The following is a 223,525-nucleotide window of genomic DNA, read 5'->3' as shown; positions in this document are numbered from 1 at the left end:
GTTTAAGACCATCATAGATACGATTCGGCTCATTCTGACCGTATCTGACGACCAACATTCACAATGGGAACCAAGTCTGATAAATATCTAACAACCAAATCGAAAACAGGTGTTTTTCAACAAGCCCTTTAGCCGGGGGAATCTATCCCAAAATCACTAATTAGTAGCTTGCCTTTTATAAAACTGTCTATTATATTCGCGCCGATATTGTGAAAGTTGTCACAAGGATTAGCTTAATCTTTTATAGATAGCAGGAGGAAGGTAAATGGGCTTTGACATTGGCATAGGAGCTGTGGTACTTGGTGTTGTAGGACTCCTTTTCGCACTGGGTCTTTTCTTGACCATTAAGAAAAAATCGCCCGGTAATGAGACAATGATAGAGTTATCAGATACCATTCATGATGGGGCGATGGTTTTCCTGAAACGTGAATACTCAATATTAGCTATATTTATCGTAGTCGTTTTTGCGCTTCTGGCGTGGAAAATCGCTTTATTTACGGCAATCGCGTTTTTGAGTGGCGCCTGTTGCTCAATGTTAGCCGGTTTTTTCGGAATGAAAGCGGCGACTCGGGCTAACGTACGAACGGCGGCGGCGGCCAAAGATTCCGGTCAGGCGGGAGCGCTAAAAATAGCTTTCACTGGCGGAGCCGTTATGGGTATGTCGGTCGCCAGTCTCGGATTAATTGGCGTTGGAATATATTTTTATATCTGGGGTAATCCGGAGCAGGCACGATTTATAACTGGTTTTGCCATGGGCGCTTCTTCGATCGCGCTATTCGCCCGTGTCGGTGGTGGAATTTTTACCAAGGCGGCTGACGTTGGCGCCGATTTGGTAGGTAAGGTAGAAGCCGGTATTCCCGAAGACGATCCTCGAAATCCTGCTGTTATTGCCGATAATGTCGGCGATAATGTCGGCGATACGGCCGGCATGGGAGCCGATCTATTTGAATCCTACGTCGGTTCAATCATTGCCGCCATTACAATCGCTGTTATGATGAAATATGAACATATAATTGATCCAATATTGCGAGAAGCAGCTCGTATGGATCATATGCAACTGCCGCTACTAATTGTGACGGTTGGAATAGTGGCTTCTATGATAGGCATTTTATCGGTTCATGTCTTTTCCAAAATGAATCCTGCTGCGGTTTTGAGAATAGTCACGTATGTCGGCGCGGTATTGATGCTGGGAGCGACTTGGGTTCTGGTAGACAATACTCAAATTGTGATAGGTGTCTTCTGGGCGGTTGTGGCCGGTAACGTGGCTGGTATTATTCTCGGTCTCCTGACTGAGTATTATACTTCTGCTGCTCCGGTTCGCAAAATCGCCGAAAATGCTAAAACCGGCCCGGCTACCTGTATTATAGCCGGTCTGGATGTTGGTATGCAGTCGGTAGCTCTTCCTGTTCTCGTAATTTGCGCCGCGATTTATACGGCCTTTGAATTAGCCGGATTGTACGGTATCGGTATTGCCGCAGTCGGTATGCTCGGAACCATCGGTGTCACGATGTCGGTTGATGCCTATGGTCCCATCGCTGATAATGCCGGTGGTATTACTGAAATGGCCGGTTTGGGCGAAAATGTCCGTAAAATCACGGATAAACTGGATGCGCTTGGCAACACCACCGCGGCCATCGGCAAAGGCTTTGCCATTGGTTCAGCGGCTCTGACCGCCCTGGCTCTGTTCTCTGCATACAGCGCGGCCGTTAATCTTGATAAAATTGACTTAATGAACGTACGAGTTATTGTTGGTCTCTTTATTGGCGGCATCTTGCCCTTCCTGGTTGCTTCATTGACAATGAGCGCGGTTGGTAAAGCGGCTTATAAGATGGTGCAGGAAGTACGCCGTCAGTTCAAAGAAATCGAAGGCCTCATGGAAGGCAAGGCCAAACCGGATAGCAAACGGTGTGTCGAAATCGCTACCGTTGGCGCTTTGCAACAAATGGTCCTTCCCGGTATTTCGGCGATACTGGCTCCAATTCTGGTCGGCAGCTTTCTCGGCAAAGAAGCCCTGGGCGGCATGCTGGCCGGAGCGACTTTGACCGGTGTATTGTTGGCACTTATGATGTCGAACGGCGGTGGCGCCTGGGATAATGCCAAGAAACTTATCGAAGGCGGCGCTCATGGCGGTAAGGGCTCTGATGCTCATAAAGCGGCCGTCGTCGGCGACACCGTCGGTGATCCATTTAAGGACACCTCCGGGCCGTCAATGAACATTCTAATTAAGCTGATGGCGATTGTATCGCTGGTTTTGGCTCCTTTGTTCATTTAAAAATGCACAAATATCATTAAAGGGCATGCTAAATAATAGTATGCCCTTTTTTTGTAATGCGATTGAATAATAGTTGCGAAGGCGCGTATATTGATTAAGTTGTTGTAAGGGATAGATTAAATTTGAAACAATAATCTAAGAAAACCGTCTAACTAAAAAGGTAGTCGGTTAGGAGGCTGGAGTAACATGGAGACAAATTTTAATTCTCAAAATGTAAACGGAGGCGAGGGAAAACACAGTATCTGGAGAATAATCCCCGCGGTAATTTACAGCCCGGTTAAGGCCTTTGAAGACTATAATAAGAATCCGAAGCTATTGTTTCCAATTATACTGGTTGTTATTTTAACAGGATTGTTTGCCGCTGCCACGACCGAATACAGCGCCAAATTACAATATGAAATTATGCAAACATCCACGGTACTTCCGCCTGCGGCGTTGGAACAAATGAAAAGTGATTATGAAAATCCAAATTACCTCAAAGCTGGGCTTTTTGGTGCTGGATTTGGACTAATACCGGGATTACTTGCGGCTTTAGTGGCATGGGGTGTAGGTACGTTCTTTTTCGGAGGCACTACTAAATTTACGCGAGTCTGGGGAGTTAGTCTTTTAATTGGTGTTATCGGGCTGCTCGCGAGTTTTGTTATTAAATGGCCTTTGATGGCCGCTTCGGGTAGCGCTCAGGCATCAATAGGATTTGCCGCGTTTTTCCATAACCTTGGGATAACATCAATATTTTACCTGTTTCTATTGTATATTGACGCCATAGCGATCTGGCTGATAATTTTATCCGGTCTTGCGTATTCGGTAGTGTTTGGGATTTCGCGAGGTAAAGGAATGGCCACATCGATAATAACTACTCTGATTCTCGTAATTACTATGATTGGCTTGCAAGTAATAGGAATGAGCTTTGCGGGGATAGAATTATCCTGGTTCTAACCAATATAGAGGTTGATATGAAAAAGGTTTCTTTGTTTTTGATTATTGTAATTGCTCTTATGGGAGCTTCATCTTTTGCCAAAATATACACACTCGACGAATGTATTGACATGGCTAAACGAACCGATCCGACTCTGGAACGATTCCGAAATGCGGTCAAAACTTCCAATTGGGAAGTCAGGAATGCTGCAGGGCAGTTTTTGCCATCTGTTGGAGTCTCTTTTTCTTCTCGCGAAATTACATCAGGTCCCGAATCACCGCGCCTGAGAACAGTTACTTATTTTGATCCGGATTTAAACGAATTGGTCACCTCAACAGAAAACTTGGCAGATACAATCGGTTATAAAATTAAAGGTTATAGCGCGGGATTCAATATAAACTATACTGTATTTGACGGTTTGAACAATTTATGGAATTATTTACAGAGTAAAGCAAATAAGTCAGCGACTGAATATGATTACGCTCTGAGTATGTCAGATTTGGAATTGGCAATCAAAGGCAATTATTATTTGGTCTTAAAATCCAAAAAAGACCTTGAGGTTGCCAAGGAAACCGTAAACCGATCAGAGGAACTTTTAAAATTATTTGAAGCGAAATATGAATTAGGCTCGGCTTCGCTTTCCGAAGTTCTTAAACAGAGAGTACAATTGGGGCAGGACAAATTAACTCAAATCCGAGCGCGAAGAAACCATGAAATCGCTTTTGATGTCTTGGCGGTGTCAATTGGCATTGACCCGGTTACTGAATTTGATGTGTCAAATATAGAAATTGGCAAGGTGCAACTTGATGACGTGAATGCAATGATAACCAGCGCGCGCAAAGAACATCCTCAATTACTAAGTTCAAAAAATTATCTGGACGTTTCCAAATATGGCGTTAGATCCGCAAAAGGTCAATATCTTCCGCGCGCAACTCTAAGTTATTCTTATGGGTGGGGGAAAGATCACTTTAGCGATATGATTAAATTTGGCCCTTTTGATCATAGCGGGACTTTGTCTTTTACCGTTAGTTATAATATTTTTGATCGTTTTTCAAGAGAATTGAATCTTAGCCGGGCCAAGGCTAATTATAATAACTCTCGTGCAAGCTACGAATTTGCTAAAAATGAGATCGTGAGAAGAATAGATGACGCACATCTTGAAGTTCAAATTGCCGAGGAAACTTTAATTGTAACAGAGGAAACTGAACGGTCGGCGGCCGAAGATATGGATTTGGTGCAGACCAAGTATAACCTCGGCGCGGCGGCATTGTGGGAGCTTCTCGACGCCCAGGTGAGTCTCAAGAGCGCTCAGTTTACCAATGTCAAAGCCGAATTCGATTATAACCTGGCCATCGCAAAATTGCAAAACGCGATGGGGAAATAAGTAGGAGGTATCCACTAAAACAGGATATTTAGGGTGGCAATATGGAGAAGAAAAAGTCAAAAAAGAAACTATATATAATTTTAGGCGTTATCGCCGGAGTAATCCTGATCGGAGCTATGGTTATAATCAACCTGCAAAGTTCGTTCCGTTCGGAAATTTCCGTGCAGACTAAAGTTATTGAGCAGGCAGATATCATTTCAAAGGTATCCGGTTCGGGCCGGGTTGAGCCAAAAACCAAGGTGAACATAGTCTCCGAAGTCAATGCCGAGATTATCAGCCTTCCCATTAAGGAAGGCGATTATGTCAGGAACGGCCAGATTTTAATTCAACTGGATACGATTCAGCTCAAGTCAGATATGGAATCGGCTTTGTACAACGCCAATGAAACCGAGGCAAGGGTTGAAGGGGCCAAGGTCTTATTGGATCAATATCGCGATGAATACAATCGCCAGAAAGGTCTTTACGAGAAGAAGCTGACATCGGAACAGGCCTATACCAATGCCAACTATGCTTTCCAAAGGCAGGAATCTGAATATAAAGCATGGATACAGCAGAAAAACGCTTCCCGCTCTCGTCTTAAGAAAGCTCGCGATAATTTGAGCAAGACAACCATTAAGTCTCCGATGGACGGAACTGTGACTCTGGTTGACGCCGAGAAGGGTGAAATAGCGCAAGCTCAGACATCGTTTACTCAGGGTAAAACCTTAATGGTTGTTTCCGATTTGTCGGCCTTTGAAATTGAGGTCGAAATTGATGAAACTGATATTGCCGATCTGGAATTGTACCAAACGGCTTCAATCGAAATCGATGCTTTTCCCGATACCACTTTTGCCGGTGAGGTTGTCGAAATTGGAAATACCGCTACCCTGGTCGGATTCGGTTCCAGCGACCAGTCAACAAATTTCAAGGTCATAGTTACCCTGCTTGATTTGCATCCCAAGATCAGACCGGGGATGTCTTCTACCGTTGATATCGTAACCAATGAACATAATGATGTTTTGGCGGTTCCCATACAAGCGGTTGTAATGAGGAAATTTGATCCGGATTCCCTGGCCGCGGCCGAAAAACCTGCCGAAGCGAGCGATGAGCCCGGAGTGGCCATTGCCGCCACGACCGAAGAATCGGATTCGGCGAAAGTCAAAAAGAGCAAAGGCGATAAAGAAAAAATAGAGAAAAAAGGTGTTTTTGTAAACCGCGACGGGATTGCTACATTTGTCGAAATCGAAACCGGAATTGTTGACCAGAAAAACTACGAGGTATTATCCGGTTTGGAAGAAGAGGATGAAGTTATCACGGGTAGTTTTAGGACTTTGCGAACCATTAAGGATGGACAAGCAATAAAGGTTGAAAATCCGGATAAAAATGAGGATTAATTAGGTATGAGCCTGATACAAGTTGATGACCTGTGGAGAATATATCAAATGGGCGAAGAACAGGTCAACGCCCTTCGAGGCGTAACCTTACAGATTCGCAAGGGTGAATATGTAGCGATAATGGGACCTTCCGGGTCCGGCAAATCGACGCTTATGTATTTAATCGGCTGTCTCGATACGCCCACTCGTGGAGTATATTTACTGAACGGGCAGGATGTTGCCGACTTAAATGACGACGAGTTGGCCCGTATCCGAAATAAAGAAATCGGATTCGTATTTCAAACATTCAACCTACTACCGCGGGCGACATCACTTCATAACGTCGAGCTTCCATTAATTTACAATGGTACCGCGCGCGAAGGCCGAACTGAAAAGGCTAAAAAGGCTCTTGAAATCGTAGGCCTTGGGGATCGCATGACTCACAAGCCAAATGAACTATCCGGCGGGCAACGCCAGCGAGTGGCTATCGCGCGGGCTCTGGTAAACAATCCCTCAATTATTCTGGCCGACGAACCAACCGGTAATCTCGATACCAATACCGGTAATGAGATCATGGATTTGCTTTCTGATTTGCATCGGCAGGGCAATACCGTTATCGTGGTCACGCACGAATATACGATCGCGCAAAAGGCACAACGCGTTATTTTCCTCCGGGACGGCGCAATCGAAAAAGAAGAATATCGCGAAACGGGATAAACGCGAATGCTATTGAAGGGTATTTAATTGAACGCTATCGAATCAATAAAGCTTGCTCTCCAGGCTTTGTGGGCCAATAAACTCCGCTCAGGCCTAACCCTTTTTGGTGTCGTTATCGGGGTAACTTCGGTAATAACGATAATTTCCGCCGTCGAAGGATTTATGAGCAGTATTGAAGATTCTTTGAGCGTACTTGGCCCATCGACTTTCATTGTCACCAAATTTGGAATGATAACTACAAGGGATGAGTATCTTGACGCCATGAAGCGAAAAGACCTAACCCTGAAAGACAGGGACGCCGTAGAAGATGGGTGTCTGGATTGTGAGGCCGTAGCGGCGCGTGCTTATAGATTTAGGACTATAAAGCGGAAAAATAATAGTCTGAATAATGTGCCCATCGCCGGAGCGACAGCTAATTTTATGCAGGTTCTGGATTTTGAGGTCGGACAGGGACGTTCGATGACCGAGATGGAGTATTTGCATAAACGACAGGTTGCCTTTATAGGACCTACCGTACAGGAAGAACTCTATCCCGGTGAAGATCCTATTGGCAAAGTTCTTAAAATAGGCGGGCGTAAATTTAAGGTTATTGGCATCGCACTCAAGCGAGGCTCGACTATGGGAAATAATCAGGATAATTTTGTGCTGATTCCATTGTCAACCCAGATAAAACTTTTCGGCAAACCGAGGCATAATCTGGATATATTAGTAAAATCTACGTCTGTTGAGAAAACAGTAGATACGCAAGACCAGGTTAGATCAATACTTCGAGCCCGTCGCGGAGTATCATATTACGATGATGATGATTTTGGATTACTGACAGCCGAAAGCATCATGACATTTGTAAATAATATCACACGCATACTTCGTTTTGCGCTTATTGGAATTTCATCAATTGCGCTTGTTGTCGGCGGAATCGTGATTATGAATATTATGATGGTCTCCGTATCAGAGAGAACTCGCGAAATCGGCATTCGCAAATCTATCGGAGCCCGCCGCAAAAATATTATGATGCAATTTCTCTACGAGTCTTTAATCCTGTCCCTGGGCGGCGGCATTATCGGGACCGCGCTTGGAATAACTGTCGCGATTATCCTGGGTAGTCAAATTTCACTCCCCATTACACCGTCATTATTCGCCATTATCGCGGGAATACTAATATCTACCGGGGTCGGTATGTTTTTTGGGATATATCCGGCTATGAAAGCGGCCAAACTTGATCCTATAAAGGCGTTAAGTTACGAGTAAAGTTATGATTAGTCTCATTGAAATACGCGATGGAATTGGTCTTGCAATGGACGCGATTAGATCCAATAAATTCCGGGCAGGAATGACGATTCTCGGAGTTCTTATTGCTGTAGCGACTGTTTTGGGATTGGCTTCGATTATTGCAGGGCTTGATAAAAAACTCGTCAGCGAAATTGAAGGACTTGGATCAAACGTCATATTTGTTACTCGTTTTGCGCCTGATGTGGATAGGGGGGAGCTATCAGAAGAAGATAGAAATCGTAAATGGATTGATTTTGAAGCGGCCCAGGCGATTCGTGAAAATTGTCCATCAGTCTCAGCCGTTGCTCCGGAAAATTACTATAGAGCCAGTGGCGGTAATGTTATAAAATATAAGAATAATCAGGCTAATTACCCTGCTATGTTCGGAACTTTACCGGACTATATAAAAGTTACAAATCGAGTATTAAATCGCGGAAGATTCTTTAATGAGTTTGAGGAACAACGCCGGGCTATGGTATGCGTTTTGGGCGATGATGTTGCGACCGCGCTTTTCCCCAATGACGACCCGATAAATAAAAATATTAGAATTAATACTCGAGAATTTCTTGTTGTCGGCGTCCTGGAGAAACTTGACAATTCATTTGTTAATGCGGGAGGGGTAAACAATTTTGTCGCGATTCCTTATGGAACTTTTGAAAAACTTATTCCTTGGGAAAAGGCATTGTTTCTTCGAGTTTCTGCCGACGGTCCCGATAAAATTGATCAGGCTATGGAAGAAGTAATCACGACCATGCGGGGAATTCGCGGCGTTCCTTATGATAAAGATAACGATTTCGCCGTCTGGACGCAGGATAAGTTAAAAGACATGGCCGGTGATATCGCCAATGTTATATATATAGCTATGATTGTAATTTCATCCGTTGGCCTCACAGTCGGGGGCGTTGGTGTTATGAATATAATGCTGGTATCAGTCACTGAGCGGACGAGGGAAATAGGAGTCCGCAAAGCAATCGGGGCTAAAAGACTTAATATAATTATACAATTTTTAACCGAAGCCATGACTCTTTCGGCGACCGGAGGGGTTTTGGGCATTATTGCAGGTATTTTACTTGCATTACTCGCAAAATTGCTCTTTTCACTGCCTTTCACCGTCTCTATATTATGGATGTGTATTGGTTTTTCCGTATCTATAATGGTGGGATTAGTAGCCGGGATTTATCCGGCCTTCAAAGCGGCTCGAACCGATCCAATTATCTCACTGCGTTATGAATAATTGGCTTGCCTGAAAGTTAGCCGGAGTTTAGATTGCTTTGTATAAGAGATTGGTGGTGTAACATGAATAAGAGACTGAGCTTTGCCATACTAATCATAGTTCTTCTGATTGGTAACGGGATTTGCGTATCGGATCAAACAGGCTATCGAGCTTCCAATGAATTTGGTGAGGATAGATTTACAATAGATGCGGTGGATTTTTATTCCGGCGAAGATGAGAAGAATATCCTCGAAATTTATTACAAGATATTTTATGACGCTTTTGGTTATCAAAAATTGCAGGATGGGTATGAAGCCAGATATGAAATTTCGTTTAATGTTATCGGGGAAGACAATCAACCAATTGAGGGAATTACAAAAGATGGGAAAATAAAAGTCAGCAGTTACGCCGAAACCAGACGCTCGGAAGATTTTGTCATCAATATGGTTTCATTTTCTTTTGAACCGCAGGATATTAACATTAACGCATCTTTAACCGATGAATCCGGATCGGTGCTGGCCACGATATCAAAAAAAATGTCCAAGAAATCTTATACCCAAAAATATCCCACAATCTCTCGAGTTGAGTTAGCCCATGAAATAGCCGAATCAACCAGATCATCAAAATTCAATAAAAAGGATATGAGAATTATTCCCAGGGTTATACGGGTTTTCGGCGGGGAAGACGACAGCCTGTTGTCGTTCTATCATGAAGTCTATCCGGGGAGAAAAAAGGATAAATATACCAAACTAATTATCGGCCTTTATCACCGCCATAAAGGACTCATGCGGACCGATACGATTTCTTACGGAGAGATTAACGATATAAAGCGAGAATTTCAAAACATCAATATTAAGGATATTTATCCCGGAGACTATGAACTGGAACTAAAATTAATCGGTCGCCGGGGCAGAGAGTATGATAAAATAACCGAAGAAATCGAAATGAAATTGACGGGCGAAGGCATGTTCGTAACAGACTATAAAAAGCTGATAGACATGCTGAAATACCTCACCAATAATAAAGAGCACAAGAAACTAAAAGAGGCCAAGACTCTGGAAGAGCGCCGGCGTGTTTGGGATGAATTCTGGGCTATCAGGGCATCCGAGGGCAATACCAGGATTAATCCCGCCAAAGCAGAGTATTTTCGCCGCGTCCGACATTCCAATCGATACTTCACCTTTATGAATAGAGATGGCTGGAAGACCACTCGGGGTATGATTTATATAACCTACGGTCCTCCGGATGAGGTCGAGGATTACCCTTTTGAATTAGCGACAAAACCCTATCAGATCTGGCACTATTTCCGTACGAATCCGCCTCGGAAATTTCTGTTTATTGATGAATGGGGCGACGGGAATTATGAATTACAACCGCCTTATGACGGTTTAGGATTTGGGAATTAATAATGATACGGATCATTCTGGCATTTGCAATTGCGCTTTTAGCTCTGGGAAGTATTTCCGGAGCGACCGGTAATTCTTTGACATTTTTAACCGATTACGCATCTTATGCCGATTTGGCGGAAAAGCGGCCATATATCGAGATATATTGCGGATTGAATCGTGATGAACTGGGCTTTATTGGTTCTGATACGAGCGAATATCTTTATGCCGGTGTTTATTTGTCGGCAATCGCGTATGATGAATCAGGCGCTGCACTGGATTCTGCATCAACATATTTTCTAAGCCGAGTAAAAGACCGTGAAGAAAGTCTGAGGCAGGGGATACAGCTTTTTGATTTATTGGGTCTGCATTTGGATCCCGGTCACTATCGTATTTTGTGTTCGGCCGTGGATGATGTCTCCAAAAAATCGAGCCGGAATACTATCGTTGCCGAAATTCCTGATTATTTTCAGCCGGGTCTTAGGTGTAGCGACTTACAGGTGGCTTTTGAGATATCAACCTTGAATTTAGATGATGATTCACCTGTCAATAATCGATTGATAAAACAGGATCGGGTCGTAATTCCGAATCCAACCGGCCGATATCAAGCATTTTTGAATAAACATATCTGGGTCTATGCCGAGTTATACGGATTATCTTTCGAGGAAGAATTTACCTCCGCCAAAATTAAAAAGTTTTTTACCAATTATTCCCTTAAGGACATGAACGGGAATTTAATACATGATTTCGGAGGCCAAGCCAAAGATAAGCCCGGAACATCGGCAGTTGTTGTTAATTGTTTGGAACTGCCTTCGATACCCACGGGGGATTATTATTTGATTTTTGAGGTTACCGATGCGGCTACCGGCGCAAAGACTTTGGCTTCCAAAGCGATTTCGATAGTTGCGTCCGAACTCGCCCAAAAACAGTATTCGATTGAAGATGTTGAACTGATGAGGAATATAGCATATTATCATCTTTCTGAAGCCGAGAAAATCCAGATTGACAAATTATCGATTGAGGGCAAAAAGAATTTTATTCATCAGTTCTGGCGAACCAGGGATGATGACCCATCCGACGCGAAAAATCCCGTATATGAAGAAGCGATTCGGAGATTTGTATTCGCCAATGAGATGTTATCGACTCGCTCCGATACCAAAGATGGCTGGAAAACCGACCGCGGCCGGATATATATTACTTATGGTCCGTATAATGACGCTGAAACGGTTGAAATGGAAGGCCGCAGTTATCCGTATCAAAAATGGACCTATTATAATTTGGACGGTCGCAAAATATTCGTATTTGTCAATGATTTCATGGCTCAGATCGGCGATTACAGGTTAGTTCATTCGACTCATCCGAGAGAGAAATATGATCCCGTCTGGCAACAGATTCTTGATAAAGAAGATGATACTGATAGCGATTGGCGAGATTCAAGAGACAATGATTGGTAGAATTCTGTCTCGGAATGTGTTTATGATCTCAAGAACCGGTAATATGCCGGCTCTTTTTTTTAATTGTTTTCATTCGCCTTTATTATCTTCCTCGGAACTACACCCCGAATCGGTATTGCATCCTTTGCAATCATGCCCCGCGGGTTTGTTATTAGTCGCAATCACAAATCCCCTGCGGTCGGGCCCCTCATCTATAAAGTCAATAGATACGCCCCCAAATTGCTGCAATTGATCCGCTAAAGCGGAGTGCATAAATACTTCTATACCTTTGGAATTAAAGTTGGTCAGACCTTCTTCCGGCTCATCCAGAGCCAAACCCAGGACGGGTCCGCTTCAACCATACCCCATGAAATTGACAAATAAACTTTTTCCCCTGGCGTTTTCAGACTGCATAACTTTATTAAGCTCCACAGAGGCAAGTTCTGAGATGGTTACCATCAATATCTCCCGATTCTATGTTGGTCTTCTTTAGGTCTTTTATCGGTCGTCGTTAAAATTTCCAGAAACTCATAATACAATATTTTTGCGCCCACGTAAAGGGCAAAAAAAACCGCCGAAAAAATCGGCGGTCGTAAATTGCTTAAAGAATTTGTTTTTTATCGTGAACCAGCGTTACTGGCCTGTGCTTTTTTGCCTCCTATTAATCGCCTGATAATAGGAATGGAAAAACGCGTTTTGGTTGGGTCGTTGAGCTCCAACGTAATCGATTTTTCGAAACTTTGATTGAGGTGATCCTCATTGACCTTTATTTTGCATTCAGCCGTTTCGCCGGCTTTTACTTCATCAGGCAAATCAATTTGTAAATAACCATATGGCTCACTCACTATTTTCAAATCCAGATCTTCGTCTGAGACATTGGTTACCGTAAATTTGGCTTCGTCAACTTCGACTTTACCTGCTCGAGAAACATAAACGCGATAAGGTTTAATCACTACCGGATAGGTCGAGTCAGGCTGGCGAACGGAGTGTACCTTAATAGTAATCCGCTTGGTTGGCGGACCTTCATTGGTTGAAATTGCGGGTCGTTTACTGGACGGGCCAACTTTCTTACCGGTCGAATAAATAATTTCTAATTCGGTGCTGTCACCGACAGCGAGCTCCTTCTTTGTTAACGGAGCCTTAGTGCAGCCTCAGCCAGGCTTTACGTTTAATATCTTCAGCGAATCATCCCCAACTGACTTAATCCAGAATACATGAGACACTTTGCAGTTCTGCGGAACAAACCCAAAATCAAATGAAGTTTCGGGAAGAAACATTTTGGGTACAGCTATTATCTGCGAAGATATAAACACCGTTAGCAGGATTGTCAAGAATACACTAATCAATATTTTGCGCATTTATCCTCCACTTAAATATATAAGTTCTCGTCATTTTATATAGTAATCGGCGCGAAAAGTTTCAAATTTATCGATTCGTACCTATTTGTTAAAAATCTAATACATTTCAACCGTATGTCAAGGAATATACGAATTCAGTTTGGAATTCGTTATACCCTTGTTCCATTATTTTATGTCTCAATATATAGACGCTTTTAACTTAATCTAAGTTACGCCCAAAATTTCCTCATACTCCAAAAAAACTGTAATATTTTGAATTGTTTCCGACAATAATCTTATCTCAATTAGCATAATGTCATTCTTGAGATATTTGATATGATGAAACTACGCTCGATATATATTCTGTTAATGCTGCTTTTGAGTGGCGCCGTCTGGAGTAAGACCGAGCTCAAGGCAAAAGGGCCGTTGCATATAGTCGGTCAGACGCCCCTCCAGACTTTGCGCCTCGATATCGTTCCTACCCGAGCAAATTTGCTTGAGACAGGGCATATTGAAATAAGTTTATTCAATTCATGGACAAACCGCTGGAATGAAACCGAGAATTATTTGCTCGACGTAGAGGTTATTCAGAATATTTTTGAAATCGCGGCCGGAATCAGAGGAAATACGGAAGTCGGGATTTTCGTACCGGTGTTAACACGTATCGGAGGCCGTCTTGATCAATTCATAACGCGGTTCCATAATCAAATTGGTTTGGGGCAATCAGGCCGCAACCAATACCCTCAAAATTCAATATCGCTCAGTTTTGTCGATGATGATTCAGGAGAGAGAATTGTCATCCTTGATGAATCTGATAAAGAAATCGTTCTGGGAGATATTAGCCTATTTTCGCGACATAAAATATATGACGGAGACGGCTGGTTCAATTCCCTGACCGTTACCAGCCTGTTGCGGTTTCCGGTCTCCAATGCCCGTGATTATTATGGTTCGGGGGGAGTGGATGGGGCCTTTTCCATTTCGGGCTTATATACGGTTAATCCGATATATATTTATTCAACGATTGGTTATGGAGTCTATGGCTCAGGCAGCCTGTACGGAATTGATTTGAGGCCTTATCAGTGGACTTTTTTCGCCGCTGTTGAATGGCCCGTCAGCAAGTCCCTGTCATTCGTTATACAGCAATTATCTAATTCCGGGACGTCCCGTAATTTTGGGGAGTTTTCCAAGCCAACCCATGAATTGGTTTTTGGAGCGAAACAACAAATATCATCGCGAATTTTGCTGGAATATAGTTTGATGGAAAATATGTATATTTTCGATAATTCCATCGACTTCGGTATAAATATGGGTATTACCTATTCTCCATAATTCAAAATTCCATATCACATTTTAATATCACATTCTATATTTTTTTCAGATATCTTCCGATTTTATGATTGACAACTGCACGTATGAGCAGTATTAAGTATGGTAGTAGAAAAAAGCCTGTTTTTCAGGGAGGATAAATGGCTGACAAAAACAAACTGACCGGGCGGCAGCAACAGATACTCGATTTTATCGAGGAGATGGTTAATATATCCGGTTTGCCGCCAACTATCAGAGAGATTGGCCACAAGTTCAGTATTGCCTCAACCAATGGCGTCAGGGCGATTTTGAGCGCTCTTGAAAAGAAAGGATATATTCGTCGGCAAAAACTGGTTTCACGCGGAATCGAACTGGTCAAACGGTCGCCGCTCACGTTTAATCGCATCCCAATAGTCGGTTCGGTTCCGGCCGGACTGCCGATAACCGCGATTGAAAACCGAGAAGGGGAACTCGCCGTTGACACGGCATTTTTACCTAACGACCAGGTGTTTTGTTTGAGGGTTAAGGGTGAATCAATGATAAACGCCGGTATTTTTGACGGAGATTTTGTACTGGTCGATAAAGATATTGATCCCCTGAAAGGCGATATTGTCGTGGCCGTTATCGGCGAAGAAGCGACTGTCAAAAAATTCTATCCGGAGAAACGACGTGTCCGCCTTGAACCTCAAAACGAAGCTTTTGGACCGATTATTGTCGATCGTAATACGCCAGGATTCTATATTGCCGGTCGGGTCGTAGGGCTGATGCGACGCATGCGATAGTACGGGCATTTTTAGTTCTATTGGTTTTTTTGTTTTTTATTTGTTGTTTTCAATAATTGCGGTTTCGCAGAGTTTGGGCGGTATAGATGAGCAGGTACTACACACTTGTAATACTTTTAATAATAATGAGTAAGAGCTTATTGTTAAATTATTACTTTATGTAACGCGAGGGGGATATGTATCAGGATATGGACGAACCTATTGAAGTCGTTGTGTTGTTTCAGAACAACAAAATGAAACCGTCCCGGTTTCGCTGGAACGGTACGGTGTACAAAATTGCTGAAGTAACCGGCGACTGGAAAACCGATGTTGGGGCGTATCGTATTCGCCATTTCGCGGTGGTTGATTCGTCGTCTAATTTTTTTCAATTGTCGTACGATGAGCGCAAAACCAGTTGGGTTATCAGTAAAATCTGGGTGGAATAGATGATCGATTTTTCACCCGTGATTGCCCATGTTGACATGGATGCGTTTTTCGCCGCCGTGGAAATGCGTAATAATCCTCACCTAAAAGGCAAACCGGTTATTGTCGGAGGGGGAATCGGGCCGCGCGGTGTCGTTTCAACCTGCTCTTATGAAGCCCGAAAATATGGTGTCCATTCCGGGATGTCAGCCGTTCAGGCGAGAAAATTATGCCCGCATGGAATATTTATTTCGGCCGGATTAAAAGGATATGTGTACGCTTCTGCATATCTACAGAAAATATTTGAATTATATTCGCCCAGAGTGCAACCGATCAGCATCGATGAAGCATTTCTCGATATCTCCGGAGCGGACCGGTTGTATGACGGACCGGTCGAGTTGATCCAGAAAATGAAAAATGAAATCTGGGAAAAAATGAAATTAACCTGCTCGGTCGGCATCGCCCCGACACGATACCTGGCCAAACTTGCCTCGGGGATAAACAAACCGAACGGGTTGACCATTATGAACCAGGATAGATTTAAGGAAATATTTTATCCCAAACCGGTCGATGCCTTGTGGGGTGTAGGCGAAAGCACCAAAAAAACACTGGCTCAAAAAAATATCCTTACCGTCAAGGATCTCGCCGCGACTGACTCAAAAATACTCAAACGAATATTCGGCAAAAACGGAGACACATTGTCAATCATGTCCCGGGGAACCGATAATGGTCAGGTTATGCGCTATGAAGATATGCCTCACGATAAGTCTATGTCGCATGAGACAACTCTCAGAGAAGATATTTATGACCCCACTATAATTAAAGCTATTCTCTTATGGCTGTCGGATAAAGTTGCCCGCAGGATGCGAAGGCATGGTTACATCGGAAGAACCGTTTCGGTCAAAATTCGATCATCCGATTTTAAGACGATTACCCGCGCCCACACTCTCAACAAACCGACCGACCGATGTGATGAAATATATCAAAACGCCGTGAAACTGGTTCCCAAAGAATACGGGATGAAATATAAAGTCAGGCTGCTGGGGGTTCGCGCTTCACAATTAAAAAAGATCAAATCTTCATCAGGGAATGAAATTAATTCTGATTTGACATCTCAATATGAACTAATTATTGATAATAGCGATGAGAAATATAACAAGCTGACCGGTGCGATGGATGATATCCGAGATAAATACGGAGAACATATAATTAAGCTGGCCGGTTCGATGCGTTGACTTATATATCTATTTTGTCCTCTTTTTCTTTTTTTAATAATCTATCTCCTGAATCCCTTGATTTTGAAACTCCTATGTTATATAATTTTCACACAGTCAATTACATAATGCGGGTGTAATAATGAAAACAATAACCGATGAAAAACCGAAAGATAATATAATGAGCTCTATCGAAAAATGGGGCGTCACTTCTCACGTCCTTGAGCTGGAAAGCTCGATAATCAGAGAAATTCTCAAGTTGTCATCACAGCCCGGTGTGATTTCATTCGCCGGCGGTTTACCTTCGCCCGATATGTTTCCCGAAGAAGACCTAAAAGAAGCCACTATTCGAGCCTACGATAATCATCATGATGCCGCCCTTCAGTATTCTCTATCAATGGGCGTTCCGGCTTTTAGAAATATTATCGCCGAGTATTCCGGTCGGCGGATACCGGAACTTAAGGCTGAAAACATCATCATTACTTCCGGCTCTCAACAGGGTCTTGATCTGGTCGGACGAGTATTTCTTGACCCTGGCGATTATGTTATTTGCGAATCGCCTACTTATGTTGGAGCCCTTCAGGCTTTTAATTTTTATCAGGCCCGTTATGCCACCGTCGAAATGGATGAGTACGGGATGATTGTCGATCGACTCGAAGAAAAAATTAAGAAATACAATCCCAAATTTATTTATGTTGTTCCGAATTTCCAGAATCCGTCCGGTATTACGATGTCTCTTAAAAGAAGAGTTCAACTGATTGAAATTGCCAACCGCCATAATATCCCTGTTATCGATGACAATCCTTATGGCGATTTACGATTTGAAGGGGAACCTTTACCTTCACTGAGAGCCTTGGGCGGTGACACGGTAATTTCACTGTCTACTTTTTCCAAAATTTGCGCTCCTGGGTACAGGATCGCCTGGATGATCGCTCCGGCTGATATTATGCAAATCTTTGAACGCGTAAAACAGTGCTGCGATCTACATACCAGCACTTTCGGGCAGATGGTGCTGTTTGAATACATGAAAATGAATAAGCTCGACAGCCATATTCAAAAGATTTGCGAATGTTATAAGCATCGGCGGGATGTTATGGTGTCGGCTATTCATGAGCACTTTCCCGAAGAAGTAAAATTCGTCAAACCACAAGGCGGATTATTCCTCTGGATGACTTTACCAAAAGGAATGTCGGGAAAAGAGCTTCTTAGCAAAGCCGTTGAGGCAAAAGTAGCCTATGTTTACGGCTCTCCGTTTTTCCCTAACGGCGGGGGAGAGGAGACCCTTCGGTTGAATTTTTCAAATGCTACCGATGATTTGATTACCGAAGGTATCAAACGTCTGGGCAAAATCATCAAAGATAATTTGTAGAGCCCGGCAACTTAGATTTGTAAAAAAACCCGTTATCCGGCGGGTTTTTTTGTATGCAAAGTGCACTTTGATCACTATTATTGGCGAATATGATAAAGTCGTTTTCAAAATATCAGGCCCTGGGGAACAACTTTATCGTTTTAGATGAAATTTGTGTTCATGGTAAATCCAGAAAATTCGAAAATTTGGCAAGGGATATTTGTGATCCGACACACGGGATCGGCGCCGACGGTTTATTAGTATTATCAGGAGAACCCGGGGTTTATCGCGTTGATATTTATAATGCCGATGGCAGCTGGGCCGAAAAGTCAGGCAATGGTTCGCGAATCGCTGCCATGTATCTGACAAATTCCGGTCTTATATCCGGAAACTCACTGGATTTAATTACCGGTTCCGGGCAGTCTCAAATTAAGCTATATGCGGGTAATGAGCAAAAGCGAGTTATCTCGGCTTCCTTGGGCGTACCTGATTTTAATACAAAAAAAATACCGGTGGCATCCGATAAAAAATTCTTCATAAGTCAGACAATTCATTGTTTCAATAGAGCCTATATTACTTCAGCCGTTTCGGTGGGAAATCCTCACTTAATTCTATTTTGCGATGATTTTGATTTCGATTGGCAAACCATTGGCTCGGAGCTTGAATCTCATCCCATGTTTCCCAATCGTGTCAATGTTGGCTTTGTCAAAGTTATCGACGACAAAAATATTGATATTCGAGATTTTGAGCGAGGCGTCGGCCCGACCGATTCATCCGGAACCGGAGCGGCCGCGGCCGTGGCGATTTCGGTCATGCGAGGATTTACGGATCGAAAAGTCAGTGTTCATTCCCAGGCTGGAATTTTGCGGGTTTACTGGGATAGTAAATCGGATGAACTCTCTATTAAAGGGCCTATCGAATTTATATTTTCAGGAGAATATGATACTTAATTCTGAGTTTAGATTTTAAGATGTTAGCAAGAATTAAAAAGGGCACTATAAATTATTTTCAGGATTTGCGGCAACTGACCCCAAACGCCCGAAAATATCTTCTCGGATCATTTTTCATAAGCATGACATTTTCTTCTCTGATGCTCTTGCTTAATCTGTATTTGAGGGAGAGAGGCTTCGGAGAAGCCGATATCGGGAGCGTCCTTTCATCCGGCGCTCTTGGAATGGTTTGCATCTCGATTCCGGGAGCATTCCTTATCTCGCGTGTACGCCTTAAGCCCATTCTATTGATATCTACGATATTGTTTGTGATTTTCGGATTAATTACGGTTTACGCGCAGCAACTATGGGCCATAAAGGTAGCGTACTTTTTCGCCGGCGCAGCTATGACGTTTTATCGCATCGCGTCAGCTCCTTTTTTTATGAGGAATTCAGGTCCGAGGGAACGGCCGTATTTGTTTTCGCTTTCGTTTGGGATCGCGGTTATTGCCGGAGTGATTGGATCGTTTATATTCGGAGGTTTGGTTGAATTCCTGGCAGGTAGTTTAGCGTATGATTCGGTGCAGGCCCATCGCTTTTCCCTGGCGGTCGGAGTACTTCTCTCGCTTCTGGCTTTGATTCCCTTCACAATAATTAAAATGCCAAAACAAATACCGCTGGAAGACCGTCTCGAATTTTCTCTTAAAACCTTTGCGCCGTTTAAAGGGCTATTTCTTAAATTGGCCGCGCCGTATTTTATAGTAGGAACCGGGGCCGGGATGATTATTCCTTTTTTAAATATATTTTTCCGCGACCGTTTCAGTCAGGATCCCGATGAAATCGGTTTGTTTTTTGGATTGGCACATTTAACAATGTTCATCGGCGTCATGGCCGGACCGATCATGGTAAAGAAAATCGGAATGGTGCGAACTATGGTTTATACTCAGTTATTATCTATTCCATTTATGTTGATTCTTGCTTTCAGCTATTATTTTCCTTTAGTCATTGCAGCCTTTTTAATTCGAGGCGCGCTGATGAATCTGGGACACCCCATCGGCAATAATTTCGCAATGGAGATGGTTCCCAAATCGATGCACGCAATTATGAACGCGCTATTGATGTTTGCCTGGACATCCTCCTGGATGATTTCCACTAAAATCGGGGGTATGGTTATTGAAACGCATGGTTATACTCAATCACTGGTGATTGCCGTTATACTTTATGTCATTTCTTCGGTTATGTACTATATGTTTTTCCGAAAAGCCGAAAAATTCACGTTAAACGGCGTAACCGTGAAATCGGAATTCAAATCAACGGCTTGAATCTCGTCTCCCCAAAAAAGATATTCAAGGAAAATTGTTGCGCCCGGATAATCGCTTATTTAGATTTGGGGGCATTGGAGATTAACTGAGAAAATATGGATAATATTTTTAAGATTAATGCGGCTGAGCAATTGGCAGAGGCGACGCGCAAGGCATTCCCGGAGAGTATCTCCGCGATTGGAGAAAGTCTGAATATCAAAGATTCGGATTTGGCCGACTTTTTCGCTTCTAAATTGGAAATCCCCAGGGATGCCAAAATGGGCGACTACGCGTTTCCCACCTTTATTCTCGCAAAGGTGTTAAAGAAAAAACCTCCGGAAATCGCGAATCTGATTTTCCGGAATCTTGATAGCTCCCGATTTTCATTAGCCGGTCCATATATTAATCTCAATCTTTCGCCGGAAGAAACAGCGAGTGAAATCCTGCCCGAGATTTTTTCTCAGAGAAAAAATTACGCGAGTCAGCAAATTGGAAATGGAAAATCTGTCGTTATCGATTTCTCGTCTCCCAATATCGCCAAACCTTTCGGAGTCGGCCATCTAAGGTCAACCGCGATCGGAAATTCGTTATATCGGCTTTATGAAAAACTCGGATATAAAGTAATCGGCATAAATCACCTCGGAGACTGGGGAACTCAATTTGGGAAATTGATTACCGCATATAGACGATGGGGCAACAAGGTTGAACTTAATAATAATCCTATAAAATATTTGTACGATCTTTATGTTAAATTTCATGAGCAAGAGGCAATGGAAGATGCCTCAGGTATAGACATAGGACTTGAAGAGGAAGCCAGAGATTGGTTTAAGAAGCTTGAAGATGGAGATGATGAGGCAATCATTCTATGGCAAGGATTTAAAGATTATTCATTAATGGAATTCAAACGAATTTATGATTTACTCGGCGTGTACTTTGACCATTATACCGGCGAGTCGTTTTATAACGATAAAATGGATGCCGTTATTGAAAGATTATCTCAGGCGGGATTAACTTCGGAATCCCAAGGGGCTTTGATTGTCGATTTATCCGAACATGGCCTAAATCCTTGTCTTCTCAGGAAAGGGGATGGGGCAACATTATATGCAACCCGTGATTTAGCCGGGATATTTTATCGACATGATACATATAAATTCGAAAAGGCTCTTTATGTAGTCGGCTCCGCGCAGCAGGATCATTTTAAACAGGTTTTCAAAGTCGTGGAAATGCTGGGCGAAAGTTTTGCCCGAAATTTGGTTCATGTGGAATTCGGTTGGATTCGTTTCAAAGACCAGGCAATGTCGACTCGGAAAGGTAATATAATATTCCTTGATGATGTTATCGATACGGCCGAAGATCGCGTTAAGAAAATCATGATGGAGAAAAATCCGGATTTACCCAATCTGGAGCAAACCGCGAGGCAGGTTGGAATCGGAGCCGTAATATTTGCCGATTTGGGTGTTAAGAGACACAAAGATGTGAATTTTTCATGGGAAGAAGTATTAAACTTCGAAGGGGAAACGGGACCGTATCTCCAGTACACTCACGCCCGATTATGCGCTTTGAAGCGTAAATATGGAAAAGATATTACCGCCAATGTGGATTATTCAAAATATATATCTCGAGAAGAGAAGGCCCTTGCCTTGCATTTATACCGCTTCGGCGAGATAGTCGAGTTGGCGGCAGATAAATACGAACCTAATTTCATAGCCGAATATCTAATAGGATTAGCGACGGTCTTTAATCGTTTTTATCAGCGTAAGGGTGAGTCGGGACGATTAATAAAAATAATCGACGATTCCGCACCGGATGAAACAGCCTCCAGGATGCTTTTGGTTGATTGCGTTCGAATTGTCTTAAAAGAAGGACTGTATTTATTGGGCATTGAAGCGCCCGATGAAATGTAAACGGGTTTTTTTGATGAGTGAAACGATTATAAAAAAGGCGAATAAATTGCAGGGCGCCATCAGCCTGCCCGGTGATAAATCGATATCGCATCGCGCGGCTCTGTTATCTTTGCTATGCGAAAATCCTCTAACGGTAACTAATTATTCCGATGCCGCCGATTGTCAAAATACGTTAAACGCCGTTAAATCTCTCGGCGGTCAGATTCACAATGAAGGAGATTCGTTAATTATATCTCCGCCACCCGACGAAGGGATGAAATCTCCCTTCGAGCCAATCAACTGCGGCAACTCAGGGACGACTATGCGTCTTCTGGCAGGACTGTTATCGGGCGCGTCAATTAGCGCAACTTTGATCGGCGATGATTCATTATCGTCCCGCCCAATGGGAAGAATCGCCGAACCATTGCGCCTTATGAACGCCGAAATAGAAATATCCGAGGACAATACCGCGCCGATACGGATATCTCCCGGAACGATAATTCCAATCGACTATACTCTTCCGGTAGCTTCGGCCCAGGTAAAATCAGCTTTAATTTTGGCCGGTTTGGCTTCGAAAACCGACGTGATTATTCGTGAGAGATCGTTGACGCGGGATCACACAGAAAGAATGATTTCATATTTGGACGGCGATTTGCGGATTGAGGATGTCAAAATGAATATTGTTCCGGACCCGGTCGATCCCCGTAAAAAGAAAAAAGTGCTTTCAACGGACGCTTATAAACGCTCTATTTTTTTGGGAAAGAATTCGAGAATTTCGGGCGGCGAAATCAATGTCCCGGGCGATATATCAACGGCGGCATTCTTTATCGCGGCGGCATTGCTTGTTAAAGATAGTCATCTGATAATCAAGGATATTGGTGTCAACAACACGCGTATGGGATTAGTGAAAATCCTCAAGCAGATGGGAGCGCGGATAAATATTAAAAATCGCCGTGAGATTTCGGGAGAACCGATCGGTGATATTGAAGTATTTTACAGTAAATTAAAACCGCGCAAAATATCAGGAAACATTATTCCCGGATTGATTGACGAAATACCCATTCTGGCAGTGATGGCAGCGAATATTGAAGGGACCACCATTATCCGAGACGCAGAGGAACTGCGCCATAAAGAATCAGACCGGATAAAAGCGGTATGCAATAATCTTGCCGCGATGGGGGTCAAGGTGGGTGAGTTCCCGGATGGAATGGCGATTGAAGGAACGGATGAACTGGAAGGAGCCGAGATCGATTCTTTCGGCGATCATCGGATCGCAATGGCGTTTGCTGTGGCCGGTATAACCGCTCACGGCCAAACTGTTATCAATAACAGCGATGTGGTATCAATCTCGTGTCCGAAATTTTTTACTCTATTAGACGGATTGCGGATTAAATGACAAAATTAAATTTCGGTATCATAGGGCATAATATCTCGTATTCTCAATCACCAAAGATTTTTAATTCTATCTTCACGTGCAGGCAGATTGAAGGTGAATTCACCGTTTATGATTTTCCTGAAAAAGAATTTGATAAGCATTTGCCTCTATTGCGCGAGCTAAATGGGTTTTCGGTAACGATTCCATTCAAAGAAAAGATGCTTGAATACAGTGACGAAATTTCCGATTCAGCCCGCACTATACAGGCGGTTAATTCAGTCAAAGTAGAAAATTCGCGATTCGTTGGATTTAATACTGATGGTGATGGATTTATTTATGGTCTGAAAAGACTAATTCTTGATAAAGAATTACAGAATATATTAATTATTGGCTATGGAGGAGCGGCTCGCGCCATTATTTGCGCATTAATTAAAAATTTTAAGATAGAAAGTATCACCGTATGCGGCCGCAAAAATCTTGATTCAGATAAATTGTTAAATCGGTATTTTAGTTACGTCGGATTGGAGTTGAAAATTTTGTATTCAGTCGTAACTCAATTAAATCGAAGCGTTGAATATGATTTGATCGTAAACTGTTCGCCATGCGGAGATATAAATCACAGAAATGAATTTCCACTACCTGAAGATTTCGAATTTAACGGATGCGGAATTTGTTATGATTTGATTTACATTCCTGCCAGAACTTTATTATTATCGAAAGCGGCCGAATCGGGGTGGCAAGTGGTAAACGGTTATCCGATGCTTGTCAGGCAAGCGGTCGAATCGTATAAGATCTGGAGCGGGGATGATATTTCCGTGGATAAATTCACACAGGATTTACTTCTAACTCAGGAAGAGCAGGTTTAATATGGGTACGAGAGGTAATAAACCGGAAATAATTTTTCTCTGCGGATTTTCTGGTTCCGGAAAAACGGAAATGGGAGAAAATCTTGCTCAAAAACTCAATTATGCCTTCACTGATACAGATTCGGTTATTGAGGAACATATGGGCAAGACAATTCCGGAGATTTTTGCGCGATTTGGAGAGGCGAAGTTCAGATTCGCCGAAAATGATGCAATTCGTATGGCATGTATGAATCGACCTCAGGTTATCGCGCTGGGCGGCGGAGCCATACATGACAAGTATATGCTGGAATATATTAAATCAAATGGCTACCTGATTTACTTGCGAACAACGCCTGAGACAATTTATAACCGTCTGCAAGACAGTCACATCCGACCCATGTTACAAGTATTACATAAAGACGAGGAACCGGATGAAAATAAAGTGATGGAACGTATAAAGCAACTTTTGAATGAGCGAGAAGAAATTTATTTGGGCGCTGATAAGGTAATTGACACCGAAAATAAATCATGTGAAGATATCGCCCGGGAAATAAATAATATTTGGGGAAACGATGACAAGTAAAGACAATTTTATTGTAAAGGCTGGAGAAACACGATATCCGGTGATTTTTTCACCAACAAGGAAAAAGGTCGCTACACTTGTAAAAGAATCAGCCAAAATAGTTATTATATCGAATCCGACAGTTTTTGCTCTACATGGGAAGAGATTCATCGACAAAGTTATTCCGCATAGTAAAGAATGTCACAAAATAATGATTGGTGACGGCGAAAAATACAAGACAATTCAAACCATAAACAAATTATATGATCATTTTTTCGATATTGGATTGAGTCGCAAGGATACCATCATTACTCTGGGAGGCGGAATTGTCGGAGATACCGGCGGATTTGCGGCGGCTACTTTTAAAAGAGGTGTTAATCTGATTCAGGCGCCAACAACGGTTCTGGCCATGGTCGACTCGTCGATAGGAGGTAAAGTCGGCGTAAATCATGCCCTTGGAAAAAATTTAATCGGCGCCTTTTTCCAACCTCAAGCCGTTATTGTTAACCCCGATTGGTTATCAACTCTGGGAAACAGAGAAATAATTGATGGCTTCGCGGAAATTATAAAAACCGGTTTTCTATCTGGGCCGCCGTTTATAAAATCTATCTTTTCATTAAAATCCGATGACTTTATTAAACCGACAAAAAATTTATTAAAGCTGATTAAAAAATCGATGCGATTCAAGGCATCCATTGTTGCGCGCGATGCGCATGAAAGCGATTTACGCCGCATTCTTAATTTTGGACACACCTTTGGTCATGCAATAGAAAAAGTAGAGGGCTTTGGAAGGTATCGTCACGGCGAGGCAGTCCTGGCCGGAATGATTGGAGCTCTTCATCTATCACACGCAACCGGTAATCTTCGCTCGAAAAGTATGAACGAAGCTCTTGATGCGATTGAACCGTTAGTATCACATTTGAATCGCCTGAAAAATGATATTCCCGCTTATTTATCTCCAATGCGTGTCGATAAAAAGAATGAGAACGGAAAACAAATCTTCGTTCTTCTTAAGGATATCGGGCGACCTCATATCACCGAGGTAAAATCGAAACAGAAAATATCCGAGGCCATAAGATTTATGCGAGAATATGTTAATAACCGATCGGGACGATGAAGCGAATCCTTTTTATAAACGGGCCGAACCTGAATATGCTGGGAGTAAGGGAACCGGATATTTACGGGACCCAAACTCTGAATGAAATTATTGAAAAGGCAAAAGCGGGAGCCGCGGAAATGGGGTTTGAAATCGAGCCGTACCAGAGTAATCATGAGGGGGCGCTCATCGATTTCATTCAGGATAATTACCAAAATTCAGATGGCATAATAATTAATCCCGGAGCCTTGACGCATTATGGTTATTCTCTTCGGGATTGTCTGGCCGCAACCGGGCTCACCATAATAGAGGTTCACATTTCCGACATTCAAAAGCGTGAAGAGTGGCGAAAAAAATCGGTCGTTTCAGATATTTGCGCCGAAGTAATAAGCGGATTAGGGAGCGAAGGATATTTTAAGGCGCTGGAATTTTTCAGGGACTAAGAAAATGATTTTTCCAAAGTGTGCTTTAGGTTTTTTCCTGATCTGTTTACTAATTTCTTTAAATTCGTGCCAGACAGAGCAGGTGTCCGAAAGGGAAGCGAAGGAATTTATTGAAAACTTTGAAATTCGCGCGGAATTTCTCAATCGTCATATTTCAATATATACCTGGAAGGCGGAATTTGGCAATAACCTGGATTCTCTCAATTATTATCTATCGACATGGAAGGATTTACTCAACGACAAAGCTCTATCAAAAAACTTAAAAAAGTATTCGAATATTCTCACCGACAAAAATAATTTAAGAAAAATGGAATTGATTTCGAGTTTAATAACTCGTGAAACGATTGATTCAGATAAAACAACATCATTTCTTGCAGATTCGATTAAGGTATTTCTTGGAGATATTTCTTATTCATTTGAAGGCCAGGTTGTAGCCCTTGATTTTCTTCATAATATCCTGAGAACGGAGCCAAACCGATTCAGGAGAGAAGAGGCGTTTCAGGCAATTTATCAAGCCGGTAAGAATCTAAGCGATCCAATTGCACGTTTGGCTCGTTATCGTAATCAAGCGGTTGAAAAGTTGGGTTACAACTCATATTACGATTTGATGTTGACTGTCAAGGATGTTGATAAAATAGAATTGCAGAATATCATTGATGATCTTGACCGTATAACGGCCGATCCGTATTTTGAGTTAATTGACTCTTTGAAAAAATCATTAAATATTGAAAAGTTATCCGAATGGGATATTGAATATGCTTACCGCAATATCATAATCGCGCGGGATTCGTATTTTCCGGCTTCAACACATTTAGCCTTAATACGAAAGACTCTGGCCGGACTTGGATTCAATCTTGATGGCTTGCCGATTTATTTTAAGAGATTTTCACATGAAAAATCCGATTCGGAATTTCGGTTATTGCCGGTAGCCATACCGAATGATATCAGGATATTATATTCCGAAAACGACGGTTTTGAAGAGTTAATGATGCTTGTAACGAATTTATCGCAGGGGATATACGCATCGAATATATACCAGGCCGATTATATGTTTTCTCGGGCTCCGGCCGATTGTTTTGAATATGCCGTAGGCGCGTTATTTTCGGGCTATTTGAGTACGGAAGGCTGGTTGCGAAAATATCCCGGTCTACCCGAGCCGTTAGTTATGGAAATAAACAATTATTCCGGATTTATGAAGCTCTATTCAATTCGCAGAATGATCCTTGAAGGGAAATTTGAAAGTGCCTTATATCGAAATCCTTATGCCGATCTTAATCGAATATATGAAAATCTGTCCGATGATATCCTGGGATTGCAGTTTCATCCCCATATCAGTCCCTGGGCTGTAAATCCGCGTTTGGTTAATGACCCGGTTTCGATTCCGGAAATAATTATTGGAGAATGTATCGCGGCCCAAATCGGTTTTTATCTAAAAGAAAAATACGGCACCGCTTTGGATAATGAACATACCCGTGAGTATCTTGTGCAGAACATATTCCGTTTTGGAGCGCGCGATAATTGGCGGGCCTTGCTCGAACGAAGCACCGATGGCGGTCTTGACGCAAAATTCTTCGCGGATTATCACAGTATTTGACGAATAAATTTCAAAGATGTATATTGTCGGCGGAGGTTAATTAAATTACCTCCGCTTTTTTATTATGGAAAAGCGAAAAGAAAAATATACGGAAGGATCGATAATCTCCTCAATCTGGCGTCTCGGGTGGCCGGCCCTGACGTCAATGCTTCTGCATACGCTGATGACCCTTACCGATGCTATCTGGGTCGGGCGTCTGGGACCGACCGAAATGGCCGCGGTGCAATCAAGCATATTTACTATCTGGACCGTGTTTTCCATGCTGATGATTATTCCTACCGGTGTTGTCGCAATTATATCCCGAGCGGTAGGAGCCGGTCAAACCGATGAAGTCGGCCGGATTGGAAGACAAGGCATATTATTCTCAATTTATGTCGCCATTGGATATAGTATTTTCGGATATATTATAGCTCCCCATGTTTTCAATTTTATGGAAACGGAGGCTATAGTCAGCCAGCTTGGTATTACTTACTTGCGGATTTTCTTTGTGGGCGTTCTGTTTTTCTTTATCAACGATTCTATTTCGGCTATTTTCAGAGCCGTCGGGGATACGCGGGCGCCTCTTTACGCAACTACTGCCGCCGTTATAATCAATATCGCCCTTGATCCAATCCTCATATTCGGCTGGTTCGGAGCTCCCGCTCTGGGAACGGATGGAGCGGCAATCGCCACCATTATTTCCGCCTTTTGCGGAACTTTGATTTATTTGAATATGATTCGGTGCGGGCGCCTGAAATATCATCTTGATTTCAGGCTTTTTGAAAAACTTGATTTTGGATTAGCCAAAGCAATTATAAAGATTGGAAGTCCGCCCGCGACCGCGGGGATGGTTTTTTCAATCATTTACATTTTCCTGAATAAAATCGCGGCTCAATATGGCACCATTTCAATCGCCGCTTTGACGGTTGGAAATCGCATGGAATCGCTGTCATATCTGATTTGTTTCGGGTTTTCAATTGCCGCAACGACTATGGTCGGACAAAACCTGGGAGCCAAAAAGCCGGACCGCGCCGCCAAAGCAGCCTGGATGTCGGTCGCCATTTGCGCCGGATGGACATTATTTATATCGATACTTTTTCTGACGATTCCGGATGTGTTGTCGAGAATATTTACCAATGACAAAGAAGTAATCGCCATTGCAGTTAATTATTTGCGTATTTTGGCCCTTTCACAAATATTCATGGCTGCCGAAATAGTCCTCGAGGGCGCTTTTGCAGGAGCGGGGAATACGATTCCTCCGACCGTGATTTCGATCCCGGGAACAATCATTCGCTTACCGATGGCATATTATCTGTGCTTTGAGACAGATATGGGAATTGACGGTCTCTGGTGGACGCTGACAATCACAACCTGGCTAAAAGCTATCGTTATGATGTACTGGTTTTATCTCGGCCGATGGAAAAAAACGGGTATTATAAAAACATAGATGACAACACAAAGAATTTGCTATATTCTTTAGGACTATAAAATGAAGTGAAATGCGGAAGGATTATCAATTGGAGAAGTATATCAGATTTGAGCATAATGGAAAATCAGGTTATGGACGATTAGAGGGGAAAAAAGTCAGGGTCCTTAACGGTCCCTATTGGCAGGACCATACTGAAACCGAAAAATCAATTGCTTTAGATGAAATAAAATTGCTCTGTCCGGTTCAACCAACCAAAATAGTGTGCGTTGGTCTTAATTATCGAAAACATGTTCAGCATTCGCAATCGGCCACGGAAGTTCCCAAAACGCCGGTACTGTTCATGAAACCTCCCAGCGCGTTATTGGAACCGGGCGGCGAAATCGTCTATCCCGATAATTGCGACCGCGTTGATTATGAAGCCGAACTCGGGGTTGTTATTGGTCGCCGCGGCCGGAAAATTCCCGCCGAAAAGGTATTCGATCATATTTTTGGTTATTCCTGCCTCAATGATGTGACCGCCCGCCATATACAAAAGGGTGACGGTCAATGGACACGGGGGAAAGGCTTCGATACTTTTTGTCCGGTGGGCCCCCATGTTGTTACGGGAATCGACCCGAAGAGTTTGCAGGTTGAAGCTTATCTGAACGGCGAACAAAAACAATCGGGGAATACTTCAGAAATGATATTTCCCGTGCCGGAACTAATCAGTTTCATTTCATCGGTAATGACCCTGGAACCGGGCGACATCATCGCTACCGGTACCCCCGAAGGAATCGACCCGATGCAAATCGGGGATGAAGTCGAGATTAGAATTGAAAAGATAGGTTCATTGTTCAACAAAATTGTATAACTATTGAAAAATATCCACATCGGAGACTAAATGACAGAGAAATTATATTACGCCGATAGTTATCTGAAAGAATTCACCGCGTCGGTTAAATCCGTTGATAAAGCCGAGGACTATTATCATGTTAAATTGGATCGCACAGCTTTTTATCCCACCTCGGGCGGGCAGTTATTTGATACCGGCTGTATATCTGATGAAAAAGTAATTGATGTCATAGAATCTAACGACGATGTGATTCATGTTCTGGAAACGAAACCGCCTTTTCAAAGCGGGGATGAAGTAAACAGCAGAATCGATTGGGAGCGGCGACGGGATAATATGCAAAAGCATACCGGTCAGCATATTCTCTCGCAGGCCTTTATTAAAGTATGCGATGCCGCCACTATCAGCGCTCGTCTGGGCGAAGAGGATAGCACAATTGATCTCGACATTTCTCAACTAAATAATAATTTGGTAATCGAAACAGAAAACCTGGCCAATCGAATTATTTTCGAAAATCGAACGGTTTCAACGAAATTTGCCCCGGTCGATGAACTCGATAATTATCCTTTAAGAAAAATCCCCGATCGAAGTGAGGATAAATATCGCATAATTATTATTGATGATTTTGACTGGTCGGCTTGCGGAGGCACTCATTGCTCCACTACCGGCTCGGTCGGAATAATTAAGATAACAGGTCAGGAAAAAATCAGGGGTAATCTCAGATTTCATTTTCTAACGGGCCTTAAGGCTCTTGAAGATTATCGCTGGCGTTTTAATCAGGTTGAAGATATTTCAAATCTGTTTTCATGTCACGCCCGCGATTCTTTCAGGCTAATTGAACATATTATCGCCGAAAACAATAATTTGCGCAGAGAGAAAGATGAACTGAGAAAAAAACTCCTACCGGTATTAATTGAAGAATGGGTGGCGAACCCCAAAGAAATTAACGGCCATAAACTAATCAGCATTGATTTGTCAGGAGAAGATTTCAGCTTTGCTCGCGATGCCGGCCTGTGCATGATAAATAATCATAATGCTATTGTTCTCATCGGAGTTGACGACAGGTTATTGACGGCGGTTTCAAAAAGCATCCCGATATCGGCCTTGGATATTATGAATAAGGCGAGTCAGATTTTCGGAGGCAAGGGAGGAGGCTCCCCGGAATTGGCGCAGGGAGGCGGCTTCTCGCCGGACGATATAAAATTTTTAATTGCTCATCCGGAAAAAGTAATCGATATATAACCGATGCGATATGTAATTTACATATTTGCCCTTGTTATCATTACCTTATTATTTCTCAGCCCCGTTACCGCGCAGGATGAAAAGCGTACGGTTTTTTTTGATGACTTTGATTTTCTTGATATGATAACGACCGATAGCGGAATTGTCTGGAACGGTTGGGGGCGGGGATGGTTCCGCATAGATTCAACCTGGATTTATTCCGATTCGGTTGTCTGGCTCCAGGATCAAAATATAATTCATTTTTTCGGAGGCGTTGAAGCTTATGATTCAACCCAGCATATCTGGGCTGATAAAGTCAGTTACTATCATGCAGATTCGGTTTTAATCGCCAGGGAAAACGCAGTTTTAATTCATAATATCGATTCCATTCGCGCCGAAGCTCATTATATCGAATACGACATTGCCAATAAAATAATCGTATTGGAAAATGACCCCTGGCTATTTTTGAATTATCCGGATTATAATAACCTTGTAACCATTAGCGGCGAGTATCTGACTTATTTCAGTGATGACCAAATCGGTATGGCCGAGGAAAATGTTCAGATAGATCATTCGGGGACCAAAGCCAACTGCGGATGCGCCGAATTTTATAAAGACGCTAATCTGTTATCTCTGATGGATAAGCCGGTTGCGACCAGAGATTCATCAATTATCTCCGGAAATTATATGAACATATTTTTCAAATCTCAGGCGGTTGACAGAATTGAGGTCAGTGACAGCGCCAGCGCGTATTTTGTTGAACAGTCGGATTCAACCACTGGTGAATTTTCCGGCAGCTCAACTTTAACCGGTCGAGATATCACGTTTTTCTTCAAAGATAATGATGTTAGGAAAATAGCCGCAAACGGGGCGGCCCGTTCGGAATACTTGCCGTCGCCGGATGATACAACCGGATCCGGAAAAAATATCGTCTCTGGTGATTCGATATTTATATACATAAAAGATAGAAAGATAATGAAAGCGGAAGTGAAGGGCGGGGCAGAAGGCATATATATTACGGAAAAGGAAACCGCTCCGATAGATTCCTCGGATGTTGCATCGATAACCGCAAGTGATACACTAACGGAACAACCGTGCGATACCTGTTACACATTATTGACCACTGAGGATAATTTTGATAATCGCTATTCCGATAATAATCTTGCTTTGGATGATAGCCTGGATATAAGTTCCGAAAATATTATTGCCGAAGACTCGATTCATTATCGGGGTGCCTTTCTTGAATTTTTCTCTAATGAGCGAATCATCGGTATAACCACCGACGCTATGGTCAGACAGGGAACGGTGTTGTTGACAGCCGACAAAGTCAATTATAACATTCCCGACCGCATCATTACCGCAGATGCTCTGGTCGATTCCACCGATAGCATTCCATCGATCGTGCCATTGTCATTGAAAGACGGCGGCGAAGAGATTTTTGGCTCCAAACTGGTTTTCAACGTCGATACCAAAAAAGGCTTAATCGAAAATTCCAATACCCGATTCGAGAAAACTCAATATCGTGGAGATGACCTGTATAAAGAAGATGAAAAAATATTTTATGTGGAAAACGGAATTTTAATTCCCTGCGATAAAGAAGCCGCCTATTTCCATTTTCGCTCCAGGAAAATGAAAATTATCCAGGATGATCGAGTCATTGCCCGGCCGGTACGATTATATCTTTATAAACTCCCGATAGCCTATATCCCTTATTATGTTTTTCCTCTTAAGCGGGGTCGCCATTCGGGAATACTTCCCATAAAACTGGGTAATTTCGAAAAGGGGAATCGATTTATCGGAAATATTGGGTATTATTGGGCCTCCTCTGAATATTGGGATATTGAAGGCTCCCTTGACTTCTATGAAAATATCGGTATTACCATAAACGGCCTGTTTAGATACAATAAGCGTTATGAATATTCCGGATATGTACGAAGCACCTTCGCTCGGGAAAGCCGGGAGCTGGCCTTCACCGAACGACAAAGCCGTCGTTGGACTATAAGCGGAAGCCATTCGCAAACGCTTCCTTATGATATCAAATTCGGCGCCTCGGGTACATTTGTTTCAGATGAAAGCTATTACAGCGATTATTCAACCAATCCCGACGAGCGCCGGAACCGCAATATCCGGTCGCAGGCGAATTTCAGTAAACGCTTCGGCAGATCATCCTTATCACTCTCGTTTAATCATCAGGATAATCTCGATACCGATTCGCGTTCGAGTAATTTGCCCAGCGGAAGATTTTCGATCTCGTCATTTCATCCTTTCGGCAGCGGCCGGGAAGAAGGCGGGAAGACGATAAAGAGCTGGTATAATTACCTGCGCCTGAGTTATTCAAATAATTTTGGATATCATTCCAGCGGAAGAACTCTTCATCATAATGTAATTGATACAACAATTATCGACGTCGATAGTTTGATATTCTCAAGCCGGGATTCGACCTCGACAACAAATAAAAAATATTCATTCATTGATCATTCTATGTCTCTTAACGCCTCGCAGAAATTATTTGGATATATCTCGATTAGTCCTCGGGTTAGCTTTCAGGAAACCTGGTATTATATCCCGGAAACGGATCAAGCCCGTAACGCGGGAATTCCCGTTAATCGTTCATACCGGCGAGGATCGATTTCGGCCGGAATATCCACAAATACTAATTTGTACGGCACGTTTCCTATAAATCTATTCGGTCTTCAGGCTCTGCGACATGTTATGACTCCTTCGGTGGGATTTAATTGGGCGCCATTTATCAATAAAAACGCGCCTGTGAAAAGTTTCGTTGGCCGAGGAGGCGGAGGTAGTCGCCAGATGGCAATGAGTATGACGTTAACGCATCTGCTTCAAGCCAAAATTAAACAGGGGGAAAAAGAAAAAAAACTGGATTTATTACGAATATCATCTTCGACCAGCTATAATTTTGAGGCTATCGGGAAGAAATTTTCAAATTTACGGACAGGTATTTCATCATCGATTTTGCGAAAAATCAATCTCAGCGGCAATCTGATCCATGATATGTATGATAAAAACGATAAACTGATTTGGTGGCGCCCGAGGCTAAAAACGTTTTCCCTGAATACATCATTCCAGGCCCGCGGATCGGTGTCTGACAATTATGTCAGAAGCGGCCTGTCATCTGATCGTGATTATGCCGAGGAGATGCAATATGATACCTCCAGTGCCGTGCCTTCGCCGTATATGACCGGAGAATCAAAGGAATCGCAAACCGGTTCGCCCGTAACCTGGAATATGAATTTCTCGCACAATTACACTGAATCCAGATCCATTACGGGAGCGGTCTCAAAGACCCATTGGGCACAACTTACCTTTAACTTAGGCGTAACAAAAAACTGGAAAATCAAATATTCGCAGCGTTATGATTTCGTCAAGCACCAGACAATCGATAAAATTGTTGATATTAATCGAAGTCTGAATTGCTGGGAAGGACATTTTTACTGGATACCTGACGGTTCTCGTCAGGGATTTTATTTCAAATTATATCTTCTCGCCATTCCCGACATTAAAGTTGAAAAATCAGAATCAGGTTTGCGCGGAGCCCTGTTTAATCGGTAGTTCCCGGCTACCCCGCACCGTTTTTGCCAGTAAAATCAAGTGTTTTTAGACCTATATGCCTCAAAATCCCGTTTTTTCGGGGTTTTTTTGAAATTGTTCGTTTTTTTATTTGACAAAGATTTTATAAAACAGGTAGATTCGTTGCGAAAAGGATAAAAGAGATAACCATTAACCATGGAGGATATAATAGTGACAAGGGATCAATTAATCACAAAAATGGCGAAAGATGCCGGTATTTCAAAGCGGGCTGCTACTGACGCTATGAAATGTTTCCTGGGCTCAGTCACAATGGCCTTGAAAAAGGGTCAGAAGATGAGCTTTGTTGGATTTGGAACATTCAGCACTACTAAGAGAAAAGCCCGCACCGGTCGTAACCCGCAAACGGGTGCTGCAATCAAGATTCCGGCCGCAAGAGTACCGAAATTTAAGGCTGGTAAGTCTCTCCGCGAAGCCGTGAAGAAGTAACTTAAGTGATATTTCCTCACAGGCAGGGCGTTTATCGCCCTGCCTTTTTTGTTGACCAATAGAGGGCCAGATAATTATCCTTGAATTGGATTAAGATGAAAGAAAAAACCAAATTACAAATAATCGGGATTCTTGTGGCGGCCTTTGCGATCATGTCGCTTATAAGTTTAGCGGGGCACAACACTCCCGATGACATGATGATTGTTTCCGATGAAGCCATCTATGGTAACCCTTTTTCTCTGCCGTACATAAATATCGGCGGCATGATGGGAGCGTATTTCAGTTACATCGCCTTTTTCTTCCTGGGATGGGGCGCGTATTTTGGATTATTCTTTCTCCTCGTTTTATCTCTAAGACTTATCGGCCTTGATGTCGCCAAACGATGTCTTAAACATGCCGGAGTCCTATGGGCTACGGTAACCCTTTTGCTGATTATCGGTGATGTTGGAAAAGTTTCCGAAGCCAATTTCGCGGAAACCTACCCCGATGGCGTCGGAGCCCTGGGGCATACCCTGATAGAAGGTATGATTCATATCGTTGGCGTGCCGGGAGCCTATATTATTGGCTTCGCGGTCTTGATCTGTGTCCTGGTTTATTATGGATATATCTCGCACAGATTCCGTAATCTGGTGGCGTTTATGCGTTCCGAGTCGGAAAAGAGAATCCGGCAGAGCTGGCAGCTTGCTCTTGAAAAATCGGAAAATATAAAGTCCACGGCCGACTTTAAGAAATTCTTCAAACGAGAATCATCGGAGGTAGTTAAAGAACGCAGAAAAAGGAAAAAGCCTCAAATACCATTGATAGCTGAACAGGAAGAGCAATCGAAAGTTGCCGACAAAGTCGTTACCGACCATTTGTCTTCTGCCCAAAAACAAATAGAAAAGAAAAAGAAGGTTACCATCCCGGGCAAAAGCGAAACGGTTACCGACCAAATCGAAATAGAGGAAACGGCCGCCAATGATTTTATAATGCCTTCCAATGATCTACTTAATGAAAATAAAAATAAGGCCATTGAATTTGATACCAAAGAATTAGAAAATACGGCAAAAGCCCTGCGAGAGACTCTTGAAACTTTTGGCGTTCGCCTGAGCAGCAATATTGAGATGTTTCCCGGTCCGATTATTACTCGTTTTGAAATTAAACCGGCGGCAGGAATAAAAGTCAGTCAGATATCAAATTTATCCGAAGATCTGGCCTTAAATCTCAAAGCCAAATCAATACGTATTGTCGCGCCTATACCCGGTAAGGGAGCGGTTGGTATTGAGATTCCGAATCGCAATCCGCATATCGTTTACTTGCGCGATATTCTCGAATCTGATAAATTTCAGGAAAATAGATTTCATTTACCTCTGGCATTGGGAAAGAATATTTCGGGCAATCCTTATGTTGTCGATTTGACGACTATGCCGCATCTTTTAATTGCCGGGACAACCGGTTCCGGAAAATCCGTGTGCATCAATGTCATTATAACGTCATTGATGTACTCGCTGCCGCCCGAAAATTTGAGATTTATTTTTATCGATCCCAAAATGCTCGAATTGACGGTATATAAAGATATCCCACATCTTGAGGAGAAAGTCGTCACCAATGCGAAACAGGCTGAACGAGTGCTAAACGATGTCGTTCTGGGAATGGAACATCGCTACCGCACTCTTGCCAATGAATCGGTTAGAAATATTGTCGATTACAACCGTAAAATGAAATCAAGAGATAAAAAATTGCCCTATATAGTGATAATTATTGACGAATTGGCCGATCTGATGATGTCGACGCATTCCAGCCGAGTAGAACTGCTGTTAACACGCCTGGCGCAAATGGCACGAGCGGTCGGGATTCATTTAATTCTGGCCACGCAGAGACCGTCGGTGGACGTTATTACCGGGCTTATCAAAGCCAATTTCCCTTCCCGGGTAGCTTTTCAGGTCGCCACCCGCATCGATTCTCGCACTATTCTTGACGGTAATGGAGCTGAACGTCTTTTGGGAAATGGCGATATGCTGTACCTCAAAACCGGATCGCCGGAACCGGAAAGATTGCATGGTCCGTATATATCTTCGGATGAAACCGAAGCGTTGGTAACATTTATAAAGCAACAGCCTTATAGCAAAATAAAACAGGGAGAATCGGAAGCGGTGACCGAGGAAAAAACTCAAATTCGTCAGCTAAACGACCCGGTCATGATGGAAGCGGTAGAGACAGTTATCAGACAAGGACAGGCTTCGGTTTCGTTATTGCAACGCAAACTCGGAATCGGTTACCAGCGGGCCGCGCGTTTAATCGATGAATTGGAGGAAATGAAAATAATCGGACCTTATAATGAATCGAAAGCCCGCGACGTTCTCGTTGACAAAGCATTTCTGGAAAATATCAAAAACGGTAAATATTCCAAAACATAATTCGTATTTTCATTGTATAAGATTTTATGATACGGCAAATTCCAAACACGGTAATACTAATAGTTGTGATGCTTCATGCCTTAACCTGTGCCGAATGCCCGTTGTTTGAAAAGGCTATGGATAAGTATCAGTCAAACGAATTTTATTCTATGGATTTTTCGCAGTTGATTCATTCTGATATTTTCAAAAGTGTTGATACTTTATTCGGTACTATCAAAGCCTGCTCCGATGGCCGTTTTCACATGATAACACCCAATCAGATTTTGGTTTCCAACGGAACAGTATTATGGAATTACACGATAGATAACGAGCAGGTCATAATCGATTCAATTACCCGTAATGAAATCTGGAATCCGATTATGCTCTTTTTCAATCCCCGCCATTATTATAAGTGTACCTCGGAAAAGAACGATAAAACTTTTACCAAAGTATCAATGATTGCTCACGATAGCTTGATAGCGCCGAACGAATTTCAACTCAAAATCAGGCTTGAAGATTTTATCCCCCTCGGAATTTTCTATATGGATGAAAATGATTCTCGCATAGAAATTTATATAAATGACTTTAGATTTATATCAAATCTTTCTGATTCGGTTTTTCAATTTATCCCTCCGACCGGCATAGAAGTTATCGAAATGCCATGAAACGCTATTATATCCACAAATTAGGATGTCCCAAAAATGACGTCGATGCCGAATGTATTTCAGGCTACCTGAGAAATCTTGGCTATCAAAAGACGGACACGGCCGATGATGCCGAGTTGTTGATCGTCAATACCTGTGGATTTATTCAGGATGCCAAAGAAGAATCAATTGACGCGATCATGAAATCGCTCAAGATAAAAAGAAAAAATGAAAAATCGCGTGTAATAGTAACCGGGTGTTTGGCGCAGAGATATGCCAATGATTTGGCTGGAGATATTCCCGAAATCGACGGTATTTTAGGACTTGATAATATCATCCAAATACAAGATATACTGGAAAGCAAGGATGCGAAGATTGCGGTTAGTGAAAATAATCTCCGCAAGTACCGGGAATTTGATATTGAACGCGAATTGGATGCTAATCAGGTTTTCGCCTATCTAAAAATTTCCGATGGGTGCGATAATAGGTGCGCCTATTGCAGCATACCAGATATCAGGGGACGTTTTCGAAGTCGGCAAATGGAAAATATTCTCGATGAAGCCCGATATCTTCTTGACCATAGCAAAAAAGAGATAATCCTTGTTTCTCAGGAATCCACCGCCTATGGATTGGATTTGTACGGCAAACAGAGCCTGATTGCGTTGCTGGACAGACTATCGGCCCTGAACGGTGAATTTTGGATTAGAATTATGTACTTGCACCCTGGACGATTGACGAGCGAACTTATCGACTATATGATTGACAATCCGAGAATATGTAATTACTTTGATCTACCTCTGCAGCATTGTAACGATGAAATTCTTCAGGCAATGGGCAGAAAAACGACACGGAGTGCGATAGAAAAATTGATAGGCGAGATACGAGGAAAAAGCGCGAGAAGCGCCATTCGAACGAATTTTATAGTCGGCTTTCCGGGCGAAACGGGAATGCAGTTTAAGGAATTGTGCTCATTTGTTGAAGAGATTGAATTTGATCGATTGGGAGCCTTTGTGTATTCTCGGGAAGAAAACACGAAAGCGGCTAATATGCCGGAGCAGGTTAAGCGCATAATCAGGGAAAAGAGATATCATCGTCTGATGGAAATTCAGCGTGAGATCGCGTTTACCCTCAATGAAAAAGACGTGGGCGAGCGGTTTGAGGTAATAGTTGACAGGGTTAATATTGAAGAGGGATATTCAATGGCCCGTACAAGGCTTGATGCGCCGGAAATTGACCGGGAAGTAAAACTGGGATTTACCGATTTGAGGCCGGGCGAATTTATACCGATAAATATAAACGGGTATGATGGATATGATTTACTTGGAACAAGGGAGTAACTATGAGTTCCGGAGTGAGCCTTGAAAAGACCGGTATATTTTTATCCAAACCAATCGCTCTTCTTCTGGTCTTAATCTATCTTTTGCAATCAACGCTTCTGATTTTCCTTGTGAAAGATAAATACGAGCTGCATAAAATAATAGATTTCCAACGCAATCGCCTTAGCGAAATGGAAGAAAAACTCAGGATTTTCCAAATTATTGAGGATTTTCAGATCGGCTTTAATGATAACGAAAAAACGGAGCTGGCAAATGTCATATTCAAGGAAAGCCAAAAATACAATTACGATCCGCTCCTGATAATGGCCGTTATCATGACAGAATCAACATTTAAAAAGGGGCAGGTTTCCCGGGTTGGCGCGCGAGGCATCATGCAGCTAATGCCCGCGACCGGAGCCGATTTGGCCATGCGCAGCGGTATTGATTGGGAAGGCCATGAGCAACTTTTTGACCCGGCTTTGAATATTCAGCTGGGAACGCTGCATCTTTTCGAACAAATATTGAAATTTAAAGATGTCAAAAAGGCTATAATATCATATAATCTTGGAGAAACTCGTTTGCGAGGCCGGTTAAGAAAAAATAAACCGCTTCCCAGGCAGTATTTTCAGAAAATTTGGGAAAACTACAGCATATTGAAAGAAAAATACGATGTGTAGACTTAACCACGAACTCATTATTTATTCAATCGTCACCCTTCTTGTATCAATTGTTCTGGCCGGATGCGGCGGAATCACTATGAAAAATTATGCCACCGCCGAAGAACAATACCGTGAAGCCTATAAAGAGTTTCAGAAGAAACACTATGTAAAAGCCATTGATGGCTTCCAAAAAGTAGTTTATAGTTTTAGCGGCTCACCGATGGTCGATTCGGCGCAGTATTATCTGGCCATGTCATATTATCTCGATAAAGAATATTATTTGGCGGCCGCTGAATTTGAGCGAGTTGTCAATAATTATCCCGGATCTGATTTTGTGGATGATAGTCAATATATGGCCGGCTTATGCTATTTTAAATCATCTCCCAAAAACTCAGGTCTGGATCAGGATGAATTAACGCGCGCTTTGGAAGCTCTTAATGATTTCGTTACCGATTATCCGGAATCAGAGTTGGTTGACGATGCTCGGGAAACTATTAAAGTTGGTATGGATCGTTTGGCCAAAAAGCGTTATCAAAACGGACGCATGTATTTTAGGCTGGGGTATTACAAATCGGCCGGGATATATTTTCAATCAGTCATAGACGAGCATACCGATAGTAACTGGGGCGCTCAGTCATTATATTATCTGGCGGAAATCGAATTAAAGAGAAAAAACTACTCCGATGCGAAGGAAAAATTTAATAATTTCCTGGTTGTTTACCCGGAACATGAGCTAACCCAAAAGGCTCAGAAAAAACTGGCCGAAGCAGAAGAGAAAATTGCCAAATCAACAGAAACTAATTAATCCGTCCGAAGGTGGCCTCTGGGGAATAATGGGAGGCGCCTTCAATCCCATTCATTTCGGCCACCTTGCTATGGCCAATTCCCTGATGCAATCTCTTGAAGCCAGTGGAATGCTATTTATTCCGTCTATTGATCATCCGTTGAAGAATGATTGCGATCTGGCTTCTTCTTTTGATGACCGGCTAAAAATGGTTTCTCTGGCAATTACCGATAATGATAAATTTGTGATTGAGCATCCGCCAAAAACCTCGCCTTATACCATTGATTTGATTGATTATTTGCAAAGCAAATATCCCTCAGCCCGTTTTTTTCTTCCGATTGGCTCTGATATCATAGGTGAATTTCATCAATGGTATAAAAGCAGCCAGATCGAGCAGCGCGTCCGTATTGTTATTGCGGTTCGTCCGGGATTTGAACCTACGCCTCGGCCCGACGGACTTCTAAAAGGAGCGGAAATTATAAATATTCCCCAGTTAAAAATTGCATCCCGGGACTTAAGACAAATGATAAAATCAAAGATTTCCATTAAGTACCTCGTCCCGCCTCAAATCGAAAATTATATATATGAGCGGAGTCTTTATGCCGACTGAGAAAGTCGCCTCCCAATCCAAAAAACTATTTTTATTTGATGGGTCGGCTCTGGCTTACCGAGCATACTACGCCTTCGTCAGAAATCCGTTAATCAATTCCAAAGGAGAAAATACTTCGGCCGCCTTTGGGGTGGTAAATTCGATTATTAAAGTCTTAAATAAGGAAAAGCCGGATTTCCTGGCGGTCGTATTCGATACCAGGGAACCGACTTTTCGCCATAAATTGTATGATGAATATAAGGCCACCCGCCCAAAAATGCCCGATGACATGGCCACTCAACTCCCAAGAATTTTTCAGGCCATCGAAGCCCTGAGTATAGAGCAAATTTCATTGGAAGGATATGAGGCCGACGATATCATGGCTACCCTGGCCAGGCAGGGCGCTCAAGAGGGCTTATCCGTTCATCTCGTTTCCAGTGACAAGGATATGTTCCAATTGATCAACGACAAGATTCACATGTATATCCCCCAGAAGGGCTCATTACCGCCCTTCAGAATGGATAAAGAAGCGGTCAAAGATAAGATCGGTGTTTATCCCGACAAAGTGATTGAATTCATGGCTCTAACTGGCGACAGTTCTGATAATATCCCCGGAATCCCCGGAGTAGGTCCCAAAACAGCCTTGAACCTGATGGAACAATTTGGAAACCTTCAAAACATACTGGACAAAGCTGAAGAGATCAAAGCCAATGGAATTCGAAATAAAGTACTCAACAATAAAGAAAAGGCTTTACTTTCTCTGGAGCTTGTTACTATTGACCAGAATGTTCCCATTGATATTAAAATAGGCGAATTAACCCGGCAGGAACCAGATGTTGAAAAATGCAAAGAACTCTTTGTTGAGTTAGAATTTTTTAATCTTCTGAAGGAGATAACGGGAGAATCTATTGCCAAACCCGTTGCGCAGAAAAAGGCCAAATCTTCATACAAACTTGTTGAATCATTATCCGAGTTAAAAAAAATCGTAGCAAAATTATCTGCCAAAAAAGAGATTGCCTTCGATACCGAAACCGATTCAATCAATTCGCTTGAAGCTAACTTAGTTGGGATATCCCTGTCAGATAAGGCAGGGGAGGCATATTACATTCCGGTCGGTCACACCGAACAATCCGAAAAAAATCTGACGTTGTCTGACGTAATCAAAATTCTCAAGCCTTTACTATCAGATAAAAAAACTCAGAAGATAGCGCACAACTTTAAGTATGACATACAAGTAATGACCCGACACGGCATTACGGTGTCACCCGTATCGTTCGATTCCATGATGGCTTCATATATAATAAATCCCTCGGCGAGGGGACATAATCTGGACAGCCTTGCGTTTGAGCATTTCAATTTCCGCATGACTCCGATTACGGATTTAATTGGCAGCGGAAAAAAACAGAAATCCTTCGCAACAGTTGATCCTCAAACAGCGGCACAATATTCGGGTGAAGACGCCGACTATACTTTTCGCTTGCGCGGTATTTTCGCTCCGAAAATAGATGAATTGAAGCTCCATCACCTGTATTATGATATAGAACTTCCTCTTATCTCTGTATTGTCTCGCATGGAAATGACCGGAATAAAAATCGATCTGGATTTTCTACAATCTCTTTCGAGCGAAATGCAGGAGGAAATTGACAAAATCGCGGGTGCCATTTTTGAAATGGCCGGTTATGAGTTTAACCTGAATTCCACTCAGCAATTGTCCCGCCTTTTATTCGACGAATTAAAACTCCCGGCCCGTAGAAAAACGGCCAAGAAAACCGGCTATTCTACCGATGTCCGAGTTCTTGAAGAGCTTTCGGAATTACATCCGCTTCCCAAAGCGGTTCTTGAATATCGGCAGTACAATAAACTGAAATCGACCTACGTTGACGCCATCCCGGAGCTTGCCAACCCGGAAACGGGAAGAGTTCATACTTCGTTCAATCAGGCAGTAACTGCGACCGGCCGATTATCATCTTCCGATCCAAACCTGCAGAATATACCAATCCGTACTGAAACCGGTCGTGAAATTAGAAAAGCCTTTATTCCGAACGATAAAAATTCATCATTATTGGCAGCTGACTATTCGCAGGTCGAACTCCGTATTTTGGCCCATTATTCGGACGACAAGGGACTAATAAATGCCTTTAAAAATGGTGAAGATATTCATACCCGAACGGCCGCGGAAGTTTATGGTATCCCCATTGAGCAGGTTAATAGCGAGCAGAGGCGGGCCGCCAAAACGGCCAATTTTGCTGTCGTTTACGGAGTTTCTGCCTATGGCCTTTCCCAGCAGACCGAGCTAAATCTTACCGAATCCAAAGATTTTATTGATACTTATTTTGAGCGCTATCCTGGCATTAAAACTTATATGAATAAGACCCTCGACTTCGCGCGGGAAAATGGATATGTAACAACCTTGCTTGGCCGCCGCAGGTATTTGCCGGATATCAATAACAAGAATTTTCAAATCCGTCAATTCGCTGAGCGCACGGCCATTAATACTCCGATACAGGGTACCGCCGCTGATATTATCAAACTGGCGATGATAAAAATCGACATAGCTATAAAATCAATGAAATCTAAAATGGTTTTGCAGGTTCACGACGAACTGGTTTTTGACGCGCCTAATAATGAACTCGAAGAATTGAAAATGATTGTCCAAAAATATATGAGCGGAGCCTTAAAACTAAAAGTCCCCCTTGAGATCGATATCGGAGTTGGCCCCAACTGGCTGGAGGCGAAATAAATGATTATTGGGGTCACCGGATTATTCGGCTCGGGGAAATCCGAAGTCGCTCGGGTTTTCGCAGGGGAAGGGGCGATATTACTCGATGCCGATAAAATCGCCAAAGAAGTGGTCGAAAATAATCAAAGCGTCCTCTATCAACTGGTGCTGGAATTCGGTTCGGAAATATTGAATAAGAACAATCAATTGAACCGGCGAAAACTTGGGCTACTAATATTCCCATCACCCGAAAAAACCAAAGTGTTAAATTTCATAGTGCACCCCCACGTCATAAACGAACTCGATCAAGGAATAATTAAAGCCAAAAAAAATAAAAAGCATGTTGTTATCGATGCCGCCTTACTTATTAGTTCAGGATATTATAAAAAAATGGATAAAACTGTGCTGGTGGACTCAAGAACCAGCCTAAGAAAAAAGAGATTATTAAAGAGGGATTATTCAGAATTTGAATTCAAACAACGCTCTAAATCTCAACTATCGATTTCCCATCTAAAGTCGGCTTCAGATTTTATAATTACCAATAATAATGGACTCGATTCGCTCCGGAAAAAATCTCGTGATTTTTTTCACGACCTGACCGAAAAGGGTTGACTTCTAACGCCGTTTTTATCAGATTGGCCCGAAAGAATATAGCTTATCTTCAGGAGGTAAAATGAGTACGCCCAATACAAAACGAATTGGTATAGATTCTGAAATGACTATAGAGCAATTGAAAGAACGCGCCAATTACATGCGCGGATTAAATTTAATATCGCTTTGTTGCGCCGGTTCAGGTCATTCCGGCGGCACCCTTTCCATGATGGATATTCTGGCAACATTGTATTTAAAAGTCCTCAAACACGATCCGCAAAATCCATTCTGGGAAGACCGTGATCGAGTAATTTGGTCGGCTGGCCATAAAGCTCCCTCACTCTACGTTTCCCTGGCCATGTCGGGATATTTTCAGGAAGAACAACTGGCCAAATTGAGAGCTCTGGGCTCGCCTTTCCAGGGACATCCGCATTGGAAAGATTTGCCGGGAGTCGAGATTTCTTCAGGCAGTCTGGGGCAGGGTTTCTCCGTCGCTGTTGGCGTCGCATTGGCCGCCAAACTGGATAAAAAAGATTATCGCGTCTTTGTTATCTCATCCGATGGCGAGCAACAGGAAGGTTCCATGTGGGAAGCGGCAATGGCGGCTTCCAATTTCAAACTGAATAATCTGATTATGATTTTGGATCGTAATCAACTTCAGATTGACGGTTTCACCGAAGATGTTATGGCTTTGGAACCGCTGGCCGATAAATACCGCTCCTTTGGCTGGAATGTGATTGAAGTAGACGGCCACTCCATAGAAGAAATCCTACCCGCTTTGGAAAAGGCTTACAATAATACCGGCAACAAATCGACTTTGATTTTGGCCAACACAATCAAGGGTAAGGGCGTCAGCTTTATGGAAAATGTAGTCGGATGGCATGGTAAATCGCCTAACCGCGAAGAGCTCGACAAAGCTCTCGAAGAACTGGGATTGACGGAAACCTTCGATAAAGAAAAGTTCTTCAAAATCGCTAATGATTATCAAAAGGAAGTAGAAATCCGTTTGTCGGCGCAATTGCCAAAGTTTTCCAAAGATTACTGGTGGAATAACAATGATAACATGAAAGTGGATATGGACCCAACCCGTAAGGGAATGGGACGGGCTTTGTCCGAATATGGCGATGATGAACGAGTTGTTTGCATCGGCGCCGATATTTCAGGTTCGATAACTATCTCAGAATTTTTTGCCAAACATCCCGAACGCGCCAATCGCTGGTTCTCAGTTGGCGTCGCCGAGCAGGGCGCGACGACTATCGCGGTCGGTTTGGCTAAGGAAGGCAAAATCCCTGTCTTTGGAACCTATGGAGTATTCTCATCGGCGAGAAATCTGGATCAGGTTCGCGTATCAGTCTGTTACGGTGATTTCAACGTCCTTATCGTCGGTGCTCACGGCGGCGTGTCGGTCGGTCCGGATGGCGCCACGCACCAGGAACTTGAAGCCCTGTTCCAAATGTGCGGTTTGCCGAATATGCATGTAGGGGTACCTTGTGATTCGGTGGAGACCAAACGAATGACCAAAGCTATGCTATTTGATATCGTTGGGCCCAAGTATATACGTTTTGCTCGTGAAGCCACTCCGATTATTAGCACCGAAAAAACTCCGTTTGAGTTTGGCAAGGCCAATATTTATCGTTTCCGCGGCGAGCAGGATCGCTTCATTGACGCCTTCGATATTTACCTGGCAGAAGATTATAAAAATGAAAATGAAGATATTGCTTTGATTGCCTGCGGACCGGAATCGGCTGAAGCCTGCCGGGCAGCGTGGATTCTCAAAAACGATTTTAACATTGAAGCGCGCGTCGTCAATATGCACACCGTTAAGCCTCTCGACGGTTCCGCCATTATCAGAGCCGCGGAGGAAACCGGTGCGATCTTAACCTGCGAAGAGCATCAACGAGGAGGTATGGGCAACTGGATCGCCTCGACCGTCCTTTGCGATTCAAAGTCGGCCGATAAAAAAGTATTGTTCGATATGCTGGGCGTAACCGATCGCTTTGGCGAATCAGGCAAATCATGGCAGTTGATAAAAGAATTTGGTTTATCCGCCGAGCATATCGCTGAAAAAGCAAAATATTTAGTAGATCATAAATAATCATATAGGGGTGAATATGGATTTAGCAAAAAGAATGTCCCGCCTTGGTACGGAATCGGCTTTTGAAGTCCTTGCCCGAGCCCAAAAGCTGGAAAAAGAAACAGGCATCGAATATGTCCATTTGCAAATCGGCGAGCCGGATTTCGCAACGCCGTCGAATATTTCTGATGCCGCGATAAAGGCTATTAATGATAAATTTACGCATTATACGCCGTCGGCCGGAATGCTTGATGTCCGCGAAGCCATTTGCGAGAATTATAATAAAATGAACGGCGTCCGTTACACTCCGGATCAAATAGTCGTGACTCCCGGAAGTAAACCTATTATGTTCGCACTCATCATGATGCTCGGTGAGCCCGGAGTGGAAATAATATATCCGGATCCCGGATACCCGATTTATAAATCGGTCATAGATTTTTCCGGAGCGACCGCGGTGCCGATTCCTCTGCGAGAAAAAAACGAATTCCGTCTTGACGTCGATGAGTTAGCCTCACTGGTTACTTCAAAGACCAAGCTCCTGATAATTAACTCTCCCCAGAATCCAACCGGAGGAGTTCTTACCAGGGAAGACCTTGAAAAAATATACAAACTCGCCTGCGACGAAGATTTTTATGTCATGAACGATGAAGTGTATTCAAGAATTATATATGGCATGAAATTTGAAACTATTTCGCAGTTTGATGAAAAGAAAGAAAGAGTCATCGTTTCTGACGGCCTCTCCAAAGTTTATGCTATGTGCGGCTGGAGATTAGGCTGGGGCATGATGCCTCTCGAACTGGCGCCTAAGGTTGCGAGAATCCAAACCAATATAACTTCGTGCGCGACCTCGTTTGTTCAGAAGGCGGCAATTGAAGCCTTACTGGGTGATCAGGCAGGAGCCAATGAAATGGTCGCCGAATTTGAACGGCGGCGCGATTTCTTCGTTGACGGCTTGAATGACATCGAAGGATTTTCCTGTCTCAAGCCTCATGGCGCTTTTTATGTCTGGCCTAACATTAAAAAAACCGGCTGGAAATCAGCCGATTTGGCCGAATATCTCATCACCCAATTGGGCATTGCCGGACTATCCGGTACTGCTTTTGGGGACGAAGGAGAGGGGTATCTGCGCTTTTCGTATGCCAATTCAATTGACAATATTGAGAAAGCCGTTAATCGACTCAAAGAAGCGATTCCCAAAATAATCAAATAGATCCCTGATAGGTTTAAGTAAAAAACCGGAATGAAAATCATCCCGGTTTTTTTATGCGAAATGGGAATATAAATTTTTGGTTGCCTTACGCGTATAATCTTAATATCGATACATTATGTTGCACGGAATCGTCACAGCCCCGGTTATTGATCTAAGAGCCGCACCCGAATTCAAATCGGAGCGTCTCAGTCAGGCTCTGTTTGGAACGCCGATTGAAATTATCGAACCGGGCAAGGAATATTCCCGTATCCGATTAATTGAAGGATATCGAGGCTGGAGCAAAAACAGCCATATTATGCAAATAAACTATGAGTACTGGAAAAAATATCTTGAAGCGCCCAAATATGTCGTTAAAAGTAATTGCGTAATTATCAAAAATAAATCAAAAAAGCGGATAATTCCTCACCGCCTCTATTTCGGCACCCGGCTAATCTTATCAGAGGTCAAATGCAGAACCTACTTTACGATTCCATCCTGGGATAAAATTCGAATTGAGAAAAAATTCTTGAAAAAAATCCCGAGAAAAATATCTAAGGGGATTACCGGCGAGACACTGGTTAAAACCGCGGAAAGATTTTTGGGAGCTCCTTATCTTTGGGGAGGAATAACTCCTGCCGGATTTGATTGCAGCGGGCTGGTTCAGTCAGTATGCCGGTTCCATAGCTTAGAAGTGCCCCGCGACAGTAAGGACCAGAGAGACGTCGGGTTCGCCATTGAACGCCATGAACTAAAGCCCGGGGATTTACTGTTTTTCGAGGGTCATGTTGCCATTTCCCGGGGCGGACTTGATATTATTCATGCCAATCTGAGGCGAGGCATGGTTTCTTATGATTTGCTTGATCCTCAATCACCGATTTATCGAAAAGACCTTGACGATGGATTCCTTTTCGCCCGGCGGCTATCGTTATGAAATGCGAAGTTCTGCCAATCGAATTAAAACTCAAAAATGATTTCATCGTCGCCGGGGGAAAGGCCTCGATTAAAAATAATTTCATTGTGATATTAGATAATATCGGGTTGGGCGAAGCGGCCGGGTCAGTTCATTACGGCGTTGATGACAGGAAAATACTAGAGGAGTTATCCTCAATCGCCGACGAAATCAATTGTCTCCAAACTAATTTGGATGAGTATATTGAGACAATAGATGACAAATATAGCGCGCCGACGTTATGCGCCATTTCAACCGCCTGGCATGATTTACAGTGCAAAAATAATCGGCAGAATATTTCTGAATATTTCTCATTACCGGAGCCGCAAAAAAAACCAACATCATTGACCGTTTCAGTAGGCGATTTGGATCAATTGAAACGGGTTATCTCATCGAATGCTCAATTCGTAAAGTTGAAAATGAATAACGATTTAAATGCGGCTGACAATATTATCGCGTTGATCAATCAAAGCGAAGGAACGAGATTTCGCATCGACGCCAATGGAAGCTGGGATATTTCCATGGTGGAGTTTTTTATAAACAATGTGAGAACGGATAAAATCGAATTGATTGAACAACCTTTCGATTATGAAAAATTGGATTTGTGGACTCAATTGAGAAGTGAAACTGATATTCCTATTTTCATGGATGAATCGATCAATTCTCCCACAGACATCAAAAGAGTCGCCGAATTTGTCGATGGAGTTAATATAAAGATTCAAAAAACCGGAAGACTGGAAACAGCCATAGAAATGATTAAAATCGCCAAACAGAATAATCTAAAAACTATGATAGGCTGCATGATTGAATCATCCATTGGTATCGCGGCTGCCTATTCATTGTCGGGCATGGCTGATTTTATTGATCTCGATGGTGCGCTTTTAATTGAAAATGACCCCTTTGACGGCTTATCTTACAATAATCAATATTTGAATATTAACGGAAAATACGGACATGGCATTACGCTGGCTAAATAAAATATCTGCCTTAATTTTAATTCTGAATTGTTTTGCCGCAATTAGTTCGGCCGATTCACTCGATCTGAATATTGTTTACCCCAAAGAAAACCAAAATCTACCGCCAATAGATTCATGCTTCATCTTTGGCTCGGTATCTCCCGATGCGTCGCTGTCAATTAATCGCTTTGAAATAGGAGTCCACAAAGACGGAGGATGGCTGGCTTTTCTGCCGGTTAACCCCGGAGAATTTTCTTTTAACATCCGCGCCGAGAAAAACGGAATTATTGAAGAAAAAACAATTATTGTTAAACTGCCGGATTTGCCTAAATATACTTACGATAGTCTGCACATGCAGCCGGGGTCAATGAGTCCCTCGCGAGAAACATGGGTCAAAACCGGTGATAAGATTTCATTAGCGTTTAAGTCACTGCCTTTCTGCAATGCCTTTTGCGTCGTGGAGCCGTTTTGTGATACCGTTCCGATGACTGAAGCGCTGCCAAAGAATTACTATATTGGAGAAAATGTATTTGGCGGCGGTGAAAATAGAAATGTACTAACCCCGGAATCGCTTCTGGTCAGGGGAGAGTATATTGGACAGTACACTTTGCCTAAATCTTCCGCCGATAGTTTGTTATTTATCTATCATGTATATCCTCCCTCAGAGGAGCAACTGGAATGGATAAATAATTATCGAGCAATTCTTGGGCGTCAGTTGTTGGCCGTAGATAAAATTCTCAATCTTCCAAAAATCATCCGTGATACAACGATCGAAGCAGCGAAAATTATTCACGATGATCTCGAACCGACGATTGAATTGGTTGATAGTATCAGTATTATTCGCACCGGCCCCGGTAAAGGTTACCTGTGTATTCATCAACCGGCCGGTATCAGGGCCAAATTAATCGGTAAAGATGGCCGCTGGCTCAAAATCAGACTCTCCGATTATCAGCATGGCTGGATTATCGATACCGCTGCGGTCCTTCTGCCAGCGACAGAAAAAGTCCCTCATTCCTATATCAGGAAAATTCGGACGATAAATCATGATGATAAAGTATCGGTCATCATATCGACTTCAGGAAAACATCCCTTCAGGGTTGAAGAAAACATCAAGGAAAAATCAATCATGGTCTATCTCTACGGAGCCGATTCCGATACCGACTGGATACGATACGATAACGCCGATTTTCTTATCGATCAAATTACCTGGTTTCAGCCCGTACCGGGAATTTACGCCGTAAAAATATTTTTAACTTCCAATCGTATATGGGGCTATGACGGATATTATGTCGGCAATGAATTTCATTTCGATATCAAGAAATTCCCCCGCGACAAAGTTCGAATATCGCAGTTTCGTTTTGTAATTGATCCGGGGCATTCGGAAGACAAAGGCGCCGTCGGCCCAACCGGCCTGACCGAAAAAGACGCCAATCTGTTTATTGCCCGGCAGCTAAAAAAACAACTCGAACGGGAGGGCGCTGAAGTTATCCTCACTCGCGATGATGATTCCCATCTGCCTCTTTATGACCGGCCCAAAATCGCAAAACGAGAAAACACCGATATATTCATATCCATTCACAACAACGCCCTGCCGCCCGGAACCAATCCGTTTGTCAATAACGGCACTTCTACCTTTTATTATCATCCGCATTCGGCGCCCCTGGCGCATGCCGTTCATCAATCATTATCGCGCCATCTGGATCTTAACGATTTTGGATGGTATTACGGAAATTTTGCCGTCATCCGCCCGACCCAGTACCCGGCAATATTAGTCGAATGCGCCTATATGATGATTCCCGAGCAGGAAGCGGCGTTGCGAACCAAAAAGTTCCAGAAGAAAATCGCCCGGGCAATCGTTGCAGGCGTCAAAGATTTCCTCCGCGGCCACGCCCAAACCGAATGGGATATCAAACAGGATATTTCATACGGCCGATAACAAAATAAAACCGACGGAATATTATTTCCGCCGGTTAGAAATTACTCATCACATTCTAAATCGTCACAATCCGGCCAGCAAGTGTGTGGATAAATGAAAATACAATATATTCCACGCACAGCATCCCCAATATTGTCATGACAATCTCCATTGATATCAGCCGCGCGAGGACATTCAGAGTCAGGCCCACCCTTAAAAACATGGTTAATAATGTAGATTACGTCGCCTACGTTATATGCACCATCGGAATTGGCATCTCCGGGAATATCACAACAGGAGTCATTGAATAAATCCAGTCCCGCCGCCCAAGCATAGGCCTTATCAGCTTCGGCCAAGAAATCAATCGCCCCATTACGACTGGTGATCAAGGCAGTTAATATTTCTACCGGCTCATTTTCATCAAGATCGAATTCACTGAAAGTCGCCAGCATTGTCAGATCAGTATAAATTGAATCTTCGGAACCGGAAGTAGCGGTCCAAGGCACAAATCCTTCCATCGTTATCATCAAATCGAGAGTCGGACCAGCGGGAAGAGGAGCATCATCACCATACGGCCCGGATTTGGATATCCATGTAGCATTATCGAGCATTATTGCATTTTTAGGGAACGATACGCTCTCAGTGGGAAAAAACCGAACTCCCGCAAAGCGATCATCAGACTGCTGCTCAATTCCGCACTCTGCCAAAGCCTCAGCCTCACCGTTATCATCAGCCTCTTCACCCTGCAAATACAATAATTGACGTTCTTCATCGGCAAAAGAGATATTGTCATTGCCGGAATCAGAAGGCACATTCCAATCCCATACATATCCAATGAAAACATTATTCTTATTGCCTGAGGCACTTGTAACAAATAGTTTTTGAATCACAAATTCACACGCAGTATCGCCTTTGGGTATATAATATTCAACTGTTAAGTTAATAGAAGAATCAAAAGTAGTGAAATCGCCTGTCGCTCTTATGTAATCCGGATCACTTGTTTCATCGATTTCCAAATCACTCAATGCTCGAAATCCGCGAGATCCAAATTCGCTATCGGAAAGAAAATCAGTACACAGTTTAATCTCACCACCGTCATCCCATGCTATCACCGGCGAGCCATCATACAAATACATCCGGGCGTCAGCATTACCAAACGTATCGCAATCTTCGATATAATCCAAAGAATAATCGGGTGTCATGGCGCCCAATCGACCAGTATTCGATATCCTAATCTGCTTGCACGTCGTTGCCAGATCAGCATATTGCGGCAAATAAAACTCAGAAGCAATAGTTAAACAGACCGGTATTTGCCTCGGACTACTTGTCCCCTCATGGTTGATACTTATCATCGCCTCAATCGTAACCGGATCGCCTACATCGGTCGGAGCGGTGAAAATAAACTCGATATCGAGAGTATCCAAACCTCCGGCCAAAATCGTCCCTGACGATGGATTGGCGGTAATCCATCCGTCGCCATGATCATAATTAACCGAGATATTGAAATTATTATCCTGCGAACCGGGATTGACAGCTCTCACGGTATCATAAGTAACATCACCCGGCTGAGCAACCAACATCTCGCCCGAATAGCACAATCCAATACCATCCCCGGCATCATCTACATATTCTATCTGAGCGAAGGAATTAATTGTAAAACAAAAAATGAGGATGGGGATATACGGCATTATTCTCTTTAATCCTTGCACTATGTTTACCTCCCTAAAGCCGCTCAGCGACAATCATCTTGATGATGTGGTGAGCATTCGCTATTATTGCACCAGGGCACAGGCCCGCCCTTGAAAACGTGATTTATAATATACACGGCGTCTCCAACATTGACGCTACAATCACCGTTAGCATCGCCGTTACCATAAGCGCCACTATGACAGTATATTTCAGGTCCTGGGCCACCCTTGAAAACAAAATTAATCAGGTAAACAGCATCACCAACATTGCTTTGCCCGTCTAAATTCGGGTCACCGGGGCTGTCGCAATATGGGCGAGGCGGGGGAGGCCATGGACTTGCCCAATCAAGCGCCTTGTCAACCTCGGCCAAAAAATCGGTCTCACCGGTGCGGCCGGTTATCATCGCAAATGCAATCTCAATCGGTTCAGTCTCGGTAAGATCGAACTCTCCAAAAGTAGCCAGCATAGTCAGATCAACATAGACAGAATCTTCTGAACCCGTTGCCGATTCCCATGGGACAAATCCTTCAGTCGTCAGCATCAAATCATATATCGGTCCGTCAGGAAGCGGCGCATCATTACCATACGGCCCGGATTTGGAAACCCAGGTGGCATTATCTAGCGTCATTGCGTTCTTGGGCGTTGTAACATCCAATGTTGGAAAAAAGCGAACACCGGCATAGCGATCGTCGGATTGCCAACAAACACCGCATTCAGCAATTTGATCGTCTTCACCGTCATCATCCGCCTCTTCACCCTGCATATACAGCAATTGACGAGCTTCATCGGCTAAAGAATTATTATCGGAACCAGTGTCACTGGGCACGTTCCAGTCCCAAGCATAACCGATTAATACGTTATTCTTAGTTCCCGATGCGCTTGTGATATATAATTTTTGGACTATAAATTCGCACGCTGTATCACCTTGAGGTATATAATATTCGACCGTGAAATTTATCGACGAATCAAAAGTCGTGAAATCTCCGGTAGCCTTGATATAATCAGGATCACTTGTATCATCCACACTCAGATTACTCATTGCCCGAAATCCACGAGATCCAAATTCGCTATCGGAAAGAAAATCAGTACATACTTTAATCCCCTCACCGTCATCCCAGGCTATCACCGGCGAACCATCATACAAATACGTACGCGCATCGGCGTTTCCAAACGTATCGCAGTCTTCGATATAATCCATTGAATAATCAGGCGTCTTACCCGACAAACGACCGGTATTGAATACCCTGATCTGCTTGCATGTCGTCGCCAGATCGGCATGTTGAGGAAAGTAAAACTCCGACGCAACTGTAAAACAAACCGGTATCTGCCTCGGACTACTTGTCCCCTCATGGTTGATACTTATCATCGCCTCAATCGTAACCGGATCACCCACATCGGTCGGAGCGGTGAAAATAAACTCGATATCGAGAGTATCCATACCTCCGGCCAATATCATTCCCGACGATGGATTGGCGGTAATCCATCCGTCGCCCTGCTCGTAATACATCGAGATATTGAAATTATTATCCAGCATACCGGGATTGAAAGCTCTCACGGTATCATAAACAGATTCGCCCGGCGCGGCAGTCAGCATCTCATCCGAATAACACAATCCGATACCATCCCCGGCATCATCTTCGTAATCGGTTAAATGTTTAACATATAAACATATCGGAAATTCGCGAGGTGAATTTTTGCCCAAATGTGTAATGGATATATCCGCCTCCAAAGTCATGCCTTCTTGAGTTCCCGGCGGAACCGTTATGCCAAACTCGACCGGATATGCCTCACCGCCCGCTGGAATTGAACTGGTTGTAACGGATGGCGTAATCCAGTCGGAGCCATTGACATAATCAATAAAAATCGAAAATCCATTATCGAACTGCCCGGAATTAAACATATTGACGATTATAGTAGTATCTGTATTCGGAAAAAGACTAATAATAGTCTCTTCCGAACAAAAGCCTTCACCGGCATCATCGGCATATTCTATCTGAGCGAGGGCAGTTATATTAAAAAAAATAAAAATTGTGGGAATAAAAACGAATAGCTGCCTTAGCCTCCCTGTCATAATAATTTCCTCCTGTAAATTGCCCATTTTCCCGGCGGTAATTGCGCTGTGAGGTGGGAGACATTCCCCGTTGCTCGCATAAGTAATATAAGAATGTTTAATTTTTATAAAAGCACTTTTTTGAGGAAAATAATACCCCCGTCAGGAATCGAACCTGAACTTACAGCTCCGGAGGCTGTCGCGCTATCCGTTACGCCACGGGGGCAGTTGGATACATTTACTTTTGGAATCGATAAACTAAGTCGAAAAATCCGCCTTGTCAACTCTTTTGAATATCGCGATGCCAATCGACAAATTAAAAGATTGACAAATGATGCTCAAAACTTATTTTCTCCTATTGCATAAATAATAACGAGAGGCAATTACTATGCGCTGGAGTAAAACATACATACCGACTCTTCGGGAAGTTCCCGCCGAGGCCGAATTAATTTCTCATCAATATCTTCTCAGGGCCGGATATATGCGCCGACTGGCCGCAGGGGTGTATAATTATCTTCCTCTGATGCAAAGAGTTCTGAACAATATCTCAACCATTGTGCGAGAAGAGATGGACGCCTCGGGGGCTATTGAAATTCTCATGCCTGTTTTGCATCCGGCAGAATTATGGCAAAAATCCGGTCGCTGGGACACCATCGGTAAAGAATTGGTCCGTCTCAAAGATCGCCATGACCATGATATGGTCCTCGGGCCGACTCATGAAGAGGTTATAACCAATCTTGTCTCCGGAGAATTAAAAAGCTATCGCCAGATGCCTCTCAATATGTATCAGATTCAAACCAAGTTTCGAGACGAAATCCGTCCCCGTTTCGGATTGATGCGCGGGCGCGAATTTATAATGAAAGACGCTTATACTTTTGACGTTGATTTGGAAGCACACAAAATCGCTTATCAAAAAATGGTTGACGCCTATTTTAAAGTCTTTGAGCGTTGCGGTGTTGCCGCCAAAAAGGTTGAATCAGATACCGGAGCCATGGGCGGAACCGGAGCTCACGAATTTATGGTCCTGGTCGAAACCGACGGCGGAGAAGAGATTATTCTATCCTGCGATTCCTGCGATTATGCTGCCAATATCGAAAAAGCTACTTTTAGAGAATTAAACCCACCCGAGCAGGATAACGAACAAAAACCAATCGAAGAAGTTGACACTCCAAACGCCGCTACTATCGAAGAGATTACCGCGTTTCTCAAATTGCCTGCTCACCGTTTTGCCAAAACCTTATTATATCTGGCCGATGGAAAACCGGTGGCGGCGATGATTCGGGGCGACCGGCAAATCAATGAACTTAAATTAAATAACTACTTCGGCTGTCTGAAACTCGAAATGGCCGGTCCGGAAACGGTCGAAGAAATTACAAAAGCGCCGGTAGGTTTCGCCGGCCCGATAAGTCTCACAATTCCCATTATAGCCGATCCTGAAGTCGAGGCGATGACTAATTTCGTAACCGGGGCCAACAAAAAGGACACGCATATTCTGAACGTCAATTCGGACCGGGATTTCAAAGCCGCGGCGATAGTTGACCTTATCAATGCCGAAACTGGGGAAGGGTGCCCCCGCTGCAATAAAGGGCGGCTTGAGAAATATCGAGGAATTGAAGTCGGCAACACATTTTCGCTCGGAACCAAATATTCCGATAGCCTGGGAGGCAAATACCTCGATACCGGAGGTAACGAGAAGCCTTATTTTATGGGTTCTTACGGAATTGGAATTACTCGAACGGCGCAGGCAGCGATTGAAAAATACCATGACGATAAAGGGATAATCTGGCCCAAAGCGATTGCGCCATATCAAGTGATAATTTGCCCGCTTAATATGACAAATCAAGAACAGATCGAAATAGCCGAAAGAATCTATTCCCAGCTAATCGAAGCAGGTTATGAGGTTATTTTAGATGATCGGGCCGAACGGGCCGGCGTCAAGTTCAATGACGCGGATTTAATAGGTATTCCGCTCCGAATAGCATTGGGAAACAAATCCCTGGCTAAGGGCAAAGTCGAGCTAAAACTTAGAAATGAAACCGATGTGGAACTGGTCCAAATAGGCGAAATAGTTCAAAAAACTGCCGAATTTTTGGATCGCGCAATTTAACATTTTTTTATTGCTTTCCCTGTCTAATTTATTATACTGTTAAGCTTTAGTGTATTCTGGGAGTTTTCTGGAGTCAACCGGAGAAAGCCCGGTTTTGTTATGCGCCAAAAGCCGACTCAATTATTTGAGTTTAACAGAATGGTGTCGGTAGTAGGCGATGAGGTATTAAGTTGATTAGTGATCTAAAAACAGATATCGAGAATTTGGCGGAACCTCTGTTAGCCTCGGAAGGTTTTGAATTAGTGGAAATCAAACTCTCCCGGTACAAGAGCAATTTCCGTCTGCAGATATTTGTCGATTCCGATAACGGCGTGACGCTTGACAAATGCGTTGAATTGTCGAAAATTATCGGTGCCGCTGTGGATGTCGAAGATATTTTGGATTCCAAATATATCCTTGAGGTTTCTTCGCCGGGACTGGATCGACATCTTCACACTCAGCGTGATTTTGAAAGAAAAATCGGCAAGAACATAAAAGTGGAATACACCGAAGGCGGCAAGAAGAAAAGAATTCGCGGTTCGCTGACTGATGTGGATACGACGACAATTCTAATTAACGGTGAAGACGGCGAATTTAAAATAGCCCTGTCTGATATTCGGCAGGGTAAGGTAGTAATTTAGTGGAGTAATTCTGATGGGATTTGATACACTGGAAGCAATGACGCTTATCGCGCGAGATAAGAACATCGATATGGATTTGGTGATTGAGACGGTCGAGGCCGGGTTACTCGCTGCGGCGCGAAAAAAATATGGATTTATCGATAATCTCTCCTTCAATTTCGACCATAAGGAGGGAGAGCTGACTATGATTTCTTTGCGAATCGTTGTAGAGAAAGTTAAAGATCCTTATACCGAAATTTCTATTGAGGAAGCTCGCGAATTGGATACGGATGCCGAACTGGATGATTTCATGGAAATCTATATTGATCCGGTTGAGGAATTTGGAAGAAACGCGATTGCTTCGGCCAAACAAATCCTGATTCAGAGAATCCGGGAAGCGGAACGCGATCGCATTTACGACGAATATATCAACCGCGTGGGACAGCTTATCTCGGGAACGGTGCAGCAAATCGATAAAGGAAATGTCATCGTAAATCTTGGTCGGGCCGAATCTATTCTACCGGTCCGTGAACAGATCTCTCGAGAAAAATACCGCCAGGGCGACCGCATCCGCGCCATCATCCTTGATGTGCAAAAATCGATGAAGGGACCGCAAATCATTTTATCGCGCGTCAGCACCGATTTCATCTTACGTTTATTTGAGTTAGAGGTGCCGGAAATATATGAAAAAATTATTGAAATCCGCTCCATCGCTCGTGAGCCGGGTGACCGCACGAAACTGGCGGTTTATTCGGGTGATGAACGGATTGATCCCGTCGGAGCATGTGTCGGCATTAAAGGGGTGAGAGTTCAATCCATCGTTCGCGAATTAAACAATGAACGAATAGATATCGTTGCTTACAGTTCTAATTCGGAAGTTTTTGTCTCACGCGCCCTGGCCCCTGCCAAAGTTGTTACTATCGATGTTTATGATGAGGAAGTGGGAATGACCGTCGCGGTAGAAGATGACAAATTGTCGCTCGCTATCGGGAAAAACGGTCAAAACGCTCGCCTCGCCTCACGTCTGACAGGCTGGAAAATCAATATCATGTCAGAAACCGATTATAATGAGATGAAACACGAGGAAGCAGAATTGATGGTTCCGATTGGGCGATTGAGTGGCGTCGGTGACGTCCTCGAAGAACGATTGGTTGACGCGGATATCAATACCGTCAAAGATTTGGCTGATAGTGAACTCGAAGATATTGTCAAAATAGAGGGTATCGGAGAAAAAACGGCGAAGAGATTAATTGAACGCGCAATTGAATTTATGACCGAACATGAAGAACTAATTAGAGCACAAAAGGTCGAAACTCAGGCGCAGGAAAAACTTGACGCAGATTCATCCTCAAAAATTACTGAACTTGAATTTGTGGATGATGCCGAAGATGAAGAAGACGAAAATGACGATAATGACAATGAATCTGAGACACCGGAAAAAGATGAATAAGAGATTGTTCAGGGAAGAAAATAAAGTTATTTGAGGGCGGTTTATAACCGGAGGATTACCTTGGCTGACAATAAGTCCAGAAAACGAATTTACGATATCGCTAAGGAATATAAAATTTCGAGTGATGCCTTGCTAAAAGTTCTACGCGGGCTTGGATTTACTATCAAATCTCACATGTCGATTGCGTCGAGTGATATGCTCGAAGCTATTGACAATAAGTTCAAACGCGAAATAGCGGAAGTCAAAAAAGATGATGAAGCCCGCAAGCAAAAGCTACAGGAATTGAAATCCAAAAAGCGCCGAGAAGAAGCCAAGAAACTCGCCCTTAGAAAAAAAGCTGCTGCTCAGGCCAAAAAGAAAAAATCACTGGCGGAAAGGAAAGCAAGAAAATTGGCCGCCAGAGAACTTGAGAAATCCCAAAAGACCGCGGAATTGGAGGATCAGAAGCCCAAAAAAATGGCCGCGAAAAAGGCAAAAGATGAAGAAATCGCTGAAGCCAAAGCCAGAAAGCCCAAAAAGGCCGTCTCAAAGAGAGTTGTAGCCGAGCAAAAACCAAGAAGATTTGCCAAAAAGGTTCTGGAAAAACCAAAGACTGGACCAGCCAAGGCCGCTGAGCCCGCTAAGGCTGAAAAGCCAAAAGCCAAAAAAGAAAAAACGGAAATATCTCGTCAGACGATTACTTCAACGCCCGGTGCCGCCAAGAAATTGCAGAAAAAGCTTGATCAACGAATTGGAGCCGGCCGGCCTCCGAAAAAGCGAAGAAAACGAGATAGATCTAAGAAAAAGAATGAGCATAAAGTCGATACTACTGCCGTTAAATTGTCATTTAAACAGACAATGGCAACCATGGATTCGGGGAAAAAAATCAAGAAGCATAAGAAACGAAGCCAGATTACGGATGATGATTATGGAATTACGGCGATTGAAGTCACTGAATTTATGACTCTCTCGGAATTAGCCAGGGCTTTTGGCAAAAAGCCAGCCGAACTGGTTGCCAAATGCATGGAAATGGGGATGCTCGCATCGATAAACCAACGTCTTGACATGGATACCATCGAAATGCTGGCTATTGAATTCGAGCTTGATGTCAGGCAAATTGAAGAAGTTGTGAACGTTACTATTGAAGAAGAGGAGGAAACTCAACTCGAATCCCGCGCTCCGGTCGTAACCATTATGGGCCATGTCGATCATGGAAAAACTACCCTTCTGGATTATATCAGAGAATCCGATATTGTTTCAGGTGAAGCGGGCAAAATCACTCAACATATCGGTGCCTACAGCGTGCAAACCCGTGGGGGCCGTATTACTTTTCTTGATACTCCCGGCCATGAAGCATTTTCGGCCATGCGTGCCCGCGGCGCTCAAGTCACAGATGTTGTCATTCTTGTCATTTCTTCAACCGAGGCGGTCATGCCCCAAACGGTGGAAGCCATCGACCACGCCAAAGCCGCCAAAGTGCCTATCATGGTGGCGATAAATAAAATGGATTTACCAGACGCTAACCCCGATTCCGTTCGCCAACAATTAACGAATCATAATCTTCTTGATGAATCATGGGGCGGCAAAACCATAATGGTAGAGTTGTCGGCCAAAACCGGTGAAGGCGTAGATAAACTACTGGAAATGATCCTACTACAGGTTGAAATGCTTGAGCTTAAGGCCGACCCAAACATTAAAGCTCAGGGAACTGTAATTGAAGCCCAATTGGAAAAGGGGCGAGGCACTGTCGCCACTGTTCTTATTCAAAAGGGCACATTGGAGGTTGGAAGGCCTTTCGTCTCCGGAAGCTATTTTGGCCGCGTTAGAGCCATGGCTGATGATCGAGGCAATAAGGTTGAAAAAGCAGGGCCATCAACCCCAACAATTATTACCGGAATATCAGGCGTACCTCAAGCGGGTGATTCGTTTATTGTAACATCTTCTGAATCAGAAGCCCGAGACGTAGCTCAAAAGAGACAACAAATTAAACGCGAGTATGAATTACGCCGCGTCGGTACCCCGACTACCCTTGAATCAATTTATGAGAAAATCAAAGATGGTCAGGTTACTGACTTGAAAATAGTAATTAAGGGTGATGTTGCCGGTTCTGTTGAAGCCTTGACTGAAACTCTTACCGGAATTGGCAATGAAGAAGTACGGGTCAATATTATCCGCTCTGGTGTTGGAGCTATTAGTGAATCCGATGTATTGTTAGCGTCTGCTTCTGATGCCATTGTCGTCGGTTTTCATATTACAGCCGATCCTCGTGCTCGTGAAACGGCCAACCGCGAAAAAGTTGATATCCGCACCTATTCAGTTATTTATGAAGTTAAAGAGGATATTACAAAAGCAATTGAGGGATTGCTTAAACCTGAACTGGTTGAGAAATGGAAAGGTACTGCCGAAGTGCGTCAGCCTTTCAAAATTCCAAAAGTTGGCTTAATATGCGGTTCCCACATTCAACAGGGCAAAATGACCCGGGGAGATAAAATACGTGTGAGTCGTGATGGTGTTGTTATTCATGAAGGAACTATTTCTTCTCTCAAGAGGTTTAAAGAAGACGTGAAAGAAGTCGTGGCCGGGCTTGAATGCGGAATTGGAATTGAAAAATTTGAGGATGTCCAGGTGGGCGATCATATCGAAACTTACGAAATGGTCGAAACATCGCGGACATTATAGATGTGATTATTGGTTGTTTGAAAGTAATGCTGAATATTCCTGCGGCCCGCTCGCTTAAAGATAAGCGGCGAGTAATTAAATCCCTGATTACTCGAATACACAATCGGCATAACGCGTCCGTAGCTGAAGTGGGTGAAAATGAGAGGCATCAATCTTGTCTTCTGGGAACCGCCGTGGTATCCAATGATAGCGGTCACGCCAATCAGTGTTTGTCGGCAATCGTTAATATGATTGAACGAGAGAGCGAATCCTATATTGTTGACTATGAAATCGAGTTGCTGTAATGAAATCATTTAAGCGTTCAAGTCGTGTTGCTGATCAAATCCAACGAGATGTCTCGGATATCGTCAGCGCCATGCTTCGTGATAAAGTTGACGCGATGGTAACTATCAGCGCCGTTAATGTTTCTGACGATTTGCGGCATGCTAAAATATATTATACCGTTCTCGGCGGTGAGAAGAAACTGGATGAAATAAAAGACGTCTTCGACCGGTCAACGGGTTATGTCCAGAGAGAACTGGCTCATCGTTTAAGAATCCGACGTATACCCGAAATCTCTTTTAAGTATGATACCTCTCTGATCGAAGGAATTCGATTAACGACAAAGATTGATCAAGTTATTGAAAAAGACATTATAGGCGGTAACAAACAAGAAATTCACGATCCGGAAACGATTAGTCAAATAATTGATACGCTGAATAATTCGGAAAAGGTTCTGATCGTGGGGCATATCAATCCGGACGGGGATTCCATTGGATCACAACTGGGCTTTGCGGGGTATTTAGATCAAAAGAATATTAAATGCCGGATTATCAATGAGGGTACTATTCCATTCAACTATGAGTTTTTGCCCGGGATCGATCAAATTGAGAATATTGAGAACCTTAACGGAGGTGATGATTCATTTGATACGGTTGTGTTTATTGAATGCTCCACTGGTGATCGTTGCGGCAAGGTAGCCTCGCTAATAGATCCTGAAAATCAGAAAATTATAAATATCGATCATCATCGGGATAATAGTTCATTCGGCCATATCAATTTTGTCGATAATGAAGCCTCCGCCGCAGGAGAAATGATTTATGATATTCTTCTTTATGCGTCGGCTGAAATCGATTCCAATATCGCAACCAATTTATATACCGCCATCGTAACCGATACTGGTCAATTTCAGTATAGCTGCACGACCTCCCGCAGTCTGAGAATTGCCGCGGTCTTAATGGATAAAGGCATTGACTATATTGAAATCATAAATGAGTTGTATCACAATTATACACCGGGAGCGATGCGGTTGTTGGGAACTTCTCTTTTGAATCAGGAATATCACCTCGACGGCAAAGTATGCTATATGACGGTCACTGATGATTTGCTCGAGCAAACCGGCTCTGCCAAAAAAGACACCGAGGGATTGATAAATTATTCCATTAGCCTGGCCGGGGTTGTTATCGGAGTGTTATTTCGGGAAATATCAGCAAACGTTACTAAGGCCTCATTTCGTTCGGCCAATGGTATAGATATTATAAAAGTAGCGGCCAAATACGGCGGTGGGGGCCATCGCATTGCCTGTGGTTGCACTCTTGAGACATCCTTGGATGAAGCCAAAAAAATGATTTTAGCCGATATTAAGGAATTGCTAAATGGAACGATTTGACGGCTTGTTGCCTATATATAAAGACTCAGGTCCGACAAGTCATGATGTTATCTATCGACTTCGTAGCATTCTTAATCGCCAGAAGATAGGGCATACCGGTACGCTCGATCCATTAGCCTCGGGATTATTGCCGATTACCCTGGGAAGAGCCACGAAATTGACGCAATTCTTTACGGATTGGGATAAATCTTATCAGGCCGAGATAACACTGGGAGCGAGATCAGATACTTTCGATTCTGAGGGTCATATTTCGGATAATCGGGAAATTCCCGAGCTTTCGAAAGATGATATTAAAGGTTATTTAAGCGCTTTTATCGGGAAGATTATCCAGAAAGTTCCTTCATTTTCCGCGGTCAAAGTTAAAGGCAAAGAACTATACAAATATGCTCGACGGGGCATCAAGGTGGAAACGCCGAATCGCGAGATCGAAATTCATTCAATTGATTTGTTATCTTATGATCGCCACAAATTAACTATAAGAGTGGATTGCGGTAAGGGAACATACATTCGCGTACTGGCCAACGACTTGGGAAATAACATCGGGTGCGGTGCGTATTTGTCGGGATTAAAAAGACTTAGGGCTGGTTCGTTGGAAATCGATTCGGCCCTGACTCTGGAATCGGTATCGGAGTTATACAATAATGGGAAACTGGCAAAACATATCATCCCGATGCGCGATGTAATAGAATTTCCAATTTTGAGCGTTTCTTTGGAGGCGGAAAAATCTATAAAACATGGGGGCGTACCTGAAAGAAAAGAAATACTGAATTGGAATCGGGAATTTTTACCCGGTAATTTAGTCGCGATGGCAAGTCAGAACGGGAATATTCTGGCGATCGGTAAGTCGAAGTGCAGTGCCGCTTCCCTGAAAAGTAATTTAGATAATGATTATTTTTCTTTCGTAAGGGTTTTGATTTGAGTCTTAAGGTCTTTACATCGGCGGATGAATATGCCAAAAAAAGCGGCGGCCCCTGCGTTGCTACACTGGGGACGTTTGATGGTTTCCATAAAGGGCATGCTTCTATCTTCAGTCGATTAATCAAAGTAAGTCAGGATATGAATCTGCCGGCGGTGGTAATTACATTTCATCCTCATCCGCGCGTTTTGGTGACCCCTGATAACCCGCCCCAGCTTTTAACCGTCCCCGATGAGAAAATTGAAATATTAAAAAGCCGTTTAGACGGATCTCTGGTCTTTTTGACTTTTAATGACAAACTTAGACGTATGACGGCGGAGGAATTCGCGAAAAATGTTTTAATAGAAAGATTCGGTATAAAATCACTTGTCGTTGGATATAATCATAGTTTTGGTCGCGACCGCTCCGGAAATATAGATCATTTGAGGGAAATGGGTCGGCGAGAGAATTTTGATGTTAATGTTGTCGGCCCGGTAACTTATAGGGATTTGCCTATATCCTCAAGCCGCATAAGACGAGCGATTCAAAGTGGCGAATGGCGTGACGCGATAGCCATGCTGGGACATCATTACCCGATTTACGGTACCGTAGTTAAGGGACTGGGAAAGGGGAAGCAGTTGGGTTGGCCGACCATGAATATTGACTGGTCTGAAAGGAAGATGCTCCCTCCTCAAGGCGTCTATTCATGTCTGGCCACTTTAGATGAGCATACTTACAAAGGGATGATGTTTATCGGAGTAAATATGCTGAATCCTGAGAAGAGAGTTTCGGTAGAAGCTCATCTATTTGATTTCAATAAGGACGTTTATGGAAAACAGGTTACTTTATATCCTTCGCATTTCCTGAGATCCAGTAGGCGTTTTGAATCGGTCGAAGCCTTATCGCATCAGATTGCCGATGACAAAGAGAAAATCGAAAGATTGTTACATTAAAGAGGAGAGTAGTTGTGCTAACAAGCAATGAAAAAAGGAAAGAAATTATTGAGCAACACAAACTGCATGATACCGATACCGGTTCACCGGAAGTGCAGATTGCGTTACTGACGGAACGAATTAATCATTTGACCGGACATCTGAAAGAACACAAGAAGGATTTTCATTCACAGCGCGGTTTATTGAAAATGGTCGGAAAGCGTCGCCGCCTTCTCGATTATCTTAAAAAAACCGATATTGAAAGCTACCGGGCATTGATTGCGGAACTCGGACTCAGACGTTAAAGGAGAAAATAGTTAATGATACACTCGGTTAAACTGGAAATCGGCGGACGGACGCTGACAATTGAAACCGGCCGGATTGCCAAACAGGCAAATGGGGCGGTAATCATTAAATACGGTGACACGGTAATTCTCACAACGGCGGTTGCCTCAAGGGAACCTATCGATCGCGATTTTCTGCCGTTATCCGTCGAATACAGGGAGCGGTCTTATGCCGCTGGAAAAATCCCAGGTGGATTTTTCAAGAGAGAGGGAAGACCTTCGGAAAAGGAAATATTATCGTGTCGCATCATTGACCGACCGATACGTCCCCTTTTCCCCGAAGGATACCGGAATGAAATTCAAATAATAAATTTGATCTTGTCGCATGACCACGAAAACGATCCCGATGTCCTCGGGCTTATCGGAGCCGCCGCGTCATTGGCCATATCCGATATCGCTTTCGACTCAGTCTTGGCTGGAGTCAGAGTCTCCAAAATTGACGATGAATATAAGATATTTCCAACCATTGCGGAGGTCGAAGAAGCCGATCTCAATATTATTATTGCGGGAACGGCAGATTCCATTTCCATGGTTGAAGGTGGAGCCTTTGAAGCCTCTGAAGACGAAATGGTGGAAGCTTTGAAATTTGGCCATGAGCATATCAAGACGATTGTCGGAAAAATTGAAGAATTAAAAACCGCCTGCGGTAAAGAGAAGAAAACTTTTACTCCCCCGGAGAAAAACGAAGAACTCCTGGCCAAAGTTGAGGAGTTGATTGGCGACCGCACAAAGGAAATCAACCGGATGACCGACAAGGCCGAAAGAGGCGATGCCAAGCATGATCTAAAAAAAGACATCGTCAGCCAACTCGAGGAAAAATATCCTGATGAAACCGGAGCCATAAAAAACCACATCCACGATTTGGATGACGCCGAAATGCGTCGGATGATTGTTGAGGATGGCAAAAGACTCGATAATCGCGGTTTCGATGAAATTCGCCCCATTAATTGTGAGGTTTCGGTTTTGCCGCGTACTCACGGCTCCGCTCTCTTCACTCGCGGGCAAACTCAAGCGTTGGTTGCGGTCACCCTGGGCACCAAGATCGATGAACAGCGCCTAGATGAGTTGGAGGGCGAATCAACCAAGTCCTACATGCTCCATTATAATTTCCCGCCCTTTTCGGTAGGTGAAGTGAGACCCATTCGAGGCGTTGGACGGCGCGAGGTCGGGCATGGCAATTTAGCCGAACGTGCTATCAATCCGGTTATCCCGGTTGGTGACAGGTTCCCTTATACAATCCGAATCGTTTCCGATATTATGGAATCCAACGGCTCCTCGTCGATGGCTTCGGTTTGCGGAGGTTCTCTGGCTCTCATGGATACCGGCGTTCCAATCAAAGCCCCCGTTGCCGGAATCGCTATGGGACTCATCAAGGAAGATGACAAGATAATCGTCTTGACCGATATCCTTGGTGATGAGGATCACTTCGGAGATATGGATTTCAAAGTTACCGGTACCGCTGACGGCGTAACCGCCCTGCAAATGGATATCAAGGTAAAGGGACTTGATCTTGAAACTTTGCGCATGGCTCTCGAAAAAGCCAAGGCGGCACGTTTGTATATTCTTGGCGAGATGGCCAGGGCGATTGACAAACCTCGATCCGAATTGTCGCAATACGCCCCGCGTATTATCACGATCAAAATTAATCCCGAAAAAATCGGCGACGTTATAGGACCCGGTGGAAAGATTATTCGATCAATCGTTGAGGAAACCGGTGCGAAAATCGATATCGAGGATGATGGAACTGTCCTGATCTCTTCCGTTGACGGAGAGGCTGGCGAAGCGGCTCGTGAGAGGGTGCTGATGATTGTTGAGGATCCCGAAATCGATAAAGAATACATGGGGACCGTTAGGCGCATAGCCGATTTTGGAGCCTTCGTAGAAATTCTGCCCGGAACCGATGGACTCGTTCATATATCAGAATTGGCTTATGAACGAGTTAACAGGGTTGAGGATGTATTAAGTGTGGGCGATCAGGTTAAAGTAAAATGTATAAATATCGATGGTGACGGTAAGGTTCGACTTTCGATTAAGGCAACATTGCCGGTTCCGGAAGGCTACGTTCCACCACCACCTCGCCCATCCGGTCCGCGAGGAGGCAACCGCGGCGGAAGGGATAGATACAGCAGCCAAAGAAGACAAAGGCGATAGAATTTGAAAAACGGTTTCTCAAAGACAACTCTGAAAAACGGTATGAGGGTGATCTCGGAAAAGATCCCCTCAGTCCGTTCGGTGTCGATCGGCATCTGGATTCACGTCGGTTCCCGCGATGAATCCGAAAAAACCAATGGGATTTCACATTTCATTGAACATATGCACTTTAAGGGCACCAAAAAAAGAAACGCTCTCCAGATCGCATATGAGCTTGAATCTCGGGGGGGAGCCATCAACGCTTTTACGTCACGAGAGCACACTTGTTATTACGCCCGCTTTATGAACGCTCATCTTCCCAAAGCGATGGAAATCCTTGGCGACATACTAAATAATTCCACGTTTACTCCGGGAAATATCAAAAAGGAAAAGACGGTCATTCTCGAGGAGATAAAAGACGTCGCCGATTCTCCCAGCGATTATATTCACGATTTGTTTACCAGCCAGATGTGGACATCGCATCCGTTAGGTAAACCAATAATGGGAGACGCTCATACGGTTGGTGGCATAAGCCGCAGGAAGATTATTGATTTCTTGAAAGAAAATTATTGCAGCTCAAATATCGTGATAGCCGCGGCAGGCGACGTGTCTCATCGAAAACTGGTGAATTTGGTCAAAAGATATTTTAAATGGCCAAAGGGTAATCCGAAAGCCAATTTATCCGTTCCGGAAAAATCGGAATTTACTCTTCACGCCCATCATAATGGAACTAAGCAGACTCATGTCAGCCTTGGATTTCCCAGCATCAGTTTTACAAATCCTTCCAGGTATGCAATATTGGCGGCCAACACGCTGCTGTCAGGAGGAATGTCTTCGAGATTATTTCAAAATATCCGCGAAAAGAAAGGGTATTGCTATACGATTTATAGCTTCCAGGAGTTCTTTCAGGACATTGGCTTATTCAGCGTATATTTCGGAACCGACAAGAGATATATGATCGATGCCGCCAATTTGGTACTGAAAGAACTAAAGCAACTGAAAAAGAAAAAGCTCAGCCGAACCGAACTTTCCAAAATAAAGGACCAGCTAAAGGGCAATCTAATGCTTTCATTGGAATCAACCACCAATCGCATGAATAGAATTGCCCGACAGGAATTGATGCTTGGTAAGTATATCGATATGGATGAAACCTTGCGTAATATTGACCGCATTACGGTTACACAGATTTTTGACGTGGCCAATGAAATATTCGACCGCGATAAGCTTACGATGGTATCTTTGGGTCCAATCAAGAAAGACATTCTGGAAAAAATAAACTGGTCAATTTTATAAAAATGGCAGGTTTGGCGAAGATACTCGCATTTCATCAAACTTCGCCCAAATTTTATCCCGGGATAAACAATATCGAACCGGGATATTTTTTTGCTATTCTTGCCTTATTGAAAAGTTTTGGATTTAAATTTATAAGCGCGAATCAGTATTTAAAAGGAGGAGACGAAAATAAAAAATCTCTCGTAATATCGTTTGATGACGGTTACGTCGATAATGTTGATATCATTTCCAGGTTATGCGACGAAAACATTGCCCCATTCGTATTTATCCCGACCGATTATATCGGGCAGTCCAACAGCTGGGATTATTCTTCAAATTTTTTCAAGGCTCGCCATTTAACCACCGGACAGTTAAAAATATTGGCTCAAAAAGGGGCGGTTATTGGCTCTCACGGGATGTCGCATCACGCCCTGACACAATTGCACGAAAAGGATTTACATAACGAGCTAACAATATCAAAAAACATGCTTCAGCAAATAACTTGCAAGGAAGTCAATCTCATTTGCTACCCGTTTGGCCGAACCAATGGAATTGTCAAAAAACTTGCCAAAGATTGCGGTTACCGACATGGACTCTGTCTCGATTCCCGCCCGACTTTTCAGGCTTCTCCGGACGACTTCGATATCTATCGTGTGCCAATTTATAGCTGTGACGATTATTTCTCGCTATATTCAAAAATAGTCAGGGAATCGTCATTTGAGACCTTCAAAAATATAATCATAAATAACCTATCCGGCGGGACAATTATTACGGGTAAATGACTCAAATATCAGCCGTCACATCCGAATATTCTTGATATAGACTCAATTTTTTTCTATTATTCAGGTTTTGGTATATCGAATCAGGAGCCATATTATGACAGATGCGATAATTGACAGGCTAAATGAATTTGTCGGGCAGGAAGTCACCATCTCCGGTTGGCTTTACAATAAGCGGTCCAGCGGAAAAATAAAGTTCCTGCTCGTGCGAGACGGCACCGGATTGATTCAATCAGTGTTGGTTAAATCAGAACTGCCGGAAGAAATCTTTGGGCTTTATGGCGAATTAACGCAGGAAAGCTCGCTAAAAGTCACCGGCACCGTACGGGAAGAACCCCGCTCGCCGGGGGGATATGAGCTCACTGTGACTAATATCGAAATTATCCAGCAGGCCGAAGAATACCCAATTACCAAAAAAGAGCATGGCGTCGAATTTTTGCATAATAACCGGCATCTATGGCTTCGTTCATCAAGGCAAGTTGCCATCATGCGAATTCGCGATCAGATTGTCTGGGCTATTCGTGAGTTTTTCAAAAAGAACGATTTTATCCTGTTGGATTCTCCGATTCTTACCGGTGCCATAGGGGAAGAGGCCGGGACTCTTTTCTCGACCGATTATTTCAAACTCGGAAAAGCTTACCTGGCCCAAACCGGACAGTTGTATCTTGAAGCCGGATGTATGGCGCACCGCAACGTCTATTGCTTTGGGCCCACTTTTCGAGCGGAAAAGTCACTGACCCGAAGGCACCTGACCGAATTCTGGATGATTGAGGCTGAGATGGCCTATTGCGATTCCGAAGGAAATATGAAAAATCAGGAAGAAATGGTTACTTATGTCGTTAAATCGATCTTGCAGAATTGTCAAAAAGATCTCGAAAAACTGGAGCGTGACATTTCCAGGCTGGAAGTAATCGATGCGCCCTTTCCTCGAATTGACTATGGCGATGCCATAAAAATACTACAAGAGAATGGTTCCGAAATAAAATGGGGAGATGATCTTGGGGCCGAAGACGAAACAATCATATCAAATATGCATGAGCGCCCGGTTTTTGTGACTAATTATCCCAAGGCTGCTAAGGCTTTCTATATGAAAGAAAACCCCGATAATCCGGATACATTTCTTTGTTCGGACCTTTTGGCTCCTGAAGGATACGGTGAGATTATCGGCGGCTCTCAAAGGGAAGACGATCTTGAAAAACTCCTGGCCCGAATAAGGGAGGAAAAATTGCCGGAAGAGACTTACGAATGGTATCTTGATCTGAGAAAATACGGTTCCGTACCTCATTCCGGCTATGGTCTTGGTGTTGAGCGCGTAATTACCTGGATTTGCGGGATTCATCACATTCGTGAGACAATTCCTTTCCCGCGCTTAATAACAAGACTTTATCCCTGATTGGAGATAATAATTGATGGAAAATACAGAAAAAAAACATAAATATGATTTCAAAGCCATTGAAGAAAAGTGGCGAAAGAAATGGGATGAAACGGAAATCTTCAAGGCCCCCGATAATCCCAAAAAGAAATTCTATCTGCTGGTAATGTTCGCCTACCCATCCGGCGACATACACATGGGCCATTTTCGAAACTATACGCTGGGAGACGCCGTCGCCCGCTACAAAATGATGAATGGATACGAAATTCTTCATCCCTTCGGCTGGGATGCCTTTGGCCTGCCCGCTGAAAATGCGGCTATCAAACGAGGCATGCATCCCCAGGACTGGACTCAGAACAATATTGAAGTCTCGCGGGCGACTCTTAAAAAAGTAGGCATCTCATTTGATTGGAATCGCGAAATAGCCTCATGCCTTCCGGATTATTACCGCTGGTCGCAATGGATTTTCCTACAGCTTTTTGACCGGGGCCTGGCATACAGAAAAAAAGCCAAAGTCAACTGGTGCTCGAACTGCAATACCGTGCTGGCCAATGAGCAAGTAATAAACGGTCATTGTGAGCGCGACGATTCACCCGTCGAAAAGCGAGAACTGGAACAATGGTTCGTCAAAATTACCGACTACGCCGAGCGGCTCAATAAGTCCCTCGATGACTTACCCGGGTGGCCCGATTCCATGAAAGCGATTCAGCGCAAATGGATTGGTCGCAGCGAAGGATGCCAAATAGATTTTATAATTGAAGAGACCGGCGAAAAATTACCTGTCTTTACAACTCGACCGGATACCGTTTACGGCGTTACTTTTATGTCAATTGCTCCTGAATCCGAATTGCTCAAGAGGCTCAACATACTCGAGGACAAAAAAACTGCGGTAAACGAATATATTGAAAAAGCCAGGAAGAAAACGGAAGTAGAACGGGCGGCCGCTGATGAAAAAGACGGAGTCTTCACCGGATGCCATGTTATAAATCCATACAATGATGAAAAAATACAGCTTTGGGTGGCCGATTATGTGTTGGCCGGCTACGGTACCGGTGCCGTCATGGCCGTTCCCGCTCACGATCAGCGTGACTTTGAGTTTGCCAAAAAATATGATATACCCATCAAAGTCGTTATTAAAACAAAAGAAGGCCTGGAACTCAATCCCGATGAAATGTCGGAAGCCTATACTGAGCCGGGCGAAATGGTGAATTCTGATATATTTGATGGGACATCGGCTGAAAATGCCGTAAAAAACACGATAAAATACGCGGAAGAAAAAAGCATAGGCCGGGCTCAAATTAATTTCCGGATTCGAGACTGGCTAATCTCTCGTCAAAGATACTGGGGAACTCCTATCCCGATCATTCACTGCCCATCATGCGGGCAGGTCAGAGTACCCGACAGTGATTTACCGGTAATTCTTCCCAAGGTCGAGAATTATCTGCCAAAAGGCCGTTCGCCACTGGTTGATGTCGAAGAATATATTAAGGTTTCCTGTCCCAAATGCGGGGGAGAGGCTCAGCGTGATCCAGATACAATGGACACGTTTATTTGCTCCTCATGGTATATGCTTCGCTATCTGGACCCCAAAAACGACGATGAAGTCTTTAATTCCGATGAAGCCAAAAAGTGGATGCCGATAGATCAATATATCGGCGGCGCCGAGCATGCCGTCGGCCATCTGATATATTTCCGGTTTTTCACGAAATTCCTAAAAGATATCGGTCTCCTTGAGGTCGATGAACCTGCCCTGAGATTATATAATCATGGTATGGTTAACGATGAATTCGGCACCAAAATGTCCAAAACCAAAGGAAATGTCGTCTCCCCAATCGAATTAATCGAAAATTCGGGCGGCGATATCACTCGTCTGGCGATGTTCTTCAAAGCGCCATCTAATGTACCCGTTAACTGGACCGACGATCTTGTTGTAAGTATGGGCAAATTTGTTTCAGGAAAGCTATTTAGCATAATCAACCATTATGACGGTGATACAGGAATCGACTTAAAGCGTTACTTTAAGGATGGCGAGTTGACCATTGAAGAATTCAGGACTTATGTTCGCTTAAATCAAACAATTAAGCTGATTACCCAGGATATTGAGAGGCTCCAGATCAATACGGTTGTGGCGGCTATAATGAAATTCCTTAATGAATTTGAGCCTGATAAACTCAATTCGGGTCTGAGAAATTACTGTATTCTCAAGCTTACCCAATTGGTCGCGCCAATCGCTCCGCATCTGGCCGAAGAAATCTGGGAATTGGCTGGCCAATCATATTCAATTTTCCATTCTGAATGGCCGCAATATGATAAAGACGCTATCGTCGCCGATACTATTAAAATTGCGGTTCAGGTTAATGGAAAGCTCCGTGGCGAATTCGAAGTTGCTGCTGATGCCAATCAGGAAACAATACTCAAAGAAGCCAAACAGGTAGAGCGGGTAAAGAATCACATTGAAGGCAAAGTAATCGTTAAAGAGATATACATTAAAGGCCGACTGGTTAACTTAGTGGCAAAATAGTATTGAGATTTGCCAAAATTTGAGGCCCGGATATAAAAAAATTGTATCCGAGCCTTTTTAATTAAGTTGACCGCCATAATATAGTAGACATAATATATCTTATGGGACGATATGTAAAATATTCTGTATTCCTATTTTGCTTCAGAATATTCATTTATGCCTCTTTTTAATGTTTTCCAAATATCCTGAAGAATTTGTCAGCCTTGGCGACCGTTTCCAAATACTCGCTTTCCGGTTTGGAATCGACTACGATTCCGCTCCCAGCATAAAAATTGAATTCAGATTGGGACTTATCATAATAAACCGTCCTGATCCCGATCGATGATTCCATGTTCTTTTCATCATATAGGACAAACATACTTCCGCAATATATATCCCTGGAATGCGGCTCCAGAAGGTCAATCAACTCCATCGCCATTTTCTTGGGACAACCGGTAATCGAGCCTCCCGGAAAAGCATCGCAAAGCAAATCAATAACCGAGCGATCTTCTCTCAAACACCCTCTGACATCCGAATACATCTGAATTAGTTTATCTACCAAAAAAGTCGATTTGTGATTTTCAACCATAACCGAGCCATAATCGCAATTCAATGAGATATCATTTCGAATCATATCGACGATCATCGAAAGTTCGGCGTCTTCTTTGGGCGATTCGGTTAACTGTCGAATCATTGATTTATCGAACTTTTCAAACGCCAGGGTACCCTTTATCGGTTGCGACAAAACTATGCCGTTTCGTACCTGAAGAAACCTTTCCGGAGAAGTCGATAGAATATGATAATCTCCGCTTGAAAATAATGAATAAAAAGACGCCGGATAATCAGACCACACTTTTTGAAATAAATCCGAAATATTCAGCTCACCACAATCGATTGAATACTTAATGGTTAAGTTTAACTGATAGATATATCCTTCTTTAATATAATCAATTACGCGTCTAACGCCTTCTTCATATTCATCCTGCGTAAAACTCGATTTAAGATTTGACCGCCCCAATCCCAAATTGAATGATTTGCCTGCGGCAGGCCCATACTTTTCAATATAAGCCAAATAAGTATTAAATTCTGATTCATCTATTCCTTGAAGAGTAATCTCATCTCCATCAAAACTTAAAACCGAATCATATTTTTTCAAATGACCAAACGGAAAATCATTTTTTTTTGTTATGGGTAAGCCCCTGTAAATCTGCCCAAGCTGATAACTAAAATATCCGAAAGTGATATTTTCATCCGAAAAACAGAATCTTTCGATATTGGATTTACTTGTATCCTCATTAATTATCATTTCCCTGCAGAGATTAAGACATATATGGCTTTTGCCGTATCCCGGGTATCCCGGGCTGGAATAGAACAAATCGGCGCCCTCTTCACGCGCCAAAAATATTCCTAATTCACTAAACTGCTGCGGGGTGATATTTATTGAAGAATCTGAACGCATAATCTATAAAATAAATACCGTTTGTGGTTAGAAACGACTCGGGATGAAACTGGTATCCGATCATCGGTAATTCTATGTGCCTTATTCCCATTGTAACACCGTCGGAGTTCGAACAAATCACATCAAAACATTCCGGCAGTTCCTTTATATAAAGCGAATGATACCGGGCCGCATCAAACTCCCGACCATCAAACATAATTTTCTCGGCCCGACCGTGGAAGCACCCCGTCAGTCGGCCGACTTTGCCCCCATGAAATTCAGCCATAATCTGCATCCCCAAACATATTCCCAGAATTGGAATGCCAGATTGTAAGACTAATTTATAATCAGGATAACCTGATGGTCTCCCCGGCCCCGGTGATATTACGGTTAAGTCGTAGGCTCGAAAATCACAATCTTTGATTCGAGCATATGGTACTATTTCGGATTTAGTTCCGGTATATCCGGCGATCAGATGGTCCAGATTGGCCGTGAAACTATCGTTATTATCTATGATAATTATCTTTTTCACGCGCCGAATATAACAGGAGAACCGGCAGCGGGAAAGGGCTTTTAATAAAAAATAGTGTAATAGTCGTAAATTGAGCGACTATTTCAACAAAACAGTTTTCACAATCTCTGATTTATCGCCGGAAGTTGCTTTAATAAAGTATATCCCTGAGGCGAATTTCTCCGCATTCCATATAATTTCAATCTCATTATTGTTGACGGTATTATCATAAATAGTTTCAATTTTTCGTCCAATAATATCAAAAACTACTACCTCCAGCCTCTCCCCTATTCGATTAATCTTAACGGGAATTGTCTGTGAGGCATTGAACGGGTTGGGATAAGGATTGCCCAGCGAAAATACTTCCGGCAAAGCATTTTTATCATCTACCGAAGTAGGGATTCTTTGAATTTCATAAAGAGTAATACTATCTCCGGTTTTAGTATACAAAAACGGCCGTTTGTCGTGTAAGGGATAAGTCCAATAGATGTTTTCGGGGGCAATTTGAAAATCTACGGACGCAATTTCATCTCCATTATTTCCGTCAAATTGCTTTAAACACCCGTCCCAAATCCCAAAAAACGTGCCTGGAAACTCGGGATGATAGACATGTTCTGCCATATAATAAAAATCCGGTAAATTGCTGTAATCACGCTCCCATATTAAATCCAGGTATAAAGAATCTCTAAATCCATAAAGCGCAAGGCGTGTATCATAATTGGTTGGGCTTTCAGAATTATATATAAACGTCCTTAAAAGAATTTCGTCACTAGGGTATTCATTATACATATTTCCACAAAGAATCATACGTTCGTGATCTGGTCCGGGAAGCATACTGGTAAAATAAAACTCATCTAGTGTTTCGGCATCAAATATAGAATGCCACTTGTTATGATGAAACTCATATCCGATCGTCGTGAACCAGGCAGAATGTTGCGTAGCAAATACCTTCTCTCCATGATGCGAGAACAATTCTAAGTCACCAAACATACCACCTATAGCCAGATTATTCTGCACCATTAATGAATCCGGGAATGAATAATACAATTTTGTTTTACAACCCAGAGTTCCCCAATAATCCCCCGATTCAAAATTCACTTCCGAAGAATCGTATGTCATTAGCAACTCATTATATCCATCACTGTTTACATCCAAAGCGCAAAGAGAGAGCCTCATTAAATCTTCATTAGCCAAATAAATATTACTGGCATAGGTATAAGTCGTAGATCCATTAATAGTGCCGTCAAAGAATTCGACACTTATCATGGGAGGACTTTCAAAACATGTACCGATTAACAAGTCTAATATATTATCTCTGTTGACATCAGCAAAAAGTCGTGTGGTGTTCTTGACGTTATCTGGAATATTATCTTTTAATATGTAATATCCGTCAAGATCAGGCAAATAAATAACGAGACTATCGCCATAGTAATATAATACCTCCAAAACCCCGTCACCCTGCAAATCCCCAAAAATAACAGATCTGATTTCGATATTCCACGGGTTTACAAACGATGAATATTCTTCAAATTTAAATTCTTGAGCCTGTGAAGAGACGCCAGGCATTATAATCAATATCGCCGAATACAGATATAGAAGTATTTTTTCCATTGTAACCTCCCTCTTAATTACAATGACGCATAAAATCTGAAAATGTCAATATAAATATTATATATGAATGAATCAGAAATTCATGAAAAGTTATGGGCTACTATAACCGGTTCTTAAAATTATCCTGGCCGAATCGTTTCCCCTCGATTTTGTTCAGGCGATCCTCAAGAGTCTTGACTGCGTCGGCCAACTCATTATCGGAACCCAACGAACTTTCCCGATCAACCAATACCATCAAATCCAGAATCGATTTCTGCAATTGATCCATCCGACGCGTGACGGCATTGATCGTCCCCATTATCTCTTCGAGCTTGATATCGAGATTTGTCACCGATTTTTTCACATCGCTCTGGATTTCTTCGGTCTCTTTTAGTACACGTTTGACCTCGGAAATCGATTGTGCGCTGTCGATATGCCGTTCGGTCAAATTATCGAGCCGGGATTTAATATTTGGCAGGCTTTCATCGAGAATTGATCCGATAGCGTCGATGCCGTCAACCAGTTCATCGACCGGCGATTTGCTGCGACCCATTGTCATACCTCCCGGCCCGCTTAAAGCCAAAAAACGCCAGCTTTCGGGCCACGTCAAATCTTATATTATTGGTGGGCGATCCCAATACTACGACCGTTATCTCTCCCCCCCGTTTATCCTTAAGGACCGTCGCCAGGCAGTAATCAGATTCAAATATGAATCCGGTTTTACCGGCCAGGACTTCCCAGCGGGATCGGATTAAACGATTGGTGTTGATAAAATTCTTATATCGATTTTTATTCTTGAGTTTACAGCGATAAGTATATCTCGAAGTCGCCTCCATAATTTCCGGATAGTCCAGGGACTTCTGAATCAATATCGCCATATCGGCGCTATTGGAAACATTCCGCTCATCGAGCCCGGTCACCTCAAATATCTCCGTATCACGCATGCCGATTTCACGCGCCTTTTCATTCATCTTTTTTATAAATTTCAATCGCGGTATCCCCGAAGAGGTTGCAATCGCCCGCGCCGCGCGATTATCCGATGCCATCAGGGCCGCGTAAAGCAAATCCCGGGCCGCATAAGCCTCTCCTTTATAGATATGCGACTTGGCCGAATTGTAACAGTCTCTGCCGGAAATATACACAACCGAATCCAAATCGGGCTTTGTATCAAGATAAACCATGGCCGTGAGAAACTTTGTCAACGACGCAACCGATCGAACCTTCATTGGATTTTTGGAATAAATCCAGGCTCCGGATTTGTTATCAACTATCAAAACCGAGCGGGCGTTCAACGACAGGCCGCGCGTGTTACACACCGGGATATTGCTTTCATCCGCCTGAGCCAGAGGAAAATTAAAGGCGATCGCATCCGGCTCAATCTCATTTTTTTCTCCATAGACCGTCAAATAAACCAACGTCAAAAATAACGTCAAGGAACCGTAAATTATAATCCGCCTTTTTATCATCGATATTTAATCCATTTCAATATTTCAGGCAGTGTCGCCCTCTTGCCGTACATCAAAATCCCCACGCGAAATATCCGAGCCGCAACCCAAATTAATCCAACTGTGAACAGCGCCGAGGTTAATACGCCCAGACCGGCTTCGATAACTATCGGGTCAGCAAATGAGAAACTCTCCGGAGCCATAATATTAATCCGGGCAACCATCATCGTAGGCGTTAGAAGAGGAATAAACGACAAAATTTTACTAAACGTTGAATCGGGCTGCTGAACCATATACATCAAAAGGATTATTGGCAGCATCAGCAATATCGTGATGGGAAAAATAAAATTCTGAGCCTCTTTGTCGGTATTGCAGATTGATCCGATAAGGGCGAAAATCGTCGAATACATGATATAGGCGATCACCATGAACAGCACAAAAAACAAGATTATAACCGGATTAAAGATGATATCCCCAATATGGGCAGGAATATTAAAAGCGCCTCTGAAGATGAATATGCCGAGACCAATAACCAACCATACCGCCACTTGAGTCAAATTGGCCGCCCCCAATCCAAGAACTTTGCCCATCATTAATTGAAAAGGCGAAACCGATGATACCAGAACCTCCACAATCCGGGAATTTTTCTCATCAATAATCGAGCGCATGAGTATCTGGCCGAATCCCATAACCGAAGCAAAGACAATCAATATAAAAATCAGGGCGCCAAAATATATCGATAGAAAATCCCTGGTTTTTCCGCCCGGCGCTTTTTGAATCATGTCAATCCGGCGCGTTAGCGATAGAATTTTATCTACATCAACATCAATATTGCTGCCCTCAAATCGCTTCTTGGTTAAAATATTGGATATTATTCGATCGAATCGTCGGGCAATCCGAAATCCTAATGATTTGGATATCATAAGAACCGAATCGGTCTTTTCGGCGTTGGGCATAATTATGACATATCGGTCCACCTCTTTATCAAGAATCAGACTATCCAAAAAAGACCGCATGGAATCAAGAGCGTGCGTATTGTCAGGATCTATATGATATAACTGGTAAAGCCGATGGGCGGATTGCGTTGAATCATTATCCAGCTTATATTCCGTGATAGCATCGGCCAACCGTTGACCAATATCACTCCCGCTCATATCAATGATGGCAAATGTATCCTGCCCCGGAGAAACACCCTGAGTAGCGAAAACAGCCGGCAAAACCGTAAACGCAATCATAATAATAGGAGTCAGAAATATGCCGACAAGGAATGATTTTTTCTTAACGACCTGAGAATATTCAACATTGAAAACTGTCCGGAACTTACTCATGCCCAATACGTCCTTCGGAGGATGATTCAGTTTCAGACAATTTTACATGTCCTGCTTTATCTATGAAAATATTGTAAAGTGAAGGTTCAACCTTTTCAAAACGATTCACAGTCGCCCGATCGGATATGCTTTTCAATATTTTATTGCTATCAGCGTTAGACTTGAGATTAAGTTCAAAATATTTATTGAATTTTGTTATCTTCTCGATGCCCTCCAAATTTTCAAGAAATCCGCCATCGCCTTCAATATCAAGATGAATGTTGTTTTTGCCATAGCTTCTTTTGATTTCATTTATGGAGCCATCCAGAACCTTTTGGCCGGCGTTTATCATACATATATAGTCGCACAACTTTTCAGCCTGTTCCATGACATGAGTTGAAAACAGAATGGTTCGCCCATCCTTTTTCAATTCCAGCAAAATGTTTTTTATAAGTTCGATATTGAGCGGGTCCAGGCCTGAAAATAACTCATCGAGGATAATCAGTTCCGGTTCATGAATCAATGTTGTAATAAATTGCAGTTTCTGCTGCATCCCCTTGGATAATTCTTCGATATTTTTATCCTTATAATCCAGAAGATTCATCCGCTCGAACCAGGCGTCCATGTTATTTAGAATATCTTTTCGATGAACGTTTTTCAACTGCCCCAGGTATAATACAATTTCACGCAGTGTCATCTTTTTATATAAACCGCGTTCTTCAGGCAAATACCCAATTCTGTCTTGACTCTTTCCACTGGCTGCCTGGCCATTAATAAATATCTCCCCCGAATCCGGAATAATTATATTCATTATCATGCGAATCGTGGTCGTTTTTCCAGCTCCATTGGGACCGATTATTCCATAAATACATCCGCTCGGGACCGAAAGATTAAGCCTGTCAACGGCGATTTTTTCGCCGTAACGCTTCGTTATCTCTTTTATTTGCAAATAATCATTCATGGATTGTCAATTTATTCCCGTAACTGTTTATCTGTCAACAAAAACTACAAGTCGAGAAATCTCATCATCTCGCGGGCGTTTTTCACCGCCTGACCCAGATGACAATTATTGAAGAATATGAATGCTTTTTGAACGTTTGATTTCATATTCTCCAGTTTTTCTTTCCATTCCTGCAATTCATTTTCATTGTAGAGATAATCATACCTCAGCGCTCCCCCGTCCCACCAATGCTTCGCGTTTCGGCCATGCAGACGGATATAGGCGGTATCGGTTGTAGTTATCAAACGCGGCGGCAGTAAGCCCTGCAATCGCGGTCCGTCAACCGAAACAATATGAGTATCATCACTTTTAAGTAACTCCATTGTTTCTTTCCGGAGCCAGCTGTCATGACGAAATTCAATATATAGCGGATGAGGTCGCATCAATTCCCGGCAAGTATGAAGATATCCAAGGTTATTCCGGGAATACTTAAAAGACCAGGGAAACTGTGCCAGTATGCCTTTAAGCTGCCCCCGGTCGGCAATCGGCCGCACCGATTCCAAAAACTGTACGGCCGGTTTTTCGAAATCCTGTCTTTGATGCGTAAGGTTTTTATTGGCTTTTACAATAAATTCAAAATCAGGCTTGGTTTTTTTAACGATATTATACATGATCGCCGGATGCGGTATGCGATAATAAGTTGAATTGATCTCGACCGTGTCAAAATACGCCTGATAATGATCGAGCATTTTCCCTTTTTGTATCTGCCCGGGATAAAATTTCCCCCGCCAATCCTCAAAACTATATCCTGACGTACCGATTCTGATATTCATTTGACATTCCTGTCTTTGATGGGTTCCATCTTTACTAATCCACACCGAGGACAAATCCATTTGCGCTTTTTGTGAAAGGAACGTTTCTGCTCTTTCATCTTAATCCTGCATTTTCTGCAATACATATCATTAATTACCATAATTTAACGGAATAATTCAATCACAAGTTTGAAGTTGACTTTGAATATCCACCTGACTATCGTTTTCCCATGAAAAAAACAATTATCTCTTTAGTGATAATGGCCTGCTTAATTATTTCTTGCGGTGAGCAATCGTCAAACAAGACGACTCTTACCTGGTGGCATTTCTGGACCGATACAAATATTCGTCCAGTCATTGAGCAAATTGCCGCTGACTTCGAATCATCTCATCCGGATGTTAATATCGAACTTGTCGATCTGACATGGGCGGATGGGCATGATAAAATCGCCATTGCCTTTTCATCGGGTACCGGCCCCGATATTGTCGAGCTTGGTTCGGATTGGATCCCGGAATTCTCGTCGACAGGCCATCTATATAATATAACTCAAATAACTGATAGTATTAGAGACAAATATTTGATGTGGGAACCCGGTATTTATAATCAGAAGTATTACGCCTTTCCATGGATATTAGGCACCCGCGTTTTATTTATAAATAAAGATTTGCTGGAACAGGCCGGATTCGCTCGCGATTATTCGCCTGCGAATTGGGACGAATTGCTTTCCGCTTCAAATAAGATAAACAATCTCTCGGAAAATATTTTTGGATTCGGTTCAAATTCTGCCGAACGACATCGGCTCTATAAAAAATTCCTGCCTTTTATGTGGTCAAACGGCGGTCGCATACTTTCAGAAAATCTCGATAGTTGTCTATTTGATTCGGATGCAACTTTGGAAGCTCTTAATTTTTATAAAAAACTCTGTCAAACAGGTTTGACCGATACGCAGAGACGGCTCGAAGACGCCTTTTTAGAAGGCAAGATTGGATTTGTCATATCCGGCGATTGGCTACTCAAAAGAATCGCCCGAGAAAAACCGGACTTCGCCTTTTCAACTAATCTGATACCGGGGCCAGTCGATACCAGAAATTCAACTTCATTTGCAGGTGGTGAATATCTCTGTATTAATTCAAAATCAGCCCATCCGGAACTTGCCTTCGAATTTATCAAACATGTTTGTTCACCGGAGAATCAGATAGAGTTTTGCATACAAAATAAGACTCCTACTCCCGCCTCGGTAGATGCCGCTCAGGATTCCCTGCTTCTCGGCCAGCCCCATTTTGAAGCATTCATTGCCCAGATAGAAAACAGCCGCATGCCTCCCCCCCATCCTCAATGGGTGTATATCGAGGCCGAAATTGAAAAAGCGGTCGAAGCGGTTTTATATGATTCCAAAACAACTGAAGATGCTATGAACAATGCTGCGCGTAAAATCAGGGAATTAATCGCCGAATGAAATCAAATCGCGGCATAAATGGCTGGCTGCTTTTCTCACCCTGGATACTGACCTTTCTTATTTTCTGGATGTTTCCCTTAGTCTATTCATTTGTCATAAGTCTGACCGATTATCGCCTGCTTGACCCCACGATAAATTGGATTGGATTTTCCAATTATCAAAAGCTTTTCAGCGACCCTGATTTTATTCTTTCGCTTAAAAACAGTTTTATCTTTGCCATTGGAACGATTCCCTTCACGACAATAATTTCCCTGGGACTGGCTCTCCTTTTGAATAATCAATTTCGCGGACGTACATTTTTCAGAGCTTCCTATTTTATGCCGTCGATTACATCGATGGTCGTTATTGCCCTTATCTTTTCGAATCTCTATGCCCGCGGGGGATATATCCATCTGCTTGCTCAACTCATTGGATTAAATCCGCCGGTTAATGGATTCCTTTTGTCGCAAAAAACGGCTCTGGCGTCGATTATGGCGATGGATATCTGGATGGCATCCGGTTATTATATGCTTCTTTTCCTGGGAGGATTACAAACCATCCCCACCGAATTATACGAAGCGGCCCGCCTGTCGGGAGCTTCGCGCTGGCAGCAGTTCCGGCACATAACCCTGCCCATGCTAAAACCGGTCACTCTTTTCATTATTGTCATCAACAGCATTAAATCATTTCAGGTTTTCATTGAGATTTTCGTTATGACCAAAGGCGGCCCTCTCAATTCAACTTTTACGGGCGTCTATTTCGTCTATGAAACCGGCCTGCGCCAGTTCAATTTTGGCTATGCCTCAGCCGCCGCCTATATTCTCTTTGCCATCATCGGGATAGTCTCAATCATTCAATTCAAAGCGTTGCAAACGAAATGGCAGGCCTGATATGACGGGGAAAATTATAAAATACGCTTTTCTACTGCTGATATTTTTTATCATGATATTTCCCCTGATGCGCATGTTTGCTTTGAGCGTATTGACTCCGTCCGGGCAACTGAGCATTTCAAATTTTCAATATATCTTTGCCTCAAATAATTTCGGACTCTATTTATTCAACTCTCTTTTGGTGGCGATAGTGGTCACTTTCGGCAACATTATTTTTTGTTTCATGTGTGGTTATGTTCTGGCGCGCAGAAAAATCCTGGGCTCCAAATTCTGGCTCTATACTGTCCTTATTGTTCTTATGGTTCCGATTCATATCGTTATAATTCCAATCTATATTTTGATGAATAAACTGGGATTATATGACAGCTACTGGGCCTTGATTTTGCCCTGGCTGGTAAATCCGATCGGGATATTTTTAGTCAGGCAATACGTTTCGACTCTTCCCATATCGTTAGAGGAAGCGGCTCGCATCGATGGTGCCGGCGAACTCAGGATACTTTTCAAAATTGTGATGCCTCTTTGCCGCCCGGCTCTGGCCATTCTCGCCATACAGGTATTCATGACCAATTGGAATAGTTTTCTTTTCCCTTTCATACTCACCTCATCTGAACAGTATCGAACTCTTCCCGTTGCCCTGGCTCTACTTCTTGGCTATCAATCGATAGATTGGTATCAACTTATGGCCGGGTCGGTTGTCGCGGTCGTTCCCATTATGGCTGTGTTTTTTGTCTTTCAAAGACAAATTATCTCCGGAATTACCGAAGGCGCCTTCAAGCAATAATATTTTTTGAAAAATTGGTTGACATAACTTCACCAATAATCTTTTTTGACTCGCGAAGGAATTAATATTTTTTACCAGGAGGGAACTGATGAAGTCGAAAGGTATATTGATGATTATTCCCGTTATTGGAATAGTCGCCTTAATGCTTTTATCCGGTTGCGGCGCCTCAAAAACCTATGTTGATACCGCGGTTGCCGAGGAGAAAGCTCGGAGTGAAGCCACCGTACAAGACGTGGAAAATAAAATTGCCGAAAATAAGGCCGCTCTCGAACAATTGCAATCTCTTACCAGACAACTGGACTCTAAAACCGATATGGCCATAAACGAGGCCAAAGGTTTTGAAAACTATAAGGTCGTCTGGGAAGGTGAGATATTCTTTGATTTTAATTCCATGGAATTAACCGTCGCCGCGCAGGAGATAATCGATCAAGCGGGCGACAAAATGATTGCCGATAGAAAATCAGTCATGGAAATCGCCGGCTATACCGACCCCACCGGAAATGCCGCGTATAACACCGAATTGGGTCTTAAGAGAGCCGCCGCCGCCAAGTATTATCTGGTCGATAACTACGGCGTTAATCTCTATCGCATATTCACCGTCAGTCACGGCGAAAACAAAGCGGTCCAGAGCGGTGATGGGGAAGTATCCTATGCCAAACAACGCAAAGTAAAATTAAAACTCTGGGCAAAATAAATTGTCAAATTAAAAAAAGGCCGGTTGCCCCGGCCTTTTTTTCGTGCAATTCGAACTTAATCTTTTTTTTCTTTCTCTTTATCCTGTTCATATAAATAAACAACTCTCTGAGGAAATGGAATCTCGATATTTTCTTTTCCGAATATTTTATATACTAACTCTCGCACCGCATGACCGGTAGGCCGCTGAATTGAATAATCAGCGACATAAACATTTAGCCTGAAATCAAGCGACGATTCACCGAAATTAATGAACTGCACAAACGGTTTCGGTTCTTTGATAACGTCCGGATGGCTGTGCGCCGCTTCGAGAAGCAATTCTTTTACGCGATCAATATCCGATCCGTACGCGACGCCCACCTCAATTCGAACCCGAACTTGAGGCGCCGGGTACGATAAATTATCAATTGTCATTTTGGAAATTTCAGCATTGGGAATAATGACTAATGTATTATCACGGGTCAAAAATTTCGTCGAGCGCAGTCCGATTTCGTAAACATCAAGAATGCGATCGTCTGCTAACGTTACTCGATCCCCTACTCGAAACGGCCGATCAAGCATCAGGATAAATCCCGCGATCATATTGGCCAGCGTATCCTGGGCGGCCAATGCAAACGCCAGAGAAGATACCCCCAATACCGCCACGAGTCCCTTAACATCGATATTGAAATGTGATAAAACCGCCATGAGCACCAATACAAATACAATCGCTTTCAAGCTCCGTGAAAATATCGGAATAAATTCATCATCAAATTTAGTCTCAGTCCTGGCCGCGATATTTTTGGCATACCAGGTCGTTATCGATTCAGAGAACCTGATTGTTAACCAACCTATAAGAACCATCGCGAACGCGAAAGCGATTCCATGCAATAATTTATAAGTCCCCTCGGATATAAATTCAAAAGACTCATGCAGATATTTTATTTCAAAATCAAGCCCCCCGACAATGATTAGATTGAAAACTGGTTTGGATACCGCCTCAATGATCAAATCATCGAGTTTACTTGCGGTTTTACGCGCAAAACGATGAGCGACAAAACGAAGAATAATACGGACAACATACGCCGCAAAAATCGTCCCGACGAGAATGCCGCCGGACATTATTAATTTTTCAGCCCACAATGGAATACCATATTGTTCGAGCATAATTCCTCCTAAAACTCTATCACGACCCCGGAAGAATTAAATCGGGAACGTACTCTGATCGTATCGGGGTGAATTGTAAACGGTTCGGAAAATATATACGGGACTATCGTACCCATATCATACACGTTATTTGAATTCCGATCAACAAATCCGGAAATCGTATAATATCCCGGAAGCAATTCCTTTGAATAATCCATTTCTCCGCGCCCCAAAAACAAGCTATCCGCCTTCCTGCTGTCTGTATTTTTAAACGTCAAGACTACGGGATATCCGGCCAGTGCACCGTCATTATATTGAATCTCTCCGGAAATTTGCCCCAGAGTATCCAGTCCTATTGTATGGAATTTTACATCAACTGCCGAATCGGATAGTGAATTTTCACTGCGATCCTTTATATATTCACCAATCAGTCGCAAAATGTATTCTTTTCCGAAATCCAAATTGGGAATAGATGAATATTGATACACAAATGCATTTACAGGCGTTAGATTAACAACCTGCGAATCTGTTTCCGAGGCGATTAACAAGGCAGTAGTCTCTGCAGGATCTATCTCAATTGGCTCGGAAAACATAAAGATAATATCATCTCCCGGATAAACATTTTGCTCACCGGCATAAGGTATCGATTTCAAAATAGTCGGAGACGCGACGTCTTCCTTGAGAACCGATACAAAACTAAAATCAACATATCTTAATGTGTCATGTATCTCTGCGTCCAAAACCTTTCTATCCAGCTTTAGATTATATTCTTCTCCATCCGCTAATGAATCAGGCAGCAACACAAAATCCGGGCAGGGATATGGCACAAGATTAATATAAGCCTTAACCTCGACATTATCCGCACCCGACATTATTGAAAGATCGGAAAATAAAAGCTCAATTTCTTTCTCCGTTAAAGACCTGGAAAATCGAAGTTTTAATAAATTATCCTGATTTAACGTTACCGAGCGGAGCGAAAAATACTTGTCTTGAGAAGCATGGATTTGAATATCAATTCCGCTTAAATTGCAATTGATCTCGTCGAGAATAATTTGCTGATACGGTATTCCAAACCATTCACGGTCGGGATTTATGCGCCGATTTTTGTTTCGATCATCAAACGCTACTATTTGATAATTTTGCGGAGGAATAAAGTTAAACGAATATTCTCCATCCCGGCCGCTTTGTGTAATATAATCGGGTGTCAAAGAATCAATCGGCGAAGATTTGTCTTCGGGTATTTCGCGAAACATACCGATATTTATTCCCGGGGTCGGTTTTCCTTCTCGGTAAACCTTGCCCGAAACAGATCCGGAATCGATCGCGTCACCCGTCGAAAAAGCCAATCCAAACGATTGGGCCAAATTGACATTATGTGCGTCTTTAATATCCGTACCCAACGTAATCAAATAGGTCGTATTCAGTTGTAACGAATCCCTGGGAATGATTGTAATCTTATTGCCGCTTACTTTGATCTCCGGCTCAGGTATCATTCGCGGCGTTATAAAAACCGACTTCAAAACAGTTTGCGAATTTATCTTTTCCGAGAACTCAATTGTTACCCGTGAATCGAGAGGAACGTTTATGGAACGAGATTCGGGTATCGATAATATTATTTCAGGCGGGATACGGTCAACGGGGCCGCCGGGAGGAGCGATTGATTTGGCGCATCCTATAATAAATAAAATGGAGAACAGAATTGTAAGTTTACTTTTCAATGGCCTCCCTGCCATCTTAACTATTTCATCTTCTCCTCAATATCAATACTGTTTGCGTCTAATTCAAGAGCTTTTTTATAATACCTTTCGGCTTCGTCTCTATTTTTTAACGCTTTATAGATGTCACCCATATGTTCATATATAACGGGATCCTCAACCTGCAAATTTATGGCTTTTTCCAACTCTGACAAGGCCAGCTGAAAATTACCCAAACGATAATGAACCCAGGCATAGCTATCGATATAGGCGCCATTATTGGGAAATATAGTCAGGGCTTTTTCTATTAATTCAAGAGCATATTCCAGTCTAATCCCGGCATCGGCCAGCATATATCCAAGATAATTCAAAGTTGGGGCATGGTCCGGATCGGTCTCCAATATCTTTTCAAATACGTCCACCGCCTCATGGAGTTGATCCGTTTGCTCATAAGCCGAACCAAGCGCGAAATATATCCGGTTACTGTCAATGGCGTTCGGCATTTGATATATCGATTGCTTATAAATGCTGATACTTTTATCAAGACTATCTCGCTGCCGATAAGAAAATGCAAGATTCAACCAGCTATCCACATAAGAGCTGTCGAGAAATATGGCCTGATGAAAATACGCTTCAGCATTATTGAATCGCTCCCGCTCCATTGCTATTAGTCCCAGATAAAAATAATTTATAAGATGCTCATCGCCAAAATCAATGCGTTCCTGGAATAATGAATCCGCGCGATCCAGATGCCCCATCGTGTATAATAATCTTCCGTATCGCCGGACGGCTACCCAATCTGACGGAACCAAAGCGATTAGCTTTTTTGAATCATCAAGAGCCTTTTCGTAATCATTATGATTAATATGCATCGCCATCATTTGCCGAAAAATACGAACATTATTTGAATCGAGGGCAACCGCGCGATTTAGTACTTCTTCAGCCTGTGTAATTGAATCCAATACGTCATAAGTTGTCGCCAGACCCAAATAAGCATTGATATTACCGGCATCGCTGTTTAATTCCACTGATTTTTGAAAAGCCGGTAAGGCTTCTTCATACCGCTTATCCTGCCCCAGCAATATTCCCAACTCGTGCCAGATTCTATATGTATCCGACAACCGCGCCAGTTCATAATATGAAATAATCGCCGAATCCAGAATATTATTGTGACGATAATAACCGGCCAGGTACCAGTGAGCATTTATATTATCAGTGTCGAGCTCAACTGCCTTCCAGTAAAAAGAGACGCCTTGCTTATACCTATCCGTCATTCGGTAACAGTCGCCTATCAGTAAATAAATTTCCGAATCCTTTGGCTCTATTTTCAATGTTTCAGTTAAAGCTTCATTCAATCGATGTAATCTAAATAACAAACGGGCATAATCTGTTCGAATAGTCTGCGATTCCGGCAAATACACCAAAGCTCGTTCATATTCGAGCAAAGCCTCTTGCTGGGCGCCGAGCATCTCAAGTAAATTGGCGTTGGTGAAATGATTATAACCCGCCGCATGATCCTGCTCGGATATCTCCCGTGGCTGTTCTTCAATTACAGGTATTATTTTCGCTTTGCCACTGCCGCAGCCCGTTCCCCAGACTGAGATTAATACCAAGCCCGGAATCGTAATTAGTCGATATAGATGAGATTTGTTTTTCATATAGTATATAACGTTAAAAGGCGTAACTGTTTCCCGATTATTTTACAATTTTAAAAAATCTTCTCTTGCCGACCTTAAATAACATCCCTTCGGTTAAGTCCAGTTCGAGGTTATCATCGCTAATTCGTTCATTATTCAGATAAAGACCGCCGCCTTTTATTAAACGCCTCGCCTCTCCCCTGGAATTGACCATTTTAGTATTGGTTAATAGCCTTACGACCCAAATTCTGTTGCCGATTTCAGAAATCTTGAATTCCGGCATGTCGTCGGGGATACCCTTTTGTGAAAAAACTCTTTCAAATTCAGCGCAGGCTTCCAGACCCTTTTCCCGATTATGGTACATGGATACGACTTCAATACCCAGTTCCTTTTTTATATCCATGGGATTCAGATCATCCATTGAAAGTTTCTTCTTCAGATCAACAAGGAAAATATCATCAGCGTTGGTTATCATCTCATAGTAACTGTAAATCAAATTATCGGGAATTGACATTATCTTGCCGAATATTTCTTTCGGAGATTCATCGACGCCGATATAGTTGCCCAATGATTTGCTCATCCGATTTGTTCCGTCGATCCCAACCAGAATTGGCAGCGTCAGGATACATTGCGGCGCCTGCCCGTATGCCTCCTGGATATGCCGCCCGGCAATCAGATTAAATTTCTGCTCGGTCGCTCCGATTTCAATATCGGCCTTTATCATTACGGAATCGTAAGCTTGCATGAGCGGATAGAAAAATTCATGAACCGCGATAGGCAAACCGTCCTTATAACGTTTCTCGAAATCATCACGTTCCAGCATCCGGGCTATTGTAAATTTGGATGATAAATGCATGATCTGCTTGAGATTCATTTTATCAAACCATTCACCGTTAAAATGAACTTCCGTTTTTGAACGCTCGACAATCTTGAAAAATTGCTTCTGATAAGTCTCAGCGTTTTTCATTAAGTCATCATAGGAAAGTTGCGGACGCATAACCGATCTCCCCGAAGGATCACCGACCAAACCGGTATAATCACCTATTATTAAAACAACTTGATGACCCAAATCCTGAAACTGCCTGAGCTTTCTCAATCCGACGGTATGACCAAGATGAATATCAGGCGCGGTCGGATCAAAGCCCTGCTTGACCCTTAAGGGTTTATTATTAGCAATCGATTTCTTTAGCTTTTCAACAAACTCATTTTCGGGCAGAAGTTCGACAATTCCCCTTTTGATAATATCCAACTGTCGCTGTATTTCCTTGTCACTCATAATATTATAGTCGGCAAATCCTCTCCGTTTTTAAGCTTTTTATCACCACGCCATTAATTCCAAATAAAGAATATAGTCATTTGGAGTCCAAATTGGAACATATTTTCACATTAAATAACGTGAAAATATGGACGGCTAATCTGAAACATGGTGAATCTTAATTCGGGAAATATTGTATAAATTTCGAATGATGTTTTTTAATTGATAATTCATCTCAATAGAATTAGCTTCTCAGCATGATCAAAAATGATATGAAATATCCTGGAGTCAAAAAGCCGTTTTTCGCGCGACCCATTTTTTGGATAACGATTTTTATCCTGCTTTTATGCCTTTGGGGAGTTCGAAGAACTTATGATATATATGAGAATGAACTACCCTCCATTGAGGAAGTTTACAATATTGAACCACCATTAAAGACAAAAATATACGGCGCCGACGGCACATTGCTTCAGGAGTTTTACAACCAGAACAGAATCCTGACACCCCACGCCGAAATACCTCCCCATTTAATACAAATGCTGCTTGCGGTTGAGGATCAGCAATTTTATGACCATTGGGGAATAAATATTCGTAGAATCTTTCTTGTCGCCGCGAACAACCTCCTCAAAATGAGGATAGAAGCCGGGGCGTCTACTATAACCCAGCAACTGGCCCGCATATTGTTCTTAAATAGAAAGCAAACCTTTGAAAGAAAATTTAAAGAAGCCTTAACCGCTATTAAGCTCGAAAGAACCTACTCAAAAAGTGAAATTCTTGAGATGTATCTCAACCTTTATTATTTTCATCGTGCCTACGGGATTTCCGCCGCTGCCCACGCTTTCTTTGATAAAAGCGCCTCGGAACTTTCTATCAGCGACTGCGCCATTCTTTTGGGAATGCTCAAAGGACCAACCATTAATTCGCCCTTTAATAATCCTGAAAAATCTCTTCAAGCCCGTAACAGAGTCCTTTATGCATATTATTCGAATGGCGGAATGACCAAAGAAGTTTTTGATTCTCTACGGGCGTTACCGCTGGAATTATCCCCCCCCGAAGTCGAACCGGGCAAAGCGCCTTATTTTACCGAATATGTGCGGCAATATATCGAACGTACCTACGGAGTCGATGAGTTGTATAACGGAGGCCTCCAGGTATATACCACCCTTGATTGGGATTTGCAGCAGGTCGCCGAATCATCGGTTGTTGCGCATTTGGATTCGCTGCAAAGGACTATCGAATCCCGCCATTTAAGCACCGATCCGATTTATACCGAAGTCCTTCCCGATAGCCTCGATGAAAACGGTGATAGTATTCGCGTTTACAAAAAAGTCCAGGGCGCGGCAATTACTATCGACAATAAAACCGGAGATGTTTTGACAATGGTCGGCGGTAAAGATTTTTCGGAAAGCAAGTTTAATCGAGCGGTTCAGGCCCCGCGTCAACCCGGATCGGCGTTTAAGCCCTTTATTTATACCGCCGCAATGGACAACGGCTGGACGCCGGACTCAATCATTTACGATAATTCAATCGTCCTTGATATCCCGGGAACTGAAAACTGGCGGCCTCACAATTTCGACAATAAATATCTCGGCCGCATGACTCTTCGCATAGGCTTAAAGAAATCAAGAAATATGGTTGCGGCAAAATTATTATTGAAAATCAGACCCGAGCTCGCCGTCTATTATGCCCAGCAAATGGGCATCAAGAGCAATCTCCGCGCCGTCCCCTCTCTGGCCATGGGCTCCAGCGAAGTGTTCTTGAACGAATTGACATCTGCTTATACGGTATTCCCCAATGGCGGCATTAGAATATCACCGCGATTTATATTAAAGATAGTAGACCGCTATGAAAATATTCTTGAAGATAATTCTACTGTAAGAAAAGATGAAGTTCTATCGGCCGAAACAGCCTATATCATGGTCAATATGATGCAGTCAGTCATGGAACCGGGCGGCACCGGGTATAAAACCCGCTGGCTTGGATTTACGCGGCCGGCCGGCGGAAAAACCGGAACATCCAACGATTTTCGCGACAACTGGTATATTGGATATACACCGCAAATCACAAGTGGTGTCTGGGTTGGTTTTGATGATTTTATCTCTCTGGGCCATAATATGACCGGGTCGGCCAATGCCCTCCCAATCTGGACGAAAATTATGCTCGCCGCCCATAAGGATTTACCGGTTGAGGATTTTGAGGTTCCCCCCGATATTATCTTTCAGCATATTTGCGAGGAAAGCGGCAAGATCGCGACCGATTTTTGCACCAACGTTATCAAAGAAACCTATACAATTATGTCGGTACCAACCGATGATTGCAATATTTGTACCAGCCGCACCAGAAAGCAAAGAGAAAACCAGGCCGATTCTACCCAATCAATACGCTTCTGACACCAGGCCAAATGACACATCCTCTATGATTTAACGGCATAAGAAACAGATTCAAAAATCAGTTTACATAATGGAATCAAACGCATATATTAAAATGGTGATTTAATATTTCGATGACATAAAATGTCCGATAAAGGTAGGATAGCAAAATGAGACTCTATAATTACAAATTACTCTACTTAGCGTTAATTCCTTTTTTGATATCATATGCGCCCGCGAGATCTGAAACGATTACCTACAATGGTGGACCTCAACATACCGGCAAATACAATTCATCTCCCTTGACTGACCAAGGAAAACTAAAATGGAAATTCGCCGTTGAAAAGGGCATTTCTTCGCCACCACTGGTTAATAAAGGCGTAGTGTATTTTGCGGACTGGAACGGGACGTTATATGCGGTAGAATTATCTACCGGTTCTGAGATATGGAAAATTTATGTTGGCCCCAAGGGCATTAATGGTCCGCCCACAATTATAGATACAATTGCCTTTTGGGGATGCGGTGAAGGCAGCCTATACGCTATCCATATAGATTCCGGCCGCATAATTTGGAAAATGGATGCCGATGGTGTTAAGGCTGGGCGAGACGCGGCAATCTGCTTTCCTCCTTTAATCTACGAGGGCCGTGCCTTTTGTACAAGTCACGATAGCACCATGTACGCTATCAATATTCAAAACGGAGAAGTTTCGGGCCGCTTCCACACCGAGAATGGCATGTGTGCCAGTCCGTCTCTCTGGAATACTACAGTTTTTATTACGGACTGGAGTGGTAATGTATATGCTCTTGACCCTGTGTCACTATCTGAAAAGTGGCGGTTCAAGGCAAAGAAAAAAATCTATCACTCGCCAGCCATCTCAGATGGTATAGGATTTGTTAGCAGCCATGATAAACATGTTTATGCAATTGATCTAACAAACGGCAAAGAATTATGGAATTTTGAATCTGATGGTCCAATTAGCGGCGACCCCGCGATTTCCCATGGAATAGTGTTCTTTAATACGCTTTTTAGTCATTTATATGCGCTTGACTCTAAAACCGGTAAAGTAATCTGGGATTTAGCTTCTGAAGGTAAAGTCTATTCCAAACCTGCTATTGCGGGAGATGTATTATATTTTGGCTCCGGAGACAAAAATCTTTATGCCTTAGAGGTTAAGACCGGCAAAATACTATGGAAGTATCAAACTGAAGATATGGTCTGTTATCCAAGCATTTATAATGGTAATGTCCTTTTCGGAAGCGGAACGCATTTATACGTTTTAGAGTAATTTTATAGCGGGAATATCTGGAAATTTTTAAGATTAGCAAATATTATCCCACTATTCGCGATAGGCAATTTATTCCTTGACAATTTATGCCGCCAGTAACTATTTTGGCGCTTACAACAATTGATTTATTTGATTTTATACGCCTCCATACGAGGTTTTGCCCCCATTCAATTGCAATCCGTTACGATAAATCGATTTATGCCTGCTTTAAGCTACACATTTCTTTTTTGCTTTATAAATATTCAAGTCGTTAATTAATTTTAAGGTCATTCGTTAATAATCAACGTCTTGAACAGATTTGAGTCGATAAGATCAATTCCAATGATTTGATTGTTAATCTAAATATATATTACCAATTGTCGATATAGTAATTATGTAAATAGTCGCAATGTATTTGGGGGTGGATTTTGCGTATTCGAAACAGTATTCCTGATAATAACAATATTTTCATTATCAATACTCAAATAATTGTAAGTCTTGATAAATATCAAACTTCAGGGATAATTGATTATGTATAGTTTTAAGAATATATTCAAAAAGGATAGACCATTTTTGTATTTGACAATCATACTCACTATAAATTGGGTGACATTAATATGGTTAGGATGGATTGCTTATCATATGGATGATCATTTAAGGATTAGTGAAGAGCATGTGCGAATAGAAAATTTGAGGGGTATAATAATACATTTGGATGAAGTGCTGACAATGTCTGCCAAGATGGCGGCGGCTACAAATGATCTAAAATGGGAGAAGCGATATCGAAAATATGAAATTGAACTTGATGCTGCCATAAAGGAAGCAATTGCTATCTCATCTTCTATATTGGATGACAAATCGGCTCGAATGACTGATTCGGCCAACATTAAACTGGTTGCGATGGAAAATCAAGCCTTTGAATTGATCAGCCAAAATCGAGCATTTGACGCCCTGACGGTCTTAAACAGCGATGAATATAATAAGCAAAAGGTAATATATTCCAAAGGTATGGCTCAGCTCGATAAGTCCCTTCATTTTTACATAAATGCTGAAAATATCCATCTAAAAAGCAACTTTAAGATAATATTAATAGCGATTTTAATTGTCTTCCCGCTTTTGATGGTCGGCTGGATTTATGTCTTTCGAATCGTAAACAGATGGGAAGCTGTAATCGCCAAGAGCAATATTATTCTTGAAGAACGGACCCGGGAATTGGCATTATTAAACAGATCATTGGATAATAAGGTGATAGAACGCACCAAAGAATTGGAATATTCTAAGACGCAGGCTATAAAAATGAAGGAGACGGCGGAACGGGCAAAGCAGAAGGCAGAACAGTCGGAAAAAGCAATTTTTCAGAAGTCCTTTATGTTGGGCGAAAGAATCAAAGAGTTAAATTGTCTTATTGAAATCTCTAAGTTAAAAGAACGCATGGACATACCCTTTGAGGGCTTTCTTAGGTCGGTGGTAGATTTGATTCCTCCAGCCTGGCAGTATCCTGATATTACGGCTGCAAAAATATCAATTAATGGCACGATAGGCACAACCGATGATTTTGGCAAAACAGATTTCATTCAGAGTAGTGACATTATGGCCGCCGGTTCTAAAATAGGCATAATCGAAGTATGTTACCTGAAAGAAAAAGCTGAGTTCGATGAGGGTCCTTTTTTAAAGGAAGAGAGACATCTTTTGGATACCATCGCACGTGAGATCGCAGATTATTATACACGTCTTGAAGTTAATAAAGCTCTTTCCGCGAGCACAGCTCGTTATATGGCAATGATAAACACCGTCCCAGCCATAATGTATATAGAAGATATTGACCATTGCTTTGTAGAAGTCAATCAGGCGTTTTGTGATTTTGTGGGGAAACCCCGTGATGAAATTATTGGCAAGAATGTTCTCGATTTATTCCCAGAGGATATTGCAGAGCAGTATCATCAAGACGATAAAATCGCCATGGATGAAGACAGGACAATAACGAGTCAGGAAAAAGCAATCCTCATATCTGGCAAACAGATTAAATGGATAGCATCTACAAAAGTGCCTTTACACGATAGACAGGGATCAGTTGAAGGAGTAGTCGGTTTAATCCAGGATGTAACCGAAAATCACTTCAGTCGTGAGCAGTTAATGCAGACTGATAAATTGGCAGCCATAGGAACTCTCGCTGCCGGAGTCGCTCACGAAATAAATAATCCCATTGGATTTATTAACTCCAATCTCAATACAATGGATAAATACCTGCAGGTCATTAACAAATATGTTAAGCCAGCAGAAAGTCCGGATACTGAAGAACAAAATCAAATCAGTGAAATAATGGATGATTTTAAAGATGCGATCGCTGAATCGATGGAGGGAACCGAACGCGTAAAAAAAATAGTCGCTGATCTTAAAAGTTTTTCACGTGTTGACAAGGTAGAAAAAGATTATGCCTGTATCAATGAAGGACTGGAGAGTACCCTTAACATCGTCTGGAATGAACTAAAATATAAATGTACCGTTGAAAAAGATTTCGGGAATATTCCGGAAATTTCTTGCATGGCGAATCAATTAAATCAAGTATTTATGAATCTGCTGATAAATGCCGGGCAGGCAATTTCGGAATCGGGCACTATCTATATAAAAACCTGGGCAGAATACAAAAATATCTTTATTTCAATTAGAGATACCGGACAGGGAATTCCTCCTGAAAAAATTTCCCGAATTTTTGAACCCTTTTTTACGACTAAAGATGTTGGCAAGGGCACGGGGCTGGGATTGAGTTTGAGTTATGATATAATTCAGAAGCATGGTGGCGATATTAATGTACATAGTGATTTGGGAATTGGCACTGAATTTATAATTTCATTACCGATGGAAGGGCGATTGGAGGAGCAGCATGCCTGATTGCAGGACAATTTTAATTGTGGATGATGAATTGAATGTTCTCAAATCACTGAAAAGGTTACTTTTGGGGAACGATTATAAATTACTTACGGCAACAAGCGGAAAAGACGGTTTGGACATTCTTAAAGAAAATAAAGTACAAATCGTGATATCTGATTATCGCATGCCCGAAATGACCGGCGTGGAATTTTTGAATATCGTTAAGGATAAATATCCGGATACGATTCGAATGATACTGAGCGGTTATGCCGATGTTAGCGCCGTTGTTGAAGCAATTAACGAAGGCCATGTATATAAATTTATTGGCAAACCATGGAATGATCAGGAAGTCATAACTACTATAATGAGAGCATTTGAACAGCAACAACTCAGCTCTTATGTTGATAAATTAAATATTGAGCTTCAAAATCGAAATCAGGAATTGGAATTATTGACAAAATCATTGGAAGAGAAGGTGGCTCATCGGACACGCGATCTGGAGATGAAGAATCGTGCCCTGATTGTGGCTCAAAACATTCTTAATCGTTTACCGACCGGCGTAATGGGGATCGATTCTGATATGACGGTCGTTTATATGAATAATTCTCTGGGCGATTTTATAGACACATCAGAATTAAATCTCGGCCAATCCCTGGACGGAGCTATTGACAAATATATCCTTAAATTGATCACTGAATCAATTACCAACCAGAAGATTAAAGGCTGCCGGATTGATTCTGAAAGCATGATCATCATGATTTGTACACCGCTAACCAATAACGCGGGTATGATATGCACTTTTTACAATGGTTTTACGGAAAATCATGATTGCCTCGCGATTGACAAAGCCTTAACGGAAAGGGAGACAATTGGCTAATAAGTTTATGCATACCATTTTGGTTGTGGATGATGAAGAAGGGGTTCTAAAATCTTTACGCCGCCTTTTAAAATCACCTAAGGTCAAGGTAATTACGGCCACAAGTGGACGCGAAGCCATAGAGCATCTTAAGAATAATAATATCTCCCTGATTATTTCAGATCAACGGATGCCCGAAATGACCGGGGTTCAATTTCTGAATAAGGCCCGTGATATTTCCCCGGAAACGATTAGAATATTATTGACCGGTTATGCCGATATTGATGCTACCATAGAAGCCATAAATGACGGCGCCGTGCGGTATTATTTCAATAAACCATGGGATAATGATATATTTACAAGTCGTATAAGTGAATCACTGGAACAATTCAGAATTACCGCTGAAAACAACCGCCTGAAAATTCTTACTGAACAACAGAAAGAAATATTATCTAAAATGAATGAAACCCTCGAGCAAAAGGTCTCTGATCAGGTCCATCAAATCAAAATTCAACACAAGGAATTGCATCGTTCCTTCATGGATACAATAAAGGCAATATCATCAATTTGTGAATTGCGGTTTAAAGAAGTAGGCAGTCATTCTCAGAGAGTTGCTGCGATGGCAAAGGAATTCCTGAATCTCCTTAAAATCAATAAAAAAGAGTATCAAGACATTATCGTGGCGGCTTTATTACACGATATCGGAAAAGTGGCAATTCCTGATGAAATAATTGACAAAAAACCGATTCATTATACTGACCGGGATAAAGAAATTCTCATGACTCATTCTGTTTTAGGACAAAGCTGTCTATGCGGAATAAAGGGTTTTGAAGAGATCAGTATTATTGTCCGCCATCATCATGAAAATTATGACGGCGGCGGCTCACCTGATAGTATCAGAGGAGATGGGATACCGCTGGGAGCGCGAATTATTAGAATTGCAGATGCCTTTGATCGCGTCGCCTTTGTGTCCGGTTACCCGGATATGAAACGGCTGAACTCGGCAACGGCACACCTTCTGGAATACACCGGCTCAAAATATTGCCCGGATTTATTAAGATTATTTATCGAAAACAACATATGCAAAATATACTTTCAGGATGATTATGCGGATGAGTATATGGTCAAGCCGGGTGATTTGAAACAGGGCATGGTTATCGCAGGGGATGTTCATACAAAAAGTGGATTGTTCGTAATTCCCAAAGGCGCCAGACTTTCGAGTGGAATGATAAAGCGAATAATTAAGATGGATAAATGTGACCCTATTACCAAAGGCATCAAAATTATAAAGCAGATAAATCATGAGGATAATCATGAAATACCACAACATATTATTGGTTGATGATTCACCTAATGTATTAAAAGCGTTGAAACGTATTTTTCGATTAACGGCAGGTTACACGATATTTTCCGCCGAATCGGGTCACGAGGCACTGGGAATTTTGGAAAACCATGAGATTGATATTTTGATTACTGATGAAAACATGCCTAAAATGACGGGAACCGAGCTTTTGAACACCATTAGGGTTTTATATCCGCAAGTTATTAGATTTATGCTTACAGGACAATCTGATATTGAAATTGCAAAAAAGGCAATTAACAATGGTGAAATATATCGGTTTTTCACTAAACCCTGCGATGATTTTGAATTACTAATTGCTGTTCGGTACGCTCTCGAAAGAAAAAACCTTGAAATTGAAAACGCAAAATTACAGGAAATTGTCAAGAGACAAGAAAATACTCTTAGAAATATTGCCAGTCAACATCCCGAATTACTAAAGTTATAAGGCGGGGATAGTAACTATGTATAGGTGGCGAATGCAATGAACGTTAAAAACCCGAATCAGTTCAATGAGTCTAATGTCAATAGAAATGTTAAAAGCAGTATTGATAATGAATTGCTGAATGATAAGTCGATATTAGAAGATAGATTAGATTGCACACCTGATAAAGAAGCAAATAACCGCCCAATACAAACTACGATCCCCCAAAATAGGGAGATCATTGAATTTGAAAAACATGTCGATCGCTGTCTTTCAATGATCTTACATTATAAGGAAGTCCGGATAATCGCCAAAGTTATAAAGGAAATCCATCAAAAGCAATTAAAGGAAGAATAATTGTATGGTGCAGGATGTTAAAAATTGTATCACTGATTTGAGAGGGTTACCCTCACAGCCGGTTGTTATTCAAAAATTACAAGCTCTAATGACCAAACAAAATGCAAATAGCCATGAGGTCGCCAGAATTATTGAAACTGATCAGGGATTCACCGCTCGAGTATTAAAGCTTGTCAATTCATCATTCTATGGATTACCCCGGAGCATATCATCTGTGGACGAAGCCATCACTATCTTAGGTTTTAATTCAGTACATCAATTACTCTTAACCACATCAATATTGAATTCAATTAAAATAGAAGACGAATCCTTTGAGTTATCCGAGTTTTGGAAACATTCTTTTGCCGTTGGTGTAATCGCCAAACATTTGCTGGCAAAAAGATCTAAGGATGAACAGGACGAAGCATTTATCAGCGGTGTATTGCATGATATAGGTAAATTAATCATGGTCAACAATGATTCGGTAAAATTTGCAGAATTTTTTTCAGGTAAAGAAAAGGCAACTAATTTGAAAGAGGAAAACGAATATTTTGGAATGGATCACCAGTCGCTCGGAGAATTACTGGCCAAAAAATGGAATTTTCCTGAAAAGATTCGCATAACTATCGGTTCACATCATCAACCGATAATGGATTCGGAAAACACACGATTGATAGCATGTGTATATATCTCCGATATTATTGCGCATGCTATGGATATTGGGAATAGCGGTACTTATTATATATCAGAATTTTCCTGTGAAGCATGGAAGATTTTGGATATTAAGATGGATGATTTAAAATCATTCTTGTCAAAAGCATGTTTTGAGATAAACGAAACCGAACAATTGCTCTCTGACCTTAATTAGGCAAAGATATATACTGAATTAAAAGGACAAACATTAGCTATGACGCCGGAAGTATTACAAAAAAAAGAAAAACAATCAAATCTGGTTTCTGATTCCCAATTAACTGCGCCTGATATTCAAAGAGCAAGTAAAACTGAAGCAAATTCACTTACTCCGGAAAACACACACAAGCATAGTGTTCTTTTAGTAGATGATGAGATTCACGTTTTAAAAGCTCTCAAACGAGTTTTTGCCAGCGAAGATTATAATATTCTGACCGCCGAAAATGCCGCTAATGCTCTCGATATTCTTACTCAAAATAGTGTAACATTAATTATTAGTGATCAAAGAATGCCTCAAATGTCGGGAACCGAACTTTTGAGAATTATAAGAGAGAGATACCCGAAAATTATTAGAATAATGTTAACAGGAAATTCGGACACCGATACGGTTATGCAAGCCGTCAATAATGGGGCCGTCTATAAATTTATAACCAAGCCATGGAATGATAATGATTTACTCTTAACTATTCGGCTTGCACTCAAACAATACGATTTGATTCAGGAAAATGCCGCTCTTAAAAAAATCAGCAGAGACAAAGAAAAAGAGATAGCAAAACTAAAACAGTTTGCCGGAGCAAAAAAATCGACTCTCAGCTCGGCGCTGGCTTCAAAAGGGCAACTCGCTCCCGGACAAATCGAAATGCTCGAAAAATATTGTGCCAAAAACAATTGTGCCCTGGTCAAAGGTATAATCGAGTTGGGAATGATTGACGAATCCGAACTATTTCGATTTGTTTATCTGGAATGTAAGACTGAGCATATAGTTCTGGAAAAATCTACTCTTGATATCAAACTTGCCAAGCTTTTCCCCAGAGAAATCTGCGAAGCTGGTTGCTTTGTACCGGTTAATTTGAAAAGTAACAATCTCCTGATTGCTATGGCAGATCCATTAGATTTAATGCAAATTGATTATTTGAGTTTTAAAACACAATACAATATACAAACCCGCTTGGCACAAATAAGCGAAATAGATAATGCGATAAAATATATTTATTATGATTTTGAAAATGATGGTGTTGATTATTTGGATGATTTAGAATTTGGTGATGGTTACGATAAAATAGATGTTTTATTGGATGATGAGGTTGTGGAAACTCCCGAACAGCTCATGAAAAATTCCGAGTCACCGTCTGCCATAAAAATGGCAAATGCAATTGTTTCCGATGCCATAAAAATCGGCGCCAGCGATATCCATATTGAGCCAAAACCCAAATACTCATTGGTGCGATATCGAGTTGACGGACTTCTGCAAACTAAAATCAAATACCCATCTGTTTTGCATTCACCAACCGTATCAAGGCTTAAAATACTTGCCAAAATTGATATTACCGAGCGAAGAATTCCGCAGGACGGCAGAATCAGTGTTAAAACCTGTGATAAAATAATTGACATCAGAATGTCAACTATGCCGACTATTTATGGTGAAAAAATAGTATGTCGTTTGCTGGATAAAACTGCATCAATATGGACTCTCGATAAAATCGGTATATCCGGCGAGTTATTTAAAAGATTAGAAAATATCATCAATATTCCCCAAGGCTTGATAATTGCAACCGGCCCTACCGGAAGCGGAAAAACAACCTCCCTTTATTCTATGATGAATGAGAGATCCTCACCCACCCTAAACATGGTAACAATTGAAGATCCGGTAGAATACCTCATGGATGATGCAGCACAGGTTCATATTCATGAGAAAATCGGTTTAACGTTTGCAGCCACTCTACGATCTGCATTAAGACAAGATCCGGATATTATTCTTGTTGGCGAAATTAGAGACTATGAGACCGCCATGGCGGCGTTTCAAGCGTCAATGACTGGTCATCTGGTCTTCACTACTCTGCATACAAATAGTACAATAGCTACTATAAGTAGATTGTTGCACATTGGTATTGAACCCTTTCTGGTGGCATCAGCGGTTAATGGGATATTTGCCCAGAGGTTGGCAAGAAGAATATGCCCGTATTGCAAAGATCTACAAGCATATGATAGGGAACTGATTACTAAGCTGGGAGTTACTGACCGTCAAATGCCCGATGAACTTTTCTATGGCAAAGGTTGCGAACATTGCAACCAGACAGGATTCATTGGGAGAATAGGCATATTTGAGATATTTCAAATGACCGAGGAATTTCGCCAATTTCTGACTACTAACTTTAAGGAAACGGAACTTTCTCATATGGCACATGAACTTGGTATGGAGACATTATTAGATGATGCTATAAACAAAGTTAAAGAAGGGGTCACTACACTGGAAGAAATACTTCGTATTTTGGGCCCCACAGCAGAATATGAAATCAATTGCCCGAAATGTAATTATAAACTTGATCCTGATTTTCTCAATTGTCCCCAATGCGGATTGGCACAAAAGATCTTATGTAAAAGCTGCAAATCCCAACTTTTGGCGGAATGGAAATTATGCCCACACTGCGGAATAGATAATCCATTCGCATCGAAAAAATAGCTGCAACTGTGGCTTAGATTTCAACTACACATGTCCGAATTGTCTGACGACGTACAGTCTTTAATAATCGAGAAGTACAAGAATGCCCGAAGCAAAGAGGTTTCTGCTGCGTCCGTAAACATAGAATTGGCGTGCCTGAAACATATGTTCACGAAGGCCATAGAATGGGACATCGTTGTCGATAATCCAGTGAAGCGAGTTAAGCTTTTCAGGGAAAACTCCGGTAGGATTCGGTACTTAACGAAGCCAGAAATTCAGCGATTATTAAGTGAATGTCCAGACCGCTTACTACCGATAGTAATAATGGCTATTTATACGGGTATGCGGCTCGGAGAGATTTTGAACTTAGGATGGGAAGACATTGACTTTAACCAAAAGACAATATATATTCTGGATTCAAAAAGCGGATATGGCCGAGATATACCGATGTCGGAGCCAATAATGTTTGCGATTAAAGGTATGCCGAAAAGAACTGAGTACATATTCACGAGACCAAACGGTAAGCAGATAAATGATTTTCGTACTGCTTATGCCAATGCGCTCAAAAAGGTGAATATCGAAGATTTCACTTTTCATGATCTGAGACATACATTCGCCTCTCATCTCGTAATGAATGGAACGGATTTGTTCACGGTAAAAGAGTTGATCGGGCATCAGACAATAGAGATGACACTTAGATATTCACACCTCAGTCCGGAGCATAAAAGGCATGCAGTGGAGTCTTTGAAGTATTTCAATGGACACTATTTGGACACCCGAAAGGAATCACTGAAGCAATCATCTACGTAACTTATTGATACACAACAATGCCGGAGTGGTGAAACTGGTAGACGCAGGGGACTCAAAATCCCCCGGTGGCAACACTGTGTCGGTTCGAGTCCGACCTCCGGCATTTTATTCATTTCTCACAGGAAAATATATAGATTATTCACACTCACACGGCCCATCACCAGCACGAAATATATGATTTATCAGCCAGACCGCATCGAATACACTAACGCTCTCATCGCAATTGACATTAGACGCCTGAATCGGTTCTGGAGCCAGCCCGCCCCTGAAAATATGATTTATAAGATATACCGCGTCAGACACATTGACTCTTCCATCGCCATTGACGTTCCCACATAGATATTCTATTATTTTTGCCAGATAGAAACTTGAACCATTCACAAATGATGTGCTCGTGCCAACCATGGCGAAACCGCCGTCGGCAGTCGCGACAACGGACCTGCCATGATCGTCATCAACTCCTCCAACGGTATAGACCCAGAGTGAATCGCCTTCCGAGTCTAACTTGATAAAGTTGAAATCCCGCCGATGAGAGGATACCCATATCCACCCCCCAACCATTAACCCACCGTCCGGAGTTGGCACTATAGAATAGTTTTTTTCATTGGCAACATATCGCGAGATTGATTTTGACCAGATGGTATTTCCTTCAAAATCTACTTTTAATACATGTCCGGCCGCTCTGGCCTGGCCCGTCATAACTATTCCATCATCTACTTTACAGACGCCGTTCAACTCGTCATAATGATCGGTCAATACATAGGTTGAATCCCATAATTTAGTTCCCCACTGATCAGTTCTGAATACTCTATAATCATAATTCGAAGTGTAGGGTTGGTCATTGTGACCGGCAACGATAAATCCACCATCCGGCATCTCGGTTATGAATTTACCATCCTGATATCCAAACTCGCCATAATGATAAGCCCAGATATAATCCCCGTCTTTTGTTAATCTCAAAATAAACGCCTGGTTTGAGTATGATATGTTTATTACTCCGGTGATGGCATAACCGCTGTCTAATGTTTGAACGGCATAGAGAGGATAACCGTTTCCATCCAACTGAATAAACGGATAAGTCCATGTCGTGTCCCCGACGGAATCCGTTTTAACAATCCAGACGCGGTTATCCCGGGGCGAAGAAAATGCGTCGCTATATGCGCTTATCAGATAACCTCCGTCAAATGTCTGGATAACATGGAAACCCGTTTCATGATGACTATCGCCTATCAATTTTGACCATTCCAGACTGCCGTCACGATCGGTTTTAATCAGGTTAATGTCGAATTGTGTCTCACCTTCTATCTGAGCGCATCCGACCATAACAAAACCGCTATCATGTGTTTCCTGAATGCAGTTTACCGAATCGAAATATCCTTTCCAGTAATTCCTTGTCCAGACGGTATCAACGCTTTGCGCAAAGGTGATCTTTAGTGGCGATAATATTATGACTAATATCAGGAATAACTCGAAAATGACGCTCATTAGTAGATTCATTCTTCCCCTTAATTTCCGTAAAAGTAATTGTTGTTATATTAAATATACCGCAAAGTAAAAAATATGTCAATATCTCAATTCTCGTTAATACCCGATCGAACAACCGTCTTTCCGCGGATCGGAACCTCCAAAATAGCGCAGGGGGTTATCTTCGCGCCAAATTCCTTGATATCCGCCATAAACCCCTTCATCCGGCAATATTCGATGCCCTAAATCCTCAAGTCCTTGCTTGATATTTTCGGGAAGATGCCGCTCCAATCCAACCCTTCCTCCATCACTTGATTTTATTCCCGTCGGTGTTGAACTCCCAAAATGACAAATGCGAGGCTGTTCGCCTGCCTGCTGGGGCGACATTCCAAAATCAATAATATTCATCAATACTTGCGCCTGTCCCTGAGGCTGAAAATCACCCCCCATGACTCCAAATGAAAAAACCGGTTTTCCGTCTCGGGTCACAAATCCCGGCATTATTGTATTGAACGGCCTCTTATGCGGTTCATATTTATTAAAATCATTTGGATTTAATGAAAACAGGTGTCCCCTGTTCTGGAGAGCAAATCCGAGTTTATCTGGTACCATTTGAGAACCGAAACCATGATATATGCTTTGGATAAGAGATATCATGTTACCATCCTTATCGGCGGCCGTTAAATAAATAGTATCGGACATTCGATCCCCCGCTGATAATTTACTCAAAGCCCGATTCGGATTAATTAATGCCGCTCTTGCCCTCGCGTATTCCTTCGATATAAGTTCTTCCAGAGGGATTTTAGCGAAATCCATATCGGCATAATAAATGGCCCTGTCTTCATAAGCCAGCTTCTTGGCCTCGATTAAAAGATGTAAATGCTCGACCGAATTTGGTTTCAGCGATCCGATATCAAAAGTGTCCAAAATATTCAATATCTGTAAAGCCGCTATCCCCTGACAATTGGGCGGAATTTCCCGAATATCATAACCTCTATAATTCGAAGTGACCGGCTCAATCCACTCCATTGTATACTCATTAAAATCTTTCAATGAAAGACGTCCGCCGTTGGCTTCCGAAAAACGGACTATTCTTTCGGCAATCTCTCCTTGATAGAAAGAATCGATTCCATCTCTCAATAATATTCCATAAAAATCGACGAGACCGGAATTCCTGAATATTTCCCCAAACCCCGGCGTTTGCCTCCCGGGGGCAAATGTCTCACTAAGAGAAAGATACTCCGTCGACTTTACTTTTTCCCAACTCCGAGATATAACCGGCGATACCGGAAAGCCATCTTCGGCATAGTCGATTGCCGCCTCAAACAATTTATCATAATTTAGGTTTGCGAACTTTTTACGCAACGCCTCCCAACCGCTAACGCATCCCGGAACGCTCCACGATAATGGACCATACAGTGGAATTTCCTTTAATCCCAGATCATGAAAGTCAGAAAGCTCTAGATTAAATGGCGACCGTCCGCTGGCATTGAGGCCATATAGCCTTTTATCTCTTTCCAACCATACTATCGCGAATAAATCACCCCCCGGCCCGCAACTCATCGGCTCCACAACACTCAATACGGCGTTGGCGCAAATCGCGGCGTCTATGGCATTCCCGCCTGATTTCAAAATATCAATCCCGGCCATACTGGCCAATGGCTGACTGGTGCAAACAATGCCGTTCCGGCATACAACCGTCGATCTATTCTGATTCCTGTTTTTCAGAATATTAGTGTCGATATTCATTTAAATCATTTCCTTATGATTCCGTTTTCAAGACAATCAAGATAAGAATAGACAAACGAAAGCTGCAGTTTATTAAATCCGATTATTTACTTCTGATCTCTTTTCTTCAACTCCCGGAGGATTTTTTCCGCCGTGATAGGCAGCTCTTTAATTTGAATTCCAATGGCATCAGAGATAGCGTTGGCGATAGCGCCGATAACCGGCAAAGTCGATCCTTCTCCGACTTCCTTTGCTCCAAACGGCCCCTGCGGTTCATATGAATCAACAATATTACTATCAATAGGCGGAACATCCTTGGCCGTGGGTATCAAATAATCATGCAGGTTGGGATTTAAAATATTGCCTTTTTCATCGAACTGCATATCCTCCAGCAGAGTTTCACCCAGCATCATGGCGATAGCTCCCTCCGCCTGACCCTCAACCGCCATCGGATTAATCGGAGTACCGACATCATGAGCGTCGGTAAACTTAACGACTTTCACCCGTCCCGTTTCAATGTCAACATCAACCTCACAGACGCAGGCGGTAAATGAATAAGCCGGCGATGTACCCACTGTTGCTCCCTTAAAATCACCACCTAATCCTTCCGGGGGAGAATAATGCCCCCTTCCCAAAAGCGGTCCGTTTTCTGAAAAATACTTCGCCGCCACTTCATGCCATGCAGTCCAATTATCTTCATTACCCTTTTCATAAACTCGATTCTTCCTTATATCAATTTTGTTAACAGGCAATTCCATCATTCCCGAGGCCGTTTTTATCATCTGCTTCTTGACATCTTCTCCGGCCATCTTGGCGGCATTGCCACCCATCAGTGTTACTCGCGACGAATATGCCCCGAATCCAAGTGGCGTTAAATCCGTGTCGGCATATACGATCTTTATTTTGTCGAATGTTATTCCCATGGCTTCGGCCGCTATCTGCGGCAAGATCGTCGATGAACCCTGGCCGATCTCTGTTTCCCCGGTGTATAGCGTCACCGTATGTCCATCTTCACTGACTTTAATTACGGCGTTCGAATGAGGGAATTTTGAGCGGTAAATCGGATAACCGGCGCCGCTGACAAAACCGCCGCAGCCAATTCCAATGCCTTTACCAAAAGGCAGCTTACCCCATTTTTCATCCCAGCCGCTGCGCTTTCGAACCGTTTCAAGACAAGCTTTCAATTCGCATGACCCTATATCAAGATCATTAATGGTTCTGGTATCGGGATCCATGGCGTTTTTCATCCGAACATCAATCGGGTCCAATCCGAGTTCAACCGCCATTCTGGTCATCAGGCTTTCAAAAGCGAATCTCGGATGGGGACATCCATGCCCCCGCATCGCTCCGCAGGCCGGTAGATTCGTGTTTACTCTATATCCATCAAATTTGAAATTGGGTATTTTATATAGAGTCGGCACCATCGCTCCGGCATAATAAACCGCGACTACACCGTACGAACTATAGGCCCCGCCTTCCAGAATTGCCTTTTCTTTAACGGCAGTAATCGTACCATCTTTTTTCATACCGATTTTTAAATCGATAATTTGTTTATGCCGTCCCCGGCAATGATAAAACATCTCCGACCGGGTATAACGCATCTTAACCGGCTGGCCGCATTTTTTGGATAACAGAGCCGCGCAAATTTCCAAAGGATTCGTTTCGGCCTTACCTCCAAATCCACCGCCGCAATACGTTCCGATAATCCTGATATCACCGTCGGGCATATCCAGAAGACGCGACAATTGATAACGCACATAATGGACAACCTGCGATGTCGTATAGACTGTCACCCGTTCGTCTCCACCCCATTCGGCGACTGCGCAATGCGGCTCCATCGGACTTTGATAGGTGCGATTCCCGGAATACGAATCGGACATAACCAGATCGGCTTCTTCAAATCCCTTCTCTACATCTCCAAAATTCCAATCAACCCGGGTATTAATGTTATTGGGATATTTCTTGTGGACAACCGGAGCGCCTTCTTTCATGGCCTCATGCGGGTCAAAGACCGGTTCCAGTTCCTCATATTCAACGTCGATTAATTCCATCGCCTTCAGGCACGTCTCTTCATCAACGGCAGCGATGGCCGCCACCTCATCGCCCACATGGCGAACCTTTTCCTTGGCCAGAATATGCTCATCGTAGCGCGCCGGGCTGACACCATACATGGTATCGGTTACATCGGTTCCGACTAAGATGGCCTTGACACCTTCAATTTCAAGAGCCTTGCTGATATCTATACTTTTTATCCTCGCGTGGGCGTATGGGCTCGTCAGGATTTTGCCCCAGAGCATATTGGGTAATTTGATATCATCGGGATATTTTGCTCTTCCTGTAACTTTCTCATACGCGTCTTTCCTCGAAAATCGCCCGCCCACTACTTCTTTGCCTTCCGGGAGTGTCACGGTTCGAGTGGCATTTTCTCTGTATTTTTTCCAATGTTGAATAGCTTCGACTATTTTGGTATATCCTGTACAACGACACAGCGTCCCGCTTAACGCCTCTCGGATTTCATCTTCCGCCGGATCAGGATTATTATCAAGCAATGCCTTAGTCGTCAGAACCATTGCCGGGGTGCAGAAACCGCATTGAATTGCGCCTTCCTCGATAAACGCGCGCTGCACCGGATGTAATTTATCACCAATAGCCAGGCCCTCGATTGTAACGATTTCCTTGCCCTCAGCCTCCAATGCGAGTATCAAACATGTATTCATCGGTTGATTATCAATCAAAACCGTACAGCATCCGCAATCTCCCGCCCCGCATCCATTTTTGACTCCGGTTAATCCGATCTGTTCGCGCAATACATCAAGAAGCGTGGTCGCACCCGTTACCGGAACCGTATGTCTATTTCCATTAACTTTGAGCTCTAATAAATATTTTACGGCCATCTCTTCGTCTATTCCATTTCTATTTTGATTCAATCAAATCACGAACCCGGCTTAGCGCTCGCACGGTTAATACACGGACCAGATCTCGTCGATATTCATCACTGCCCCGCAAATCGGTAATCGGCATGGCTTCAGTGCTGGCGATTTGCGCCGCGTTTGAAATCGCATCATCATCCAATTGTTTTCTAACCAGTGACGCGCCCGCTTTCCTGGCTGCCAACGGTATCGGAGCCACTGAACCCATTACAATCCGCGACATCCGGCAAACATCACCGTCCATTTCGATATAGGCGGCAATACTGGCCACAGCCAGAGAATTGGCCGCCCTCCGTCGAAATTTTTGATAATTTCCCGCCGCATTCGGAGGTTTCATTGGAATAATAATTTGAGTCAAAATCTCATTTTCTTCTCGGACCGTTTCACGATTCCCGATAAAATAATCTCCGAGAGGTATCGTGCGCCGTCCCTTAACCGAAACCAGTTCCACTTCGGCTCCAAGTGAAATCAAGACCGGCGGAAAATCGCCGCAGGGAACGGCGCTGCAAATATTGCCCGCGATCGTTGCCCGATTGCGAATTTGAGGCGATGCAAACTTTACAACCATGCGTGACAGCTCGGGCAAGTATTCATTTATTACTGGTGAGTTTTCTACCTCTGTGGCCGTGCATCCCGCGCCAATAACGATTGAATTATCCTGCTGGTAAATTTCTCGCAATTCCGCCAATTCCGAAATGGAAATAACGTTTTCCGCACGACGCAGTTCGGTATCGAAATCGACTACAAGATCCGTACCCCCGGCAAGGATACGGGAATTCGGCAACTCTTCCAAAAGTCTGCAGGCGTTTTCAACACTTCCCGCCTTGTGATAATCATAATTACTCATAAATTATTCATCCATTGAGGTTACTTATCAAGAATGATATAGTACTTATCCTACAAATCTTCGACGCAATATAGAGCATACAATAAGGAATGCCAAATATTATAGTCCAATTTCACGATTCCAGGTTACATATAGAAAATTGGCAAAGCCTCTTTCATTTCTTGTATAAAATCTTCCCCCCCACTATTGTATAAAGAACTTCACAATTAGAAATTTCATCCTCCTGAACCGTCATGATATCATTGGACAAAACAACCATATCAGCCAACTTACCGGGTGTGATTGAGCCTTTAATATCCTCGTCATACGACGCATAAGCGGCATTTATCGTATACGACTTCAGGGCTTCTTCCCGGGTCATTTTTTGATCCGGATAAAATAGCGAGCCGTCCGGCAGTTTCCGTGTCACCGAAGCGTAAAAACATTCCAGCGGATTTACATTTTCAACCGGAGTATCGGTACCGTTGACAATCTTCGCTCCCGAATTTATTAACGTACGCCACACATACGCGCCTTCCTCAATCCGTTTATCGTCGAGCCGTTTATTTACCCAGGGACCATCGGACGTGCAATGGATTCCCTGCATTGAGGCTATTACCCCCAATTGTCCAAATCTTGGAATATCATCCGGATGCAAATGCTGCGCGTGTTCAATTCGCCAGCGCAAATCTTTACCGCCCGCAATGGCTCCCTCGTAAATATCCAGAGTTTCCCGATTACCTCTATCTCCGATAGCATGAGTACACAATTGAAATCCATTTTCGACAGCCAATCGAGCCGTTTCCCGCATATCCTCGATAGTTTCGGTATTTAGACCGGTACTCGTCGGGATATCAATATAAGGCTCCAAAAGCCAGGCTCCGTGCGAACCCAACGCGCCGTCTATCACCCGTTTTATTGAGCGCACCGTTAAATGATTATTTCCATATCCGATTATCTTATAATCCCCAAGACAACCGATTAAGCTATCATATTTTTCCCCGATCATTGCGTTTATTCGGATATTTAATATTCCCCGATCAATTAATTCCTTATAAAAATCAATAGTCCTGAATGTTACTCCCGCGTCGTGAAAACCGGTAACCCCATTGGCCAAACATTCCTCAACGGCCAATTGCACCGCCTTGAGCCGCTCGGCCTCAATTTCTTCTTCAGAGCGATTATCATAATATCCCTTGTAAGGATCATAGATCAGGTCTTCTGCCGTTTCACGAAATACACCGATCGGATTTCCCTTTGCGTCCCGGACTATTTCACCGCCTTTCGGATCAGGAGTATTTCTATCGATACCGGCCAATTCCAAAGCTTTGGCATTGGCAATTACCGAATGACCGCTGGCATGTTCAAGAAGCACCCGATTGTCAGGAGATACTTCGCTCAATTCCGTATGATAAGGCAGCCCGTTAACATTCGGATTTGGTATCTCATCCCATTTATCCTGATGCCACCCGCGCCCCAGTATCCATTCCCCGGGTTGAGCCTCGTCAACCGCTTTGCGAACCATCTCAACAATTTCATTCCAGTTTTTAGCTTCGGCCAATCTCAGTTTCATGCGGCTTCGTCCCAAACCCATAAAGTGCCCATGTCCTTCTATAAACCCGGGTATTACCAGTTTGCCTTCAAGATCAATTGTTTGAGTATAGGACCCCACATAAGCCTGGATGTCCCTACTCTTGCCAATCGCTATTATTTTGTCACCTTTGGCCGCGACCGCCTCGACCTGTGGGTTATTCTCATCGACCGTCACAATTTTACCATTTAGCAAAACTAAATCAGCTATTTCCGGCGATGTACCACATGAATTCAGGATCAACAGTATCGCGGCAAAGATAATCGGACCAATCAATCTTAATTTAGATAGACAATTTTTTCTATTCATTTATTTCTCCCTGTATTCAATTTAAATTCATTTACTATAAAATGGTTTCCATTTTTCAGCCGATGGTTTTTCCGTAATCAGGCTCCCGATAATCAAACAAAAAAGAGAAATACCCAGTGCCGGATAAACCGTTGGAATATCGAACGGCTGATTTCCAAATTCCCAGATTAGGGTTACCAGCATACCGGATGCGATAGAACTCACTCCCCCCGCGGCCGTAGCCCGCTTCCAGAAAAACGCCCCCAGTAACGCCGGTGTGATACCCACACCGTACATAGTGTAAGCGTAAATCGCCATCTCCAAAATTTTTGTAAAATATCTAACCTGCACAAAAGCGATCACTCCCAATAACACGACAACTATACGCAGATATAAGACCATTTGCTTTTGAGATATATCAGGATTAATAAATCGTTGATATATGTCCCGCATCACGTTCGTCGCCGGCACAAGCAAAAACGAATCTGCCGTCGATACAATAACGGCGACTATCGCCGCCAGGCATAAGCATCCGATTAATAGCGGCAAACCAAATCGCACCGAATGCAATATTACCATTTCCGATTCGATATCGGTAAACAGCGCGCTTCCTATTATGGCCAATACTACAATTAGCGTCTCGACGATAATCGTTCCGATAATCCATCCAATAACAGCTCTTTTGGCCGTATTTTCATTACGAGCCGAAAAAAACCTTTGATACATACCCGATTCACCCAGGAGTAATAACATTGTCGGGAGCGAATAAGCCAGTGCCTCGAATAAAGTCAGTTTTCCCAGAGGCTCAAAATGAGTCTCCGGCAAACGTGCCATCACCCCGCTCCATCCTCCGGCGTTATCAAGGAAAAAAGGTAGTGCGACGAAAAACCCGACAACCATGATTATGCCGTTGACGACATCGGTATAGGCGACCGATATCATTCCGGCCAGGACAGTGTAGCCGATTACAAACAGAGCCGTAATGATTATCCCCTGGTCCACCGATATTCCTGTTACCAGATTCAACACCATTCCACCGGCCCGAAACTGATAACTGACGATTGCCGTATATGCGATAATCGTCACAATCGTTCCCAACACCCGTGCCCATTTGTTATAGCGTGCTTCCAGAATGTCCGGCACCGTGTATTGCGCGAAAGCCCGCACCCGTCCGGCAATGAAATAAAGGATGATCAATGCGACCCAAACTCCGGCGTTAAACCAAAGCGCCGGCATACCGTTATCATACGCCAATCCCGCACCGGCAATAATAGAACCGGAACCAATCCAGGTTGCCAGAAGCGTCCCTATCAGAACTTTCGAAGACAGCCTGCGCCCCGCTACCATAAAATCATCCTGTGATTTTACATATTTACTGCGATAAGCGCCGACTCCGATTAAAATTAGCAAATAGGCAATTATAACCCAAAAATAGATCATAGCGCCTTTCCCATTAATCTAAAGCACCGATTTTATAAAATACCGTATACAACGTATCATAAAAACTGAAGATACGCATTTTTTCAGTCATAAATCAAGTCTTGGTATACCTATATATACAAAAACGGCCCTCCTCTAATTCCAGGCCGGTAATGCCAGTTGCGATAATGGACCTGAAGTCGGCGACGCCGTTTATCCTGTGTGGCATATCCGGCAAATTCGACTATTTTATGATAAACTCACATTGCCAACTCTTCGCATAAGATTTCTATCTTCACTAATTAGAATTTTCATTGTGAAATCACTTGATTCCTCAAAACAAAACCATTATGATTTGAGATTCAAAGAGTAAGCCAAATTCTAACTCAATGCCATTGATTTATGAGGCACAAATGTCATCTTATAATAAATTAGCCAATTAAAATTTTAAATAGTGCTTTTCCAAAAGGATAATAATTATGGATATCGCTAAACTTAAAAAGGTTTCGACTCCGATTCTGCTTATTGCGCTGTTATTCTTTATTACATCCGGCGCAGCATCAGCAGGAACCATTTCGGGTCAGGTTACCGATAAGGCGGACGGAGTCGCCTTATACCGGGCCACCGTTTCCATTACCCCGGTCGCCGGCGGAAAATCTACCGGAACCATGACGGACGAAAACGGCAATTATGAAATTAAAAATCTTCCTGCCGGCGCATATAACATCTCTATATCATCAATGGGATATTCTCCGCATACCATTTCAAATGTAACGATTGGCGAATCCGAAACAAAAACGATAACAGCCAGTCTGGCTTCGACCTTTATTAATATGGATGCTGTCTCTGTCAGTGTATCCCGTCGCCCCGAAAAGATTGTCGATGCTCCCGCCTCTGTTAATGTCATCGACTCCAAAGCCATCGAATCCCGTACGGTTTTGACCCTTACGGAACATATTAAAGGAGCAACCGCCGTTGATGTCGCCACCACCGGTCTAAACCAATCCAATGCCGTCGTTCGCGGTTTCAATAATATCTTTTCCGGAGCTCTTTTGGTCTTAACCGACAACCGTAATGCCCGCATTCCTTCGCTGCGTTTTAACGCCTACAATTTTATCCCCACGATTAATGAAGATATCGAACGCATTGAAATTGTCTCCGGCCCGGGCTCAGCGCTATACGGTCCCAATGCCGCCTCTGGCGTCATGCACATGATCACCAAATCGCCATTTTCGCATCAGGGTACAACCGTAAGCATCGGCGGTGGTGAACGCGAACTATTTTTGGGATCTTTCCGCCATGCCGGTTTGGCGGGCGACCGCATCGGATATAAACTGACCGCTCAATACTATCAGGGTCTGGATTGGAAGCATTACGAAAAAGCCGAATTGGAAAAACCGATAATCCAAAACTTCCGTCCTACCAACAAAGGTCCTGTTTTTGTAGGTGAACCATTCGAAAACAAACGGGATTTCAATATTGAAAAATTGTCGGGTGAGGGCCGACTGGATTTCCTGATTGGTGATGACGCTTCCCTGATTTTCAACGGAGGCTTCAGCCGTTCAAGTAGTATCGAGCTAACCGGACTTGGCGCCGGCCAGGCTATCGACTGGATTTATGCCTATGGCCAGGCTCGCTTCAGATATAAAAATCTATTCGCTCAGACTTTTCTTAATACCAGCGATGCCGGTGACACTTATCTACTTCAGACCGGGCAATTAATTATTGACAAATCCAAAGTCTGGGCCGGACAGATACAGCACCGCTATACCCCTCAGGATAAACTATCTTTTACCTACGGATTTGACGCCCTCTTAACCCGTCCCAACACTGAGGCAACCATTAATGGCAGAAACGAAGACGATGATAAAATCAATGAATTCGGCGGATACTTTCAGGGCGAATATAAAATCGATCCCAAATTAAAACTCCTCGGCGCTATTCGCATCGACGACCATAACCGATTAAAAGACCTGGTAGTCTCTCCCCGCGCCGCCCTCGCTTATAAGCCAACCAAAAACCATAGTCTCAGGGTAACTTACAACCGCGCCTTCAGCACCCCTGATAATAATAACTTGTTTCTCGATATTCTATCCCTGGCCGATATGGGTGGCATGGGTGAAAGATTTGCCCCTGCGCTTAATGGATATAATCCGGGTATTGACGTACGGGTTCAGGGCGTTCCTGAGACAGGATTCCACTGGCGCTTTGATGATAATGGGAATCCGCAATTTCGCTCGACATTCACGCCAATAGCACAACTCAATAGCGTGCCTATTCCAGCAGACGGATTCATAAGTCTTAATGACCCCATCTTTACAGCATTCATGTGGAGTGTTGGTCGAGATGCAGTAATTGGTGGATTTAAGGCTGATTTAGCATCCGCGGGATATGACTCTGCGACAATCGCTTTTTTGGAAAACTCTATTGAGACATTAGTTCCAGGTATGATTGCTGGCGTTGGAAATCGACTAATGACGCTTAACATGGATACCGGCGAACTTGATGCATCGAATGTCGATGCTATTGCAGATATTGATAGGCTTGAGCCAACTATTACTCAAACTATAGAGCTTGGATATAACGGCCTTATTGGTGATCGCCTAAAATTCGGAGTTGATTTATACCGAACCGATAAAGAAAACTTTATCGGCCCACTAACCGTTGAAACACCCAACGTATTTTTGGACCCAGTAGCTCTGCAATCATTTCTAACCAATCAGATTGGATCCAATATTTCTACTAATCCGGCAGATTCAGCAGCCTTGGATTTTCTTGATGCGAATGGAAACGGTCCAATTGATGAATTGATAACTATGTTTCTTACCACCCCCGCTGGTATACCTTTCGGCACCATCACTCCCGATGAAGCCTTCGATCCAACGGCGATATTGATTACCTACCGCAATTTTGGCGATATCAATTTCTACGGCGCCGATTTCTCATTAGCTTATCACCTCAATCAGAATTGGGATTTCGGCGGAACCTTTTCCTATATATCCAGGAATTTCTTCGAAAAGAAGGAGGGACAGGTTCACGATATTCATCTGAACGCCCCCAAATATAAAGGCTCTGCCTATATTCAATATCAATATCCCAAATACAAGCTAAGCGCGAATTTGAGGTATCGTTATGTTGATGCCTTCGATATGGCCAGCCCGTTTTTCGGTTCGTATGTTAGTACCTATCACCTGCTTGATTTCAATGCCGGCATAGATTTCATGCATGATACGCATCTGGCTTTGACTATTCAGAATGTCCTTGATAATATGCATTCGGAATTTGTCGGCGCTCCCGAACTGGGCCGTTTGACTATTGTTAGACTGACACAGTCTTTCTGATAAAATCAAATCAAGAAAAAACCCGGTCGCATATTCAAATACGGCCGGTTTTTTTTTACGCTTTTTTATTCGTTACACTTTTATAGATTCAGACTTTTTATCAAGCTCGTTTCTGAGAGCCATGCCTATAGCCTTACGAGAGTATGGCTTTTTGACATACTTTCCGGCGCCAAGTTTTTGCATTTCAGTTACCCGTTCGGTCGCCGAATATCCACTTACAATTATCGCCTTTTGTCCCTGCTTAATCTCAAGGATTTTGCGGTAGGTATCGAGCCCATCCAGATTCTTCTCCATAATCATATCGATAATGATTATATCAAATTTCCGCCCCTTCAAAATACTTATCGCTTCGGTGCCATTCTCCGCCGTTGCCACCTTATATCCCAGACTCGACAGCATTTCTCCGGCAATATCTCTTTGCTCCTCAACATCATCAACAATAAGCACCGTCTCCGTCCCCGATATATTCATATCCGCTTCGTATTTATTCTCCGTCGGCTCATCGGTAACCGGGAAATACAATATAAATTTAGTGCCTTTCCCAATCCGGGACACAATATCGTAATAACCACCGTGATCTTTGACAACACCATAAACCACCGACAGCCCCAGGCCGCTCCCACTGGTACCCATTTTCTTTTTAGAATAATAGGGTTCGAATATTTTTCCAATATCCTCTTCGGCGATACCCATACCAGTATCAGAAACGCATACAACAATATATTCTCCCGGTTCTTCAACTTTATATCCATCAATTAATACATCGATATTTTCTTTGCCTGAGGAAATCGTAAGGCCGCCCCCTTCAGGCATGGCATCAAAAGCGTTGACAATCAAATTCATTACAGCTTTTAATAAATGAGGCGATGATCCGTTAATGTTCGGTAAATCCGGATCCAAATTTAAATCAATATTAACATTTGGATTTGTTTGACATAGTTTCAAGTAACTGGGAGAATCCTGATATGATTCTATGACCTCATTGATATTGATTGCAGTCAGCTCATATCGCCCGCGTCGCGCCAGAGTTAACAAATCCTGAATGACATTAGCGGCATCCTGGGCCGATTTACCGATCTTTTTGACTCTTTTGCCGACTTTACTTTCCTCGTCAAGCCCGGCCAGAATCAATTCAGCGTAGCCAACCACTGGCCCCAGCATATTATTCAAATCATGTGCCACACCGCCGGCCAGAATACCCAAAGATTCCATCCTCTCGGCTCGTTCCAATTGTTCCTGCAAACGCTGCCGTTGCTCTTCTTCACGTTTCTTGTCTGTTATATCGCGAAAACTCCAGACTCGTCCGGTCACCATCGCGTCCTGAACCAAAGGACAGGTAAATCTCTCAAAGACGCGGCCATCCTTAAAACCAATTGTGTCCTTTGCCTCAAGATCGGACTTATATAATTCCTGTACCTTAGTAAGGAATTCATCAGGATTCTCTAATTGTTCCAATACATGAGTTAAAAGTTTTTCATCATCGCGGCTCTCAAATAGATCAGGCGGTATATGCCACATATCAGCGAAGCGGGTGTTGGCATGCGTAACACTACCCTTATTATTGACTACCAATATTCCATCTGCGGTGGATTCCAGAGTCGCTCGTAATAATTCCTCACCTTCCTTTAACGCGGTAAGAGTTCTATGCTGTTCGGTAACATCCTGTACCAGAGAAGCAATGCCAATGACATCGCCGTCTTCATTTACCAGTGGCGTATTATACCACTCACATTTGAGAATTCGACCATCTTTGTGACTATTATCATTGGTACTCCGATTACCGCCCTTTTGGCCTAGTAGGTTTTCCCAGATCGTGTCTAATTGAGGGATTTCATATTCCGGCAGGATTATATCTTTGGGATGGCATCCGATAGCCTCCTCACGACTATATCCAAATATTGTTTCAGCGGATTTATTCCATTCAGTTACGCAAAAATCCAAATCCCATTCAATGACACCCAATGGAGTTTGCTGAACATGGAGCATTAACTTCTGTTTGGATTTGCTTAACTCTTCCTCCGCGCGTTTCCTTTCCAGCAATTCGCTGGTTAATTCTTTGGTTCGTTCCTTCACCTGATATTCAAGTAAATCACGGGATTTATTTAAATCGTCAAATGCCTTTCCTAATACCCCCTGCATATCATTAAATGCCATTCCCAGAGGCATAAAGTCCTTATCAAGCTCATTCAATTCTATTTGGGTCCGCATATTTCCCGAACTAATTAAGCAGGCCGCCTTTTCAAATATTTTGATAGGTTTGACAATTTTAGAGGATATCCCAAAGCCAATAAAAAACGACAAAGTCAGTATTATGAAAGCCCCGCCAATTATGAATAGGAAGCTGGAGGCTACCTTACCCATCATATTTTCGCCGGTTATGGCCAGCCATAGACACCCTACTTTGGCGTTTTTATAAGTAATCGGATACTTGATAATGCAATATTCGTTATCATGCTCAATTGCAGGCGTATCTGGATGATTACATCCTTGAGCCAGCCGGATTAAATTTGTATCGCTTATGTGGGAGTAATAATGGTCATCATTATCGTCATAAATAACAACAGCTCTAACATCCTGATCTTCAAAAACTCCCGAAGCGATTTCCGCGACATAAATGCTGTCCTGAAAATCCAAACCGGGACCGACATTCTTCGATACCATAGCGGATATACTTATTGCCTTTTCTTCCAAATTTTGATGCAATCGATCAGAGAGGTGAACATATGTCAGTATTATCAAAAATGAGAGAGAAACCGTAACTATTGATACGACCAATGCGATTATTTTTGTCCTGAGCGTCAGATTCATCATTAGCTATCTGGCCCCTTCATAAATGCTGCACATTTTAAGCAAATGAGCTCCAAATTTACTCCCCTCTGATTGAGCCGCATCCAAATTGACAATAATTGAATTCTTCTTTTCTTGAGCCTTAACGCTGACAGCGATACCGTTACTGATTAACTCGGGATTAAACGAAAACGTGCGAATATTACTCTCTGACAATTTGTCTAAAAGTTCTTCCAGACCATTCTCATTATTCCCGGCAATAATTAATACATTGTAATTTTGGCTGTCATAACCATTAAGAATTGAATCAGGTGAGAAAAAGTTAACGCCTTCAAAAATAATATCCAATCCTTCTATTTTTAAATCTGAATTTCGAGACATGAAATCACAGGCAATTTGGTATTCCTCATAAGCATCCGCGTTGCCTTTATCATACAATATCCGGATATGGACGTTTTCAAATTTATCAGAATTAAAATTGAAGTCACATGTGATAATTTTTAAAAATAGAGGCAGGCTCAGCTTTGGATCCACTCGATCCGCCTGATGGCCATATACACCGATAATAAATATCGCGTTTAATAAAGCCAAATACAACGCGCCTCTATTGATATATTTCAACCCAAAAATCATTTCAAATAGCCGCTTTCCACCCAGCTACCAATTCAGCGCGGTAGATAATTTTAAATATATGGATCGCCCCGGACGTACAATACTTGCCGTTGGATAATAATCATAAGCCATCGGCTCACGATATTCTTCGTCAAATAAGTTCTTTACTCCCAGGGTAAAGCTGGTTTGACCGAATAATTTCGGAGCATAAATATTAACGTCAACTAAGGTATTACTCTTCAGCCAGGTACCATCCCATAGTGCCCTGGTCGATATATATCTTATGCGCGATGATAAATTTATTTTTCGCGGAAGGACTTGGTATGTTACTCCCAAATTCCCCAACCACCGAGGCGAATTATAGGCGACACCATCTTCGCTTCCGGAGGAATTGTCAAGCTTTTGATACGTAATATTCCCAAAACCGCTTAGACGGTAAATCGGATTCCTTTTGAAACTCAATTCAATACTATTGGAATGCAGTTTTCCGCTATTGCGGAATTGTAAAGTTCCATCAACAAAATCCTCGCCCGGATGATTTGGGTCGGAAATATCAAGATATGATTGAAGAATTAAATCAGCCATACGGCTGTGGTTACCCGCTATTTCAAACGAAACTCCATAAGGAAAGTCATAAGATGCAATCAATTCAAAACTGGTAATATTTTCCGGTTCCAGATCGGGATTCGGAGCGTAATACTCCTCATCTGTATATGTTATTTCATAAAATGACGGTGAACGAAAACCGCGGCTGACAATAAACTTCAGATTCGCGTTTTTTTCAGGCTTATAAATAATCGCCGCTTTGGGCGTTATACCTGCGGTTGTATATGAATAGTAATTAAAATGTAAGCCGGCCACGGTTTTCAACTTATCCGAAAATTTGTAATCATTCTGAACAAAAATATTAAATATTTGCCCATCATTTCTTTGGTTTTCAGAAGGGATAACGTTTGATAAAACCCTTTCTCCACCCGCATCGGTTTCCCCGGAACTGTGCCATATTTTATGAAGCTGAAAATCGCCCCCCAAATGAATGTTATTCTTTTCACTTAGATTAAGGTGAATTCTTACATCCCCACCATACCATTCATTGAATTCATAATCAGCCCAGATTGGCCCCGGCAAATAAATAGGCGACACCTCCCACTCGGCATAATTATACAGGATATGATCGGACCATTCATAATAATTGTAGAAAAACCGGGCATCAATTTCAACTTTTTCAGAAAGAGCGTTACTGTACCCGACATCAAAATAATTCCTCTTTTCCCGATAATGATTATCCTCCTTGGCGAATAACGACCCCCATGCCGAATGAGCCAATCGGGTTATCATTTTGGAGAAGTGTAATGTTGCGTAAAACTTCTTCCAGTTTATCTGGTGATGCGAAAAATATTTTTCCATTCGGTTCTTCTGATCCGCATAGCCGCCCGTAAAATCAGTCGAGTCCAGGTAGAATTGATTGTACCCGTCATCATCAAGGCTCAGAAGCGTTCCGTCGCTTAAATCACTGAATTCCTCAAAATACAGCCTATTGCCCTTTCGATCAAAAATCGTCCCGAATGAAGTAATCTGAAAATCATTATTTACTCTGTGAAATAGACGATAACTTCCGCTTCTTTGTCCCATTTCAGAATAATACGAACTTCGAAGCGACAACTCATCATCGGTAGCCTGATGCGTAATTAAATTCACAATACCAAAGAATGCGTTACTGCCGTAAATAGAAGACGACGGACCTTTGATAACTTCAATTCGTTCGATATCTCCGATATCAACGCCCGGTAAATCAATACTATTCGTTCCGGCATATTGTTCTGTTATCGGCCGCCCATTGACCAGTACCATTACATGTGAATTCCAAGCGCCAAAAGCGGAAATGCCTCGTACCCCGATTTGTGAAAGAGAATAATCATCGGTGATATACAAACCGGGTACTACCGATAGAGCCTCACCTATATCTAAAAATCCGAAATTATCTATCATCTCCTTGGTGATGATAAATACATTGGCCGGAGATTCTTCAAGGGTTTCAGCATGCCTTGACGCAGAAAAAACGATATCATCCAACAGTCCATCAAAATCCAACTCGTTAATGTCAGATACCTCTCCGGCACAAACAGCCATCGAAAAAAACGATAATAGGCAAATAGATACAACACAGACCTTATACGTCCGCATTATGCTAATTCCAATATCGGGTATATACATCTGAGCTCCTTTCAAAATAATTACATATCAATAGTAAAGTTATCGTCAATAAGACTCTATAACTTGATAAAATCGGGATTGCGTTCAAGAAGTGAATACAAAAGCCAATTAAAAATAAGTAGTTAATATTATGCTTTAAGTATGGCCCTTATGTTGTTGATATAACAACACGTATAGAATTATTGTTCTCGTACGGCTAGGAAATTTAATTATCTTAACCCTTAATATTTGCCACCGGATAAAAACGCGCGACAATTTTACTCAGCCCCAGCCGATTGACCGCGTTTGACACTTCATCAATATTCTTATAGGCAAATCCGGCCTCTTCAGCCAAGCCCCTCAAATATCCGGTCTTGACGGTAATGCCCCTTTTGAGCATATCTCGCTGAAGTTCGTCTCCCCTGATTTTCTTTTTGGCCTTGGAACGAGACATAACCCGTCCGGAACCGTGTACTGTCGAACCAAAATACTCATTTTCGGCTTTTTCAGTGCCGACAAACAGCGCCGAACCGGATTCCATCGAACCGCCGACGATCACCGGCTGCCCCAACGCTCGATAGGCCTCCGGAATTTCAGAATTACCGGGACCAAACGACCGCGTAGCCCCTTTACGATGAACAAGAACCTTTCGGGATTGACCATCAATATTATAATTTTCGAATCGGGCGATATTATGCGCCACATCATAAACCGTTTCCAGCTCCAACTGAGATGCCGAAAGCCCAAACACATTTTCAAACACTTTGCGTATATAATGCGTTATAATCTGACGATTAGCAAAGGCGCTATTGGCCGCGCAGGCCATCGCCGAATAGTATGCTCGTCCCTCAGGCGACTTTATCGGCGCTGCCGCCAATTCCCTGTCTTTAATATTTAGTTTATAATTGTTTCGTTTGGCCGTAAAAATCTTCAAATAATCGGTCGCTATTTGATGCCCGAATCCTCGCGATCCGCAATGAACCGCGATAACGACCTGTCCGGCTTCAGAAATGCCGAAACCCCGCGCCGTATTTTTATCAATAATACCGTCTTTTCTCACAACCTCTATTTCCAGATAATGATTGCCCGACCCCAATGTCCCCATCTGATTGAGGCCGCGATTGGCCGCCTTTTCAGAAACGGCCTGGACATCAGCCCCTTCAACCCATCCCTCCGTTTCAGTATTTTCAATATCTAATTCTGTCGCCCGGCCATTTTCAAGGCACCATTTTGAACCGTTGAGCATTAATTGGCTATATTCCTTACGATTGAGCCTTACCAGTCCTTTTGATCCCACGCCGGACGGTATTGTTTTGAATAGCTCGTCTATGAGTTGAGATAATTTCGGTTTTATCTCCTGAATAGTTAAATTTGTTCGGATTAACCGCATCCCGCAATTAATGTCAAACCCTATTCCGCCCGGAGAAATCACGCCATCCTCGGCATCAAAAGCGGCTACGCCCCCTATCGGAAATCCATAACCGAGATGAGCGTCCGGCATGCAAATAGCGTATTTATATATACCCGGCAGGCAGGCGACATTCGTAATCTGCCCAATTACTTTTTCATCAATCCCGCCAATCAGCTTTTCCGACGACAATATTCGCGCCGGCACGTTCATTTCCAGGCGAGCCGAAGCGGGTACTTCCCAGATGTTTTCAGATATTTTCTCCAGTTTAGTCATAAGTCAAAAATAACCGGGGTTGAATAAATATTTCCTTCTCGCTTTATATTCACTCTGTAATATGTTACGGCCTTAATTTCATTTTTCGCGACATCAATGTTCGAGTCAAACTTCCTGAAGTGGACCTTGGCGGACAAACAGAGTTCCTCCGTTTTTTCCGCGATTGACAATTCAAAATCCGTAGCTATTAATCCTTCAGCGTCAAAAGAATACAGCAACTCCGAAAGCCAGTCTATTAAAAGCTCATCTGCCGTCCCGCTGGACAATTCTATTTCTCGGGCCATTTCTTTCTGCCAACCGGGATTTTCAAGTATAATATTGAACATTCCCTCGGCGCCGGCAATATAAAGTTCCTCCAGAGAATCACCTGAAATATCGATCCCGATATCGGTTACCGATAAACTGTCATTTATTTCAAATTTGCGCATAAAAAAAACCGCCGGCCGAGTAGGCAGGCGGTGTTTCCGGTTAACAAACTTACTTGGCCTTCTCTATACATTCGACAGGACAAACCGCCACGCATTGAGGTCCGTCTTCCTGATCCTCGCACTCGTTACACGTCTCAGGATCGATAATATAAATATCATCCCCTTCAGTGATTGAGGTCGTCGGACATTCCGCCACGCAGAGATCACAGGCGGTGCATTCGTCGGTGATTTTCATAGCCATAGTTCTATCTCCTCCAAAATAGTTGGTCATATCTACAAGGCCAAATCTAATAATTTGACGAAATTTGACAAGATATTTTTTGAAATAAATAAAAAAAACCTGCCCGGCAAATTAACCGGACAGGTTTGTCAAATAAATATCTTACTCCAGATTTTATTTATGTAGAGGCGAACCACAAATCGAAAGCCAGGTCTGGCAATCGCATGGCGGCGGGCCGCCCTTAAATACATGCGAAATTAAATAAACCGCATCACCGACATTGGTCTGACAATCGCAATTGGCATCACCGCTGCAAATCTGATACGGAGTAGCGGGGGGACCGCCCTTGAATACATGCGCGATTATATAAACCGCATCGCCGACGTTCACGCTTCCATCACCATTGGCATCGCCTACCACACAATCACAATCCCCGCACGCTGTTGTTACACAATTGGTACTATTGCCCTGGTAAGTGCCGCCCTGTGATTGGCACTCCGTAGCCGTTACATTATCAAGGCAACTACCATCCGGTAAACAACAAGCCCCGATCTGTACACTGCAGAAAACAGTGGCGCAATCAGTATCATCACTCATATAAGAACCGCCCTGTGACTGACACTCAGCCTGGGTAACATTATTTATGCAATTTCCGTTAGGCAAACAGCAGGCCCCGGTAGGTACAGTACAAGTAATCGACACACACTCGGTATCATCACCCTGATAAGTGCCGCCCTGTGATTGGCACTCCGTAGCCGTAACATTATCAATGCAATTATCGCCCGGGAGACAGCAGGCCCCAGTAGGTACAGTGCAGGTTATCGATGCACAATCGGTGCCATCACCTTGATAAGTACCGCCCTGTGACCGACAAACTGCAGACGTTACATTATCAAGACAACTACCATCTAAGAAACAGCATGCGCCCGTCGCTTGAGCATAAACTCCGGTTACTCCAAAAAACAATATGCCCGAAAGGCAGACAATTACGAAAAAATGAATGCTTTTCATATGTCCTCCCCGAGTAAGCTATTTTTTTATTTTAATGAATAATCCCGACAAGAGCGGTATATTTGAAACGCGCCCCGACCTGTGGAATTACCCCAACCCATCGTCAGCGCAAAGAAGTGTATCTGCTTACAATATAATTGGTTTGATGAATTTGTCAATGAAATTTCCCGATTTGAATAATCGCATAAATAAAACCTGCCCGGCAAAAAATACCGGGCAGGCTCGTCAGAAAAGAGTCTGACAATAAAGACTATTTACGCAACGGCGAACCGCAGAGCGAGAGCCATGTCAGGCAATCGCATGGCGGCGGGCCGCCCTTAAATACATGCGAAATTAAATAAACCGCATCACCGACATTGGTCTGACAATCGCAATTGGCATCACCACTGCAAATCCGATACGGAGTAGCGGGGGGACCGCCCTTGAATACATGGGCGATTATATAAACCGCATCGCCGACGTTAACGCTGCCGTCCCCGTTGGCATCACCTACGATGCAATCACAAACTCCGCCGCCGGTTATAATAAACGCCAGATCAAGTGACTGTTCAAAGTTGGGCGGTTCAAAAAGATCAGTCCAACCAGGCACATCGCTGTTACCTTCACCCCAGGGAATTTCACCAAGGGTTGTTCCACTCAAATCACCGATACGCGATCCAGGACAGCCAGTGAATTCAATCTGATAAGTGATATCGAAGAAGCTATCTACATTCCACTGGCCGCCCTCGCTTGGAGTAAGGGTTGTCATACCCGGACTCGGTATTCCGGTCTCAGCTACGCCTGCTACAATCCTTAGAGGACAGAAATCAGCATCGGTGGTTTCGCCCGACATACTGACAAGCGACATCTCGACTATTTCCGTCGGAACGCCATTAACAGGTGCTGGTGGAACCCGCGGTCCGGTATGAATCTCAAGATGAATCGGAATCAAAATCATCCGTTCAAATCCTCCAAGAGCCCCCGTACCGACGCAGTGCCAATTCAAATTCGCCTGGCAGGTAATGATCTCACCCCCAAGGCTGCCACCCAGTTCAGTGAATACGTCAAAGAAAGAGTCTATCCAGAAAGTTCCTTCAAGCGATGACTCCGGAGGTAATCCTTCGGTAATTCTTAACGGCTCATCGTTTGGCGGTTCGTAAGGACAGAGTGTCGGCAATTCCGTAGTCGGTGTCAGACAAGGAGGTTCCTCATCAAGACCCCAGACAGCGTCATCATTCCAGTGGTTTTTCGATGATTTCCATCCCCATTGAGTGAATTCGGTTGATTCGTCGTCCAGGATTGCCGAAATATTGAGCCAGTAAATCATGCCTTCTTCCTGCATAAACCACAAGTCTTCAGGAATATTGACGTCATACTGGAAGTACTCCTGGTGATTCAAAGGCAATATCAAACCGCTCAGCGGATCGTAATACCCTTCTTCCGTCGCCGCCATTATCTTGGTCGCCTTAAACAGGTTGGTTCGATACTCCCATAACAAATCACCGGGGTGGCTATAAGGAAGCTGACCCGCTCCCGCCGGTACATCGGCATGGATGCTAAAGATAAAGGCAATGATCTTGCCTTCGTTTCCGTCAAGCCACGAACCCCAGAAATGCAAATCCTTAACTGCACCGGATTCGATACACCGCCAGTCATCAGCCAGAGTCATCGGCCAGGAAGCATTCACATCCCATCCGGTCTCGTCCGGGAATTGCGGATTGAGCATCTTAATATCACTGCCCGTATCGGGATCCCACGGGTCTTCACACAGGTCATCGGTGCCGTCGTTATTATTATCACCAAGACAGAATGTGCCATCACCCATGTAAATTCCCAATTGAGCGTTACAGTCACTTGGTGTTATATGATCAACACAGGTATTATCTGGCAAACAGCAAGCGCCCATATGCTGCTGCGACGTTTCACAGGCATCATCAGTTCCATTTTGATTATCATCACCCTGACAGGTCGCCGCGCCCCACGGTGAAGGCGTTCCGCCCATATCATCACAGCATAGCGGATCCACGGTCACGCAAGTATTATCCGGTAAACAGCAAGCAATCGTATTGACCGAACAACTCGTGCCCGTTCCCTGCGGTGATCCACTTTGCGCTATACACTCACTCGGTAGAAGCATTACGCAACTTCCATCCGGCAGACAGCACGCTTCATCATTTTGCGGCGTTTCACAGGCATCGTCAATACCATTGGCGTCGGCGTCTTCCCCACAGAACTCCGAACCCCACGGCGATAAAGTTCCGCCCATATCGTCACAACACAGCGGATCTACTTGGATACAGGTATTATCCGGCAAGCAACACGCCATTGTATTCGAACAACTCGTCCCAATACCCTGAGGTGTTCCACTGGCAGCGAGACAGCAAACCGGATCAAGCATCACGCAATTGCCATCGGGCAGACAACAAGCCTGAGTGGCTCCGGTTGCATCGCACTGCGTGCCCGGACCCTGCGGATTGCCGCTGCTAACGATGCAGCACAATGGATCCATTGTTATACAACTGCCGTCATCGAAACAACATGCTTCCGGAGCGGTACAAACCGTACCCGGCCCCTGAGGCACGCCGCCTTGGGCGATACAATCGCTAGGCAGCATATCAGTACACGATCCATCCTCCAGACAACACGCTTCATCTACTTCCTCGACTGGACAAATTACCAAAGCATACTCAATAATCGTATGAACCGTAATACCTGGCTGAGGAGTTATCGGATCTATGCTCGGATCGTGCGAGTTCTGTCCATAGAAGATACCGGCGTTGCCGGTGCTAACCGGGTAATTAACCAGCTCACAATCAAAGAACGGCGGGGAATTCACATTACAAAAAGCCGGTACAACCTGGTAGCGGTCATGATGCATGGATCCATGCGGCCCCGACACAAATTGAGCGTCATCGTGTACCGCAGCGCCATGCGGCGCCGGAGGACCGCCTCCATTAACATCATAATACGGATCCGATATGCACAGTGCGGAATCTACCAGATCAGTACACGTTCCCGCAACCGTTACAAAATGTCCACCAATCCACTCACAATATCCCGGAGTAACCTCCTGCCAGAAACCTAACAGCAGAATCACATTCTGACTGATTAACACCTGCTCTCGAATATACTCAAAGCCATTAGATCCCGGCTGTACGATGGGCACTAAGGTTACCGTATAGTGATCCTGTAGTCCCGCTTTAATTAGCCATTGCTTGGCCCCATCATACATATCATTAATATTTGTACCGCCCATTCCGCCCGGATTTGTATTACAATATATCGCCAGGGAATCAACTAATGGCGGTACATTCTGGGCATCATGATCATCCCAGGATGAGTTATAGGCTGTGACTAACGGATAATTATCGCATATAGTCGGTGGCGGCGTCGTGCAAGTTTCAAACTTGCTGTCAAACCACCACATACAATTGGCCAGCGCTACCGGGCCACAATAAGTCAAGATACCGGAATTATCGGCCCAGTTAGGTCGTTTCTGATCAAAATCAGGTACACCTGCCGGTGCATAATCTTCGTATGGCGGTTTATAATATTCACAGGTATCCGGTTCTGGTTCGTCGCAAGCTTCGTCTACGCCATCACCATCAGCATCGCAAACAATTCCCGCTCCCTGCGGATCACCGCTTATCGCTATACAGCACAGCGGATCAATATCAAGACAGGCGCCGGAGGCTAAACAGCATGCTTGCGGAGCCGAACATTGCGACCCCGCACCCTGTGGCGTTCCACCCAAATTCATACAGCACAGCGGATCCAGCATCATGCAACTGTTGTCAGGTAGACAACAAGCTTGAATAGCCGAACATTGCGATCCCGGGCCTTGCGGACTTCCGCCCTGATCCATACAACACAACGGATCCAGCATCTTACAGGTGCCATCAGCGAAACAACACGCTTCCGGCGTCGAACAAGTCGCACCCGCCTGAACAGTTCCACCTTGGTCAACACAACAAAGCGGATCTATCGTCACACAACGGCCATCGGGCAAACAACATGCGGCCAAGCCTGTACAAGTTGTTCCCCGACCTTGAGGCGAACCACCCTGACTGGCGCAAAGTACCGGATCTTCCATACTGCAGGTACCATCCGACCAACAACAAGCCTCCTGGGTAGGAGTATCGCCCTGATTAGTAATCACAAAAGCCTGATCCATCGACATCACGCAGGCATGTTCTATAAATGATGATTCGAGGATTATGAAATTTTCACCCTGAACATCAATCGAAACCCATTCAGGATTATAATCATAGATAACGTAATCAAAAATGTAATGCCCCGGCCCCATGATTTCTATGTTTAAAAGAGTATCGCGCCCAATATAAGCTTGCTCATTAACGCCAGGAAGTGGCGGGACACGGGGTTGTCCGGGCGGATTGCCTTCTATAGACCATAAATCGGTTGACCAGTTAACAGCAAGAGTTATAAAGCTCAGAATTTGCGGATTCCGGTCATATTTATCAATATCAATCTCAATGTGAATAACCTTAAATCGTTCATCATCAAAGAGATGATCATAGAACCAGATATTCCACCAGTTGGTCTCCGGATAATAATACCATGGACCGCCGCTCGCCGGATCATGATATGGGTCCGTATCGCCGCCCCCGCCGCCGCCACCAAAATTAGCTCCGGGTGGTCCGGGGAACAGGGTTAACCAATAATTGTTAGTTATCGATTCGTATGGCTCCAAAATTTCATGCCATGTCAAATCTCCCCAAACGGCCCAAACGCAGTCGTCGTTCCAATGATCCTGAGTCGATTTCCATCCCCATTTAGTATCGGTATCAGCAACATGGGCTGAAATATTCAGCCAGTATATCCTACCCGCCTCTTGGGTCGGAATAACAACACCTGGATCACTTGGATCAAGACAGATATTGTACTGGAAAAAGGGAACATGATCATCAAAAATTACTTCGCCATTAATCGGGTCATACCAGCCTTCACTGGAAGGAGGATCAATTGGTATCGCCGTATAATTTTTGGCTGTATATTCCCAAAGCGTCTGCCCCGGTCGGCTGTAAGGGAGCAACGGAGGATCGGCCGGAATATCAGAGTGTAAACTAAGGGTAAATGAATCTACTATACCCTCGACACCTTGCCTCCAGGCACCCCAAAAATGAAAATCTAAAATTTGTCCGGATTCTGTGCACAGAAAATCATCGGCTACAATAGCCGGTATAGTCGCGTTTACCGCCCATCCGGTATCGTTTGGCAATTGAGGGTGATGCATTTTATGATCATCACCAACATTCCAAATGCACGCGGACTGAGTTTCCTGATCTTTTGTGTCAGCGCCTGCCTCCTGCCCTGTCCCGGCATACAACAAGGACAGAACAAAGAAAACCGCGACAACAAAAGCCCCATACCTTTTGTTCATGGCTAACTCCTTTGCGTATATTCACATAAATATATTTTTAGTGTCAAGCCCTGCAACCAGGAAGTATTTAACCGCAAAAAACGACTACCAACAAACCCCTCGCAAATAGTAATTCTTTGGCTGCAACAAATATGAAATGACTCACCTCAAATATATCCCCAAGTTCAAATTGTGTCAAGGATTATTTTGCATCCTTTGTTATTGAACCACAATAAAATACACATATTTTAGGTAATGTAATTATATTAAAATTCGATTGACAAATCGTCAACAGTTGACTACCCTCTAAAAGTGAAATCTAACGCCCGACAAATTGCGATAGCGGGACTTATCGCCGCCGTGTATTTTGCCATCACCATATCTCCCGGCATTTCGGCTATCAGTTACGGCAATATCCAATTCCGCATTGCCGAAGCCTTAACTGTCTTACCCTTTGTCTATCCGGGGGCTATCGCCGGGCTTTTTGTCGGTTGTCTTCTGGCAAACATTTTTGGCCCAGCCGGTATCACGGATGTTATTTTTGGCTCATTACTGACACTATTGGCTGCCTGGTTAACTTTTCTTTTGAGAAAAACAAAAAAGACCTATCTCGCTCCAATTCCCCCCATTGTTATAAACGCCTTTGGCGTATCAGTATATATTAGCTATCTGTATGAAATCCCCTACTTGATTTGTGTAGCTGAGATTTTATTGGGACAAACCGTTGTTTGCTATTTGCTCGGGTATCCCCTGCTCAAATACATTATGAAACGGGAAAAGCATTTTTAATTGACTTAGGTAAGCGGAAGATATTTAAATTCATCAGATTATGATCTAATTTAGACTGGATAGGTATCAAATGGCAAATAAGCTCATTATTTTTGAAGATAATAATTACGTCAATTTCCACCCCCTGACTCTTAATCGCCCCGTTTTTACGCTTAGATGCGGGGCCTTCGAATTATGGGAAAAAATAGCGAAGAATTTCGTAGATTACACCCTCGCTTATTCATGCCGCGAAGAAATTGCGCCCTCCCTCCGGCAAGAAGCCAACTCCGAAGTAAACACGATTGACTATCAGGGAGGCGATAAACTGGTTTTCATAAACGGCCGCCTGCGCCTCGGACCGAAACTGGTTAACGAAATAAAAACCTGTACTGAAAATCGGATATTCTTGCACGACAAAACCACGGCCGCCGTCGTAATCTGCGAAGACTTTCCTAATTCAGACTCTCAGGATATAAATTTTACTGGCGACAGTGAATCCCAATTAATGGGCGTAAAGGCCGATCTCATACAGGGTGAATTTGAATTTTATAATTACCTCTGGGATCTGGTAAATTTAAACGGAAACGAAATATCCGCCGATTATACGGCCTATTTTAGCGATTTTGATCTCTCCAAAATGATCGATAGCGCCTCCATCGACTCGAGCGCTCGAATTTTATCTCAGGACAATCTCTACATTGCCGCCAATGCAGAAATCGGAGCCAATTGCGTCATCGACAATAGAAAAGGCCCGGTCATAATTGATGAAAACGCTGTCATCGGTCCGTTGTCATTTATTGAAGGCCCCTGTTATATTGGACGGGAGACACAGGTATTCCGAAGCCACATTCGTGAAGGATGTTCATTCGGACCGGTTTGCCGCGTCGGGGGTGAAGTCGAAGACTCTATTTTTCAGGGCTACACCAACAAATACCACGACGGTTTTATGGGACACGCCTACTTGGGCAGTTGGGTCAATCTCGGAGCCATGACCACCAATTCCGATTTAAAAAATAATTACAAAGATATCTCGGTCACTTTGAATGGACAGAACGTTAATACCGGATGTATGAAAATCGGATGTTTCATCGGCGATCACACCAAGACCGGTATCGACACCCTGATAAATACCGGCGTTTCAATCGGCTTTTCGTGCAATATTTACGGTGGCACGTTGGTGACTTCAAGCGAAGTCCCTTCATTTAGTTGGGGCGACGAATCAGGATACGATATATACAAATTGGACAAAGCCATTGAGGTTGCCCGCGCTTCAATGGCAAGACGAAACATAAAAATGAATTCGCCTGTTGAAAATATCTTTAGCCATATATTTGAAAATCGGCTGGGGAATTTATAGCGATATGATCGCTTAACCCGTTTAGCCGTTTATTGTTTTGTCATATTCGCCGATAAGATTCTAAAACAGTTAATTTCTTGACACAAACCCAATTCGGGCATATTTTGAGCTCTAATTGGCAAACATGGAGAGTTTAATGCCGGAACTTCGCAAAGACCCCATAATTGGACGATGGGTTATCATTTCTACCGAACGCGGCAAGCGCCCGGCTCAATTTCCCAAAAATGAAAAACGCATCGCTCCCAGGGCATGTCCATTTTGTCCCGGGAATGAATCCGCTACCCCTCCGGAAATTATATCTTATCGTGAAGACGGTTCCGAATCAAATCGGCCGGGATGGTCGCTCAGAGTCGTTTCCAATAAATACCCTGCCCTTGTAATCGAGGGCGAATTGAGCCGTGAACCCAAAGGCATTTACGACAAAATGCACGGCGTGGGAGCTCACGAAGTTATTATTGAAACACCCGACCATAATCTTGACCTGGTTGATTTGCCCATTTCCAAAATAAAAGATGTTCTCTGGTCTTATCGCGATCGCTACATGGATCTTCAGCGTGATCCCAGATTCAAATATATTCTGATATTCAAAAATCACGGACAAGCCGCCGGAGCCTCGGTTGAACATAGTCACAGCCAGCTGATCGCCACTCCGATTATCCCCAAGCGAGTCGCCGAAGAAGTAATAGGCGCCAAAAAACATTACGAATACAAAGAACGCTGTATTTTTTGTGACATCATCCGTCAGGAAATCACCGATAAAGAACGCGTTGTCGAGGAATCGGATTCATTTTTGGCTTTTGCTCCCTACGCCAGCCGTTTCCCCTTTGAAATATGGCTGCTTCCCAAGACTCATTCAAGCAATTATATCGATACCGACATGGAATTGCATGAAGAACTCGCCACCATACTAAGGCGCATCCTGATGAAACTTAAAATTGGACTGGCCGACCCGCCTTTCAATTATATTTTACATACATCTCCGGTTGGCAATGAATATCGCGATTATTTTCACTGGCATATAGAAATTATTCCCAAACTGACCAGGGTTGCCGGATTTGAATGGGGCACCGGCTTTTACATCAATCCCACCCGTCCCGAAGATGGAGCCCAATTTTTGAGAGAATTGGAATTGCCCAGCGAATCCGTCTCCACCTGAATCTGAAAGGTATAGGAGTACTTTCAGATGCAAAAACTGAAAATTCTCTTTGCTGCCTCCGAAGCGGTCCCTTTCGTCAAAACCGGCGGCCTCGCCGACGTCTCCGGGATGCTGCCTCAAAAACTCGCCGAACTTGGCCATGCCGTAAAAGTTGCCCTCCCCCGATATTCAGCCATACCTGAGAATCTCATGAATAACGCCCAGGATGATATCACGTTTGATATTGATATCGATAAAGCTTCTCATTCGCTTGACCTTATCCGTCTCGTCCATAATAAACACGACCTCGAATACTTATTCATCGGCAATGATTTCTTTTATGACCGGCCGGAATTATATCGTGATCCCAAAACCGGCAAAGATTACATCGACAATGACGACCGCTTCTTATTTTTCTGCCGCGGTATTTTAGAACTTTTGCCCAGAATTAAATTTCATCCCGACCTTATCCACGCCAATGACTGGCAAACCGCGCTTCTGCCGGCCTTCCTCAAAACCGCCTATGAGCAGGATATTAAATACGCCGAAATCAAATCTATCCTGACTATTCATAATCTGGCTTATCAAGGTCTTTTCCCCGATGCTTCGTTTGATAAACTCGGCTTGGAAAAAGATCTATTTTACGCTACTCGGCCGTTCGAATTCTGGGGTAAACTTAATTTCCTCAAAGCCGGAATAATTTACGCCGATGTCATCAGTACCGTCTCTCAAACCTACGCCAAAGAAATCCAATCATCCAAAGAATATGGCGCCGGTCTTGAAGGCGTCCTCAAAGAAAGAAGCGACGATTTATATGGCATTATAAACGGAGTTGATTACAACGAATGGTCGCCTTCCAAAGACAAGCATCTTTTCCGAAAATACAACCAAAAGAATTTTTCCGGGAAAAAGATTAATAAAATCGAACTGCTAAAACACGCAAACCTTCCCCCGCGCGACAATGTACCATTAATCGGAATGATTTCCCGCCTGGCTGACCAAAAAGGATTTGACCTGCTCAGTAAGGCCGCCGACGAATTGCTTTCATTAGATATCCAAATGATAATTCTGGGAACCGGTGAGAAAAAATACCACAGGCTCCTTCAGGATTTACAAACACGATTTCCCGACAAACTCAAGGCTTTCATCACTTATGACAATACTCTCGCCCATAGAATAGAAGCCGGAGCCGATATGTTTCTCATGCCTTCCCGATATGAACCATGCGGCCTGAATCAGCTATACAGTCTGAAATACGGAACCGTTCCAATTGTCAGAGCCACCGGCGGTTTGGCTGATACCATCGAGCAGGTTGATTTTGATTATGGTACCGGGACTGGATATCTATTTGAAAAATACGGCGCCAAAGCGATGATGACCTCCATCAAACAAGCTGTCAGACATTTTTCCAAAAAACGTAAATGGCGACAGATCATGAAAAATGGCATGAGCAAAGATAATTCATGGGATGCCTCTGCCCGCAAATATGTCGAATTGTATAATGTCGCCTTATCCAAAAAATAATATGTCCGAGAATTTTTCGATAAACCTATCCACTGTTTCCAAATCCGCAATAATTGGAATTGTACTCCTATTATGCTCACTTATAATCTTTAGGGATTCTCTGATAGTTGAAGCCTGCCGCGACCTCTTCTAACATGATCACACACGCGGAGATATTCAGTCTTACTAACCGCTGGCGCAAAAAAGTAGCCGAACTTACACCGTAGTATGTCAGCTATCTTGACAAACTTGCCATGAACATGCGTTAGCCGGCGTATATTAAAGCCTCGCAATCGTTTTGCCGAAATAATAGATGATAATAATGTTCAAAAAATTCTATTGACAAACTTTGGGGCATGCGTATATTAAAACGCTGATAAATAAACAAGCGGGAATAGCTCAGTTGGTAGAGCACCACCTTGCCAAGGTGGCTGTCGCGAGTTCGAGCCTCGTTTCCCGCTTTTTTTATCTTTAGGCGGCTTAGCCAAGTGGTAAGGCGCGGGTCTGCAAAACCTGTATTCTCCGGTTCGAATCCGGAAGCCGCCTTTTTTTACTTCCCTCCCAGACAGTCTGACAATTTCCATTATTATCTATTCCTGTTATTGCTGTAAATGATTAGTTAATTTGTGTAGCGATAACTCTGGAGTTGTCGTGGTTAGCTTGTAGCGACAACCCTCGGGTTGTCGTCACCCAATCATTTGTGTAGCGACAACTCTTGAGTTGTCGTGGTTAGCGTACGCCCCTGGTGTACCGACATATTGTCTGTCATTCCCGAGAGTTTCCCGCTTTGCGGGAGTCGAGTCGGGAATCCAGTCGTAGGGATGGAGCCCATCGGGCTCCAGCCAAATACCTTGTAGCGACAACTCTTGAGTTGTCGTCCAAAACCAATATCATGTCATTGCGAACGAGCATTAACTATGGGATTGGTGCACGCTTCCAACGGTATGGAAGGATTAACATTGAATGTTGTTTTATACCCTGCATGAATTTCCGATCATGGCCGGGGCAAATTGAGTACGGATAGATATGCACAGTAATGAAAATAATACTCATTAGCGAAATATGAAATGCTTAACCAACGGACCTTATTTGTAATTTTTTAATAATAAATGAGACAATAATAACAGGCAAAGTAGCAAGTATTTGGCTTAATGCGAATTCTGCCCCTCTGGGGAAAGGTAATGAATTCGGTACTCCCAACCAATAATACAGGTACACAATTCCCAAAGAGAATAAGAGCCGTGATAAATACAATCCAATACAAACCTTATTGAGCTTTCGCATTTCAGAGCGCGGGATTGACCATGTTGAGAGGGTCTCAAATCTGCCTATTATCGTATAGTCTATAGAGAAGCATATAACATATGAAACAATTACAATAGCTAGAAGGTACCAGAGTATTGATAAGAACTGCCCAATGAGTGTACCGGCAAGTAAGGCACCCACAGCCGTGAAAGCCTCGGGCGAGATATAAAATCCATGTAATTTTTTTTCCTCATTTGTTTTGCACTTTTCAGGTTTTTTGTAATCTTTATGGTGGTTATCAGTATCGCTTCCACCAAGTAAATTATTGTAGTAACTTCCGATTTTTCCGCCATGCCATATTATATCCTTTAATGTTGGATGAAGTATCGTGGCACGGTAACTCTCCAATTCTTCCTTTAGAATTTCGCGTTCCATTAGGAGCTTTCTAAATTCGGACTGTAGTTTTTTCATTTTAAGAAAACTTATGATAATCGCCAGCACGCTCATAATGATTGACAAAAGAGCTACGGGCAACGGAATAAAATTCACAAGATTATCCATTGGCTACCTTTACATTATATCAATTCAGCCACTTATAGTTTCTCAGTATATTAAGGCGAAACATGAAATCAAATCCTTTAGAAACTCTCGCAATGTCAGAATAATTACCGATTTACCTAAATTATAAATATCTAAAGAATATTTGTCAATAGCAATAGGAATATATTTAACATAAACAATTATCCAACCAATCTGGCCGGTGGACCACAGCTTGCTGTGGCACTGAAAGCCATCCCAAAAATAGGCAAAGCTTATTTTTCCTGTGGGTCCCCGCATAGAGCATCTACATTTATCCAACCAATCCAATGCAATTTCCGAATTCCCCCACTTTTATAGGATGAAGACTAATAATTCACATAGCGGACTCAAGACGATATCAACACGGATAATTTGACAAAGACTCTTCGCCTTTTATCCAACAGAACTTTCGAAAGTACTAAAAAGGACAAAACGAACCCAATTCGCTGTAACCCACACAAACACACTCATATATGAGGATTTTTCAGAAATGCAAATGTGGATAACTCTTCCGGATTCCGACAATTACCTCTTCGGATCCTTCGCGGGTTTGATAGGCAAATAATCGCATTTATTTTCCCCCTCTTGAGAGGGGTGGCCCCGTGTAACGGGGACGGGGTGTGTACAATTGGTTGGAATAAGATAAATGACTAATTTCTTGACAAAAGTTCAGATCATCTGCGCGACAGCCAAAAACAGGCCCCCGCCTTTCGTAATCACCACCGATTTGATATGACCCAAAACGTTAATCTGAGGAAACAAACCCATTTTGGGGTACTTGATTGGCAGGATCGCGGGGATCCTGCCCTGCGAGATAATTACTTTTTCTTTTTTCTGAAAATGCGGGGAAGGAAACGAGGTTGTTTGCGCCGTTCGACTTTAAGATGAGAATTGATTTTTTGGGAATGATCCATCAACCAGTCGCGCAGGACCGTCTCAATAATTTCAATATCTTTGGCTTTATGAAATTTGAGAACATACCCGGAATTATAAAATCCGGTTTCTTCGTTTTTCCTGCACCAGCGGCATTCGGCATCAAACGAAAGCTCACGGTATCCATAAATTTCCTTGTCCAGCGGCACCCGGCAAAAATACAGATGATGAACTCTGAGAGGATAAGCGCTCATTAGTTTCATACCCTCAAGAGATAAATCGAGAGTATGCCCCATTAATTGCTTGGTATGGATATCAAAGACCTGCAAAGCTTTAGCGGCCGGGCGCCTGATTTTTCGGGTAGTATCTTCATTGATAAGACTTGTCATAGTCGGATTATCGGACAGGCAGGCGACACAATTTAAAATATTTTGGGAAAATCCGGTAAATCTGTGCTTGAAGTATAAACAGTTAACACTTTTAGCACCAACTGTTTAATATTCAAACTGTTGAGTTTTAATATACGGCATGAAATTAGCTATCGTTCAATAATCATATAAGGTCATCCAGCCGGTATGCCGATTTTTTGGCCCTCTTTTTGGTATTCTCCGCGGCCCGGCATAGAGCCGAAATCTTATTCTTTGACGGCGATTTTTTGGGACTTTTTATAACCGTTAAACATAGGAGGATGTCGATTAATTTTTCAAAATTCTCTTTTTTAAAATACCGAACGCTTTCATATTCATTGACTTGCAAATATATTTTTATTAAATCGTCGCCAAAGAAATCTCCGGCGATTTCAATTTTTTCTATTTCGTATAAGTTCGAAACGAGTTCAGGGTACTTTACGAGAATCTCAGCCAGCAGGGCATCTATATAGGCTTTTGAATTATCGCCAATGATCGATTCAAAACATGATTGCAGAGTCGGCCGTAACATCCAATCATCAAATAAGGCATTAATGAATTTGGTTTTTTCCTCTTTGGCATCATCTCTCGAAAATCTACTTAAGGAATCGATAATTATGGCGCCCAACAAAATATGCTCTCGTCCCGTTAGTGAATTTACTAATTGTTTATCCGAACACAACTCATTCATTTTTTCAATATTCATAAGTGTTTCTGAAGTTGTATCTTCATATTCAGTATCCGTGTTCAAATATCCAATGACCGCCTTATACAATACATCCATATCATTTTTAATCTTCGATATTGTTTCTTTGTCGGCGCTTTTTAAGGCATCAATTGTATTCCGAGTAATAATCATTCTCAAAGGATTCAAAACCGGTTCCAATTGCATATACTTTAGTTCTTCTTCCAGATTCCGAACTCCTCTTCCCCCGAGTCTTTCATTCAATTGTCCCCAGAGATTATTCACATCGTATATTTCCACGAAATCCAAAAAGGCATGATAGTGATAGCCGTTAAGAAAAACGTACAATCCGTCATTTGCTATTTGCCGGGCGCTCCGCAAATACTCCAACCCGACATGATAATCATGAAATTTATAAAATACATTTTCACCGGTATTGAGACTCAACGCCTCGCCAATCGATTTATGAACGAACTGTTTGTCCTCGCCTTCTTTAATATTGATTGCCGTGGAAGTATGTATTCTGCCTTCAGTCGAGCCGTAGGAATTATTATAGATGATAATAGCCCGTTCATTTTCGAAACGGTTGCAGAAGGCAAAAACATTTTCATTGACATTTCCATCCTGACGCACAAAATCGAATAAGGCGAAATTTTCCGAACCGCTGAAAAGATTGCGGCGTCTCATCAAAGGAAATATTTCATGCTCATGTCGGTGAATCAAAGTTTCGTCGGGAGATTCATCCCAGTAGGCGCGGTAATATTCCATTCCGTATTTTTCGGTGAATCCTTCTATCTGACCGTGTCCAAACATGGGCAAACCCGGCATGGTCACCATCATGACCGCTACTCCGAAATATTTGTCTTCTTTACCGAATTGTTCCACGGCCGTTTCTTCATCAGGATTGCTCATGAAATTGACGAAACGTTTCAATATTTGCGGGCTGAACTCAAGAATGTTTTTTATTGTCATTCGATATTTGGCATTGTCTTCATCTTTGAGCATGTTCATAAAAGCGCTGTTGTAAACCCGGTGCATTCCAAGAGTCCTGACAAAATATCCTTCCATCAGCCAGAACGCTTCCGCCAAAAGGAGCGTATCGGGGACTTCCGCAGCGACTCGATCGACGACTTCGCGCCAGAATTCAATCGGGAAACATTTGTCCAAATCCCCGCGCGACATCCCAAATTGAGAGCGGGTGGGAATGTCACCGCCCTCCCCCGCTTTGGGAAACCATAGTCTTTGATAGTGTTTTTTAGCCAGGGTCATGGCGGCATCGAAACGGATTATCGAAAATTTGCGGGCCACGGCCAGAATATTTTGAATGACGGCTTCTCGAACCTCGGGTATAAGAAAATTCAACTGCGCAGTATCATTCCAGGGCGTGCTGGTGCCGTCATTACCATGATAAATATACTTAGTCTCCCCCGTCCATTTTTCGATTCTTTTGAAAACCACCGCGGCGTCTCTTTTTTCCCAGTATCCGTCTTCGATTTGGATAACAATCCTGTCATTTTCCGATAAATCCACACCGGTATAGCTGTACCATGGATAAGGAGATTCGGATAAATTCAAAAACCAATCGGGATGTTCAATTACCCAATTGGAATATATACCCATGTGATTGGGAACCATGTCGCTGGCGAACCTTATACCTCTCTGCCAGGCGCGATCACGTATATTTAAATAAGCCGTTTCTCCCCCCAAATCGTGGGCAATTGTATAATCATAAATCGAATAAGCCGACGGAGCCGCTTCGGGATTGCCCATGATTTGTTTAATCTTCCTCGATGCCGGAGAGCGCTCCCACAACCCGATCAACCATAATCCTGTAAATCCCCAGCGCGCCAGCAAATCCAGCTCTTCGTCAGGGATATCACTGAGATATTTTATATGACGCTGATATTTTTTCGATAGCTGATCGAGCCAGACATAAACCGACTTGGCCATAAGAACGACATTCGACATCCAGTCGGCATCGCGGCTGTAGGCGGCATGCTCAGGATAAGTATCGTCATACCATTGCGCCCGGCTGTCGAAAGCCAACGGGATATTCGGGCCCGGCCCAAATCCCCGAATCTTTTTTTCCTCGGATGAGATATCCATGGCACGAGTTATCGCCTTAAGAAGCGCTGTGGGGAGGAATGATGACCAATTTGCCTTTATGTATTCAAGCTGGTCGTCGAGCGAATCAGGGCAGGCTTTCATCGGGGCTTTGAGGCATTCAAACAGGGGCATCCCCAGAGGTTCAAATACCGGCTGGCGCGAGAATATAGTTTCCTGCTCCTTTATTAATAATGAGTACTTTGTTTTAGATTCAAATTCCTCATCATCAAATAGAGATTTCAATATATTAAAAGCCGGATTAGCGACCATCAAATACAAAAGAATCGATTCAGTAAAGATTAATTCCTGATTTTTAATAGTCTCGGTATTATCACGCAGATATTCTTCCCGCGTACTCATTTCATAGATTACTTCCGGAGGCGGATAATGATCTATAAAAGCAGGCGGAATTTTCCTCATGGCGTTTTGGGCTTCAGCCGATTTCACTTCACCCAAAACCCTTTCTTTTACTCCCGGATAGTCCTCGTTGCAATAACGGATGAGCAAATACCTGAGTATATCGGTTATCAAACCGGCCGTGTTTATTTGTCCGGCGTGAATAAAAATACCAGATTTCAATTGCCGTATATTTTCCTGATTAATAAGATGAGCCAGCTCTCTCAGATATTTTATATCCGATGCTCGCCGAGAAGTATGATAATCCGTCAAATAAGATTTCAGATTAAACACATTCCAGGATTTCTTCGAAATCTGCAATCCAAAAGGAAAGTACGCTCTCAATATTTCTATTAACCAATCCGTCATTTGTATAACTCAACAAACTTTTTAGGCGTTTATAAATCAGCTTTATTTGCGGAAGTAAATATATTGTTATTTGTCCTTCAAACGCTACTAAAATAGAATACGCGAAAAGTTCATATTGTCTTATCGGCAAGCATTGACTAAATTGGCTTTTCACATTCTCGAGAAGGGTTAGAAATGGACATTATAAAAAGCAAAATTCAACAAGTACCTCGTTTACTGGAAGAATTGGACATTGATTTATGGATGGTTTTTGTCAGGGAAACGGCGGTAACGAATGATCCCGTCATGTCCCTGGTTGTCGGGTATGAAGTTGTCTGGCCGTCCTTTTTTCTTTATACCTGTTCAGGCGAGACAATCGCTATCATAGGCAGTATCGACCAGGCTGATTTTCAACGGAGCGGTTATTTTACGGAAATTATTCCTTATGACGAGGGAGTCGCCGATGTTATTAAAGAGACCCTGACAAAATTAAATCCAAAGTCGATTGCTATTAATTATTCCAAAGATAATCCTTCCGCCGACGGCCTGACGCACGGTATGTATCATCTGTTGCGCGATTACCTGGTCGGCACCCAATTTATTGACAAATTGATTTCGGCCGAGGAAATCTGTTCAAAATTACGCAGCCGCAAATCTGATGTTGAAATTGAAAATATTTCCAAAGCGGCCGAACTTGCCTGTCAGGCATGGGACAATGTCATCCCGCAGCTTAAAACGGGCATGACGGAAAAAGAAGTATCAGACCTCGTTGCCTCCGAAATCGAATCTCTCGGATACACAATCTCATTTCCAACAATTGTTAATACCGGAGACAAAACTTTACCCGGTCACGGTACGCCTACCGACGCGGTAATTGAACCGGGAGAGATACTGCATATTGATTTTGGAGTGAATTATAAGGGGTATTGTTCCGATTTGCAGAGACTTGTTTATTTTAAAAAACCGGAAGAGAGCGATGTTCCCGATGAAGTATTAAAAGTATTCGAGCTTATAAAAAATATAATCTTGGAATCGGCCAAAATGTGTAAACCGGGAAAAATTGGACTGACAATAGACAGTTATGCCAGAAAAGTCCTTAAAGATAATGGTTATCCTGAATATAAACATGCCCTCGGCCATCAACTGGGACAATATGTTCATGACGGCGGCGCTCTTATCGGACCACAGTGGGAACGTTACGGAAAATCGCCCAATATTCCTTTGGAAATCGGAAACGTATTTACTCTCGAACTTGAAGTCACGCTCGAAAATATTGGTCATATTTCTCTTGAAGAAGACGTAGTAATTGAAAATCAGGGAGCCCGTTTCCTTTCGCCACGGCAAACTGAATTGGTTGTACTGTAATTTACTAAAAGCGAGGAATACTATAAATGTCGCAAAGCAAAGTAGTCGAACAAAAAGCAATTCCTCAACGCACGGGTATTGAGGAAAAACACAAATGGGATTTATCTGTGATATTTGATTCGGATGAAACCTGGGAAAAAAGTAATCAGAAGGCAGAAGAATTAATCAATAAAGCGAAGGATTTCGCAGGCAAATTATCCGAATCACCGGAAATACTGTTCAATTGCCTCGAACTGCGCACCAAATTGTCTCTGATTGTTTTTGACCTCTTTCAATACGCGCGCCTGAATAAAGATCTGGATGGACGTCAATCGAAATACCAGGCCATGACTGAGCGAGCGGCGATGCTTTCATCAAAAGCCGAAGCGTCATTTTCATTTATAGAACCGGAATTATTGCAGATCGATAAAGATAAACTCGAGGAGATGGGACAAAAGTTCCCCCGAACCGATCTCTATGATTTTTACATTAAGGAATTTAATCGCTCACGAGAACATATCCGCAGTGGAGAAGTCGAAGAGCTTTTGGCGCGGTCGGCGGTTATCAGCCGCGGTCCACAGAGCATTTTCTCAATGTTCGACAGCGCCGACATAAAATACCCTGAAATTGAGGACGAAAACGGCAACGCGGTTCAACTGACCAAACAGCGTTTCGCGAAATTCATGGAATCGCCCGATCGCCGCGTCAGGCGGGAAGCCAACGGAAAATTCTTTGAACCGTATAAGAACAATATCAATACCCTGGGTGCCATGCTGGCTTCTTCGGTCAATGCCGATGTATTCTATGCCCGGGCTCGCAAATTTGACAGTTCACTGCATCACGCTCTTGATGTCTATAATATCCCAACTTCCGTATATCATTCACTTCTTGATTCGACCCAGAAATACATAAACGGACTTCACCAATACGTATCGCTGCGCAAGAAAGTACTGAAACTTGATGCCGTCTATACTTATGATTTGTATTGCCCCTTGATTTCCGAATTGAATATTGATGTACCATACACGACTGCGATCGATGAAATTCGCGAAGCGACCAAAACTCTCGGCAATGAATATGAACAAGTACTCATGGGAGGATTCGACTCCCGCTGGATCGATGTATATGAAACGGAAGGAAAAGTCGGCGGAGCCTATAACTGGGCTAATTTTAACACCCACCCGTTCGTTTTGATGAATTATAACAATACACTGAGTAATCAATTTACCCTGGCGCACGAAATGGGACATGCCCTGCACAGTCATCTGGCCAATCAAAATCAACCGTATCAAAAAGCAAACTATTCCATTTTTGTCGCCGAAGTTGCCTCAACCATTAACGAAGGATTATTACATCATTACCTCGTTCAGCAAACCGATGATGATAATAAAAAGGCGTTTCTTACTGACCGCTGGTTGATGGGCGCCCTGGGTACGTACTTCCAACAGGTGCTGTACGCGCACTTTGAACTCAAAATCCATGAACATGTTGAAGGCGGTCAGGCCCTGTCTCCCGATATCATGAACGGCATCCTCAAAGATTTATTACTCAAATATTTTGGTCCCGACTATACTGTGGACGAGTTCACGAAATACAAATGGTCACGCGTGCCTCATTTTTATCGCGCTTACTATGTTTATCAATACGCGACGTCATTTGCCGCGTCTCAGGCGATACTCAAACGGTTTCTTGACGGTGAGGAAGGCATCATTGATAAATATTTAAACCTCCTGCGTTCCGGTGGAAATGATTATCCCATTGAGCAATTAAAGAAATGCGGCGTTGACATGACAACCTCAGAACCGTTTGAGGCAACTCTTGAATTATTTGCGTCACGCGTTAAAGAATTGGAAAATTCTTACATAAGCTGAAAACAAAAGGCCGCTAAACGGCGGCCTTTTGAACATGGAATTTATTTGACGTTATAGTAAATCTTCGGTCCAATAAATCAGATAATCCGAAAGAGCTTCGCTATATCCCGTTTCTTTGTAGCGGATATTGCCTTCCTTATCAATCACGACCAAGGTCGGAATTCCGGAGATACCATATAGCTTGACTAATTCATCATTTCCGTATAAAAGGGTCATGGCATAATCATTTTCATCCATATATTTAATCTGTTTTTTGCGGCCCTTCTCCCAGACACAAATCGAAAATACCACGACATCATCGTGAGCGTCATTCCTTATAAATTTATTCAATGTCGGCATTGTTCTGCGGCAAGGCCCGCACCATGTTGCCCAAAAATCAAGTACGATTACTTTCCCTTTAAAATCGGCCAAATTAACCATATTGCCGTCTTTGTCAGGCAAGGACCAATCCGGGGCGGACTCATCGAGTTTTTCCTTCAAAGCCTCTTCCTTGCGTTCTGACGCGCCATTAACCCAGTTGGACTTGACGCCCGCGATTATTTCCTGCCAACGAGAATCATCCTTTAATGGCTCCAAATCTTCTTCTTTTTGAGTAGAACCAGCTTTATCCCAGCCAAGTTCAACAGCAGTTTGCAGGGACTTAAAGGCGTTTTCAACATCGCCCGTCAAATTATAAGCGCAGGCAACATCATAATGAGCTTCGGCGTTTGTCGTGAAATCTTCTTTGGCCTGATAGTAATTTATCATTTCTCCGTAAGACCCGGCGTTTCTCAAGGCTCGGGCATAATAATAGTCGCGATACTCCGCAATCTCATCATCCGGGGTCCCCTGCGCTTTACGTTCTTCCAGCATCGCGTCGATTTTTTCCAGAGATTGATCATACTTTCCGGTCAAGGCATAAAAGTAGGCATAGGTTCGGTCAGAAGCCCAGCGCGCCTCGGCGGCTTTGCCCTTATCGAGAAGTTCCAGCGCTTTGTCATAATTTTTCTGATATACATTCAGCTTATAAACGTATTCATGCGGATATGATTCTTCCGGCTGAAGCTCGGCCAATTTAGTAAAATACCCCAAATCCTCTTCAAGCATATTTGCCAATTCTTTGGCATCGGGATCATCGTCATCGGCATTAAATAAATCGCTTACGTAAGTTGCCAAAAGCAGCCGATATCCATAAGGCCATTCAGCGTCAAGAGCAATCGCTTTTCGGCCAAGTTTTATCTTTTCAACCGGCGATTCGGCGACCCGGCCATATAAATATGTAAATTTGGCCGAATTGATATCGGATTTCAGTAATTCCTCACAAAACGAGCGAGCCGCGTCGATATCATCTCTTCTCCATCTATCCTGCGCCCGGCGTATCACGTCGATATCCGAGGCGTTATTAATAAAATCCCCGCACAATTCTCCAACTTCCTCTTCGGTAATCACGGCTTTATATTTCTCATCAAAGACTTCCCTCGTATACTCGTCCGCTAAAACAATGGCCGATAAACACGCGACCAGAAACAGAATACATAGAATGCTTCGCTTGTACACAAAACCCTCCTACTCAAAATCTCCTGAAAAGAAGTATGCTTATTGTTTTTTTCTCATCTTTAGTTTTTCCAATTCAAAGTAATTCATTAGGGCATTGTCTTCAAGCTGTTTTTACACCTGTTCGGGATAAACTGAGCTTGACGAATTAATTAAAAATCCTATATTGACTTGTACCTCATTTACTTATCCCGCCAACGGGACAAACAGGAGATCGAAATGTTAAAGCATCTTGTGATTACTTTCACTGCAATCATTTGGTCTGGGGCTGCTACCTACGCTGCTGATTTATATAAGGTTGACGTCACCAGTTTAAGTGATGCATTAATACTAAAATCGTCTATGGCCGAACCAATTGCCAGATTAAATGATGGGTATTTGGTTTTGATAGATGAGTCTGCCGCTCAACAAATCGAAAATAGCGGGATAAGAGTACACCTATTGGGCAAAAATATCTCAAAAAATGAAATTGCCCTTGATAATAGGCAAGATGATGAAAATATCGGAAAATTCGAGATGTTATATTCCGAAGATCAGGTTAGGTTTTTCAGAGTGGATAAAACCATGCCGCCTGAAAAAATGCAGGAATCTGAGTTATTTCCAGTTATAAATTATGGTATCGATATCGAATATATTCCACCATCCGAGAAATCTGTCGATCCGAGCAGATACCCTGATAATTTAACTGAGTTGATTTCCGGTATTCTTGAGGATTCATTGTACTCTTATGATACTCATCTGGAATCTTATCCTCCCCGGGTTTCCGGCTCCCAGTCAGCCAAGGATTCACGGGATTGGATTTTTAATAAACTAATCGAATTCGGTTACGATTCGGTCGTAGTCGATACTTTTGAAGCAACTATTTATAGCGAGCTAACCGAATGCTATAATATAATAGCCTATAAAGTTGGTACCGTCATGCCGGATCATCATGTTATTGTCGGGGCTCACAAAGATGCCTACTACGGTTCTCCCGGCGCCGACGATAACGGTTCAGGAACCTGCGGGGTTCTGGAAATTGCTCGAATATTAAAAGACGTGGATACCGATTTAACCTTTGTTTTCTCCCTCTATTCTGGTGAAGAGCAAGGGAAGCTCGGTTCCTGGCATTATGCTAACGAAGCCAAAGACAGGGGCGATAGTATTGTGTATATGTTCAATCTGGATATGATTGGTAATTTCGAAAATACAAATGACGTTTCAATGCACTATGGATCTCAGATGGAATATACTGACCTATGGTATGATCTTGCTGACTCTCTTGTAAATTTGACCGGCCATTATGATGGAGCCAATAGCAGGTCCGACCATTATCCATTTCAACAAAATGGTTATCAGGTAACCTTTTTAATCGAGTACATATTTTCCGATTACTACCATAAGTTCCAGGATAGCACTGTTTATATGAATTTTGATTATGTCACAAGGATTGTAAAATCAGCGTTGGCGACTGTATATACGGTTTCTCAAACGTATGTTCCGTATAATAGTCTTGCTTTTAGCATTGCCGGTAATCCTCCCAATGTTGTCTTACCGGGCAAATCAACTCCCGTAACTATTGAGGTATTAGGTGCCTATGGCGGTACACCGATTCAAAACAGTGGATACTTACATTACAGCATTAATGGCGGAGAATATCAAATTATCCCAATGGCTTCCCTTGATCTCACAACTTATCAAACGAATTTACCTGGTTTATCCTGCGGGGATGAAATATCTTATTATTTCAGCGCATCTGAAATCATAAACGGTCAGTTTTATTACCCCTCACCCGGATCGCCGTTGACGGTCATTGTTGGATCCGAACAAGTCATTATTTTTGAGGATGATTTTGAAACCGATAAATCCTGGACGGCAACCGGTCAATGGGAACGAGGAACTCCCCTGGGCATGGGCGGAGCTCACGGCTACCCGGATCCATCTTATGCATATTCAGGTGAAAACGTATATGGTTATAATTTATCAGGCGATTATCCGGACAATTTGGGCCCACAATTTTTGACGGCCCCATTTTTAGATTGTTCCGATTATGGCGAAGTCACGCTTAGCTTTATGCGCTGGCTAGGGGTCGAGCGTTCTCAGTATGATCATGCCTCAATAGAAGCAGCCGGTTTCGGGACGGGATTTGTTACTGTTTGGGAAAACGAAGCCACAATTAGCGATAACGAATGGGTTGCACAAACAATTGATATTTCAGAAATTGCCGACCATGAGAGCACTGTCATACTCCGCTGGACAATGGGAAGCACCGATAATGGTTGGACCTATTGCGGTTGGAATATTGATGATGTTTCTATCACCGGCTATACATGCGATCAGACAAACGATCCCCTGGCGATAACAAGCGAATCGATTCCCGGAGGCGCAACCGGGGATACGTATTCTTATCAACTGGAAGCTATCGGCGGTGTCGGCAATCATACTTGGGCGGACAGGGATAATAGTCTCGTCGGAACTGGTTTTTCTGTAACATCCGACGGCCTTTTGGGAGGCATCCCCTTGAATCCGGGGTCTATTACTTTTGTCGCCTCGGTTGGCGATGACGACGGCAATATATCCGAACGACAATTTACGACGACAATTGAATTGAGTTATAAATGCGGCGATGCTAACGGCGATGATGAGGTCAATGTCGGTGACGCGGTTTATATAATTAATCATGTTTTCAAAGGCGGTCCTGCACCTGAACCGATTGAATCCGGCGATGCCAATAACGACGGAGAAACCAATGTCGGCGACGCGGTTTATTTAATAAATCACATCTTCAAAGGCGGCCCCCCGCCGTGCAGTTAAAATTCTGTAATGATTGACATAAAAGGCCGGGATTGACCGGCCTTTTTTGTTTCGAAGAATGTGAAGAATCTAATTCAGGCGAATCACTTCGAGTAAATTAAAATCGTTCTTTCTTACCTGAAAACTCTCGAAAAACTTTTCTTCAATTATATTTCCGGAGACGTCCAGAATTTGGATTTTTATATCATGTTGGCCTGGAGGCAATTCAAAATCACCGACAAGAATATATCCGGGCAAAAGACGCGAACATCGCAAATCGGCATTCTCTGTGAAATCGGTAATAGCGTCAATCGCAAGTTTCTTAAGCCATCCCCCACTCCCTTTGTCCGCCTTCTTTTTCATATTATGGGTTTTCAGTCCCTTCATGATTGCTCGGGCCAGGGTCTTTAGATATATCATAGATTTTTTGGCCTCAAAAGTTTCAATCGCCGCTTTACCGATATCTTCAATCAAGCGCAAATCACCCAGATAGGTATCATTCGCGAAGACTCGAATACTCTCTATATCGGTCGGCCGGGAAACCAATTGCGGAATGGAAAACTTAAAATAATAATCTTCTTTGACGTCCATTGGTATATGACCGTATTCAGCATGTGGCATTTTAGGATCATCATACAATATCTGTACGAGTTTTAACTCTTTGTCGGTTCGCAAGCGCAAATTCATAGCTTCTTTAACCGGCGCGAATCCAACCAGTCCCACTATTGACAGAACCGACAGAGAATCGGAAGCATATATAACCTCCGGCATTTCGAAATCATAGATATGAGGCTGCTCGATGAAGGCACGTCGCATTAGGTCATAATCAAGCTCGGCGTCGTCATATTTGCCATCGGCGGCATACATATGCAGGCTCATATACCGGGCAAAGGCGGAATTATTAAACCGCGATGGTTTGGCCTCGTAATTAATTTCAACTCTCGATGAATCGTCTCGGTCCTGGGCATTGAGCATATCCGCTTCTTCGCGGTACTTTTGTTCCAGTAAATTGAGTTTTTCATTGGCGCGACGTATTTCGACAAAAGCATCGTCAAATAGATCAAGGGAAATGTAATTTAAGGCCTTGATTAGATTTGAATACAGTATCTCGTAATCTTCCCCGGTATATTCCAGGATATTATCGTTTAATATTATAGAACCTACCGCCCGCGAGATACTGCGAGTATATAATTCATCGGCGGCGTCTTCCGCCTGGGTCAGGCGCGAAATACTGGAATCAAATTGAAGATTATAATGATAGGCCAGGCCGGCATCCAGATAGTACAAAAAGCGATCCTTCTTTTTGTACTTTCCGTTAGTTTTTGCCTCTTCAATCTGAGCGACTGCCGATGAAAAATTACCCTGTCTTAACTCCTTTTCAATCGGCTCATAAAAGGCTTTTTGCGTCGCGACCGAACTGCAGCCGGAAAAAACGCCCAGTGCACAGACAAAAAGAACGGCGATCTTTAATTTATCGCGCAACTTTATCAATCGCCTGATTCCTACCAGCTCGTTTTATCCTTTGAGATTTCCTTCTTGACTTTTTTGGTGCCGATCCAAACTTTTTCAGCCGTTTCAATATTGATTAGTTCCAAATCGGTTTGGTAATAAACGACACGAACTCCGCCTGCCTCGTCAACGATTGATTTTATCGCTCCCAGGAGGATAAAATCAGCGCCCGTTTCTGCCCGAAGTTTTTTCATTGTTTCGCGCGACGCGAAATCCCGCTGGTCGTACCTTTCCTCGCGCCCATCTTCCCTTTGATCGCGAGTGGCAACGAACCTGATTTGCCCGGAATTGATAAGTTCTCGTTCAAAATCGGTTGTGAATGTTTCCGTATCGATATGCTCGCTGCTTCTATTACGTATCAGACCGACGGTGACAAATGGTTTCTGGCTGGTAGCCGAGGCAAAATCGATCAACCAGGGCCGCGACAAACAATCACTAACCATTTCTTCGGCAACTAATCTCGCGTCAGTGTCATTCCATTTTCCGCTGACATCGGTCACCGTTTCGGGATCGATCCGATGTATCTGGCGCGATGATGATCCGCATCCCAGCAAAACCGCTGAAACAATTAAAATAAGGATTAAATTCTTCACAATTCATCCTCCGTAATTTATATGTTTATCTGTCAGGTTCAAATTGTACAAATATAAATATCAATATTGAGCCGCTCGTCACAATTAAAATATTGACAGAATATCGAAAATTTTCCGTATTCAATATTGTTTTTCGAAAGTGAATGACCGAGGGATTATATAATATCAGGCTAATTTCAAATACAAAAAAGAACTAAAAATTAAGCCGCAAATCTCTATAACTAATAATCTATCAGTATATTACAAAATATGGCCTTTTTTGCATTTTTTTGCTGTTAAGACCTTGACAATAAATAAAAGAGATGTATATTACTCCCCAATTGATAATGATTCTCAATTTCTATTTTGGGAGTAATAATGAGTATTGACGCTCATCAAATCTTTAATGAGTATATAAAGGCCTCGGGGCTCAAAGGAACCACCCAAAGAGAAATCATCCTTGACGCTTTTTTATCGACTAATGATCATGTTTCGGTTGACGACCTCCATATGATTCTTAAAAAACTTAGCCGGAAAGTCGGTTACGCGACCATCTATCGCACTATGAAACTTATCGCCGACAGCGGCTTGGCACGGGAGGTATTATTCAATGACGGAATATCCCGCTTTGAACATACAATCGATTCCGAACATCATCATCACCTGATTTGCCAGAAATGTAAAAAGATTGTCGAGTTTTCAAGTGAAGCCCTGGATGCCGAGGAAAAGGCGATCGCTCGAAAACACGAATTCGAGACTCATTCTCATCATTTTAAGATTTTTGGAATTTGTAAGGACTGCCGGAAAATGGCGGAACGGAAACAAAATCAGAAAAAACGGGTTAATAAATAATGTTTGATAAAACGCTAATTGCATCGGAGAGAAAGATGAGCTCTATGACTAAATTCGACCAACTGAACCTTAGTGAAACCAAAGTTGGCAAAACTTATCAACTGGTGAGTTTAGACGGGGGATTCAAGCTTCGTGAAAAAATCGCGTCGATGGGGCTCAATTCGGGAACGTATTTTACCATTATAGCCAATTCGGGCCACGGTCCGGTCGGACTTGAAGTCCGATGCACCAGATTGGGGATTGGACGCGGGGCGGCCATTAAAATCAAGGTGAAGGAAGTTGAATTCGGATAAACAGGAATTTACAATCGCCTTGTCCGGAAATCCCAATTCCGGAAAAACGACAATTTTTAATAACCTGACCGGCGCCAACCAGCATGTCGGCAACTATCCCGGTGTTACCGTTGAAAAAAAAGAAGGCTATTCGAATTTTGACGGTCATCGATATAAATTAGTCGATCTTCCGGGGACCTATTCCTTGTCAGCCTATTCTATCGAAGAAATAATCGCGCGCAACTATATCATAAAAGAAAAGCCTGATGTTGTCGTTGATGTCGTGGACGCCACAAATATCGAGCGTAATCTATATTTAACTACACAAATCATTGAGCTGGGCATTCCGGTCGTGATCGCTCTCAATATGAGCGACATGACTCATTCCCGGGGAATACAGATTGATACCAAATTGCTTTCCCAGCTTCTGGGTGTCCCGATTATTCCCACAATCGGATCGAAACGAAAAGGGATGGATAATTTAATGCGTGCCGTAATTGAAACGGTGAGAAACGGCAAGAAAAATAATCCGATTGAAATAAATTATGGCAGGGAATTCGAGACGGAGCTTACTCGGATTGAAAAATCGCTTGATAATTACACCGCCATTACCAACGGCTACCGCCCCCGTTGGCTGGCTCTCAAGATTCTCGAGAATGACAAAGAAATTATTTCCCATTTTGAAAACAGTGTTTCCGATTTGGAATTCTATCAGGCAATTGATAAATCTCGAAATAATATAGAAACTCTTTTTGGTGATGAAACGGCGGCGGTTGTATCGGATAGGAGATACGCTTATATCAGCGGAGCCTGCGCCGAAGCGATAACATTAACCGGGACCAATCGCCATGATATTTCCGATAAAATCGATCTGGCCCTCATTCACCCCGTCCTGGGTCTGCCCATTTTCGGTTTTCTGATATGGCTGATGTTTAATCTGACCTTTACTTTGAGCGAATACCCCATGGACTGGATTGAAAGCGGCATTTCTCTATTATCCGGCTGGCTGCAATCGACTCTCCCCGACGGCCTTTTGAGTTCACTCATAGTTGATGGTATTATCGGAGGTGTCGGAGGCGTCATTGTCTTTTTGCCCAATATCATGATGCTCTTTTTGTGCATCGCCTTACTCGAAGACAGCGGCTATATGGCTCGGGCCGCATTCATAATGGACCGCATCATGCACAAAATAGGACTGCACGGCAAATCATTTATACCGATGATTATCGGTTTCGGGTGTTCGGTTCCGGCCTACATGGGCAGCCGTATTTTAGAAGACAAAACAGACCGACTGGTCACTTTGCATGTAACGACCTTTATGAGTTGTGGAGCCAGATTACCGGTATATATTTTAATTTGCGGAGCGTTCTGGCCGGAAAATGCCGGCAATGTCGTTTTTTCCATTTATGTTCTGGGTATCATCATTGCCATCGCGATGGTCAAAATTCTCCGGACCTTCAGATTCAAAGGTATGTCGGCTCCCTTCATTATGGAACTTCCTCCTTATCGGGTACCAACTTTGCGTTCACTGTCTATTCATATGTGGGAACGCTCATGGCTCTATCTGCGAAAAGCCGGTACGGTTATTTTGGGTATCTCGATAATTATGTGGTTTTTGATGACATTTCCCCGAACGGATACGTTTTCGCATGACTATGATTCCCTCGCCGAAGAAGCCGTCTCTCAACAGGAAATTGGAAACCTGACGGGAGATGAATTAGAAACAACCCTTACAGGCTTTCAAAACATTAAAGCGTCGGAGCAATTATCTAATAGTTTTGCCGGTAAAATCGGTAAGACTGTTGAGCCGGTTATCGCACCCTTGGGATTCGACTGGCGTTTGGGCATCGCTCTCGTTTCATGCTTCGCCGCCAAGGAAGTCGTGGTGTCAACCATGGGTACCATTTATGGGGTCGGCGAGGCCGGTGAAGAATCGACATCCCTAAGACAAAAACTGGCCCATGACCCGGCTTATTCCAAATTGATCGCTTATGCGTTTGTCGTTTTTATTCTATTGTATACTCCCTGCATGGCTGCGCTTGCCGTATTCCTGCGCGAATCGGGATCATGGAAGGAACTTTTCTACCAGATAATCTATACTTTTTCCTTAGCGTATGGTCTGGCGTTAATCGTATATCAAGGTGGAAGGCTCTTGGGGCTTAATTAATATGAGGCTGATATGTTTGAGCTAATTATTGTTACTGTCGTTGTTATTGCCGCCGCCTGGTATGTCGGAAAAACTTTATGGAAAGAAAGTAAGGGGCAGGGATGCGCTGGTTGTAATTGTACTTCGCAGGGGAAAAAATTGCATAAATTCGTCAGAATAAAAAACATTGGTCCGAAGAAGTTATAAAGCCAAAAAGCCATTTAACTGAGTAAAACTAGGCAATTCTTGACTATTCAAGACACTTTTTATATATTCAAAAAACTAAAAGTACAAACCATTCTTTTGAAACCTTTATATGGAAAATCTCGGCCAAGCGGAGGATCCCAGTATGACATTGCCAATAACCTCTGATCGTATTATCCTACGAAGATATACTCATGAAGATGCACAAGATATATTTGAATTTGTGTCTCAACCTTCGGTAGCAAAAGTAACATCCGATAATATAGAAGCTACCGAAGACGGGATTAAAAAATACATCGACTTGCAGAATTCATATCAGCCCTTTGAAAAGGAAAAGGTATTTGACCTGGCCATTGAACGGAAAGAAGATGGCAAGGTGATGGGATTGTTGACGCTGATATGTCGAGACCAAAAACAAGGGGCAATCGGATGGGCGCTGGGTACTGAGTATCGAGGGCAGGGATATGCCACAGAAGGAGCCAAAGCATTGATGAACTATGGGTTTAGATCGCTTGATTTGCACCGCATTCAAGCGGATACAAGTAGCGGCAATTCTGCATCCTGGAAAATAATGGAAAGTCTTGGGATGAGGCGAGAGGCACAGTTAAGAGAAGCAGTTTATGAAGAAAGTGAATGGTGGGATAAATATATCTATGCCTTACTTGCTGATGAGTGGATGTATAAGGAAGCAACATGATAATATAGTAGGAATTGTGTTTATTCACTCCATAACGGCGGCTAAGATCTCGCTGGAGTGGATCCAGCACGCAGCGGCGAAAATCAGGTTTGCTAAACCTCAGCTTGAGGTTGATATATTGGAAATACGTTTTGGGATAAAAGTAAGGGACAGGGATGTGTTGGATGCGATTGTTCATCGCAAAAGAATAAACTAAAGAAAATCGTCACAATAAAAACTATTGGTCCCAAAAAGCTATAACGCGTACGTTATCATTTTGAGTTATCAATAATGGAATGAGGATAATATCATGAATCTTGATAAAAATAATTATGCCCGATGGAATGGAAAATCATTAACCGTCGATATTCTATATTCACGAGCCGGAATCGCTAATCAGGTTTGGATTGAAAATTCAGAAGGGGCAATATTGATCGATTGCGGAGATGGTATCCTAAGAGATTTATTGAAAAACAAAATTAATTACAAGAAATTATCAGCAATTTTCATTACACACGGGCATTTTGATCATATGGGAGGGCTTCATTCGCTGCTTGGTTTTCTCCGTATGATCGGCCGCGAAGAAACTCTCGTTATATATGCTCCAAGTGATTGTATTGAAGTTGAATCTATGGTGCGTGAATTCACACGCATATATGATTTCACGACTGAATTTCCAATCATTCTGGGCAATCTCAACGAAGGAGATAAACGATCGGTCGCCGGGATGAATATTGAAGTATTTGAAATGACCCATTACGGCAGCGTTGCCGGAGCCGGAATTACCGACCCTCTCCCCGCTCTCGGTTATCGAATTTCCTGTGAAGATGAAATCATCGCCATAACCGGCGATACCGGCACGAACAAGTTCAATAAGAATTTAGTAAAAGGCGCCAACCTGGCGATCATAGAATCTACTTTTCGCGATACCAAATCGATTGATAAAAAAATGATTAGCAAAGTCCATCTTACGGAAAAATTAGCCCGGGAATACGGCAAACTGGCCAAAGAATATATTCTGGTGCATAAGGCGTATTGATAATCAAATATCAACGAATATCCGGGCCAATGATTTGCCCGGAGCCTGAATATCCAAATCAAGAAAATACCCGAACGGCGTTTGGGAAACTTCGTATTCCGCTTTCGTCAACCTATGCTCAGCGCTGTCGAATAATTGTTTGGTGGCTTCGAGAGTAGCTTTGCTTTCGGATAAATGCGCGAAAGAATGCAGGAGTATTTTGCGCGTATCGTTTTTGCGGGCCGCCCATTTTAGATTCTTAATCATTTTGGTTTCGACCGCCGACAGGTTTTCTTCATCCTCTTTTTCGACCTGTATGAATCCTATCAGAGTATCATTAATTTCCCGTTCTTCATCGATATCCTGAACTTCTTCAACCGCCTTAACGCTGGTTTTATAGGCAAATCTATCAGTGTATATCATCAACAATTTCATCGCACGCCGCCTTGTTATATCTAATCATTAAAATACATAGCAACCGTAAAAGGTATTCTATAATAATCTACCGCGCCTTGATCTCGCCGCGGAGGAGCATTTTCAAACCCTCAAAAGTGCCTTTCCATACGGCGTCTTCCCCGGCCATAATAGCCACGATAGCTTTATCCTCAAGGCTGACTTCCATTACCAGTTCTTCCCCGTCGATATTAAAAACCGCTTCGCCCCACATATCGGCGGGTAAATCGCTGTATTCAACATCTTTATCGGTCCGAATCTCACCGGTCATTTTTAACTTTGACATTCTCATCTCCCACGAATTTATTCACTATTGTTTTTTCGCTTTTTAATCAACCTCTTGATTTCGTCTTCGCCCAGGGGCAGGTTATTTTTAACTTTCAGACTCTCCGACCATTCCCGGGCAAAATCTCTCTGCAGGCGATAATTAATAAAGGCCGTTACCAGCATGGCCAGAAACGCCCCCAAGCTGGCCAATCCCATATCTTTGTGAGCGTCCCAAATGTCACCCTGTGTTCCCAGGTAGGCCACGCCCAGATCGCCGCCAAAAACTTTGACCGCTCCCCATTCGAATAATTCAAAGAGCATTGATGTTGACATCGTTACATCCAGAGGCAGGAAATATCCCCAAAAACCTTTGACATGAGCGACTCGAAAAAACACTTCCCGAATCGGATAAGCCAGAAGCAGGCCGTAACTGAAATGAACCAGGCGGTCGAAATGATTTCTTTCCCACCCCATCAACGAATTAAATGTCCGGCCGATTATTGACTCAAACCAGGCGTCATATGGTACCTGCGCGTAGGTATAATGAGCTCCGATTTCATGAACACCTATAAATAAAAAAATTAATGAGTAGGAAATCCGTGAAAGTGGAAATCTCTTGGCGGTAAATGCCAGAACCCCGACACATACGACCGCCAGGAGATTTTCCAAAGCCCAGTCCTGCCGGTCATGAGGGTTTATCGCCAGTACGATCCAGAGAATAAGAAATGCCACTCCCAGTAACGCGGCATATCTTTTATGAGATAATCTTGATTTTTCCAAACTGAGCCTCTTTTTCCGGAATCGTTAATTCGAAATAAGAAAAGATTATTTTGTTAAGGCAAGTCTATTATTTGGTCGTTTCAATAGTTGACAGAAAGCGCCCAATCGCATACATTCGCCGCCATGGAATGGTATATGTATCTGGCTGTCATCGGAGCGGGCTTCGCCGCCGGATTTATTAACACCCTTGCCGGAAGCGGCTCGCTTATTACTTTGCCGCTTTTGATTTTTCTCGGTCTGCCCGCCAATATCGCTAACGGAACCAACCGCGTCGCCATTCTCCTGCAGAATATTGTCGGAGTCAGGACTTTTCATAACAGCCATCTATTAAATATTAAACACAGCTTTAAGCTGGCAATCCCGGCCGTAATCGGAGCCATAATCGGCGCCCAGATCGCGTCCGATTTGAATGAACGAATAATGCATCACACTATCGGCGTTATCATGGTTTGCATGCTGATCATACTTCTGGTGCGGCCCAAAAGATGGTTCAAAGCCAAAGCTATTGATGATATTACCAAAACGTCATTTGTTCAGATGTTAATATTTTTCGGAATTGGAATATATGGAGGATTTATTCAGGCCGGTGTCGGGATTATCCTTTTGGCCGGATTGATGCTCAGCGTCGGCTTCGATGAGCTGCATGCCAATCCGGTGAAAGTTCTAATCGTCCTCTGTTTCACGTTTTTCGCCGTAATTATTTTCGCCCTCAACGATCAAATTGTCTGGACCGTAGGGCTTATTATGGCGATCGGAAATATGCTGGGCGCTTGGGTGGCCGTAAAATTCGCCATAAAAAAGGGTAATAAATTTATCCGCTGGATACTTATAATCATCGTTGCCGTCTCGGCCGCCAAGCTTTTGGGAATAATCGATCTATTTATTTGATATTTCTATATTTTTATATTGACCTGTTTCATTCATATTAATATCTTATATTACATCTATGTATTATGTTCAATATTCAAACCAATGATCGGCATCTCGCGCATACGTTGAAGTAATAAAATATTTTAGCTGTGGGAGGGTACATAATGAATAATGCTACCAGTTCGGGAATTATTAACAATTTGAAGACCGCCATAGGATTTATCGGGGCAATAACTTCAGCCTGCTATATTTTTGGGTTTATTATTATTAACTCCTTTTTCATTTCTTTTGGTGTTGTGACATATAACGCCCTTAATACCAAATATCTCGCGGTTGGAATCTGCTTTATGTTTTATAATACCCTGGTTGCCCTGGTTTATATTGGATTATTCGGCAACAAGGGACCGTTTCAGACTTATAGAAACACTAAAGAGTCATCATGGTTCAAACGCCATTTTATTCGACTCTTCTGGCTTTTGATGTATTTTTTAGTATTTGTTTGCATAATGCTTTTCGTTTTTTATGTGACCGATTCGGATATGGAGATATTCAAATATAAATTTCTCTACGTGCTTATGTTTCTCGGTTCCCTGGGATTTAGCATAATAATCGATCTATATAAACGAACCGTAGAAAGCAAATTGATACCAATCGTGGTGATCGTGGTGACTCTGGTGCTATCGGCGGTTTTTTACGGCCGATTTATATTTCAATATGTCTCCGAGTCGGTCGGTGGAGGAAATCCTCGGGACATAGTACTGGTATTTAATAATGAGAACACTGCCCAAACAAAAAATGTATTGGGTTTATGCGATACATGTTTTGTTTCCAACCCGATGAAGCTTTTGGGTGAAACAGCTGAGGAATATATCATTAATTATATGAAACCGGTTCTGCGTTTTTGCGACGACAGCGGCTATAGCTATAATTTCATAAAAATTGACTCAATCAATCAGGCTATGCAAATTAAAAAGAAATATGTGGAAAGCATTTTATACCGAGTCATTGATTATGATGAAGCCTGCTTGCAGGAACGCCAGGAAATCAAAGGATTTTCGCTGCCTTCAATGAGCAAATTGCGCAAGAAAAAATAATCCTTAGCTCTTGCCTGCAAAATAAAAGACACCTATCTTTCTGCCATAGCAAGAGGCAGACACTATGGAAACAAAGGACATTCTCCTTCATACCGACCGTGAGTTCGCAAAATTAGCTTTGGAAAATGGAGCTCGCGCGGCTTTTGATTATTACATGGCCGATGACGCTCGGATTTATGCCGCCGGAATTGAACCGAGGGTCGGAAGGGATTCAATCTTATCGCTCTTCCCCAAAATTGACAACGACATTCTCAACTGGGAACCGTATTTCGCCGATATTGCCGCGTCCGGAGATTTGGGTTATACTCTTGGCAAATACAAATCAACTCATATTGACGACTCGGGAAAAGCCTCGGCAACTTACGGAAATTATGTGACGATCTGGAAAAAGCAACCGGACGGTCAATGGAAATTCGTCTTCGATACTGGTCATAAATCGTCAAGCGAATAACCTATGTCTGAGATAAATCTAAATAACAAATACTTCAAGGGCGTCGAGAACTATGACGACGGGGATTTTAATCAGGATACGGTGTTTCATTATCGTCAGGATAAGACTATTGTCTGGGCGACTTTTCAAGGCGGTGGAACTCGATTCGGAACTGTCGTCGGTTATATTGATGAGAAGGAATCAATCCGAATGGTTTGGCAATATTTAAGCGTTTTGGATAAATTTATCTCAGGGACAACCGTATCGGAAGTTGAGATTCTGCTCGACGGACGATATCGTCTACATGAAAAGTGGACGATTTCCAAGCCGGAGCCTTTGCGGGGCACATCTGTTATTGAGGAAATTTCTCAATAATTGTTGATGTTCATTTCGTTTCTATATAAGTTTATTGCACGTTCAGGAAAACTATAATTAGGTTTTTGGATATAGTTATGGTTTCAACATTTGTATATATCATGGTTCTTGTATTGACGCTGGTATCGGTTTCTTATGGTACGGAATTCTCCGATGAAAACGACTCTGCTAAATCAGAAAATCAATCATCGAACAATGTTGAGAAAAAGACCGAAATAAAAAAACCGGTTTCTTATTTCAAACCGTTTTCATCCAATCATTATTATGAGGGCTCCAAAGGGAAATATGGTATCTGGATTAATGACAATAAATGGCTCAAGGGCAAGCTCGGTATCAATGCCGACGCGGAATATGAATTTGAGCATATTAACGGAGATGCCCATGCCGTCATTCTTTACAGCAAATCCGAATTGACGATTGAAAAACTTAGAGAATTGGCTCTTGCCAACGCCCGTTCAGCCGCTCTAAACGCCAAAAGTGTATTCGAAGAAGAACGCATCGTCAACGGGGTTGAAATTCTGTGCCTGCAGATAAACGGAACTATCAATACCACTCCCTTTACGTATTACGGCTATTACTATACCGGCCGCAATGGAACTCTTCAGGCAATAGCGTTTACTCGGCAAAATTTATTTGCAGAATATAAAAGAGATTTTGAGGATTTACTTAATGGTCTCGAAATAAAGAAGTGATTGAAATATTTATTACGTTGGGGGACGCGATAGCATGGATGATAATTTCGAAAATAGAGTTGTTCGGCTCGAAAACGCCGTAAAGAATCTACAGCAATCCGTTGATTATTTGCTTGCCAATATCGAAATCAAGACTAAACCCGCTGAGCCCCATGTATCTCAAAAGACGGAAATAAAACCGCAAAAGACCGAACAACCTCAAATCACTCCCTCATCTCCGGAATCTTATACTCCGCATAAGACGACATTAGTCAAACATACAACGAAACCATTCACGTTACCCGAACACATGAAAACCAGTGAATACTGGCTCAATAAAGTCGGAATCGCGCTCATCATCTTATCCGCCATATTCGCGTTTAAATATTCTATTGACAAAGGCTGGATAACGCCTCCGATTCGAATCGCTTTTGGCGTCGCTCTCGGGGCTGTTCTCATGTTTTTTGGCCTGAAAACATATAAGAAGAATAAACATTTCAGTCAGGTTCTCATGGGCGGCGGTATCGCGACTTTTTACGTGACCATATTCGCCGCATTTCAAACTTTCTCTCTGGTTTCGCATCCGGTCGCGTTTGCGTGTATGATTATCGTAACGGCCACGGCCTATCTGATCGCTATTCGTCAAAATGAATCGGTTCTGTCAATAATCGGTGTCTTTGGCGGATTGGGGACGCCGTTTCTACTCTATACCGGTTCGGGCAACATTCCCGGTTTAACGCTCTATCTGTCTCTGCTTCTGACTTGCTCGTGCACAATTTATTTTTTCAAGGGCTGGCGAATGCTCTTGTTCTTTACCGTCCTGGGGCACTGGATTATTTTAAGCGCCGTTCAGGCCAAAGGATTGCCTGCCGACTTCAGCGCCGCCGTTTTTGACCGCTGGTCACTACAATCATCGATTATATTTACCTGGCTGATGCTTTGGATACCTCCCGTCGCCCGCGAGATATTAGCCAGACTAAAACCAAATTCCTGGACCCACTCGCCCCTGTTATTTGGCGGCAAACCGGTCTCCAACGACATCCAGTCATTAGTGAAGAATTATGTTCATGTCCTGACGGTATCATCGCCGCTTATCGCTCTGGGATTATCGATGAATCTCTGGGCCTACTCGGATAAGACCTGGGGCTGGATAATGGCCGGAGCGGCAATCATATATGGACTGGCATCATGGATCCTAACGCGATGGAAAGTGCGAAACAGCCTGATATATACTCATATTTTGTTTGGGATGCTGTGCTTCACGATTAGTCTCAGCCTTTTACTTGAAGGAAATACTCTCTTAGTCGTTTTGACCGGCGAAGCTTTCGTACTCTTTCTTATCGCGCGACGCTTGAATGATAGGGTAATTAAAGTTACTTCGCATATTCTTTATGGCGTATTGGGAATCGTAGTAATTGTTAGAATGCTACTTCCATTTTATGAGCAAGCCGCTCTTTCTGCAGATTCAATTTCAAACCTATTACTTATTATGGCGACTTGTGTTGTGGCTTATTTTAGCAGTTTGCGGCTTCAGCAACGAATATATTTTGTCTTTGCTGCTATTGCTCTGGATTTATGGCTCGATGTCGCATTCACAGGTAATATTCTATTAATTCTATTTACATCTGAAATTTTGGCAATCCACTTTATCGCATTCCGCTGGAGCGATAAAATAGCGTTGATCACCGGATATGTAATTACCGGAATTACGGCCTCATGGGTTATGATTCGCTTATTCGTCGAATCGGGACAAGGTCTAACAATGCTAAACTGGCAGGCCGCAACAGATATTCTATTTATTGCCGCCATAATCTCAATCGCTTTGAAATTAATTCGGGATTCGAAATTCTGTTTGGTATATTTACTGGCTTCGCATATTTTCATCCTCGCCCTATTGCATCGAGAATTCTCACATCTACCTAACGGCCAGGGATTCGTTTCGGCGGTTTGGGGCGCTTACGCTATCCTATTAATCATAGGCAGCCTGAGATTAAACAATTATCACATCAGGTGGACCGGTCTCGCTACTTTGGGTCTTGTCATTGGGAAACTGCTCCTGATTGACCTGAAACAAATCGATGCCATCTGGAGAGTATTACTCTTTCTCGGGTTGGGTGGCGTCATTCTCTTTGTAAGTTATTATTTTCAATCATTATGGAAGAAAGACGCGGGCACAGGTTCGGCACTTGAGAAATCAAACAACTCTGACCCAGATGAGTAATTGTTAGTTATAAAAAAAGATCACTAGGGCCCGGTAAAAAATAAAAGATTGGTTTGGTAATTCTTATTTTTACGGGATAAATTATCCCATACTTTAGCAGATTTACATATGAGAACCGGAGCGTGGATCGAGTTAACACAATAATGTCAGAACTGCTAAGGATTTTTCCGAGATATGAGTTTGAAAAGCTGGGGGAAAGTATATGGGCAACCTTTCGCAAGCGTAAAGGAGCAATCAAGCGGCATTATCTTTACGACCATGATCCTTACCGACCGCTATGGTTACAGGCATCACGATGTGCGAGTGGCCAGGGATGATAAGAAACATCGCCTTGTTACCGAACCGCATTAACAGGTAAATAACAAACATGTCGTCAGAGATGATGTCATCAACTTGAAAGGCTATTACAAATGAATCAAACAATACCTGAAAATCAAATCATTTTTAGGAACACCCCCAATGCTGTTCTGATCCAAATCTGGATAACCATGTGTTACTATCTGTTATTGACCTGTATTACAATTATCGCTATTTTAACCGGACAATAGTGATGATACATGAGAAATATGGACTGGGCAATTGGAGGCATTACGTTATGAGAACTCATTTAAGATATTTTCCTGTATGTATTGGAGTTGCGCTACTTTTAATTCTTTGTTCAATGTTAATCGGCTGTTCGAATAATGCCGAAACGCAAACGGAAGACGCGAAATCGATCCGAATCGTAAAGCTCCACTATGAAAATACCAGTGGAGAAAATGGATTTACGACTTTTTTCTACGATGATAATGGCCTGATGTACGGAGCTCGCTGGGAATTGCTTGATGGGAACCGACATTCAGATGATTATCATATCCTCAATAAACGAGGTCAAATAATTCGGAAATACCGTGAGTTTTCGGATACCCTCACCTCCGATAATTGGTATGAGTATGATGAAGGTGGAAATCTGACCGGTGAAATATTCGAGCGGTCCGACGGCGTTACCGGAACGACGCAGTATATTTATGACGAAAATAAAAGACGGATAAAAGCCGATTGTAACGGTCTTAAAGGTTGGTTTTTTGGCGATATCGATTATCGGCACGATGATAAAGGGCGGGTCATTAGCGCGGATATCACACGCGATGGAGAAAATATTGGAACCATTGCATATACATATAATCAATATGACAGTCTGGAAACCAAAATTTGGAAATTTGGCGATGATTGGAGCCAGACATTTAAATATGAATATGAGGAATATCAGATGCCTGAAAAAATCAATTATGCTTCGGCGAATGTTTTTATCGCCCATCCAGAAAAATACCGCGTCAAAATCGAAAATTACGATTACAATAATGAACAGGGCGGCCCTTCCCATTATGAATATGAAACAGGCGGCAGACTGGTCAAGAAAACATTTGTACGCTCGGACGGTCTGAAAACGGAAACAACATTTGAGTATGATGACAATGGCATCCTGCTCAAATCATATAGAGCTTATCATGACGGCAAAACGGGAACTTTTGAATATACATATAACGGAAACAGGAAATTGGTAGAACGGCTATTCGAACGATCAGATGGTTTTGAGGGAAGCGAGCATTATGAATATGACGGAAAAGGACTATTGACGAAAGCGAACTATAAGAATTTCGATACCTGGCTGAGCGGAGTGATTACATTTACTCATGATGACCAGGGCGATTTGAAAACTGGCCTTTTCAAGGGTGAAAATGATTTCGACGCCGATATCGAATTTAACTGTGATGACAACGGCAACGTCATAAAAATACACTGGAAATTCACATTTGACCAGACACAAACGTATCTTTTCGAGTATGAGAAAATTTAACCCATAGGTCGCCTTTTGGTTTTGGTAAATTATGAATAGCCGATATTCCTGTCTATCCGGAGAATATTTGAAGATGCGCGTGGATATATACCGCTTAATCCCCCCTCATCATCATTGTTGACATACCAGAGAAGAATCCATAATTTACTCCATAACTGTGGAGGACAATATGCGAACGTATTTCTATATAATATCAGGCATTCTCATACTTCTAATCGCCGCTTGCGGTGATGACGACAGCCCCACCGGCTCCCGGGCGCCGGGTTGGACATTCAATGAATTTGTAATTGTCGATACGAACGAATATATCATGCTTCGGGCCGGTCATTACATGAACCGGAGTTCCGAACAAATGGTCAATTGGGAACAATCGTTCGGCGAGCCGTTTTTCGACATCAATGGCAACGGCCGATACGACTGGGCGATCGATTCGTTTATTATAGACTGGGATTCCCCTCTTAATCATGATCTCAATCATGATAACCTTTATACCAGCGACGATCCCGACAAATGGACTCCCGGCGTACCCTTTGATGATCTGGATGGCAATGGTGTTTTGCGCCGCGCTGCCGATTCTAATTCGTACGATTATGCCGACGGCGTACCGTTTTCCGATTATAACGGCGACGGCGAATACTTTGATGGCGGCAACCGCGCTTACCTCCTGACCCGATTTGATCTGCAATACGGAGAGGATGGCAACCTCTGGTTTGGATTAATTTCCGATTCTTCCGATCCCAAAATCGCAAATGCGAAATTCAGATATATTTCAGATTCAGGCATTGTATATGAGCTTCCGGTCAGGATAAACTATCAAAACGAGAATTTTTGTATTACCGACAGCAATCTCATTCATTATGCCGGGATGTATATTATGCCGGTTCTGGATAAAGGGACGATTTCCCCTTATGACAGCAATAATTTTGTCATTCGAAATCTATTGGGAGATGAAGTGATCGGCCTGAAAGTCGTCACCGTGGATACGACGATTGAAATTGAGGATCAGACCTATTCGGAATTGGTAACGGTTCTATTCTCCTTTGAACGCGAGAGCAATTTCTACGCTTTCTCGCGCGAGTATGGTCTTCTCTACTATCGTCATAGCCGCCCGGGCATGGGCGGATATTCATTATCTTTCCACCACCGCATCCCCAATGCCGATTCACTGATATTTCCAATGACGAGAATAGAGCCATAAAGCAAGAAAATATCTAATAGGCGTTTAAAAGAATTGAATAAGAAAGGTTATCATTTATGCGGTATTCACGATCTCTATTACACATATTGGGGCTAATTATAATATTTTCGGGACAGATTTGTGCCGTACCGGATATTCAAACCGAAGATATCAATATTGGGCATCGGTTGATATTTAAATCCGATATTTTGGATACTACGGTTAAACTTGCCATATCTCTGCCGGTCGGATACGAAAGTTCAAATATCAACTACCCTGTATTATACTCGTTTCGGGGAGCCTTCTACCACAGTGCCGGGATTATAAGAGCTTTGAGTCGTTCTAAATATATTCCTGAAATGATAGTTGTCGATTATACAAATTGCGACGCCAATTTTCTTATACCGACATCTTCATCTTCCGGCCGCGGCGGATATGCGGATAGTCTCATAGTTTTCATGGAAAATGAACTTATCCCGTTTATTGAAGCCTCATATCGCACTTATTCCTATAGAATATTGTATGATGGCTCCTGGGGGGGAGTTTTTTGCATCTATTCCGTCCTGACCAAACCGGAGACGTTTCATTCCGCGATTGCAGGCGGCCCCTGGATTATATATGATGACACGAGTCAATATATCCTGAAAAATACAGCGTCATTAATTAACAGTCACACCTATAACAATAATTGCATTTTTTTTAACGGGGGACAACAGCCGGAACTTACTCCAAGTCTCAGAGAACTCGCCGATACATTATCGCATTATTCAAAACCTGGATTACAATGGCATTACGAACCTATGCTGAATCATGAGCATTCACTGCTGACAGTAAGCGCTTTGACGGAAGGCCTGCGGTACGTATTCTCCGATTGGAGAACTTTGCCTGATAGTACGGTAATTTATGGCTTAGATTCTATCAAATCCTATAACTCCGGATTAATACAAAAATACGGGACGGGGATAAAAACGTCAGCCCTGAGCTCCAAGGGCTGGGGTTATTTTCAAAATGGTCAGACCAAAACGGCGATAGAGATTTTTAAGATGAATGTCAGTCTCTTTCCCGATTCTGCAATGGCATATTATTCAACCGGCCGGGCTCTGCATATTTCAGAACAATATCCTGAGGCTTTAGAGTATTATGAAAAGGCATTGCAACTCGGGCAGAAATATGCGCATCGATTTACAAGCCTTTTCGAGGATTATTTCAATAAAGTATCAGATATCGTCGATTCGTTAAAATAGGATGCGATTGAATATCTTGTCAGCTTATCGAAACCATACGGTTTCGATTAAACTAAATTATTCATTTATCGACTACAGCACCCAGGGGTATATATTCCTCTCCACATAATGCGAACCGGATGATGATGGTAGTTGACAATCGACTGTAAAATTCAATGGATCTTCCCCATATATATATAAACCGTAAATCGTTATGTTATACTCACCCGGAGGTAGATTTAATATTCGATACTTAATGTTGAAAAGGCATAGGCAATGGCAGAATCCAAACTCGCCCTCAGTTTCATGCTCATAAAAATATATATCGTTATCAACGATATCTACAGTTGCATATATATTCTCCGGGCAGCAATTAAATGCCGCCCCACCATGTTCAATATGCAATATTGATTCTCCGTCATAACTCCACATAACGCCATCAACTCCGGATAGGTCTTTTTCCCCGAATGAAAATTTCGACTGACACTGTAATTCTCCGGGAATATTTACCAATTGAGGTGAACAGGTTGGCGCTGGACCATTTCTAAATACATGATTGATAATATATACGGCGTCGCCAACATTAATGCCGCCGTCGCCGTTGACATCACCGCAATCGGATTGAGCCAGAGTCCGATCAGTAATAAAAAAACCAAATGATAAAATTAAGACTGTCCCCAAAACGAGAACCATATTTTTCTGAGTCAACATGTTCTAATCCTCCATTGTCTATTTCTAGTATATATGACGATTACAGAATTAAAATGTCAAATAGTTTTTTGCAAACCTGCCTTAGATAGAAAATACTACTCAAAATTAAACATTTTCTACGGGAAATAAGTCTATTACAAAAAGGAGGTAAAATGAAACATTTGCAAATTTTCGCAATTTTGATTTCGGTGAGTATTATTGGCGTCAATACTCATGCTCAGGAAGAGCAGCTCCTGACAACTGTTCGGCTAACTGATAAAATCTATCAAATATCATCCGACCAGGGTGACTATACTACCAATACGCTGGTATCTGTCGGTGAAGATGGGATTCTAATTGTTGACACCCAGACTGAAAATGAGGCCGAAGAATTAAAGCAGATTATAGATTCATTCGGCAAGGGCGCGCCAAAATACATTATCAATACGCACAGCCATATTGAACACATTGGAGGCAACGCTATATTTGGAACTAACCCGGTCGTTATCGCCCATGAACTCTATCCCTCAAAACTCATCTCGAGATCACATATTATTGAAGAATTCCCTCCCGCTACCTACCCCGATATCACATTAGCCGATTCGATTTCATTATTCTTCAATGGGGAAAGAATCAGAATCATTGATATGGGCGGCAGCCACGACGATAATGAAATAATCGTCCACTTTACCGAATCAAAAATAGTCCATTTAAGCTCCCTTTGTAATGGATTTAATTTCCCATCTATAGATTCTGACGGTGATGTGTTTAAATTTCCGGAAATTATCCGCAGGGCGATTGAAATTGTGCCCAAAGATGCAGTTATCGTTTCCGGTCATAACGATAACGGCGGCTGGCAGGAATTTCACCCCTATCTTGAAATGCTTGAATCAACAATTGATATTATAGGCAAAGGTCTGGAAGCAGGAAAAGACCTGGCAACCTTACAGGAAGAAAAGGTAATAGATAAGTGGAAATCATATGCCGGAAGTTATGTCAGCGTCAACGATTGGATAAATTATATCGTCAGCGGATACGAAACCAAAGGGGAGCCTGAAAAGAAAAATATTTTCAAACCGCTCTACTATGCTATCAAGGACGGCGGTGTGGAAGCTGGGCTTTCGTTATTTGGCGATATAAAACTCAATCACGCTGATGAATACAATATTTCAGATGCGGTTTTATTGGTAATCGCCGATAAATATTTGGGCAAAGGCAAGGTGGAAGACGCTATTAAACTGCTGGAGTTAAATATATCGGAGTATCCCTCTGTATATTATGGATATTATTCTCATTATGTATTAGCCAAGGCCTACGACGAGCGGGGAAATAAAGAAAAGGCTCTTTATAACTGCGAGAAGTCCCTCGAATTAAATTCAGAATTTCAGATGGCAAAAGAATTATTAGAAAAACTCAAGAGCGATTAATCAAAAGATTAATTGCCCTGGCTGACAAATAGGATAAACATCTTCGAGTATTCATTTATAAATGAATACTCGGAACCTTTGTAATTCCTGACAGGCAAATGCTTGATTTTATAATTTTACATTACTATCTTAGGATGTATTAAATCTGAAAGAATTAGTGTTTAATATGGAACCAAGTATCCGCGAAGTAAACGACATTTTGATTATCACCCCCCAAGGGAAGCTGATGGGCGGCCCTGAGTCGATTTCATTTCAGGAATTGCTCAAAGACAATATAGATTCCGGAAAACAAAAATTCATAGTTGACCTTGCCAAAGTCAAGTGGATGAACTCCAGCGGTCTGGCCGTATTGATATCCGCCCTAAAAACAATTCGCAATTCCGGCGGCGAATTGCTTTTGGCCAACGTTACCGAAAAAATTCAATCTATTTTGGTCATTACGAAATTAGCATCCGTATTCAAAGCCTGCGATTCGCTCGATGAAGCGATTCAGTCATTTTAAATTTTTGGAATCAGGACTTTCTGACAATTCCCGCTTATATCGATGGCCCATAAGTCGCAGCAAAAATCGCCGGAAAGGCGCAAAATAACAATCATTGGGGCATAACTCGACATTATCTACATTGGGGCAATAATCCCGGCAGCATTGGCATTGTTTGATTTTATTCATTTCCCAATCCCTAATTTTTTAATTATATTGATCGGTTCAAATCTTAATTAAATTTCCTCCATGAAATTGTCGAAAGATATTACTAATATTTCAATTAAAACGTAACAAAGTGCTTACATTTTCGTCTAAAATCATATATAGCTAAGAGTGATTTCGAAGGAGAATTCATGAATTCTATAGTATTACGAACAACACTATCGCTGATTTTTGTTTGTGCTTTAATGACTTCATTTGCGGTTTCAGATTCCCTACAAAATCGAACCCGAATTGAACTTGGCTTAGGTTTTTGGCATCGGGGCAGTTCTGTGACAGCTAAAACTGATATAAGCGGAGTGCAGACAACTCTCGACGCCGGCGGGCCACTGGGCTGGGTCGGATTGAGCCATTGGCTAACCGAGAATATCTCACTTACGGCCCTGGTAAATTTCAATTCGTTGGGACTGGAAACAAAGGCAGGCATTTTAGGAGTCAAGAATTATACAGCCCTGGTTAATTCGGTCTTAATAGGTAGCAGGTTTTACCCCTTTGTTAATTCGCTTGAAAGCAAATCTCGTTTATATATTGCCGCCGCAATCGGCCGATATGCCGGGCACGAATCGGGACAAACGATCGGCCTGACCGGAATTTCGATAACATCCAAATCGGCATCGGCTTTTGGAGGGAACCTATCGGCGGGACTTGATACTCAGCTTAGTCATCGATTCATGCTCGGATTTAACGGCGGTTACAATTTTATGTCCGATTTTTCTGAACCCATTGGCGGAAGGGTCAATCATGGCGGCGGCTATTTGGGATTAAGCATTAGCTATCTTTTTGGCAATTAGATTTGATGCATTTAATCCATCCGGACTTAATTTGCATTTTGCCTGGATAATATAATTACTCCTTCATTTGCGATTTCAGATTCCCTACAAAATCGAACCCGAGTTGAGCTTGGCTTAGGTTTTTGATACCGGCTTTATAATAATTAACTGTAATTTATTGGTATCAACGAGTATATATATGACAATTATTGTCGCTTATAAATATTTTTACCCTTATGAAGCGGTTAAATTCAAGCAACAAATTCTTGATGAAGCGGTTTGGGATAATTTACTCGTTTTCGCCCCCCATTTCCCCTTCCCCGGCTTGGGGCGATTATCTCAGACAAAAACCGGATGGAGTTGGCAGGCATTTAAAAAATAATACTTCTACTCAGGTTTTCTATTTCCAGGGATACAAGACTCGCTCAACGCAATATGAACCGGAACTGGGCTCATCGGTCAATTCCACCGTAAAACTTAGCGGCTCCTGTCCATTCAGATACATGCCGTTGATGGTTATCGTATAATTTCCGGGCGGCAATCGTTTAAGATCATATTCGAAATCATAAAGACAGATACAGTCGCAACCGCCATCTTCAAGAACTTCCTGTTCGGTTAGCCAGAATTCTTTTTTCTTTTGAAGAATCACGACATTTAGCTCATCGGGACAGCAATTGAAAGCAGCGTTTTCGTGAGTAAGATGAAGAATTGATTCACCGTCATAAGACCAGTGAATGCAATCCTGACTGGCCGCGTAAGCTCCCGATTTTTCAGAACCGGGTAAATCTTTGCAATAATACTGAGTCGTTACAACATCCGGATATGTGGGACATATTGGCTCGGGGCCGAATTTGAAAACGTGATTAATTATCGTGACCGCGTCGCCGATATCGGTATTGCCGTCGGCATTGGCGTCGCCCGCGCTTAAAGGTGTCGGAGACGGGCCGAAATTGAACACATATTCTATAATATAAACCGCGTCGCCGACATCGGTACTGCCGTTACCGTCGGCGTCACCGCATAAATAATCGCAAACGTCTCCGATTCCGTCACCATCGGTATCACTCTGGTCGGGATTATAGGTTTCGGGACAATTATCATATTTATTGGCGATACCGTCATTGTCATTATCCGGAGCGTCCCAGCAGAAGGTCGCTTCAAAGTTAAAGTTATATTCTATTCCATAAAGGTCGTCCATCAGACGCCAAACACCCTGATAACTACCTCCCCCGGGAAATCCCGGGAAATTGCCATCATCGCTCATAATTGCCAGAATCTCGCCGTCTGATCCTGAGTTGGTAACTCCGCAAATAATCATATCTCCGGCGGCGTATTCCAAATTAAAAGCGGAAAAATCAGCAATAGCGACTCCCGTTTCACGAGGCAAATCATTAAATGGAATCGTAACCCGGGCCAATTCCGCACCCGGATATCCGGAGGATTGATATTGCCAAATTACCACGTCGAGATCCGGAGTTCCAACGTAGGCCGGAGCGTAAACCCAGACTCGAATTTCATTAAGCCGCGCGATTTTCAGCAAAGGCGCGGGATTTTGAATCGGCATAAAGAGCGAATCGAGATCAAAATTATTCGGCAGTTCCCAGATAAAATAAGGCGTTCCTGACATAGTGAAATTCTGACAATCGTCAGCGGATAAAGCAATTGGAGAAGTTTGAGCGTTTTTCCATTTTGATTCAATAATTACTCGTTGTTGATCGGGAATTTTAACAGGATAAGTATCAGCGCCAATTGCAAAAATGGGCAGACCAAGTAAGAAAATAAGTACTAAAATGCGCGGTACTAATTTTACAAACGAATTCACGTCGAAACCTCCCAAAACAATAAAAATAGAGAACTCAAAACCATATCTGGGGCGTTATCTTACTAAGGTTAGACCAAAAACCGGTTTTCTACTTACCATAATGATAGCTATAATTTCATAAATGTCAACCGATTATTACAGTCTATAAACCAGCCGTTTTTGCCCCTTTTGGGCTTATAAGCTTGTGCATTTATCTATTTTATGCTATAATCCGCATTATGAAAAAATCACTACTTACGCTGATATTGATTCTGGGGGCTTTCTTTGGCTGTAGTGATAATCAAATCGATTATCTAAAGCTGCATAATGACGCTATCGTCGTTGATTTACATAGCGATACAGCCCTAAAAATGATGAGAAGTTATGACATTTCTCAACGCGATACCGCTGGCCACATGGATTTACCCCGCCTTGCAGATGGCGGCGTTGACCTGCAGGTTTTCGCCTGTTTTCTTTCAACAGATACTCCGATAGAGGAATGCAGACAACGGGCGGATAAGATAATTGACTCTATGCAGGCTCAGTTTTCCAGAAACAATGACAGAATTGAGGTTTGTAACGCCGCTAACGAAGCCGAGCGAATTATCGGTGAAGGAAAAATCGCGGCGTTTATCGGCATCGAGAACGGCGTCGCCATAGCCAACAGCCTTGAAAATCTTGAGCATTTCTACAATCGCGGAGTCAGGTATTTGACACTTACCCATACCGCCTCAAATGACTGGTGTATCTCATCTGCCGACACGGCTCCCGCCTTCAACGGACTTACCGATTTTGGCCGCGAAGTCGTAAGGAAAATGAATGACCTTGGAATGATCATTGATATTTCACACGCCCATCCGCTGACCGTTGAGGAAATTCTAAAAACCACAAAAGATCCGGTAATAGCCTCACATTCATGCGTTTATGACTTATGCCCGCATGACAGAAATCTCACCGATGAACAGATTAAGGCTATCGCCGAAAACGATGGGATGATAGGTATTAATTTCTACACGGGATACTTGTCAGGCGAAATCAGCCGGATATCGGATTCCGCCTGGGACGCTTTAGGACCGATCTATGATTCGTTGCGCCAGGAATACGAGGGGAATGATTCTCTTTGGAGAGAAGCACGGAGAAACATGTACCGGCAGGTTCGCGCCGCGACAGCAAGCGTCGAAGTGAATGCTGCAACCGTGGTCGACCATATCGATCATATTGTCAATCTTGTCGGTGCCGATCATGTCGGCCTCGGGTCGGATTTTGATGGAATTCCAACCCTTCCGGATGGATTGACCGACTGTTCGATGGTACCCAATGTGACCGCCGAACTGGTTAAAAGAGGTTATAGCGAACAGGATATCAAGAAGATTCTCGGCGGAAATTTCATGCGCGTCTTCCGGCAAGTTTGTGATTAAAAAATCATGACTCCGGCGACCAGAGGTATTTGCCTAAGTCAACGGAGTCATTTGCTTTAAAAATAACGCCTTCATCCTGAAGTAATTGTCTTTGCAACTCATACCCTTCACCCGGCTTCAATCCTATCTTGCCCTGACTGTTTATAACCCTGTGCCAGGGGAGTTTTTCTTTGCGAGAACTGGTATGTAAAGCCCGAACCACTTGCCGCGCCGCCCGCGGACTTCCGGCTAAAGCGGCTATCAGGCCGTATGTGGCGACCTTGCCCCGCGGAATTTTCTTTATAATCTCGACCGCCTTTTGATGAAAACTCTTTTGTTTCTTTGCGCTCATATCATTCCTTACTAAACTCTTTATCGATTAGCAATAATTTTTTACTTCTATTTTTGAACTACAGCCATGTAAACAAATTTCTTCATTCGGCCGATACAAAAAATATAGGAAATGATAGCCAGGGCCAAAAGGAGGGCGTTATGGAAATCAACCCAATAACCAGTTCAATCAATACCGTTGCAACTATGACCTGTATCCCGCAAAACGATGAAGCTATTGTTGAAGACGACCTTATTTCCGAAGATGATTCCGGTGAACAATCTACGGTTACTATTTCAGATTCCAGCGACGGCGAAGGTCAAAAAACAAAAGGCGTCCTCAGGTTACTGCAGGAAGGTCATTTTAAGAGCGTCTCCGATATTCGCCTGCGAATCAATTTCCATGAAGAAATACAAGCTCTCGAGAATCAAAAACTAATAGAAAGCGCCGATGCGGGCGTCACCGAAATGATAAATGCGATATCAACGGGAATGACCGAGCTTCTGGAATCTGAAAATCCCGAACCTGAAATTAGTGCCATAATTATCGAAACCGTCGAGGCATTAGGCAATAAATTGGAAACGGTCTCATCTGAATTAATCAATAATGATGAAGGTGAGATTAAAAACCTAACCGGAACTCTGCAAACCGCTTTTGATGCATTTATCGGACCTTATACGGCGGAAATCCCCGAAGAAATTCCTAAAGAGACACAAACAGCCAAAAACGAACAACTCCAACCGCCTGTTAGCCAACCAGACGATATTGAAGCCGATATTAATGAGGAAATATCCACAGAAACTGCGGTCGATTCAAGCCAAATAATCCTGCAACAATTCTGGGCGGCGCTACAGGAATTATTCGTTTCGGAATTAGATAATCTCAATTCCCAGCTAAGCTCGATCTCTGTCCTGCCGGAATTATCCGAACCCAGCGGTAACGGCAAAGCGTACGACAAATTCCTGAATATCTATAACGATATGAATACGGTCATGGAGCCTAATTTAGAATCTCAGCTTGTAGACGCATCGGCGTGATATTCAAACATGATTTGATATTTGATCTTCGGGTTTAAATACTATTTACAAAATAAACAGGGCGCGAATCCATTTTTAAATATATGATTTATTAAATACACGGCATCACCGACGTTCGATTGTCCATCGCAATTCGGGTCACCGGCGGTAAGCGTCGGAGGTTCGGGACCTCCTTTGAAAATCGTGTTGATTATATAAACAGCATCGCCGACATTGACTGCATTGTCATTGTTAGCGTCCCCGCACGGGATATCGCAGGCATCGCCTATATCATTCTGATCCACGTCTTCCTGCTCCGGATTAAAATCATCGGGACAATTATCGCAGGCATCGCCGATTCCATCAGCGTCACGGTCTTCCTGATCGGGATTTATTTCGTCAAAACAATTGTCGCACGAATCCCCCAGCATATCTCCATCGGTATCTATTTGATTCGAGTTGGCGACCAGCGGACAATTATCGCATTCATCGGGAATAATGTCGCCGTCGCTTCCTTCTTCAAAGACGTCTATCAGAATAAGAAAACTCAAAACATCGGAATCCGAAAAGTCCTGTGTATGCGACACACTTAGATATAAGACCGCTCCGAATTCCCCCGTATAATCTAACTGAGCAGGCGGCGAGAACGTAAAATTGATCTCTCTATATTCCCTCGGCATCATATCAAAAACGATTTCCTCGGACGTAAAGAAATCCTGATGCTGCGCGCTGACTAAAGAATCAACCGAGACATATAACGCCTCGTCAAAGCTATTATTCTGAATTGGTATTTCGCCGGCAAAATTCTCAGCCTGGCATATATTAATATCTGTCTCAAAATGAGTTATATCGGTTGATAGTGAAAAAGTCGGCCGTTTCCATAATCGTTGAGCCTCCCGTACGAAAAACCGATTGGCTTCCAGATTTTCCATACATAAATTCTCAATTTCACCCGTCGGCGGCCAGAATTGCCATTCAGGAGGTCCGACTTCAGGCAAAAATGAGATAACTTTTTTCTTTTCGAACTGCTCCCCATATTGCCAATCAAGAACTCCCCCGTTAACAGGATAAAGAGAGCCAAAAACTCCATACCCATTGAATTCATGCAGCGAATCCAACATCGGCGCGTAGTTGGCAAAATCCGGAATTAGCAAATCTTCCCGATAATCCCAGGGAATCAGATATATATTTGAATAACAATGATAATTGACAATCACCGGAAAATCATGAGCCAAAATAAAATCGCGAATAACCTGTGATTCCGGTTCGGTAAATGATTCTGTCCCCCGATAGGTTTCTGAACCAGTTGAAGGCGATGATCCAATATTGTCATATCCCCAATTAAAGCCCCAATTTCTATTTAGATCAACTCCAAAAGTACCGTCCCCATTATCTCGCAAATTCTTGCGCCACATTCCCCCGCCGTCGGGGTTAGTAGATTCATTATAAAAATAGCCATCCGGATTCACGACCGGCACGAACCACATCTCAGTATTATTGATTAAGTCCGAAATATCAGGACTATATTGATTATTAAGGAGGTATTCGATAAAATACATCAGCACCTCCATACCGATAGGTTCGCGGGCATGAGTCAGTGAATTAAAAAAGATTTCAGGTTCATCTTCATCGACATGAACGTTGTCCGATATTTTCAACGCGATAATCGGTCGTCCCTGAAGCGAATAACCAATCGTATCCATCCTCGTGATATCGGTAAAAAAATAGGAAATGATAAATAAATCCGCTTCGACCTGCGTGAGAGTCCTGTATCCTCCCATATCCTTTGTCATATCCAGACCCTGACGCTGATAATTTTCGAAATCTTCGATTTCTATCACAGCCCCAAAGGCATCAATTAATATTTTGATTTCATCAGCAACTGCAAGAATTTTCACACTCCGATCCGGCGATACTTGAATTATGTCGTACCCTCCCTCCAATAATTGTAAATATTTTTCTTCAGAAAGACTTTTAATAGAAAGAAGCGAATGATTTTCATAAACAGGATACTTTACGGCATTACCAGCGGCTGCTGAGAAATAAATGAACATCACCAAGATAAGCGAGATGGAGTAAATTATTTTTAAATATGATTTCATATTTCTCCAAATATCAAACGGCGGTAATCAAATGCGGTCATCTCAGAAATTATGTGAGGAATATTATACTTCAATATATGAGAATTAATCCTTAGGGCAATCATAATCTGGGGCAGTGAAACATGAAATGCTGTCAAATAAATTTCCCGCAGGTTAAAGAATTTTATAGTATTTGAGGTTGAAGTGTTTACTTTATCACGATATATTTGTCGATTGTATAGGCATTTAATTATTATGAAAGCATTTCCAAAAATCATTCTGCTTTTTATGGCCGTCGATTGGCCCCTATATATGCGGCGGCAAATGGTTATTTCAATGGCTGAATCGGCCAAAAAACTCGGCTCTACGGTCGTCGCGGTCAATCGACCCCTCTGTCCCTTTTCTACTTATCTAACCAAACGTCACCGATTTTCCGAATTATTCGGTCGGGCAAAATTGGAAAGACTATCCGACAACCTTTACCGCTTTTCCCCAAAATATTTTATCTATGATCAAATTGCCAATTATGTCCCCGTCTTCGAACGTTTCAATATTGCCCTTCTTAGAAGATCATATTACCGGTTGAAAAAAAGACTCAATATTGACGAATCCAATCCCTTGATATGGTTCAATTATCCGCAACAGGGATACGTAGCCAGACTATTTGACAAAAGCTTTTCCGTTTTTGAACTCTATGATTACTTATCCGACGTCAATGGCGAACAAAGTAAATCGGTCATCAAACTCGAAAAGAAATTGCGTCGTAATGTCAATTTGCTGGTAACAACGTCAAGTAAATTGCAGGCATCGTATGGACCCAATTACAAAAAATCATATATGCTGGGAAATGGAATTGACCGCGAAACATTTCTGAATCTGTCCGATATAAGCCGGGAAATATTTCATCCAATTTCCAATATTCAAAGCCCTCGTCTGGGATACGCGGGAATGGTCTCGGATCGGATCGATTGGAAATTGATACATGCGCTTGCCGAAAGAGAGCCTGAATGGAATTTCATTTTTGTCGGGAAAATCCAATCTTCTCCGGCCATAAATAGAATAGCACAATTAAAAAATGTCCATTTCCCCGGTGAATTTTCACACGACTTGGTTCCGTCTCTACTGAATAGTTTTGATGTCGGTATTATGCCATATCGCGTGAATGAATTTTTTGATTACGTCAATCCCCTCAAATTCTATGAGTTCGCCGCGGCCGGACTGCCCACGGTTTCATCGACGATTGATGAGTTGAAACATCACCCTGAGCAATTCATAGATATCATACCCAATGACCCGAAAAAGTGGCACAGGGCCTTGCAATCAAAAATCAATTGCGACAAGAAAATCACAAAGGAAATCGGCGTTAATATCGCCCGTAATTACATTTGGGAAGATATGCTCGAAACCCTGTTGAATAAAATTAAAGACGATTATCTATAGAGACGGCTATCGAATAATTATCGTTAATCAAAATATCGAAAATTTAAAGTATTTTCCTGGATTTTCCTCGATATCCGCGATCAGATTATTTATTCTAACAACCAGATTCCTGATCTCTTCATACAGCTCGGCATCATTCAGTAAAGCTCCGGCCGAACCCTCGCCCCGGTCAAGTTTGGCTAAAATTGAATCAAGGTTGCCGCTTGAGCGATTCAGATTGTTATACAATTCCTCCTCGGTGAGGAGTTTTCCAATCGTTCCGTCGCCTGAATTGAGTCTGGCCGCGATTTTATCGGTTCCCTCCAATGTTGATTCCAGCCTGGACATAATTTCCTGCTGATTTTTCTTAATCGTGGTCATTATTTCAGTAGCGTCATCAAGAGCGCTGACGAGATTGGCATATAGATTTGTATCACTTATTATTTTACCGGCGGTACCCTCGCCCCTGGCGATCATACCCGTAATTTCTTTCATATTAGATAGTAATGAATCAATCGAGCTTGCCATAGCAGGCGCCCTGCTTGTTACCGCGTCAAGGCCGACTCCCTCATCGACCGGAAATTCATTGCCCGGTTCCATGACCGGCAAATCCTTTGAACCGGGTAATATCTCAACGTATTTATCTCCCAAAAATCCGATAGTACCCAGCCTCACTTTGGTATCCATCGTTATAAATTCCCAGACCGATCTTTTAATCGATAAAACAGCCTTGATCCGCTTGGTTTCACTGATATTGACGAACTTCACGCTGCGAACATTGCCGACTTCCACACCCGCCAGCCAAACCGGAGCGCCTTTTACAAGACCATTTACATTTTTAAAATACGCGATGGCTGTATTCTTTCCCTCAAAGATTGAAGTCCCCCCTCCGCGAAAAGATGAATAAAGCATCACGGCAATCGCCGAAGCGACTATAATTCCAACCCGGAGGTTACCCCATTTTATTTTTCCACTCCGTTTCATATATCTTATCCTTAAATAACTTGTTTGGCCACGACTTCCTGCATGGAATTCTTAAAGGGTGCCAGAAATCTAACCACCTCCTGCGTTTCGCTTTGACGCATTTCTTCCAATCCACCATCGAAAACAACTTTTCCCTTTTGAATGATGACAAACTTGTCCGCCAGTTTTAGGGCGTCCGCTATCTGGTGCGTCACAATTATTACGGCGATATTTTCTTCTTCCTGTAATTTGCGAATTTGGTTTAAGACATTTTGTGTCGCCTGAGGATCGAGGCCCGTTGTCGGTTCATCAAAGAGCATAATGCGGGGCTGAGTCGATAACAGCGCTCGAGCTAAAGCTACCCGTCGCCGCATCCCGCCTGACAATTCCTCGGGAAGCTTGTCGATTATCTCATCCGCGTCAAGATCAACAAAAGTAAGTATTTCACGAGCCTTTTTTTCTATTTCCGCTTCGTCCATTTTTGTATGTTCAAACAGATAAAAACCGACATTCTCACCAATCGTCATGGAATCAAATAAGGCCCCATCCTGAAATACCATCCCGATACGTTTGCGAATTTCCTGAAGTTTGCTCAGAGGCTGGCCGCAGATATCCTCACCGTCAATGTAAACTTTGCCCGACCACGGGCAATCCAATCCAAGTATTAACCGCAAAAGTGTGGATTTGCCCCCACCCGACGGTCCCATTATAATCCGGCTCTCGCCCGGCTTAATATGAAAGGATACATCGTTGAGCACCTGCTTGCTATTGTATCCAAAATTGACATTCTCAAGACGGATCATAAATATCCCTTTAAGTAAGAAAAGATGAATTTGGTCAAAAGGAAATTCACGATTAATATAGATATCGAAGAAATCATAACCGACTCGGTAGTTGAACGCCCCACACCCTTGGTGCCTCCCGTTGTCGTAAATCCCTTATAGCATGAAATAAACGCGATTACCAACGCGAACACAATCGGTTTTGCAATCCCGATAAAAATATTGCCGAATGTAAGCTTTTCATTTACAGCCGAGATATATGTCGTTGAAGTTATATGAGCGATAAAGATCGCGATTACCCATCCCCCCATGATTGCGATAAAATCACAAATAACCGTTAAAGTCGGAACCATAACCAGTAGCGCGATCAAACGCGGCGCCGCCAGTTTCCGGATGGGATTGACCCCGAAGGCCAGAAGCGCGTCGAGCTGATTGGATGATTTCATCGACCCTATCTCAGCCGTAATACCGGCTGCGACGCGGGCGGCAACCATTAATCCGGTTAGTATCGGCCCCAATTCCCGAACTATTGCCAATGACATTATTCGCCCCAGATAGTTTTTTGACCCAAAATCAGCCAATTCCATGGAAAACTGAAATGCCATCGCCTGGCCGGCAAAAATTCCGGTTAGAATAACCAGGAATAGAGATCCCACCCCGATGACAAACATTTGCTCCATCGTTTCGGCAAAATATATCGGCCGGCCAAAACAACTTAAGACCATCTTGACCGAAAACCGGGTCAACTGATCCAATTCAAAGACAAATCTCTTAAAACTTCGGTACAGGTATCCGATCATATTTTCATCCGTTCAATCAAACGGGTATATACTATTGGGTGCGGGACGTACTGTCAAGATAATATTCACCAAACACCTGCCAATAAATGTTGACATGATTACTTTTTATGATATGTTTTACGTCGAGGTTTGCAAATATGAAGAAAAAAGGTCACGGCATTGCATTATTTTCCGGAGGACTGGACTCAGCCCTCGCTATTTTAATGATTCTGCAGCAAAACGTCGAAGTGACAGCGTTGTCATTCATGAATCACTTCGGTTGTGACATTACCGATAAATCATCCTGCTCAAAAGATCCCTATCCTGCCGCGGAAAAATTCGGCTTCAAGGTAAAAATGGTCCACCTTGGCCATAAGTTTGTCGATATTGTCCGCAATCCCAAACACGGCCACGGTAAAAACATGAATCCCTGTATTGATTGTCGCATCCTGATGCTGCGGGAAGCCAAAACTTTCATGGAATTGGTCGGCGCCGATTTTGTCTTCACCGGCGAAGTTGTCGGACAACGACCGATGTCGCAACACAAACCTCAACTCAATTTAATTAAGCGGGAATCAGGTCTGGGAGATAAATTAGTACGCCCCCTCTCAGCCAAACTACTTCCTGAAACCGAGCCTGAACATCTGGGAATTTTAGATCGCGGTCAATTAGGGGACATAAACGGCCGTTCCCGCAAAGTACAAATGGAACTGGCTGAAAAATACGGGCTTGAAGATTACCCCGGCCCGGCCGCCGGATGCCTTTTAACCGATCCCAGCTATTCCAAACGCCTGCGCGATTATTTTTCCCATCAGGAACTGGTTGATTTCAATGAACTCAATCTTCTCCGTGTTGGACGCCATTTCCGAATAGATGAGAACATAAAAATAATAGTCGGGCGCGATGAAGAAGAAAACGGCAAAATCGAGAAATACAGAAAGCCGAACGATTGGATATTCGAAGCCCGCGATACCGGTTCACCGATTACTCTCGTCAAAGGACCTATCTCCGATGAGATAATTAATGCTGCGGCGGCTATCACCGCTCGTTACTGCCGCGATCGAAACAAAAGATCTATAAAAATCTCTTATTGGACTAACGAAGAAAATCTCAAGATCATCGATGTAGAACCGACCTCGGATGAATACCTGAAAAAGATCCGCATTTAAGAATCAAAAAAAGCCGGATTCACTTCCGGCTTTTTCAAATTTTCATCTATCAAAAAAAATTTAATTATCATTGTCGAGCCCCTATCCGATTAATGACAGGGGCCCTCCTCTCCAATGTCCGATACGAACAGCCATCATCTTAGCAGTACTCTCCCCATATCAGACATTATAAATATAAATAAATATTTTAGTTACGCAAATTGTTTTTGAATTTTTCTTAGTATTTATAAGGGAAACTTGGCAAGTATTAGAATATTTACCGGCGATAAACGCAGATTATGCGATACAAATAAATTTACCTACTGTCAAGAGAACTGAAACACGCAAACATTGCGAAAAAAAGAGCCTCATGTTCAGGCATGAGGCTCGTGAGCTTTGAGCTTGAAGGATTTCGCGACCTGATCCTCCCGACAAATTGCTGATTACTTAGTTAGAACCATTTTCTTTGTTTCAGAGAAGTCATTAATCTTGGCACGGTAAAAATAGACGCCACTGGCGACTTTAGAACCGTTATCATCGGTTCCATCCCAGAGGAAATCATAAGTACCGGCTTCGCGATAGCCATTAGCAAGGTCCTTGACCTGCTGACCGAGAATATTATAAACCGACAATTTCAAATCGCCAGCATTCGGTGTTGAAATACTGAAACTCGTGGTCGGATTAAACGGATTCGGCCAGTTTTGACTGAGACCATAGGTCGTCGGGATCGCATTACCGCCGCCTGTTAATGACAATGTCGCAAATGACAATTCAGGCTTAATTTGCCTTAATTCAGGCCTGCCGCTCGAATAATCATTGTAATAATAAGTCAGAGAATGATTTGGATTTTCTGACTCGAACGGTTTGAGTTCCACCGATTCAACACCGACATCCAGCTTAAAGTGTAATTCAGCGATTACACCCTGACCGGTAGCCAAATCGGGAGCATCCCTGGTTACCATTGAAAGTAAACCAATGATTACCTGGTTCTTTTCGTTGTCAATTGAAGCGTGCTTGAATTCAAATTCATTAACACGATCGGTAAATACTACTTTTTCAAGCACAGCGCCATCGGAAAATTCCAGCGGAATATCAAGAGCGGCCAATTCCTGTGTATTACCAACTTCCAGAGATACCACCAGGATATTGTCCTCCATTGCAATCGCTTTCGCCGCCGATAGTTTATCGACATTAGCGGCAAAAACCATCGCCGGAATCAAAAACATGACAAGGACGGATGCGACGAGCAGGTTACGCTTCATCATACATCACCCCCTCCATACTTAGGGTTTGATTTACGGCTATAGGTGTCACTTCAACCTCCTTGTGCGCCATACAGCCACTTCCAATTAAAAATTATACTCTATGACGGATTAGTGACGTGAGGGGTGGGGCACCTCTCCTTGTACCCAATATAAAAACATCCAACTTTTTTGTCAACTGTTTTTTCCCTCACCCAGGAAGAATAAAGGCGCGAATCCTCAAAGCTTCTATTAAATCATAAGGTACTTTCTAAAACGACCTGGGAATATCAACAAATCCTCCTCACACTATATATTCAATTTGGCATGCGATGGTTCCAATTTTTTTCATAAAAATCGGAATCATTAACGGACTGCCTTTATCATTACATTAACATTATCTCCTTATCGCATGCTACCCTTCCAATTACAATCGCATCATAATCAACACGTTATCTGAGAATAAATTCAAAAATATATTTTGAATTCTCTAAAACCATAGAATAAACAGCTAATCATCCCCGACTCATTTTTCTTTCCGCTTGACTAACGTTATACGCAACCGTACCTTGCGATATTGAAAAAATTAGCTTCATGGTTTTACCGTAAGACAAGGAGGTGCTGTGGCCAATAATTCCGATCCCGCAGTAAATACCAATTCCAACCAAAAATTCGAACCGTATATCAAAGCCGGTCAAATCGTTCCTGAAATTACAATTAAGGCTTTGGTTCTGGGGGCCATAATTTCAGTATTATTTGGCGTGGCTAACGCCTATCTGGCGCTGAAATTTGGCATGACCGTATCGGCCTCGATCCCGGCCGCGGTTATTTCGATGGCAATTTTACGGCTTATGTTCAAGAGAGTCAGCGTACTTGAAAATAACATTGTGCAGACTATCGGCTCAGCCGGTGAATCTCTTGCCGCCGGAATCACTTTTACGATACCGGCCTTTTTTATATGGGCTGCCGATTCGGAAATGATCGCAATGGGATATATGCACGAAGTGAGCAAAACTCAGATATTCTGGATGTCTCTTTTGGGAGGGTCTCTAGGAATCCTACTTATGATTCCGCTGCGAAAATACCTTGTTGAAAAAGAACATAATAACCTGAGATTCCCTGAAGGAACCGCCTGCGCCGAAATTATTACCGCTGGAGATGAAGGGGGTTCCAAAGCCAAAATGGTTTTTACCGGTTTAGGGTTGGGAGCTGTCTATAAAATTCTAATGGTAATCGGACGATTTTGGAGTGAATCCCCGGGATATAATTTTACGGGTCTTCTCAAAGGTGGTACGATTGGAATGGACACTTCCCCAGCTTTGCTTGGAGTTGGATATATAATTGGACCTCGCATTGCGGCCCTGATGCTTTCAGGAGCCATCGTAGGTTACCTTGGGATCGGACCTCTTCTAGCGTTTATTGGAGATCAAATTCCTGGTGTGATTATCTCTCCCGGTAATATCCCGCTTTCAGACATGAATCCGGGGGAATTAAGGAATTTCTACATCAAGTATCTTGGAGTCGGCGCAGTTGCATTTGGAGGGACAATATCGCTGATTAAGTCGATTCCAACAATATTAAGTTCATTTTCTGCCGGGTTCAAACAAATTTTCCAACGCAATTCTACTGACCAGAAATCTATCCCTCGCACCGACCGCGACCTACCAATGTCATTCGTGTTAATTGGAGTAATACTAATAGTAACCGCCATCTGGCTTCTCCCCGGCACGGAACTCCACTTTCTGGGGGCCATGCTCGCGGTCTTATTTGGATTTTTCTTTGTCGTAGTCGCAGCTCGAATTGTCGGATTAATAGGTTCATCTTCTAATCCGGTTTCCGGAATGACAATATTCACACTTTTAATAACATGCTTGATTTTGCTCTGGTTTGGAATTGACGGAGTCGGCGGTATGATTACTGCAATGTCGGTAGGAACGGTTGTATGTATTGCCGTGTGTATGTCGGGCGACATAGCTCAGGATTTGAAAACGGGCTATCTCCTCGGTGCAACCCCGCGCAAACAACAGCTAACCGAGTTTGTTGGACTAGTTTTTCCGGCGTTGGCAATGGGTTTTACATTATACCTGCTTGGCCAGACATTTGGATGGGTTGAATCCGAAACACATGCCGAACCATTATTGGCGCCACAGGCCAACGTAATGGCTACCCTTGTCAAAGGCGTAATTGGCGGAGATATCCCCTGGACACCGATTATTGTGGGTGCATTTATAGCTATGGGTATAGAACTCCTCGGCGTGAATTCTCTGCCAGTTGCAATAGGACTATATCTTCCTCTATCACTATCGACGCCGATTATGCTGGGAGGGATAGTCGCTGCAACAATCAAGAAAGTAACAAAAGATAAAAAAATATATAAATCCAGACAGGAAGGCGGGATATTGCTCAGTTCGGGCCTTGTGGCAGGTGGCAGTTTGATCGGAGTCATTAGCGCCTTTTTAATTTATAAATTTGACTCATTCCGGGAATTTTACAATCAATACGCCGAAGTATCTTTCGTTACCGGTGACTTTGGCCAAATAACCTCCATCGTAACGATTTTGATTTTGGCATATATAATATTCCACAAAGCGAGATATTTCAGCAACAAGAAAACCTGATTCTTGTGCGGAATGATGCAATTTGGGGCCATCCCATTTATTTGAGATGGCCTTTATTTTTCTAACCGGGATTATTCAATTATTCGGCTCCGGCCTTGTCGCGGGAGGCGGCCTTATCGGCGTACTCTCGGCCGGTTTGATTGCGGGAATTCCCTCTTTCAAAGCATTCACCGAAGAATATACTGCATTATCATTTATGACCGGGACCTGGGGCGAACCGATTTCGCTCATAATGGTTCTTGGACTTGCAACTGTATTGTTTTTGGTTGCCCGCTCATTCGGAGGGAAAAAAGCCTGATTAATTAGATGCACAAATTGAAAAAAACACCAGACACTGACCTGTAATAATATCAAAGACTTACGGGAAGCACAGTGTCTGGTGTTTTTTTTATATTCTACTTTGGCCAATTCTGTTGAAATATATTAGAAAGAGGTATATGCTAAAATCGATAATGATGGAGATGATAGTCTGGTATCCTTCTGTAGCTTACCGTTAACATTTATAAACAATCTGCCGATATTATAGGGGGGATTATTCCATAGGCTGTAACGTCGTTGTGAGTGGTAAAGTTGACTTGAGACCGCCCATGATTGATGATAAAGACCAAAGAAAGAGCGCGTGGAAGAATCCGTGAATTGCAGTATATGAGGTACTGAACAGGTATGAGGCACGTCAGGAGTGAACCGGGCAAAGACCGGAATCATCCGTTGGCCGTGGCGAAATACGCCGTGCTACTGGCGGCGGCGTGGACACTGCTCGTAATCTCTCTGGCCCTTTGGATTGCACTGCACGAGATGCAAAAGACGCGCGAGCTCGTCCGAAACGAGGCCCGTACTCATTTCTTAAAAGACCAGGCCTTCCGCTACTGGGGAGCCGCACACGGTGGCGTCTACGTACCACCAACGGACCACACACTGCCTAATCCTTATCTCTCGCACATACCCGACCGTGACATCGTAACAACAGAGGGTAAGAAACTAACACTGATGAACCCGGCGTACATGATCCGCCAGACGATGGAAGATTATGAAGAACAGTACGGCGCCATGGGTCACCTCACCAGCCTGAAGCCGCTGCGTCCCAAGAACGCTCCTGACGAGTGGGAGCGAACGGCGCTCGAGTCCTTTGACCGCGGTAATACAGAAGTCAACGAGTTTACCGAGATCGACGGCAAGCCATACTTGCGCCTGATGCGCCCGGTGATAGTGAAAACAACATGCCTGAAATGCCACGGGCACCAGGGCTACAAGGAGGGCGACGTGCGTGGCGGTTTTGGCGTATCGATCCCGGCGGGAGCCTACTACGCGGCAGCGCATGACGAGCTCGTGGAGCACACTCTTGCTCTGGGGCTGCTCTGGTTGCTTGGCCTTGCGGCGCTGGCCATCGGCGCCCGCAACATCCGGGGCCGTGTGCGCGAACGTAATCGGGCGGAGGAGGCGCTCCGTGATAGCGAAGCGAAGTTCAGGACATATATTTCCAGTGCTCCGGATGGAATATTTATTGCCGATGCCAAGGGACACTATGTTGAGGTCAACCAGGCAGCATGTGACCTGACCGGCTATTCAGAACCAGAACTCACCAACATGGCCATATCTGATATCATTGATCCCGAGACATATAATGAGGCTTTGGAGAGTTTTGAAAACTTGAGAAAAAGAGGTATCGCTAAGACCGAATTCAGACTTAAATGCAAAGACGGATCCATTGCTTGGACTTCGCTGGATGCTGTGGCCCTTTCTGAAAACCGGTTCATGGCGTTTTGTACGGACATCAGCGAAACCAAGCGTTTGCAGGAGTTGGAGGCGCGTGCGGCTCGACTTGAATTGGCGGGTACGATTGCCGGGCAAGTGGCTCACGACTTCAATAATCTCCTGGCGCCGATAATGGCCTACCCCGAATTCATTCGCGATGAGTTTCCGCGCGACCACAAGGCCCATGCGTATCTTGATAGTATCGAAGAAGCCGCAAAGAAGATCTCCGAAATCAGCCAGGATCTGCTGACCATGGGGCGACGCGGCCATTATAATCAGGAAGTAATCGATCTAAACCGAGTTGTGTTGCAGACGGCACTGGATATCCAATCACGGATAAAAACCGTGACGGTCAAGACGGATCTTTGCGATGACCTTATGAAAATCAAGGGTGGATCCGCACAGATTCATCGCATGCTGACCAATCTGCTGGTGAATGCCCAGGATGCAATGCAGAATATTGGGCAAGTTACTATCAAGACTGAAAACTACTATGCTGATGATACCTCGGTTGCGTTTGATCGAGTTCCCAGGGGGGAATATGTCAAACTCACTGTTTCCGACAACGGCTGTGGTATTCCGGATGATATAATCCAGAAGATCCTTGATCCTTTCTTTTCAACCAAGTCTGCCGACAAGAAATGCGGTTCCGGCCTCGGCTTGAGTGTTGTCGATGCGGTCGTCAAGGACCACGGAGGATACTTGGACTTAGAGACCAAGCTTGGCAAGGGAACATCGTTTTACGTCTATTTTCCAATCACTCGCGGCTCGCTGGATGAAAAACCTTCCTACGAGTCGATTGGCGGAAATGAAACAGTCTTGGTAATCGATGATGATGAAGTGCAACGGAATGTATCCACGAACCTCCTGAAGAAGCTGGGGTACGAGACTAGTGCCGTTGAGAGTGGAGAGAAGGCTATTAAGTTTCTGAGAGAGAATCCCCAGGATCTCCTGATTCTCGATATGGTCATGCCCCCGGGCATGGATGGGACTGAAACATATCGGCGAATATTAGACATCAATCCAAATCAGAAGGCCATCATTGTTTCAGGGTTTTCAGAGAGCGATAGAGTTCGGGAGGCGCAAGCGCTGGGTATCGGAGCCTTCGTTAAGAAGCCCTTAACAAAGAAAGCCATCGCGGTGGCAGTCAGAGAAGAATTGGATAGGCAAGCAAAGGTCATGGTTTGACAGCCGATTCACCTACGATTCTTTATTCTAAAACCATACTCTGATAATTCTGTCAGAATGTCAATATGCGGTGGACTTCTATTATCCACATTAATCCCGCAAGGCATTGTGGTGTAAGTATTTGGTAGCCGGGGCAGGATTTGAACCTGCGACAACCACCTTGAAGGTGCTTCGGGTTATGAGCCCGTTTCAATTGTCCAGACAACGGAGAGTACCAGACACTAACCTGTAGTAATAGCAACAACTTACGAAATTTTTAGTGTCTGGTGTTTTTTATTTTTCTGCTTTTTGGTAAATTCTGTCAGCTTTTCTTTTGATTCTTTTCTTGTTGATATTGACTCTTTAGTAGAATAAATTGCTGGGAAAAAGCGTCGGATAGTATTATGTTAGAAGCAATACGGCTCTCTAGATAAATGCTAATCATCATAAATTAATTGATAAAAAGGAGGCGTAAATATGCCAACTCTTTTTGCAGTTTACAATCTGAAAGAGAACCAAAAGGCTGAGGAATACGATAGCTATCTCATCCAAACAAAAATTCCAGGGGTGAGGGGTGCCCCTTGGTGTACAGATTTTAAAACCTGGAAGATAGATAAGGTTCTTGGCCCTGCTGTTTCCGAACCAGAGGGAGAATTGCCTGCAGAACCACCCTACCTTTATGTTGCCAAAATTGAAGTATCTGATTTGGATGCGATGCTAAGTTTTCTCGGGACCGATGCGGGCAAAGATTTTGTTAGATCCTGGAGCGTATATATCGATCCAACAGCGATCTTCACCATCGGACATGAAGTATAGCAACTTATTCGCTTTACGCTAAATCGGGGCAATAATAACGTAGAATAGGACCTTCGGGTTATGAGCCCGTTCAATTGTCCTAACAGTAGAAAACACCTGACACTAACCCGTATTTTTGGCAAAGACTTGCAGAAAATCCAGTGTCTGGTTTTTTTATTAATTTTCCGATGAACATCCCGCTATCTTTCTACGTCTATTAATATAATATTAAGACAAAATCCAATAAGCATACAACCAAATGCGCTGGGAGTTATAAATGCAAAAATTCAAAATCTTATCGATTACGGGGATTTCACTTATCGTCGTATTATGCTTTGTCTCACATCCTAAATCACAGGATAATTCCTTGGCCACAAGTGAGAATTTTCCAATTCTTACCGGTCCTTATCTGGGCCAAAAACCTCCAGGGAAAACTCCGGAACTATTCGCTCCGGGAATACTGAATAGTGATGGAGGGGTATTAACAATAACATTCTCTCCCGATGGTAAAGAATGTTTTTATACATACCGCCCGCCAGAGGGCGTTAATATGATATTTACAACAAGGGAAGAAAATAATAAGTGGATAGAACCACGTATTGCGGAATTTATCGGTAAACCTTCTGCGGGTTTTTTTGATTTTGAACCACATATTACTCCCGACGGCAAGAGCTTGATATTTGGAAGCGGAAAAAACAATACCGCAATTCTTCAACAACGGTGTGCCACAAAAACTGATAGTGGATGGATTGACTTAAAGGTATTAGAATTAGATACTGAATTTTGCATGTTTGTTACTGTGGCAAATAATGGGAATCTATATTTTTCGGGGTCCGATGCGTTTTGCGTTTCAAAATGTATTGATGGACATTATCAAACTCCGGAAGTACTTAAAGGTCCCATAAACAAAATAAGTGAATCGGCGCATCCGTTTATTGCTCCCGATGAATCATATATTATTTTTGATTCATACAGCGATCATGGAAATGCGAATTTATTTATTAGCTTCAAAGATTCCACTGAAAATTGGACTGAGCCTATCCGGTTGAATTCAGATATTAATACTACAGCACATGAAATGGCTGCATTTGTTTCTCGTGACAACAATTATTTATTTTTTTCCAGATTTTCAGACGATGTAAATATCTTCTGGGTTGACGCTTCATTCATCGAAGAGTTGAGACCGGCAAAATAAAAATAGATTGGATGAAAAATGACAGCCATGCGATTAATATTGGTTTCTGGGCTGGTAATTATCTCTATGACAGCAGTTGTTTCCGCGCAATCATCAACCATTACAATTCCGGAGTTTAAAAAGAGTACGCAAACTTTTGAATCCATATACAGCACCGGGTTGTTTCTTGCGGTAATATCAAATTATGGCCAGTCATTGATCTTGTTGAATGACGGGACAGGCAATTTTATAGAATCTCAGCAAGTCAGGACCCATCATGGAATCGTAGGTGGCGATATTGATCTGGACGGCGATATAGATTTGATAACTACTCCCACCGACGGAGAGAACTGTCATATATATTCAAACACAGGCAGTGGCATATTCGAAAAAGGCGATCGGGATATTGGCGAGAATGAGCCGGGCTTCCCAATGTTTGTAAGGCTCGTTGACCTTGATTATGACGGTGATCTTGATGCTATTATTGAAACAGGAGTCGGTCAATACTTCGATTGGATAAATGACGGAAGCGGCCAATTCGAAAAAGGCGAATCCTCAATTCCAAAGGATGCAGCATTTTGTGACCTGAACGGAGACGGTGCAGTCGACATCTTAATTAGGGAAAGCATAATGGAACTCACCAGTCAAGGAGGAAATATTGCCCGGACGGCTCGAAGCGGTGAAATAGGATTTCGGGTCTATTTGAACGATATGAAAGGGAATTTCGAGAGCTATGCATTTCTTCCAGAATCTGAACTGGTGCGCGGTCAATATATTTGGACCTGGTTTGCTGATATTGAAAATGATGGAGATATGGATGTGATCTACACTGATTTAGGTGCCCACCCTGTTGGGATTTTGAATAATGATGGGACAGGTCGACTAACCAAGGGACAAGAGCTGGCTTCGGTGGGTAGTGGAAAAATTGGAGTTGGGGATTTAAACAATGACGGCCATATCGATCTCGTCATTACCAACGTGAATAATCCTGCCCAAGTGTGGATGAACGACGGGAAAGGGACGTTTTTCGATTCCGGAATTAGACTGGATGAGCAATTCGAAAGCCACGGCTGTGATATCAAGGATCTCGACAATGACGGCGATCTGGATATTTTTATTACTTTTTATAGAAATGGAAGTGCTGGCATTTGGTTTAATCAGTTAACGGATAATTAACAAAAATTATACAGCATTGCTGTGGGGTACGTAATATTAATTTTTGGGTTACGCGCTCGCCCTAATACTTCTTACGCCGTTCGATGACGTAGTTGGAGCCTTTGAGAGATTTAGTATATTTAATGGATTTTAACTATACTTGAATTTGACCACGCGACATAAACAACCTAAAATGCCAATAGGCTTAAAAACTAATATTAAAAGGATTCAATCAAATGGAAATAAAAAGTCTGACCCCGGAACTGGTTACTGAGGATATTTCAGGCACCATAAAGTTTTATACTGAGGTATTAAACTTAGAACTAATTTCATCTTACCCAAATGAAAATCCCGAATGGATAAAACTTAAATGCGGTGACAATTATATAATGTTTGAATCAAGAGATAGTCTTGGGAAATTAATACCGGAGATAAATAAGAAGAACATAGGCGGTTCATTTAACATATATTTTGAAGTAGTGAATATTGACAAACTCTATGAAAGGATCAAAAATACGACTGATGTTATCGTTCCCATAATAAATACACCATTTAAGCAGTTTGCCATTAAAGATGTAAATGGTTACATTCTGTTGTTTGGACAACACTCTTAGCCAAAATGCCGATGTAGATAAAGGTCAAACCTTTCCTATTACCATTTTAGGTATTATTTGATGGCCACTAATACTTCTTACGCCGTTCAATGACGTAGTTGGACCCTTTCAGGGATTTGGTATATTTCTTCAAATCGGCCAGCATGTGCGATAGCTCACCGACATGTTTGAACATCTTGCCCTTATTTATCACGACCGCAATCGATAACGTCATTATCTCGAATTTTTCTTCTTCGTCGGCGCGGTTTTTGGTAATTATATATCCTCGTTCCCGATCTTCGGGGGCATACCTGAAGGGAATAAATGCATCAAAAGTCCGAAGGATATTCTCACAGATATTGGGCACCAACTCCCCGGGAATAATAAAAATAAAATCATCCCCCCCGATATGCCCGACGAATCCTTCGCGGCATAAATCAAAAACAATATCCTTGATAATTCTTGACGTCAGGCGAACTACTCGGTCGCCGTAGTAATATCCGTAATAGTCATTGAAGGCCTTAAAATTGTCCAGATCGGCGTAGCACACCGCGAATTGCTGACCGAGTTCAATCTGACATTCAATCTCTTTTTCGATTATGGCCGGGCCGGGCAAACGGCTCGACGGATTAACCGACAAATCCCGTATAGCGCGATGAATAATCATAACCGTTTTTGTCCGGGCGATATTGAGAGGTATCGCGTCGGTAAAGAACTCATCTGCGCCGTTTTCAAATGCTGCCGTCAGGGTCGTATTTTCCGGCTCGGGCTGATATAAAACCGTTGGTAAAATAGCCAGATAGGTATGATCCTTAATCCTGCGATTCATCTCAAGAATGTGCATAATCGACCCGTTACCCGATCCGCTGGTACCCATAAAGGCCAGATCAAGATTAAATCTCTGGGCCAGGGTCAAAAGTTCTTCAATGGTGCTGAATCTATGCAGAGAAACCTGCTTACCTTCAATAATCCGCGAGAAAAAAAACTCGGCCTGATTACCCTGGGTATGATTGGCAATATGCAGCATCACCGCCGGCCTTTCGAAATTGCCCGGGGATGAAACTGCCGATGTATTTCCAACAGATATTCTTTATTGAGATGAGTATATATCTGCGTCGTGCTTATTGAGGCGTGCCCCAGCAATTCCTGAACGACCCTCAAATCAGCGCCGCCTTCCAATAAATGAGTCGCGAAGGAATGACGGAATGTATGCGGGGTTACTTCTTTTATTATCCCAGCTTTCATGATATAACCGCGTATCAATTTCCACATGCCCGAACGGCTGAATCCGCGGCCCAATCGGGTTAAAAACAACCGATTGCTGCCGCCGCCTTTTCGGGCTAATATTGGTCTCGATTTATCTATATATCGGTCGATTGCCTGTACCGCATAACTACCCAGAGGAACCAAACGCTCCTTATTCCCTTTACCGGTCACCATGATATAGGATATCTCCGGAACATATACCGACAGATCCAAATTGATTAGCTCGGAAATCCTTAATCCTCCGGCATAGAGAATTTCCAAAATGGCGTTATCGCGGATTTTAAGAGGATTATCGCCCTGGGCTCCCTCGAGTATTTTTTCGACCTCATTGACCGATAGTACCACCGGCAGTTTTCTCGTCAAACGAGGCCCCTGAATATCTCCGGTAATTTCGGTATGCCCCAAATGTTTGAGAAATTTCTTGATTGCCGAAAGGCGTCGATTGATCGTTGAAGGATTTATTCCGCAGGCATATAAGTCATGAATATATTGATAAATATCTTTTCTTTTTATATCGTTCGGATATTTGCCATCGTGAAAACCAAAAAAATCATATAAATCTCGTCGGTAAGCGTCAATTGTATTGGGCGACAATCCTTCTTCCAGAGCCGTTGCCCGGAGAAATTCATCTACTTGTTTTATGCATTCTTTGAATTTTTCAGATAATTCCGGCATTTTTTAATATTGATGATTATGATTGGATAAGGCAACAAGTTTTAGACGGCAGTCGCCGCCACCGCCGCGATAATTCTCCTTGCTGAGGCCTCTTTGAGGACTCTATCATTCTCTCGCAGCGTTGCTCCCGAAGTAGTCACGTCATCGACAAGCAAAATTATTTTTTGCTTTAAAATGCCATCGGAATCGTCAACAGCAAATGCCCCTCGAACGTTGGTTTCCCTTTCATGCCCGTGCAACTTGGCCTGTTGTCTAGTTTTTCGAGTCGTATAAAGTAATTCCGAATGAACCGGCAAATCCGTTTTTAAAGAGATAGCCCGGGCAATTTCTTCAGCCTGATTGAATCCCCTTGCATAATGCCGGGATTGGTGCAGAGGCACAGGAACGATTAAATCAATCTTCTTGATATAATCATGCTCTATCAGCTTTTCTCCCAGTTTCTCGCCGATTTTTTTTGCCAGGGGCTTAAGATTTTCAAATTTCAGGTAATGAATTACATCCCGCAATTGAGACTCAAAATATCCCAACGACGAAACCGTAATCGATTCACTGCCGCAATCCCGACACATCGTCCCGTGTTTTAGAAACGACCGGCATTGAGAACAATAGGCGGCGTCAAATCCCTGAATGACATCCCAGCAGCGAACACAAATCAGGCGATCATCCGAATCGGCTTTCCCATTACAAATACAACATACCGGGGGGTAAATCAGATCGACCAACCCATTTGAAATCTGCTTAATATATTTGAAGACGCCCGCGCTCACATTGCCCATTATTTCCCCTTGTTTACCTTACTCATTACTTTGCGAAAATAATATCTCCCCGTATAAAAAATCATAGTTATTGCCAAAAACAAGCCCGCGATTAAATCATACCAGCCAACCAGTTCACCTTCGACACCGCTATCAGGCATAAAATAATGTGAAGCAAACAGTTCTTTGTTAAATAAATCTATCAATATTCCGAGGATCACTGAGGTGACTATTATGCTCACCGTCATCAAAATCATTCCCTTATATCCCAGAATCCGCTTCTGGACAACGAGCGATGTCATATTCGTAGCCGGCCCGATTAATAAGAATACAAGTACCGCCCCCGGCGTAACACCCATAGACAATAGCACTACGGCCATCGGCGTTGATGACGTGGCACAGACATAAACCGGCAAACTGACCGTTATAACCGCGATATATTGAATCCATGCGGAGACATTATCCTTGACTAAATCGGATGGAATTATCGCAGCAGCCAGACCCGCTAATAAAAATCCCCAAAATAAATAGTAGGCCAGTTCGGGATATACGCTTTTGACTATATATTTCTGGCCGTTGATCAGGCGTTCGATTAATTTCCCGGGCTTATTATCATCTGCTATTGGCATTTCAAGTATCGGACTCTTATCCTCATCTCGATTAAAAAGCCAGGAAATTAAACCGCTGATAAGCGCCGTTATCAAAGCCGCAATCGGCCGTATCATGGCGAAATAAGGACCCAGGAGGCGATAACTCAAAGCAATCGAATCGACGCCCGTTTCAGGGGTGGATATCAAAAATGAAACCGTACCCGGCCGTGATAAACCCGAACGACGCAATTGATCGGCTACCGGAAGCACCGAACAACTGCACAACGGCAATGGAATCCCGATAACAGATGACCTGAAAATCTGCGCCAGAGGTTTCCGGCCAAACAAAGATTTCATCGCGTTAGGAGTAATCAAGGCTCGAATTATTCCAGCGATGAAAAATCCAACTAAAAGCAAAAGAGCCGACCGGGTAATCATATCCGAGGTCAGCTCCAGCCATTTAATTAATAAATCCAAATCTATTCCTGTAAAAGTTGCATCATTAACTCTTCGGCGCGGCTGCGAAGTTCCGGAGGCGGGTCTTCTTCCAGAAGTCTGCTCCACCATTCTATGGCATTTGCGGTATCAGCCATTGAATAATAAACAATTCCCAGGTTAAATTTAGCGGTTTGATGATCGGACTGAAATTCAAGAGCCTTCTTAAACTGAGCAATCGCGGCCTGATTATTACCGATACTATGCTGGCACGTGCCCAAATCAACACGCACATTGACATCTATCGAATCAATTTGCAGCGCTTTGGAATAACATTCAAGAGCCAGATGAAACTGGCCTTGATCCATAAGAGAATTGCCCATCTGTACCAGGGGTTCAAAAGAATCAGGAAGATTGTCTCTGTAGGTGGCCAACTCGGTTGTCAAAGGAATATTTGAGAAATCATGCGGTGCCTGAGCAATTTGATCTTCTTCACCTACTAATAAAGATCCCAAATAAATGGCTGCCGCCACACCTAATACAGCAATTATAATCACATGGTTTTTCCCCGCTGAGGCGGTCTTTTGCTTTTGGCCGTTTTTCACGGAAGCCCCGCATTCGGGACAGAATTTCGCGGTTGGACTCAAGCCGTGCCCGCAGGTTTGGCATATTTTGACAGGCATAAATCTTCAGACCTTTCCAAATTATTTGTTCTTCTTGCCATTATCGCGTTTGTCAAAAGGTGCGAAATCCGCCCCCTTGGCTCGTTCAATTGATATCACTCCCTTAACTCTGTTTATCTTCTGTATAACCCGGTTTAAATGGGAAAGGTTTTTAATTTCTATAACGAAGGCCCCGGTGACAGGACTGCCTTCTCCAAAAATCTCTGCCCCCCGAACATCGCCATCCAAATCAGAAATCGCCTCGGTTATATCACGCAGCATATTTTTTCGATCTTCAAGTAAAACATCCAATCGGACAATAAAGGCCTGGTCTTTGGCAACATCCCACTCAACCTCGACTACTCGTTCCGGAGATTCCGTCAATTCCAGGGCCGTTGGACAATCGGCCCGATGAATAGTTATCCCACGGCCGCGGGTTATAAATCCGACTATTTTTTCTCCCGGCACCGGTTGGCAACATCCCGCGAAACGAAACATCATATTGCCGATACCCTGTATTTTAATCCCTTTGCTTCCCCGAGCCGTATCAATAAATCGCTTTACCAAAGTCGACTTGATTTCAGTATCTTTGTCGGGAGCGATCTTGGTTATGATCTGCTGTACCGAAAGAGTACCGTTGCCAATAGCGGCTATCATTCCTTCAATCGATACGAAGCTAAGAGACTGCGCGATATCTTCCATTTCCGCCGCCGCCGGCATCGCTATCCGAGATTTTTTCAACTCGCGGTCGAACATTTCCTGCCCCAGGCTAACCGATTGCTCATAACCCTGTTGTTTTAGCCAACGTTTTATTTTAGCGCGTGCTTTGGATGTCTGGACAATCCTTAGCCAATCATTGGAGGGCTTTTGATTGGGCGATGTCAGAATAGCGACTTCATTACCTGATTTTAGTTTGAATCCCAGAGGAACCATCTTGCCGTTTATCTTGGCGCCGATAGTTTTCAATCCGACATCGGTATGAATAGCAAAGGCAAAATCAAGAGCGGTCGAACCGGCCGGTAGATGAATCAGATCTCCACGCGGTGTATAAACATAGACGTCTTCCTGAAGCAAATCGATTTTTAAATACTCAAGAAATTCAGAAGGGTTGCTCAAATCCTTTTGCCAATCCAAAACCTCGCGCAGCCAGCTCATCTGTCGATCCGCCTTATCCATCTGTTGCCGCCCCTCTTTGTAAAGCCAGTGCGAGGCAATGCCATACTCGGCTATCTGATGCATACCGTTGGTGCGAATTTGAATCTCCAGCATCCGATCTGACGGCCCAAAAACTGTCGTATGCAGAGACTGATATCCGTTCTGTTTAGGGTTGGCAATGTAATCGTGAAATCGATTGGGCACCGGTTTCCAAAGTGTATGAATCACGCCCAAAACGTGATAACATTCTCTTTTGGATGAAACGAGAATCCGAATCGCCAGCAGGTCATAGATTTCCGCAATCGGCAAATCCCTCAATCTCATCTTCCGGCAAATGCTATCGAGATGCTTAGCTCGTCCGGAGATCGATATCTTTATTCCTTCAGCGATTAACGCCTTTTTAATCGGTCCCGTTACCTGACGAATGTATCCTTCCCGCTCCTGACGGGTCATCTCCAGCTGTTTGGATATTAATTCATACTCTTTTGACTGAAGATACTTAAAACTCAAATCCTCCAGTTCCGTCTTCATTCGGGCGATGCCGAAACGATGAGCCAGGGGCGCGTAAACTTCACGCGTCTCGCGGGCGATACGCTTTTGCTTGTCCTCCTTCAAAAATCCCAACGTCCGCATGTTATGCAGGCGATCGGCTAATTTGATAAGAATTACTCGTATATCCCGCGCCATGGAAAGAAGCATTTTACGGAAATATTCTACTTGCTCTTCCTCGCGCGATTTGAACTTAACTTTACCCAGCTTGGTAACGCCGTCAACCAAAAGCGCGATCTCTTCACCGAATTCCTTCTTAACGACATCAATCGTAATCGGAGTATCTTCGACAATGTCGTGAATCAAACCGGCCGCGATTGTGGCCGAATCCAAATGCTGCTCCGCCAGGATAAAAGCCACTTCCAGACAATGTGTCGCGTACGGCTCGCCCGATTCCCGCTTCTGGCCCGCGTGGGAGTTGCTCGAAAATTCGTAGGCCTTGCGAATCAGAGGAATATTAACATTGGCGTTAAACGCCTCAATCTGTATTATGAATTGAGCCAAATTCAGCATAATATCAACATATACGCCTTAGTTATTCTCGGCAAGCACTCTCTTATACATATCGGAAATTTTTTGGACATTCTCAACGATATCAAATTTATCGGAAATTTCCAATGATTTCATATGCATCCGTATTCGAATAAGTTCATCCGAGAGTATTTTAACAATCGCGTCAGCAAAGCTTTTATAATCACCTGCGTCGCACAGCAATCCGTTGACACCATTGCTGACTATTTCCGGTAAACCACCGACGTTGGAAACCACCAGAGGCAATCCGCATGCTTCGGCTTCCACCGCCGAATTATTGAGACCCTCACTTTTAGAAGTAAGTAAGAATAGTTCGCATTTCTTGAAAACCGGCGCCATCGGCTCAATATGTCCCATAAGGAATATGTTTTTCGCATTTGATTCGGCAACATATTTTTCCAATTTTGAGCGTTCCGGTCCCTCGCCAAGTATCAACAAACCAATTCCGGGTATCCTTTTTTCAGCTTCCGATACTGCTTTTATTGCCGTAAAAAAATCTTTTTCCCCGGTCAAAGCCCCCGCCGTTACGATAAATTTATCACATTTTTCACGAATCTGTTCGGGCACTAACCAATCACTGTCATTATTTTTAATGTCGTTTATGTAAAGGCTCGAATTGATAACCTCTATGCGATCTTTATCCACACCGACTTTGACAAGTCCCACCGCCACGGCATTGCTGACGGCGATAAATTTATCCACTTTGTCGGAGTATTTAAACTTTCGGCTCAACCATCCTGAGGGCGGAAAAATTACTCTACGAGTAACAATCAACTTTAGATTAGGAAAAGAGCTTTTTAATCTCAATCCAATTGTATGCGCTTCGGAATCATGAGCATGAATGATATTAACATCTTTCTCCCGGGCAGTTTTACTAATTTTCCCGGTCAGAATTTTTCTTAATAATGACTTTGACGCCAGCTTAATTTTGGGAATATAATCAATGCGTCGATCCAGTTCACTATCATCCGGAATCGCGATTGTTTGAGCAATATCCAATCGCTTGAGTTCCCGGGTCATCATTAAAACCTGTCTCTGGCCGCCGCGAAATTCCCGGCCGGTATCGATGTGCAATACGGAAATTCCGGACATGATCTTTACATCGCCATCCGTTTGGATTTTTGCGCCTCAATATACATTGAACGCAGCTTGGCGTATTTGAGCAGCGTCCCGGTTGATGTCAGGTAAGCGATTAAGAAACCTTCCCAGCCATCCCGCCATCCTTTTTGAATTATAAATTTCCTTAAAAAAGAAAACGGCGGTTTTATGGCCAGATAATAAGGTGAGCACTTCCTGCCCCTTTTGAATAATTCTTCCGCGCCCAAAGTTGAATACTGGTCAAGCTTGCGCAGATAATCCTCCAGTGTCGGATACGAATAATGCATCATGGGATTATGCAGCTTGCCTGTCGGGCCGTCGACTTCGACCTTTTCATGCACCAGCACATCGGTAAACCGGCCGGTAGATTTTTTGAACAATCTTAAAACAAAATCGGGATACCATCCCGAGAACAAAATCCATTTACCCAAAAATTGCGTCTTGCGAGGAATAAAATAGCCATCATGCGGCGGGTCTTTTTCCAAAAGTTGCAGGATTTCATTTTTCAGCGTGAAGGAGATTTCCTCATCGGCATCGATAGAAAGAACCCAGCCGCCGGTAGCCTTGTCCAGAGCGAACTGCTTGGCCTGACCAAAACCGGTCCATTCCGGACTAAAAATACGAGCGTCGAATTTCTGAGCGATTTCAATCGTCTGGTCGGTCGAATGCGAATCCACGATCACTATTTCATCTGCCCATGACACCGATTGCAGACATCGCTCAAGATTGGCCTCTTCATTCTTGGTAATAAGTATGGCCGATATTTTCACCGGGAAACCTCTGCTTTCAATAATTTCGACACTTCATTATATACGTCATCGACCTCGATATCAAAGATATTGTAATTGTTATTCGACACCACCGCTCCCCCGTCCTGATTATACGGCTTCCACAATTTGAAATTCTTGTCGAAGCGAGTATATAAACCAACCACCGGGATCCTGAAGGCCCGCGCGATATGTACCAATGACGTATCGGGCGTTACAAGAAGCTCCAAACGGCTGATAATCGCCGACACTTCCAGTAGATTAAGCCCTTCGGGAAATGTATAGACTCTCGAATCAAATTTGCTCGCCAGAGTTTCGGCCCGTTTTCGTTCGGTTGGATCAGACGATATCACTACCCGAAATCCTTCATGATTATCAAGAAACCTGTTGACCAATTCGATATTTTTCTCTACGGGCCAGACCCGGGTTGCCCGCCCCGCCGAAATATTCAGTCCTACTAATTTATCTCCCGTGCCGTCTTGAATCGATTTAATGAATCGCTCGGCGACTTCAAAACATTTTTCATCAATCGTCGGAGGAACATGCTTTTCTAAATCATCGGTTTCAATTCCAAAAGCGGTTAGAAGTTTGATGGTGTTGTCAACAACATGCGCCTCATCGCCGGTGCGGTATTTATAATTGAAATCATAATATTCGCGATGCCTCGTTTTGCCGACCCCGATGCGCCATGCGCCCGGAGAACTGTATTGCGATAGAAATAAGGCCGTCACCGAATCATCACAAATCATATCCACCACCGCGTCAACTTTCAGACTTCTCACCTTACCGAGCACTTTCAGGTCGCGGAAAAAATTCTTGGTATAAAGGAAGTTCTTTTCGATATGAGCGCTATTTTTCACAACCGCAATATTCCTCGGCGAGCAGATTGTAAATAATTTCAAATGCGGATAGAGATTTTTGAGATTATAAAATACTGGCAGCGAGATTACCATATCCCCCAATTTCTCCGGCCGAAGAAAAAGGACTTTTTTGATTTCCAACGGATTTATAGACGTGAAATCCTTCCGCCCCTTTTTCAAATACAGGCGCGACACCCAAAATAACATTCGCTTGAATCCGTGCTCAAGCCTTTTGAGAATAGGTTTCTTCATTTCACCAGCTTCAATAAATGCGCTTCAACTTTATCGACCATAACTTCCGAACTGAATTTCTCCACGAATTTTCCATATCCGGTCCGGCCGTACCTCTCGCGTAATTCCTTATCATTATAAAACCGTTCTATCGCCTTTGTCAAATCGGCCGCATCGCCAGGATTGACTAAAATCGCGTTTTCGTTTTCCGATACAACTTCGGGAATTCCCCCCACTCGCGTCGCCACAATCGGCAATCCCGCCGCCATCGCTTCGACCAGGACAATCCCGAACGGTTCGATCACCGCCGGATGAACATATAAATCAGAACTAAACACGGCCCGCTGATGTTTCTCCGGCAACCCGGCAAAAATAAATCGAGAACTGTATCCGATGGCGTCAATTTGCTTTTCCAGCTTACCCTGTAATGGCCCATCACCCAGCCAGAGAAAAAAGATATTTTTGTATTTTTTCAAAAGAAGCTCTGCTGCTTCAATCAAGTACTTATGGCCTTTCTGCTCAACAAATCTCCCCGACGTCAAACACACAAACGCATCGTCAGGAATATTATATTTTCCCCTTAAAAATGCCCGTCCATCCTCCCGGTTTAATTTCCACAATTCCGGATCGATTCCAATCGGAATAATATCAAATTCGCGATTTTCAATATAACCCGATTCAACAATCTCATCTCGCAAATGGCTCGACGGCACAATGACCGAATCAACAAATCCAGAAAACAAATGCTTATGTGACCACGATTTCCTGGCCAAATTTACTCCCGGACTCCAGACAATTTTATACTTCCCGCCAAATATCATCGCCAACCCCGCCATCCGCACATCCCTGACAAAATTACAAACGACAACATCGATCGAATATAGATGGCATAAATTTGAAATCTTCTTAATCACAAACGGATTAAAGTCACCGGATATTTTCAATGGACAAACGGTTAAACTCAGATGCGAAGAAATCCTTTTTAAAAACTCCGAACCGCTGCGACCGGCAAAAAATATGCGATGATCTTTTTGAGCCAGACCCAGACCGCACATCTCCATCCAGTTTTCCAAACCGCCCCAGATCGACTTATCAATCGAATTGAGAAATAAAATATTAAGACAGGCCATTGCTATTCTGAAACTGCATTTGATACAACCGGGCGTACAGACCGCCTTCGTCCAAAAGCGTCTGATGGTTCCCCTGCTGCACGATGCGTCCCTTATCCATAACCAGAATTTTATCCGCCGACGTAATCGTTGACAGCCGATGCGCGATGACCAGCGTCGTCCGGCCCTGCATCAAACGATTAATCGCCTCCTGAACCTGAACCTCCGATTCCGTATCCAGTGACGAGGTCGCTTCATCAAAAATCAAAATATCCGGATTCCGCAGAAGCGCCCGAGCGATGGCCAATCGCTGCCGCTGTCCCCCGGAAAGCATCACGCCTCGATTGCCAATTTGCGTTTCGAATTTATCCGGCAATCGCAGAATAAAATCATAAGCATTAGCCATCTTCGCCGCCGAGACGAGATCATCCTCGCAAATATCAGATATGCCGTAAGCGACATTATTCCGTACCGTATCATTGAACAAAAAAGTTTCCTGAGTAACGATTCCCATCAGCGATCGCAAACTACGAATAGAGGTATTTTTTATGTCGATGCCGTCAATCTCGATCCGGCCGGCCTGAGGATCATAAAACCTCGGCAACAAATCAAACAATGTTGATTTCCCGGCCCCGCTCGGTCCAACCACCGCGAATATCTGTCCCTTTTTGACCTCAAACGATATCTTATCCAGCACCCGGTCGCCGGTATCATAAGCAAAAACAATATTCTTATAATTTATCGAATCCGTAAAGCTCTTTATCTCGACCGGATTATCAGCATCCATCACCCGCGGTGGCGTTTCCAAGACTTCAAATATCCGTCCCGCCGCCGCCATTCCTTCCTGAACTTTAATATGAATATTGGAAAGCGATTTGACCGGTTTAATCATCGAGAACATGGCAAATATAAACAGGATAAAATCTTCAGCCTCCAACGTCGATTCGGCCGCCAGAATTTTGGTTCCGGCATACCACAAAATAAATAATCCCGCCGCCGTCGCCAAAATATCGTTGATTGGCGTCGCCAGCATCCGCACCCTGACCATCTTGAGGAGAGCTTTGAAAAATCGATGGGTCGCGTTATTGAATTTGCCAATCTCGAATTTATCCATGGCATACGCCTTGACAATTCGAATATTGGATACATTCTCTTCCAGCACCGATGTAACGTCGGCCATCCGCTCTTGCGACCGTACCGAATACTTCCGCAGCTTCCGTCCCACGAAATAGATAAAATAAAATATAATCGGCAAAACGATTGACGCCAGAAGCGTCAGCTTCCAGCTTAGAATAATCAGAAACGAGGCAAAAATCACCACTGCCAGTGAATCCGCTACCAGATGATTGAAGCCAATATCAATAGTTTCATTGAGGACAACCACATCATTGGTCACTCGTGACATCAACTGACCCGTTCGCGTTCGATGAAAATACGCCATTGATAATTTCTGATACTGCTCAAAAAGGCGATTGCGAATATTGCGGATAAACGACTGTTGTACAAACGCCATAAAAAATCCCTGGATGTACAGGAAGACGTTTTTCAAAACAGCAATCAGAAGCGTCACCCAGCAGATCCGGACCAGCGTATCGGTCTTGTCCGGCCGGACAATAATACTGTCGATTTTGGTTTTTATCCAAATTTTTATTTCTTCAGGCGTCTCCAGCGCTTTATCAATAAAGGTCTTCGCCCCTTCCGGATTTTCAACCGATTCGACTATCGCCGACGGCGGCGTCAAACCGGACAGTCCCGTCAGATCGCCTCCATCGGGCGAAAATAGCGTTCCCAACAAAGGCCCGATCATCCATATCAGCGCCCCGGATAATACCGCGAACATCATCGCCGATAACGATGACACGACCAGCCTAAACCAGTACGGCCGGATGAGGCGAAAAGTTTTCAGGTACAAATTAGCCATAGATTTGGAACATAATATATCGGCTAATCCCCGTCAACCGGGGGATATTGAAAACTGGCTGAAGGCTCCTTCAACAAACACCAAAAAAAATTAGATTGATTCAATTCTCCGCGCCGAGGCGGGAAAAACGACTTCAAATTTCCGCTTTTTTAATTGAATATTGTATTGTTGTTCCCGCACAAATCCCCGGGCGCGGAAATTGTAGTTATCGTTATAATAGAGAATATCATTCGTTTTATAAAATGGATACTTAGTCGAATGAGAACCATAATTGACAACTATGGAATCGCCGCAATTTGAATCGATCAATTTTTCTTTCTTGGGAAGCCGCCTCTTATTTAGTAATATTGTACGGTCAAATCGGCCATCCTGATATTTCAATCTCCAGGGATTATCATAGAAAACCGCAAAATCATCAACTTCGTAAGTATCTATTCTGCCGGATAATAACGATAATACATAAAGTAATACTTCACCTGGACTTGAGCATTCCGACCCGGAATTCAATTCCGCCAACTGCCCGGAGAAATATTCATTCTCAGAACTAAAATATACCGTCACAACATCATTTATGACATTTCCCTTAAAAGCCCCTTTGCCCACATATCCCCGACCATAAAATCCAACCGAATCACCCGAAAAATACACTTCGGTCGTCACCGAAAATTTCTTTCCATCATCGTTTATCCGCAGGTCAATCAAATAGGCCGCCGAGCGGAATTGTCCGGATCGTTGGCTGACATTACTTGAATAATCATGGATAACTTTTTTATCATCTATACGACCGGCCTTGTACGGAGTACACGAAACAATAATCAGGCACCATACGATTATTATCGAAAAGCGCGTCATCTTACATCGAAATGCCGGAAAACAAAAGCACAAAAAATTTAATAAACGGCCCCAGGATGAGCCAGATTAATGATACCGGAAGAACAAAACCGCTAAATATCAATATCATCAGGATTATGGGAGAAAAACGCTGGATACTGTCAAAAAACGGACCGTATTTCTCGGGCGCAATATTCCGCAAAATATGAGAACCATCCAGAGGAAAAATCGGAATCAAGTTAAAAATCGCCAGGGATACGTTTATAGATATCATAAAAAACAGAAATAAATAAAAAGCGTCAAAATTCGGAAACATATTTAATCCTGACAGGATTCGCCATAATGTTCCAAAAATCAACGCCAATCCCATATTCGATAGCGGCCCGGCCGCGGAAATCCAAAAATCATCATGGCGTAGATTCTTTAGATTATAGGGATTGACCGGAACCGGCTTGGCCCACCCAAACCTGAAATTCGAGACAACCAGCATCAAAGTACCCATTAAATCCAGATGGGCCAGGGGATTTAGAGTCAATCGACCCATATCTTTGGCAGTCGGATCGCCTAATTTATTAGCCGTCCAGGCATGGAAGAATTCATGCACCGTCAGCGAAAATATTATTGCCGGAGCGGCAAGGACTATTGTTTGTACATTCATAAAAAACCTCGAAGTAAATACTTATGCCTTTATACGATGCTTCGAGGTTAAAGTCAAAGAATTTTTAAGCATAAACTCCGCGCAGGAGCAAAACTTCGGTCACTCTCCGAACAGCCAGAATATAAGAAGCCAACCGGAGCGAACATTTAAACTCTTTGGAAACTTCATAAACATCGGTAAACGCCCGAACCATGTGTTCTTCCAGACGGTTATTGACGTCTTCCTCACTCCAGAAATACCCGAGTCGATCCTGCACCCACTCAAAATAAGAAACCGTAACTCCTCCGGCGTTGCACAAAATATCAGGTATAACCGTTATGCCATTCTCGAATAATATTTTGGCGGCATCCGGCGTCGTCGGGCCGTTGGCTCCTTCGCCGATAATCTTTGCTTTTATCCTGCCGGCATTCTCATCCGTAATCACGTTTTCCAGCGCCGCCGGTACCAGAATATCGCAATCATATTCCAAAATCGTTTCATTATCTATCGCCGCCGCCCTGGTAAAGCCAACGATACTTCCTTTATTCTGGCTGGAATACTCAATTAAAGCGTCTATATCTATTCCTTTTTTATTCTCCAGTCCGCCATTGACGTCGCTCACGGCAATAATCTTCAAGCCCATTCCATTTAGAGATTTGGCCGTGATGGAACCGACGTTGCCGAATCCCTGAATCGCCGCAGTGCAATCTTTAAGTTTCATCCCCAGGGATTTGGCCGCTTCCCGAATCGTAATTCCGACGCCGTTGCCGGTGGCGTCATGCCGTCCCCGCGAGCCTCCCAATACAACCGGCTTGCCGGTCACCACCGAAGAATTATAATTGCCCGAATGCATGCAATAGGTGTCCATAATCCAGGCCATTGTCTGTTCATTGGTATTGACATCCGGAGCTGGGATATCTTTTTCGGGTCCGAACACATCAATCAAATCGGCCGTATATCTCCGCGTCAATCGCTCAAGTTCGTTGGGCGACATTTTTTTCGGATCGCATGTGATCCCCCCTTTGGCGCCTCCAAACGGTATCCCCATGACGGCGCATTTCCAGGTCATCCACGCCGCCAGCGACTTTACTTCATCGAGATTCACCTTGGGATGATAACGAATCCCCCCCTTGCCCGGTCCCCGGACCATCGAATGCTGCACCCGATAACCGACGAAAGTCTGAAATGATCCGTCATCCATTTGGATCGGCAAATTCACCATCGTAACCTTACGAGGTTCCTGAATTATCTTGAGCAGATTCGAATCGAGATTTATCGCTTTAGCCGCTGCGGCCAGGTATTGCAAAACATACTCATAAGTTGATACTGGAATCGTTTTTGATCTTGGCTCAGCCATAATCGCTCCCTTATTGGAAAATAACTAATTTTTGTAAATTGGCGCTTATTATCTCGAAACAAACTCGGAATCGCCGTCAAAAAATCGCCACAATTTTCCCCGGCCATTTTTTATACCGATGCGAGGAGACGATTTCATATTGATTACGTGTTTGCCGCGGTCGATGATGTATAATTTTTCGCCGGTCAGATCAAATCCATTTTGTTCCCGTGTCAACCCGAAAGCGCGGCAAAATTTCCCCGGCCCGTTCGTACATTTCTGACAATTCTCCGGCGAACTATTTTTCAGTATTTCAATTCCGTTCACCGGCTCCACCCCCCTGACCAAAACCGCGGCCGGATTATTTTTCTCTTCAGTAACAATGTTAAAACAATGATACATCCCATAGATAAAATAAATATAGGAAAAGCCGCCCGGCCCGAACATGACCGAGTTGCGCTCCGTTTTACCCACCGCGGCATGGCAAGCCGGGTCGTCCTGACCAATATACGCCTCGACTTCGACTATATCCCCGGCGATTATTCCATCCGGATGATGATAAACAATTGTCTTTCGCAGTAGTTCCCTGGCCACTGTCAAAGTCGGCCGATTATAAAAAGATCTCGATAATTTCGCCCCGGATAGATTCATACCTGATACAACTCATTCATCCGTATAAGGAAATAGTTCGTACGCCACCGTCGATGCGATTTCAAAATCGAGAGCCAATTGTGACGGCTTATGCGCGTCCGATCCAACCGATTTCAAACGCACCCCTTTTTCCCTCGCCAGATTGATGATTTCCATAGTGGGATAATATTCGCTCAGACCATGCCGAATCGCCGACGTATTAATCTCATACCCGATATCATTGACTTTCATAATATCAAACAATTTCTCGATCCGTCCCCGGTGAATTGTGTTGATCTCCTCACCGAAATGCTCCAGCCCATATTTTCTATAAACATCAATATGCGCGATACAATCGAACAAACCGCTTCCGGCGCAATCACATAATTTCTCAAAATAATTATCCGCGATTCTATCAAGAGGCATCTCCGCAAATAATTTCTTTGCGTCATTCTCTGAACAAACACACAACCCGTTTATTGTATGCACCGCCCCGATTTTATAATCGAGGGGAAACTTCTCGATTACTCTCGATATTTCTTTTTCGCATCCTTCAAACCATCCGAATTCCAATCCCGAGCGAACCATCATCCCCAGCATCCCGTATTCTTCATGCACCCGCGCGATATCTTTTAGGTAATGCTCAATGGCGTCATCGGACAACTTCTCCCTCTTACCCTCAATGACAATGGCAAAATCCTCAGGATGCTTCGGATCGGCATCATAATGCGTCGTAAAACACAACTCCAGAACATATGCATTTAAAGCCGCCTGACAATAATCATCAAGACTCCCCTCGGCATCTATCGAATAATTGGGATGGACATGAAAATCGGCGGCCAGTTCCACCATCGGTCCCATCATGTCATTCATAGCCGCCTCCAATCAAAAACGGATTGCATTTACGCTCAAATCCGATCGATGTCGCTGGGCCATGCCCCGGATAACAGACCGTATCATCAGGCAATGCCAGAAGTTTGGTCTTGATTGACTCGATCAATTGTTCATGACTACACCCCGGAAAATCCGTCCGCCCGATCGAACCGAAAAACAAGGTATCTCCGCAAAAGAGTATTTTATCCAAATAGTAACACACACCTCCGGGAGAATGCCCCGGTGTTTGAATGACCGTGAATTTATGAGAACCAAAACTCACGACATCATCGTCAACAAGTAGTCTCTCCGACTGGGGGCACACCACCGGACTCCCCACCGCCGAAGACATATTTTTCTCAGCCGACGCCAGAAGCTCCTCCTCGCCTTTTCCGGCGTATAGAGGGATCTTGAATTTATCAACGATTTCGTTAACCCCTCCGACATGATCTCCATGCCCGTGGGTCAAAATCACCGCCATTGGCTTCATACCTGATTTATCTGCCTCACTTATTATCCTCTCTGCCTCGTCGCCCGGATCGATTATAACTCCCTCCTGGGATTTTTCATCATATACGAGATAACAATTAGTCTGGAACATACTCACAACGATTGTTTCAATTTTCATAAAAATCCTTTCACGCCGAATTACACCAAACTAAGGCCGAATAATAATAAGGCAACTGATTTTTTTATCCATTAAGTAAAAATAAAAAATATTGCCTAAAAAATGTAAATTCTCCTCTGGAAAATGCCAAAAAAATTAATTTAAATAGTCATTATATCTATTGACGTGACGAAACAAATATTGTAAAATACACGTCCTTTTACAGAGGACAAAATTATGGATAATGAAGCACGAGAGATTATAAGTGGTTTGAAGTCAAGAATTTCCAAAATCGGGAGGTTTCTTTGACTTAGACCGGCGTCGTGAAAAAATTAACAAACTCGAAAAAACCAGCGCCGATCCCGACTTCTGGAATAATCAGGAAAACGCTCAGGCGGTCATGCGTGAACTCGCCAATCATAAAAAATGGGTTGATGAATTCGAAAAACTCGAATCCGAATTTAACGACCTAGTCGAACTAAGCGAATTAACCGGCGATAACCCCCAAGACTTTGCCGACGTCAAAAAAAGCCTGGAAGAATTTATCACAATCGTCGATGATTTTGAATTATCCACCTACCTTTCCGGAAACGATGATCTTCGCAACGCTATTCTGACAATTCATCCCGGAGCCGGCGGGACTGAATCACAGGATTGGGCCGAAATGCTTTTTCGCATGTACAACCGCTGGGCTGAATCTCAAGGCTACTCGGTTAGCCTGATCGATTATCAACCCGGAGAAGAAGCCGGGCTAAAATCAGCCACCATCTCTATCAAAGGCGAATATGTTTACGGCTACCTCAAATCCGAATCAGGTGTTCACCGCCTGGTACGCATATCCCCCTTCGACGCCAACAGCCGCCGCCACACATCATTTGTCTCAATCCACGTCAGTCCCGAAATCGACAACAATATCGAAATCGATATTAACGAGGATGAATTACGAATTGATACTTATCGAGCTTCCGGTGCGGGCGGCCAGCACGTCAATAAGACTTCTTCAGCCGTGCGCATCACGCATATCCCGTCCGGGATCGTCGTACAGTGCCAATCGGAACGCAGCCAGCACAAAAACCGCGCTTCGGCTATGAAAGTATTGAAATCGCGATTATACCAGTTGGCTCTCGAAGAAAAGCAAAAAGAACAGGAAAAATATACTAAAGACAAAAAGAAAATTGAATGGGGCAGTCAGATACGCAGTTATGTCTTTCACCCCTATAACATGGTCAAAGACCATCGCACCGACGCGGAAACCTCCAATATCCAAAAAGTCATGGACGGCGACCTTGAACTTTTTATTAACGCCTTCCTGACTTCGGGATTGGGAAAATTAAATTAAAAGGGGATTTATATTATGAAAGTTCTTGATCAAATTAAAGATAAAGCCCGGGCCTTAGGGCGAACTGTCGTTCTGCCCGAAGGAAATGAAGAACGCTCAATAATCGCCGCCAAAAGCCTGACCGAACAGAACATTGCCAAAGTAATTCTTCTCGGCGATATCGATAAGGTCAAATCTTTATGTGGACAGCAAGGGCTCGATCCCGAATCGATCTCGATAATCCACCCTGAATCTTCACCCGATTTCGATTCCTACGTCGAGCTTCTTCTGGAACGGCGTAAAGCCAAAGGCATGACCAAAGACGATGCCGTTGAACTTATGAAACAGGAACTTTTCTTCGGCGCTGCTATGGTAAAATCAGGGAAAGCCGACGCATCCGTCGCCGGAGCCGTCAATACCACCGGCAAAGTACTAAGGGCGGCTTTGTACGTCATTGGACTGGCTGAAGGAATAAATACTCTTTCCTCATGTTTTTTAATGACTCTGCCGAAATTTCTCGATACCGTAGAAAAAGTCTTCACCTTCGCCGACTGCGCCGTGGTTCCCAACCCCAACCCCCAACAGTTGGCGTCTATCGCCGCCTCAAGTGCTGATACGATGAAAAAACTGACGGGTGAAGAACCCAAAGTTGCTTTTCTTTCATTTTCCACCAAAGGTTCCGCAAAGCATAGCGATATAGATAAAGTTACGGAAGCTCTTGATATATTCAAAAAAGATTACCCGGACATTGAAGCCGATGGCGAATTACAGCTCGACGCCGCCGTCATCCCCGCCATCGGTCAGAAAAAAGCTCCCGGCTCAACCGTCGCTGGCAGCGCCAATGTCCTGATATTCCCCGATCTTGATGCCGGAAATATCGGATATAAATTGGCCCAGCGCATGGCTGGAGCCACGGCCACCGGTCCTATTATTCAGGGTCTGGAAGTACCTGCCAATGACCTTTCGCGGGGATGTTCCGCCGATGATATCGTCGATGTCTCGGCCATTGCAGTTCTTTTGAAAGGATAAACAATGAGTCTTAGTAAATTGGCGCTTAAAATATCCGAATCTCCAACCCTGGCGCTAAACCAGAAAGCCGGTCAATTGCGTGATGCGGGAGAACCGGTCATACATCTGGGCGCAGGCGAGCCAAAATCAAAAGTTCCTTTCGACGCCATTCAAGCCGCCTCTTCAAAATTAACGACCGCCGAAATCAGATATACGCCCACCAAAGGCATCGCTCCCCTGATAAACGCCATAATTAAATACACTGAAGAGAATTATCATAAAACCTTCGCCCATGATAACGTGGTCGTTTCAGCCGGAGCTAAACAGGCGATATATAATCTAATGATGACCCTTCTTAATCCTAACGATGAAGTCATCATGCTCGCTCCCTATTGGGTCAGCTACCCGGAAATTATCAAAATGCTCTATGGTAAACCGGTTGTCGTCAATCCCCCGAACGGTACCTTTGAGCCTCGCATTCAGGACATCAGTGATAAATTAGGCTCCAAAACAAAGGCGATCATTGTCAACAGCCCCAATAACCCTTCGGGAGTTATGTACTCGGCAGAGTTAATCGCGGCCTTGGTCGAGCTTTGTGAGAAAAAGGGCGTCTATTTGATTATGGACGATATCTATCACAAGCTAATCTTTGACGATAAAAAATGGCCCATTTGTTATGATTACGCCAAAGATAATTCGGACTCTTCACTGCTCATCGTTGTCAACGGCGTCTCCAAAATGTACGCCATGACCGGATTTCGCATCGGCTGGACCATCGCTAATAAAGAAATCACCGAAACGATTATAAACGTCGCCGCTCAAAACACATCCTGCCCCTCCGTCGTGCAGCAGGTGGCCGCCGCGGGAGCGTTGAACGGAGACCAGAACAGCGTTGAAAACTTGCGCTTGATGCTTGAAAATAACCGCAATATTATGCTCGAAGAATTAAATTCCGTTAATGGTCTTAAAACGCATAAATCCGAAGGCACTTTTTATTGTCTGCCCGATTTTCGTGCCTTTGGAAAAGACTCGACCCAATTGTCAAAATTCCTACTTGAGAAAGCTTTAGTCGTTTCCGTTCCGGGAGGAGAATTTGGATTGGAAGGACATCTGCGCTTGAGCTATTGCGGCTCTGTTAAAGATATCAAAGACGGCGTCGCTCGTATCAAATGGGCCTTTGATCCCGATTCACCCGATGAAATCTATATCGGTGACAGGAAAATCAAAAGGGATTGGCTATGAGCAATAATCTCTCGAGTATAAAAACTCCCGCGCCGGATAAGGCCGGAGCATTCAAAAGCGAATTCGGACTGGACACTATTGGGTTGACGAATCTTAACACTGTTTACTGGAATCTAAATACCGAAGACTTGTACGAAGAAATTTTATTTCGGGGCGAAGGGATTCGCTCAGAAGCGGGGCCGATTATCGTTCACACCGGCGAAAAAACCGCCCGTTCCACCAACGATAAATTTACTGTCAAAGAATCGACCACCGGAAAAAATATCTGGTGGGGTGAATATAATCGTCCTTTTAATCCTGACAATTTCAACGCCCTGGCCAATCGCATTAGGGCATTCATGCAAAAAAGAGATGTTTTCGTTCAGGATTGTTACGCATGCGCGGATGAAAATTATCGTCTCCCCGTGCGAGTGATTACAGAATATGCATGGCACAGCCTTCATGCCCGCAATATGTTGATTCAACCGCAAACTGAGCAGGAACTCAAACAGTTTGTTCCCGAATTTTCGATTATAGACGTCCCCTCATTTTGCGCTGCGCCGGAAATCGATGGAACGGCTTCCAGCGCTTTTGTCATATTAAATCTCGAACAGAGATTATGCCTTATTGGAAACATCGGATACGCCGGAGAAATAAAGAAATCCGTGTTTTCTATCCTGAATTATCTATTGCCGCAAGAGAGTGTTTTAACCATGCACTGCGGCGCCAATACCGACTCCGAAGGAAATACGGCTCTCTTTTTGGGGCTTTCCGGAACCGGTAAAACGACGCTCTCAACCGACTCCATCCGTAACCTTGTTGGTGATGATGAAATTGGATGGAATGATGAAGGCATCTTTAATTTTGAGGGCGGCTGCTACGCCAAAACTCTTTCCCTCTCTCCCGATGACCAGCCGATAATCTACTCCGGCGCCCGCAAATTCGGAACCGTCCTCGAAAATGTAATTTATAATCCGGAAACTAAAGAAATCGATTTTAATGATGGCAGTCTCACTGAAAACACTCGCGCGGCATACCCATTGAAATTTGTTGAAAATAGCGTTGCAACCTCAACTGGCAATCATCCGAAAAACATTTTCCTGCTCACTTGCGATGCGAACGGCGTCATACCTCCCATCGCCCGCCTGACTCCCGAGCAGGCCATATATTATTTCATATCCGGATACACATCGAAAATCCCGGGCACTGAAATGGATTTGGGTAAAGAGCCTGAGGCTACGTTCAGTCCTTGTTTTGCTGCACCATTTATGCCGCACCATCCCTGCAAATACGCCAAAATGCTGAAGAATAAAATTCTCAGATACAACCCTCAATGCTGGTTAATCAATACCGGATGGATCGGGGGCAAATACGGCGTCGGCAAACGAGTGAGTATTCCGCAAACTCGAACGCTAATTCATGCCGCCCTCGACGGCACTCTTGATAATGTCGATTATCACGCAGATCCCGTCTTTGGCTTTAATATCCCTGAAATATGCAAAGACATCCCCAAACATATCCTCCGTCCCGAACTAACCAGGGACAATCCGGATGCGTATAGAGATAAGCGCCGTCAATTGGCATTGTTGTTCATCGAGAATTTCAAGAAATTCGCCGATAATATGCCGCGGGAAATAATAGAAGCCGGACCTGAATTGCCCGAGAAAATTACCGTTTAGAATAAGGAAATGAATTAACAGGAGAACTCTTATCATGCCGACATACCAGTATATTTGCAAACACTGCCAGCATGAATTCGAGGAATTTCAGAGCATCGTCGAAGAGCCAATTTCAAAATGCCCCAAATGCGGAGAAAAGCCGCAGCGACTGATCACTGGCGGCGCTGGATTTTTATTAAAAGGCTCCGGATTTTACACGACTGATTACCGCTCTGCTTCATACAAAAAAGATGCCGCCAATGACAAGCCCCCGATTCCTAAAACTGACACCGCCAAAAAATCCGACACATCGGCAAAAAAGATATCAAAAGACTAAATCCTATGTCTCTGGAAAAAACAAAAATAGAAATTATAAAAAAAACCCTTCCCTCCGAACGGGTCTTTTTTAATTTCAATAACTATCCCGAATACACCCAGGACGCTACCGAGGAAATTTTTGTCCCCGACATTCTCTTTTTCGCCGAATCGGAAAATGATATAGTCACAGCCATCAATTTATGCCGGGAAAACCAAATCCCGTTTATCGCCCGCGGAGCCGGAACCGGATACTCCGGAGGAGCCCTGGCCATAAACGGCGGCCTCCTGCTCTCTATTGAAAAGATGAATTCAATCAAAATTGACACGGATAAACAAACAGCCATTGTCGGCCCCGGGGCTATCACTGGCAACATCATGAAAGCGGCCGAATCAAAAAATCTCTTCTACCCTCCCGATCCGGCCAGCTTTGAGGAATCAACCATTGCCGGAAACCTTGCCGAAAACGCCGGAGGATTGCGCTGCAAAAAATACGGTGTCACCAAAGATTATGCCATCTCCATTCGAGGCATCAACTCCCGAGGTAATATTTTAGAAATCGGCCACGCTTCTCCTTTCGGCCTTCTTGACCTTATCGTCGGATCGGAGGGCACCCTCATTGTTTTCACACAAATCACCCTCCGCCTGATAAAAAAACCTGTCCCTGGCGATACCATCCTGGCCACTTTCAACAATGCCGTCAACGCCGCTTCCGTCGTCTCTCAAATCACAGCTTCCGGAATCGTCCCGTGCATAATGGAATTCATGGACAAAGGCGCCATCGAATGCTCCAATCAGTACGATCCCGCCAATGCCATCGACCCCGCCGCCGCCCTTCTACTCTTTGAAACCGATGGCCCTAACGCCAAATCCGAGGCCGAAGAAATAATCAAAATCTGCAGAAAATTATCCCCCGTGATTTTGCGCCGCGCCAAAGATGAAGCCGAACGACAAACCCTCTGGGCCACCCGCCGAAATTTATCCCATGCCGTCAAGCATGTTTACAAAACTAAAATATCCGAAGATGTCTGTGTCCCTCCTTCCCGCCTGTCCGAATTGGTGGCGTTCACCAACGAACTCGCCGCTGAATTTGAAATCGATATCAACTCATATGGCCACGCCGGCGACGGCAACCTCCACGTCAATTTCCTCGGCGTGACCGGCTCGGAACGTGAAAACATCGAGATTCAGGATGGTGTGGCACGCCTGTTCAAAAAAACTCTCGAACTGGGAGGGACTCTTTCAGGCGAGCATGGCATCGGTATCGCCAAGAAAAAATTTATCAAAGATGAGTTTGACCCAAATACTCTTAATTTCATGAAGAGAACAAAAACCGTTTTAGACCCTTTTAAGATCTTAAATCCGGGAAAAATCTTCGAATAAATCAAAAAAAACGGAGTCAATTGCGCAGGAAATATTGACAAATTTGCAGAAATGTATTTTATTGTCACCAAGTGATAAGTTTCACAAAGTCGAATATAGATTTTTAGACCGAATGATAATCATTATTACTAAATTGGGAGGTATAAATGTCTAAATTAAAGGCCAAATTTGAGAGCTTGATTCCCGGGATGCGCGATGAAATCCGCAACCTGATAAAGGAACACGGCTCAAAAGTGGTTTCCGAGGTTACTCTCAAGCAGGTGTACGGCGGTATGCGCGGCGTCCGCGGCCTGGTTTGTGACACTTCTCTGGTTCCCCCGGAAAAAGGACTCATTATTCGCGGCATCCGGCTTAAAGAATTATTCGATAAGTGGCCCGAAGAAATCTTCTGGCTCCTCGTCACTGGCGAACTTCCGACCAAAGACGAAGTCAAGGACTTGCAGAATGATTACAAAAAACACGCCGGCGTTCCCAGTTATGTCTGGGACGTTCTCCGAGCCATGCCGGAAAATTCTCATCCGATGTGCATGCTCGATACCGGTATCCTGGCGATGGAAGGCGAATCGGTCTTCCGCAAACGCTACACCGAAGGCATGGCCAAAACCGATTACTGGGAACCGACCCTCGAAGACAGTATGCGCATATTAGCCATCCTGCCCGAACTCGCGGCCGGTGTTTATCGCATCCGTTACAAAAAAGGCGATCTGATCGCTCCCGATCCGAACCTCGACTGGGGCGCGGATTATGCCCGGATGCTCGGTATCGATGACCCAACCGGCATTTTCGCCAAACTGATGCGTCTCTACCTGACTCTCCATTGCGACCATGAAGGCGGCAATGTATCGGCCCACGCCTGCCATTGCGTCGCCTCGGCCCTGTCCGACCCGTACTATGCCATTTCCGCAGGTCTCAACGGACTGGCCGGCCCTCTGCACGGCTTGGCCAACCAGGAATGCCTCAAGTGGGTTATCGAGGTCATGGATAATTTCGGTGGAGCGCCCACGAATGAACAACTCGAAAAATTCGCCTGGGACACTCTCAATTCCGGTAAAGTCATCCCTGGATACGGCCACGCCGTCCTGAGAATCACCGATCCTCGTTTCGATGCGTTCCTCGCCTTCGGTAAGGAACACTGTGCTGACGATCCGGTGTATCAAACTGTTGCGCGCGTCTTTGAGGTTGTCCCCGGAGTATTGCGGCAAATCAAAAAGATTTCCGATCCGTGGCCAAACGTCGATGCCGGTTCCGGCGCTTTGTTGTACAAGTTCGGCCTGACCGAATTTGAATACTACACGGTTCTTTTCTCGGTATCCCGTGCGATGGGTATGGCTTCTCAGCTTATCGTTTCGCGGGCCTGGGGCGAGGCGATTGAGCGTCCGAAATCATCGACCACCGAATGGCTCAAAAACAAAGTCGGCGCCTAAACACCCGACGAATAAATATCTCGTAGGTCGGAACCCCTGCGGTTTCGACAAATAATCTGGTAGGTCGGAACCCCTGCGGTTTCGACAAATAATCTGGTAGCGACTGTCTTTAATGTCAAGCTAATTTAGGGTTCCACCTTTCTTTTTTTGCGAGCATCGTGTTAAGAATGGTTATCATTTTCCTCATCACTGCAACCAAGGCGGTCATTTTGCTTTTTCCTTG

General features: G+C 43.2%; 180 protein-coding genes, 4 tRNA genes and 1 pseudogene. 118 read left to right on the top strand and 67 right to left on the bottom strand.

Annotation, left to right across the window (positions count from 1 at the left end; genetic code table 11):
• Positions 1–265: 265 nt before the first annotated feature.
• The 9 genes from V3V99_04225 to V3V99_04185 all read left to right on the top strand — a co-directional run bounded on the left by V3V99_04225 (position 266) and on the right by V3V99_04185 (position 11,962).
• A complete protein-coding gene (locus V3V99_04225; GenBank protein MEE9441853.1) occupies positions 266–2,272 on the top strand; it encodes a sodium-translocating pyrophosphatase in 2,007 nt (668 codons plus the stop codon).
• A 186-nt stretch (positions 2,273–2,458) separates the two neighbouring features.
• Complete coding sequence (locus V3V99_04220; GenBank protein ID MEE9441852.1) at positions 2,459–3,208, top strand: YIP1 family protein; 750 nt, start codon at positions 2,459–2,461, stop codon at positions 3,206–3,208.
• Positions 3,209–3,225: 17 nt separating this feature from the next.
• Entirely contained in the window at positions 3,226–4,572 is a 1,347-nt protein-coding gene (locus V3V99_04215) for a TolC family protein (GenBank protein ID MEE9441851.1), read from the top strand.
• Positions 4,573–4,613: 41 nt separating this feature from the next.
• Positions 4,614–5,945 (top strand): efflux RND transporter periplasmic adaptor subunit, encoded by a 1,332-nt coding sequence (locus V3V99_04210; GenBank protein ID MEE9441850.1) that lies wholly within the window; start codon positions 4,614–4,616, stop codon positions 5,943–5,945.
• 6 nt (positions 5,946–5,951) lie between these two features.
• A complete protein-coding gene (locus tag V3V99_04205) occupies positions 5,952–6,641 on the top strand; it encodes an ABC transporter ATP-binding protein (protein ID MEE9441849.1) in 690 nt (229 codons plus the stop codon).
• 27 nt (positions 6,642–6,668) lie between these two features.
• A complete protein-coding gene (locus V3V99_04200) occupies positions 6,669–7,889 on the top strand; it encodes an ABC transporter permease (protein ID MEE9441848.1) in 1,221 nt (406 codons plus the stop codon).
• A gap of 4 nt (positions 7,890–7,893) precedes the next feature.
• Entirely contained in the window at positions 7,894–9,144 is a 1,251-nt protein-coding gene (locus V3V99_04195) for an ABC transporter permease (GenBank protein ID MEE9441847.1), read from the top strand.
• 62 nt (positions 9,145–9,206) lie between these two features.
• Positions 9,207–10,529: a GWxTD domain-containing protein gene (locus tag V3V99_04190; GenBank protein MEE9441846.1), complete on the top strand. Its 1,323-nt coding sequence runs from the start codon at positions 9,207–9,209 to the stop codon at positions 10,527–10,529.
• Between the two features lie 2 nt (positions 10,530–10,531).
• A complete protein-coding gene (locus V3V99_04185; protein MEE9441845.1) occupies positions 10,532–11,962 on the top strand; it encodes a GWxTD domain-containing protein in 1,431 nt (476 codons plus the stop codon).
• A gap of 69 nt (positions 11,963–12,031) precedes the next feature.
• Here V3V99_04185 and V3V99_04180 read toward each other — a convergent pair whose 3' ends face one another.
• From V3V99_04180 to V3V99_04170, 3 genes are all read right to left on the bottom strand, one after another.
• A complete protein-coding gene (locus tag V3V99_04180; protein MEE9441844.1) occupies positions 12,032–12,277 on the bottom strand; it encodes a hypothetical protein in 246 nt (81 codons plus the stop codon).
• A 281-nt stretch (positions 12,278–12,558) separates the two neighbouring features.
• Positions 12,559–12,894 carry a DUF1573 domain-containing protein gene (locus V3V99_04175; protein MEE9441843.1) on the bottom strand — a complete coding sequence of 112 codons (336 nt, stop codon included), beginning with the start codon at positions 12,892–12,894 and terminating at the stop codon, positions 12,559–12,561.
• A 198-nt stretch (positions 12,895–13,092) separates the two neighbouring features.
• The gene (locus V3V99_04170) at positions 13,093–13,299 is read right to left on the bottom strand and encodes a hypothetical protein (protein MEE9441842.1); all 207 of its coding nucleotides are present in this window, start codon (positions 13,297–13,299) and stop codon (positions 13,093–13,095) included.
• 315 nt (positions 13,300–13,614) lie between these two features.
• Here V3V99_04170 and V3V99_04165 point away from each other — a divergent pair, with 315 nt between their 5' ends.
• The 32 genes and pseudogenes from V3V99_04165 (at position 13,615) to V3V99_04010 (ending at position 52,631) form a co-directional block, all read left to right on the top strand.
• Positions 13,615–14,607, top strand: coding sequence for a DUF3187 family protein (locus tag V3V99_04165; protein MEE9441841.1), 993 nt, complete (start codon positions 13,615–13,617; stop codon positions 14,605–14,607).
• Positions 14,608–14,744: 137 nt separating this feature from the next.
• Positions 14,745–15,365 carry a transcriptional repressor LexA gene (gene lexA, locus V3V99_04160; GenBank protein MEE9441840.1) on the top strand — a complete coding sequence of 207 codons (621 nt, stop codon included), beginning with the start codon at positions 14,745–14,747 and terminating at the stop codon, positions 15,363–15,365.
• Between the two features lie 176 nt (positions 15,366–15,541).
• The gene (locus V3V99_04155; GenBank protein MEE9441839.1) at positions 15,542–15,790 is read left to right on the top strand and encodes a DUF6504 family protein; all 249 of its coding nucleotides are present in this window, start codon (positions 15,542–15,544) and stop codon (positions 15,788–15,790) included.
• The gene (dinB, locus tag V3V99_04150; protein MEE9441838.1) at positions 15,791–17,002 is read left to right on the top strand and encodes a DNA polymerase IV; all 1,212 of its coding nucleotides are present in this window, start codon (positions 15,791–15,793) and stop codon (positions 17,000–17,002) included. It abuts the gene before it with no gap.
• Positions 17,003–17,123: 121 nt separating this feature from the next.
• Positions 17,124–18,350, top strand: coding sequence for a PLP-dependent aminotransferase family protein (locus tag V3V99_04145; protein ID MEE9441837.1), 1,227 nt, complete (start codon positions 17,124–17,126; stop codon positions 18,348–18,350).
• Positions 18,351–18,439: 89 nt separating this feature from the next.
• Entirely contained in the window at positions 18,440–19,279 is an 840-nt protein-coding gene (gene dapF, locus V3V99_04140) for a diaminopimelate epimerase (protein ID MEE9441836.1), read from the top strand.
• 20 nt (positions 19,280–19,299) lie between these two features.
• Positions 19,300–20,580: an MFS transporter gene (locus V3V99_04135; GenBank protein MEE9441835.1), complete on the top strand. Its 1,281-nt coding sequence runs from the start codon at positions 19,300–19,302 to the stop codon at positions 20,578–20,580.
• A 95-nt stretch (positions 20,581–20,675) separates the two neighbouring features.
• Positions 20,676–22,463 carry an arginine--tRNA ligase gene (argS, locus tag V3V99_04130; protein ID MEE9441834.1) on the top strand — a complete coding sequence of 596 codons (1,788 nt, stop codon included), beginning with the start codon at positions 20,676–20,678 and terminating at the stop codon, positions 22,461–22,463.
• Between the two features lie 13 nt (positions 22,464–22,476).
• Positions 22,477–23,838 carry a 3-phosphoshikimate 1-carboxyvinyltransferase gene (gene aroA, locus V3V99_04125; protein MEE9441833.1) on the top strand — a complete coding sequence of 454 codons (1,362 nt, stop codon included), beginning with the start codon at positions 22,477–22,479 and terminating at the stop codon, positions 23,836–23,838.
• A complete protein-coding gene (locus tag V3V99_04120) occupies positions 23,835–24,683 on the top strand; it encodes a shikimate dehydrogenase (protein MEE9441832.1) in 849 nt (282 codons plus the stop codon). Before aroA ends, V3V99_04120 begins: the two co-directional genes overlap by 4 nt.
• Position 24,684: 1 nt before the next feature.
• A complete protein-coding gene (locus tag V3V99_04115; GenBank protein MEE9441831.1) occupies positions 24,685–25,245 on the top strand; it encodes a shikimate kinase in 561 nt (186 codons plus the stop codon).
• Positions 25,235–26,341, top strand: coding sequence for a 3-dehydroquinate synthase (gene aroB / locus V3V99_04110; protein ID MEE9441830.1), 1,107 nt, complete (start codon positions 25,235–25,237; stop codon positions 26,339–26,341). The genes V3V99_04115 and aroB overlap by 11 nt, the downstream gene beginning before the upstream one ends.
• Positions 26,338–26,763 (top strand): type II 3-dehydroquinate dehydratase, encoded by a 426-nt coding sequence (gene aroQ, locus V3V99_04105; protein MEE9441829.1) that lies wholly within the window; start codon positions 26,338–26,340, stop codon positions 26,761–26,763. Before aroB ends, aroQ begins: the two co-directional genes overlap by 4 nt.
• A gap of 82 nt (positions 26,764–26,845) precedes the next feature.
• A complete protein-coding gene (locus V3V99_04100; protein ID MEE9441828.1) occupies positions 26,846–28,357 on the top strand; it encodes a hypothetical protein in 1,512 nt (503 codons plus the stop codon).
• 58 nt (positions 28,358–28,415) lie between these two features.
• Positions 28,416–29,783: pseudogene (locus tag V3V99_04095) on the top strand (MATE family efflux transporter).
• A gap of 52 nt (positions 29,784–29,835) precedes the next feature.
• On the top strand, positions 29,836–30,615 hold the full coding sequence (locus V3V99_04090) for a fumarylacetoacetate hydrolase family protein (GenBank protein MEE9441827.1): 780 nt from the start codon (positions 29,836–29,838) through the stop codon (positions 30,613–30,615).
• Positions 30,616–30,645: 30 nt separating this feature from the next.
• A complete protein-coding gene (locus V3V99_04085) occupies positions 30,646–31,836 on the top strand; it encodes an alanine--tRNA ligase-related protein (GenBank protein ID MEE9441826.1) in 1,191 nt (396 codons plus the stop codon).
• A gap of 3 nt (positions 31,837–31,839) precedes the next feature.
• The gene (lptD, locus tag V3V99_04080; GenBank protein MEE9441825.1) at positions 31,840–35,385 is read left to right on the top strand and encodes an LPS assembly protein LptD; all 3,546 of its coding nucleotides are present in this window, start codon (positions 31,840–31,842) and stop codon (positions 35,383–35,385) included.
• A gap of 189 nt (positions 35,386–35,574) precedes the next feature.
• Positions 35,575–35,850: an HU family DNA-binding protein gene (locus tag V3V99_04075; protein ID MEE9441824.1), complete on the top strand. Its 276-nt coding sequence runs from the start codon at positions 35,575–35,577 to the stop codon at positions 35,848–35,850.
• Positions 35,851–35,945: 95 nt separating this feature from the next.
• The gene (locus V3V99_04070) at positions 35,946–38,246 is read left to right on the top strand and encodes a DNA translocase FtsK (protein MEE9441823.1); all 2,301 of its coding nucleotides are present in this window, start codon (positions 35,946–35,948) and stop codon (positions 38,244–38,246) included.
• A gap of 26 nt (positions 38,247–38,272) precedes the next feature.
• The gene (locus V3V99_04065) at positions 38,273–38,890 is read left to right on the top strand and encodes an outer-membrane lipoprotein carrier protein LolA (GenBank protein MEE9441822.1); all 618 of its coding nucleotides are present in this window, start codon (positions 38,273–38,275) and stop codon (positions 38,888–38,890) included.
• A complete protein-coding gene (gene rimO / locus V3V99_04060; protein ID MEE9441821.1) occupies positions 38,887–40,206 on the top strand; it encodes a 30S ribosomal protein S12 methylthiotransferase RimO in 1,320 nt (439 codons plus the stop codon). Before V3V99_04065 ends, rimO begins: the two co-directional genes overlap by 4 nt.
• Before the next feature lie 2 nt (positions 40,207–40,208).
• Positions 40,209–40,862 (top strand): transglycosylase SLT domain-containing protein, encoded by a 654-nt coding sequence (locus tag V3V99_04055; GenBank protein ID MEE9441820.1) that lies wholly within the window; start codon positions 40,209–40,211, stop codon positions 40,860–40,862.
• On the top strand, positions 40,855–41,649 hold the full coding sequence (bamD, locus tag V3V99_04050; GenBank protein ID MEE9441819.1) for an outer membrane protein assembly factor BamD: 795 nt from the start codon (positions 40,855–40,857) through the stop codon (positions 41,647–41,649). Before V3V99_04055 ends, bamD begins: the two co-directional genes overlap by 8 nt.
• Positions 41,624–42,238 (top strand): nicotinate (nicotinamide) nucleotide adenylyltransferase, encoded by a 615-nt coding sequence (gene nadD / locus V3V99_04045; protein MEE9441818.1) that lies wholly within the window; start codon positions 41,624–41,626, stop codon positions 42,236–42,238. The genes bamD and nadD overlap by 26 nt, the downstream gene beginning before the upstream one ends.
• Positions 42,228–44,957, top strand: coding sequence for a DNA polymerase I (gene polA, locus V3V99_04040; protein ID MEE9441817.1), 2,730 nt, complete (start codon positions 42,228–42,230; stop codon positions 44,955–44,957). Before nadD ends, polA begins: the two co-directional genes overlap by 11 nt.
• Positions 44,958–45,548 (top strand): dephospho-CoA kinase, encoded by a 591-nt coding sequence (gene coaE, locus V3V99_04035; protein ID MEE9441816.1) that lies wholly within the window; start codon positions 44,958–44,960, stop codon positions 45,546–45,548.
• Between the two features lie 61 nt (positions 45,549–45,609).
• Positions 45,610–47,622: a transketolase gene (locus V3V99_04030; protein ID MEE9441815.1), complete on the top strand. Its 2,013-nt coding sequence runs from the start codon at positions 45,610–45,612 to the stop codon at positions 47,620–47,622.
• 16 nt (positions 47,623–47,638) lie between these two features.
• Positions 47,639–48,811, top strand: a complete 1,173-nt coding sequence (locus V3V99_04025) for a pyridoxal phosphate-dependent aminotransferase (GenBank protein ID MEE9441814.1) — start codon at positions 47,639–47,641, stop codon at positions 48,809–48,811.
• 115 nt (positions 48,812–48,926) lie between these two features.
• Positions 48,927–49,721 carry an NlpC/P60 family protein gene (locus tag V3V99_04020; GenBank protein MEE9441813.1) on the top strand — a complete coding sequence of 265 codons (795 nt, stop codon included), beginning with the start codon at positions 48,927–48,929 and terminating at the stop codon, positions 49,719–49,721.
• Positions 49,718–50,716 carry an enolase C-terminal domain-like protein gene (locus tag V3V99_04015; protein ID MEE9441812.1) on the top strand — a complete coding sequence of 333 codons (999 nt, stop codon included), beginning with the start codon at positions 49,718–49,720 and terminating at the stop codon, positions 50,714–50,716. Before V3V99_04020 ends, V3V99_04015 begins: the two co-directional genes overlap by 4 nt.
• Entirely contained in the window at positions 50,694–52,631 is a 1,938-nt protein-coding gene (locus V3V99_04010) for an N-acetylmuramoyl-L-alanine amidase (GenBank protein ID MEE9441811.1), read from the top strand. Before V3V99_04015 ends, V3V99_04010 begins: the two co-directional genes overlap by 23 nt.
• A gap of 41 nt (positions 52,632–52,672) precedes the next feature.
• On the opposite strand, the gene V3V99_04005 is transcribed toward V3V99_04010, so the two are convergent.
• The 3 genes from V3V99_04005 to V3V99_03995 all read right to left on the bottom strand — a co-directional run bounded on the left by V3V99_04005 (position 52,673) and on the right by V3V99_03995 (position 56,575).
• The gene (locus V3V99_04005; GenBank protein MEE9441810.1) at positions 52,673–54,319 is read right to left on the bottom strand and encodes a hypothetical protein; all 1,647 of its coding nucleotides are present in this window, start codon (positions 54,317–54,319) and stop codon (positions 52,673–52,675) included.
• A 23-nt stretch (positions 54,320–54,342) separates the two neighbouring features.
• Entirely contained in the window at positions 54,343–56,370 is a 2,028-nt protein-coding gene (locus V3V99_04000; GenBank protein MEE9441809.1) for a dockerin type I repeat-containing protein, read from the bottom strand.
• Positions 56,371–56,503: 133 nt separating this feature from the next.
• Positions 56,504–56,575: transfer RNA gene (locus V3V99_03995), tRNA-Arg, on the bottom strand.
• A 162-nt stretch (positions 56,576–56,737) separates the two neighbouring features.
• On the opposite strand from V3V99_03995, the gene V3V99_03990 reads away from it, so the two are divergent.
• The 14 genes from V3V99_03990 to leuS all read left to right on the top strand — a co-directional run bounded on the left by V3V99_03990 (position 56,738) and on the right by leuS (position 75,056).
• Positions 56,738–58,456 (top strand): proline--tRNA ligase, encoded by a 1,719-nt coding sequence (locus V3V99_03990; protein ID MEE9441808.1) that lies wholly within the window; start codon positions 56,738–56,740, stop codon positions 58,454–58,456.
• Positions 58,457–58,626: 170 nt separating this feature from the next.
• Positions 58,627–59,076 (top strand): ribosome maturation factor RimP, encoded by a 450-nt coding sequence (gene rimP / locus V3V99_03985; GenBank protein ID MEE9441807.1) that lies wholly within the window; start codon positions 58,627–58,629, stop codon positions 59,074–59,076.
• 13 nt (positions 59,077–59,089) lie between these two features.
• Positions 59,090–60,505: a transcription termination factor NusA gene (nusA, locus tag V3V99_03980; GenBank protein MEE9441806.1), complete on the top strand. Its 1,416-nt coding sequence runs from the start codon at positions 59,090–59,092 to the stop codon at positions 60,503–60,505.
• 60 nt (positions 60,506–60,565) lie between these two features.
• Positions 60,566–63,163 (top strand): translation initiation factor IF-2, encoded by a 2,598-nt coding sequence (infB, locus tag V3V99_03975; protein MEE9441805.1) that lies wholly within the window; start codon positions 60,566–60,568, stop codon positions 63,161–63,163.
• A gap of 2 nt (positions 63,164–63,165) precedes the next feature.
• Complete coding sequence (locus tag V3V99_03970) at positions 63,166–63,447, top strand: DUF503 domain-containing protein (GenBank protein ID MEE9441804.1); 282 nt, start codon at positions 63,166–63,168, stop codon at positions 63,445–63,447.
• A complete protein-coding gene (rbfA, locus tag V3V99_03965; GenBank protein ID MEE9441803.1) occupies positions 63,447–64,811 on the top strand; it encodes a 30S ribosome-binding factor RbfA in 1,365 nt (454 codons plus the stop codon). Before V3V99_03970 ends, rbfA begins: the two co-directional genes overlap by 1 nt.
• The gene (truB, locus tag V3V99_03960) at positions 64,798–65,730 is read left to right on the top strand and encodes a tRNA pseudouridine(55) synthase TruB (protein MEE9441802.1); all 933 of its coding nucleotides are present in this window, start codon (positions 64,798–64,800) and stop codon (positions 65,728–65,730) included. The genes rbfA and truB overlap by 14 nt, the downstream gene beginning before the upstream one ends.
• Positions 65,727–66,659: a bifunctional riboflavin kinase/FAD synthetase gene (locus V3V99_03955; GenBank protein MEE9441801.1), complete on the top strand. Its 933-nt coding sequence runs from the start codon at positions 65,727–65,729 to the stop codon at positions 66,657–66,659. The genes truB and V3V99_03955 overlap by 4 nt, the downstream gene beginning before the upstream one ends.
• A gap of 14 nt (positions 66,660–66,673) precedes the next feature.
• On the top strand, positions 66,674–66,943 hold the full coding sequence (gene rpsO, locus V3V99_03950; GenBank protein MEE9441800.1) for a 30S ribosomal protein S15: 270 nt from the start codon (positions 66,674–66,676) through the stop codon (positions 66,941–66,943).
• A gap of 15 nt (positions 66,944–66,958) precedes the next feature.
• The gene (gene pnp, locus V3V99_03945; protein ID MEE9441799.1) at positions 66,959–69,133 is read left to right on the top strand and encodes a polyribonucleotide nucleotidyltransferase; all 2,175 of its coding nucleotides are present in this window, start codon (positions 66,959–66,961) and stop codon (positions 69,131–69,133) included.
• A 3-nt stretch (positions 69,134–69,136) separates the two neighbouring features.
• Positions 69,137–70,405: a pitrilysin family protein gene (locus V3V99_03940; GenBank protein ID MEE9441798.1), complete on the top strand. Its 1,269-nt coding sequence runs from the start codon at positions 69,137–69,139 to the stop codon at positions 70,403–70,405.
• Between the two features lie 11 nt (positions 70,406–70,416).
• On the top strand, positions 70,417–71,166 hold the full coding sequence (locus tag V3V99_03935; protein ID MEE9441797.1) for a polysaccharide deacetylase family protein: 750 nt from the start codon (positions 70,417–70,419) through the stop codon (positions 71,164–71,166).
• A 94-nt stretch (positions 71,167–71,260) separates the two neighbouring features.
• Positions 71,261–72,556: an asparagine--tRNA ligase gene (asnS, locus tag V3V99_03930; GenBank protein MEE9441796.1), complete on the top strand. Its 1,296-nt coding sequence runs from the start codon at positions 71,261–71,263 to the stop codon at positions 72,554–72,556.
• A gap of 16 nt (positions 72,557–72,572) precedes the next feature.
• A complete protein-coding gene (leuS, locus tag V3V99_03925) occupies positions 72,573–75,056 on the top strand; it encodes a leucine--tRNA ligase (GenBank protein ID MEE9441795.1) in 2,484 nt (827 codons plus the stop codon).
• Positions 75,057–75,222: 166 nt separating this feature from the next.
• Here the strand turns inward: leuS and V3V99_03920 are convergent, their stop codons facing one another.
• The 8 genes from V3V99_03920 to V3V99_03885 form a co-directional block, all read right to left on the bottom strand.
• Complete coding sequence (locus tag V3V99_03920; GenBank protein ID MEE9441794.1) at positions 75,223–76,494, bottom strand: chorismate-binding protein; 1,272 nt, start codon at positions 76,492–76,494, stop codon at positions 75,223–75,225.
• Entirely contained in the window at positions 76,451–77,005 is a 555-nt protein-coding gene (locus V3V99_03915; protein ID MEE9441793.1) for an aminodeoxychorismate/anthranilate synthase component II, read from the bottom strand. Before V3V99_03915 ends, V3V99_03920 begins: the two co-directional genes overlap by 44 nt.
• A 78-nt stretch (positions 77,006–77,083) precedes the next feature.
• Positions 77,084–78,595: a T9SS type A sorting domain-containing protein gene (locus tag V3V99_03910; protein ID MEE9441792.1), complete on the bottom strand. Its 1,512-nt coding sequence runs from the start codon at positions 78,593–78,595 to the stop codon at positions 77,084–77,086.
• Between the two features lie 100 nt (positions 78,596–78,695).
• Positions 78,696–79,127: a hypothetical protein gene (locus V3V99_03905; protein MEE9441791.1), complete on the bottom strand. Its 432-nt coding sequence runs from the start codon at positions 79,125–79,127 to the stop codon at positions 78,696–78,698.
• The gene (locus tag V3V99_03900) at positions 79,099–80,040 is read right to left on the bottom strand and encodes a serine hydrolase (GenBank protein ID MEE9441790.1); all 942 of its coding nucleotides are present in this window, start codon (positions 80,038–80,040) and stop codon (positions 79,099–79,101) included. The genes V3V99_03905 and V3V99_03900 overlap by 29 nt, the downstream gene beginning before the upstream one ends.
• Complete coding sequence (locus tag V3V99_03895) at positions 80,037–81,347, bottom strand: ABC transporter permease (protein MEE9441789.1); 1,311 nt, start codon at positions 81,345–81,347, stop codon at positions 80,037–80,039. The genes V3V99_03900 and V3V99_03895 overlap by 4 nt, the downstream gene beginning before the upstream one ends.
• On the bottom strand, positions 81,340–82,287 hold the full coding sequence (locus tag V3V99_03890) for an ATP-binding cassette domain-containing protein (GenBank protein MEE9441788.1): 948 nt from the start codon (positions 82,285–82,287) through the stop codon (positions 81,340–81,342). Before V3V99_03890 ends, V3V99_03895 begins: the two co-directional genes overlap by 8 nt.
• 44 nt (positions 82,288–82,331) lie before the next feature.
• Positions 82,332–83,099 (bottom strand): DUF72 domain-containing protein, encoded by a 768-nt coding sequence (locus V3V99_03885; GenBank protein MEE9441787.1) that lies wholly within the window; start codon positions 83,097–83,099, stop codon positions 82,332–82,334.
• Between the two features lie 239 nt (positions 83,100–83,338).
• On the opposite strand from V3V99_03885, the gene V3V99_03880 reads away from it, so the two are divergent.
• The 4 genes from V3V99_03880 (at position 83,339) to V3V99_03865 (ending at position 86,879) form a co-directional block, all read left to right on the top strand.
• Positions 83,339–84,535: an extracellular solute-binding protein gene (locus tag V3V99_03880; protein ID MEE9441786.1), complete on the top strand. Its 1,197-nt coding sequence runs from the start codon at positions 83,339–83,341 to the stop codon at positions 84,533–84,535.
• Positions 84,532–85,404, top strand: coding sequence for a sugar ABC transporter permease (locus tag V3V99_03875; protein ID MEE9441785.1), 873 nt, complete (start codon positions 84,532–84,534; stop codon positions 85,402–85,404). The genes V3V99_03880 and V3V99_03875 overlap by 4 nt, the downstream gene beginning before the upstream one ends.
• 1 nt (position 85,405) lies before the next feature.
• Entirely contained in the window at positions 85,406–86,185 is a 780-nt protein-coding gene (locus tag V3V99_03870; GenBank protein ID MEE9441784.1) for a carbohydrate ABC transporter permease, read from the top strand.
• An 88-nt stretch (positions 86,186–86,273) separates the two neighbouring features.
• Positions 86,274–86,879, top strand: coding sequence for an OmpA family protein (locus tag V3V99_03865; GenBank protein MEE9441783.1), 606 nt, complete (start codon positions 86,274–86,276; stop codon positions 86,877–86,879).
• Positions 86,880–86,935: 56 nt separating this feature from the next.
• On the opposite strand, the gene V3V99_03860 is transcribed toward V3V99_03865, so the two are convergent.
• From V3V99_03860 to tyrS, 4 genes are read right to left on the bottom strand one after another with little or no spacing between them, the layout of a single operon-like run.
• Positions 86,936–88,024, bottom strand: coding sequence for a mechanosensitive ion channel domain-containing protein (locus V3V99_03860; GenBank protein MEE9441782.1), 1,089 nt, complete (start codon positions 88,022–88,024; stop codon positions 86,936–86,938).
• Between the two features lie 8 nt (positions 88,025–88,032).
• Positions 88,033–89,721, bottom strand: a complete 1,689-nt coding sequence (locus V3V99_03855; protein ID MEE9441781.1) for an Ig-like domain-containing protein — start codon at positions 89,719–89,721, stop codon at positions 88,033–88,035.
• A 20-nt stretch (positions 89,722–89,741) separates the two neighbouring features.
• Positions 89,742–91,355, bottom strand: a complete 1,614-nt coding sequence (locus V3V99_03850; protein ID MEE9441780.1) for a tetratricopeptide repeat protein — start codon at positions 91,353–91,355, stop codon at positions 89,742–89,744.
• Between the two features lie 37 nt (positions 91,356–91,392).
• The gene (tyrS, locus tag V3V99_03845; GenBank protein ID MEE9441779.1) at positions 91,393–92,610 is read right to left on the bottom strand and encodes a tyrosine--tRNA ligase; all 1,218 of its coding nucleotides are present in this window, start codon (positions 92,608–92,610) and stop codon (positions 91,393–91,395) included.
• Positions 92,611–92,861: 251 nt separating this feature from the next.
• Here tyrS and V3V99_03840 point away from each other — a divergent pair, with 251 nt between their 5' ends.
• From V3V99_03840 to V3V99_03790, 11 genes are all read left to right on the top strand, one after another.
• Complete coding sequence (locus tag V3V99_03840) at positions 92,862–94,979, top strand: PBP1A family penicillin-binding protein (GenBank protein ID MEE9441778.1); 2,118 nt, start codon at positions 92,862–92,864, stop codon at positions 94,977–94,979.
• A gap of 149 nt (positions 94,980–95,128) precedes the next feature.
• A complete protein-coding gene (locus tag V3V99_03835; GenBank protein ID MEE9441777.1) occupies positions 95,129–96,244 on the top strand; it encodes a PQQ-binding-like beta-propeller repeat protein in 1,116 nt (371 codons plus the stop codon).
• Between the two features lie 621 nt (positions 96,245–96,865).
• Positions 96,866–99,112 (top strand): ATP-binding protein, encoded by a 2,247-nt coding sequence (locus tag V3V99_03830; protein MEE9441776.1) that lies wholly within the window; start codon positions 96,866–96,868, stop codon positions 99,110–99,112.
• Positions 99,105–99,968 (top strand): response regulator, encoded by an 864-nt coding sequence (locus V3V99_03825; protein ID MEE9441775.1) that lies wholly within the window; start codon positions 99,105–99,107, stop codon positions 99,966–99,968. The genes V3V99_03830 and V3V99_03825 overlap by 8 nt, the downstream gene beginning before the upstream one ends.
• Entirely contained in the window at positions 99,961–101,289 is a 1,329-nt protein-coding gene (locus V3V99_03820) for an HD domain-containing phosphohydrolase (GenBank protein MEE9441774.1), read from the top strand. Before V3V99_03825 ends, V3V99_03820 begins: the two co-directional genes overlap by 8 nt.
• A complete protein-coding gene (locus V3V99_03815; protein MEE9441773.1) occupies positions 101,261–101,734 on the top strand; it encodes a response regulator in 474 nt (157 codons plus the stop codon). Before V3V99_03820 ends, V3V99_03815 begins: the two co-directional genes overlap by 29 nt.
• 36 nt (positions 101,735–101,770) lie before the next feature.
• A complete protein-coding gene (locus V3V99_03810) occupies positions 101,771–102,067 on the top strand; it encodes a hypothetical protein (GenBank protein ID MEE9441772.1) in 297 nt (98 codons plus the stop codon).
• Between the two features lie 4 nt (positions 102,068–102,071).
• The gene (locus tag V3V99_03805) at positions 102,072–102,914 is read left to right on the top strand and encodes an HDOD domain-containing protein (GenBank protein MEE9441771.1); all 843 of its coding nucleotides are present in this window, start codon (positions 102,072–102,074) and stop codon (positions 102,912–102,914) included.
• 39 nt (positions 102,915–102,953) lie between these two features.
• A complete protein-coding gene (locus V3V99_03800) occupies positions 102,954–105,416 on the top strand; it encodes an ATPase, T2SS/T4P/T4SS family (GenBank protein ID MEE9441770.1) in 2,463 nt (820 codons plus the stop codon).
• Positions 105,417–105,446: 30 nt separating this feature from the next.
• The gene (locus V3V99_03795; GenBank protein ID MEE9441769.1) at positions 105,447–106,205 is read left to right on the top strand and encodes a site-specific integrase; all 759 of its coding nucleotides are present in this window, start codon (positions 105,447–105,449) and stop codon (positions 106,203–106,205) included.
• 19 nt (positions 106,206–106,224) lie between these two features.
• Positions 106,225–106,308 (top strand) — tRNA-Leu (locus V3V99_03790).
• Positions 106,309–106,340: 32 nt separating this feature from the next.
• On the opposite strand, the gene V3V99_03785 is transcribed toward V3V99_03790, so the two are convergent.
• The 6 genes from V3V99_03785 to V3V99_03760 all read right to left on the bottom strand — a co-directional run bounded on the left by V3V99_03785 (position 106,341) and on the right by V3V99_03760 (position 116,472).
• Positions 106,341–107,702, bottom strand: coding sequence for a dockerin type I repeat-containing protein (locus V3V99_03785; GenBank protein ID MEE9441768.1), 1,362 nt, complete (start codon positions 107,700–107,702; stop codon positions 106,341–106,343).
• 84 nt (positions 107,703–107,786) lie between these two features.
• The gene (locus V3V99_03780; protein MEE9441767.1) at positions 107,787–109,418 is read right to left on the bottom strand and encodes a gamma-glutamyltransferase family protein; all 1,632 of its coding nucleotides are present in this window, start codon (positions 109,416–109,418) and stop codon (positions 107,787–107,789) included.
• 86 nt (positions 109,419–109,504) lie between these two features.
• Complete coding sequence (locus V3V99_03775) at positions 109,505–112,324, bottom strand: molybdopterin cofactor-binding domain-containing protein (GenBank protein MEE9441766.1); 2,820 nt, start codon at positions 112,322–112,324, stop codon at positions 109,505–109,507.
• Positions 112,311–113,174 carry a xanthine dehydrogenase family protein subunit M gene (locus tag V3V99_03770; GenBank protein ID MEE9441765.1) on the bottom strand — a complete coding sequence of 288 codons (864 nt, stop codon included), beginning with the start codon at positions 113,172–113,174 and terminating at the stop codon, positions 112,311–112,313. Before V3V99_03770 ends, V3V99_03775 begins: the two co-directional genes overlap by 14 nt.
• Before the next feature lie 154 nt (positions 113,175–113,328).
• Complete coding sequence (locus V3V99_03765; protein MEE9441764.1) at positions 113,329–115,053, bottom strand: amidohydrolase; 1,725 nt, start codon at positions 115,051–115,053, stop codon at positions 113,329–113,331.
• A gap of 27 nt (positions 115,054–115,080) precedes the next feature.
• On the bottom strand, positions 115,081–116,472 hold the full coding sequence (locus V3V99_03760) for a sodium:solute symporter family protein (protein ID MEE9441763.1): 1,392 nt from the start codon (positions 116,470–116,472) through the stop codon (positions 115,081–115,083).
• A 458-nt stretch (positions 116,473–116,930) separates the two neighbouring features.
• On the opposite strand from V3V99_03760, the gene V3V99_03755 reads away from it, so the two are divergent.
• On the top strand, positions 116,931–119,792 hold the full coding sequence (locus V3V99_03755) for a TonB-dependent receptor (protein MEE9441762.1): 2,862 nt from the start codon (positions 116,931–116,933) through the stop codon (positions 119,790–119,792).
• Between the two features lie 72 nt (positions 119,793–119,864).
• Here V3V99_03755 and V3V99_03750 read toward each other — a convergent pair whose 3' ends face one another.
• From V3V99_03750 to V3V99_03715, 8 genes are all read right to left on the bottom strand, one after another.
• Complete coding sequence (locus tag V3V99_03750; protein MEE9441761.1) at positions 119,865–122,603, bottom strand: PAS domain S-box protein; 2,739 nt, start codon at positions 122,601–122,603, stop codon at positions 119,865–119,867.
• Positions 122,604–122,606: 3 nt separating this feature from the next.
• Positions 122,607–123,113 (bottom strand): YfiR/HmsC family protein, encoded by a 507-nt coding sequence (locus V3V99_03745; protein ID MEE9441760.1) that lies wholly within the window; start codon positions 123,111–123,113, stop codon positions 122,607–122,609.
• Between the two features lie 123 nt (positions 123,114–123,236).
• Complete coding sequence (locus tag V3V99_03740; protein ID MEE9441759.1) at positions 123,237–125,405, bottom strand: TonB-dependent receptor; 2,169 nt, start codon at positions 125,403–125,405, stop codon at positions 123,237–123,239.
• A 214-nt stretch (positions 125,406–125,619) separates the two neighbouring features.
• Entirely contained in the window at positions 125,620–127,068 is a 1,449-nt protein-coding gene (locus V3V99_03735) for an RtcB family protein (GenBank protein MEE9441758.1), read from the bottom strand.
• Positions 127,065–127,496, bottom strand: coding sequence for an archease (locus V3V99_03730; GenBank protein MEE9441757.1), 432 nt, complete (start codon positions 127,494–127,496; stop codon positions 127,065–127,067). Before V3V99_03730 ends, V3V99_03735 begins: the two co-directional genes overlap by 4 nt.
• Before the next feature lie 49 nt (positions 127,497–127,545).
• A complete protein-coding gene (locus V3V99_03725) occupies positions 127,546–127,737 on the bottom strand; it encodes a 4Fe-4S binding protein (GenBank protein ID MEE9441756.1) in 192 nt (63 codons plus the stop codon).
• A gap of 153 nt (positions 127,738–127,890) precedes the next feature.
• On the bottom strand, positions 127,891–128,727 hold the full coding sequence (locus tag V3V99_03720; protein ID MEE9441755.1) for a dockerin type I repeat-containing protein: 837 nt from the start codon (positions 128,725–128,727) through the stop codon (positions 127,891–127,893).
• Positions 128,728–128,977: 250 nt separating this feature from the next.
• A complete protein-coding gene (locus tag V3V99_03715) occupies positions 128,978–134,107 on the bottom strand; it encodes a dockerin type I repeat-containing protein (GenBank protein ID MEE9441754.1) in 5,130 nt (1,709 codons plus the stop codon).
• Between the two features lie 291 nt (positions 134,108–134,398).
• Between V3V99_03715 and V3V99_03710 the strand changes: the two genes are divergently transcribed.
• From V3V99_03710 to V3V99_03685, 6 genes are all read left to right on the top strand, one after another.
• Positions 134,399–134,875, top strand: a complete 477-nt coding sequence (locus V3V99_03710) for a QueT transporter family protein (protein MEE9441753.1) — start codon at positions 134,399–134,401, stop codon at positions 134,873–134,875.
• Positions 134,876–134,945: 70 nt separating this feature from the next.
• Positions 134,946–136,211 carry a putative sugar nucleotidyl transferase gene (locus V3V99_03705; GenBank protein MEE9441752.1) on the top strand — a complete coding sequence of 422 codons (1,266 nt, stop codon included), beginning with the start codon at positions 134,946–134,948 and terminating at the stop codon, positions 136,209–136,211.
• Positions 136,212–136,347: 136 nt separating this feature from the next.
• Positions 136,348–137,367 carry a galactose-1-phosphate uridylyltransferase gene (galT, locus tag V3V99_03700; protein ID MEE9441751.1) on the top strand — a complete coding sequence of 340 codons (1,020 nt, stop codon included), beginning with the start codon at positions 136,348–136,350 and terminating at the stop codon, positions 137,365–137,367.
• A gap of 27 nt (positions 137,368–137,394) precedes the next feature.
• Positions 137,395–138,870 (top strand): glycogen synthase GlgA, encoded by a 1,476-nt coding sequence (gene glgA, locus V3V99_03695; GenBank protein MEE9441750.1) that lies wholly within the window; start codon positions 137,395–137,397, stop codon positions 138,868–138,870.
• A 367-nt stretch (positions 138,871–139,237) separates the two neighbouring features.
• A tRNA-Gly gene (locus V3V99_03690) sits at positions 139,238–139,310 on the top strand.
• A 13-nt stretch (positions 139,311–139,323) separates the two neighbouring features.
• Positions 139,324–139,395, top strand: a tRNA-Cys gene (locus V3V99_03685).
• 525 nt (positions 139,396–139,920) lie between these two features.
• On the opposite strand, the gene V3V99_03680 is transcribed toward V3V99_03685, so the two are convergent.
• The 3 genes from V3V99_03680 to V3V99_03670 all read right to left on the bottom strand — a co-directional run bounded on the left by V3V99_03680 (position 139,921) and on the right by V3V99_03670 (position 145,509).
• Positions 139,921–140,529, bottom strand: coding sequence for a hypothetical protein (locus tag V3V99_03680; GenBank protein ID MEE9441749.1), 609 nt, complete (start codon positions 140,527–140,529; stop codon positions 139,921–139,923).
• 962 nt (positions 140,530–141,491) lie between these two features.
• Complete coding sequence (locus V3V99_03675) at positions 141,492–141,935, bottom strand: PilZ domain-containing protein (protein MEE9441748.1); 444 nt, start codon at positions 141,933–141,935, stop codon at positions 141,492–141,494.
• Between the two features lie 163 nt (positions 141,936–142,098).
• Positions 142,099–145,509, bottom strand: coding sequence for an alpha-amylase family glycosyl hydrolase (locus tag V3V99_03670; GenBank protein MEE9441747.1), 3,411 nt, complete (start codon positions 145,507–145,509; stop codon positions 142,099–142,101).
• A 174-nt stretch (positions 145,510–145,683) separates the two neighbouring features.
• Between V3V99_03670 and V3V99_03665 the strand changes: the two genes are divergently transcribed.
• Together V3V99_03665 and pepF are read left to right on the top strand one after the other, a co-directional pair.
• Entirely contained in the window at positions 145,684–146,853 is a 1,170-nt protein-coding gene (locus V3V99_03665; GenBank protein ID MEE9441746.1) for a Xaa-Pro peptidase family protein, read from the top strand.
• 26 nt (positions 146,854–146,879) lie between these two features.
• Positions 146,880–148,703: an oligoendopeptidase F gene (pepF, locus tag V3V99_03660; GenBank protein MEE9441745.1), complete on the top strand. Its 1,824-nt coding sequence runs from the start codon at positions 146,880–146,882 to the stop codon at positions 148,701–148,703.
• A 51-nt stretch (positions 148,704–148,754) separates the two neighbouring features.
• On the opposite strand, the gene V3V99_03655 is transcribed toward pepF, so the two are convergent.
• Positions 148,755–150,239 (bottom strand): TlpA disulfide reductase family protein, encoded by a 1,485-nt coding sequence (locus V3V99_03655; GenBank protein ID MEE9441744.1) that lies wholly within the window; start codon positions 150,237–150,239, stop codon positions 148,755–148,757.
• A 216-nt stretch (positions 150,240–150,455) separates the two neighbouring features.
• Between V3V99_03655 and V3V99_03650 the strand changes: the two genes are divergently transcribed.
• Positions 150,456–153,029, top strand: coding sequence for a M28 family peptidase (locus tag V3V99_03650; GenBank protein MEE9441743.1), 2,574 nt, complete (start codon positions 150,456–150,458; stop codon positions 153,027–153,029).
• A gap of 69 nt (positions 153,030–153,098) precedes the next feature.
• Here the strand turns inward: V3V99_03650 and V3V99_03645 are convergent, their stop codons facing one another.
• Positions 153,099–154,499 (bottom strand): hypothetical protein, encoded by a 1,401-nt coding sequence (locus tag V3V99_03645; protein MEE9441742.1) that lies wholly within the window; start codon positions 154,497–154,499, stop codon positions 153,099–153,101.
• An 11-nt stretch (positions 154,500–154,510) separates the two neighbouring features.
• Positions 154,511–155,110: a penicillin-binding protein activator LpoB gene (locus tag V3V99_03640; protein MEE9441741.1), complete on the bottom strand. Its 600-nt coding sequence runs from the start codon at positions 155,108–155,110 to the stop codon at positions 154,511–154,513.
• 357 nt (positions 155,111–155,467) lie between these two features.
• Here V3V99_03640 and V3V99_03635 point away from each other — a divergent pair, with 357 nt between their 5' ends.
• From V3V99_03635 to V3V99_03610, 6 genes are all read left to right on the top strand, one after another.
• Entirely contained in the window at positions 155,468–155,941 is a 474-nt protein-coding gene (locus tag V3V99_03635) for a transcriptional repressor (protein MEE9441740.1), read from the top strand.
• Between the two features lie 35 nt (positions 155,942–155,976).
• Positions 155,977–156,234: a ferrous iron transport protein A gene (locus V3V99_03630; protein MEE9441739.1), complete on the top strand. Its 258-nt coding sequence runs from the start codon at positions 155,977–155,979 to the stop codon at positions 156,232–156,234.
• Positions 156,221–158,380, top strand: coding sequence for a ferrous iron transport protein B (gene feoB, locus V3V99_03625; protein MEE9441738.1), 2,160 nt, complete (start codon positions 156,221–156,223; stop codon positions 158,378–158,380). Before V3V99_03630 ends, feoB begins: the two co-directional genes overlap by 14 nt.
• A gap of 12 nt (positions 158,381–158,392) precedes the next feature.
• A complete protein-coding gene (locus V3V99_03620; protein ID MEE9441737.1) occupies positions 158,393–158,566 on the top strand; it encodes a FeoB-associated Cys-rich membrane protein in 174 nt (57 codons plus the stop codon).
• Positions 158,567–158,708: 142 nt separating this feature from the next.
• Complete coding sequence (locus V3V99_03615; GenBank protein ID MEE9441736.1) at positions 158,709–159,260, top strand: GNAT family N-acetyltransferase; 552 nt, start codon at positions 158,709–158,711, stop codon at positions 159,258–159,260.
• Between the two features lie 289 nt (positions 159,261–159,549).
• On the top strand, positions 159,550–160,278 hold the full coding sequence (locus tag V3V99_03610; protein MEE9441735.1) for an MBL fold metallo-hydrolase: 729 nt from the start codon (positions 159,550–159,552) through the stop codon (positions 160,276–160,278).
• Positions 160,279–160,281: 3 nt separating this feature from the next.
• On the opposite strand, the gene V3V99_03605 is transcribed toward V3V99_03610, so the two are convergent.
• The 3 genes from V3V99_03605 to V3V99_03595 all read right to left on the bottom strand — a co-directional run bounded on the left by V3V99_03605 (position 160,282) and on the right by V3V99_03595 (position 161,757).
• Positions 160,282–160,692 carry a threonyl-tRNA synthetase editing domain-containing protein gene (locus V3V99_03605; GenBank protein ID MEE9441734.1) on the bottom strand — a complete coding sequence of 137 codons (411 nt, stop codon included), beginning with the start codon at positions 160,690–160,692 and terminating at the stop codon, positions 160,282–160,284.
• A gap of 67 nt (positions 160,693–160,759) precedes the next feature.
• Positions 160,760–160,996 carry a hypothetical protein gene (locus tag V3V99_03600; protein ID MEE9441733.1) on the bottom strand — a complete coding sequence of 79 codons (237 nt, stop codon included), beginning with the start codon at positions 160,994–160,996 and terminating at the stop codon, positions 160,760–160,762.
• Positions 160,997–161,013: 17 nt separating this feature from the next.
• Entirely contained in the window at positions 161,014–161,757 is a 744-nt protein-coding gene (locus V3V99_03595; protein ID MEE9441732.1) for a DUF2238 domain-containing protein, read from the bottom strand.
• Between the two features lie 87 nt (positions 161,758–161,844).
• On the opposite strand from V3V99_03595, the gene V3V99_03590 reads away from it, so the two are divergent.
• The 10 genes from V3V99_03590 (at position 161,845) to V3V99_03545 (ending at position 171,676) form a co-directional block, all read left to right on the top strand.
• Positions 161,845–162,645, top strand: a complete 801-nt coding sequence (locus V3V99_03590) for a sulfite exporter TauE/SafE family protein (GenBank protein MEE9441731.1) — start codon at positions 161,845–161,847, stop codon at positions 162,643–162,645.
• A gap of 146 nt (positions 162,646–162,791) precedes the next feature.
• Positions 162,792–163,721: a hypothetical protein gene (locus V3V99_03585; GenBank protein MEE9441730.1), complete on the top strand. Its 930-nt coding sequence runs from the start codon at positions 162,792–162,794 to the stop codon at positions 163,719–163,721.
• 64 nt (positions 163,722–163,785) lie between these two features.
• Positions 163,786–164,172, top strand: a complete 387-nt coding sequence (locus V3V99_03580; GenBank protein ID MEE9441729.1) for a nuclear transport factor 2 family protein — start codon at positions 163,786–163,788, stop codon at positions 164,170–164,172.
• A 3-nt stretch (positions 164,173–164,175) separates the two neighbouring features.
• On the top strand, positions 164,176–164,526 hold the full coding sequence (locus tag V3V99_03575) for a n-acetylglutamate synthase (GenBank protein ID MEE9441728.1): 351 nt from the start codon (positions 164,176–164,178) through the stop codon (positions 164,524–164,526).
• Between the two features lie 77 nt (positions 164,527–164,603).
• On the top strand, positions 164,604–165,218 hold the full coding sequence (locus V3V99_03570) for a hypothetical protein (GenBank protein ID MEE9441727.1): 615 nt from the start codon (positions 164,604–164,606) through the stop codon (positions 165,216–165,218).
• Positions 165,219–165,252: 34 nt separating this feature from the next.
• Positions 165,253–167,418 carry a DUF2339 domain-containing protein gene (locus V3V99_03565; GenBank protein MEE9441726.1) on the top strand — a complete coding sequence of 722 codons (2,166 nt, stop codon included), beginning with the start codon at positions 165,253–165,255 and terminating at the stop codon, positions 167,416–167,418.
• Between the two features lie 174 nt (positions 167,419–167,592).
• Positions 167,593–167,769 carry a hypothetical protein gene (locus V3V99_03560; GenBank protein ID MEE9441725.1) on the top strand — a complete coding sequence of 59 codons (177 nt, stop codon included), beginning with the start codon at positions 167,593–167,595 and terminating at the stop codon, positions 167,767–167,769.
• A gap of 244 nt (positions 167,770–168,013) precedes the next feature.
• Positions 168,014–169,255, top strand: coding sequence for a hypothetical protein (locus tag V3V99_03555; protein MEE9441724.1), 1,242 nt, complete (start codon positions 168,014–168,016; stop codon positions 169,253–169,255).
• 169 nt (positions 169,256–169,424) lie between these two features.
• The gene (locus V3V99_03550) at positions 169,425–170,453 is read left to right on the top strand and encodes a hypothetical protein (GenBank protein MEE9441723.1); all 1,029 of its coding nucleotides are present in this window, start codon (positions 169,425–169,427) and stop codon (positions 170,451–170,453) included.
• 56 nt (positions 170,454–170,509) lie between these two features.
• Positions 170,510–171,676: an alpha/beta hydrolase-fold protein gene (locus tag V3V99_03545; protein MEE9441722.1), complete on the top strand. Its 1,167-nt coding sequence runs from the start codon at positions 170,510–170,512 to the stop codon at positions 171,674–171,676.
• A 72-nt stretch (positions 171,677–171,748) separates the two neighbouring features.
• Here V3V99_03545 and V3V99_03540 read toward each other — a convergent pair whose 3' ends face one another.
• Positions 171,749–172,366, bottom strand: coding sequence for a hypothetical protein (locus tag V3V99_03540; GenBank protein MEE9441721.1), 618 nt, complete (start codon positions 172,364–172,366; stop codon positions 171,749–171,751).
• Between the two features lie 152 nt (positions 172,367–172,518).
• Between V3V99_03540 and V3V99_03535 the strand changes: the two genes are divergently transcribed.
• From V3V99_03535 to V3V99_03520, 4 genes are all read left to right on the top strand, one after another.
• Complete coding sequence (locus tag V3V99_03535; protein ID MEE9441720.1) at positions 172,519–173,772, top strand: MBL fold metallo-hydrolase; 1,254 nt, start codon at positions 172,519–172,521, stop codon at positions 173,770–173,772.
• Positions 173,773–173,938: 166 nt separating this feature from the next.
• Positions 173,939–174,274, top strand: a complete 336-nt coding sequence (locus V3V99_03530) for an STAS domain-containing protein (protein MEE9441719.1) — start codon at positions 173,939–173,941, stop codon at positions 174,272–174,274.
• A 473-nt stretch (positions 174,275–174,747) separates the two neighbouring features.
• The gene (locus V3V99_03525) at positions 174,748–175,266 is read left to right on the top strand and encodes a hypothetical protein (protein ID MEE9441718.1); all 519 of its coding nucleotides are present in this window, start codon (positions 174,748–174,750) and stop codon (positions 175,264–175,266) included.
• 178 nt (positions 175,267–175,444) lie between these two features.
• A complete protein-coding gene (locus V3V99_03520; protein ID MEE9441717.1) occupies positions 175,445–175,627 on the top strand; it encodes a hypothetical protein in 183 nt (60 codons plus the stop codon).
• 18 nt (positions 175,628–175,645) lie between these two features.
• Here V3V99_03520 and V3V99_03515 read toward each other — a convergent pair whose 3' ends face one another.
• Positions 175,646–177,067: a dockerin type I domain-containing protein gene (locus tag V3V99_03515; protein MEE9441716.1), complete on the bottom strand. Its 1,422-nt coding sequence runs from the start codon at positions 177,065–177,067 to the stop codon at positions 175,646–175,648.
• Between the two features lie 218 nt (positions 177,068–177,285).
• Between V3V99_03515 and V3V99_03510 the strand changes: the two genes are divergently transcribed.
• Positions 177,286–178,464, top strand: a complete 1,179-nt coding sequence (locus tag V3V99_03510; protein MEE9441715.1) for a dipeptidase — start codon at positions 177,286–177,288, stop codon at positions 178,462–178,464.
• Positions 178,465–178,468: 4 nt separating this feature from the next.
• On the opposite strand, the gene V3V99_03505 is transcribed toward V3V99_03510, so the two are convergent.
• On the bottom strand, positions 178,469–178,795 hold the full coding sequence (locus V3V99_03505) for an MGMT family protein (GenBank protein ID MEE9441714.1): 327 nt from the start codon (positions 178,793–178,795) through the stop codon (positions 178,469–178,471).
• Positions 178,796–178,935: 140 nt separating this feature from the next.
• Between V3V99_03505 and V3V99_03500 the strand changes: the two genes are divergently transcribed.
• Entirely contained in the window at positions 178,936–179,811 is an 876-nt protein-coding gene (locus tag V3V99_03500) for a hypothetical protein (GenBank protein MEE9441713.1), read from the top strand.
• A gap of 41 nt (positions 179,812–179,852) precedes the next feature.
• Here V3V99_03500 and V3V99_03495 read toward each other — a convergent pair whose 3' ends face one another.
• A complete protein-coding gene (locus V3V99_03495) occupies positions 179,853–181,892 on the bottom strand; it encodes a M14 family zinc carboxypeptidase (GenBank protein ID MEE9441712.1) in 2,040 nt (679 codons plus the stop codon).
• A gap of 234 nt (positions 181,893–182,126) precedes the next feature.
• Here V3V99_03495 and V3V99_03490 point away from each other — a divergent pair, with 234 nt between their 5' ends.
• Positions 182,127–183,311, top strand: coding sequence for a glycosyltransferase (locus V3V99_03490; protein MEE9441711.1), 1,185 nt, complete (start codon positions 182,127–182,129; stop codon positions 183,309–183,311).
• Positions 183,312–183,338: 27 nt separating this feature from the next.
• Here the strand turns inward: V3V99_03490 and V3V99_03485 are convergent, their stop codons facing one another.
• From V3V99_03485 to V3V99_03475, 3 genes are read right to left on the bottom strand one after another with little or no spacing between them, the layout of a single operon-like run.
• Positions 183,339–184,274: an MlaD family protein gene (locus V3V99_03485; protein MEE9441710.1), complete on the bottom strand. Its 936-nt coding sequence runs from the start codon at positions 184,272–184,274 to the stop codon at positions 183,339–183,341.
• Positions 184,275–184,285: 11 nt separating this feature from the next.
• Entirely contained in the window at positions 184,286–185,056 is a 771-nt protein-coding gene (locus tag V3V99_03480) for an ATP-binding cassette domain-containing protein (GenBank protein MEE9441709.1), read from the bottom strand.
• Positions 185,053–185,835, bottom strand: a complete 783-nt coding sequence (locus tag V3V99_03475) for an ABC transporter permease (protein MEE9441708.1) — start codon at positions 185,833–185,835, stop codon at positions 185,053–185,055. Before V3V99_03475 ends, V3V99_03480 begins: the two co-directional genes overlap by 4 nt.
• 137 nt (positions 185,836–185,972) lie before the next feature.
• On the opposite strand from V3V99_03475, the gene V3V99_03470 reads away from it, so the two are divergent.
• On the top strand, positions 185,973–186,983 hold the full coding sequence (locus tag V3V99_03470; GenBank protein ID MEE9441707.1) for a hypothetical protein: 1,011 nt from the start codon (positions 185,973–185,975) through the stop codon (positions 186,981–186,983).
• A 422-nt stretch (positions 186,984–187,405) separates the two neighbouring features.
• Here the strand turns inward: V3V99_03470 and V3V99_03465 are convergent, their stop codons facing one another.
• The gene (locus V3V99_03465; GenBank protein MEE9441706.1) at positions 187,406–188,227 is read right to left on the bottom strand and encodes a FlgD immunoglobulin-like domain containing protein; all 822 of its coding nucleotides are present in this window, start codon (positions 188,225–188,227) and stop codon (positions 187,406–187,408) included.
• A 599-nt stretch (positions 188,228–188,826) separates the two neighbouring features.
• Here V3V99_03465 and V3V99_03460 point away from each other — a divergent pair.
• The 7 genes from V3V99_03460 (at position 188,827) to V3V99_03430 (ending at position 197,478) form a co-directional block, all read left to right on the top strand.
• On the top strand, positions 188,827–190,821 hold the full coding sequence (locus V3V99_03460; GenBank protein ID MEE9441705.1) for an oligopeptide transporter, OPT family: 1,995 nt from the start codon (positions 188,827–188,829) through the stop codon (positions 190,819–190,821).
• Positions 190,822–190,843: 22 nt separating this feature from the next.
• Entirely contained in the window at positions 190,844–191,119 is a 276-nt protein-coding gene (locus V3V99_03455; GenBank protein ID MEE9441704.1) for a hypothetical protein, read from the top strand.
• A gap of 416 nt (positions 191,120–191,535) precedes the next feature.
• Entirely contained in the window at positions 191,536–193,761 is a 2,226-nt protein-coding gene (locus tag V3V99_03450; protein MEE9441703.1) for a PAS domain S-box protein, read from the top strand.
• Between the two features lie 456 nt (positions 193,762–194,217).
• Entirely contained in the window at positions 194,218–194,556 is a 339-nt protein-coding gene (locus tag V3V99_03445; GenBank protein ID MEE9441702.1) for a hypothetical protein, read from the top strand.
• Positions 194,557–195,085: 529 nt separating this feature from the next.
• Positions 195,086–195,730, top strand: coding sequence for a hypothetical protein (locus tag V3V99_03440; GenBank protein ID MEE9441701.1), 645 nt, complete (start codon positions 195,086–195,088; stop codon positions 195,728–195,730).
• A gap of 18 nt (positions 195,731–195,748) precedes the next feature.
• Positions 195,749–196,885 (top strand): VCBS repeat-containing protein, encoded by a 1,137-nt coding sequence (locus V3V99_03435; protein MEE9441700.1) that lies wholly within the window; start codon positions 195,749–195,751, stop codon positions 196,883–196,885.
• 215 nt (positions 196,886–197,100) lie between these two features.
• Entirely contained in the window at positions 197,101–197,478 is a 378-nt protein-coding gene (locus V3V99_03430; protein ID MEE9441699.1) for a VOC family protein, read from the top strand.
• Positions 197,479–197,545: 67 nt separating this feature from the next.
• On the opposite strand, the gene V3V99_03425 is transcribed toward V3V99_03430, so the two are convergent.
• From V3V99_03425 to V3V99_03345, 17 genes are all read right to left on the bottom strand, one after another.
• A complete protein-coding gene (locus V3V99_03425; protein ID MEE9441698.1) occupies positions 197,546–198,484 on the bottom strand; it encodes a GGDEF domain-containing protein in 939 nt (312 codons plus the stop codon).
• Complete coding sequence (locus tag V3V99_03420) at positions 198,484–199,398, bottom strand: site-specific tyrosine recombinase (GenBank protein MEE9441697.1); 915 nt, start codon at positions 199,396–199,398, stop codon at positions 198,484–198,486. Before V3V99_03420 ends, V3V99_03425 begins: the two co-directional genes overlap by 1 nt.
• Before the next feature lie 41 nt (positions 199,399–199,439).
• Complete coding sequence (locus V3V99_03415; GenBank protein MEE9441696.1) at positions 199,440–200,174, bottom strand: ComF family protein; 735 nt, start codon at positions 200,172–200,174, stop codon at positions 199,440–199,442.
• Positions 200,174–201,220 carry a permease gene (locus V3V99_03410; GenBank protein ID MEE9441695.1) on the bottom strand — a complete coding sequence of 349 codons (1,047 nt, stop codon included), beginning with the start codon at positions 201,218–201,220 and terminating at the stop codon, positions 200,174–200,176. Before V3V99_03410 ends, V3V99_03415 begins: the two co-directional genes overlap by 1 nt.
• Positions 201,221–201,222: 2 nt before the next feature.
• Positions 201,223–201,861: a tetratricopeptide repeat protein gene (locus V3V99_03405; GenBank protein ID MEE9441694.1), complete on the bottom strand. Its 639-nt coding sequence runs from the start codon at positions 201,859–201,861 to the stop codon at positions 201,223–201,225.
• Positions 201,862–201,882: 21 nt separating this feature from the next.
• Entirely contained in the window at positions 201,883–204,057 is a 2,175-nt protein-coding gene (locus tag V3V99_03400) for a bifunctional (p)ppGpp synthetase/guanosine-3',5'-bis(diphosphate) 3'-pyrophosphohydrolase (protein MEE9441693.1), read from the bottom strand.
• A gap of 18 nt (positions 204,058–204,075) precedes the next feature.
• A complete protein-coding gene (locus V3V99_03395; protein ID MEE9441692.1) occupies positions 204,076–205,167 on the bottom strand; it encodes a glycosyltransferase family 4 protein in 1,092 nt (363 codons plus the stop codon).
• 5 nt (positions 205,168–205,172) lie between these two features.
• The gene (locus V3V99_03390) at positions 205,173–205,943 is read right to left on the bottom strand and encodes a glycosyltransferase family 2 protein (protein ID MEE9441691.1); all 771 of its coding nucleotides are present in this window, start codon (positions 205,941–205,943) and stop codon (positions 205,173–205,175) included.
• Positions 205,940–207,052: a glycosyltransferase family 9 protein gene (locus V3V99_03385; protein MEE9441690.1), complete on the bottom strand. Its 1,113-nt coding sequence runs from the start codon at positions 207,050–207,052 to the stop codon at positions 205,940–205,942. Before V3V99_03385 ends, V3V99_03390 begins: the two co-directional genes overlap by 4 nt.
• A complete protein-coding gene (locus tag V3V99_03380) occupies positions 207,049–208,161 on the bottom strand; it encodes a glycosyltransferase family 4 protein (GenBank protein MEE9441689.1) in 1,113 nt (370 codons plus the stop codon). Before V3V99_03380 ends, V3V99_03385 begins: the two co-directional genes overlap by 4 nt.
• Positions 208,148–210,061, bottom strand: coding sequence for an ABC transporter ATP-binding protein (locus V3V99_03375; GenBank protein ID MEE9441688.1), 1,914 nt, complete (start codon positions 210,059–210,061; stop codon positions 208,148–208,150). Before V3V99_03375 ends, V3V99_03380 begins: the two co-directional genes overlap by 14 nt.
• 90 nt (positions 210,062–210,151) lie before the next feature.
• Positions 210,152–210,913, bottom strand: a complete 762-nt coding sequence (locus tag V3V99_03370) for a hypothetical protein (protein MEE9441687.1) — start codon at positions 210,911–210,913, stop codon at positions 210,152–210,154.
• Position 210,914: 1 nt separating this feature from the next.
• Complete coding sequence (locus tag V3V99_03365) at positions 210,915–211,550, bottom strand: site-2 protease family protein (GenBank protein MEE9441686.1); 636 nt, start codon at positions 211,548–211,550, stop codon at positions 210,915–210,917.
• Between the two features lie 64 nt (positions 211,551–211,614).
• Positions 211,615–212,886, bottom strand: a complete 1,272-nt coding sequence (locus V3V99_03360) for a Glu/Leu/Phe/Val dehydrogenase (protein ID MEE9441685.1) — start codon at positions 212,884–212,886, stop codon at positions 211,615–211,617.
• A 48-nt stretch (positions 212,887–212,934) separates the two neighbouring features.
• On the bottom strand, positions 212,935–213,516 hold the full coding sequence (locus V3V99_03355; protein MEE9441684.1) for a DNA-3-methyladenine glycosylase: 582 nt from the start codon (positions 213,514–213,516) through the stop codon (positions 212,935–212,937).
• A 12-nt stretch (positions 213,517–213,528) separates the two neighbouring features.
• A complete protein-coding gene (locus V3V99_03350) occupies positions 213,529–214,368 on the bottom strand; it encodes a histidinol-phosphatase HisJ family protein (protein ID MEE9441683.1) in 840 nt (279 codons plus the stop codon).
• Positions 214,361–214,996 (bottom strand): MBL fold metallo-hydrolase, encoded by a 636-nt coding sequence (locus V3V99_03345; protein MEE9441682.1) that lies wholly within the window; start codon positions 214,994–214,996, stop codon positions 214,361–214,363. The genes V3V99_03350 and V3V99_03345 overlap by 8 nt, the downstream gene beginning before the upstream one ends.
• A 216-nt stretch (positions 214,997–215,212) precedes the next feature.
• Between V3V99_03345 and prfB the strand changes: the two genes are divergently transcribed.
• From prfB to V3V99_03310, 7 genes are all read left to right on the top strand, one after another.
• A protein-coding gene (gene prfB, locus V3V99_03340) for a peptide chain release factor 2 (GenBank protein MEE9441681.1) occupies positions 215,213–216,314 on the top strand; the annotation gives its coding sequence in 2 pieces (ribosomal slippage) (positions 215,213–215,281 and positions 215,283–216,314; 1,101 coding nt in all).
• A 15-nt stretch (positions 216,315–216,329) separates the two neighbouring features.
• A complete protein-coding gene (gene pta, locus V3V99_03335; protein ID MEE9441680.1) occupies positions 216,330–217,322 on the top strand; it encodes a phosphate acetyltransferase in 993 nt (330 codons plus the stop codon).
• Positions 217,323–217,325: 3 nt separating this feature from the next.
• Positions 217,326–218,543, top strand: a complete 1,218-nt coding sequence (locus tag V3V99_03330; GenBank protein ID MEE9441679.1) for a pyridoxal phosphate-dependent aminotransferase — start codon at positions 217,326–217,328, stop codon at positions 218,541–218,543.
• Positions 218,540–220,201 carry a phosphoenolpyruvate carboxykinase (ATP) gene (gene pckA / locus V3V99_03325; protein MEE9441678.1) on the top strand — a complete coding sequence of 554 codons (1,662 nt, stop codon included), beginning with the start codon at positions 218,540–218,542 and terminating at the stop codon, positions 220,199–220,201. Before V3V99_03330 ends, pckA begins: the two co-directional genes overlap by 4 nt.
• Before the next feature lie 34 nt (positions 220,202–220,235).
• A complete protein-coding gene (locus V3V99_03320; GenBank protein MEE9441677.1) occupies positions 220,236–220,517 on the top strand; it encodes a zinc ribbon domain-containing protein in 282 nt (93 codons plus the stop codon).
• 5 nt (positions 220,518–220,522) lie between these two features.
• A complete protein-coding gene (locus V3V99_03315; protein MEE9441676.1) occupies positions 220,523–221,878 on the top strand; it encodes an FAD-linked oxidase C-terminal domain-containing protein in 1,356 nt (451 codons plus the stop codon).
• Positions 221,879–222,024: 146 nt separating this feature from the next.
• Entirely contained in the window at positions 222,025–223,302 is a 1,278-nt protein-coding gene (locus V3V99_03310) for a citrate (Si)-synthase (GenBank protein MEE9441675.1), read from the top strand.
• Between the two features lie 115 nt (positions 223,303–223,417).
• Here V3V99_03310 and V3V99_03305 read toward each other — a convergent pair.
• The coding region (locus V3V99_03305; GenBank protein ID MEE9441674.1) for an IS110 family transposase at positions 223,418–223,525 on the bottom strand (108 nt) is incomplete at its 5' end.

The organism is Candidatus Zixiibacteriota bacterium (assembly GCA_036480375.1).
Taxonomy (GTDB): Bacteria; Zixibacteria; MSB-5A5; order GN15; family JAAZOE01; genus JAZGGI01.
The sequence above is the reverse complement of the archived record's forward strand: the minus strand, read 5'-3'. Positions and strand labels throughout refer to the sequence as shown.

What these genes read in the sequence shown, in the direction of transcription:
- V3V99_04225 (MEE9441853.1), top strand. Translation starts at nt 266, where the DNA reads ATGGGCTTTGACATTGGCATAGGAGCTGTGGTACTTGGTGTTGTAGGA.
- V3V99_04220 (MEE9441852.1), top strand. Translation starts at nt 2,459, where the DNA reads ATGGAGACAAATTTTAATTCTCAAAATGTAAACGGAGGCGAGGGAAAA.
- V3V99_04215 (MEE9441851.1), top strand. Translation starts at nt 3,226, where the DNA reads ATGAAAAAGGTTTCTTTGTTTTTGATTATTGTAATTGCTCTTATGGGA.
- V3V99_04210 (MEE9441850.1), top strand. Translation starts at nt 4,614, where the DNA reads ATGGAGAAGAAAAAGTCAAAAAAGAAACTATATATAATTTTAGGCGTT.
- V3V99_04205 (MEE9441849.1), top strand. Translation starts at nt 5,952, where the DNA reads ATGAGCCTGATACAAGTTGATGACCTGTGGAGAATATATCAAATGGGC.
- V3V99_04195 (MEE9441847.1), top strand. Translation starts at nt 7,894, where the DNA reads ATGATTAGTCTCATTGAAATACGCGATGGAATTGGTCTTGCAATGGAC.
- V3V99_04190 (MEE9441846.1), top strand. Translation starts at nt 9,207, where the DNA reads ATGAATAAGAGACTGAGCTTTGCCATACTAATCATAGTTCTTCTGATT.
- V3V99_04185 (MEE9441845.1), top strand. Translation starts at nt 10,532, where the DNA reads ATGATACGGATCATTCTGGCATTTGCAATTGCGCTTTTAGCTCTGGGA.
- V3V99_04170 (MEE9441842.1), bottom strand. Translation starts at nt 13,299, where the DNA reads ATGCGCAAAATATTGATTAGTGTATTCTTGACAATCCTGCTAACGGTG.
- V3V99_04165 (MEE9441841.1), top strand. Translation starts at nt 13,615, where the DNA reads ATGATGAAACTACGCTCGATATATATTCTGTTAATGCTGCTTTTGAGT.
- lexA (MEE9441840.1), top strand. Translation starts at nt 14,745, where the DNA reads ATGGCTGACAAAAACAAACTGACCGGGCGGCAGCAACAGATACTCGAT.
- V3V99_04155 (MEE9441839.1), top strand. Translation starts at nt 15,542, where the DNA reads ATGTATCAGGATATGGACGAACCTATTGAAGTCGTTGTGTTGTTTCAG.
- dinB (MEE9441838.1), top strand. Translation starts at nt 15,791, where the DNA reads ATGATCGATTTTTCACCCGTGATTGCCCATGTTGACATGGATGCGTTT.
- V3V99_04145 (MEE9441837.1), top strand. Translation starts at nt 17,124, where the DNA reads ATGAAAACAATAACCGATGAAAAACCGAAAGATAATATAATGAGCTCT.
- dapF (MEE9441836.1), top strand. Translation starts at nt 18,440, where the DNA reads ATGATAAAGTCGTTTTCAAAATATCAGGCCCTGGGGAACAACTTTATC.
- V3V99_04135 (MEE9441835.1), top strand. Translation starts at nt 19,300, where the DNA reads ATGTTAGCAAGAATTAAAAAGGGCACTATAAATTATTTTCAGGATTTG.
- argS (MEE9441834.1), top strand. Translation starts at nt 20,676, where the DNA reads ATGGATAATATTTTTAAGATTAATGCGGCTGAGCAATTGGCAGAGGCG.
- aroA (MEE9441833.1), top strand. Translation starts at nt 22,477, where the DNA reads ATGAGTGAAACGATTATAAAAAAGGCGAATAAATTGCAGGGCGCCATC.
- V3V99_04120 (MEE9441832.1), top strand. Translation starts at nt 23,835, where the DNA reads ATGACAAAATTAAATTTCGGTATCATAGGGCATAATATCTCGTATTCT.
- V3V99_04115 (MEE9441831.1), top strand. Translation starts at nt 24,685, where the DNA reads ATGGGTACGAGAGGTAATAAACCGGAAATAATTTTTCTCTGCGGATTT.
- aroB (MEE9441830.1), top strand. Translation starts at nt 25,235, where the DNA reads ATGACAAGTAAAGACAATTTTATTGTAAAGGCTGGAGAAACACGATAT.
- aroQ (MEE9441829.1), top strand. Translation starts at nt 26,338, where the DNA reads ATGAAGCGAATCCTTTTTATAAACGGGCCGAACCTGAATATGCTGGGA.
- V3V99_04090 (MEE9441827.1), top strand. Translation starts at nt 29,836, where the DNA reads ATGCGGAAGGATTATCAATTGGAGAAGTATATCAGATTTGAGCATAAT.
- V3V99_04085 (MEE9441826.1), top strand. Translation starts at nt 30,646, where the DNA reads ATGACAGAGAAATTATATTACGCCGATAGTTATCTGAAAGAATTCACC.
- lptD (MEE9441825.1), top strand. Translation starts at nt 31,840, where the DNA reads ATGCGATATGTAATTTACATATTTGCCCTTGTTATCATTACCTTATTA.
- V3V99_04070 (MEE9441823.1), top strand. Translation starts at nt 35,946, where the DNA reads ATGAAAGAAAAAACCAAATTACAAATAATCGGGATTCTTGTGGCGGCC.
- V3V99_04065 (MEE9441822.1), top strand. Translation starts at nt 38,273, where the DNA reads ATGATACGGCAAATTCCAAACACGGTAATACTAATAGTTGTGATGCTT.
- rimO (MEE9441821.1), top strand. Translation starts at nt 38,887, where the DNA reads ATGAAACGCTATTATATCCACAAATTAGGATGTCCCAAAAATGACGTC.
- V3V99_04055 (MEE9441820.1), top strand. Translation starts at nt 40,209, where the DNA reads ATGAGTTCCGGAGTGAGCCTTGAAAAGACCGGTATATTTTTATCCAAA.
- bamD (MEE9441819.1), top strand. Translation starts at nt 40,855, where the DNA reads ATGTGTAGACTTAACCACGAACTCATTATTTATTCAATCGTCACCCTT.
- polA (MEE9441817.1), top strand. Translation starts at nt 42,228, where the DNA reads ATGCCGACTGAGAAAGTCGCCTCCCAATCCAAAAAACTATTTTTATTT.
- coaE (MEE9441816.1), top strand. Translation starts at nt 44,958, where the DNA reads ATGATTATTGGGGTCACCGGATTATTCGGCTCGGGGAAATCCGAAGTC.
- V3V99_04030 (MEE9441815.1), top strand. Translation starts at nt 45,610, where the DNA reads ATGAGTACGCCCAATACAAAACGAATTGGTATAGATTCTGAAATGACT.
- V3V99_04025 (MEE9441814.1), top strand. Translation starts at nt 47,639, where the DNA reads ATGGATTTAGCAAAAAGAATGTCCCGCCTTGGTACGGAATCGGCTTTT.
- V3V99_04020 (MEE9441813.1), top strand. Translation starts at nt 48,927, where the DNA reads ATGTTGCACGGAATCGTCACAGCCCCGGTTATTGATCTAAGAGCCGCA.
- V3V99_04015 (MEE9441812.1), top strand. Translation starts at nt 49,718, where the DNA reads ATGAAATGCGAAGTTCTGCCAATCGAATTAAAACTCAAAAATGATTTC.
- V3V99_04010 (MEE9441811.1), top strand. Translation starts at nt 50,694, where the DNA reads ATGGCATTACGCTGGCTAAATAAAATATCTGCCTTAATTTTAATTCTG.
- V3V99_04000 (MEE9441809.1), bottom strand. Translation starts at nt 56,370, where the DNA reads ATGACAGGGAGGCTAAGGCAGCTATTCGTTTTTATTCCCACAATTTTT.
- V3V99_03990 (MEE9441808.1), top strand. Translation starts at nt 56,738, where the DNA reads ATGCGCTGGAGTAAAACATACATACCGACTCTTCGGGAAGTTCCCGCC.
- nusA (MEE9441806.1), top strand. Translation starts at nt 59,090, where the DNA reads ATGGGATTTGATACACTGGAAGCAATGACGCTTATCGCGCGAGATAAG.
- rbfA (MEE9441803.1), top strand. Translation starts at nt 63,447, where the DNA reads ATGAAATCATTTAAGCGTTCAAGTCGTGTTGCTGATCAAATCCAACGA.
- truB (MEE9441802.1), top strand. Translation starts at nt 64,798, where the DNA reads ATGGAACGATTTGACGGCTTGTTGCCTATATATAAAGACTCAGGTCCG.
- pnp (MEE9441799.1), top strand. Translation starts at nt 66,959, where the DNA reads ATGATACACTCGGTTAAACTGGAAATCGGCGGACGGACGCTGACAATT.
- asnS (MEE9441796.1), top strand. Translation starts at nt 71,261, where the DNA reads ATGACAGATGCGATAATTGACAGGCTAAATGAATTTGTCGGGCAGGAA.
- leuS (MEE9441795.1), top strand. Translation starts at nt 72,573, where the DNA reads ATGGAAAATACAGAAAAAAAACATAAATATGATTTCAAAGCCATTGAA.
- V3V99_03920 (MEE9441794.1), bottom strand. Translation starts at nt 76,494, where the DNA reads ATGCGTTCAGATTCTTCAATAAATATCACCCCGCAGCAGTTTAGTGAA.
- V3V99_03910 (MEE9441792.1), bottom strand. Translation starts at nt 78,595, where the DNA reads ATGGAAAAAATACTTCTATATCTGTATTCGGCGATATTGATTATAATG.
- V3V99_03905 (MEE9441791.1), bottom strand. Translation starts at nt 79,127, where the DNA reads ATGGGTCGCAGCAAATCGCCGGTCGATGAACTGGTTGACGGCATCGAC.
- V3V99_03900 (MEE9441790.1), bottom strand. Translation starts at nt 80,040, where the DNA reads ATGATAAAAAGGCGGATTATAATTTACGGTTCCTTGACGTTATTTTTG.
- V3V99_03895 (MEE9441789.1), bottom strand. Translation starts at nt 81,347, where the DNA reads ATGAGTAAGTTCCGGACAGTTTTCAATGTTGAATATTCTCAGGTCGTT.
- V3V99_03890 (MEE9441788.1), bottom strand. Translation starts at nt 82,287, where the DNA reads ATGAATGATTATTTGCAAATAAAAGAGATAACGAAGCGTTACGGCGAA.
- V3V99_03885 (MEE9441787.1), bottom strand. Translation starts at nt 83,099, where the DNA reads ATGAATATCAGAATCGGTACGTCAGGATATAGTTTTGAGGATTGGCGG.
- V3V99_03880 (MEE9441786.1), top strand. Translation starts at nt 83,339, where the DNA reads ATGGCCTGCTTAATTATTTCTTGCGGTGAGCAATCGTCAAACAAGACG.
- V3V99_03875 (MEE9441785.1), top strand. Translation starts at nt 84,532, where the DNA reads ATGAAATCAAATCGCGGCATAAATGGCTGGCTGCTTTTCTCACCCTGG.
- V3V99_03870 (MEE9441784.1), top strand. Translation starts at nt 85,406, where the DNA reads ATGACGGGGAAAATTATAAAATACGCTTTTCTACTGCTGATATTTTTT.
- V3V99_03865 (MEE9441783.1), top strand. Translation starts at nt 86,274, where the DNA reads ATGAAGTCGAAAGGTATATTGATGATTATTCCCGTTATTGGAATAGTC.
- V3V99_03860 (MEE9441782.1), bottom strand. Translation starts at nt 88,024, where the DNA reads ATGCTCGAACAATATGGTATTCCATTGTGGGCTGAAAAATTAATAATG.
- V3V99_03850 (MEE9441780.1), bottom strand. Translation starts at nt 91,355, where the DNA reads ATGAAAAACAAATCTCATCTATATCGACTAATTACGATTCCGGGCTTG.
- tyrS (MEE9441779.1), bottom strand. Translation starts at nt 92,610, where the DNA reads ATGAGTGACAAGGAAATACAGCGACAGTTGGATATTATCAAAAGGGGA.
- V3V99_03840 (MEE9441778.1), top strand. Translation starts at nt 92,862, where the DNA reads ATGAAATATCCTGGAGTCAAAAAGCCGTTTTTCGCGCGACCCATTTTT.
- V3V99_03835 (MEE9441777.1), top strand. Translation starts at nt 95,129, where the DNA reads ATGAGACTCTATAATTACAAATTACTCTACTTAGCGTTAATTCCTTTT.
- V3V99_03830 (MEE9441776.1), top strand. Translation starts at nt 96,866, where the DNA reads ATGGATGATCATTTAAGGATTAGTGAAGAGCATGTGCGAATAGAAAAT.
- V3V99_03825 (MEE9441775.1), top strand. Translation starts at nt 99,105, where the DNA reads ATGCCTGATTGCAGGACAATTTTAATTGTGGATGATGAATTGAATGTT.
- V3V99_03815 (MEE9441773.1), top strand. Translation starts at nt 101,261, where the DNA reads ATGAAATACCACAACATATTATTGGTTGATGATTCACCTAATGTATTA.
- V3V99_03810 (MEE9441772.1), top strand. Translation starts at nt 101,771, where the DNA reads ATGAACGTTAAAAACCCGAATCAGTTCAATGAGTCTAATGTCAATAGA.
- V3V99_03805 (MEE9441771.1), top strand. Translation starts at nt 102,072, where the DNA reads ATGGTGCAGGATGTTAAAAATTGTATCACTGATTTGAGAGGGTTACCC.
- V3V99_03800 (MEE9441770.1), top strand. Translation starts at nt 102,954, where the DNA reads ATGACGCCGGAAGTATTACAAAAAAAAGAAAAACAATCAAATCTGGTT.
- V3V99_03795 (MEE9441769.1), top strand. Translation starts at nt 105,447, where the DNA reads ATGTCCGAATTGTCTGACGACGTACAGTCTTTAATAATCGAGAAGTAC.
- V3V99_03785 (MEE9441768.1), bottom strand. Translation starts at nt 107,702, where the DNA reads ATGAATCTACTAATGAGCGTCATTTTCGAGTTATTCCTGATATTAGTC.
- V3V99_03780 (MEE9441767.1), bottom strand. Translation starts at nt 109,418, where the DNA reads ATGAATATCGACACTAATATTCTGAAAAACAGGAATCAGAATAGATCG.
- V3V99_03770 (MEE9441765.1), bottom strand. Translation starts at nt 113,174, where the DNA reads ATGAGTAATTATGATTATCACAAGGCGGGAAGTGTTGAAAACGCCTGC.
- V3V99_03765 (MEE9441764.1), bottom strand. Translation starts at nt 115,053, where the DNA reads ATGAATAGAAAAAATTGTCTATCTAAATTAAGATTGATTGGTCCGATT.
- V3V99_03760 (MEE9441763.1), bottom strand. Translation starts at nt 116,472, where the DNA reads ATGATCTATTTTTGGGTTATAATTGCCTATTTGCTAATTTTAATCGGA.
- V3V99_03755 (MEE9441762.1), top strand. Translation starts at nt 116,931, where the DNA reads ATGGATATCGCTAAACTTAAAAAGGTTTCGACTCCGATTCTGCTTATT.
- V3V99_03750 (MEE9441761.1), bottom strand. Translation starts at nt 122,603, where the DNA reads ATGATGAATCTGACGCTCAGGACAAAAATAATCGCATTGGTCGTATCA.
- V3V99_03740 (MEE9441759.1), bottom strand. Translation starts at nt 125,405, where the DNA reads ATGTATATACCCGATATTGGAATTAGCATAATGCGGACGTATAAGGTC.
- V3V99_03735 (MEE9441758.1), bottom strand. Translation starts at nt 127,068, where the DNA reads ATGACTAAACTGGAGAAAATATCTGAAAACATCTGGGAAGTACCCGCT.
- V3V99_03730 (MEE9441757.1), bottom strand. Translation starts at nt 127,496, where the DNA reads ATGCGCAAATTTGAAATAAATGACAGTTTATCGGTAACCGATATCGGG.
- V3V99_03725 (MEE9441756.1), bottom strand. Translation starts at nt 127,737, where the DNA reads ATGGCTATGAAAATCACCGACGAATGCACCGCCTGTGATCTCTGCGTG.
- V3V99_03720 (MEE9441755.1), bottom strand. Translation starts at nt 128,727, where the DNA reads ATGAAAAGCATTCATTTTTTCGTAATTGTCTGCCTTTCGGGCATATTG.
- V3V99_03715 (MEE9441754.1), bottom strand. Translation starts at nt 134,107, where the DNA reads ATGAACAAAAGGTATGGGGCTTTTGTTGTCGCGGTTTTCTTTGTTCTG.
- V3V99_03705 (MEE9441752.1), top strand. Translation starts at nt 134,946, where the DNA reads ATGGCAAATAAGCTCATTATTTTTGAAGATAATAATTACGTCAATTTC.
- galT (MEE9441751.1), top strand. Translation starts at nt 136,348, where the DNA reads ATGCCGGAACTTCGCAAAGACCCCATAATTGGACGATGGGTTATCATT.
- glgA (MEE9441750.1), top strand. Translation starts at nt 137,395, where the DNA reads ATGCAAAAACTGAAAATTCTCTTTGCTGCCTCCGAAGCGGTCCCTTTC.
- V3V99_03680 (MEE9441749.1), bottom strand. Translation starts at nt 140,529, where the DNA reads ATGGAACGCGAAATTCTAAAGGAAGAATTGGAGAGTTACCGTGCCACG.
- V3V99_03675 (MEE9441748.1), bottom strand. Translation starts at nt 141,935, where the DNA reads ATGACAAGTCTTATCAATGAAGATACTACCCGAAAAATCAGGCGCCCG.
- V3V99_03670 (MEE9441747.1), bottom strand. Translation starts at nt 145,509, where the DNA reads ATGACGGATTGGTTAATAGAAATATTGAGAGCGTACTTTCCTTTTGGA.
- V3V99_03665 (MEE9441746.1), top strand. Translation starts at nt 145,684, where the DNA reads ATGGACATTATAAAAAGCAAAATTCAACAAGTACCTCGTTTACTGGAA.
- pepF (MEE9441745.1), top strand. Translation starts at nt 146,880, where the DNA reads ATGTCGCAAAGCAAAGTAGTCGAACAAAAAGCAATTCCTCAACGCACG.
- V3V99_03650 (MEE9441743.1), top strand. Translation starts at nt 150,456, where the DNA reads ATGTTAAAGCATCTTGTGATTACTTTCACTGCAATCATTTGGTCTGGG.
- V3V99_03635 (MEE9441740.1), top strand. Translation starts at nt 155,468, where the DNA reads ATGAGTATTGACGCTCATCAAATCTTTAATGAGTATATAAAGGCCTCG.
- V3V99_03630 (MEE9441739.1), top strand. Translation starts at nt 155,977, where the DNA reads ATGAGCTCTATGACTAAATTCGACCAACTGAACCTTAGTGAAACCAAA.
- V3V99_03620 (MEE9441737.1), top strand. Translation starts at nt 158,393, where the DNA reads ATGTTTGAGCTAATTATTGTTACTGTCGTTGTTATTGCCGCCGCCTGG.
- V3V99_03615 (MEE9441736.1), top strand. Translation starts at nt 158,709, where the DNA reads ATGACATTGCCAATAACCTCTGATCGTATTATCCTACGAAGATATACT.
- V3V99_03610 (MEE9441735.1), top strand. Translation starts at nt 159,550, where the DNA reads ATGAATCTTGATAAAAATAATTATGCCCGATGGAATGGAAAATCATTA.
- V3V99_03605 (MEE9441734.1), bottom strand. Translation starts at nt 160,692, where the DNA reads ATGAAATTGTTGATGATATACACTGATAGATTTGCCTATAAAACCAGC.
- V3V99_03600 (MEE9441733.1), bottom strand. Translation starts at nt 160,996, where the DNA reads ATGTCAAAGTTAAAAATGACCGGTGAGATTCGGACCGATAAAGATGTT.
- V3V99_03585 (MEE9441730.1), top strand. Translation starts at nt 162,792, where the DNA reads ATGAATAATGCTACCAGTTCGGGAATTATTAACAATTTGAAGACCGCC.
- V3V99_03580 (MEE9441729.1), top strand. Translation starts at nt 163,786, where the DNA reads ATGGAAACAAAGGACATTCTCCTTCATACCGACCGTGAGTTCGCAAAA.
- V3V99_03575 (MEE9441728.1), top strand. Translation starts at nt 164,176, where the DNA reads ATGTCTGAGATAAATCTAAATAACAAATACTTCAAGGGCGTCGAGAAC.
- V3V99_03570 (MEE9441727.1), top strand. Translation starts at nt 164,604, where the DNA reads ATGGTTTCAACATTTGTATATATCATGGTTCTTGTATTGACGCTGGTA.
- V3V99_03565 (MEE9441726.1), top strand. Translation starts at nt 165,253, where the DNA reads ATGGATGATAATTTCGAAAATAGAGTTGTTCGGCTCGAAAACGCCGTA.
- V3V99_03560 (MEE9441725.1), top strand. Translation starts at nt 167,593, where the DNA reads ATGAGTTTGAAAAGCTGGGGGAAAGTATATGGGCAACCTTTCGCAAGC.
- V3V99_03555 (MEE9441724.1), top strand. Translation starts at nt 168,014, where the DNA reads ATGAGAACTCATTTAAGATATTTTCCTGTATGTATTGGAGTTGCGCTA.
- V3V99_03550 (MEE9441723.1), top strand. Translation starts at nt 169,425, where the DNA reads ATGCGAACGTATTTCTATATAATATCAGGCATTCTCATACTTCTAATC.
- V3V99_03545 (MEE9441722.1), top strand. Translation starts at nt 170,510, where the DNA reads ATGCGGTATTCACGATCTCTATTACACATATTGGGGCTAATTATAATA.
- V3V99_03540 (MEE9441721.1), bottom strand. Translation starts at nt 172,366, where the DNA reads ATGTTGACTCAGAAAAATATGGTTCTCGTTTTGGGGACAGTCTTAATT.
- V3V99_03535 (MEE9441720.1), top strand. Translation starts at nt 172,519, where the DNA reads ATGAAACATTTGCAAATTTTCGCAATTTTGATTTCGGTGAGTATTATT.
- V3V99_03530 (MEE9441719.1), top strand. Translation starts at nt 173,939, where the DNA reads ATGGAACCAAGTATCCGCGAAGTAAACGACATTTTGATTATCACCCCC.
- V3V99_03520 (MEE9441717.1), top strand. Translation starts at nt 175,445, where the DNA reads ATGACAATTATTGTCGCTTATAAATATTTTTACCCTTATGAAGCGGTT.
- V3V99_03510 (MEE9441715.1), top strand. Translation starts at nt 177,286, where the DNA reads ATGAAAAAATCACTACTTACGCTGATATTGATTCTGGGGGCTTTCTTT.
- V3V99_03505 (MEE9441714.1), bottom strand. Translation starts at nt 178,795, where the DNA reads ATGAGCGCAAAGAAACAAAAGAGTTTTCATCAAAAGGCGGTCGAGATT.
- V3V99_03500 (MEE9441713.1), top strand. Translation starts at nt 178,936, where the DNA reads ATGGAAATCAACCCAATAACCAGTTCAATCAATACCGTTGCAACTATG.
- V3V99_03495 (MEE9441712.1), bottom strand. Translation starts at nt 181,892, where the DNA reads ATGAAATCATATTTAAAAATAATTTACTCCATCTCGCTTATCTTGGTG.
- V3V99_03490 (MEE9441711.1), top strand. Translation starts at nt 182,127, where the DNA reads ATGAAAGCATTTCCAAAAATCATTCTGCTTTTTATGGCCGTCGATTGG.
- V3V99_03485 (MEE9441710.1), bottom strand. Translation starts at nt 184,274, where the DNA reads ATGAAACGGAGTGGAAAAATAAAATGGGGTAACCTCCGGGTTGGAATT.
- V3V99_03480 (MEE9441709.1), bottom strand. Translation starts at nt 185,056, where the DNA reads ATGATCCGTCTTGAGAATGTCAATTTTGGATACAATAGCAAGCAGGTG.
- V3V99_03475 (MEE9441708.1), bottom strand. Translation starts at nt 185,835, where the DNA reads ATGATCGGATACCTGTACCGAAGTTTTAAGAGATTTGTCTTTGAATTG.
- V3V99_03470 (MEE9441707.1), top strand. Translation starts at nt 185,973, where the DNA reads ATGAAGAAAAAAGGTCACGGCATTGCATTATTTTCCGGAGGACTGGAC.
- V3V99_03465 (MEE9441706.1), bottom strand. Translation starts at nt 188,227, where the DNA reads ATGATGAAGCGTAACCTGCTCGTCGCATCCGTCCTTGTCATGTTTTTG.
- V3V99_03445 (MEE9441702.1), top strand. Translation starts at nt 194,218, where the DNA reads ATGCCAACTCTTTTTGCAGTTTACAATCTGAAAGAGAACCAAAAGGCT.
- V3V99_03440 (MEE9441701.1), top strand. Translation starts at nt 195,086, where the DNA reads ATGATATTTACAACAAGGGAAGAAAATAATAAGTGGATAGAACCACGT.
- V3V99_03435 (MEE9441700.1), top strand. Translation starts at nt 195,749, where the DNA reads ATGACAGCCATGCGATTAATATTGGTTTCTGGGCTGGTAATTATCTCT.
- V3V99_03430 (MEE9441699.1), top strand. Translation starts at nt 197,101, where the DNA reads ATGGAAATAAAAAGTCTGACCCCGGAACTGGTTACTGAGGATATTTCA.
- V3V99_03425 (MEE9441698.1), bottom strand. Translation starts at nt 198,484, where the DNA reads ATGCTGCATATTGCCAATCATACCCAGGGTAATCAGGCCGAGTTTTTT.
- V3V99_03420 (MEE9441697.1), bottom strand. Translation starts at nt 199,398, where the DNA reads ATGCCGGAATTATCTGAAAAATTCAAAGAATGCATAAAACAAGTAGAT.
- V3V99_03415 (MEE9441696.1), bottom strand. Translation starts at nt 200,174, where the DNA reads ATGGGCAATGTGAGCGCGGGCGTCTTCAAATATATTAAGCAGATTTCA.
- V3V99_03405 (MEE9441694.1), bottom strand. Translation starts at nt 201,861, where the DNA reads ATGCCTGTCAAAATATGCCAAACCTGCGGGCACGGCTTGAGTCCAACC.
- V3V99_03400 (MEE9441693.1), bottom strand. Translation starts at nt 204,057, where the DNA reads ATGCTGAATTTGGCTCAATTCATAATACAGATTGAGGCGTTTAACGCC.
- V3V99_03395 (MEE9441692.1), bottom strand. Translation starts at nt 205,167, where the DNA reads ATGTCCGGAATTTCCGTATTGCACATCGATACCGGCCGGGAATTTCGC.
- V3V99_03385 (MEE9441690.1), bottom strand. Translation starts at nt 207,052, where the DNA reads ATGAAGAAACCTATTCTCAAAAGGCTTGAGCACGGATTCAAGCGAATG.
- V3V99_03380 (MEE9441689.1), bottom strand. Translation starts at nt 208,161, where the DNA reads ATGGCCTGTCTTAATATTTTATTTCTCAATTCGATTGATAAGTCGATC.
- V3V99_03375 (MEE9441688.1), bottom strand. Translation starts at nt 210,061, where the DNA reads ATGGCTAATTTGTACCTGAAAACTTTTCGCCTCATCCGGCCGTACTGG.
- V3V99_03370 (MEE9441687.1), bottom strand. Translation starts at nt 210,913, where the DNA reads ATGACGCGCTTTTCGATAATAATCGTATGGTGCCTGATTATTGTTTCG.
- V3V99_03365 (MEE9441686.1), bottom strand. Translation starts at nt 211,550, where the DNA reads ATGAATGTACAAACAATAGTCCTTGCCGCTCCGGCAATAATATTTTCG.
- V3V99_03360 (MEE9441685.1), bottom strand. Translation starts at nt 212,886, where the DNA reads ATGGCTGAGCCAAGATCAAAAACGATTCCAGTATCAACTTATGAGTAT.
- V3V99_03355 (MEE9441684.1), bottom strand. Translation starts at nt 213,516, where the DNA reads ATGAATCTATCCGGGGCGAAATTATCGAGATCTTTTTATAATCGGCCG.
- V3V99_03350 (MEE9441683.1), bottom strand. Translation starts at nt 214,368, where the DNA reads ATGAATGACATGATGGGACCGATGGTGGAACTGGCCGCCGATTTTCAT.
- V3V99_03345 (MEE9441682.1), bottom strand. Translation starts at nt 214,996, where the DNA reads ATGAAAATTGAAACAATCGTTGTGAGTATGTTCCAGACTAATTGTTAT.
- pta (MEE9441680.1), top strand. Translation starts at nt 216,330, where the DNA reads ATGAAAGTTCTTGATCAAATTAAAGATAAAGCCCGGGCCTTAGGGCGA.
- V3V99_03330 (MEE9441679.1), top strand. Translation starts at nt 217,326, where the DNA reads ATGAGTCTTAGTAAATTGGCGCTTAAAATATCCGAATCTCCAACCCTG.
- pckA (MEE9441678.1), top strand. Translation starts at nt 218,540, where the DNA reads ATGAGCAATAATCTCTCGAGTATAAAAACTCCCGCGCCGGATAAGGCC.
- V3V99_03320 (MEE9441677.1), top strand. Translation starts at nt 220,236, where the DNA reads ATGCCGACATACCAGTATATTTGCAAACACTGCCAGCATGAATTCGAG.
- V3V99_03315 (MEE9441676.1), top strand. Translation starts at nt 220,523, where the DNA reads ATGTCTCTGGAAAAAACAAAAATAGAAATTATAAAAAAAACCCTTCCC.
- V3V99_03310 (MEE9441675.1), top strand. Translation starts at nt 222,025, where the DNA reads ATGTCTAAATTAAAGGCCAAATTTGAGAGCTTGATTCCCGGGATGCGC.